Origin of the sequence: Azospirillum brasilense, assembly GCF_022023855.1 — a bacterium.
Lineage (GTDB): Bacteria > Pseudomonadota > Alphaproteobacteria > Azospirillales > Azospirillaceae > Azospirillum > Azospirillum brasilense_F.
Genome location: NZ_CP059449.1, coordinates 620,409 through 787,500, shown reverse-complemented (window position 1 = coordinate 787,500; position 167,092 = coordinate 620,409). Strand labels below are relative to the sequence as shown.

The following is a 167,092-nucleotide window of genomic DNA, read 5'->3' as shown; positions in this document are numbered from 1 at the left end:
CCTGGGGCTGGAGCAGGTCCCAAGGGTTCGGCTGTTCGCCGATTAAAGTGGTACGTGAGCTGGGTTTAGAACGTCGTGAGACAGTTCGGTCCCTATCTGCCGTGGGTGTCGGAGTTTTGCGAGGATCTGTCCCTAGTACGAGAGGACCGGGATGGACATACCTCTGGTGCACCGGTTGTCACGCCAGTGGCATGGCCGGGTAGCTAAGTATGGACGGGATAACCGCTGAAAGCATCTAAGCGGGAAACCCACCTCAAAACCAGAACTCCCTTGAGAGCCGTGACAGACCATCACGTCGATAGGAGGCATGTGGACGGGCGGCAACGCCTGAAGCTGAGCCTTACTAATCGCTCGATCGGCTTGATCCTTCCCAGCAGGATGCCCGCGCGCAGCGGGAAGCCCTGGGCGCACGAGCCAACACCGCAAGACCAAGAACGCAGACGTCCTCACTTAACGAAACCCGCCCGTCCGGTCCGGATGGTTCGCGTGTGCCTTGGTGACCTGGTGGTCATGGCGAGGCTCCCAACACCCGATCCCATTCCGAACTCGGCCGTGAAACGCCTCAGCGCCAATGGTACTGCGTCTTAAGACGTGGGAGAGTAGGTCGCCGCCAGGTCACCACGGCACACGCCAAGCCATCAAGGACTTGGATGGATGGGTTTCAATCGCTTGACAATCGGCTTCATGAACGGCAAGGCCGGCGCTTTCCCCCAACGGGAAGCGCCGGCTTTACGTTGTATTGGGGTGTTGCGGCCGGCCCCCTCCCTAGCCCTCCCCCGCCATCGGCGGGGGAGGGTATCAAGGGGTTGGGAGGTGGACGGTGCAGAGCTTGTCGGGGCTTTCCTTGGCGATGGCCTTGTGGCCGGCGATGGCGGTGTTGATCGCGTCGGAGGTCAGGCGGTGCGGGCCGGGAGCGATCACCACGGCGACGCCGCTGGCCGACAGGAGCGGGAAGCGCCGCACCGCGCCGTAGCGGTCCTTGCCCTCGAAGCAGCCGGCCTCCCGCGCCTCCGCGTCGTAGAGGCTCTCCGCGTCGGAGCGGAACTGCGCGACGAGGTCCGCCACGCGGGCGAGCGCGTCCTTGTCCTCGGCACCGCTGAGGGCGACGAAGAAGTCGTCGCCGCCGATGTGGCCGGCGAAGCCGCCGTTGCCCGACGCCCAGGCCTTCAGCCGCTCGCTGAACATCAGGATGGCGCGGTCGCCTTGGCGGAAACCGAAACGGTCGTTGAAGGGCTTGAAGTTGTCGAAGTCGAGATAGGCCAGGACGTGCTTGCGATCCTGCTCCTGAAGGGCGCGCTCAATATGGCGCACGATGGCGGCGTTACCGGGCAGGCGGGTCAGCGGGTTCTGGTCCGCGGCCATGGCGAGGTTGCGCTCGTGCACCAGCCGGATCAGCGCGCCGCTGGACAGGAAGCCGGCATACTCGCCGCCTTCGATGATGATGATGCCGTCGCTGGCCTCCTCCGCCGAGAAGGCCTCGATCACTTGGTCGAGCGGGGTGGAGATGTCGCAGACCGGGCTCTTCACCACCAGATCCAGCAGCGTGTCGCCCAACCCCTTGTTGCGCAGAAGCTCGCTGCCGAAACGGGAGTAGACGAAGCGCTTCAGGTCGCGTTCGCGGATCAGCCCCAGCGGGCGCTGCTGGCGGTCGACGATGGGGGCGATGGACGGGCTGTTGTCGCCGCGGAAATATTCCAGAAGCTCGGTCTTCGGGGAATTGACGGCGAGCGGCGGCTGCCGCTCGATCACCTCGGACAGGCGCAGGCGGGCCTCGTTCGGCTTGCGCCGATCCTGGCGGTTCAACTCCTCGACGACGCCGTAGCGCTCGGGCACGGCGCGCAGATCCAGGCTCGGCCGGGCGATCAGATAGCCCTGGGCGAAGTCGCAGCCAAGATCGCGGCAGGTGTAGAATTCCTTCTCCGTCTCCACCCCTTCGGCGATGATGAGGATGCCGAGCGCGTGGGCGTAGCCGACCAGCGCGTGAGCGATGGCCCGCTTGCGCGTGTCCTGGTCGATGCCGTCGATGAAATAGCGGTCGATCTTGAGATAGTCGGGCTTGGATTCGTAGAGCAGCCGCAGCCCGGCGAAGCCGACGCCGAAATCGTCCAGCGCCACCCCGATGCCCGCCTGCCGGTAGCGGTCGATGGCCTGCTCGATGCTGTGGTCGGGACGCAGTTCCCGCCGCTCGGAAATTTCCAGGCTGATGGTCAGGCGCGGGTCGGGCGCGCCGCCATCCAGCGCGACGGGGGCCAGCCAGGGCGAGCCGGCCACCCCGACCACCCGCGCGTCGATGTTCAGGAACAGCTTGGCGTTCGGCCAGTGGTCCAGCGCGCGGAAGGCCGCCACCGCCTTGGCGTGCAGGGCGCATTCGACCTCGGCCAGCAGGCCCTGCATGCAGGCGGCGTCCAGCAGGTCGTTGGGGCTGGCGAAGGGGCTGCGCTCCAGGCCGCGCAGCAGCGCCTCCATCCCGTGGCAGCGCCCGGTGCGCATCTGCACGATGGGCTGGAAGGCGACCGACAGCCCAGCCAGAAGACGGGTCCATTCCGCCGGCAGCGCGGCCTTGCGGGCGCCCCCTTCCGGTGTGCCGGAGCGATCGTCCCATTCGTCTGCTGGCACCGAGGCCATGGCTTCGTCCACCGCCGGCTGTCCATGTTCGTCGCGGGCAAGCCCATCTTGTAGCGGATGATCTTTTCGATTTCGTGACAAAGGCAAGGCGTCTGCGCGAGGGCGATCCAAAATGCCCTTCGCACCGTGGCCCCGCTTTGCGCTATAGGGGTGCGCTTCAACGCAGACGGAGGCGGCGGGGCATGAAGGTCGGCATCGACATGGGGGCGGCCATGACGGCTGGCGCGACGGGGGCGTCGGCGATGCTGGATCTCGAGGAGCTGCTGGCGACCCGCCTGCTGGTGCAGGGCAACTCCGGCTCCGGCAAGTCGCACCTGCTGCGCCGCCTGATCGAACAGAGCGCGCGCTGGGTGCAGCAGGCGGTGATCGACCCCGAGGGCGACTTCGTGACTCTGGCCGAGCGCTTCGGCCACATCGTGGTGAACGCCGACGAGCACAGCGAGGCCGCCCTGCAGAGCGTCGCCGCCCGCGTGCGCCAACACCGCGTCTCCGTCGTGCTGAACCTGGAGGGGCTGGACGCGGACATGCAGATGCGCCACGCCGCTGCCTTCCTGGGCGGGCTGTTCGATGCCGACCGCGACCACTGGTACCCCATGCTGGTGGTGGTGGACGAGGCGCAGCTCTTCGCCCCTTCCGCCGCCGGCGAGGTGTCGGACGAGGCGCGCAAGGTCTCGCTGGGCGCCATGACCAACCTGATGTGCCGCGGGCGCAAGCGCGGGCTGGCAGGGGTGATCGCGACACAGCGCCTCGCCAAGCTCGCCAAGAACGTGGCGGCGGAGGCGTCCAACTTCCTGATGGGCCGCACCTTCCTGGACATCGACATGGCCCGCGCCGCCGACCTTCTGGGCATGGAGCGCCGCACGGCGGAGATGTTCCGCGATCTGGAGCGCGGGCATTTCATCGCGCTCGGCCCGGCCATCTCGCGCCGCCCGCTGCCGCTGCGCATCGGTGCCGTCGAGACGCAGGGGCGGGCCGGCAGCCCGAAGCTGATGCCGCTGCCCGACACCCCGCTGGAGGACGCGCGGGAGCTGATCTTCAGGCCGGGCGAGCCGGAACCGCCGCGCCTGCCGGTGCGCCGCCCCTCGACCAGCGCCAGCGCCGATCTGCTGGCCCAGCTCTCCCGCCCGCGCCCCCTGCCGGTGGAGCCGGAGAGCGAGGACGGGGCCCCCGCGCTGCCCATGGAGGAGCCGGAAACGCCGGAGCAGGCGGCGGAGCGCAAAGCCGCCTACGAGGCGATCCTGCGCGAGGTTCTGGCCGATCCGGAGGCGCCCTACCGCTCCATCGCCGTGCTGTATCAGGACTTCCTGGTGCGCTGCCGGACGCAGGGGGTGCGGGGCGAGCTGCTGGAACTGCCGGCCTTCCGGCGCAAGCTGGCGGCGGCCCGCGCCGGGGCGGGGGAGGGCACCGAGGAGAATCCCGCCTGGGCGAAGGCGACCCAGGTCGCGGCGACCCTGCCGGAGGACATCCAGGTCGTCTTCCTGCTGCTGGCCCGTGCGGCGCTGGACCATCTGCCCTGCCCGTCCGACGCCGATGTGGCCCGTGCCTGCGGCAGCCGGTCGCGCGGGCGGGCGCGGCGCCTGCTGACCTACATGGAGCAGCGCGGCTTCGTCGCCACGCGCAGCGGGCTGGGCAACACGCGCAGCATCGCCCTGCCGGCGCTGGGCTGGGAGACGGCGCTGGGCGATCCGAACGCTGACGACGGAACCGACGGGCCGGAGGACGGCGGGCTGTTCGCCACCGTCTGATTTTTCTTTATTCGTCGTCCGGCTCGATCCCGGCGGCCAGGGCGTGGGCCAGACGCCCGGTGGCGGCGACCGTGGCCATGGCCTCCTGCGCCTTGGCGGCGATGCGCGCGGTGCCCTCCGGCGTCGGTTGGTAAAGCGACGGGTCGGGCAGGCGTTCGACGAAATCCCAGGCGCCGGTGGCGGGGTCCCAGACCTCGAACACCTCGGGGTTGGGGCGGCGGGCGACCCAGGCGCGGGCGGCGTTGCCCTCGGCGCGGAAGCGCACCCCGAAGAAGCGGCTGGCCGCCATGGCCCCGATGGCCGCGGTCAGGTCGCCGTCGGCGTCCGGGCAGCGCTGCGTCAGAGCGGCGCGCAGGGCTTCCGCCAGGGCGCGGCGGTCGTCATGATGGGGAAGGCCGTCGGGATCGGTTCTCATGGCCCGCGATGGTAGAGGGACGGCGCGCTCCGACAAGCGGGCGCAATGTCGCAAGCGCAGCCCGGAGTCGTCATGGTCAGCCTGTCCGAAGCCTACGCCATCGCCATCGGCCACCACCGGGCCGGACGGATGGGCGAGGCCGCCGGGGTCTACCGGGCGATTCTCGACGCCGACCCGCGACAGGCCGACGCGCTGCATCTGCTGGGCGTGCTGTCCGGCCAGACCGGGCGGAGCGAGGAGGCGGTGTCGCTGATCGCCCAGGCCATCGCGTTGGACCCGGAGGCGGCGGACTATCACGACAATCTGGGCAGCCTGCGCCGCAGCGGCGGTGATGCGGCGCGGGCGGCCGCGCAGCACGCGCGCGCTCTGGCGCTGGAGCCGGCGCGGGCCAAGGCGGCCTTCAACCGGGGGCTGGCGCTCGGCGATCTGGGGCGGGTGGAAGAGGCGCTGCTATGCTTCCGCGCCGCCCTGCGGATCGACCCCGGCTATGGGGCAGCGGCGCTGGCGGCGGGGCGGCTGCTGGCCGGCGGGCCGGAACCGTTGGCGGCGGGGCGCTGGCTGGCCCACGCGCTGTCCCTGGCACCGGACAGCCCCGACGCCTGGGCGGCCATGGGACGTGCGCGGCTGGCGGCGGGGGAGGCCGACGGGGCGGTGAGGGGCTATGGCCGTGCGGCGCGGCTGTGTCCAAGCAATGGTGCGGCGCTGGGCAACCTCGCCATGGCGACTTTGCAGGCCAGCGGCGCCCTGCCGGAGTTCCCCCGCGCCGATCGCCCAGAGGCGACATGGGGCGAACCGCTGGCCCGCGCGCTCGACCTGTTCCTGGCGGCGCTGGAGCGCGGGGCGGGGGAGGTGGCGGAGGCGGCGCTGTTCCGCACCGCCGTGCTGACCATCCACCGCGGCATGCTGGACGATGCGCGGCTGGAGCGGATCGCCGAGCGGGCGCGGGACCGGCTGCGGCGCGCGCCGGGGGATGGTGCGGCGGCGGCCTGCATCGCACACGGTCTCTACCGCCGGGGGCGGTTGGTGACCGCCTCGCGGCTTGCCCGACGCTATCTGCGCGGCTGGTCGGAGGAGGCCATCCGTGCCGACCCGCAGGCTGCGAAATGGCGGCAGGCCGATGCGCGCCCGGTTTTTCTCGACGCGCTCGCCGGGTATCGGCCGCGCATCGCGGAGGCGGGGGAGCGGTCGATGCCGGTTCCGCCCGCAGCCGAAGGCGGGGCGATCCTGCTGGTCAGCGTCGATTCCGATTACTGGCGGCGCTTCGGCGGCTGGTTTCTCTCCCACGCCCTCAAGGACGCGCCGGGCGACCGCGTGCATGTCCATGTCGTCAACCCCGGCGCGGAGGATCGCGCCGATCTGGACCGCCGCTGCACCACCCATCCGGGGCGCCTGTCCTGGTCGCTGGAACGCATCGACCTGTCCGCCCACGCGCCGGGGGCGGAGACGACCTATTACGCTTGTGCCCGCTTCTTCGTCGCCCTGGACCTGCTGGAGCGGACGGGGGCGCCGGTCTTCATCACCGACATCGACGCCCGTTGCACGGCACCGCTTCCGCCGGAACTGCGCGACGGGGCGGGCTGGGACCTGACGATCATGCGCGACCGCCGCGCCCGCGGGCCGTTCGACGACATCATCGTCAGCTTCCTCGGCGTCGCGCCGACCGCGGCGGGGCGGGAGTTCCTCGGCCTCGTCCGTGCCTGCATCGGCTGGTTCTTCGACCGGGGCGAAGCGGCCTGGACGCTGGATCAGGCGGCGCCCTACGCCGTCCTCCACGACTGGATGCGGCGCGGGCGCACGCCGCGGCTGCGCGAATACGAGTTCCTGCGCCTGCCCTGGTTCGACTTCCCGGTGAAGGGCGAGGGGTGAAGGGCCGCTACGCCGCCTGGACGCTGTTGTCCTTGCGCCGGGACAGCTGCAACTGGCCGTCCAGGCATTTCACGTAGGTGGTCTTGCCGGCCTTGAGGTTGTCGCAGACGGTGACCAGCGCACGCGGGATCGCCGCGAATTCCTTGGAGCCGCGCGACTGCGTGTTGTAGGCGGCGAGGTGCTGGCGCAGCCCCTCCTTCGACACCGGCTTTCCGTCGTTCCCGATCATGGTCGTCCCCGCGTGTGTGGTCCTTGAGGGACGAGGCTACGCGGGGACGGTGCCGGACTCAACGCCCGCTGCCGTCCGTGGGCCGGTCCTCCGGCTTTCCGCCGTCGCCGGTCCAGTCGTCGGTGATGTAGCGCTGCGCGTCGCTGATCTTCTCCACCTCGTCGCGGCTCGGCGGCTTGGGCACGCGCGACTGGCCGTTCTTGTGGTCCTGGTCCATGGGTCCTCCATCGTTTTGCCAGTGATGTGGACGGACGGGCGGGATCGGCAAGCCTGTTGCGGACCGGGTTAAGGCCTTCGCGTTTGGTCGCAGGGGGCCGCTATGACCGCCGCCCGCTTGACAGGCGAACCCGCGCCGCCGGATCATCCGGCCGTTAACCGCCAAGAATTCCAAAGAGAATTCGCCCCGTCCGGGGTCGTTCCGGGATCACGCAGGGAGTATGGGAACCATGAACACGCTCGCGCGCCGTCTGGCCGGTGCCGCTCTTCTGTCCGCCGGTCTTTCCTTCGGCCTCGCGGCCACGCCGGTCCTGGCCGACACGCCGAAGGACACGCTGGTCATGGCCTGGCAGTTCGACGACATCGTGACGCTCGATCCCGGCGAGATCTTCGAGCTGTCGGGGGCCGAATACGGCGCCCAGGTCTACGACCGGCTGATCCGCTTCGACGTCAACGACGTCAGCAAGATCTACGGGCAGGTCGCGGAAAGCTGGACCGTCTCCGACGACGGCAAGACCTTCACCTTCACCATCCGCGACGGGATCAAGTTCCACTCCGGCAACCCGCTGACGGCGGAGGACGTGGCCTACTCGCTCCAGCGTGCCGTGAAGATGAACAAGGGGCCGGCCTTCATCCTGACCCAGTTCGGCCTGACGCCGGAGAACGTCGATCAGAAAGTCCGCGCCACCGACCCGCGCACCCTGGTGTTCGAGACGGACAAGACCTACGCCCCGACCTTCGTGCTCTATTGCCTGACCGCCGACGTCTCCGGCGTGGTCGATGCCAAGCTGGTCAAGAGCAAGGAGGTCAACGGCGACTTCGGCGCCGCCTTCCTCAAGGCCAACTCCGCCGGATCCGGCCCCTTCGTGCTGCGCCAGTGGAAGGCCAGCGAGCTTTTGTCGCTGGAGGCCAACCCCAATTACTGGGGCGGCGCCCCGGCGGTGAAGCGCGTGCTGATCCGCCACATTGCGGAGCCGGCGACCCAGCGCCTGCTGCTGGAGAAGGGCGACGTCGACGTGGCCCGCAACCTGAAGCCGGAGCAGTTCGAGCCGCTGCGCAGCAACGACAAGATCCGCATCGTCCAGGCGCCCAAGGGCACGCTCTATTATTTCGGCCTGAACCAGAAGAACGAGGTGCTGGCTAAGCCCGACGTGCGCAAGGCCTTCAAGTACGCCGTGGATTACGACGGCATGGCGAAGACCATCATGAACGGTCTCGGCACCGTCCATCAGGCCTTCCTGCCCAAGGGCTTCCTCGGCGCGCTGGAGGAGAACCCGTACACGTACGATCCGGCCAAGGCGAAGGAGCTGCTCAAGCAGGCGGGCTATCCGGACGGCATCACGGTGACCATGGACGTCCGCAACACCTCGCCCAGCATGGACATGGCCCAGGCCATCCAGGGCAGCGCGGCGGCGGCGGGCATCACGGTCAAGCTGCTGCCGGCGGACGGCAAGCAGGTGGTCACCAAGTACCGCGCCCGCAACCACGAGGCGCTGCTGTACCAGTGGGGCGCCGACTACCAGGACCCGAACACCAACGCCGACACCTTCGCCGCCAACCCGGACAACGCCGACAATGCGAAGGCCAAGCCGCTGTCCTGGCGCAACGCCTGGGACATCCCCGAGCTGACCAAGAAGACCGCCGCCGCGGTCGAGGAGCGCGACACCGCCAAGCGCGCCGCGATGTACCAGGAGCTTCAGCGCGAGGTGCTGGAGACCTCGCCCTTCGTCATCATGTTCCAGCAGACCGAGGTGATCGCGGAGCGCAACAACGTCGAAGGGCTGGTCTGGGGGCCGAGCTTCGACAGCAACTACTACTGGAAGGTCAGCAAGAAGTAAGGGGGCTTTACCCTTCCCGCACTTCATCCCCTCTCCCCTCCGGGGAGAGGGTTAGGGTGAGGGGGATTCGCACGGCCCATACGTTCGGCACAAGCGCAACCCCCTCACCCTCCCCTCTCCCCAGGGGGAGAGGGTTTTTGCTTTCAAGCTCGGGTGAAACTTGGCCGCTATCTTGAAACGACCGGGGATGCCGGGGCGGCGCCATGCGATTCGCGGGGCGGGGCTGCTCGTCTCGGTGGCGCTGACCGTCCTCGGCCTCCTGCTCGTCACCTTCCTGATCGGGCGCGTGGTGCCCATCGACCCGGTGATCTCCGTGGTCGGCGACCGCGTGTCCGCCGACACCTACGCCCGCGTCCGGCAGGAGCTGGGGCTGGACCTACCACTGTGGCAGCAGTTCCTGCGCTATGTCGGCGACGTGCTCCAGGGCGATTTCGGCACCTCGGTGCTGACCTCCCGCCCGGTGCTGGAGGACATCCTGCGCGTCTTCCCGGCGACGCTGGAACTGGCCACCGCCGCGCTGGTCGTCGGCGTTCTGCTGGGCATCCCGGCGGGGGTGATGGCCGCCGTCCACCGCGGCCGCTGGCCGGACCATCTGATCCGGGTGATCGGGCTGATCGGCCATTCCATCCCGATCTTCTGGCTGGGGCTGATGGCGCTGCTGGTCTTCTACGCGCGGCTCGACTGGGCGCCGGGGCCGGGGCGGGTGGACGTCTTCTATGAAGGGCTGGTCGATCCGGTGACCGGGATCATCACGGCGGACGCCCTGCTGGCCGGCGAGACCGACGTGTTCTGGAACGCGCTGCACCATCTGGTGCTGCCGGCGGGCATCCTCGGCCTCTACAGCGTGGCCTACATCGCGCGCATGACGCGCAGCTTCATGCTGGACCAGCTCCGCCAGGAATACATCACCACGGCCCGCGTGAAGGGCATGTCCGAGGCGCGGGTGATCTGGCGCCACGCGCTGGGCAACATCGCGGTGCCGCTGACCACGGTTGTGGCGCTGTCCTACGCCTCGCTGCTGGAAGGTTCGGTGCTGACGGAGACGGTGTTCGCCTGGCCGGGGCTGGGGCTTTACATCACCAACTCGCTGCTGTCGGCGGACATGAACGCGGTGCTGGGCGGCACGCTGGTGGTGGGGGCGGTCTTCATCGGCCTGAACCTGCTGTCCGACCTGCTCTATCGCCTGCTGGATCCCCGTGCGAGATGAGGGTGGCACGATGACCGCACAGACGCATGCGACCGAAAGCGGGCTGCGGGCGTGGCTGACCGCGGAGACGCCGAAGTCCCGCGGGCAGGCCCGGCTGGGCCGGGTCTATCTGGGCTGGCTGGCCTTCGCGCGCAACCGGCTGGCCATGATCGGGCTGGGCATCGTGCTGCTGCTGGTGCTGATGGCGGCGCTGGCCCCGCTGCTCGCCCCCTACGACCCCTACACGCAGGACCTGTCGCAGCGGCTGCTGCCGCCCAGCGCGGCGCACTGGCTGGGCACCGACGCCTTCGGGCGGGACATCCTGTCGCGCATCCTCTACGGCTCCCGCCTGACGCTGATGATCGTGGCGCTGGTCGCGGTGACGGCGCCGGTGGCCGGGCTGCTGATCGGGACGGTGGCGGGCTATCTCGGCGGCTGGGTGGACGCGGTGCTGATGCGCGTCACCGACATCTTCCTGGCCTTCCCGAAGCTGATCCTGGCGCTGGCCTTCGTCTCGGCGCTGGGGCCGGGCATCGAGAACGCCATCATTGCCATCGCGATCACCAGCTGGCCGCCCTACGCCCGCATCGCGCGGGCCGAGACGATCACCATCCGCAAGAGCGACTTCATCAGCGCGGCGCGGCTCCAGGGCGCCTCGACGCCGCGGATCATCCTCGGCCATGTGGTGCCGCTCTGCTCCTCCTCGCTGATCGTGCGGGTGACGCTGGACATGGCGGGGATCATCCTGACGGCGGCGGGGCTGGGCTTTCTCGGCCTCGGCGCGCAGCCGCCCGCCCCGGAATGGGGTGCGATGATTGCCACCGGGCGCCAGTATGTGCTGGAGCAGTGGTGGGTCGCCACCATGCCCGGCATCGCCATCTTCGTGGTCAGCCTGGGCTTCAACCTGCTGGGCGACGGCCTGCGCGACGTTCTGGACCCGAAAGGCCAATGACCCAAGCGCCAATGAGCGAGACTCCTCTGCTGGAGGTCGAGAACCTCCGCATCTCCTTCCCCACCCGGACGGGCGTGACGCAGGCGGTGCGCGGCGTCTCCTTCACTGTGGGGCGGGAAAAGCTGGGCATCGTCGGCGAGTCCGGCTCCGGCAAGTCGATGACCGGGCGGGCCATCCTGCGGCTGGTCCCGCCGCCGGGCGTCGTCACCGCCGACAAGCTATCCTTCCAGGGCGAGGACCTGCTGACCCTGCCGGAGAAGCGGCTGCGCGGCATCCGCGGGCGCCGCATCTCCATGGTCATGCAGGACCCGAAATTCTCGCTGAACCCGGTGATGACCATCGGCGCCCAGATCGCCGAGGCCTACCGCGTCCATTCCAGCGCCGGCACGGCGGAGGCGAAGCGGCGCGCGCTGGAGATGCTGGAGGCCGTGCGCATCCGCAACCCGGAGCGGGTCTACGGCCTCTACCCGCACGAGGTGTCGGGCGGCATGGGCCAGCGCATCATGATCGCCATGATGCTGATCCCCAACCCCGACCTGCTGATCGCCGACGAGCCGACCTCGGCGCTCGACGTCACGGTGCAGATGCAGGTGCTGGCGATCATGGACGAGCTGTGCTCCAGCCGCGGCATGGGGATGATCTTCGTCAGCCACGACCTGAACCTCGTGGCGTCCTTCTGCGACCGCATCCTGATCATGTACGCGGGCCGGGTGGTCGAGACCTGCCGCGCGTCGGAACTGCACGCGGCGAAGCATCCCTACACCCGCGGCCTGCTCGACAGCCTGCCGCGTCTGGACGACACACGGGCGGAGCTGCCGGTGCTGGCGCGCGACCCGTCCTGGCTGGAGGGCTGAGGGATGATCGACGTCAAGGATCTGCGCGTCACCTTCGGCCATGGCGCCGACGCGGTGGCCGCCGTGCAGGGGGTGTCCTTCGCCGTGCGGGAGGGCGAGAGCTTCGGGCTGGTCGGCGAGTCGGGGTCGGGCAAGTCCACCGTGCTGCGCGCCGTCGTCGGGCTGAACCACGACTGGACCGGGTCCATCGCCGTGGCCGGCGCGACGCAAAGCCGCCGCCGCGAGAAGGGCTTCTTCAAGTCCTGCCAGATGGTCTTCCAGGACCCCTACGGCTCGCTGCACCCGCGCCACACCATCGACCGCATCCTGGCCGAGCCCATCGCCATTCACGGGCTGCGCGACGCCGACGCGCGGATCGACCGGGTGCTGCGCGACGTCGGACTGGGGCCGCAGTTCCGCTTCCGCTACCCGCACCAGCTCTCCGGCGGGCAGCGCCAGCGCGTCGCCATCGCCCGCGCCCTGGTGCTGGAGCCGCGCGTGCTGCTGCTGGACGAGCCGACCTCGGCGCTCGACGTGTCGGTGCAGGCGGAAATCCTCAACCTGCTGAAGCGGCTGCGGGCGGAGCACGCGCTGACCTACGTGCTGGTCAGCCACAATCTGGCGGTGGTCGCCACCATGTGCGACCGCTTGGCCGTGATGAACAGGGGCCGCATCGTCGAGGAGATGGATGTGGACTCCCTGCGCCGTGGGGCGGCGCGGGAGGACTACACGCGGCAGCTCCTGCGCGCCAGCCAGGGCTACGACCGGGCGGCGGCGGACAGCTTCAAGGACTTCGCGTAGCAGGGCGGGCGGCCAGGGCGTCGGCTTGGGCCTGGAGCTTGGCCAACAGGCCGTCGAGCTGCCCCATCTCCTCCTCCGTCAGGGCGCCGGTCAGCTCCCGCTCGTAGGCCAGGGCCAAGGGGACGATCTCCGTATAGATCGCCAGCGCCTTCGGCGTCAGGGTCAGCTGCGCCTTGCGGCGGTCGGTGGCGCCCGATTCGCGCAGGATCAGCGCCGAATCGAGCATCCGGCTGATCGCCCGGCTGACCTGCACCTTGTCCATGGCGGTGCGCTGGGCGATCTCCCCCGCGCTCAGCGTCTCGCCGCCGCCCAGCACGGCGATGACCCGCCATTCCGGGATGGTGATGCCGAATCGCTTCTCGTACAGCTTCGCCACCGTGTGGCTGACCGTGTTGGACAGCACCGACAGGCGGTAGGGCAGGAAGCGGGTCAGATGCAGCACCGGCGCGGCTGGATCGGCGCCGGAACGCTTGCGGCGGGGAGAGGCCATGGGGTGTCGCGCCTTATCGGAATGCGGGAACCGGGTGCCGGTTTCTCCATCCTGCCCCGGAAATTGGCGGACGCAACCGTTTCAGATAAAAATTTCCAAACCGCGGAGATTTCCCGACCGGCTCAGCGGTTCACGATCAGCGCCACGCCCAGCACTGCGACGATGGCGCCCGCCCAGGCGCCGGCCCCCGGGCGCTGGCGGGTCCAGGCCCACAGCATCGGCAGGATCAGCACCGGGCTGGTGGCCGACAGGGTGGCGACCACGCCGGCGTTGCCGTGGGCCAGCCCGATCAGCAGCAGCGTCATCCCCAGCCCGAGGCCGATGAAGCCGTTCACCACCACCTGGGCGAAGATGCGCGGCGTCAGGCCGGGGCCGAAGCCGAAGCGCTGGCCGGGCAGCAGCCCGCCGGCGAACAGCAGCAGCCCCGACATGCCGACGCGCACCGCCGCCGCCGCGATGGGGTCGGCGCCCGCCGCCATCACCGGCCGGGCGATGACCGAGCCGGCGGCCTGGCAGACGGCCGCGATCAGGCAGGCGCCGACGCCGACCAGCAGGCGCCCCCGCACCGACTCCCAGTCGTGGGGAACGGTGCCGGTGCCGTTCGGCACCGGGCTGGCGCGGAAGAAGATCGCCAGCATCACCCCGGCGGTGACCAAGGCGATGCCGACCGCCGTCCACGGCCCCAGCGCCTCCCCCAGCACGGCCCAGGCGAGCAGCGCGGTGATCGGCGCGTTGGTGGCGTAGATGACCGAGTTGCGGCGCGGTCCGATGCGCCCCAGCGCCCAGAACAGCGCGGTGTCGCCCATCACGATGCCGACCGCGCCGGACAGCGCCAGGATCGCCGCCCCTTGTAGGTCGAGCGTCTGCCAGCCGCCGAGCAGAGTCGCGGCCAGCGCCGTGCCGACGAAGACGATGCTCATGCGCAGGCGGTTGAAGGCGACCGAACCGATGGCCCGCACCGGGCCGATGGCGATCAGCCCGCTGGCCGCCCAGCAGAGCGCAGCCCCCAGGGCGGCGAGGTTGGCGGTCAGCATGATGGAGGGAGGAAAAGGGCAGGGTGGGGCATGGTGGCCGCACCCTATCCGGAACCCCGCCGGGGCGGTAGTGCGACGGTGGCATGGCGGGGGTGTGGGGAGGTCGTCGCGTCGGGCCCCCCACTAACCTTCCCTCACACCTCGATCAGTGCGTAGGGCCTCCCCGACTCCTTCTCGATGGTCTGGGCGACGTTGTAGACCGGCGTGCCGCGCAGGGTCCGGCCGGCGTAGCTTCCGTGGTGGGCGTGGCCGTGGACGACCGCCTGGACGTGGAAGCGGTCGATGGTCTCCGCCAGACGGGAGGAGCCGAGGAAGGGATAGATCTCGGTCGGCTCGCCGCGCACCGTCTCGGCGATGGGGGCGTAGTGCAGGACGACCATCGTCCGTTCCGTCTCCAGCTGGCGCAGGGCGCTTTCCAGCCGCATCGCCTCGTTCACCGCCTCGTGCACGAACTGCTTGATCGCCGGTTCACCGAAGGCGTCGAGCATGCGGTTCTCGAACCCGCCGCCGAAGCCCTTCACCCCGGCGAAGCCGACGCCGCGGATCTCCACCGGGTTGCCGTCGAGGAAGCGGACGCCCGCCTGCTCCAGGATGCGCTGAAGCTCCTCGACATGGCCGCATTCGTGGTCGTGGTTGCCCAGCACGGCGACCACCGGGATGCCGATGGCGCGCAGGTCCTCGGCCAGCACCTCGGCCTCGCGCGGCTTGCCGTGGTTGGTCAGGTCGCCGGCCAGCGCCAGGACGTCCGCCCGGTCGGCGATCTCCTGGAACAGCTCGCGGTAGGGATGGGAGGAGGTTTCCCCCACATGGATGTCGCCGATGGCGGCGACCTTCAGGGTCGAATCAGCCATGCTTCGTTTCCTCGCCGACGACGTCGGCGAACCCCCAGTCCGTGACGTCGATCCGATAATCCTCGCGCGAGAACAGCCGCCCCCGGCAGATGCGGGTCTGCGGCACCGGCAGCTTCGCGCGCTCGTTCAGCCGGTCCAGAAGCTCCTGCAACAGCCAGGCGGGGATGTGGCCGCGCTCCGTCGGGTAGATGAAGCGGAAGTTCAGGACGTGCATCAGCAGCACCTCCCAATACTGCTCCATGTGGCCGAGCAGCCGTTTCCAGTCGATGTGGGCGTGCTGCTTCAGGATCATGTGGGCGACGTCGGGGCCGTCGTACTTGTGCCGCATCTGCACGAAGGCCTTGGAGAAGACCATTTCCGTCGGCGGGATGAGCTGCACGTCGGCGCCGCAGACCAGCGCGCGGTGATCCTCCTCGAACCAGCGGTCATTGACCGGGTTGATGGCGGCGGCGGAGTTGAAGATCACGTCGAAGAACAGGTCGCCGTGCAGGACCTTGCCGATCCAGCGCTCATCCTCGATCTCCGTCCCGAAGCCGCGGTCCTGGAAATGCGCGAGGATGCGCGGGAAGTCGCCGCCCCGGCAGAAGATGTCGATGTCCTTGGTCGGCCGGGTGATCCCGGTGTAGGCGCTGAGCGCGTAGGTGCCGCCCAGCAGGAAGGGTATGCCGGACTCCTTCAGGACCTTGAGACTCTCCGTGTAGAAGGCTTCGGCCTCGGCCGAGACATCGGCACGGCCTTCGCGCCCCCGGCCTTCACAGTTGCCGTCCATCGCACCCCCTCTCCCCCGCCGTTGTCCGTTGCGCCTTCAACAGGAGGAGCGGGCGAAACGGCACCACCGAATGGTGTCCATGGCGGGAAAAAGCAGGTGGAACCGCCGCACCGCTACACCGGTTGAGGGTGGTATTGCTGATGGGGAGGCAACCGATGGCACGACATCCGATCCCACAGGGCCTTTTGCTCGCCGCCGGCCTCGTGCTGTGCGGCGCCGGTCCCGCTCTGGCGCAGGGAAGCTGCGCCGCGCTGGTCGACCGCTTCGCCGCCGAGAACAACCTGTCGGCCAGCCCGCCGCCGGTCGCGACGCCGCCGGGCAGTTCCGGCTCCACCGCGGGGGATGGGGCCTTGCCGAATGGCAGTTCCGGCACGACGCCGGACCAGCTCGCCCGCTCGGGCGGGGTGGTGGCGCCGCCGGCCTCGGGCGATCAGGCGGTGATCGAGCCGCCGCGCACCGGCGCTCCCATGCCGACCGCCCCGGCGGTGCGGCCCGACGCCGCGCCCAACAGCGGCTCCTCGATGGAGAGCGGTTCGATGGGGCAGGCGGCGCGCAACGCCCAGATCGAATCGCTGGTGACCGCCGCGCGCTCCGCCGCCAAGGATGGCAACGAGCAGCTCTGCATGGAGTCGCTGGACAAGGCGCGTGGCCTGACCCGCGCCGCACCGGGCGCGACGGGTGGGGGCGGCTGATGGCGACAACGCGGATGATGGCCGAACTGATGGCCGCCGACCTGAGCGTTGCCGGCCCCCTTCCTCCTTCCCCGCCGACTCCCGACATGCCGGTGCCGCCGCCCGGCATGCCGGACATGCCGGGCGACCCGTCGCGGCCGCCGATCAAGGAGCCGCCGGACGCCATTCCGGTCCCGCCGGAGGAGCCGCCGCCCAACCCCGAGCGGCTGGCCTGAAACCGCTCGCCGGGGAGAAAAATGGCACCAGGGCCGCGGGCGCGCAAAACGGCGCGCCTGCGGTCTTGTGATTCGCGCGGGGAAAGGCGATGTGTTCTGTCGGGCACCGGAGGCCGGTGCCGAGTCGCCTTTTGGAGTTCAGTGGGTCTCATGCACCGTCAACCCCCGCGCCAGCACGTCTACCGCCAGCCCGTCGTCCTCGGCACCCAGGTTCAGGCCACCGTCAAGTGGTACGATCCGACCCGCGGCTTCGGCTTCGTCAAGTTCGAGGATGGGTCGCCCGACGCCCTGATCCCCGCCGCCATCGTCGGCACCGCCGGTCACGAGTCCCTGCCGGACGGCGCCACCGTCGTGGTGGACATCGTCGAGGGGCGCAAGGGCAACCAGGTCTCCACCCTGCATTCGGTCGACACCTCCACCGCCGTCCCGGCCCGTCCCGCCCGTGCCCAGGGGCCGCGCCCGTCCTATGGCGAGCGGGGTGGCTTCGGCGACCGCAACGAGCGTGGGGGTGACCGCGGGTTCGGTAACCGTGGTTTCAACGACCGGGGCGGTGATCGCGGGTTCGGTGGCCGGGGCGACAGCCGTGGCTTCAACGATCGCGGTGGTGACCGGGGCTTTAATGACCGGGGCGGCGATCGCGGCGGCCCGCGCCGACCGGCAGGCGGCCCGGCCACCCAGACCGAGGGCACCGTGAAGTGGTTCAACGCCACCAAGGGCTTCGGCTTCATCGCCCAGGACGGCGGCGGCCAGGACGTGTTCGTTCACATCAAGGCGGTGGAGCGTTCCGGCCTGCAGGGGCTGAACGACGGCCAGCGCGTCCGCATTTCCGTCCGCCAGGGCGACAAGGGTCCGGAAGCCGTCTCGGTCGAAGAGGCGTAAAGCGTCGGCCCACCGAAGGTGGGCCTCCGAAGGTAAGGTGTCGTTCGGCCCGGTTGAACGGCGGCGCAAAGCCGCGCATCGTGGCGGAGCGGGGCGGCGGTGCGACGGCACGCCGCCCCGGCCCGACACGACCAAGAGAGGACGTCCAGTGGTTCCCGTCACCTGTCCGACCACGCCCTTCGACGGCCAGAAGCCCGGCACCTCCGGGCTGCGCAAGGCCGTGAAGGTCTTTGAGCAGCCGCGCTATCTGGAAAACTTCGTCCAATCCATCTTCGACTGCGTGGACGGCCTGTCCGGCGCCACGCTGGTGATCGGCGGCGACGGGCGGTATCACAACCGCACCGCCGTGCAGACCATCCTGCGCATGGCCGCGGCCAACGGCGTCGCGCGCGCGGTGGTCGGGCGCGGCGGCATCCTGTCCACCCCGGCGGCCTCCTGCGTCATCCGCAAGCGCGGCGCCATCGGCGGCGTGATCCTGTCGGCCAGCCACAATCCCGGCGGCCCGGACGGCGATTTCGGCATCAAGTTCAACGCCGCCAACGGCGGCCCGGCGCCGGAGTCGATGACCGACGCCTTCTTCGCCCGCTCCAAGGCCATCACCGAATACAAGACGCTGGAGTCGCCGGACCTCGACCTCGACCGGCTCGGCGAGACGGCGCTCGGCGGCATGGCGGTGGAGGTCATCGACCCGGTGGCCGACTACGCGGAGCTGATGGAATCGCTGTTCGACATGGCGGCGATCCGCAAGCTGTTCGCGTCGGGCTTCCGCATGGTGTTCGACGCCATGCACGCGGTCACCGGCCCCTACGCCACGGAGATCCTGGAGCGCCGCCTGAGCGCCCCCGCCGGCACCGTCATCAACGGCACGCCGCTGGAGGATTTCGGCGGGCACCACCCCGACCCGAACCTCGCCCACGCGGAGGAACTGGTCGAGCGGCTGTTCGGGCCGGGCGCGCCGGACTTCGGCGCCGCCTCGGACGGCGACGGCGACCGCAACATGATCCTGGGCCGCAACGTCTTCGTGTCGCCCAGCGACAGCCTCGCCGTGCTGGCGGCCAACGCCACCCACGTCCCGGCCTTCAAAGGCGGTCTGGCGGGCGTCGCCCGCTCCATGCCGACCAGCCGGGCGGTGGACCGCGTGGCGGCGAAGCTGGGGATTTCCTGCTACGAGACGCCGACGGGCTGGAAGTTCTTCGGCACGCTGCTCGACGCCGGACGCATCAACCTGTGCGGCGAGGAGAGCTTCGGCACCGGCGCCGACCATGTGCGCGAGAAGGACGGGCTTTGGGCCGTCCTGATGTGGCTCAACGTGCTGGCCGCCCGCGGCCTGTCGGTGGCCGAGCTGATGGCCGAGCATTGGGGCACCTACGGGCGCACCTATTACGGCCGCCACGATTACGAGGCCATCCCGCAGGAGGCCGCCGACGCCCTGATCGCCGAATTGCGCGGGACACTGCCCTCGCTTGCCGGCACGGCTCTCGGCGGGCGCACGGTCGCGGCGGCGGACGAGTTCGCCTACACCGACCCGGTGGACGGCAGCCGGTCGGAGCGGCAGGGCCTGCGCGTCGGGTTCGAGGACGGGTCGCGCATCGTCTACCGCCTGTCCGGCACCGGCACGTCGGGTGCCACGCTGCGCGTCTATTTCGAGCGGTACGAGCCGGTCGGCGGCGAGCATGGGCTGGACGCCCCGGTGGCGCTGAAGCCGCTGGCCGATCTGGCCGCGGAGTTGGCCGGCATCGAGCGCCACACCGGACGCACGAAGCCGGATGTCGCCACCTAAAGGTTCGTTCTGAATGGAAGAGGCCCTTCCTCCCGCACCGGGGGAAGGGCCTCTTCCTTTTTAGAACACCGCTTGGAGCAGGCCCAGCGTACGCCGCTTGGCCAGGGCGGCGCTCGCCGCGTCGTAGCTGGCGCGCTCGTCGCAGTTGAAGCCGTGGCCGGCGGGGTAGAGGTGCGTGATGGCGCCGGGATGGCGCTGGCGAACCGCCTCGGCCACCGTCAGCGGGATGGCATGGTCCGTCTCGCCGAAATGCAGCAGCACGGGAGTGCGCGGAACCTCGTCCAACCGGTTGCCGATGCCGCCGCCATAATAGGCGATGGCGGCGCGGACGGGCAGGCGCGACGCGGCGGCCCAGGCAATGGTGCCGCCCCAGCAATAGCCGGCGATGGCCGCCCCCTCCGCCCCGCCGAGATGGGCGAGTCCGGCCGCCACGTCGGTCAGAGCGTCCTCGACGCTGACCGCGCCCATCAGGTCGCGGCCGCGCTGGACGCCGGCCTCGTCATAGGGCAGCTCCACCCCGCGCTCCGCCCGGTCGAACAAGGCGGGGGCCAGCGTGCGGTAACCGTCGGCCGCGTAGCCGTCGCAGACGCGGCGGATGTGGCTGTTGATCCCGAAAATCTCCTGGACGATCAGAAGCCGCCCCTTCTCCGGCCCGACGGGCCGGGCTTCGTAGGCGGTCAGCCGGTGCCCGTCGGACGCCGTCAGGTGCGTCCAGGCGCCGGTCGTGCCGGTGGTCGTTCCGGTCATGGCTGGTTTCTCCCTCCATTCGTTCCGTGCAGGGAAGATAGCAGCCTGACGCCGGGTGTCATCCGTGACCGACTGGCCCATATCCCCTAGGACCGTCATCCCGTCACTGGAGCCGCCCGATGTCCGCCCCCGCCGACCGTTCCCCGACCGCCGGACCCTTCGACCTGACGCCGCCGACGCCGGAGCAGCGCGCGGTGCTGGTGGAACGCCTGTCGGACGAGGAGCGGCACGTCCTGCTCAGCCACGGGACGGAGGCGCCGTTCTGCGGCGGCCTGCTCGACAACAAGAAGCCGGGCACCTACGCCTGCCGTCTCTGCGGCCTGCCGCTGTTCCGCTCCGGGACGAAGTTCGAATCGGGCACCGGCTGGCCGAGCTTCACCGCGCCCTACGAGAACGCGCATCTGAAGCTGGTGCAGGACAACAGCTACGGCATGGTGCGGGTGGAGACGCTGTGCGCCCGTTGCGGCAGCCACCAGGGCCACGTCTTCCCCGACGGCCCGCCGCCGACCGGCATGCGCTTCTGCATCAACTCCGTCTCGCTTGCCTTCCTGCCCGAGGGGCAGACGCTGGCCAGGAGCGTTCAGGATTGGGTGGAGGAGGGGGCGGCGTTCTAGCTCCGTATTGCCCCCACCCTAACCCTCCCCCGCTGACGCAGGGGAGGGGACTTGGTTCTCCCTCCCCTGCGAAGCGGGGGAGGGCCGGGGTGGGGGCAAAAGCCTCCCCCAAACCTCCCGTTTCATTGGATACCCCCCTCATGCCGACCGACGACACCTCCCGCTTCCCCATCTCCGTCCTCGACCTCGCCCCGGTCCCGGAAGGCAGCACGCCGGGCGACGCCTTGCGCAACACGCTGGACCTCGCCCGCCACGCCGAGCGGCTGGGCTACCGCCGCTACTGGCTGGCCGAGCACCACAACATGACCGGCATCGCCAGCGCCGCGACCTCGGTCGTCATCGGCCATGTGGCGGCGGGCACCTCGACCATCCGCGTCGGCGCCGGCGGCATCATGCTGCCCAACCATTCGCCGCTGGTCATCGCCGAGCAGTTCGGCACGTTGGAGGCGCTGTTCCCCGGCCGCATCGACCTCGGCCTGGGCCGGGCGCCCGGCACCGACCAGATGACGCTGCGCGCCCTGCGCCGCGACCCGTCGGTGGCGGAGCAGTTCCCGCAGGACGTGCTGGAGCTTCAGGCCCTGCTCGGCCCCGTCCAGCCGAGCCAGCGCGTGCAGGCGGTGCCCGGCGCCGGGTCGAACGTGCCGCTGTGGATCCTCGGCTCCAGCCTGTTCGGCGCGCAGCTGGCGGCGGCCTTCGGCCTGCCCTACGCCTTCGCCTCGCACTTCGCGCCGGACGCCCTGATGCGGGCGCTGCAGGTCTACCGGGAGAATTTCACGCCCTCGGCGCAGCTCGACCGGCCCTACGCCATGGTCGGGGTGAACGTCGTCGCCGCCGAGACCGACGCGGAGGCGCGCCGGCTCTTCACCTCCGCCCAGCAGAGCTTCGCCCGTCTGATCCGCGGCACCCGCGGCCAATTGCCGCCGCCCATCGACGACATCGAGAGCTTCTGGTCGCCCCTGGAGAAGGCGCAGGCGATGAACATGCTGTCCTGCTCCTTCGTCGGCTCGGCGGAGACGGTGCGGCGCGGGCTGGAGTCCTTCCTCGCCGAAACCGGGGCCGACGAGATCATGGTGGCCTCGGCCATCCACGACCACGCGGCGCGGGTGCGCTCCTACGAGATCCTGGCGGAGGTCCACGGGGCGCTGCGGGCCGCGGCCTGACGCGCTCCAAATTGGGGGAGAGGCCCGGCGCAACCGCACAGCGCGCTTCGCGGCCTGCGCCATGGACCGCGCCCAAGGGGAGTCTTATCGTCTGTGGCCCGGCGTCGCGTGACGCGGTTCACAGAGATGGAGAGGGGATATGGCCGAGTTTCCCCACGCCAGCAGGGTCAACGTGACGCTTGATCTGCCGCTCGACGTCTATCGGCGTCTGGAACAGCAGGCGCGCTACATGAGCGTTACCGTCGAGGCGCTGCTGAAGACTATCCTTGCGCAGCAGCTCTACGACTCCAGTCTTCGCAATATGGATTAGTTCATTGTCGTGAGGCGGCGCGCACGGCGGCGTCAAGATCGCCGTGACTCTCCAGAAGCGCCGCCAGCCCGGCCTCCTCCAGCACGCCGCGGACCGGGCCGGGCACCGCCGCCAGCACGATCCGCACGCCGGACCGCACCCCCGCGCTTCCCATGCTTGGCCGCGCCTGCCGCACCGCCAGCAGCAGCGAGCGCAGCCCCGCCGGGGTCAGTTGCGTCACCGCCGACAGGTCGAGCACCAGCCCGGCCGGCACCTTTTCCGGCGCGTCCGATGCGGCGTCCGGGGTGGCGGGGGCCAGCGCCGCGAACAGCCGCGCCTCGAACCGGGGGGCGGCGGCGCTGTCGATCGACCCCACCGGGCGCAGGATCGTCACGTCGCCGCGGACTTCTTCCGCGATTTGCATCAAACCCTCCGATTTCCCCATCCGGCCGGGCCTGCTATACCTCCTCCGGCGGGGGATTTCCCATCACACGGATCATCATACAGCAGAGCGGCGGCGGGGGCATGGAATCGGACGGACGCTTCGGTGGCGGGGCGGGCCTGCGGGACGGCGGGGAGTTTTCCGCGGAGTCCGGCGGTGGGCCGCGCGCGCTCCCGGCCTTCCTCGCGGCGGGGCCCGCCGTGGCCCCTGAGGACCGCCCGCAGGCGGAGGCGCCGCCGGACCAGCCGGCGCGGCTGCGCGGGGCGCTGAACCCACTGCTGGCCGCCGCCGGGCCGCTGCTCGACCTCGCCGGGTCGCTGCGCGAACGTTCGGGGCATGAGAACCCGGAGGGGCTGCGCGACGTCATCCTCGCCGAGGTCCGCCGCTTCGAGGAGGAGGCCGCCGCCATCGGCGTCCCGCCGGAGGAGGTGCGCGTCGCCCGCTTCGCCCTGTGCTCCATGCTGGACGACGTGGTGCGGGCCACCCCCTGGGGGGCGCGCTGCCGCTGGGCGCGCGAAGGGCTGGCGGTGGTGGTCGATCCCGGCGCCGGCGGGCCGGACCGTTTCTTCGACCTGCTCGACACCATGCTGAGCGATCCGCGCCTGCATCGGCTGGAGCTGGAGCTGTTCTACGCCTGTCTGTCGCTGGGCTTCGAGGGCAAGTTCCGCGACAAGCCGCGCGGCGCCCACGACCTCGCCCATCTGCGGGACGAACTGTTCCGCGTGCTGCGCCGCCTGCGCGGCGAGCGGGAGCGCGCGCTGTCGCCGCAATGGCGCGGCGTCGCCGAACGCTTCCGCCCGCTGGGGCACGTCCTGCCGCCCTGGCTGGCCGCGGTGGCGGTGGCGACTTTGCTCGGCGGGCTGTTCCTGACCCTGTCGGCTTCGCTGGGCGGCCGGGCGGACGCGGTGGTGGCTCGGCTGGGCGCGCTGCTTCCCGACCGGCCGCTGGAGCTGGTCCGCGCCGTTCCCCCGCCGCCGCCCAGCGCCGGGCCGGCGCTGGCCGTCCGGGTCACCGCCCTGCTCCAGCCGGAGATCCGTTCCGGCGCCGTGGCGGTGCTGGCGGGCGACGATGGGGCGCTGGTCATCCGCATCGAGGGGGCGGGCATGTTCGCCACCGGCAGCGACGCGATCCGCGCCCGCTACCGCGCCGTGGTCGACCGCGTCGGGCAGGCGCTGGGTCCCGAGGCGGGGCGCGTGGTGGTGGTCGCCCACACCGATGACCAGACCCCGCGCGGCGGCGGGCTGCCGACGCCGGAGGCGCTGACCGAGGCGCGGGCGGTGGCGGTGCTGAAGATCCTGGAGCGCACGCTGGGCGCCGAGCGCCTGACCGCCGAAGGGCGGGGCGAGCGCGAACCGCTGGCCCCCAACACCACGCCGGCCAACCGGGGCGCCAACCGGCGCGTCGATGTCCGCCTCTACCCCGAATAGGCCGCGGTCCATGAGCGAACCGTCTCCGCGCACCCGCCCCGAATCCCACTCCCACAACCGGGCCCGCAACCGGTCCCGCCGCGCCGACCCGGCGATGGCGCCGCGCCTGCGCTGGTGGACCACGCTCGCGGTCGCCTTGTCGGTTGGGCTGCTCGGCTGGGCGGTGATGCCACTGCTCGGGTTCGGTGGCTTGGCCCGCCTGCTGCCGGCGCTGGTCCTGCTCGGCCTGTGGTACGCGCTGAACCGGCACGAGGACGGCCGGCAGAGCGCCGCCAACGCCCGCTTCGTCGAGGCGCTGGCGGCGTCCCGCGACCCGGAGCTGAAGGCGTCGCTGGACGAGCTGGGCACGGTGCGCGAGCGGCTGGACGCGGTGATCGACCGGCTGAAGACGCAGCGCTTCGGCGCGCGCTGGGGCGGCCAGTATCTCTATCAGCTTCCCTGGTATCTGGTGATCGGCGCCCCCGGCTCGGGCAAGACCACGGCGCTGGCCAACGCCCGGCTGGGCGCGGCGTTGGGCGGCGGGCTGGACGGCATGCCGGTGCAGAATCTGGGCGGCACGCGCAACTGCGACTGGTGGTTCACCGACGAGGCGGTGCTGATCGACACGGCCGGCCGCTACACCACCCAGGACAGCCGCCGCGCCATCGATGGCCGCGTCTGGTCCGGCCTGCTCGACCTGCTGAAGGAGCACCGCCCCCGCCAGCCGGTGAACGGCGTGCTGCTGACCATCAGCCTGACCGACCTCGCCTCCTGGAGCGACGCGGAGCGGCACAGCCACGCCATCACCATCCGCCAGCGGCTGGGCGAGCTGCGCGCCCATCTCGGCATCCGCGTGCCGGTCTATCTGCTGTGCACCAAGGCCGACCTCGTGGACGGCTTCACCACCTATTTCGATCCGCTGGACCGGGCGGAGCGTGCCCAGATCTGGGGCATCACCTTCCCGGTGGAGGACGCGCCGCCCGGCCCGCTGGCCAGCTTCCACGCGCAGTACGCGGCGTTGCTGCGCCGGCTGGAGGAGCGGCTTCCCGAACGGCTGCACCAGGAGCCGGACATCCAGCGGCGCGGCGACGCCTTCGCCTTCCCGCTGCGCATGGCGGGCTTCGAGGCGGCTTTGGCCGACCTCGTCGACACCGCCTTCACCGCGGAGGCCGAGGAGGCGGTGCCGCTGCTGCGCGGCATCTACCTGACCAGCGCCACCCAGCCCGGAGCCTCCGCGGAATCGCCGGCCCAGACCTTCTTCCTGGAACGCCTGCTGCCCGAGGTCGTCTTCCCCGAGGCCAACATGGTCGGGGTGGACCGCGCGCTGGAGCGGGCGCGGCGGCGGCGGCACGTCTGGGCGCTCGGTGGGACGGCGGCGGCGGGCCTGCTGCTCGGGCTGGCCGGGCTGAGCGGCCACCGCGCCAACGAGGCATTGCTGGCGCGGGCGGAGGCCGCCGTGGCGGTGGCGGAGGAACGGCTGCGCGCCCTCGATACCCCGCCGCGCTCGCTGACGCGGGTGGAGGATTCCGACTTCCTGGCCGTCCTGCCGGCGCTCGACGCGCTGCGCGCGCTGCCGGCCGGCTGGACCGAGCGGGCGGAGCGGCGGGCGTCCCTGCTCGGCTTCGGCCTGTCGCAGGGGGAGCGCGTCGGCCTGCCCGCCGAGGACGTCTACCGGCGGGCGCTGCGCAGCGTGTTCCTGTCGCGCATCGTGCTGCGGCTGGAGGAGCAGCTCCGCACCGGCTGGGCGCGGCCCGACCTGCTGCGGCAGAGCCTGCGCGCCTACGCCATGATCGGCGGGCGGGAGCCGCTGGACCCGGCGGTCCTGGCCGAATGGCTGGCCGCCGACTGGCAGCGCACGCTCCCCGGCGCCGCCCATGAGGCGGAGCGCCGGGCGCTCGGCGACCATCTGGCCGCTCTGGTCGAGGCCGGCTTCGCCCCGGTGCCGCCGGACGAGGCGTTGGTGTCGCGCGTCCTCGACGTGCTGGGCCAGCCGACCGCGCCGATGCCCCGCACCCCCAACAGCGGCGGGGCCGGCTGATGAGCCCCGGTTTCGCGGTGGGCTTCCATGGGAAGGTGCCGGCGCGCGGCGATTTCGTGGGCTACGGCCTGCCGCGCGGCGTGCTGCTTCCCTGGGACGCCTGGCTGACGGAGGTTCTGGACGCGGCGGTGCGCCAGCTCGGCTCGCCCTGGGAGCGGCTGTTCCAGTCGGCCCCGGTCTGGCGCTTCGCCCTGTCCCCCGGCCTGTGCGGGGAACCGCCGCTGGCCGGGATCATGATGCCCAGCGCCGACCGGGTAGGGCGGCAATACCCCTTCACCATCGTCGGCACTCTGCCCTACGGCACCGACCTCGCGGTGGTGCCGGTGGCCTGCCTGCACTGGTTCACCCGCGCCGAGTCCATCGCCGCCGACGCCTGCCGCGCCGGGGCCGACGTGGACGCGCTGCCGGCGCGCATGGCGATCCTGGGCCGCCCGGAGCCCAACGGCGCCGACCCCACCGTCGCCACCGTGGTCGAGGAGCGCGTCGGCCCGCTGCCGCCCCGCGCCAGCCTGTGGTGGAGCCGCGGCGGCGGGCGGGTTCCGCCCTCGGTGCTGACCTGCTGCGGCCTGCCGCGCTCCTCCCGCGCCGCTGCCTTCATCGACGGCGCCTGGGAGCGGCGGGGCTGGGACGATCTCGACGGGTAGGGGGATAAGGTTCAAGCGTCGAGCCCCCCTCCCACTTCATCCCCCCAAATTCACGATCTCCACCCGCCGGTTCTCCGCGGCCTTCGGCTTTTTGGGCAGCAGCGGTTCCCGCGCGCCCATTCCGGCGGTGTCCAGCCGGTCGCGGCGCACGCCGTGCCGCTCCGCCAGATAATCCGCCACGGCATCGGCTCGGCGCTGCGAGAGCGCCCGGTTGGCCGCGTCGCCGCCCACCGCGTCGGTGTGGCCGACGATGCGGAAGCGGGCGGTCGCCGCCTCCGGCGCCGTCATCACCGCGCCGATGCGGTCGAGCACCGCCCGCGATTCCGGACGGATGCGCGCCGAGTTGAAGTCGAAGCCGATGCGGAAGGCGGCGCGAAGCCCGGCCTTCAGCGCCGCGACGGGCGGGTCCGGCGGCGCCCCCGGCAGGGCGGGCACGGCCACCGGGGCGGGAACCGGTGCGGAAGCCGATGCGGGAGCCGGGGGCGGTGCCGCCGCGACCGGCGGCGGTGGCGGGCGCTTCATGACGATGGGCGGGCAGCCGGGTCCGGCGGCGCCGAACAGGGCGGCCTGGATCTCGCACTCGCTGGGGTTGGGGCCGAGCGGGACGGCGGGCGGCGGCGGCGATTGCGCCAGGGCCGCACCCGCCGGAAGGGCCAGCCAGACCGCCAATGCCCCGATTGTTGGGAGTTTGCGCATCTGCATGCCCGTATTGTCCCAGGCTTGGGGGCGGGCCGTCAAATTCCGCGTGGAACAGTCGTGCGTGCCTCTGTACGATCCCGGTCCGATCTTTCGTTTGCGGTATGCGGGAGGAAACAAGAATGAAGTCGATGAAGGCCCTGTTCGCCGGTCTGGCGCTGGCCGCCATGGTTCTGCCGGGCGTTCTCGCCAACGGCGCGGCGGCGGCGGACTACAAGGCCGAGTACAAGCTGTCCACCGTGCTGGGCAAGCCGTTTCCCTGGGGCATCGGCGGCGACCGCTGGGCCGAGCTGGTCAAGGAGAAGACCAACGGGCGCATCAATGTGAAGATGTATCCCGGCTCCGCCCTGGTGAACGGCGACCAGACCAAGGAATTCACCGCGTTGCGCCAGGGCGTGATCGACATGGCGGTGGGCTCGACCATCAACTGGTCGCCGCAGGTGAAGGAGCTGAACCTCTTCTCGCTGCCCTTCCTGATGCCCGACCACAAGGCGATGGACGCGCTGACCCAGGGACCGGTCGGCAAGCAGCTGTTCGACCTGCTCGCCACCAAGGACGTGGTGCCGCTGGCCTGGGGCGAGAACGGCTTCCGCGAGATCTCCAACTCCAAGCGCGCCATCCGCACGCCGGAGGATCTGAAGGGCCTGAAGATCCGCGTCGTCGGCTCGCCGCTCTACCTCGACACCTTCACCGCGCTGGGCGCCAACCCGACGCAGATGAGCTGGGCCGACGCGCAGCCCGCTTTGTCCACCGGCGCCGTCGACGGGCAGGAGAACCCGGTCGGCGTGTTCGTCGCCGGCAAGCTGCCGACGCTCGGCCAGAAGCACCTGACGCTGTGGGGCTACGTCGCCGACCCGCTGATCTTCGTGGTCAACAAGGAGGTCTGGAACAGCTGGTCGAAGGAAGACCAGGAGGCGGTCCGCGCCGCCGCCGTCCAGGCCGCCGCGGAAGAGGTCGCCATCGCCCGCAAGGGCATCACCGCCCAGGACGACAGCCTGCTGAAGGACATCGCCGCCCAGGGCGTCGAGGTCGTGCAACTGACGCCCGAGCAGCAGAAGGCGTTCCAGACCGCCACCCGCGCCGTCTACGACAAGTGGGCCAAGACCATCGGCCCCGACCTCGTGAAGGCCGCCGAGACCTCCGTCGCCGACCGGAAGTAAGCCTGCGGCTTGCCGTGCCGTTGCCCCCACCCTGATCCGCGACGGGAAAAGGGTGGGGGCAACCGGTTCCCAATTCGAGATTTTCCGATGAACAACGATCTGCTGGAAGCCGGCATGGCGACGGAGCAGCCCAAGACGCGGGTGCCGGTGACGCTGGAGCGTTCGCTGGCCGCCCTGTCCATGGCCGCCCTGTGCCTCGTCACCTTCGCCAACGTCGTGACGCGCTACCTGACCGACGTGTCGCTGGCCTTCACCGAGGAATATTCGATCTTCCTGCTGGTGGTCATGACGCTGTTCGGTTCCGCTGTCGCCGCCGCCGCCGACCGGCACATCCGCATCACCTTTATCGCCGAGAAGCTGCCGCCGGCCCTGCGCCGGGTGACGGAGCTGGTGGCCTGGACGGCGGCGCTCGCCATGTTCGGCCTGCTCGTCTGGTACGGCGGACGCCTGACCTACGACCAGTGGCGGTTCGAGGAAACCTCGCCCGGCCTGGGCAACCCGCAATGGCTCTACACGGTCTGGCTTCCGCTGCTGTCGGCGGTCGTCGCCCTGCGCGTGATCGGGCGCCTGATCCGCACGGCGAAGGGAACGGCCTGATGGCGTTGACGATTCTGTTCGGCGGCTTCCTGCTGCTTCTGGTGATCGGCGCGCCGCTGGCGGTGGCCCTGGGGCTGGCGGGATCGCTGGCGATCCTGGACGCGCAGCTCGGCATCCTGTCGGTTCCGACCAACGTCTACGCCGGCATCGCCAAGTACCCGCTGCTGGCCATCCCGGTCTTCATCCTGGCCGGCCTGATCTTCGAGCGGGCGGGCGTGGCCAAGCAACTCGTCACCTTCGCGTCCTCCATCGTCGGGGCGAAGAACGGCGGGCTGGCGGTGGTGGCGATCCTGGTCTGCATGGTGATGGGCGGCATCTCCGGCTCCGGCCCCGCCGACGCGGCGGCGGTCGCCACGGTGATGATCCCGTCCATGCACAAGGCCGGCTATCCGAAGGCCTTCTCGGCCAGCGTGATCGCGGCGGCGGCGGCAACGGCCATCCTGATCCCGCCCTCGGTCGCCTTCATCATCTACAGCGTCCTGGTCCCACAGGCGTCGGTGCCGGCGCTGTTCGCGGCGGGGCTGATCCCCGGCGTGCTGGCCGGGCTGTCGCTGCTGGCGCCGACGATCTGGCTGTCGCGCAAGCACGGCTTCGGCCTGAAGGACGCCGGGCCGCGCCCGCCCTTCTGGCGCAGCCTGCGGCAGGCGATCTGGGGGCTGCTGGCCCCGGTCATCATCCTGGGCGGCCTTCGCACCGGCGCCTTCACCCCGACCGAGGCGGCGGTGGTCGCCGTCTTCTACGGTCTGGCCGTCGGCGTCTTCGTCTACCGCAGCCTGACCTGGCGCGAGCTGTACGAGGTGCTGGCCGAGGCGGCGGAGATGTCCGCCGTGGTGCTTCTCATCATCGCGCTGTCCAGCGTTTTCGCCTGGGCGGGCAGCACGATGGGCGCCTTCGACCGGGTCGCCGCCCTGGCGATCGAGGGGGTGGGCAGCGAGGTCCTCGTCCTGCTGCTGCTGAACGTGGCGCTGCTGGCGCTGGGGATGGTGCTCGACGCGGTGTCGATCTTCCTGATCCTGCTGCCGCTGCTGACCCCGATCATGACCGCCTTCCACTGGGACCCGGTGTGGTTCGGCGTGATGCTGACCATGAATCTCGCCATCGGCCAGTTCACCCCGCCCATGGCGGTGAACCTGATGGTGACCACGCGGGTGGCCGGCATCAGCATGGAATCGACGGTGCGCTGGGTGCTGTGGATGGTCGCCGCGATGCTCAGCGCGCTGATCCTGGTGACCTTCGTGCCGGAGCTGGCGCTCTGGCTGCCCCGGAAGCTCGGCTACCTGTAACCCTCAGGCCTTGGCGCGGCGGGTGGCCAGCAGGATGCCCGCCGCGATCAGGCCGATGCCGGCGGCGTGGTAGAGGTGGGGCTGCTCGCCGAGGAACAGGATGGCGAGGACGCTCCCGAACACCGGCATCAGATGGATGCACATCCCCGCCGTGTTGGCGCCGACCAACGCCACGGCGCGGTTGAAGCAGAGATAGGCGGCGATCGACGGGAACAGCGCCACGTAGGCGACCGCCCCCAGCGCCGTCGGGGTGATCGGCATGGGGTTCCCGCCGACGCTTTCCCACAGATAGAAGGGCAGCAGCATCGCTGCGCCGCCTGCGAAGGTGACGGCGATGAAGCTGAGGCCATGCACCGCCGGGCGGCGGCGCAGCAGGGCAGTGTAGGCGGCGTAGCCGAGCACCGCCGCCAGCACCCACAAATCCCCGGCGGCGAGTTGCAGCCCGATCAGCACCGCCGGGTCGCCCCGCGCGATCAGCGTCAGGGCGCCGGTCAGCGACACGGCGATGCCCACCCCTTGCAGCGGGGTCACGCGGTCACCGAACAGGGCCAGGCTCATCAGCACGATCAGCACCGGCATGGAGGACTGCATCATCACCGCGTTCAGCGCCGTGGTGGTGTGCAGACCCACATAGAGGAAGGTGTTGAAGACGGCGATGCCCAACGCCGACAGCAGCAGCACGACCGGCCACTGCTTGGCCAGCGCCCGCGCGTCGTGCCGCAGGTGCCGCCACGCGAAGGGCAGCACCAGCAGCATCCCCAGCGTCCAGCGCCAGAAGGCCAGCCCGACCGGCGGCACCTCGCCCGACACCGCGCGGCCCAGGACGGCGTTGCTGGACCAGAACAGCGGCGGCAACATCATCAGGAGCCACGCCTGATCGAACAGGCGGCGGCGGGCGGGGGTGGCGTTGTCGCTCACGGCTGGCGGCTCATCGGGCTGGGCGCGTCGGGGCTGGACGCATTATGAAACGGGCCGCGGCTCAGCCGCGGCGGCGCGGGGAGGCGAAGGGCGACAGGGGGCCGTCGCCACGCGCACCATCGCTGCGCGGGCCATCACCACGGGGACCATCCGCCCGGAAGGACTCGCTGCGGGAGAAACTCTCGCGGCGCGGGCGGTCGCCACGGGGACCATCGCCACGGGGGCCGTCACCGCGCGGGCCGTCACCGCGCGGGCCGCGCCCCTCGCCACGGGGACCGTCGCCGCGGCCCTCGCGCGGGGGCTTTGGCGGCTGGCGCATTTCCGCGTCCAGCTCGGCGATGCGCTTCACCAGCGCTTCACGGATCGCCGGGGCCGCGTGGGACTTCAAGGTGGCGAGCTGCTCCTTCAACTGCTGGAGCTGAAGCTGCTTCTGCTCCCGCGTGCGCTTGATGGCGACGTTGTCGGAATGCTGGCCGTCGAAGGCGCGCATGAAAAGGTCCTCGTTGCAGAAAATAAGACACCCGCCGTGGCGTCCCAGCGGACGCCCGGTCGGAGAGCGCGGAATATTGGAAAGGCACCGGCGCCAAAGCAAGCCGGGAGTTTGCTCCGCCTGTGCGATAAAGCGGTTGACGGGGGCAGCCCGGATCACTCCGCACCGATCAATCCACGGGTGACCGCCGGCTGCGGAACAGCGCCACCGCCTCTTCGAGATAGCGCGACAGGTCGGCGGCGGCCTCCGCCGGCCCGGTGCGCCGCGACCCTTGGACGCGGGCCTCCGCGGCGGCGGCGGCCAGGGCGGCGGGATCGGCGGCCAGAGCGGTCAGCCGTTCGACGAAGGCGTCGTAGTCGGGGTGGACGAAGCGCGGACCGACGACGCTGGCGACGTCGCCGCCGGGAAGCGACAGCGGCACCGCCCCGGCGGCCAGGGCCTCGGCAGCGCTGGCGCCTCCGCCGGTCCGCCGAGGATTCACATAGGCGTCGCAGACCGCCAGCAGGGCGCCCATGTCCGACACATAGCCCAGGCACCACAGCCGCCCGGCGTGGCGCGAGGCGGCCAGCCGCCGGGGCAGGGCGTCGGCGTGTCCGGCGAAGACGGCGACGGCGTGCGGCACGCGGTCGAACAGCGCCTCCAGCATGGCGAGGAAGGCGCCATCCGCCTCCTCGTCCAGCCGGTTGCCGATGACGGCGCAGACGAAGGCGCCGTCATCGAGCCCGAAGGCGGCGCGCGATCCTTGTTTCCTCGGGGTGGCCCCGGCCAGCGAATGCAGGAAGCGGAAGGGCCGCCAGGACCGGGCCAGCGGCCCGTGGGTGGGTGCCGCGCCTCCGCCGAAATCCAGCACGATGTCGGCCAGCGACAGGGCGGTCCCGGTGGTGGTCGGAATGCAAAGGGTGGGGCGCGCTCCGGCCATCAGATCAGCCACGACGTTCGACCCGCCGAGCGACAGCACGGCGTCGGGATCGAGCGCCGCGATGGCCTCCAGGAACCGGGCGATCTTGCCGGGGCTGACGCAGGGCGCGACCGAGGACAGCATCCGATAGCCGCGCCCGTCCGCCTCGATCCGCTGATCGCCGGAGAAGGTGGGCTCCACCGACGCCACGAAGGAGGGCACGAACAGGCTGTGCGCCGCCGCTGGCATGATGTTGGTGTTGAGGATCACCACCTCCCGCCCGCAGCGGTCTTCCAGCAGGGCGGCGTAGGACAGCAGGTCCCGCGACGGCTGGTGGCGCAGCGACAGGAACTGGTTGGTCACCAGCACGACCCGCCCGCTATCCGCTCCCCCGGCCCGGCGGGCGGGCGGGACGATGGCCTGGCGGCGGCGGATCTCGTCGAGGATGCGGCGGTAGAAGGGGAACTGCCGTTCCTCGAAGAAGCCGGGGCGGCTCGCCGGGTTCATGCGCATCAGGAAGAGCTGGCGTCCGATGCCGGCGTGGATGTGCAGCAGCCCCTCCAGCCCGGATTGCGCGATGTTCCCCTCCACCGCGTCGAGCAGTTCGTCGTAATAGCGCAGGTCGCCGGAGACGGCGGCCATGGCCGACAGCAGCAGGATGGTATCCACTCCCTGCGCAAGCCGGGGCAACTCCCGCGCCGCCCGTGCCCGCTCGGCCCTGGGCCGGTCGAGAAAGGCCTCGCAGAGCGTCTCGATGGCCTTCAGGTCCCGCCCGCTCGTCACGGGCCTGCGCAGCGCGGCGGCGAGGTCATTGAGGGGGGACGGGGAGGGGGGCTGGTGCATCGGCCGTGCTGGGAAAAGGGCGCGATGAGTCATGCCACATATGGAAAGACCCCGGAAGGCGTTACCTTCCAGGGCCTTAGAGTGGTGCCGCAGCAGGGATTTGAACCCCGGACCTACTGATTACGAATCAGTTGCTCTACCCCTGAGCTACTGCGGCGCCGACGTCGGTGCGTCGTGGGCGCGGAAATTAACCGGGGGGGCGGACCGGCGCAAGCGCTTTTTTGGGAGATGGATAAAATTATCCTTTCTGGCGGATGACGTCCAAAAAGGGGTCGGCATAACGCTCCAGCTTGCGGGCGCCGACGCCGGGCAGGCGGGCGAAGGCGGCGCGGTCCATCGGGCGCGTCGCGACCATCTCCAGCAGCGTGCTGTCGTGGAAGATCACGTAAGGCGGCACCCCCTGCGCGCGGGCCAACTCGGTGCGGCAGTCCTTCAGCGCGTGCCACAGCGCGTCGTCTGCCGGCGATAGGGCGCCGCGCGCCCCCGCCCGCGACACGCCCTCTCCCGACAGGCCGCCGGAGGGGGCTGCGCCGCCGCGGGAGACGTGGCGGCGCAGCGCGTCGTGGACGCCACGGCGCTTCTCCACCACCGGGTCCTTGCGCAGCTTCACCGTCTGCTGGCCCTTGATGACCGGGATGCCCGCGTCGGTCAGGCGGAAGCCGCCATAGCCTTCCAGGTCGACCGTCAGATAGCCGGCGGCGACGAGCTGGCGGTAGACCGACTGCCATTCCGCCTTGGACAGCTCCTTGCCGCAGCCGAAGGTCTTCAGCGCGTCGTGGGCCTGCTGCGCCACCTTCTCCGTGGCGTTGCCCAGCAGCACGTCGATCAGGTGCCCGGCGCCGTAGCGCTGGCCGGTGCGGTAGACCGCCGACAGGGCTTTCTGCGCGGCGACGGTGCCGTCCCAGGTCTCCACCGGCTCCAGGCAGGTGTCGCAGTTGCCGCAGGGCGCCTCCAGCGTCTCGCCGAAATAGTTCAGCAGCACCTTGCGGCGGCAGGCGGAGGTCTCGCAGAAGCCGAGCAGCGCCTCCAGCTTGGAGCGCTCGACGCGGCGGTGGGAATCGCCGGCTTCCGACTGCTCCAGCATCTGGCGCAAGCCCACCACGTCGGCCATGCCGTAGCTCATCCAGGCGTCGGCAGGCAGGCCGTCGCGCCCAGCGCGGCCGGTTTCCTGGTAGTAGGCCTCCAGGCTCTTGGGCGGGTCGAGGTGGCAGACGAAGCGCACGTTCGGCTTGTCGATGCCCATGCCGAAGGCCACCGTCGCCACCATGACGATGCCCTCGCCCTTGATGAACAGGTCCTGGTTCGCCTCGCGCACCTCGGACGGCAGCCCGGCGTGGTAGGGAAGCGCCTCCCGGCCCTGCTGGTTCAGCCAGTTGGCCGTGTCCTCCACCTTCGCCCGCGACATGCAATAGATGATGCCGGCGTCCTCGGGGTGGTTCTCCCGCAGGAAGGCCAGCATCTGCTGGCGCTCGCTCTTCTTCGGGACGACGCGGTAGGTGATGTTGGGCCGGTCGAAGCTGGACAGGAAGACGCGGGCCTCGGTCAGCCCCAGCTTGTCCTTGATCTCCGCGCGGGTCTGCGCGTCCGCCGTGGCGGTCAGTGCAACGCGCGGCACGGTCGGATGCCGCTCGTGCAGGATGGAGAGCTGGAGATACTCGGGCCGGAAATCATGGCCCCACTGGCTGACGCAATGCGCCTCGTCCAGCGCGAACAGGGCGAGCTTGGTGCGGTCCAGCAGGTCGAGGAAACGCGGGGTGACCAGACGTTCCGGCGCCACGTAGACGAGGTCGATCTCGCCGCGGACCATGGCCCGCTCCACCTCGCGCGCCTCGGCGGCGTCAAGGGAGGAGTTGAGGAAGGCCGCCCGCACGCCCAGCTCGCGCAGCGCCGTCACCTGGTCCCGCATCAGCGCGATCAGCGGCGAGACCACCACCGTCACGCCGTCGCGCACCAGCGCCGGCACTTGATAGCACAACGACTTGCCGCCGCCCGTCGGCATGAGGACGAGCGCATCGCCGCCACGGATGACGTGGGCGATGATGTCGGCCTGCTGCCCGCGGAAGGCGGAATAGCCGAAGACCGACCGCAGCACCTCCAGGGCAGGGTTGCCGTCAGGGTCCAGGGCCGGCTCCGCCGAAGGGGCCTTGAGATTGAAGAGCGAGTCCACGCCGATGCGGTTCAGATGCGGGTCCGTCTCTGGACGATTCAGAATCTGGTGGTCGGGATGCGATCCCGAACGCGACGGCTATGATGTGGCACAGATCACTCGATTCGTGAAGCCGCAATCCGGAAGAGGTGTGGGGACAAGGGTGGCGCATCGCACGATGCGGGAGAAACCGTGGCGTTGTTCGGCCGGCTACAGCAGGTCGCGCAGCATCGCCACCAGCGGCACGTCGGCGGGGGGCATGGGGTAGTCGCCCATGCGGTTCGGGTAGACCCAGGCGAGTTTCTGCCCCTCGCGCGCCATCACGTCGCCCTCCCAGACGCGGCAGACGAACAGCGGCATCAGCAGGTGGAATTTTTCGTAGCTGTGCGAGGCGAAGGTGAAGGGGGCGAGGCAGCTCGCCGCCGTGTCGATTCCCAACTCCTCCTTCAGTTCGCGGACCAGGGCGGCCTCGGGGGTCTCGCCCGCGTCGACCTTGCCGCCGGGGAACTCCCACAGCCCGGCCAGCGACTTGCCGGGCGGACGCTGGGCCAGCAGGACGCGGCCGTCGGCGTCCACCAGAGCGACCGCGACGACCAGCAGGGTCGGCAGCGAACCGGGGGCCGGGGTGGAGGAAGGATCGAAGCAGGCCGGCATCACGCGGTCTCCGGGGTGAGGAACCGCCAGCGTCCGGCGGTCAGTTCATATTGGTTGGCGGCGTCGAGCGGCAGGAAGCCGACCTTGTCCAGCAGGCGGCGGGACCGGTGGTTGTCCGGTGCGATCCGCGCCCACAGGCGGGGCAGGCCCAACGCGAAGGCGGCGGGGATGACGGCCCGCAGCATCTCGGTGGCATAGCCGACTCCCTGGTGAGGCTGGCCCAGCCAATAGCCGACCTCGCCGTCCGCCAGGATCACGCCGATGCCGCCCACCGGCTGGCTATCGCCCCTTCGGACCGCCAGCAGGTCGAGCGACGCACGCTCCGCCCGGTTGTGGGCGGCCAGGGCGATCCAGGCGCGCCCGTCCTCCGGACCGTAGGGATGGGGCACGCGGGCGAGCCAGCGCGCCACCTCCCACTCCCCGATCAGCGGCGCGAAACGCTCCACATCCTCCAGGCGGAAGGGGCGGAGCGTCAGCCGCGCCGTGTCGAGGCGCTCGGGCAGGGGCGCGCCGGTCATGACACCAAGTCCGGTCTCAGCTCCGGTAGGAGCCATTGATGTCGATGTAGCCGTGGGTCAGATCGCAGGTCCAGACGCGGGACTTGCCGGTGCCGATGCCCAGGTCGATGTGCACGTCGATCTCCTGGCCCTTCATGTGGGCGGCGACCGGCGCCTCGTCGTAGCCCGGAACCTCCATGCCCTCGGCGCAGATCAGCGTGCCGCCGATGGTGATCTTGATGAGGTCGCGGTCGGCCCGCTCGCCGGCCCGCCCGATGGCGGCGACGATGCGGCCCCAGTTGGCGTCCTCGCCGGCCAGCGCGGTCTTGACCAGCGGGGAGTTGGCGACGGTCAGGGCGATGCGCTTGGCGGCGGCGTCGCTCTCGGCGCCGACCAGCGTGATCGAGACGAACTTGGTCGCCCCCTCGCCGTCGCGCACGATCTGCAGCGCGAGGTCGAGCATCACCTCCTCCAGCGCCTTGCGGAAGTCGGCCAGCTCCGGCGCGTTGGCGTCGGTCACCGGGGCGTTGCCGGCCTTGCCGGTGGCGAACAACAGCAGCGTGTCGCTGGTCGAGGTGTCGCCGTCCACGGTGATTGCGTTGAAGCTGCGCTCGGTGAACTCCGACAGCATGGACTGGAGCGCCGGGGCGGCGATGGCCGCGTCGGTGAAGATGAAGCCCAGCATCGTCGCCATGTCCGGAGCGATCATACCGGAGCCCTTGGCGAAGCCGCTGATCGTCACCGTCGTCCCGCCGATGGCGACCTGACGGGTCGAGCCCTTGGCGAAGGTGTCGGTGGTCATGATGGCTCGCGCGCCGGCCTCCAGCGCCGCCGAGTCGTCCTTCAGCGCCGGGAGCATGCCCGGCAGGACCTTGGCGATGGCGTCGGGGGCCAGCGGGATGCCGATCACGCCGGTGGAGGCGACGTAGACCTCGTCGGTGGCGCAGCCGGCGATCTTGGCGGCGGCCTCGACGGTCGCCTGGACGGTGGCGTCGCCGGCCTTGCCGGTGAAGGCGTTGGCGTTGCCGGCGTTGACCACGACCGCGCGGGCCGAGCCGCGGGGCAGGCTGTCGCGGCACCAGATCACCGGGGCGGAGCAGGTCAGCGACCGGGTCAGCACGCCGGCCACCGTCGTGCCCTCGTCGAGCACGGCCAGCATCAGGTCGTCGCGGCCCTTGTATCGGATGCCGCTGTTGGCGGTGGCGATGCGCACGCCCGCGACGGGCGGGAGCGTCGGGAAGCCGGCGGGTGCCAAGGGGGAGACGGTCGTGGCCATGGGGACGGGCTCGTGGGGCTGGTGTGCGGGGGAGTGTTGGGGGTGTCAAGGCGCTTGCCCCCTCCCTAACCCTCCCCCGCTTCGCAGGGGAGGGGATTGGGTCCCTCCCTTGCGAAGCGGGGAAGGGGCCCGCGGCGTCAGCCGTGGGAAGGGTGGGGGCAACCGGTGCCGGACCTTAGTTCTTCTTCGGCTCTTCGGCCTTCGGGGCGCTCTGGGCCGGGGCGTCCGTGGCGGGCTCTTCCTTCGGCATCGGCGAGCCGTCGAGCTGGAAGGTCTCGACCTTGGCGACCTTGCGCAGATCATCCACGACGTTGGTCACGATGTCCTTGCTGAGCTGCTGCTCGAGCTGCGGCTTCACCTCGTCCAGGGACGGCTGCGGCTGGGTGCGCTTGTCCTCGACCTTGATGATGTGCCAGCCGAACTGCGTCTTCACCGGCTCCTTGCTCACCTCGCCCTTCTTCATGGCGAAGGCGGCGTCGGCGAAGGGCTCGACCATCGTGTCCTTGGTGAAGTAGCCGAGATCGCCGCCCTGCTCGGCGGCCACCGGGTCCTTCGACTTCTCCTTGGCGAGCTTGGCGAAGTCGCCGCCCTTCTTGAGCTGGGCGATGATCGCCTTGGCCTCATCCTCCTTCTCGACGAGGATGTGGGCGGCCTTGACCTCTTCCTGGGCCGGGTTCTGCTTCAGGAAGGCCTGATAGGCCTCGTCCAGCTTGGCCGGGGTGATGCGCGACTGCACTTCCTTCTGGATGTAGGCGCGCTGCACGGCGCGCTCCTCGGCGCGCTTGATCTCGTCCTTGACCTCCGGCGTGCCGGCGAGGTTGGCCTTGTAGCCGGCCTCGGCCACCAGCTTGGAGTTCACAAGCTGCTCAATCACCGCCGGGTAGATCATCTCCAGCGGCATCTGCTGCACCTGCGGCGGAAGCTGGGCGACCATGCGCTGGACGTCGGAGCGGTGGACCGCCTCGCCGTTGACGCGCGCCACCACCGGATCGGCCTCCGCCGGGGCGGGAGCGGCCTGCGCGGCGGGAGCGGGCGTCGCCGCGGGAGCCGGAGCCGGAGTCTGGGCGTGTGCGGCCAGCGCGAGGCCGCAGGCGGCCATCGACAGCAGGGCGGCGCGGAACACTCGATTCACCATGGAGTCTCTTCCTTCCGGCGGATGTGTCTTGTCACAGGCAATGTTATGACAGGGGGCTTCTTATGACGGACGACCAGCTGCGCCGGCTGTCCGGCCCCGCGCCCGAATCCGCGGGGGATTAAGCATGGGTTCGCGGCGCGGGGCAAGCGGTCGTGATGCGCGGCCGTGACGCCGGCGCCTTGCTTCGACCGTGTTCAAGGCGATATGGCGGCGGAACGGTGGTGCTTCCAGGGCGCATCACACGCCGATCCTCGCCCCGTGCAGCGCCGGCACCCCCGCGACGCACCCCTCAAAGGGCCGGGCAAAGGGGCGGGTCTCGTTGACAGAAACTTGCTTCGGGCCTATGTGAGACCGGTCAAAAAGCCGGCTTCACGACGTTCCACCCCCGAGGTTTTCATGTTCGGTGCTCTCGCCCGCAAGATTTTCGGCACCGCCAACACGCGCACCGTCAAGGCGCTGCAAAAATCCGTCCAGCAGATCAACGCGCTGGAGCCCGAGTTGGCGGCGCTCTCCGACGACGCGCTGCGCGCTCGCACCGATTGGCTGCGCGGACGGCTGTCGCAGGGCGAGACGCTCGACGCCATCCTGCCCGACGCCTTCGCCACCGTGCGCGAGGCCGGCAAGCGCGTGCTGGGGCAGCGGCACTACGACGTGCAGCTGATGGGCGGCATGGTCCTGCACCAGGGCAAGATCACCGAGATGCGCACCGGCGAAGGCAAGACGCTGGTCGCCACGCTGGCCGTCTATCTGAACGCGCTGGAGGGCAAGGGCGTCCACGTCGTCACCGTGAACGACTATCTGGCCTCGCGCGACAGCGCCTGGATGGGGCGCATCTACGGCTTCCTCGGCCTGACCACCGGCTGCATCGTGCACGGGCTGGACGACGAGGAGCGCCGCGCCGCCTACGCCGCCGACATCACCTACGGCACGAACAACGAATTCGGCTTCGACTATCTGCGTGACAACATGAAGTTCCGGCTGGAGGACATGGTCCAGCGGCCCTTCAACTTTGCCATCGTGGACGAGGTCGACTCGATCTTGATCGACGAGGCGCGCACTCCGCTGATCATCTCCGGCCCGTCCACCGATTCGTCGGAAATGTACGTGCAGGTGGACCGCCTGATCCCGCAGCTGACGCGGGACGACTATGAGTTGGACGAGAAGAACCGCACGGTCAGCCTGTCCGAGGCCGGGCAGGAGCATATGGAACAGCTTCTGGCCGAGGCCGGGCTGCTGAAGGCGGGCGGTCTGTACGACATCCAGAACGTGGCGCTGGTCCACCATTCCCAGCAGGCGCTGCGCGCCTACACGCTGTTCCAGCGCGACAAGGACTACATCGTCAAGGACGACAAGGTCATCATCATCGACGAGTTCACCGGCCGCATGATGGAGGGCCGCCGCTATTCGGAAGGCCTGCACCAGGCGCTGGAGGCCAAGGAGAAGGTGACGATCCAGCGCGAGAACCAGACGCTCGCTTCCATCACCTTCCAGAACTACTTCCGCATCTACCCGAAGCTGGCCGGCATGACCGGCACGGCGATGACCGAGGCGGCGGAGTTCGCGGAGATCTACGGCCTGGAGGTCGTGGACATGCCGACCAACGTGCCGGTCCAGCGCAAGGACATGGACGACGAGGTCTACCGCAAGGCGTCGGAGAAGTACGACGCGATCATCGACCTGATCGAGGACGCCCGCAAGCGCCAGCAGCCGGTGCTGGTCGGCACCACCTCCATCGAGAAGTCGGAGCTGATCGCCGAGCTGCTGAAGAAGCGCGGCATCCCGCACAACGTGCTGAACGCCCGCCACCACGAGCAGGAAGCCTACATCGTCGCGCAGGCGGGCCGTCCCGGCGCCGTCACGGTCGCCACCAACATGGCCGGCCGCGGCACCGACATCCAGCTCGGCGGCAACGTCGAGATGCGCATCCAGATGGAGCTGGCCAACCTGCCGGACGGACCGGAGCGCGACGCCAAGGTCAAGCAGATCGAGGCCGAGGTGGCCGAAGCGCGCGAGCTGGTCAAGCAGGCCGGCGGCCTCTACGTCGTCGGCACGGAGCGGCACGAGAGCCGCCGCATCGACAACCAGCTGCGCGGCCGTTCGGGCCGCCAGGGTGATCCGGGCGCCTCCAAGTTCTTCCTGTCGCTGGACGACGACCTGATGCGCATCTTCGGGTCGGAGCGCATGGACGGCATGCTCCAGCGCCTCGGCCTGAAGGAGGGGGAGGCGATCATCCACCCCTGGATCAACAAGGCACTGGAAAAGGCCCAGACCAAGGTCGAGGCCCACCATTTCGAGGTCCGCAAGAACCTGCTCAAGTTCGACAACGTCATGAACGACCAGCGCAAGGTCGTCTATGAGCAGCGTCGCGAGATCATGGACACCGAGGACATCGCCGAGACCGTCCTGGAGATGCGCCATCAGGTCGTCTCCAACATGGTCAACAAGGCGATCCCGCCGAACTCCTACTCCGAGGCCTGGGACATCGCCGGCCTGCACGAGGAGGTGAACCGCCTCCTGGGCATGGACCTGCCGGTCGCCGACTGGGCCAAGGAAGAGGGCATCGCCGAGCCGGAGATCGAGGAGCGCGTCCGCGAGGCTGCCGACCGTAAATACGCGGAGAAGGTGGAGAATTACGGTGCCGAGACGATGCGGCATGTGGAGAAGAGCCTGCTGCTGCAGATCCTCGACCAGGAATGGAAGGATCACCTGCTCCAGCTCGACCATCTCCGCCAGGGCATCAGCCTGCGCGCCTACGCCCAGAAGGACCCGCTGAACGAGTACAAGCGCGAAGCCTTCGAGCTGTTCGAGACTATGCTGTCGACCCTGCGCGAGCAGGTGACCGCCGTGCTGATGCATGTCGAGATCCGCATCGCCCCGCAGCCGGAGGAACTGTACGCCCGTCCGCCGCAGGAGATGCACGAGGGCCGCGACGATCCGGCGCTGGCGATGGCCGAGGCCGGAGCGGGCGCTGCTCAGGGCTATCCGCCGGCCGACGCGCCGTTGCCCGCCGGCATGGTCCGTCGCGAGGCCGCCGCTTCGGTGGTGCCGGGGGCCGACCCCAACGCCTGGGCGAACACGCCGCGCAACGCGCCGTGCCCCTGCGGCTCGGGCCAGAAGTACAAGCACTGCCACGGCAAGGTGGCGTAAGCGCCGCCGCGAAGAACGCCGCCGGGGACGTTCCGGAGGGGGACGTTCGGGAAGGGGCTGGGCCGCAGGGGCCGGCCCCTTTCCTTTTGCGGTCCTGGAAACTTCGGCTGGGCTGTGGCGTTCTTCCGATCAACAAGCGGGAGCGCAGCCATGTTGCAGGAATTCAAGACCTTCATCAGCCGCGGCAACGTCGTGGAACTGGCCGTCGGCATCATCATCGGCGCGGCCTTCACCGGCATCGTCAACTCGCTGGTCAGGGACATGCTGATGCCGCCCATCGGCTGGGTCATGGGCGGGATCGACTTCTCCAACTATTTCCTGAACCTGTCCGGCGGCCATTACGAGAGCCTCGCCGCGGCGGAGGCGGCGGGGGCGGCGACCATCAACTACGGCCGCTTCATCAACGCCCTGATCAACTTCTTCATCGTGGCGGGGGCGCTGTTCCTCATCGTGCGGCAGGTCAACCGCCTGCATTTCCTCCAGGATTCCAAGCCGAAGGCGCCGCCCCGCCAGGAGGTTCTGCTGGAGGAGATCCGGGATGCGCTGCGCGCACGGCAGGCACCCGCTCCCGGGGACACGACTCGACCGGGGGCGTGAAAGAATCTTCTTGGATTGTGCAGCGCAACCCATTATGTAAGGCGTCTTGATCGCTGGAGGCTCGCGCGTCTCTTGAGCGAGACGCGCTTTGATATTGCGGGACGGCCTTCCTTGGGACCCGGTCGCCCGTTGCTTCGGACAGACGCCTCTCCCTCTTCCGACCTCCTCCCGGCGAAAACGCCGGCGTTCCACCGCTCACCATCCTGGTGCGGCGGCCGTGCGCCGTCTTGGTCCTGAGGAAAGGTTACCCTACTTGTCGTCCATCGAAATCACCGCCGCCGACGCCCTCGTTGTTGAGACCGCCGTCGCCGAGACTTCTGTCGCCGAGACTGCCGTCACCGAGGTTGCCGTCGCCGACGAAACCGTGACCGACACCACTGAAACCGTTACCCCCAACGCTTTCGCCGGGCTGGGCGTCCACCCGCTGGTCGTGAAGGCGCTTGAGGCGTTCGAATACAACACCCCGACCCCGGTCCAGGCCGAGGCGATCCCGCCGGCCCTGGAAGGCCGCGACATCCTGGCGACCGCCGAGACGGGCACCGGCAAGACCGCCGCCTTCATGCTGCCGGCGCTGACCCGCACTGTCGAGCTGCCGCGCCTCGGCGTCGCCGCCCCGCGCGTGCTGGTGCTGGCCCCGACCCGCGAGCTGGCCAAGCAGGTCACCGACGCCGCCCGCAAGTACGCCAAGTTCATGAAGTACAACATCGTGGACGTGGTCGGCGGCATGCCCTACCGCGACCAGCTGCGCCTGCTGTCGCGCGCGGTGGATGTGATGGTGGCTACGCCGGGCCGTCTGCTCGACCATGTGTCGCGCAACCGCATCGACCTCAGCGCCGTCGAGGTGCTGATCCTGGACGAGGCGGACCGCATGCTGGACATGGGCTTCCTGGACGATGTGGAGACCATCGCCAAGTGCTGCCCGGACAACCGCCAGACGCTGCTGTTCACCGCCACGCTGGACCGCCGCATGGCTCAGCTCGCCGGCAACCTGCTGCGCAACCCGGTGCGCGTCGCCGTGGAAAGCGCCACCACCGCGGTGAACGTCGAGCAGCGCCTGCACCATGCCGACGACATGGACCATAAGCGCCGCCTGCTGAAGCACTTCGCGGACCTGCCCGAGGTCGGCAAGGCGATCATCTTCGCCGCGACCAAGCGCGACGCCGATGCGCTGGCCGAGGAGCTGAGCGACGCCGGCCACGCCGCCGCCGCCCTGCACGGCGACATGGACCAGTTCAAGCGCAACCGCACGCTCCAGCGCCTGCGCACCGGCCAGGTCCGCCTGCTGGTGGCAACCGACGTGGCGGCGCGCGGCATCGACGTGCGCGACATCACCCACGTCATCAACTTCGACCTGCCGCGTTCGGCGGAGGACTATGTCCACCGCATCGGCCGCACGGGCCGTGCGGGCGCCTCGGGCGTGGCGGTCTCCTTCGCCGCCCGCGCCGACCGCGATGCCCTGTTCCGGATCGAGCGCTACACCGGCACCCGCCTCGACATCCACGTCGTTCCGGGCCTGGAGCCGCAGCGTCCGTTCCAGACCGGCGGCGGCGGCCGTCCGGCGGGCCGTTCGGGTGGCCGTCCGGGTGGCGGCAACGGCGGCGGCTACAACAAGAAGCCGTGGGTGCGCAACGCCAACGGCGGTGCTGAGGGCGGCAAGCCGAACGGCGCCCCGGGTGGCCGTCCGCAGGGCCGTCCGATGAACCGCAACGAGCATGGCCGCAGCGACCATGCCCGCAACGAGCACGGCGGTCACGCCCGCCGCGACTCCCAGGGCGGCAAGCCGGCGCACCGGGCGTCCAAGTGGTAACAGCGGTTCGCCGCTGACATGAAAAAGGCGCGGTCCCTCGGGGCCGCGCCTTTTTTCTTGGTCAAGTCGGAGTGTGGCGGGCAAGATTTTTCACGGATTTCACAGAATTCTTTTAATAATAAATATTGGAGACCTGTTTCTATCGTGCGAGGTCGCCAGGTATAGCGGTGAGTGGATAAATAAAAATTCGTGCAATCCGTGTGAAGTCTTGTCCCCCGCACCCGCGCTTTACAGCCCCGCGATCCCCCATAGCAGCAGCGCCACCAGCAACGCCAGGATCAACCCGGCCACGGCGTAGACCGCCAGCGCCCGCCCGATGTCGGCGGCGGTGGCCCGCGCGCGGCCCTCGCCGATCCAGGGTTCGGTGATGACCACGCCGCCGTCGCGGTGCGGCCCGCCCAGCGCCAGACCCAGCGCGCCGGCCATGGCGGCGGTCGGCCAGCCCATGTTGAGGGAAGCCGCCTTGCCGCCGTCCCGCATCATCGTGCGGAAGGCGCCGCCGGCCTTCGCTCCGGCAAAGGGCGCGGCCAGCGCCAGGAGAACCGCCGCCAGTCGCGCCGGGATGGCGTTCAGCGCGTCGTCCAGCCGCGCCGCGGTCTGGCCGAAACGCTCGTGCCGCACGCCGGCGTGGCCCAGCGCGGTGTCGGCGCCGTCCACCACCGCCCAGACCAGCAGGCCGGGCACGCCCAGCAGGGCATAGCCGAAGACCGGCGCCACCAGCTTGCGGGCGAAGCCCTTGGCGGCGGCCTCGATGGCGGCGCGGGCGACGCCGTGCTCGTCCAGGCTGAAGGCGTGGCGACGGGTGAGGGGGGCAACGGCGTCCCGCGCCGGAGCGACCCCGCCCTTGTCCAGGGCGCGGCGCACCGCGCGCACCCGCGCCCAGGCGCTCCGCCCGCGCAGGGTGGCGAGGATCACCGCCAGCTCCAGCAGCCAGCCGCGGCTCTGCGCGCCGATCCGCTCGACGATCAGGCCGACGGCGACGGCGGCCAGCACGAGCGCCAGCACGACCAGCGCGCCGCGCAACAGGCGGGCGGTCTTGCCGCGCTCCACCCGGTTCAGCCGCCGGTCGGCCCAGGCGCAGACGCGCTGCGCCAGCGCCGCCGGGTCGGGCAGGACGCGCCCGATCCGGTCGCCCGCGGCGGCGTCGATGGCCAGGGCCAGCAGCAGCAGGAACAGCGGCCCCGGACCGTTCAGGGGGGCGGCGCCGAGGACGGAGGTGAGCAGGGCGTCGCCCATCGCGGCCTCAGCGCGCTCCGGCCTGGCGCAGCAGGTTGGCTACGCGGGCGTTGCGGCTGTCCTGCGCCCAGCTCAGCGTCGTGCGGCCGGTGAAATCGGAGCGGTCGGCCTGCGCCCCGGCCTTCAGCAGCCGCTCCACGAGATCGACGCGGCCGAAGCGCGCCGCGGTCATCAGCGGGGTGACGCCCTGGCGGTTGTCCTGGTCGACCTTGGCGCCCTTGGCCAGCAGAAGGTCCACCGCCTCCGGCGCGTCGGCCTCCACCGCGTAGTGCAGCGGGGTGTTGCCGGACTTGTCGGCGCGGTTGGGGTTGGCCCCGCCGTCCAGCAGAAGCCGCACCAGCTCCGGATGGCCGTTGCCGATGGCCAGCAGCAGGACGGGGCGCCCGCTGGCATCGACCTGATTCGGGTTTTCCCCCTTCAGCAGGAGCAGCCGCAACGCGCTGGCGTCGTTGGAGGTCACCGCCTTGACCATGGAGGGGCCTTCCAGAAGGTTGATCTGGGCCAGGGCTGGCGCGGCGGCGGGGGCGGTCAGGCCGAGGGCCAGCAGACTGAGCAACAGCAGCCGTTTCATGGCGCGTCCTTTTGTGCGATCCGTGTGTGATCCGTCTTTCGGCCGGGGATACTATCCAGTTTGGCCCGGTTTGGCGACGGCGACCCGCTGCAATGGAGCCGCCCATGGTCCGCAGCCCGCTCGCCCGCCACATCGCCCTGTTCCTGGCGGTGAAGGCCGCGCTGATCGCGCTGGGCCTGTGGTGGTTCCTCGGCACCATGCCGGAGCCGCGGGGCGTGGTAACTCCGCCCGCCGCCGTGGCAAAGCCCTGACGCCGCTTGGTGTCCCGGCGGGAACCTCCGCTCCGCGCCCATGGTTGAAGCTCAACCGGGAAGCGCAACAGGGGAAGACCGCCATGACCTTCGAAAGTGATGCGAACGCGAACCGCTCTGCCGGCCATCTGCGCGGCGCCGTGCGCGAGGCCGTGGGCATCTTCGCCAGCCGCGACGCCCTGCAGAAGGCCGTCGACGAGCTGACCCTGGCCGGGTTCCAGCGCCATGAGCTGAGCGTGCTCGCCAACGACCAGACCATCCGCGACCATCTCGGTCATGTGCCGCAGCGGGCGGAAGACATCGCCCACGACCCCGACGCGCCGCGCCAGTCCTACGTCTCGCCGGAGGATGTCGGCAGCGTGAAGGGCGTGGCGGTGGGGTTCCCGGCCTATGTCGGGGCGATCCTGGCGACCGGCGCCGTCCTGGCGACCGGCGGCACGGCCCTGGCCGCGGCCGCCGCTGCTGCTGCTGCGGGGGTGGGTGGCGGCGCCATGGGCTCGGTCATGTCGAACTGGCTGACCGACAAGCGCAACGAGCCGATGCTCCAGCACCTCGACAAGGGTGGCATCCTGCTGTGGGTCAATCTGGCCGACGCCGGGCGCGAGCAGCAGGCGCTGGAGATCATGAACCGCCACGCGGCGCAGCCGGTGGAGGTGCATGAGGTGGCGCAGTCCGGCTCCGAGACCTAACCCCGAAGGCTGAGCCGGCGCGGGTTGGAGCCCGTTGACTCAGGTCATGGCCTTCGCGGCGGGCTTCCCCTATACACGGGCGGTCTTCCAACCGGAGGTCCGCCTTGGATGCCCATTCGGCCCTGACGCTTCTCGAAGCCGGCCTCAACCAGTGCGCCGTCGTCATCGACCGCGACGGCGGGCTGCTGGTCGCGCTGTTGACCGCCGGGCTGGTCGGGGGATCGACCCATTGTGCGGGCATGTGCGGTCCCTTCGTCCTGGCCCAGGTCTCCGCGCGGCTGGAGCAGGTCCCGGCCTCGCGGATGAGCGAGTTTCACCGGCTGGCCGGGGCGGCGGTGCTGCCCTACCATCTGGGGCGCGGCACCACCTACACGCTGATCGGCGCGACGGCGGCGGCGGTCGCCGGCCATGTCGGGGCGCTGCCCGGGCTGAAATGGTTGTCGGTGGCGCTTCTGGCCTTCGCGGCGCTGTTCTTCCTCGGCTATGCGGTGAAGGGGCTGACCGCCTGGGTGCCCAAGCTCGACGGCGCGGTGCAGCGCTGGTGGGGCGACCGGGTGTCCCGGCTGGCCCGCCCCCTGTTCGGCAACCCCACGGGTTGGCGTGGCTACGCGCTGGGGCTGGCGCTCGGCTTCATTCCCTGCGGCCTTCTTTACGGCGCGGTGGCGGTGGCCGCGGCGAGTGGCAGCGCGCTGACCGGAGCGCTGGGCATGGCGGCCTTCGCGCTGGGCACGCTGCCGAGCCTGCTGGCGGTCGGCCTCGCCGGCCATCTCGCGGGGCGCACTTGGCGCTCCGCAGTCGCGCGGGCGGCGCCGGTCATCATGGTGGTGAACGCCGGGGTGCTCGGCTGGATGGCGATCCGGCTGATCGGGTGAACGCCTTCCCGCTCCGGATCACCGAAGCTTTTCCGCCGATCCCTTCAGCGCCTCGCCCAGCGGGACCTCGCCGCAGCCGGGCTTGAGCGGCTGCTGCTGGCTCTCGTGCGGCGACCAGCCGGCGAGGTAAAGGATCTGGAAGGTCGCCTCGATGCGGCCGTCCGGCTCGGCGTAGCGCTCGGCGTAGCGGCGGGCGGCGTCGAACAGCAGGGCGCGGGTGGCCGGCACCTTGCGGCGGGCGAGGACGGCGTTGGTTTCGCCCATGCCGCGCAGGTCGCGCATCAGGCGGAAGGCGTCGCTGTAGGTGACGGTGATGACGTCGCTGTCCACCACCGGCAGGGCGAACCCGGCGCGCTGCATCAGGCCGCCGACGTCGCGGATCTCCGCGAAGGGCGACACGCGGGGCGACACGCCGCCGGCCACTTCCATCTCCGCCTCGTACAGGCAGCGGCGCAGCTCCAGCAGCGTTTCCCCGCCCAGCATGGCCGCGCAGAAGAAGCCGTCGGGCTTCAGCGCCTGCCGCACCTGGACCAGCGCGCCGGGCAGGTCGTTGACCCAGTGGAGGCTGAGGTTGCTGACCACGAGGTCGAAGGTCTCCGGCACGAAGGGCAGGAGCTCCTCGTCGGCGGCGACGGCAAACGGACCGGCCCGCCGGGCGAAGCCGGGGGAGAGGTCGCAGGCGACCAGCGTCTCGACGCCCTTGCGTCCACGCAGCGTCCGCCCCATCACCCCGTCGTGGGCGCCGAGGTCGAGCACGGTGGGAAAGGGTCGGGCCACGTCCTCCAGCCGGTCGACGAGGCGTTCGGCGACCTCCTCGAACAGGAAGGCGTGTTCGGCGAAGGCGGGGACGGCGCGGTCGCGGCGGCGGCGGACGAGCGCGCGGTCGAAGACGGTCATGCTGTCGGGCGTGGTCATGCCCGCAATATAGCCCAGCCCTGGCGGGCTACAACCATCGGCGAAAGGGCGGCACTGTGCTATGGTCGGCCCCGAACTCGCGGGAGCTTGGCCATGGGCATCGAGGAAGCCATCGGCGCCACCTATGAGGCGCTGATCGTCATCATCAAGATCACCACCCCGGTCCTCGTCGTCACCACGGTGCTCGGCATGCTGATGACCATCTTCCAGCAGGCGACCAACATCAACGAATCGACGCTGCAGCAGGATCTGAAGATCTTCGCGACGCTGGCGCTTCTGTTCATCACCGGGCCGGCAATCTACATCGCGCTGCGCGACTACACCTTCGTGATCTTCGACCGCATCGCCGGCCTGAACTGAGGGGCGCGCCGCCATGGCCCTTCCGCAGCGGCTGGCGACCAGGGTTCTGGCGGGAATTCTCGACACGCGCTGCTGCCGCCGCGCTGCCTGTGCTGCGGCGGGGCGGTGGACCGACCGGCAGGGCGGCCTCTGCGCGCCGTGCTGGAGCGGCCTGACCTTCATCGCACCTCCACTCTGCGCTTGTTGCGGCACGCCCTTCGACTTCGCGCTGGAGGGGGAGCCGCTGTGCGGCGCCTGCATTGCGGAGGTTCCGGTCTTCGCCCGTGCCCGCGCCGTCCTGGCCTACGACGACGGCAGCCGCCCGCTGGTCCTCGGCTTCAAGCATGGCGACCGCATCCACGCCGCCGTGGCCTACGGCGCCTGGATGGCCCGCGCCGGGGCGGAACTGCTGGCCGACGCCGACCTGCTGGCCCCGGTGCCGCTGCACCGCCTTCGGCTGTTCCGGCGCCGCTACAACCAGGCGGCCCTGCTCGCCCAGGCGGCGGGCCGGCAGGCCGGGCGTCCGGTGATTCCCGACCTGCTGATCCGCCGCCGGTCCACCCCGTCGCAGGGCGGGCTCGACCGCTCGGGGCGGCGGCGGAACGTCAAGGGAGCCTTCGCGGTCCGGCCGGGGCTGGAGCCGCGGGTGGCGGGAAAGCGCATCGTCCTGGTGGACGACGTGCTGACCACCGGGGCGACCCTGTCGGAATGCGCGCGGGTTCTGCTGCGCGCGGGGGCGGAGCGGGTGGACGCACTGACCCTGGCGCGCGTCGTCAAGACGTGAGCCGTGGGTGTGAGCCATGAAAACGTAACGGGTGACGCGGTGCGGCGGTTGATCTTATAACCGTTCAAAACAGCCAAGGAGCCCTCCGCATGGCCGACGTCGTCATCTACACCACGCCCTTCTGCCCCTATTGCTCGCGCGCCAAGCGCCTGCTCGACAGCAAGGGGGTGGCGTATGAGGAGATCGACCTCTACATGCATCCGGGCCGCCGCGAGGAGATGGTGCAGCGGGCCGAGGGGCGCATGACCGTGCCGCAGGTCTTCATCGACGGCAAGCCCTACGGCGGCTCCGATGACATCCACGCGCTGGACCGTGCCGGCAAGCTCGATCCGATCCTGGGAATCGGGGGATGAGCGGCGTCCTGAAGGCCGCCTGCGTCCAGGTCAACGCTGGCACGGAAATCCTTCCGAACCTTCAGGCGGCGGGCGATCTGGTCCGCCGGGCGCGCGACGCCGGAGCGGACTTCATCGCCCTGCCCGAGAATGTCAGCATGATCGTCCAGGGCCGGGCCAAGGTGCTGGAGCGGGTGAAGACGGCCGACGAGCATCCGGCCATCCCCTTCTTCGCCGATCTGGCGCGGGAGACCGGGGCTTGGCTGCTCGCCGGGACGCTGGGTGTCCTGCTCGACGACGGTCGGGTGGCCAACCGCAGTTGCCTGTTCGACGCCAAGGGGCGGGTCGTCGCCCATTACGACAAGCTCCACATGTTCGACGTCGACCTGAAGGGCGGGGAGAGCTACCGCGAATCCGCGACCTTCCGGCCCGGCGACCGCGCGGTCCTGGCCGCCACGCCCTGGGGCCGGGGTGGGGATGACCGTCTGCTACGACCTGCGCTTCGCCTATCTCTACCGGGCGCTGGCCCAGGCGGGGGCGTCGATCCTGACGGTGCCGGCGGCCTTCACCGTGCCGACCCGGGCGCACTGGCACACGCTGCTGCGCGCCCGCGCCATCGAGACGGGCTGCTTCGTCCTGGCCCCGGCCCAGACCGGCAGCCACGACCAGGGACGGCTGACCTACGGCCATTCCCTGATCGTCGCCCCCTGGGGCGAGGTGCTGGCCGACGCCGAGGAGGCGGTGGGCTTCGTCCTGGCGGAGCTGGACATGGCCCGCGTCGAGGAGGCCCGCCGCATGGTGCCGGCCCTTACCCACGACCGGACCTTCACGCTGGAGCGGGTCGGCTTCTGAGCGGCCGTCAGGCGGGCAGGGGGCGGGGCTCCGGGTCGCCGTCCAGGCCGCTTCCGGCCTCCAGATCCTTGACCGCGCACAGCCGCTGAACGACCGCGGCCTTGGGCGAGGCGACCTCGCCATGCTCGTAGGCGACGACCTGCAGACGCCCGCACGCCACCTCCAGAAGCTCGCCGCTGCGCAGCAGGAAGGCGGGGGAGGCGGGGCGGCCGAAGCGGGCGTTGCCCAGGGCGAAGGTCTCATAAAGGAGAAGGCCGCCGGGTTCCAACGCGTCGAGGATGGCGGGGAACAGCGGGCGGTGCAGGTAGTTGGTCACCACGATCGCGGCGAAGCGGCGGTCGCGCAGCAGCGGCACCGGCGCTCCACTCTCCAGATCGGCCTCCACCAGTTCCACCCCCGCCGTCCCGGACAGGTCGGCCACCCCACGCAGGTCGCGGTCCAGCCCGACCACCGGGTGGTTGCGCGCCTGGAACAGCCGCAGGTGCCGCCCCGACCCGCAGGCGAGGTCGAGCACCGGGCCGCCCGTGCGCACCAGCGGCGCGAAGCGCGCAACCCAGGGGGACGGCGGGCTGATCGCGGAATGGGGCGATCCGGCGGGGGACGGTGTGGACAAGGGACGGATCCTTCCGCTCTTTCATGACGTGTGTTTGACCGCGACGCCGGCGTCGTGCTGAACTGGCAACCGGTCACCGACCGTATATCATGACCATCCGTTCTTCTCATTGTGGAGCATCCGACGGGGACATGATCCTCTTCGTTCTGAAATGCACGGCCGACCACCGGTTCGAAGCCTGGTTCCGCAACGGCGACGCCTACGAGACGCAGGCCGCCGCCAAGGCCATCGCCTGCCCGGTCTGCGGCGACACGCACATCACCAAGGCCCCCATGGCCCCGCGCATCGCCAAAAACGGGCGCTCCAGGGATGAGGCTCCCCGGGACGGCGGTGCGCCGGAAGCGGTGCCCGCAGAGGCAGGCGGCGCTGCAACGGTGCCCACGGCTCCCCCCGCGTCCGCAACGCCCTCCGTGCCGGCAGAACTGCGCGAGCGCTTCGCGGCGGAGGTTATGCGTCAATTGACGGAAGTTCGCCGCACGGTTGAAACGAATTGCGATTACGTCGGGGACCGTTTCGCGGAAGAGGCGCGGCGCATCCATTATGGCGAAACCGATCCGCGCGGAATCTATGGCGAGGCCACCGACAAGGAAGCGGAGGAGTTGAAGGAGGAAGGTGTGACTTTTGGTCGCATACCTTGGCTTCCGCGCACCAATTCTTAAGCCCACGCTTCACAATATTTCGTGCACCCCTTGCCCTTTCGCTGCCATGGGTTTGTGAACGAACCTCCGGAACAACGGCCGCGGGCTGCGTCAAGCCGCTTTTTAGCGGTTGGCCTGCATCAAAGTTGTTGACGGGATAGTTCGTTACAAAGACCATATGGCCCGAGTGTCTAATATGACCTTGCAAAAATCGCTCGGCACTCGCGAGGGGACGCACTATGAAAGAAAACGCTCAGAGGATTCTCGCGAATCCCAAGTTTCAGGAGCTGGTGCAGAAGCGTAGCGCATTCGCGTGGACGCTTTCGATCGCCATGCTCGTCATCTACTTCGGCTTCATCCTGCTGGTCGCGTTCGGCAAGGGGTTTCTGGGTACCCCGATCGGCAATGGCGTGACCACCTGGGGTATCCCCGTCGGCCTCTTCACCATCATCTCCGCCTTCATCCTGACCGGCATCTACGTGCATCGGGCGAACGGCGAGTTCGATGAGCTGAACCGGCAGATCATGGAGGAGTCGAAGTGATGCGTTCGCTGGTCAATCGTGTGGGCGTCGCGGCCGTTGCGGCCGGCGCGCTCATCCCCGCGTCGGTGCACGCGGCGGCGGTCGAAGGCGCGGTTCAGAAGCAGGCGACGAACTTCTCGGCGATCGTCATGTTCCTGATCTTCGTGCTGGCCACGCTCGGCATCACCTACTGGGCGGCGCGCCGCACGAAGTCGGCGAAGGACTTCTACGCCGCCGGCGGCGGCATCACCGGCTTCCAGAACGGCCTCGCCATCGCCGGCGACTACATGTCGGCGGCGTCCTTCCTCGGCATCGCCGGCCTCGTCTACACCTCCGGCTTCGACGGCCTGATCTTCTCGGTGGGCTGGCTGGTCGGCTGGCCGATCATCCTGTTCCTGGTCGCTGAGCGCCTGCGCAACCTCGGCAAGTACACCTTCGCCGACGTGGCCTCCTACCGCTTCCAGCAGACCCCGATGCGCACGATGGCCGCCTGCGGCTCGCTCGCCACGGTGACCTTCTACCTGATCGCCCAGATGGTCGGCGCCGGCAAGCTGATCCAGCTGCTGTTCGGCCTCGACTACATGTGGGCGGTGGTGATCGTCGGCGTCCTGATGATCGCCTACGTGACCTTCGGCGGCATGCTCGCCACCACCTGGGTGCAGATCATCAAGGCCGTGCTGCTGCTGTCGGGCGCTTCCTTCATGGCCTTCGCGGTGCTCGCCAAGTTCGGCTTCAGCCCGGAGGCGATGTTCGCCACGGCCACGCAGGTCCACCCGAAGGCGACCGGCATCATGGCGCCGGGCGCCCTCATCACCGATCCGGTCTCGGCGATCTCGCTGGGCATGGCGCTGATGTTCGGCACCGCCGGCCTGCCGCACATCCTGATGCGCTTCTTCACGGTGTCGGACGCCCGCGAGGCCCGCAAGTCGGTGTTCTACGCGACCGGCTTCATCGGCTACTTCTACATCCTGACCTTCATCATCGGCTTCGGCGCCATCGTGCTGCTGCTGGCCCCGGACGCCACCGGCGCCTATCCGTTCCTCGACGCGGCCAAGCTGGCGGCGGCGGGCGGCAAGCCCAACCCGGCGATGATCATCGGCGGCTCCAACATGGCGGCCATCCACACCGCGCACGCGGTGGGCGGCGACCTGTTCTTCGGCTTCATCTCGGCGGTGGCCTTCGCCACCATCCTCGCGGTGGTCGCGGGCCTGACGCTGGCCGGCGCCTCGGCCGTGTCGCACGATCTGTACGCCTCGGTGATCGCCAAGGGCCGTGCGTCGGAGCATGACGAGATCCGCGTGTCGAAGATCACCACGGTGGTCATCGGCATCGTCTCGATCTTCCTCGGCATCGCCTTCGAGAACCAGAACGTGGCCTTCATGGTCGGCCTCGCCTTCGTGATCGCGGCCTCGGCGAACTTCCCGGTTCTGCTGATGTCGATGTTCTGGGGCCGGATGACCACCCGCGGCGCCGTTCTCGGCGGCTGGATCGGCCTGGTGTCCTCGGTGACGCTGCTGATCCTGGGTCCGACCGTGTGGAAGTCGGTGCTGGGCAACCCGGCCGCCATCTTCCCGTACGACAACCCGGGCGCCTTCACCATCCCGCTGTCGTTCCTGGCGATCTGGTTCTTCTCGATCACCGACAACAGCAAGGCGGCGCAGGACGAGCGCGAGGCTTACAAGGCCCAGTACATCCGGTCGCAGACCGGTTTGGGCGCCGAAGGGGCTTCCGCTCACTAATGCGAATGGTCGCACCCACCTTCCGCAGATGAAGGGGCTGGTGTAATCTTCAAGGCGCCTCAAGACCACGGTCTTGGGGCGCCTTTTTTATTCACCCGCTGGTTCGTGGAGCGGATTTTGTCCGACGCTTTCGATTTCTCCGTCTCCCCCTTCGACCGCCTGACGCCGGAGCAGCGGCAGCGGCTCGCCGCCGCGCTCGACCTCGGCGTCTACCCCCGGGACGGCGTGATCCTGAGCCGGGACGAGCCGGCGGATTGCCTGTTTGTGGTGCGGCAGGGGCTGGTCCACGAACGCCGGGGCGGCGAGGTGGTGGCGGTGCACGGCGCCCACGACAGCTTCGACCTCCAGGCGCTGTTCTCCGACGGGCAGGCGCGCAGCTTCGTCGCGGCGGAGGACACGCTGTGCGATCTGGTGCCGCGTCCGATCCTTCTCGAACTGGCGCACGAGAACGCCGCCTTCGGCGCGGTGATCCAGCAGGCGTTCGCCGACCGGCTGAGCGCGCTGGCCAACGAGCGATCCAACCGCGAAACCGCCGCGCTGACGATGGCGCGCATCCGGCAGGCCTATCTGCACCCGCCGGTCTTCGTCGAGGCCGGGGCGTCCCTGCGCGACGCGGCGGCGGCGATGAAGCGGAACCAGGCGAGCAGCGTGCTGGTCCGGGATGGCGATCCGAAAAAGGGGGGGCGCGTCGGCATCCTGACCGGCACCGATCTGCGCGACCTTGTGGTGCTGGAGGGGCGGCCCGTGGACAGCCCGGTGGGGCCGCTCGCCCGCTACGAGCTGCTGGCTCTGGATCGCGACGACCTGCTGTTCAACGCGCTGATCCTGATGACCAAGCATTCGGTGCGCCGTCTGGTCATCACCGAGCAGGGCGCGGTCGCCGGCCTGCTGGAGCAGACCGACCTGCTGGCCGTCCTGTCCAACCATTCCCAGGTCGTCGCGCTCAAGGTCGACCGCGCCGCCACGCCGGAGGATCTGGGCCGGGCCAGCCAGGACATCGTCGGGCTGATCCGCACGCTGCACGGCACGGGCGTCAAGGTGTCCTTCATCGCTGACCTCGTGACCGAGCTGAACCGCAAGATCTTCCGCCGCCTGTTCGAACTGCTGGCGCCGCCCGACCTGCTGGCCAACTCCTGCCTGATCGTGATGGGCAGCGAGGGGCGTGGCGAGCAGCTTCTGAAGACCGACCAGGACAACGGTCTGATCCTGCGCGACGGCTACGACTGCCCATCCCTGTCGCAGGTGACCGACGCCTTCACCCGCCATCTGGTCGAGTTCGGCTACCCGCCCTGCCCGGGGCGCATCATGGTGTCCAACCCGGACTGGACGCGTCCGCTGGCGCTGTACAAGGATTCCCTCTTCCACTGGATCCACCGGCCCGACGAAGCGGCGCAGATGAACCTCGCCATCTTCTACGACGCGGCGGCGGTGGCCGGGGACGCCGCCCTGCTGGCCGAGGCGAAGGGCTACCTGCTGGGCCGGCTTCAGGACAACCAGATGTTCTTCACCGCCTTCGCCCGCCCGGCGCTCGCGTTCGACACGCCGTCGGGTCTGTTCGGCGGCCTGTTCGAGCGGCGCCGCAATGAGGCGGTGGACATCAAGAAGGCCGGCATCTTCCCCATCGTCCATGGCGTCCGCGCGCTGGCGCTGGAGAAGCACATGGCGGAGACCAACACGACCGAACGCATCTGGGCGCTCGCCGACCAGGGCGTTTTCGACCGCGGCATGGCGGGCGAACTGGCCGACGCCTTCACCTTCCTGTCCACGCTGCGGCTGAAGGCCGGGCTGGACGCCAGCGTGTCCGGCACCCAGACCGACAACCTCGTCCGTACGGAGACCTTGGGCAAGCTCGACCGCGACCAGTTCAAGGATTGTCTGGCGCTGGTGAAGAAGTTCAAGGAACTGCTCGCCTACCACTTCCACCTGAACCATTGACCCGCCGGGCGCGCGGGGAGAGGAGGCGGCATGCCGACCGAGACCATTGCCAGCGTGGTGGCCAACGGGGGAGCGCCGTCCGTTCCGGCGATGCCCGAACATCCCGATCGAGCCCTGCTGCTGTCCGGGGAGGAGACCGGGGAGCGGGTGGCGATCCATTGCGAGGCCACCTCCTTCGATGCGGCCACGGCGGATCTGCGCGGCGTCGCGGCGCTGCGCATCCGCGGCGGCCGCGTCCTGACCAGCCAGCGCCTGATCCTGTCCTTCTGGCCCACCGAACCGGCGGAGCCCGCACTGTCCCGCCTGCTGGCCTTCATCGGCAACCGGCCGCTGGTCGGGTACTACCTGGATTTCACCGTGGGGCTTCTCGACCGGTTGGTGCAGCCGATGGTCGGCATGGCGCTGCCGAACCAGCGCATCGAGGTGTCCAGCCTGTATTACGGCCGCAAGGCCAAGGCGCCCGGCAAATACGCGGTCGATCTGCGGCTGGACAGCATCCTGCGCGATCTCGACCTGCCGCCGCGCGCCGGGGAGGACGCCTACGCCAGCGCGCTCGCTTCCGCCATGGTCTATCTGCGCCTGGAGCCGCCGCGGCCCTGATGGCTCCTCGGGCGGCCCACTTCAGGCTGACCCCTTTCAGGCGGCTTTCGTCTGCGTCTTGGCGAGGGTCGGCACCGACACGATGAAGCGGGTGCCCGGTCCACCGTCCGGCTGGCGGTCGATGGTCACCGCCGCCCCGGCCTGCTGGGCCAGCGCCCGGACCAGAACCAGCCCCAGCCCGCTCTGGCGCTTGTCGTTCGCGCGGCTTTGCGCGGCGGACGGATCGGGCGGCAGGCCGGTGCCGTCGTCGCGCACCACCATCCGCATGCCCTCGCTCCCCTCCGGCAGCAGCTCCACGCTCACCGTGCCGGGATGGCCGAGGGGGAAGGCGTGGAGCAGCGCGTTGGACACCAGCTCGCTGGCGATCAGGGCGAGCGGGGTGGCCTGATCGACGTCGAGGCTCCAGGGCTGGGGGGCGTTCACCGTCAGCCGCGCCCCGGTCGGGTTGGTCGAGCGGACCAGCCCGTCGCAGAGCTGGCGCAGATAGTCGGCGAAGTCGATGCGCGCCGGCTGGTCGGAGCGGTAGAGAAGCTCCTGCATCAGGCTCATGCACTGGATGCGGCGCAGGCTCTCGTCGAAGGCGCGGCGGGCCGGCTCGTCGATGCGGGCGGCCTGAAGGCGCAACAGGCTGCAGATAACCTGAAGGTTGTTCTTCACCCGGTGCTGAACCTCCTTCAGCAAAACCTCCTTGTCGGTCACCACCGTTTCGAGCTGGGCGTTGGTCTGCGCCAGCTCCGCCGTGCGCTGCAGGACCCGTTCCTCCAGCGTGTCGTAGGCGTGCTGGAGCGCGTTCTCCGCCTGCCGCTCCCGCCGGGCGCGCTGAAGGGCCATCCCGCCGATCACCGCCACGGCGGCCAAGGCCGCCAGCGCGTAGGAGATGTAGGTCCAGAGCTGCCCGTGCCAGCGATCCATGACGCTGCTCACCGGGATGGCCACCTCGGCGGTCACGGGTACACTGTCCACCCGGCGCAGCGCGGAGATTTCCGGCTCCCCGGCGGCCTCCGCCAACGCGCTGTCGGTGGCGTCCGGCCCCTGGGTCTCGTGCAGCAGCACCGTGCCGTCGGCGCGGCGCAGGGTGATGGAGCGGGCGTAGTCGAAGTCGAAGCTCTTGTAGATGTCGCGGACGTAGCGCGGCGAGACGGCGACCAGGGCCACGCCGCGGAATTGCCCCGGTGCGGCGGCCAGCGGGCGCGAGAGGAGGATCAGCGGCTCCTGGCTGTAGCGGCTGTTGTCCAGCGCGGTGATGAAGAGATGGCCGCCCGCCTCGCTGCCGCCGGCCCGCTGGGCCACGAAATAGTCGCGGTCGGCGACGTTCATCGCCGGGGTGGGAAAGCGGCGGGTGGTCAGGACGGCGTTCCCCTCGGCGTCGAACAGCCAGATCGACACCAGATAGGGCGTGCCCCGCACCAGCGCCGCGTAGCGCTCCCAGCCCGCCCGGTCGTTGGGCAGCGGGGCGTCCGCCGGTCCGGCGAGCTGGACCGCCTGCTTCAGGATCAGGTCGCTGGTCTCCACCAGCCGGGCCGCGTGCTCCGCGACCAGCAGGCTCGCGTTGCCGGCTGTGTCCTGGGCGTGCTGCAGGGCCGCCGCCCGGTCGCGCAGCGCGAAGCTGGCCGACAGCCCGAGCGTCAGCAGCAGCGCCACCGCGCAGACCATCAGGACCAGCGCCGACCCCGGCATCCGGTAGAGCAGTGGGGAACCTTTGGATCGCAAGGCGCGCAGGGGCATGGGAGAGAGGCCGTTGAGCATCGAAGGTCGTGGCTTTCGTGGCGGACCAACACTTTTTTGCAGGCTCCTGTTCCCTGGGTACGCCCGTTGAACCGCGCCGCGCCACCCCCTATTGTCGCACCGGGCCGAAAGGCCGAAGCAGCATCGAGCGCGGGGAGTATGGCGTATGAAGATCGACGGCACGGCCTACCGCACCATCTGGCTGGCGCAGGACGGCTGGTCTGTGAAGATCATCGACCAGACACGGATGCCGCATGATTTCGCCGTCGCGCGGCTGACCGACCTGGAGGAAGCCGCCCACGCCATCCGCGCCATGCTGGTGCGCGGGGCGCCGCTGATCGGGGCGACCGCCGCCTACGGCGTCGCGCTGGCCATGCGGGCCGACCCGTCCGATGCCGCGCTTGAGGAAGCCGGCGCGCGGCTGCTCGCCACCCGCCCGACCGCGGTCAACCTGCGCTGGGCGCTGGAGCGGATGCGCGCCCGTCTGGCTCCGCTGCCGCCCGCCGCCCGCGCCGAGGCCGCCTACGCCGAAGCCGCCACGGTCTGCGACGAGGATGTCGCCATCAACCGCGCCATCGGCGAGCACGGCGCCGCCCTGATTCGCGAGGCCGCCCGCCGCAAGGCCCCGGGCGAGGCGGTGAACGTGCTGACCCACTGCAACGCCGGCTGGCTCGCCACCGTCGATTGGGGCACGGCGCTCGCCCCGGTCTATGTCGCCTTCGAGGAGGGCATCCGCCTGCATGTCTGGGTGGACGAGACGCGCCCGCGCAACCAGGGCGCCAGCCTGACCGCCTGGGAACTGAACCGCCACGGCGTGCCCCACACGGTGGTGGTGGACAACACCGGCGGCCATCTGATGCAGCACGGCATGGTGGATCTGTGCATCGTCGGCACCGACCGCACCACGGCGACCGGCGATGTCTGCAACAAGATCGGCACCTACCTCAAGGCTCTGGCCGCCCACGACAACGGCGTGCCCTTCTATGTCGCGCTGCCCTCGCCGACCATCGACTGGGGCATGGCGGACGGGGTGAAGGACATCCCCATTGAGGAGCGCGACTCCCGCGAGGTGACCGAGCTGACCGGCATCACCGCCGACGGGCGGATCGAGACCATCCGCGTCACCCCGGCCGGCAGCCCGGCGGTCAATTACGGCTTCGACGTGACCCCAGCCCGTCTGGTGACCGGTCTGGTGACCGAGCGCGGCGTGTGTCCTGCAAGCGCGGAAGGGTTGGCGGGGCTGTTTCCGGAGCGGAGTGGCGTGTGAAGCACTTGCCCCACACGCTTCCCTTTAGACCACCGGCACCAGCTTGCGCCGCCGCGGCGGGTTGCCGCCCTTGCAGGGGCTGTAGCCGCCCGGCGCCAGCTGCCCGAACGTGATGCCGGTGGCCGCGGCGATGTCGGCCAGCCGCTCCAGCCCCAGAACGCTGGTGGCGGCGAGCGCGATGCGCCCGCAGGCCTCGGCGTCGCTGCCGGCGCGGTGGTGGTCGAGCGCGATCCCCAGATGGTCGGCCAGATAATTCAGCTTGTGCGCGGCCAGTTGCGGCCACGCCCTGCGCGCCAGCACCACCGTGCAGAGGTAGCTGCAGGCCGGCCACACCAGCCCGTAATCGTCCAGCGTGTGGCGCAGCACGCTGATGTCGAAGGAGGCGTTGTGGGCCAGCACCAGCCGGCCATCCAGCCGACGCGCGAAGCGGTGCCAGACCTCCGGGAATTCCGGCGCGCCGGCGACGTCTTCCGCCCGCAGCCCATGGACGGCGGTGTTGAAGGGGTTGAAGCGCATCTCCCGCGGGCGGATCAGATGCTCTTCCGTCTCCACCACGCGCCCGTCCTCGATCCAGGCGACCCCGATGGAGCAGGCGCTGGTCCGCGATTCGTTGGCGGTTTCGAAGTCGATGGCGACAGCCTGCATGATCTCTCCGCCCCTCAGCCCAGGATCAGGCGGGTGACGTCCTCGGGCAGGTCGCCGTCGAGCGCCATCAGGCGGACCCTCAGCAGGCAGGCCACCGCGATGGCGTCGGTGATCTCCCCGCGCTTGACCATGGCGTAGGCCTCCGCGAAGGGGACGTGGCGCAGTTGCAGGACCTCGGTCTCCTCCGGTTCGGCCTGCCCCTGCTCGATCCCCCAGGCGAGAAAGCAATGGGCGGTCTCGTCGGTGATGCTGTTGGACAGATGCATGGTCAGGATTGGAAGCCAGTGGCGGGCGGTCTGGCCGGTCTCCTCCAGCAGCTCCCGCTTGGCCGACTCCACCGGTTCGACGCCCTTCTTGCCGCCGCCCTCCGGGATTTCCCAACTGTACTGCTCCAAGGGGAAGCGGTACTGGCCGACCAGCGTGACGCGGCCCTGGTCGTCGATGGGAAGCACCCCGGTCGCCAGATTCTGGGCGTGCATGACGCCGTAGATGCCGGGGGTGCCGAGCGGGGTCAGCACGTCGTGCTCCACCACCCGCATCCACGGATTCTCGTAGATCGGCTTGGTCGTCAGGACGGTCCAGGGATTGCCGGTCTTTTGCGGCACGCCAGTGCTCCTTGAGCGGTGTGGGGACGGTCTGGGGACAGGCTGCGGGGTGCTGGGGCGGAACTATAGGCATTGCGCCTCGATGCTGCAACGCGGCGCGCTTCGGCCACCGTGCCGCGCGCCGCCTTCGGGACCGCAAGAGGTGGGCGTTGCGGAAATATTTCATAGTTAGATAAAATTTTCGCGACAGTTCATGCAAGTCCTCTCTAACTGTTCGTGCTGGTTACTTGACTCCCCGACTGTTGAGGTCTACCTCTATATTGTGCGGTATCCGTTGATGCCGGCGGTGGCCGTCCTTCGTGGGGCAGCAATTTTGGAAACGCAGCGCCGGATGCGGCACAATTTTCAGGATAGGGAGCGCTGGCGCAATCCCGACTGGCGGACGAAATTCGTCGCCTGGTGGGAAGGCTACGACCTCGCCGCCCTGTCCCGGCTGGCCCGCACCGCCCCCGCCTCCCGCCTGCCCCTGCGCGGCCCGGTGGCGGCGCTGGGTTCCGCCGCGCCGGCTGCCACCCTGCCGCCCGAGGCGCCGCGGCCCGATGCCGACCTGGAACGGCTGGAGAATCTGCAACTGGACCGCCAGGGCGAACCGGTCTGGTCGGTCGCCCGCACGGAGGGGGCGCAGATGCTGTGGGGCCAGGACTGCGTCGGTCCCGGCGACGCGCAATGGATGGTCGAATCCGTCCGCTCCTTCGGGCTGAACCCGGCCAAGAGCGTGCTGGATCTCTCGGCGGGGCTGGGCGGGCCGGCGCGCGGCATCGTCGACAGCTACGACACCTGGGTGACCGGACTGGAGATGTCGCCCCTGCTGGCCAAGCTGGGGATGGAGCGGTCCAAGGCGCTGGGTGTGTCGAAGAAGGCGCCGATCGGCCATTACGACCCCGAGCATTTCAACCAAGCGGGCTCCTTCGACCTTGTGCTGGCCGACCGGGTGATGCACCGGGTGCGCGACAAGGAGAACTTCCTCGACCGCGTCTGCGACTGCGTGAAGCCGAAGGGCGGCGTGCTGCTGTTCGACTATGTGATCGAGGGCACGCCGTCCTCCTGGGAAAGCTGGAACGGCTGGCGCGACTCCGAGCCGCTGGAGGTCTATCCCTGGTCGGGCACCCGCATGGCTGATGAGCTGACCCAGCGCAACCTGGACCTGCGCATTTCCGAGGATCTGACCCAGTTCCACCGCCGTCAGGCCGTGGAGCGGGTGCGCCGGCTGGGCGAGGCGTTGAAGACCGCCGCCCCCGAGCCCCGTGTGCTCAAGGCGCTGGCCCGCGAGCTGGCGCTGTGGTGGTCGCGCCTGCGCGTGCTGGGCAGCGGGTTGCGTTTCTGCCGCTACGTGGCGATGCGCCCGACCTGACGATTTCCTAATCGCAGGCCCGCGGTTCGATCTTGCGTTCCGCCGCGAAGCGCCGGGCCGACTCCGCCACCAGCTTGCGGATCAGGGCGCGGCGCGGCTCGATGGGGCCGGAGACGTCCAGCCAGCGCTCCCCGTCCCACTGCTGCACATGCAGCGGCACGATCCCCTCATGGTCGGCGCAGGTGATGCGCAGCGGCTGCATGAAGCCATCCAGCCCCAGTTCGGCCAGCCGTTCGGCGGTCAGGTCCAGATGGTCGAAGCCCCAGGCCACCTGCGCCCCGGTCAGCGGCCGGCGCCCGTATTTGCCCTGCGCGGTGCGGATGGCCTCGACCAGGACGGCGGCGTTGAAGACCCCGCGGTTGTACAGCACTGTGCCGATCTGGCCGGGGTCGCCGGTCCCCAGCCCGCGGCCGTGGACCTGCTCGCGGATGGTGCGGATCACCGGCAGATCCGCTCCGGCGGCGTGGAAGGCGACCGCCTTGTAGCCGACCGCAGCAGGGCCGACCGGCCGGACGTCCAGTTCCGACCCGGCCCACCAGACGCCGATCATGCGGTCGGCGGGATAGCCGGCGGCGGCGGCCTCGCGCAGGGCGGTGGAGTTCTGCACACCCCAGCCCCACAGGATCACGTAGTCGGGCCGGTAGTGGCGGGCGATCTGTGTCCACACGGCGCGCTGGTCCAGCCCCGGCGGGGCGACGGGGAAGCTGCGCATCTCGAAGCCCAGCCGGCCGCGCAGCGCCTCCAGCATGGGCAGCGGCTCCTTGCCGAAGGCGCTGTCGTGGTAGACGTAGGCGATCTTCCGCCCGCGCAGCCGCTCCGTCCCGCCCAGCTCCGTGGCGCCCAGTTCCGTGGCGATGTGGCTGATGGCGGCGTCGATGCCCGTCCAATAGCTGGCCGGGGCGTTGACCGCGTAGGGGAAGACCCGCCCGTCGGACACGTCCGCCCGCCCGTAGCCGGAGGAGAAGACCGGGATGCGGTCGGCGGCCCCGCGCTCGATCAGGGCGTAGGTGATGCCGGTGGACAGCGGCAGGACGGCGGCGGCCCCGGTCGGCCCCTTGGCCTTCAGCCGCTCGTAGCAGTCCACCCCGCGGTCGGTGTTGTAGCCGGTGTCGCACTCCTCCCAGGCAATGGGCACGCCGCCGATGCCGCCGTCGCGACGGTTGACCAGCGTCAGATAATCCGCCACCCCGTCGGCCAGCGGGATGCCGTAGGGCGCGTAGGGGCCGCTGCGGTAGACGAGGTGCGGGAAGAACTGCGCCCCTTGCGGCGACTCAGAAGCAGCCTCGGCCGGGGCGTACGAGAGCGCCGCCGTCAGGGCCGCAACCGCCAGGGCTGGGGCGCGCCATGCCATTCCGTTTCCTCCACCCGTCGCGTGCCGGGGCCGTCCGCCCGTTCGCGTGGTTATCATTTCCCGCGATTCTAGTACGGACCGGCCCCATTTCGCACGAAGAGAGCGCAGCCCCCACGCTTCCGCTTGCCCGCTCTTTGCAAGGCGCCGTTTGAAGGGGGGCGGGACCGGCACTAAATCAGGCGGTTGAGACATGCGGAAACCACGGCCGCCGCCCGGCCGGTCCGCCAATAACGCGAAGGAGGGGTACCGTGACGACGTTCACCGGTCAGGACTCGCTGAAAACCCGCCGCTCCCTGTCCGTCGGGGGCAAGAGCTACGATTATTTCAGCATCAAGGCCGCGGAGGACGCCGGGCTGGGCGACCTCTCCCGGCTGCCCTATTCCATGAAGGTGCTGCTGGAGAATCTCCTGCGCTTCGAGGATGGGCGCACCGTGTCCACCGACGACGTCAAGGCGGTGGCCCAGTGGCTTCACGACAAGCGGTCCGACCGTGAGATCGCCTATCGCCCGGCGCGCGTGCTGATGCAGGACTTCACCGGCGTGCCGGCGGTCTGCGATCTGGCGGCGATGCGCGAGGCGATGGCCGCGCTGGGCGGCGATCCCAAGAAGATCAACCCGCTGGTCCCGGTCGATCTGGTCATCGACCACTCGGTGATGGTCGATTTCTTCGGCAACCCCTCCGCCTTCGAGAAGAACGTCGAGCTGGAGTTCGAGCGCAACCTGGAGCGCTACGCCTTCCTGCGCTGGGGCCAGAAGGCCTTCGACAATTTCCGCGTCGTGCCGCCGGGCACCGGCATCTGTCATCAGGTGAACGTCGAGTATCTGGCGCAGGGCGTGTGGACCGACACCGACCCGGCGGGCAAGCTGGTCGCCTATCCCGACACGCTGGTCGGCACCGACAGCCACACCACCATGGTGAACGGGCTGGGCGTGCTCGGCTGGGGCGTCGGCGGCATCGAGGCGGAGGCGGCCATGCTCGGCCAGCCCATCTCCATGCTGATTCCCGAGGTCGTCGGCTTCAAGCTGACCGGGCGGCTGAAGGAGGGCACGACGGCCACCGACCTCGTGCTGACCGTCACCCAGATGCTGCGCAAGAAGGGCGTGGTCGGCAAATTCGTGGAGTTCTACGGGCCGGGTCTGGACCACCTGACGCTGGCCGACCGCGCCACCATCGGCAACATGGCCCCGGAATACGGCGCGACCTGCGGCATCTTCCCGATCGACGCGGAGACCATCCGCTACCTGACCTTCACCGGCCGCGACGCCGACCGCGTGGCGATGGTCGAAGCCTACGCCCGCGCCCAGGGCATGTGGCGCGACGCCGGCACGCCGGACCCCGTCTTCACCGACATGCTGGAGCTGGACATGACGACGGTCGAGCCGTCGCTGGCCGGCCCGAAGCGCCCGCAGGACCGCGTGCCGCTGTCCCAGGCGGCGCAGAGCTTCAGCGGCGATCTGGTTGGCACCTTCAAGGCGGAGGACGCCGACCGCTCCGTTCCCGTGCAGGGCTGCGGCTACAACCTCGACCAGGGGGCGGTGGTGATCGCCGCCATCACCTCCTGCACCAACACCTCCAACCCGGCGGTGCTGGTGGCCGCCGGCCTGCTCGCCCGCAAGGCGGTGGAGAAGGGGCTGAAGTCCAAACCCTGGGTCAAGACCTCGCTGGCGCCGGGATCGCAAGTGGTCACCGACTATCTGGCCAAGGCCGGGCTCCAGCCCTACCTCGACCAGCTCGGCTTCAACATCGTCGGCTACGGCTGCACCACCTGCATCGGCAACAGCGGCCCGCTGCCCGACCCCATCGCCGCGGCGGTGGAGGAGGGCAACCTCGTGGTCGCCGCCGTGCTGTCGGGCAACCGCAACTTCGAAGGCCGGGTGAACCCGCACACGCGGGCGAACTATCTGGCCTCGCCGCCGCTGTGCGTCGCCTACGCGCTGGCCGGCAACATGAAGATCGACTTGGCCAAGGACCCCATCGGCACCGGCCATGACGGCCAGCCCGTCTATCTGAAGGACGTCTGGCCGACCAACCAGGAAGTCCAGGACGCCATCGACGCCTCGCTGTCGGCGGAGATGTTCCGCAGCCGCTACGGCAACGTGTTCGAGGGGCCGGAGCAGTGGCGGGGCATCCGGACCGCCGAGGGTCAGACCTACGAGTGGCAGGCGGGCAGCACCTACGTGAAGCTGCCGCCCTTCTTCGCCGACATGCCCAAGACGCCCGACGCGGTGAGCGACGTGCGCGGCGCCCGCGCCCTGGCCGTTCTGGGCGACAGCATCACCACCGACCACATCTCGCCCGCCGGCTCGATCAAGAAGACCAGCCCGGCCGGCGAGTATCTGCTGAGCCATCAGGTGCGCCCGCAGGACTTCAACTCCTACGGCGCGCGGCGCGGCAACCACGAGGTGATGATGCGCGGCACCTTCGCCAACATCCGCATCCGCAACGAGATGCTGGCGGGCGTGGAAGGTGGCGAGACCCGGCACTACCCCTCGGGCGAGCAGTTGCCGATCTACACCGCGGCGATGCGCTACGCCCAGGAGGGCGTGCCGCTGGTGGTCATCGCCGGCAAGGAGTACGGCACCGGCTCCAGCCGCGACTGGGCGGCCAAGGGCACCAAGCTGCTGGGCATCCGCGCGGTGATCGCCGAGAGCTTCGAGCGCATCCACCGCTCGAACCTCGTCGGGATGGGCATCCTGCCGCTCCAGTTCAAGGACGGTCTGACCCGCAACGATCTGGCGCTGGACGGCACCGAGACCTTCGACATCGACGGCATCGAACAGGACCTGCGCCCGCGCAAGGACGTGACGATGACCATCACCCGCGCCGACGGCCAGACCCGGCAGGTGCCGCTGCTGCTGCGCATCGATACGGTGGACGAGGTCGAGTATTACCGGAACGGCGGCGTGCTGAACTTCGTCCTGCGCAATCTGGCGAAGTGACGCACGCCGGCGCGGCGGGTGGGCGGCACCGCCTTCCCGCTGCGCGGCGTCCTTGCGGGGCCTCACTCTCCGTAGGTTTGATCGGGCGCGCGGAGAACCGCCTGGATGCTCTGCACGAGCAGGATGCTGCCATGGGCCGAGAAATGGCCCTGGTCCAGGAAGTAGAAGCCCTGGTCGTCCCTGATCCGGCAGAGCGGAAGGGACTTGCAGGGATCGGGATCGCAGAAATAGTCGGAGGTGTCGACGAACTGCGCCCCTTGCGTCGCGGTGATCAGCGGCTGGTCGGCGGCTTGGCCGGTGATCGAATAGGCCCGCTCCGACTTCATGAAATAGGTGTGGTCGTAGGGGTTGCGGAAGCGGAACACCGGGCTCTGCCCCAGCACGACGATGCGGATGCCCCGGCTCAGCAAAGCCTCCACGGTGTCATGCAGGCGGCGGAGATCGAGGGCGTTGGTGTCCATGTACCATTCCCACCGCGCGGCCATGATGACGATGCGGACGCCATTGCGGTCGATGATCTCATCGACGCGGCTGTTGAAGTCCTGGCAGTTCGGGCGGGCGTTGACGGACAGATCCTTGATGGGCGGGCAGCCGGATGCCGTGTACTGGACGATGTTGAAGGGCAGGGTGTCGGCGACGTTCTGAAGCCCCGGCACGTAATGGGCGGCGAAGGAATCCCCCCAGAGCAGGGCGGTGGGCGCGTCCGCCTTCAGGGAACCGATCCGGCAACCCTCGATGCCCGGCCACGCCTCGGGGGACTGGTCGGTTTCGAGGAAGCAGGTGTGTTCCTTGTAGAGTTCCCGCCCTGAGATGTCCTGCGGCGTGTAGTCGGTGAAGCGCTGCGGCAGCCCGTTGGACAGATGGCCGAGCAGCCCGACTCCCGCCAGCCCCGCCATGGCCCAGCCGGTTCGGGCGAAGACCGTGGGCGGCCGGCGTCCCGACTCCGCCCCGGGATCCGCCCTGGGTTTGCGGAAGGGAACTTCGATCAGCCGCCAGGACAGCACGGACACCGCGGCGATGACCGCGAGAAGGATCAGCGTTTCCTTGGTGGTCAGGTCCCGCCCTTTGTAGAACCGCGCGAAGACCATCAGCGGCCAATGCCAGATGTACATGGAGTAGGAGATCAGGCCGATGAAGACCATGGGGCGCAGCGTCAGTACCCTTCCGACCGCCGTCGGACCGCTCCGCCCCGCGTGGATCACCAGCGCTGCGCCCAGGCAGGGCAGCAGCGCGGCGTAGCCCGGAAAGGCCGTTGCTTCCGTCAAGGTGAACACGCTGACGAGGATCAGCGCGGCGCCGACCGCGGAGGCCAGCTCCCGTACCGCGCGGCTGCGGCTGTCCGGAACGGCGCCGAAGGCGAGAAGGGCGCCCAGCACCAGCTCCCACAGCCGGGGCGGCAGCAGGTAGAAGGCCGCCACCGGATGATCCCGGACCAGCGACACGCCCAAGGCGAAGGACGCCGCCGCCGCCGCCAGCAGGACGGCGACCCACACCGAACGCCCGTACGGGAGCAGGGCCAACACGGCGAGTGGGAAGACGATGTAGAATTGCTGCTCCACCCCCAGCGACCAGGTGTGGAGAAGCGGGTTCATCTCCGCCGCGTTCTCAAAGTAACTGGACTTCAGATAATAGACGATGTTGGACGAGAACAGCGTGGTCGCCGCGAGGTTCTGGGAAAAACTCTTCAACTCCTGGGGCGACAGCAAAAACAGGGCGAGCACCGCGGTGACCGCCAGCGCCGCGAACAGGGCGGGAAGGATGCGGCGGATGCGGCGGACATAAAAGTCGGCGAGGGAAAAGCGGCCGCGCTGCGCGTCGTTCAGAACGATCGAGCCGATGAGGTAACCGGAAATCACGAAGAACACATCGACGCCGACGTATCCGCCGCTGAACAGGGAAAACTTCGCATGGAACAGCAGAACCGAAAGGATCGATACCGCGCGAAGGCCGTCGATGTCGGGGCGGTACGTCATGGGATCCGCAAGGTTTGGGTGGAACGGAGGCGCGGGTCGGCGGTCCCGAACCCGGTTCTGCGGCGGGAGGCGAGCGACGAGGGAGTATAGGGGTGTCCGGCTACGCGAGGGGAAGCGGTGTGATCGCTCCCTGGCAATTCAATGATGTCAGAAAGACTTCACGGTGTAGGCCTAAGTTTGGCGTTCTTGTCGTCTGGATTGCCTTATTGTTTTCGATGCCCTTGATGGGAAAATGCCTGTGTTTTCGATGGTATGCCATCGCGACGGCGTGTTGAAGTGAATTATTGAATGAAAGCCTTAGGGTGTCGGCACTTTGAATGACCTAACAAGAATTCAACGGTAATGACCGCCCAATAGTGATAGAGAAAGAACCCGTTATTGCGTGGGGTGTCCGCGTCTGTTCGGGTTTTCACAGGGTCTTCGTGTGTGTTGAGGGGGCGCTGGTTACGGCCCCGTCTTCTCCGTCCAGCCCGCCTCGCGGACCGCCGCCGCGTAACTGCGGCTGACCGGCACGCGACGGCCGTTGCGCAGGACCAGCACCAGCTTGCCGTCCGGCTTGCGCTCCACCCCGGCGACGGCCGCGGCGGCGACCCAGTGGGAGCGGTGGACCTGCATCCCCTCAAGCCCGGCCAGCTCCGCGATGGCGTCGCGCAGCCGCATCAGGATCAGGTCGCTGCCCTCCGCCGTGTGGACGCGGACGTAATGGTCCTCCATCTCCAGCGCCAGAAGGTCCTGGCCGAGCCGCGCGGGCAGGCGGGCGAGGAAGGTGGGCTCCGGCCGCTCCGCCGGGGATGCCGGCGCGTTGTCCGGGACGGGCGGGGATGGCGGCGGCGTGGGGCCGGCGAGAAGCCCGCGGTCGCGCAACTCCAGCCAGACCGGAATGGCGGACACCAGCAGAGTGACGAGGACGACGTAGACGAACAGCTCCGCCAACCCCAGCGGGCGCAAAAAATCCATCCCGCGCAACGTCCTTTCAAGCAGCGCCACGGTCAGCGTCATCAGCGCCGCCACCGCCAGGACCACCCCGGCCAGCATGGCGCGCCACGCTCCCGCCCGCTCCCTCAGCCGATGGCCGGCGGCCAGGGTCAGAAGCTCGAAGGCGAGACCGCCCAGCCCGATCAGCCCGCACCAGTAAGCCAGCCGCTGCGCCAGCGTCAGATCCGCGAAGGTGCCGAACGGACCCAGCAGGGTCAGCACCAGCGCGGCGGCCAGCAGCACGGGCAGGCGCCGGCCCAGCAGCCGGCGGTGGTAGGGCGTGCGGGGCTGCCCCGCCGCGGGAGCCTCCGTTTCACGCATCGTGAAACGCCGTTTCCCGCGTTTCGCGAAGCCGCATCCCGCCGGTCCCGCAGCGGCGGTGGCCCGCCGACCGCTCCTTCAGCCATGGAAGGGACCGGGTTGGAAAGGCGACGGTTCCCCCACGGCGAAGGAAAGGGACAGGAAATGGGAGGCGCATGTCGGGTCGGATTGGGGTTGGTCGGCGCGATGACGCTGACCCTCGCCGCGGCGGGAGTCTGCGCGGGGGAGCTTCGCGCAACCATCGGCAACGTCAAGCCCCAACAGGGCAAACTGTGGGTCGCGCTGTATGACGGCGCCGATGCCTACAAAGCGGAGCGGCGTTTCGCCGGGCAAATCCTGGAGGCGTCGGGGACGGAGGTGACGGTGGTTTTCGCCAAGCTGCCGGCGGGGCGCTACGGAGTCGCTGTGTTTCAGGATCGGAACGGCGACTCGGTGCTCACCACAAACCTGCTGGGTATGCCGGGCGAGCCCTACGGCTTCAGCGGCGGGGCGACGGGCAGCGTCTTCGGCCCGCCGGCCTTCGACGCCTTCGCCCTGGCGGTGCCGGACGGGGGGACGGTGACCGCCAGGGTGCCCCTGACTGAGTGAACCGCCGTTCCGGGCAACCGGAGCCGTGCCGTGGAAGGCTCCTCACGCGCTGGCGGAGCGGGCGGACTGTTCCAGCGACTTGATGTGGGACAGGCCGGGCAGGATTTCCGACTTCACGAACTCCATGCGCCGGTTCGGGCCGCCGCCGCCGCGGGCGAAGCGGGCTTTCCACAGGTCCATCTTCACCGCCAGACCGCAGAGCACGCCGCCGATGGTGACGTGATGGGAGGCGATCAGCTCGCGGATGGAATGGAAGGTCTCGGCGTTGATGTCGCGCCAGAAGTCCTTGGACCGGTTGTCGAAGCTCTCGAACCGCCCGGTGATCGAGGTCGAGATGTCGGTCAGGTCGCGGCTGATCTCGTCGAGCATGCGCATCTGCCGGGCGTCGCGTTTGACCTCGGTGGAGCTGCGGATTTCGGCCATCCAGGAAAGGAAACGCTGGATCTCCGGGACGATGTCGTCCAGGCATTTCTTGAAATAGGCCAGCGACAGGAAGATGTCACCGTACTCCTCAAGGAACTGCGGGATCTCTCCAAGCTCGATGTCCAGCCGGTCGGCCATCATGCGCAGATTGCGCAGCGCCTCGTCCCGGTTGGGGTTGGAGAACATGCCGATGATGTCCTTCACGTCCTGGACCTGCATGTCCTCGGACCCGTAGACATACTCGACCAGCGGGCGCGTGAAGACGCGCATGTAGTTGGTCAGCTCCTCCTTCTTGCGGTCGGACAGGGTCAGCGACTCGATGCTGTTGACATCGATGTTCATCCGCCGCAGCTCGATGCGGGAGGTGTAGACGTCGAAGCTGGAGGCGGCGGCGATCTTCTCGATCTTGACGAGGTCGCGCTCCACCTCCTCCTTGTAGGATTCGAAATAGGCGGTGAGGTGGCGGGGCGAGACCTGCCCGCTGCCGGTCTGGACGTCGTGGAACATCTCGACGACGGTCTGCAACCGCACGTTCTTGATCAGCCGGGCGTGCTGAAGACCCGGCGTTTCCAGCGGGATGGCCGACAGCGGCATGATGTGCAGCGCGTCGCGGGCCTCGTCCTCCCACTGCTTGCGCCGGCCTCCACCCTGGGGACGTGCCGACTTGTCCCCCGCAACCTCGGCCACAGCCTCGCTGGTGTCTGCCCCGTCGCTCAATGCCATCTCCCCGCAAGCCGGCGCCCATCCGCCCGCTTGGCCACTTTCGCGGTCCCCCACAAGGATAGCGGGTTGAGGGGGGCAGGCAAGGGTTGAAGGGGGCGTCCCGGAGCAATGTCATAGCACCGGACGTACAGAAACGAAAAGGGCCGGTCCGCGGTGGACCGGCCCTTTCGCAACCTCAGGGGAGGTTTCAGCGAAACCTCCGGTCGTCATCAGCGGGACGCCCCGGGCGTCAATGGACGCTCAGCGGCTCCATGTCGTTCTGGCGGACGGTGGCGAAGGCCACGTCGCGCTCGGCCAACACCGTCAGCGGCGTGCCGTCGGCGGCGTGGACGGAGAAGGCCGGGGCGTCGTCGACGGTCACCGGCCGGACATAGGCCACATGGTCCAGCCCGAAGGTGGCGAAGTCCTGGGGTGACAGTTGGCGCAGGAAGGCAGTGGCCTTGTCGGTGTCGAAGCTGTTCATGACGCAGTCCTTTGGACGAATCGGTCGATGAGGTGTGGGCGGCGGGCAGTCGCGCTTGTGGCGCCGAAACCGGTCAGGCGTCGCCGCGGTCGGGGGCGACGTCGATGGTCTGCGGTCCGGCGGTGCCGCTGGCGGCCTGGGCGGGCTGCTCGATCTTGATGGTGCGGACCTTCGGTTCCGGCAGGGGCCGCTTGAGGTCGATGTTGAGCAGGCCGTTGTCGAGCGAGGCGCCGACCACCTCGATCCCCTCCGCCAGAACGAAGCTGCGCTGGAACTGCCGGGCGGCGATGCCGCGGTGCAGGTAGATGCGCGAGCGGTCGTCGGTCTGGCGGCCGCGGATGACGAGTTGGTTGTCCTCGATCTGGACCGACAGGTCCTCGGAGGTGAAGCCGGCCACGGCCAGCGTGATGCGCAGGCCCTCGTCCCCGATCTGTTCGATGTTGTAGGGCGGATAGCCTTCCGCGGAATTCTTGGCGATGCGGTCCAGCGTGCGCTCGAACTGGTCGAAGCCCAGGAGCAGCGGACTGTTGAAGAGCGAAAGACGTGTCGTCACGGCGCATCCTCCTCGAGAGGCGAGCGAGTTGCACATTGGGCCCGTTTCCGGCGCCCGGCTGGCTGGCGGCCCGAAAGGGGAGGATCGGCGCCGCTCCGTCATAGATTGGGGTAGGCCGCCCGGCGGTCAAGGTTCGCCGTTGCGGCAAAGCGCTCGCGCCCTCCGGCAGGGCAACCGGTGGCTTGAAGTCAGACGAGGGGATTGGCGGCCGGTGCTGTGAAGACGAAGCGCCGGCTGGACCAGTAGTTCCAGGCGAAGGTGACGGCGGTCGCCGCGATCTTGGCGACCAGCGGCGGAACGGCGGGGACCAGCAGACCGACCACCAGCGTGGACAGCGCCAGCCCGACGAGGTTGAAGGCGAGGAACAGCGGCAGGCGGCGGGCCATGGGCGCCGCCTCGCGGTGCAGGCGGAAGGTCCAGCTGCGGTTCAGCAGGAAGCTGCACAGCACCCCGGCGCCGTAGCCCACGGCGTTGGCGGCCAGAACGGGCGCGCCGGCCAGCGACGCCAGCGCCAGGAACAGCGCGAAATCCACCCCGGTGTTCAGCAGGCCGACCAGGGCGAAGCGGATGGCCGTCCAGGGAACGGCCCGTCTCCGGCCTTCCGTGCCGCTCAACTGTTGGCCTCGCTCTTGGCCTCGATGCGGGAGAAGGCTCCGGCGGCCGCCGCGATGCCGGTTCCCAGATGCACCACGACGGGGTCCGGCATGGCCTGGCCACCGGCACCGGCCGCGGTCTGGGCGGCGACCTGGGCGGCTATGGCGTCCGGATGGCGGGCGATGCGGTCCACCACGAACAGCGGCCGCTGCTTCGTCTCCATGTAGAGCCGTCCCAGATACTCGCCCAGGACGCCCAGGATCAGCAGCTGGGTGCTGCCCAGCACCAGCGAGACGACCATCACGCTGGTCCAGCCGGGAACCGTTGCGTGCTGCGACCAGCTCACCAGCGCGTAGCCCAGCGCCAGCAGCGCGCACAGCGCGAAGAAGAAGCCGACGTAGGAGGCGGCGCGCAGCGGCTTGATGGAGAAGCTGGTGATGGCGTCCACCGCGAAGCGGATCATCTTGCCCAACGGATACTTGGTCTCGCCGACGGCGCGGGCCTGCCGGTCGTAGGGCAGCGGCTCCTGCTTCAGCCCGATCCAGCTCACCATGCCGCGGATGAAGCGGTGCTGCTCCGGCATGGCGTTCAGCACCTCCAGGGCGCGGCGGCTCATCAGGCGGAAGTCGCCGGTGTCCTTGGGGATCTCGATGTCGACCAGCCGGTCGAGCAGGCGGTAGAACAGCGCCGCCGTGCCCTTCTTGAACCACGTCTCGCCGTCGCGGGCCATGCGGGTGCCGTAGACCACGTCGGCCCCGGCGTCCATGCGGGCCATCATGGTGGTGAGCAGCTCCGGCGGGTCCTGCAGGTCGGCGTCGATGATCAGGATGCGCTCGCCACGGCAGACGTGGAGGCCGGCGGTCAGGGCGAGCTGGTGGCCATGGTTGCGCGACAGCCGGACCCCCGTCACCGCCGGATCGTCGCGCACCAGAGTGGCGATGCGGCTCCAGGTGCCGTCGCGCGATCCGTCATCCACCAGGATCAGCTCATAGCCCTCCCCAACCTCGGCGCGGCAGGCCGCGGTCACCCGGCGGTGCAATTCGCCGATCCCCTCGGCTTCGTTGTAGCAGGGAACCACCACGGACAACCGCGGGGTCCCGGCAACGGCGTGATGCATAAACCTTCTCCCGTCACCGCCTCCGGTCCGCGTCCCCCCGGCCCGATGGCCGTCCTGCCGATGCTTTCCATGGCGGGAATCCCAAGGGAGGACCCCTTCGGGCGAGAGCGCGGTCTTCGGGCGACACCGGCGCGGTACCGCCGGCATCCCGCTTCGCCAACGGGATTGAAGGCCCTTTTGCCCCGCCGGAATTCGGTACTAACCCGGTCATACGGCCGCCGGGCCGGACCGCCAGGCAGAAATCCCCGGAACGTCACAGGCCTATGGCATTTGCGACGATTGCCGGTGTGGAGGGGGTGCCCCGAAGGGCGTGGTGCGGTGCGGAAAGCGGGACCTTTCCCGCTCCGCCGTGCCGCCGCTCCGCTACCCCATATGGTGATCCCCGGCGGGTTGCCTCTGTTGGGCTACCCAGGATGGACGACCACCTCCAGTGCGGCACGTCCTTTGCGTGGCTGTAGCCGACAGGCGGACCGAAACGGAGCGGCATCCGCCCGTATGCCAGGAATGCGTCGCACGATGCGAATCCGTCTCTCGCCGCACAGGCAAAATGCGAAACGGGACCGCCAGGGGGTTGTGATGACCATGCTTTCCAGTGAACTGCTGCTCGGGCTGGCGCAGAACATCGGGCTGTTCGCGGTCGTGGCGGTCGTCTTCCTGCAGATCCGCAGCCGTGCCGCCGGCTGGCCGGCGCCGCTGGCCAATGCCCTCCTGGGCCTGATGTTCGGCGGGGTGGCGGTGCTGGGCATGGCCGATCCGGTGCGGGTGGCGCCCGGCCTGTTCATCGACGCGCGCAACGTGATGGTCGGGCTGGCCGGTCCGTTCGGCGGCGCTCTGGCCGGGGCGGCGGCGGCGGCGGTGTCGGGAGCCTTCCGCCTCTGGCTGGGCGGTCCGGGCGCGGTGGCGGGGGTGACCTCGCTGGTCGGGGCGGGGCTGATCGGCATGCTGGTGGGGGCGGCGGCGCGGCGGTCCGGGCGGTTCGGCAATCGGCATCTGATCGCGCTGGCCCTGCTGGTGACGGTGATGGCGCCCTTCGGCTTCCTCCTGCTGCCCTCCGACATGGCGCGCCGTCTGGTCGACACCGCGCTGGTTCCGCTGAGCCTCGGCAACTTTCTCGGCACGCTGGCGCTGGGCACCTTCCTGCGCAAGGAGCAGGAGCGCTGCGATCTCCAGATCGCCCTCACCGAAAGCCAGCGCCGATTCACCGCGACGGTGGCGAACCTGCCGGGCGGTGTGTACCAGCGGGTGCTGACGGTGGACGGCCGGTTGCGCTTCCCCTACTGCAGCCCCGGCTTCTTCCAGGTGATGGGGCTGCCGGCGACCGAGCGGGTGACGCTGGAGTCGCTGAACCGCATCCTCCACCCCGAAGACCGCCCGCGGCTGCTGGCCTCGATCCACGCTTCCGCCGAGACGCTGCAGCCCTGGCGGCTGGAATACCGGATCATCTGGCCGAACGGCGACATCCGCTGGATCAGCGTCTCCAGCCGCGCGGCGCGGCGCGACAACGGCGACATCGTGTGGGACGGCATCGTCACCGACGTCACCGAGACCAAGCGCAACGAGCAGGCGCTGATCCAGGCCCGCCTGGAGGCCGAGGCGGCCAGCCGCGCCAAGGCCGAGTTCCTGGCGACCATGAGCCACGAGATGCGCACCCCGCTGAACGGCATCCTGGGCTTTGCCCGCCTGCTGCTGGACGAGGATCTGACGCCCCGGCAGCGCCGCCACGCCCGCCTGGTGCACGACGCCGGGCGGTCGCTTCTGACGGTGATCGAGGATGTGCTGGACTTCTCGCGCATCGAGGCGGGGCGGCTGGTGCTGAACGACACCTCCTTCGCCGTCCGCGACCTGATCGCCAATTGCGCGGCGGTGCTGCGTCTGGAGGCCGAGGCGAAGGGGCTGACGCTGCACGCCGCCGTGGCTCCGGACGTGCCGGACTGGCTGCGCGGCGATCCCGACCGGTTGCGGCAGGTGGTGTTGAACCTGCTGGCCAACGCTGTGAAGTTCACCGAGCATGGCGACGTCGGCCTGACCGTCGTGAAGATCGCCGACACCCCCGCCGGTCCGCATCTGACGATCAGCGTCGCCGACACCGGAATCGGCATCCCGTCCGACCGGCAGGGCCAGCTCTTCCAGCGCTTCAGCCAGATCGACCGGTCGCGCGGGGGCACCGGTCTCGGCCTCGCCATCAGCCGGCGGCTCGTGGAGATGATGGGCGGGACGGTCGGGGTGCAGAGCCAGGCGGGGGTCGGCTCGACCTTCTGGTTGTCGCTGGTCCTGCCCGAAGCCGATCCGCCCGCCGGGAGCGGCGCCCCTTGCGCGGCGGAACTGCTGGTCCACCGCCGTCCGGCCCGCATCCTGCTGGCCGAGGATCTGGCGATGAACCGGGAGCTGATCACGGCCATGCTGCAGGGGGCGGGCCACCGCGTGGACGCCGTCGCCAACGGGCAGCAGGCGGTGGAGGCGGTGCAGCGCGGCGCCTACGATCTCGTGCTGATGGACGTGCACATGCCGGAATTGGACGGTCATTCCGCCACACGGGCGATCCGCGGCCTGCCGCCGCCGGTTGGGATCATCCCGATCCTGGCGATGAGCGCCAGCGCGCTGCCCGACGAGGTTCGGCGCTGCCACGACGCCGGCATGAACGGTCACATCGCCAAGCCGGTGGACCGCGCCACCATGCTGGACGCGATCGACGTCGCCTTGGGCTGGGCCGTCCAGGGCGGCCGGGCCGCCGAAGCAACCGACGGCGCCGCGGAAGGGGGCGCCATGGCCGAGGCCTTCACGGCGGTGGAGCCGATCCCGCTCCGTCAGCCGCTCGACCGCGCGATGCTGGCCCGGCTGTCCGACGAGCTGGGAGACGAGGCGTGCGCCCGTATGGCCGCCGCCTTCCTCGACGAGCTGCCCCAACGGATGGGACGCCTGCGCATGGGCGGTGAATCCGGCTGCGCGCTGGCGGAAGCGCAGGCCCTGATCGCCCCGTCGGCCAATCTGGGGCTGGTCCGTCTGGCGTCCGCCTGCCGCGCGCTCAGCGCCGCCCTGCGCTCCGGCCGCCGGCACGAGGCGGAGGGGCTGGCCGGCGGCGTTCTGGATGCCGCGGAGGAAGGAGCGGAGGCGTTGCGCGACACGCTGTCCCGCGGCCGGGAGGGCAGCCGTTTCAAGTCTCTTGCGAAGGATATCGTCCGGACGCCATAATTCCCATGTGCGGCACCTTTCTCTCCTCCGGCGTGCGCCGGATCTGGCGGACACCGGCGATGGACGAAGCTTTTCTGACGGCGGAGGGACACGCCGCGGCCCCCCGCACGCGGCTGCGGACGCTGTTGACGACCATCGTCGGGGTGATCGCCCTGTTCGGAGTCGGCCTGTGGGGGGCCGCCACCTGGGCCGACCGCGACGAGGCGGTGAGCCACGCCCGTGACCGGACACTGAACGCCGCCCGCCTGCTGCACGAGCATGTGCGCCGCACCGTCGCCACCAGCGATCTCATTCTGCAGCGCGTCGACGACCGGCTCCGCGTGCGGGAGGTGGAGGCGGTCGGGCGCGACCTGCCGCTGTGGCAGGAACTGCGCGCGATGTCCGACGCCATGCCGGAGGTCAGTTCCATCTGGATTTTCGACGCCGCCGGAAACGGGCTGCTGACCACGCGCCAGTATCCGTCGCCGCCAATGAACAACGCGGACCGCGCCTTCTTCCAGGCTCACCGGAACGGCGAGACCTTCCACATCGGCGGGATGATCCGGGGGCGGCTGTCCGGCCGGCCGACCTTCACCATCAGCCGCCGCATCGGGACGGTGGAGAATTTCCAGGGCGTCGCCAACATCGCCCTGGACCTCGATTATTTCCGTTCCTTCTTCGACGGGCTGAACATCGGACGCGGGGGCGCCGTCGCCGTGTACCGCGAGGACGGGACTCTGCTGTTCAGCCTGTCGGGCCAGGACACCGCCGCATCGCTGTCCGCGGCGCCCCCCGACATGCCTCCGGTGACCCGACCGATGGACGAGGCGCCGCGGGCCATCGGCGGCACGATCTTCAGCCAGTCTCCGGTGGACGGATCGGAGCGGATCGTTGCCAACCTGCGGGTTCAGGATCTGCCGCTGATCGTGCAGGTCGGCGTGTCGCGGGACGAGGCGCTGACGCCCTGGCGCGAGCGCACGATCCATGGCGGCCTGCTGGTCCTGCTGGCGGTGGCCGCCTGCGCGGCGCTGGCGCTGGCGGCGGCGCGCAGCCTGTCGCGCGAGGAGGTGGGGCGCCGCCGGCTGGCCGAGACGAACGCCGACCTGGATGCCACCGCCCGCAGCCTGGAGCTGGCCAACCGCGCCTTCGCCGGGGCCAACCGCCGGCTGAACCTGATCCTGCAATCCGCGTCGGAAGGGATCTGCGGCGTGGACCGCGACGAGCGGATCACCTTCGCCAACCCCGCCGCCTGCGCGCTGACCGGCTACAGCAACGAGGAGATGCTGGGCCGCAGCCTGCATGTGCTGCTTCACCACACCCGCGCCGACGGCACGCCGGCGCCGACCATCGACTGCCCGGTCTTCGAGGTGCTGCGCACCGGCGAGGCGCGGGGCGGCTCGGAGGACATCTACTGGCGCAAGGACGGCACCAGCTTCCCGGTGGAGTTCGCGGCTTCCCCCATGCTGGAGGACGGCCGGGTGGAGGGCGCGGTGGTCGTCTTCCACGAGATCGCCGAGCGCAAGCGGGCCGAGGAGGCGCTCCGCCAGGCCAAATCCGTGGCCGAGGCGGCCAGCCGCGCCAAGAGCGAATTCCTGGCCAACATGAGCCATGAGATCCGCACGCCGATGAACGCCATCCTGGGGCTGGTCCACCTGCTCCAGCAGACCGACCTGTCGACGCGCCAGCGCGACTACGCCCAGAAGATCCGCGTGTCGGCCCAGTCGCTGCTCGGCATCCTGAACGACATCCTGGACTTTTCCAAGGTGGAGGCCGGCAAGCTGGAGCTGGAGCGGGTGGAGTTCCGCCTGGACGACCTGCTGCAGAACCTGGCGGTGATCGTCGGCGCGGCGGCGCAGGACAAGGACATCGAGGTTCTGTTCTCGGTCGGGCCGGAGGTTCCGCTCGACCTCGTCGGCGACCCCTTGCGCCTTCAGCAGGTGCTCATCAATCTCGCCGGCAACGCCATCAAGTTCACCGAGGCGGGGGAGGTGGTGGTGTCCGTCCGCGCCGTCGAGGTGGCGGAGGAGCGGGCGGTCCTGACCTTCTCCATCCGCGACACTGGAATCGGCATCGACGCGGAGCAGAAGGAACGGCTGTTCCAGGCCTTCAGCCAGGCCGACAGCTCCACCACCCGGCGTTACGGCGGCACCGGCCTCGGGCTGGCCATCTGCACGCGGCTGGTCGCCCTGATGGGCGGCGCCATGGATGTGACGAGCGAGCCGGGCCGGGGCAGCGATTTCCATTTCACCGCCGTTTTCGGGAATCCCGTCTTCGGGCAGGCCGCTTTCGGGAATGCCGGGCGGGTGGGAGAGCGTCCGTCGCGGTTCTCCGCCGTGCCGCGCGGCCTCTCGGTGCTGGTGGTGGACGACAATCATACGGCGCGCGAAGTGCTGGCCGAACTGGTCGTCTCCTTCGGCTGGCGGGCCTCGCTCTGCGCGTCCGGGCCTGAGGCGATCGCGGAGCTGGAGCGCGCGACCGCCGCCGGGCAGCCCTACGACATCGTGCTGATGGACTGGAAGATGCCGGGGATGGACGGGCTGGAAACCTCCCGCCGCATCCGCGAGGACGGGCTGGTGAAGGCGCCGGTCATCATCGTGGTCTCCGCCTTCGGCCGCGAGCGGATGGGGGATGCGGGAGCGCCGGACCTGGGCCTGAGCGGCGCGCTGGTGAAGCCGGTCACCGCCTCCTCCCTGCTCGATGCGGTGATCGACGCCTTTGGGCGAGGTGCGGAGGGCGAGGCGCTGGAGACGATCCCGCTGCACCCCTGCGCGCCGGTCCCCGCCGGCCTTCACCGCCCGCCGCAACGGCGCCCGCTGTTCGGGCAGCGCCTGCTGCTGGTGGAGGACAACAGCATCAGCCAGGAGGTGGCCCGCGAGATCCTGGAGCGCGCCGGTGCCCGCGTGACCCTGGCCGGCAACGGGCGCGAGGCGGTCGCCCGGGTCGAGGAGGCGAATCCGCCCTTCGATCTCGTCCTGATGGACGTGCAGATGCCGGAGATGGACGGATTCGAGGCGACGCGCCGGCTGCGCGCCCGACCCGCCGGGCAGGGGCTGCCGATCATCGCCATGACCGCCAGCGCCCTGCCGTCCGACCGCCAGCGTTGCCTGGACGGCGGCATGGACGACCACATCGCCAAGCCGATCGACGTGGAGCAGCTGTTTTCCGTGGTGACGCGCTGGCTCGGCCAGCCGTCGGCGACGCCCGGCATGCCGCTTCTGCCCAAGGCCGTGCCGTCCCACGCCCGTGGAGCGCTTCCTGCCGACCTGCCGGGCATCGACGTGAAGGACGCGCTGCACCGCCTCGACGGCGACGTCGGGCTGTTCCGCAAATTCGTCACCGACTTCGCCCGGACCTACGACGGCGCGGCGGACGGCATCGCCTCGGCGCTGGCCGCCGGTGACCTGCCGCGGGCCAAGGCGCTGGGGCATGAGCTGAAGAGCCTGGCGGGCAACATCGGCGCGCGGACTTTGTCCGCCGCCGCGGACGCGGTGCAGGTCGCCGCCTTCCGCGGGGACGGGGCGGCGGCGGCGGCGCAGCTGCCGGTTCTACGCGCGGAGCTGGAGGCGGTGCTGGACTCCGCCGCCCGGCTCGCCGCTGCCCGGTTGGGCGTTGCGCTGGGACACGCCCCCGGCCTCCCGCCGGACGGCGGCTGTCCGGCGATGGACATCGCGACGCTGGAGCCCATGCTGGAGCGTTTCGCCCGGCTGCTGCGCGACAGCAACTTCGCCGCCGCGGAGGAGTTCGCTGTTCTGGCCCCGCCGCTGGCCGACTGGATCGACCCGGCGGCCATGAAGGCGCTCTCGTCGGCGGTCGACGGCCTCGATTTTACAAAAGCTCAAGGAATCTTGCGCAGGATCACCCAGGACCTCGGTCTGAGCCTTCCGGCCGACTGACCCGCTTCACACCAGGAACCGCCTTTCAGGAACCGGCCATCAGGAACCGAACATGACCGACGCACGCTCCAAGATCCTGGTGGTCGATGACATCCCGTCCAACGTGCATGTCCTGAGCCGCATCCTGAAGGACGAGCACGACATCTATTTCGCCACCGACGGGGCGAAGGCACTGGAGCTGGCGCAGTCCCGGCTGCCCGATCTCGTTCTGCTGGACATCATGATGCCGGGCATGGACGGCTACGAGGTCTGTTCCCGCCTCAAGTCCGATCCGATCACCCGCGATATTCCGGTCATCTTCATCTCGGCCAAGAGCGAAGTGGAGGACGAGACCTATGGGCTGGAGGTCGGCGCCATCGACTTCATCTCCAAGCCGATCAGCCCGCCGATCGTCAAGGCGCGGGTGCGCAACCACCTGCTGCTGAAGCGGCAGACCGACCTGCTGCGCACCTTGTCCTTCGCCGACGGCCTGACCGGCATCGCCAATCGCCGCCGCTTCGACGAGGTGTTGCTGCGCGAATGGCGGCGCTGTGGGCGGGTGCAGCTTCCGCTGTCGCTGATCATGCTCGATGTCGACCAGTTCAAACCCTACAACGACCATTACGGCCATCAGGCGGGCGACGAGTGCCTGCGCGCGGTGGCCCAGCTCCTGGCCGAGCAGATGATGAGGCCGGGCGACCTGATCGCCCGCTATGGCGGCGAGGAATTCGTCTGCCTGCTTCCCGAAACCGACGAGGACGGCGCGGTCCAGGTCGCCGAGCGTCTGCGCGAGACGGTGGCCGACCGCCGGCTGCCCCACGCGGTGTCCCATGTCGCCGACCACGTCACCATCAGCCTGGGCGTCGCCACTGCCCGGCCGATGCTGGACGACACCCCGGAACGGCTGACCCAGCTTGCCGACGGTCTGCTTTACGAGGCCAAGCGCGCCGGCCGCAACCGTGTGTGCAGCGGTGGTGTGGAGGTTGCGGTATAAGGGGCCGACCTGAAGCATCACGGGTGCAGCCATGAGTTCGGCAAGAGCCGGAGACGACCGCGCGACCGGGGACCGGCGTCCTTCTTCAGCGATTCCCCCCGATGTGCGTGGGCGCGGCTTTTCCAGCCGTGCCGCCCTGCCGGTCATGGAAGGCTGGATCGACGCCACCGTCGGCCCTCTGCCGCCGCGCGCCGTGGCTCTCGCCGACCTCGCCGCCATGCTGGCGGAGGGAGTGGTTCTCGCCGATCCGGTGAGCGTGCCGGGGGATTGGCCGCCCGCCGACCGGGCCGCCCGCGACGGTGTGGCGGTGGCCTCCAGCGACACGTTGGGCGCCGGCTCCTACAACCCGGTTCCGCTGCCGGGCGCCGTGACGGTCGCGGCCGGCGAGCCGATGCCGGCTGGAACCGACGCCGTCCTGCCCGTGGAGGCGATGCAGGCCGATGGTCCCTTCGTCGAGGCGCTGGGCAGCGCCGCCCCGGGCGAGGGCGTGGAGCGGCAGGGGGAGGGGCTGCGCGGCGGGACGGTCCTGCTGAAGGCCGGTCACCGCTTGCGCCCGCAGGACCTTGGATTGCTCGCCGCGCTGGGGATCGACACGGTGCGTGTCGGCGCCCGGCCGCGGGTGCGGATCGTGTTGGCCGGGGGGCCGCGGTCCGGACCCGAAACGCTGGGCGCCATGCTGACCGCCCTGGTGACGCGCGATGGCGGCGTGGCGGAACTGGTGGGACCGCTGCCGGCGAACCGCGCCGCACTGGCCGCGGCCTACGTGGCCCCCGGCGCCGACCTGACGATCTCCGCCGGGCGCACCGGGGTGGGGGAGGACGACGTGGCTCCCCTGGCGTTGGCCGAGGCGGGGCAACTCGCCCTGCACGGCGTGGCCCTGCGCCCCGGCGATTCGGCGGCGCTTGGGACGGCCGGCGGCGTGCCCGCCGTGCTGCTGCCCGGCGAACCGATGGCCTGCCTGACGGCCTATGAGCTGCTGGCCGGGCGGGCGGTGCGCCGCCTGGGCGGGCGGGACTCCGCGCTGCCGCATCCGGCGGTCCCCGCCGTGACGGTGCGCAAGCTGGTGTCGGAGATCGGCTGCACCGAACTGTACCGCGTGCGCCGGACGGCGGATGGGATGGTCGAGCCCGTCGCCTCCCCGCACCGGCCGGGTCTGGCCGGGGCGGTGCTGGCCGACGGCTTCGTGCTGATCCCCGCGGACAGCGAGGGTTTTCCCGCCGGGGCGACCGTGACCCTGCACTGTTTTGACGGTACAAATCTCTGAACGGCATCGAGCGAAGGGGGGAAGGGCGTGTCCAACCAGGACATCCGGCGAATCGACATCCGGCGTTTTGTCGCCCAGGCGGCCCGGCAGGAGCAGTTCCTCGAGGTGGTGGGCCGCGACGAGGCCGAGGCGCGATTCCGACGCCACCTCGACCTGACGCCCAAGGGGGCGGAGACGGTGCCGCTGGGCGCCGCGCTGGGCCGCGTGCTGGCCGCCGACGTGGTGGCGGAGGTCGATGTTCCGGGCTTCGACCGCTCCTCGGTGGACGGCTTCGCGGTGCGCGCCGCCGACACCCAGGGGGCGGGCGAGGACACGCCGGTCGTGCTGCGCCTGAACGAGGAGGTGCTGTCCGCCGGGCGCGTCCCGGCGCTGACCGTCGCTCCTGGCACGGCCACGGTGCTTGCCACCGGCGGCATGCTGCCGCGCGGCGCCGACGCCGTGGTGATGGTCGAGCACACCGAGTCGCACGAGGAAGGCGACGCCCTTCTGGTGGCGATCCGCAAGCCGGTGGTGCCCGGCGCCTTCGTCGCCGCCGCCGGGTCGGACATCGGGCGCGGCGAGACGGTGATGCGCCGGGGGCAACTGCTGACCTCCCGCGAGATCGGCGTTCTGGCCGCCATCGGGCGGGCCGAGGTCTCGGTGGTCCGCCGCCCCCGCGTGGCGATCCTGTCCACCGGCGACGAGATCGTCGCGCCGGGCGAGCCGATCCGGCCCGGTGCCGTCTATGATTCGAACGCCGCCATCCTGGCCGCCGCGGTGGAGGAGTTGGGCGGGGAGCCGGTCCGGCTGGGCATCGCCCGCGACGACGAGGCCGAACTGGCTCCGCTGGTCGAACAGGGTCTGGCCTGCGACGCGCTGCTGCTGTCGGGCGGAACGTCGAAGGGGGCGGGTGACCTGTCCTACCGCATCGTCAGCCGCCTGACCGATCCCGGCATCGTTGCGCACGGCGTCGCCTTGAAGCCCGGCAAGCCTCTGTGCCTGGCCGTAACGAAGGGCAAGCCGGTGGTGATCCTGCCCGGCTTCCCGACCTCCGCCATGTTCACCTTCCACGAGTTCGTCGCCCCGGTGCTGCGCGCGCTGGCCGGCCTGCCGCCCGCGGCGAAGGAGAGCGTGGACGCGACGGTGCCGATGCGGCTGGGATCGGAACGGGGCCGGACCGAATATGTGATGGTCTCGCTGGTGCGCGGGGCGGACGGCGGGCTGGCGGCCTATCCACTGTCCAAGGGCTCCGGCGCGGTGACCGCCTTCAGCGCGGCGGACGGCTTCATCGCCATCGACCCGCAGGCCGAGGCGGTGGAGGCCGGCACCCCGGTGTCGGTGCAGCGCATCGGGCGCGACACCCGTCCCGCCGACCTGATCGTGATCGGCAGCCATTGCGTCGGGCTGGACGCCATCACCGGCCGGCTGGTCGGGGAGGGGCTGACGGTCAAGACGCTGAACGTCGGTTCCATGGGCGGCCTCGCCGCCGCCCGGCGCGGCGAGTGTGACGTGGCGGCCATCCACCTGATGGACCCGAAGAGCGGTGAGTACAACCGCCCCTTCCTGACCCCGGCGCTGGGCCTCGTGACCGGCTACCGCCGCCTCCAGGGCATCGTCTTCCGCAAGGGCGATGTTCGTTTCGAAGGCAAAACGGCCGAGGAGGCCGGTCTGGCGGCGGCGCAGGACTCCGACTGCATCCTGGTCAACCGCAACGCTGGCAGCGGAACGCGCATCCTGACCGACCGGCTGCTCGGGGCCGCGCGCCCGACCGGCTACTGGTCGCAGGCCAAGTCGCACAACGCCGTGGCGGTGGCGGTGGCCCAGGGCCGCGCCGACTGGGGCGTCGCCATCGAAAGCGTCGCCACCCTCTACGGTCTGGGTTTCCTGCCCCTGCAGGCGGAGCATTACGACTTCGTGATCCCCAACGACCGCCGGGACCGGCGGGCGGTCCAGCGCTTCCTGGCAGCGCTGGCCGATCCGGCTGTGCGGGAGAAGCTGACGGCGCTCGGCTTCACCGTTCCGGAAGCGGAATGAACTCCGTCTCGCCGGGAACGGCGTCGAACCGTCCGGCCTTCCATTCGGCCTTGGCTTGTTCGATACGGTCCTGGCGGCTGGAGACGAAGTTCCACCAGATGTGGCGCGGGCCGTCCATCACGGCGCCGCCCAGCAGGATCAGGCGGGCGGCGGTTTCGGCCTCCACCGTCACCGCGTCGCCGGGACGCAGCACCAGAAGCCGTCCGGACTCGAAGCGGTCGCCGTGGATCGTGACGGTGCCGTCGGCGATGTAGAGCGCCCGCTCCTCCGTCTCGCGGTCGATGGGCAGGCGGGCGCCGGCGTCCAGCGAGGCATCGACGTACAGCGTGTCCCACAGCGTGTTCATGGGCGAACGTACACCGTACGCCTCGCCCGCGACGACGCGCAGCCGCTTGCCCTCGCCCTCCATCACCGGCAGCTCGTCGGCGCCGAGATGGACGAAGGCGGGGTCGGTTTCCTCATGGGTCTTGGGCAGGGCGACCCAGGACTGGATGCCCGACAGCAGCCGGTCGCGGCCGCGCTCGTCGGTGGCGGAGCGTTCGGAATGGGCGATGCCGCGCCCGGCGGTCATCCAGTTCACCGCCCCCGGACGGATCGGCAGCACGGTGCCCAGGCTGTCGCGGTGCAGGATCTCGCCGTCGAACAGGTAGGTGACGGTGGCCAGCCCGATGTGCGGGTGGGGGCGCACATCGATGCCTGCCCCGGCTTTCAGGATGGCCGGCCCCATCTGGTCGAGGAAGACGAACGGCCCGACCATCCGCTTGCGGACGGAGGGCAGGGCGCGCCGCACCTCGAACCCGCCGATGTCGCTGGTGCGCGGAACGACCACCGTTTCCAGCCAGCCATCCGGAGACTCGGTCGATGTTGGCACCGTCGTCATGCGTGTCCTCCCGTTCCCAAAGCCCGTTCCCAATGGTGGGTGCCACCAACAGGTGGGGACCGGCGCCGCGAATGGGAGGGGGAAAGCGTTCAGTGCTTGGGGGTGCCGCAGCCACCGCTTCCGCAGCCGCAGCCGCCAGCCGGGGCGGTGACGTGGATGGCGCCGCGCGCCGTGGCCAGCAGAACGTCCAGCGGGATGCCGGTGGCCTTGGCGAGATCGCCCAGGCTGGCGCTGTCGGGCACGCCGACGCCGGGGTTGAAGACCGGGTGGATCTGCGCCAGCCGGCTCACGGCGTCCGGATCGACGGCGTTCAACGCGCCCAGGGTGGTGTCGCCTGTCAGGGTGTTGGCGATCAGGATGTCGGCCATGGCGTGTCCGAAGCGGGAGGAAAGGGAAATCGGCGGAAGCCGACGGTGCCGCCCGACCAAAGAGCCTTCCTTGACGCCTGTCAAGACGGCGGCGACGGGAGAGGCGGGAGGAAACAGAGGCCTGAAACGCCGAAGGGCCCGCGCGGTGATGCGCAGGCCCTTCAGGTGTTTGGTGGAGCCAAGGAGGATCGAACTCCTGACCTCTACAATGCCATTGTAGCGCTCTCCCAGCTGAGCTATGGCCCCGAAACTCTGGGCGGCGAGCCTTGCGGCCTGCCTCGGTGGAGCGGGATATTGGTCAGGACGAGGGGCCGATGCAAGAAAAAAATTCGGCCCCGTCCACCTTTTTTCCGCTCACCCGGAAGAGCGCCGGTCAGCGCTCCTCCTCGTCCTCGCCTTCGACGTCGACGACCTCGTCCATGTCGTCCTCACCCAGTTCCGAAGTGTCCTCGATCAGGACATCGTCCTCGTCCTCGGGCGTCTCGTCGGTTTCCTCGATATCGTCGACGGTCACATCGTCCTCGACTTCGTCGAGTTCCGTCGACTCTTCTTCCTCGGTCTCGGTTTCCTCGTCCTCCGAGGAGACCACCGGGGCCTTCTTGACATCGTCGACCGGCGCCGGGCGCGCCTTGCGGGACTTCAGCAACGCCTCGGGATCGAACTGCGCTCCGCAGCTCGGGCACACCGGCGGGTCCTTGCGCAGATCGTAATAGCGCGCGCCACAGCTCGGGCAGATGCGCTTGACGCCCCATTCGGGTTTGGCCACGCCTCGTCCTCCGTCACGTTCCTAGGGAATGCCCAATTCGGGAATTGCAAGCCGCGCCCTTTGCCACGCCAGCGGGCGCTTGTCAAAAAAAAGTTCGCTGAATGCCGCCGTCGACGTGGCAGGTCCGGCGGCCGGTGCCAAACTTCACCCTGCGGTGGTCCTTCGGGCCGCCCACAAGGATACCATGATAATGGGGGAGGAAGCCGATGCCGATCCTGCTGTCCCGCCGCTGGCGGGCGTTGCTGTCCGCCGGGCTGCTGGCGGCGCTGCCGCTGGAGGCCTTGGCCCAGACGGCGCCGTCCACGACTCCTTCCGCGGCGGGCGACGTGGCGCCTGAGCGCGCGACCGGACGCGGCAGCCGCGGCGTCGACACCGCCACGCGCCACATGGTGGCCGCAGCGAATCCGTTGGCGGCGGAGGCCGGACGGGAAATCCTGCGGGCGGGCGGCAGCGCGGTGGACGCGGCGATCGCCGTGCAGCTCGTCCTCAATCTGGTGGAACCGCAAAGCTCCGGCGTCGGGGGCGGCGCCTTCCTGGTTCATTACGATGCCGCAACGAAAGTGGTGACCTCCCTCGACGGGCGCGAGACGGCGCCGGCCGCGGCGACTCCGGAGCGTTTCCTGGGGGCGGACGGCAAGCCGATGCCCTTCTACGACGCGGTGGTCGGCGGGCGGTCCGTCGGGGTGCCGGGCACGGTGATGCTGCTGGAGCATGCCCACCGCACGCACGGCAAACTGCCCTGGCCCCGCCTGTTCGAGCGCGCCATCGCGCTGGCCGAGACCGGCTTCACGGTCAGCCCGCGGCTGAACGGCCAGCTGGCTATGGAAAAGCACCTGCCGGCCAACCCCACGGCGCGCGCCTATTTCTACCAGCCGGACGGCACGCCCTGGCCGGTCGGCCATGTCTTGAAGAACCCGGAGTTCGCGGCAACCCTGCGCGCCATTGCGGAGAAAGGCTCCGCCGCCTTCTACGAGGGGCCGGTCGCCGCCGACCTCGTCAAGGCGGTGACCAGCCATCCCACCAACCCCGGCGACATGACCGAGGCCGACCTGAAGGCCTACCGGGTGAAGGAGCGGGAGCCGGTCTGCGGCCCCTACCGCGCCTATACCCTGTGCGGCATGGGGCCGCCCAGCTCCGGCGGGGTCGCGGTGCTGCAGATGCTGGCCTTCCTGGAGGGCCGCGACATGGCCGCCACCCGCGGCGATCCGGCGCTGGCGGCGCACTGGATGTCGGAGGCCGGGCGACTCGCCTTCGCCGACCGCGGCCTCTATCTCGCCGACCCGGATTTCGTATCGGTGCCGGTGAAGGGGCTGCTCGACCGCGGCTATCTGGCGAGCCGCGCTGCCCTGGTCGGCGAGCGGTCGATGGGCAAGGCCCAGCCGGGCGAGCCGCCCTTCAAGCATGGCCGTGCCTGGGGCTTTGCCGAGGCCGAGGAGCATGGCACCAGCCACATCTCCGTGGTGGACGGGGCGGGCAACGCGGTCGCCATGACCACCACCATCGAGGACGGCTTCGGCTCCCGCCTGATGGTGCGCGGCTTCCTGCTGAACAACGAGCTGACCGACTTCGCCTTCACCCCGACGGAGGACGGCAAGCCGGTCGCCAACCGGGTGGAGCCGGGCAAGCGCCCGCGCAGCTCGATGGCGCCGACCCTGGTCTTCCGCGACGGCGCCCTGGTGGCCTCGGTGGGGTCGCCGGGCGGAAGCAACATCATCAACTACGTGGGCAAGACGCTGGTCGCGCTGCTGGACTGGAATCTCGACCCGCAGGCGGCGGTGGACGCCCCCAACTTCGGCAGCCGCAACGGCCCGACCGAGCTGGAGCAGGGCACCGAGGCGGAAGGCTGGATCGCGGCGCTGGAGGCGCGGGGGCACACGGTCAAGGCGATGGAGCTGACCTCCGGCACCCAGGCGATCGTGGTGACCGGCCAGGGACTGTCCGGCGGCGCCGACACCCGGCGCGAGGGGGTGGCGGTCGGCGACTGATCGCGGGAGCGGTCAGGGGCACGTTCGAATGGTTCGGTCGCGGCTTTGGCGGACAAGATCGACACGGATTTCACGGATCAGGGCACGGATTTCACGGATCTTTGCCGATCACGGGACGCTGCGCTGCGCCCAGCCGCCCGGTTCCGGGAAATCCGGTTTCAATCCGTGAAATCCGTGTCGATTCTTGCCCGCATTGCCTGCACGCGGCTTTCAGCCAATCACCCTGTGGGAGCCGCGCATCGCTCGCATCGCCCTTCCCGCTGTGCTAGGTACTCCGCCCTGGTCACATTCTTGTCTGGGGAGCCCTCCCATGCTGCAGGCGAAGCCGCTTCGCTCATCCTCCACCGGCGCGCTGGCCGGCACCATCCGCGTGCCGGGCGACAAGTCGATCTCGCACCGGTCGCTGATGCTGGGTGCCGTTGCGGTGGGCGAAACCGTCATCCACGGCCTGCTGGAAGGGGAGGACGTGCTGAACACCGCCGCCGCCATGCGCCTGCTGGGCGCCCAGGCGGAGCGCGGCGGGGACGGGGTGTGGCGCGTGCGCGGCGTCGGTCTGGGCGGTCTGGGCGAGCCGGCGCAGGTGCTCGACATGGGCAACAGCGGCACGGCGGCGCGCCTGCTGATGGGCCTCGTCGCGTCGCACCCGATCACCTGCGTCTTCACCGGCGACGCCTCGCTGAACAAGCGCCCGATGGCCCGCGTGACCGGCCCGCTGGAGCAGATGGGCGCGCGCTTCGTCGGGCGGTCCGGCGGTCGGCTTCCGCTGACCGTGGTCGGCAGCGACCGCACCGTTCCGATCACCTACCGCCTGCCGGTGGCTTCCGCCCAGGTGAAGTCGGCGATCATCCTGTGCGGACTGAACACCGCCGGCACCACCACCGTGATCGAGGCGGAGCCGACCCGCGACCACACCGAGCTGATGCTGCGCCATTTCGGCGCCACCGTGACGACCGAGCGGATGGAGGACGGCGCGCTCGCCGTGTCCGTCGTCGGCCAGCCGGAGCTGACCGGGCGCGAGATCGTCGTGCCCGCCGACCCCAGCTCCGCCGCCTTCCCGGCGGTCGCGGCGCTGCTGCGCCCCGGATCGGGGCTGCTGCTCCCCGGCGTCGGCATGAACCCGCGCCGCACCGGCCTCTACGACACGCTGGTGGAGATGGGTGCCGACATCGCCTTCGAGAATCGTCGCGACGAGGCGGGCGAGCCGGTGGCCGACCTGCGGGTCAAGCACGGACCGCTGAAGGGCATTGTCGTCCCGGCGCACCGCGCCCCCAGCATGATCGACGAATACCCGATCCTCGCCGCCGCCGCCGCCTGCGCGGAGGGCACCACCGTCATGCTCGGCCTGAAGGAGCTGCGCGTGAAGGAGAGCGACCGCCTCGCCATGGTGGCCGACGGGTTGACCAAGTGCGGCGTGAAGGTCGAGGTCGGGGCCGACGACAGTCTGACCGTCTACGGCACCGGCAAGCCGCCGCAGGGCGGCGCCACCGTCGCCACCGCCATGGACCACCGCATCGCCATGAGCTTCCTGGTTCTGGGCATGGCCACATCCGAGCCGGTGCAGGTGGACGACGGCGCCTTCATCGACACCAGCTTCCCCGGCTTCGTCGCTCTGATGAACGGCGTCGGCGCCAAGATCGCGGGGGCGTGAGGGCGATGGGTCTGGTCATCGCCATCGACGGCCCGGCGGCGGCGGGCAAGGGCACGCTGTCCAAGCGGATCGCCCAGGCCTACGGCTTCGCGCATCTCGACACCGGGGCGCTCTACCGTGCCGTCGGCGTCGGCGTCCTGCGCGCGGGCGGCGACCCGGCGGACGCGGAGGCGGCGGCGCAGGCCGCCCGCGCGTTGCGGCCGGAGGACGGCATCCTGAACGACCCGGCTCTGCGCAACGACGAGGCGGCGCAGGCGGCCTCCAAGGTCGCCGTGGTGCCGGCGGTGCGGGCCGCCCTGCTCGATTTTCAGCGGCGCTTCGCCGCGGCCCCGCCCGGCGGCGCGCCGGGGGCGGTGCTGGACGGGCGGGACGTCGGAACGGTCGTATGCCCGAACGCCGATGCCAAGCTGTTCGTTACCGCTTCGGTGGAGGTGCGGGCCGAACGGCGACTCAAGGAGTTGCGGGAACGCGGGATTCCGGCTATACCGTCTGACGTCCTGGAGGACATGAAGGCCCGTGACGCGCGCGACAGCCAGAGGACGGTAGCACCGCTCCTGCCGGCTGCCGACGCTTTTGTGCTTGATACCTCCGCCCTCGACGCCGACCAGGCGTTCGCAGCGGCGACCGCCTTTATCGGAACGAAAACCGGTTTCGGCCCCAAGGTCTGAGCATCAGGGTCCGGGCGCTTCGGCCCTCCAAAGGAACATATGTCAACCAAGTCGCCGGGCGTGGTGCCCGGCGCGGTGGTCCCATCGGGGGCCGGCCCGTTTTGCCGCGGGACGGACCATGGCGGGATCGCTTTCGGCCAACCTTAGGAGTTTCAATGGCACAAGCTATGGCCCGGACCGGCGAGAAGGAAAGCTTTGCGGCTCTGCTCGAGGAGTCGCTCGGCACGGCCGAGTCCCTCGAAGGCTCGGTCGTCAAGGGGCGCGTCGTCTCCGTCGAGAACGACATGGTCACCATCGACGTCGGCCTGAAGTCGGAAGGCCGCGTCGCGCTGAAGGAATTCGCCGTTGCCGGCCAGCCGCCCGAGATGAAGGCGGGCGACACGGTCGAGGTGTATCTGGAGCGCATGGAAGACAAGAACGGCGAAGCCGTTCTGTCGCGTGAGAAGGCCAAGCGCGAAGAGGCCTGGGCGCTGCTGGAGAAGTCCTTCCAGGACCAGACCCGCGTCACCGGCGTCATCTTCGGCCGCGTCAAGGGCGGCTTCACCGTCGACCTGTCGGGCGCCGTGGCGTTCCTGCCGGGTTCGCAGGTGGACATCCGTCCGGTCCGCGACATCTCCCCGCTGCTGGGCACCCCGCAGCCGTTCCAGATCCTGAAGATGGACCGCTCGCGCGGCAACATCGTCGTGTCGCGTCGCGCCGTGCTCGAAGAGAGCCGCGCCGAGGCCCGTTCGGAGCTGGTGGCCAACCTCAAGGAAGGCCAGGTTCTGCAGGGTGTGGTCAAGAACATCACCGACTACGGCGCGTTCGTGGATCTGGGTGGCGTCGACGGCCTGCTGCACGTCACCGACATCGCGTGGCGCCGCATCAACCACCCGTCCGAGGCCCTGCAGATCGGCCAGACCGTCACGGTCCAGGTCATCCGCTTCAACCCGGAGACCCAGCGCATCAGCCTCGGCATGAAGCAGCTCGAGGCCGATCCGTGGGAAGGCGTGGAAGCCAAGTACCCGGTCAGCTCGCGGTTCAAGGGCCGCGTCACCAACATCACCGACTACGGCGCCTTCGTGGAGCTGGAGCCGGGGATCGAGGGCCTGGTGCACGTCTCGGAGATGTCCTGGACGAAGAAGAACGTCCATCCGGGCAAGATCGTGTCGACTTCGCAGGAAGTCGAGGTCATGGTCCTGGACGTCGATCCGCAGAAGCGCCGCATCAGCCTGGGCCTCAAGCAGTGCCTGGACAACCCGTGGGAGACCTTCCTCGACAAGTTCGGCCCGGGCACGGAGCTGGAAGGCGAGGTCAAGAACATCACCGAGTTCGGTCTGTTCGTCGGTCTGCCGGGCGACATCGACGGCATGGTCCACATGTCCGACCTCGACTGGAACAAGTCGGGTGAGGAGGCCATCGCCGAGTACAAGAAGGGCGACCGCGTCAAGGTCAAGGTCCTGGACGTCGACGTCGAGAAGGAGCGCATCTCCCTCGGCATCAAGCAGCTCGCGAACGATCCGTTCGAGGCTGCCACGGCCGGCCTGAAGAAGAACGAGGTCGTCACCTGCACCGTCACCCAGGTCACCGACGGTGGCATCGAGGTCACGGTCGGCGAGGGCTACACCGGCTTCATCCGCAAGTCGGACCTGTCCCGCGACCGTTCGGAGCAGCGTCCGGACCGCTTCGCCGTCGGCGAGAAGGTCGACGCGAAGGTCACCCAGATCGACCGCGGCTCCCGCCGCATCTCGCTGTCCATCAAGGCCCGCGAGATGGAGGAGGAGAAGCAGGCGATGGCCGAGTACGGTTCGTCCGACTCGGGCGCCTCGCTGGGCGACATCCTGGGTGCGGCTCTGAAGCGCAAGCAGCAGACCGGCGAAGAGTAAGGTCCTTCCCATCTCCCTCCCTCGCGTCAGCGGGGGAGGGTCGGGGAGGGAGCCCGCCTCTCGCACTTGGTTACGAAAAAGCCGCCGCGGTCACCCCGCGGCGGCTTTTTCCTTTTTCAAACCGCTCTCACCCCTCCTCGTCCTCCTTGATGAGGTCGCGGTAGGCGTGCCAGCTCGCGTGCCCGACCAGGGGCAGGGCGACGATCAGGCCGAGGAAGCCGGTCAGCAGCCCGGCGCCGGTGATCAGCACGATCAGCCCGGCCCACAGCGCCATGACGCGTGGGTTGCGCAGCACGGCCATCGCTGAGGCCAGCGCCGCGGCGAAGACGTCCACCGGTCGGTCCATCATCATCGGCAGTGCGGTGACGTTGGTGATGAAGGCGAAGGCGGCGAAGGCGAAGCCTAGCGCCGTGATGAAGGCGGTGAAGACCAGACCGTCCAAGCTGAACATCTGCGCCACGAAATGATCGAGCGCGATGGCCTCGTGCGGGAAGAACAGGGCGAAGGCCACCACGTTCATCCGCGCCCAGATCATCACATAGAGCATCAGGATCAGGCCGGCGGTCAGGATGTGGTAGGGGTTGGCCCGCCACGCGGTCAGCGCCCGCCACAGGCTGGGCCGCCGCCCCTCCTCGACGTCCTTGGAGATTCGGTAGAGGCCGAGCGCCAGGAGCGGGGCGATCAGCAGGAAGGCGCCGATCATCGGCGCGATCAGATAGGCCATCCCGGCCAGGACCAACCCGCCGGTCAGCGCGAAGCCGATGGCGACGAAGAGGGCGCCGTAGGCGAGGCTGACCCAGCCCGACGCCCGCAGGTCCATCCAGCCCGCCCGCAGCCAGCCCAGTGCCTGGGCGGTGGTGACGGTGCGGACGCGATCCGCGTAGGGCAGGCCGGCCAGCGGGTCGGCGGGGCCGGTGTGATGGGCGTGCGTCATGGCGAACCTCCAACCGCGTCCCTTCAACCGCATCCGGCGACCGGGACCGTTCCAACCATGTCATCGGAAATGGTGAGTTCAAAGGCAATCCGTAAGACGGATTAATCTTATTTCGAACCTTTTTCCCGGAGGCCATCGGGCAAGCCGGAGCGTTGCCGGGAAAAGGGTTCCGCCAGAAAGGCTTAGCTTGACGGTCACTGGACCCGGTGGCACGCTTGCGCGCAGGTCAAGGAGCGCGGTCCAAGGGCGCTCGAACCGGGGGAAACGGAATCGCCATGACCAAATCAGAGCTGATTCAACGGCTCGCGGAGCGCAATCCGCACCTGTACCAGCGCGACATCGAAAAGATCGTCGGCACCATCTTCGACGAGATCTCCGAGGCGCTCGCCCGCGGCGACCGGGTGGAGCTGCGCGGGTTCGGCGCCTTCTCCGTCAAGCGCCGCGACGCCCGCACCGGCCGAAACCCGCGCACGGGTGAAGCCGTCGAGGTGGGCGAGAAGGCGATCCCCTTCTTCAAGACCGGAAAACAGTTGCGCGAGCGCTTGAACACCGACGAATGATGTCCGTTCATTGACAGCCCGTCACTGAGTCGTCGGAGCGGACCCGGCGCTGCCCCGGCCCCCGATCATGGATACGAGGACCACACCCGTGCGTTTCATCGCCCTCATCATCGCCGTTCCCATCGCGCTGGCCGCGGTGCTGTTCGCCATTTCCAACCGTGGCCTGGTCACGCTGTCGCTCTGGCCGCTGCCCTTCACGCTGGAGGTTCCGGTCTACCTCGCCACGCTGGTGGCGCTGGTGATCGGCTTCCTGGCCGGCGGAGTCGTCGCCTGGAACGCCCAACGCCGCCACCGCCGCCGCGCCCGCCGCTCCTCGGACCGCGTCTCCTATCTGGAGCGCGAGCTGAAGGAGACGCAGGCCCGCGCCGCCGCCGCGGAGAAGCGTCTGGCCGAGATGAACCGTCCGCTGTCCGGCACCGCCGGCCTGCCCGCGGTGACCGGGTCCGGCGCCGCCCTGCCGGCGACCACGGTCCACTGACCGCTCGCCGGTAACCCCCTCGGCCTCCCGTCCGGCTGGGGGGCGGGAGGGGGGTTCCGCTTTGCCGGACCTGTGGAGGGAGCCGCCGATGCGCACCGTCACCGGAGCCGAGCTGAAATCCGTCCTGCACTTCCGCATGCTGATCGAGCGCATGCGGCAGACCTTCCGCGCCGGGGTCGAGGTGCCGATGCGGCACCACCACACGGTCGAGACCTATGGCCAGAGCGACGGCACGCTGCTGCTGATGCCGGCGTGGCAGGTCAACCAGTCCATCGGCGTCAAGGTGGTGACCGTCTTCCCTGACAATGGGGCGAAGGATCTGCCGGCGGTGCAGGGCCTCTATCTGCTGATGGACGGCAAGACGGGAATGCCCCAGGCGGTTCTGGACGGCACCGCCCTGACCAAGCGGCGCACCGCGGCGGCCTCCGCGCTCGCCGCCTCCTACCTCGCGCGGCCCGACTCGGAACGGTTGCTGATGGTCGGCACCGGGGCGCTGGCCCCCGAACTGATCGAGGCCTTCGCCACCGTCCTGCCGATCAAGCATGTCCTGGTCTGGGGCCGCAGCCTTGAGAAGGCGAAGAAGGTGGCCAGCCGCTTCCACCGCCCGAAATTCCGCATCGAGGCCACCGCCGACCTGGAGGGGGCGGTGCGCGGCGCCCAGGTGATCTCCTGCGCCACGCTGGCGAAGGAGCCGCTGATCCGTGGCGAATGGCTTCAGCCGGGCGCGCATCTCGACCTCGTCGGCGGCTTCACCCCGGAGATGCGCGAGGCGGACGACGACTGCATCCGCCGTTCCCGCGTCTTCGTGGACACCCGCGAGGGGGCCTGCAAGGAAGCGGGCGACATCGTCCAGCCGATGAAGGCCGGCATCCTGACCGACGCGGACATCGCCGGCGACCTCTACGACCTGACCCGCGGCCAGCGCGCCGGGCGCCGCTTCTACGACCAGATCACCCTGTTCAAGTCGGTCGGCACCGCACTGGAGGACCTCTGCGCCGCCCAGTTGGCGGTGGAGATGGTGATCCACAACGACACGATCCGCTAAGGCGTTTTTCCATCATGACTCTCCGCATCACCGTCGTCGGCGCCGGCATCATGGGGCTGTGCACGGCCTGGGCGTTGGCCCGCGCCGGGCACGAGGTCGCGGTCTTCGACCAGGGCCAAGTGCCCAACCCCTTCGGCAGCTCCGTGGACCAGCACCGGCTGTTCCGCCACGCCTACGGCGCCAGCGCCGGCTACGCCCGCATGGCCGACACCGCCTTCCAGGCGTGGGAGCGGCTGTGGGGCGACCTGGGCGAACGGCTGCTCGTCCCCAGCGGCACGCTCTGCACCGCCTCGGCGGAGGACGGGCGGCGCTGGCTGGCCGACAGCGTCGATGTGCTGGAATCGCTGGGCCATCCCTTCCGCCGCCTGACTCCGGCGCAGATCGCCGCGGAATTCCCATTGGTCGACGCCAGCGCGGTGGCGGAAGGGCTGCATTTGGAGTCGGGCGGCGTGCTGCTCGCCGGGCGCATCGTGGAGCTGCTCAGCCACCATCTGAACGCGCTGGGGGTGACGGTCCACGCGCGTGCCCCCGTGACGGCGATCGACGCGGAGCGCGCCACCGTGACGCTCGCCGACCGCCGGACCATCGGCGCCGACGCGCTGGTGGTCGCCGGTGGGGCCTGGGTGACGAAGCTGCTGCCGGAGACGGCGGCGCGCCTGACCCCCTCGCGGCAGGTCGTGGCCTATCTGATGCCGCCGGAGGGGCTGCGCGGCGTCTGGGCCAAGGCGCCGATGCTGATCGACGCGGATGGGGAAAGCGGGGTCTACGTCGTTCCCCCGGTGGCCGGCACGACGATGAAGGCGGGCGACCACCGATTCTCGCGCGTCGGCGACCCGGACACCGAGCGCGATCCCGATCCGGACGAGGCGCGCGACGTGCTGGACCGTGCCCGCCGGGTGCTGGCGGACGGCCACCGCTACAGCCTTGCCAACGCGGCGACCTGCTTCTACACGGTGACCGACGACGAGCGCTTCGTGGTCGAGCCGCTGTCCGCCCGCTGCTGGCTCATGAGCGCCTGCTCCGGCCACGGCTTCAAGTTCGCCCCGGCGCTGGGCGAGGCGCTGGCCGCCGCCATAGCCGATCCGGTGCGGGCGTCCGAACTGCCGGACTGGGCCGCCGGGCGCTGACTCCCGGTGCTGACCCTTGGGAACCGGCGGAACGGTGCGGCTCCACCCCTGTTGAGAGGGCAATCAGCCTGTGTTGGCTGAAGCCTTACCGACAGGGAGTGAAGCATCCATGGCCGACGAACCTCGCAAAGTGGGTGTCTATGACACGGACGGCAACCGGACGGCGACGGGCGGTGCGGCCGGCTCCATGAACTGGTGGGTCATCGCGCTGGTCGTGCTGGTGGTCCTCGCCCTCCTCTATTTCTTCCTCTGACTCTGATTCCGGACCACGTCCGGATCGGACCAGCACAGGAGCGGGTTCATGAACAAGAAGACCATTGTCGCGCTGTATGACGATCTGTCCGGCGCCGAACGCGCGCTGAGCGAACTCGAAGCCGCCAATCTGCGGCAGGACTTCACCATGATGGGCGCCGACAGCGCGAAGCTGGGCTCCTCGGCCAGTCTGGCCACCGAAAACCGGCTGGAAAGCTGGCGCCACTCCGCCGACTTCGGGGAGGACCCGAATTTCGACGCCCGTGACCGCCGCGTCTCCATGCTGACCGGCGTCGGCGTGACGAGGGAGGACGCGGAGGTCTTCGCGGAGGGCGTACGCCGCGGCGGCGTGCTGCTGGTCGGCCGGGTCGAGGAGGCGATGTGCGACTCCGCGCTCGCCGTCATGCAGCGCCATGGCTCGGTGGACATCCCCGGCCGGGCGCAGGGCTACCGCGAGGCCGGCTGGAGCGGCTATGACGCCGCCACCGCCGATTACGACAGCGCGCAGGTCGCCGAGGAGCGCCGCCGCGCCGCCGCCGCCTCGTTGCGCGACATCAACACACAGGGCGCCAACCCGGCGGCGGGCGCTCCGGCGGCCACGCCGACCGCGACTCCGATGGGCACCCCGGCGACTCCGCCGACCGGGCGCGTCGACGTGCACCGCGAATAGCGGTCCCGCTCCGCTCTTCGGCCCCGGAAGTCTGGTGATTGCCGCCGGCCCTTGTTAGGCTGCGCGCCATCACCACCTTCCAGGGTCCGGAGAGCCGTTTTCCCATGAGCACGCCCAGCATCGCGCCCGCCTCGCGCATCTTCTGCGCCGTCGACACGACCGACCTCGACACCGCCCGTGACCTCGGCCGGCGGATCGCTGGGGTGGTCGGCGGGATCAAGCTGGGGCTGGAGTTCTTCATCGCCCATGGCCCGGCGGGCATCCGCGCGGTGATCGGCGAGGATGGCCCGCCGCTGTTCCTCGATCTCAAGCTGCACGACATCCCCAACACGGTGGCGGGAGGCATCCGGGCGGCGTTGCCGCTGAAGCCCGCCTTCCTGACCATCCACACCTCCGGCGGCCCGGCGATGATGCGCGCGGCGGCGGACGCCGCGGCCAGCGCGGGTGCGGACCGTCCGAAGATCCTCGCCGTCACCGTGCTGACCAGCATGGACGCCGCCGACCTCCAGGCCGTCGGGCAGAGCGTCCCGGTGGCCGATCAGGTGAAGCGGCTGGCGCTGCTCGCCAAGGACTCGGGGGTGGATGGCGTCGTCTGCTCCCCCGCCGAGGTGGCGCTGATCCGCGAGGCCTGCGGACCGGACTTCATCCTGATGGTGCCGGGCATCCGCCCCGCCTGGGCTGCCGCCAACGACCAGAAGCGCGTCATGACCCCCGCCGAGGCGTTGGCCGCCGGGGCGGACCATCTGGTCATCGGGCGCCCGATCACCGGCGACGCCGATCCGGAAGCCGCCGCCCGACGCATCGTTTCGGAACTGTAAGGACCCTTCCCCATGCCCGTCAGCGTGAAGATCTGCGGCCTCACCGAGCCCCTGTCGCTGCACGCCGCGGTCGCCGGCGGGGCGCGCTATGTCGGCTTCGTCTTCTACCCGCCGAGCCCGCGCTCCATAGCGCCGTCCATGGCGGCAGAGCTGGCGCGGCTGGTCCCGACGGGCGTGCGCACGGTCGGGCTGTTCGTCGATCCGGAGAACGACTTCCTGGAGCATGTGGTCAGCCAAGTCCCCTTCGACCTGATCCAGCTTCACGGCAAGGAGACGCCGCGGCGCATCGCCGAGGTGAAGGCGGCCTTCAACATCCCGGTGATGAAGGCGATCAAGGTTGGCGGGCCGGAGGATCTGGCCGCCGCGCTGGAGGCCGCCGAGGTCGCCGACCGGCTGCTGTTCGACGCCAAGCCGCCGGCCAAGGTGTCGGCCCTGCCGGGCGGCAACGGCATCGCCTTCGACTGGACGCTGCTCGCCGGGCGGAGCTGGCCGAAACCCTGGATGCTGTCCGGCGGGCTGAGGCCGGAAAACGCGGCGGAGGCGGTGCGGACGACCGGCGCCACGGCGCTCGACGTGTCGTCGGGCGTGGAGGACCGTCCCGGCCACAAGGACCCGGAGCTGATCCGGCGCTTCCTGGACAGCGTGGCCGGGCTGTGACGTCGCGTCGCGGCAAGACATTTGAATAAAATTTGATGTTGCCGCAGGGCTTTCCCTTTTGGCGGATGGGCACAACTTAATCGCACGACCGGGTTGCGGACCTGGGGTATGATTTCGTGCGATACTGTTGGCATCCATGGGCCGCGACCGGTGGATGTGTCCGAAGGGAAGCCGTGCAAGCCCGATGACCAGCTCGTCCGACACACGCTCGCCATCCGACAGCCTCGGCCTCGTCCTCGACGAGCATTTGCGATGGATCGGGCAGTGGCACCGCGCGATCTTCTTCCGCGGCGGGCAGGGGGGTGAGCGGGTGTCGGCCCCGGCCTCCTTCGCGGCGTGGTGCGTGGCGGTCAACGCCGACGATCTGGCCCACCAGCCCGCCGTGGAGAAGCTGGTCACCCTGCATGAGCAGATGCACCGCAAGGCCAAGCTGCTTCTGCTGAAGGCGGCCGGCGGCGAGAGCCCGACCGAGGCCGACTACGAGGGGGTGATCGCCCGCTTCGAGGAGTTCGTCCTGCATCTGCGCCGGGTCGAGCGCGCCTTCGGGGCGGCGGCGAGCGGGCTGGACCCCTTGACCGGCCTGCGCACCCGCCGCGGCATGCAGGAGGCGTTGGAGCGCGAGCACAACCGCTTCCGCCGCAACGGTCCGGCCTTCTGCGTCGCCATCTGCGACATCGACCGCTTCAAGGGCATCAACGACACCTACGGCCACGACATCGGCGACCGCGTCCTGGCCGCCACCGCCGCCGCCATCAGCCGGGGCATCCGCAGCTTTGACGAGGCCTTCCGCATGGGCGGCGAGGAGTTCCTGATCTGCCTGAAGGAAACCGGCCTCGCCGAGGGCTTCCGGGTCATCGAGCGGTTGCGCGGCGAGCTGGCGCGGACCCCGGTGACGCTGCCGGACGGGCGGCGGATCGCGGTCACCGCCTCCTTCGGGCTGGTCGAGGCCGGGGAGGATCTGCCGGTGGAGGAGATGGTGGTCCGCGCCGACCGCGCCCTCTATCAGGCGAAGAACAGCGGCCGCAACCGCGTGGTCCGCCACGGGGTCGACCAGCCGGAGGGTGTGGCGGGGCGACCGGCGCTTCCCAACCGCCGCTGATTTTCGTTTCCCGAGCGGTGCATCCGGCGGGATCGCTTAAGGGCGGCTTGGCCGAAGCGGGTCCGCCGGGTTAGGATCGGGGTCTATACAGGCCGCGGCACGAGATCCATGCGCACCCACACCGAATTTCCCAATCTGTTCATCCTCGACCACCCGCTGATCCAGCACAAGCTGACGCTGATGCGGGCCAAGGAACGCTCCACCGGCGGTTTCCGCACCCTGCTGCGCGAGATTTCGCTGCTGATGGGCTATGAGATCACCCGCGACCTGCCTTTGACGACCGAGCGGATCGACACGCCGCTCCAGCCCATGGACGCGCCGGTCATCGCCGGCAAGAAGCTGGCCATCGTGCCGGTGCTGCGTGCCGGCCTCGGCATGGCCCAGGGCCTGCACGAGCTGGTGCCGTCGGCGCGCGAGGGGCACATCGGCCTCTACCGCGACCACGACACCAAGATGCCGCACGAGTATCTGGTGAAGCTGCCGGAGGCGGAAGGCCGCCTGTTCATCGTCGTGGACCCGATGCTGGCGACCGGCAACTCCGCCGTCCACGCCTGCGACGTGCTCAACCGCCACGGCGTGGACGACGAGAACATCCGCTTCATGGCGCTTGTGGCGGCGCCCGAGGGCATGCGCGTCTTCGCCGCCGCCCACCCGCGGGTGAAGGTCTTCACCGCTTCGCTCGACAGCCATCTGGACGAGAACGCGTACATCGTCCCCGGCCTGGGCGACGCCGGCGACCGCATGTTCGGCACCAAGTAACCACAAACAGCGGCCGCATCCCTGTCATACCCTCACGGGAAAGGGATGCGGCATGTTGTCATTGCGAGTTATTCGCACAGTGTGAGACCATAGGGCTCCCGTTCGACACATCCCTATGGGCGTAACCGGCCTTGACGACGGACACCTTTCAAACCCCCGCTCCGACTCCGGGCGGCCCGGTTCAGGCCGCCGGCTTTCATTCCTCCCCGTGGGCCTCCCTGTGGCATCGCGTCGGTTTCAGCGGCTGGACGCTGGCGACGCTGGTGATCGCGGCGCTGGTCGCCCTGCCGGTGCTGGCGGTGATCAGCCGCGTCTTCGTGCCGACGGACGGGGTGTGGCAGCATCTGGTCGACACAGTGCTGGCGGAGTATCTGCTGAACACCGTGCGCCTCGTCTTCGGGGTGGGGCTGGGCACGCTGGTCATCGGGGTTGGCACCGCTTGGCTGGTCACCATGTGCCGGTTCCCCGGCAGCCGTATGCTGGAATGGGCGCTGCTGCTGCCGATGGCGGTGCCGGCCTATGTCATGGCGTACGTCTACACCGATCTGCTCCAGTTCGTCGGCCCGGTGCAGACCGCGCTGCGCGAGGTTTTCCACTGGTCGCGCCGGGATTACTGGTTTCCGGACATCCGTACGCTCGAAGGCGCCGCGTTGATGATGACGCTGGTGCTGTACCCGTACGTTTATCTGCTGTCGCGCGCCGCCTTCCTGGAACAGTCCGTCTGCGTGCTGGAGGTCAGCCGTACGCTTGGCCGCGGACCGTGGCGCAGCTTCTTCACGGTGGCGCTGCCGCTGGCCCGCCCCAGCATCGTCGCCGGCCTCGCGCTGGTGCTGATGGAGGTTCTGGCCGATTTCGGCACCGTGCAGTATTTCGCCGTGAACACCTTCGTCACCGGCATCTACCGGACGTGGTTCGCCATGGGACAGCCGGTGGCGGCGGCGCAGCTGGCCGCCGTGCTGATGATGTTCGTTCTGGTGCTGGTGCTGATGGAGCGCTGGTCGCGCCGTCAGGCCCGCTACCACCACACCACCACCCGTTACCGCCGCCTGCCCAAGCACCAGTTGACCGGCTGGCGCGCCGCCGCCGCCATGACGGCCTGCGGGCTGCCGCTGCTGCTCGGCTTTCTGCTGCCCGCCGGGCTGCTGGTCCGCATGGCGGTCACCGCCGGGGATCAGGCCTTCGGGCCGGTGTTCCTGACGCTGGCCCGCAACAGCTTCACGCTGGCGGCGCTGGCCGCGGTGCTGGCGGTGTCGCTGGCGCTGGTCCTGGCCTACGGGCAGCGGCTGCGCCCGACGCCGCTGCTGAAGGGCGCGGTGCGCGTCGCCGCCATGGGCTACGCCATTCCCGGCTCGGTGATCGCGGTCGGCGTGCTGATCCCCTTCGCCCATCTCGACAACGCCGTCGACGCCTTCATGCGCCAGACCTTCGGGGTGTCCACCGGCCTGCTGCTGAGCGGCACCATCGCGGCGGTGCTGTTCGCCTATCTGGTGCGCTTCCTGGCGGTGTCCTTCAACACGATCGAGGCCAGCCTGGGCAAGATCCGCCCGACGATGGATTTTGCGTCCCGCGTTCTCGGCCACACGGCGGGGCGGACGCTGATCCGGGTGCACGCGCCGATCATGTGGGGCAGCCTGCTGACCGCCGGCCTGCTGGTCTTCGTGGACGTGATGAAGGAGCTGCCGGCGACGATGATCGTCCGGCCCTTCAACTTCGACACGCTGGCCGTGCGAGTCTACACGCTGGCCTCCGACGAGCGGCTGACCGAGGCCGCCACCGGGGCGCTGGCCATCGTCGCGGTCGGCATCGTGCCGGTGATCCTGCTCAGCCTGTCCATCAGCCGCTCCCGCCCCGGCCAGACGGACGAATGACGCTGTTGCCCCTGCCGCAACAGTGTTGAGCGGCGCTGGGGCTTTATCCAGTGCCCTGGAAAGAATACCTCTCTCTCAGCGATATTGCCCGAGGAGAGCGTCCGATGACCGCCGAAACCGTCCGCCCCGTCCTGACCGCCGTCGAAGGCATGGAAGCGTCCGACGGGGCCGGCGTGCGCATGACCCGCATGGTCGGCACGCCGCGCCTGCGCATGCTCGACCCCTTCCTGATGCTGGATTACTTCGGGTCCGACACGCCGCAGGACTATCTGGCCGGCTTCCCCGACCACCCGCACCGCGGTTTCGAGACGGTCACCTACATGCTGGCTGGCCGCATGCGCCATTGGGACAACCACGGCCACGAGGGCGTGATCGAGACCGGCGGCGTGCAGTGGATGACCGCCGGGCGCGGCGTGATCCATTCCGAGATGCCGGAGCAGACCGAAGGGTTGATGAAGGGCTTTCAGCTCTGGATCAACCTGCCGGCGCGGCTGAAGATGTCGGAGCCCGCCTATCAGGAATTCGCCGCCGACCGCATCCCGGTCGAGACGCGCGAGGGCGGGACCACGGTGACGGTGATCGCCGGCACCACCGGCAACGGCACCGCCGGCCCGGTGCGCAGCGGCCCGACGGAGGCCCGCTACTTCGACGTCAGCCTGCCGGCGGGTGCTGCCTTCTCCGAGCCGGTGCCCGCTGGTCACGCGGCGGCGCTGGTGGTCTTCGAGGGATCGGTGGTGGTGCCCGGCAGCTCCGTCCGGCTGGGCGGGCCGCGGGTGCTGGTGCTGGGCGAGGGCGACCGGGCGGAGATCACCGCCGGCCCGTCCGGCGCGCGCTTCCTGCTGCTCTCCGGCCGTCCGATCGGCGAGCCGGTGGCCTGGGGCGGCCCCTTTGTCATGAACAGCCGCGAGGAGGTGATGCAGGCCTACCGCGACTACGAAGAGGGCAAATTCTAAAGCGAATTTTCATTCGCTTTAGATTCACATGGCCTCATTTGTCGGCCGGGCTTCGGCCGCATGTGCGGCCGGGACCGCCGTCGCGGTCCAATGCGGAAGCCATTCCGCTTAATCTCCTGACCACACAAACAAAAAGGGCGCGTCTCCACCGCTGGGACGCGCCCCTTCGCTACGCCGGACGGTGGCTTACTTCCAGCCGGCGCGATCCATGATCTTCAGAGCCTCGGCGTTGTTCTTGCCGTAGACGGCGGCGTTCAGCGGGTCTTCCTTGAACTTGCCCCAGGTGACCAGCACCGGCGCGGTCTCGGCCCCGGCGACGATCGGGTACTCGTAGTTCTTTTCCGTGAACATCTTCTGGGCCTCGGGGCTGACCAGATACTCCAGGAACTGGACGGCCTGCTCCTTGTTCGGCGCGTTCTTCATCACGCCGGCGCCGGAGACGTTCACATGGGTGCCGCGGTCGCCCTGGTTGGGGAAGATCACGCCCAGCTTCTCCGCGATGGCCTTGTCCTCCGGCTTGGAGGAGGAGGCGATGCGGGCGAAGTAGTAGGTATTGGTCACGGCCACGTCGCCTTCGTTGGCGGCCACGCCCTTGATCTGGTCGGTGTCGCCGCCCTGCGGCTTGCGCGCCATGTTGGCGACGACGCCCTTGGCCCATTCCTCCGTCGCCTTCTCGCCATGGGCGGCGAGCAGCGAGCCGACGAGCGACTGGTTGTAGACGCTGGTCGAGGAGCGGACGAGGACGCGGTCCTTCCACTTCGGATCGGCCAGCTCCTCGTAGGTCTTGATCTCGTCCGGCTTCACCGAGGCCTTGTTGTAGACCAGGATGCGGGCGCGCTTGGAAATGCCGAACCAATGGCCTTCCGGCTCGCGCAGGTGGGCCGGGATGGCCTCCTCCATGACCTTGGAGCGGGTCGGCTGGAGCAGACCGGCCTCCTGGGCGCGCCACAGGCGGCCGGCGTCGACGGTGATGAACACGTCGGCGGGGCTGTTGCCGCCTTCGGTCTTCATCCGCTCGATCAGCTCCTCTTCCTTGCCCTCGATGACGTTGATCTTGATGCCGGTCTTCTTGGTGAAGGCGTCATAAAGGTCCTTGTCCACATCGTAATGGCGCGCGGAGTAGATGTTCACCTCGGCGGCGCTGGCGAGACCCGTCATGGTCAGCAGCGTGGCGGCGAAGGTGGCGGCAAACACGCCGCGCGATCCGATGTGCATCCTCAGTGACTCCCGAATTCTTGTCGGTTCACGCCCGCAATTGCGAAGCGTTCTCATGCACCGACTTGACCATTCGGGGGGCGGGGTGTCAAGCGTGAACGATAACCATTCTCAATATTCAAAAAGGATGCGGAGCGGAACGATCATCGCGGACTAAGACGCCAACCAAAGGTGTAAAGGCTTGTTCGTCCTTAGGGTATGCCTATAATCCGTTTGCGGTAACCGCCGTCGTGCGGGATCGCTAGCGGCCGAACGGGACGACAGATGGGGAGCGTCAGGATGCGTTGGACAGGTCTCTTCGCTTTTGGTGCGGCGCTGCTGTCCGCGCTGGCCGTAACACCGGCCTCCGCCGTCGATTTCTCCAAATCCGCCGCCGAGTACGGCCCGGAAGGCGCCTGGACCAGCCGCTGCGAGATCGACCGCATGACCGACACCAAGGTCTGCCGGCTGATGAACTACCGGCTGTTCGACGACGGCAAGGAGGTCGGCTTCGTGGCGCTGAGCGTCATCCCGACCGGCAACGACTTCCACCTGTTCCTGACGACCAGCCAAGGCATGATCGACAACTGCGCCATCCGCGTCGACCGTCAGCCGCGGATCGAGACGCAGATCGCCACGCTCAACATGTGCATGTTCCCGAACTTCGTGTCGGGCCGCGTGGTCGACCAGTTCCGCAACGGCTCCACGGTGCTGGTCCGCGTGAACTTCCTGCGCGCTGGCAAGCGCGACATCGATTTCCCGCTGAACGGCTTCTCGCGCAACTTCGAAGAGATGCAGCGCAGCCTGCAGTGATCGTCCGAACCGGACCGCATCAATGAGCAACGGCGCGGAGTGATCCGCGCCGTTGTCGTTTTCAGACTTGCTCTTGGCCTTACCGCCAGCCGCTGCGGCTGCGGCGGTCGTCCTCGTCGAACAGCTCGGCCAGCTTGTTCATCATGGTGCCGCCCAGCTGCTCGGCGTCCACGATGGTGACGGCGCGGCGGTAGTAGCGGGTCACGTCGTGCCCGATGCCGATGGCCACCAGCTCCACCGGCGAGCGGGTCTCGATGTACTCGATCACCTGCCGCAGGTGCCGCTCCAGATAGTTGCCGGCGTTGACCGACAGGGTCGAGTCGTCCACCGGGGCGCCGTCGGAGATCACCATCAGGATTCGCCGCTGCTCGGGCCGCCCGATCAGACGGTTGTGTGCCCACATCAGCGCCTCGCCGTCGATGTTCTCCTTCAGGATGCCTTCGCGCAGCATCAGGCCGAGATTCTTGCGGGCGCGGCGCCAGGGCTGGTCGGCGTCCTTGTAGATGATGTGGCGCAGGTCGTTCAGGCGGCCGGGGTTGGCGGGCTTGCCCGAGGCGATCCAGTGCTCGCGCGCCTGCCCGCCCTTCCAGGCGCGGGTGGTGAAGCCCAGCACCTCCACCTTCACCGCGCAGCGCTCCAGCGTGCGGGCCAGGATGTCGGCGCTCATCGCGGCGATGGAGATCGGCCGCCCGCGCATCGAGCCGGAGTTGTCGATCAGCAGCGACACCACCGTGTCGCGGAAGTCCATCTCCTTCTCCTTCTTGAAGGAGAGGGGAAGGACCGGGTTCACGACGATGCGGGCGAGACGCGCGGCGTCGAGGATGCCGTCGTCCAGGTCGAACTCCCACGACCGCTGCTGCTTGGCGAGGAGGCGCCGCTGCAGGCGGTTGGCCAGCTTGGAGATCACCCCCTGGAGATGGACGAGCTGCTGGTCCAGCATGTGGCGCAGCCGGGCCAGCTCTTCCGGGTCGCACAGCTCGGCGGCGTCGACCACCTCGTCGAATTGGGTGGTGAAGGGCTTGTAGGCGTTGGGGTCGGGCTCGTTGCGTCCGCGCGCTTCCGGGCGCCAGGGCTGGCCGGGGCCGGCGGGCTCCTCCGCCCCCTCGCCCTGGCCCATCTCGGTGTCGCCCTCCTCGCCGGTGCCCTCATCGGCCTGCTCGCCCTGGTCGGACTCCTGCGTCTCCTGCGAGGTCATCGATTCGGCCTGACTCTGGGTGTCGTCCTCACCCTGGGTCTGGCCCTTGTTCGGCTCGTTCTCGTTCTCGCCGGAGTCCCGCTCGTCCTCCTCCGGCTCCTGCGGCTCGTCGGGGTCGTTGCCGACCTCCATGTCCAGCTCGGTCAGCAGCTTGCGCACGGCGCGGGCGTAGGCGTCCTGATCGGCCATGTGGCTGGCGAGCCCGTGCAGGTCCTTGCCCAGCCGCTCCTCGATCCAGCCGCGCCACAGGCTGACCGCGTGCTCGGCGGCGGGGGGCGGGGCGGCGCCGGTCATCGCCTCGCGAGCGATCAGGCGCAGCACCTCGGGCAGGGGGACCTGCTCGCGCTCCTCCAGCCGCTCGAAGCCCTGCTTGTGGTAGCGCTCGTCCAGCGCTGCCTCCAGGTTCGCGGCCACGCCGGGCATGTGGCTGGCGCCCAGGGCCTCGCAGCGGGCCTGTTCCAGCGCGTCATAGGCGGCGCGGGCGCTGTCGCCCAGCGGCATGCGCTGGAGATGGACGGCATTGTCGTGGAAGCGCAGCCGCAGCGACACGGCGTCCGCGGCGCCGCGCAGCGTCGCGACGTCGTGCGGGTTCAGGTCGCGCGCCGGGGTGGGGATGCGGACGCGCAGGCCGGCGACGCCGGGTGGCTCGGTGGAGAAGCCCACCTGCACGTCGGCCCGGCGGGAGAGGGCCCGCACCGCGGCGGCGGTGGAGCGCTTGAAGGCCTCGACGGGGTTTTCACGGTCGGTCATGGCGGGCTGTCGATAGAGTTGGAGAAGTGCGGAACCTTCACGGATTTCGCGGATGTGTGCACGGATTACACAGATTTTTCCTTATGGGAGGACGCGCCGGACCGTCAGGCTCGGCGTGCCGAAATTCAGCAGAAGCCCAACCGGCATCCCGCTGGCCCTCAGGTAATTCACCACCTGCCTGATGTGCGGCTGGCTGATGGCCTCGGCGACTTTCAGTTCGACGATCACTTGGTCTTCGACCACAACGTCCGCGAAATAAGTCCCGACGCTGTTGCCCTTGTAGGAAATGCCGAAAGGCACCTCCAACCCGACGTCCAGGCCCCGGCTGCGGAGTTCATGAACGAGGGCGTTCTGATAGACCGATTCGACGAAGCCTTGTCCGAGCGTGTTGAAGACCTCTAAACCGGCTCCAATGATACGCTCCGTCAGGGCTTCAATCCTATGGTCCAGAACGACCCTCATCCATGAAATCCATGCTCAAATCCGCGAAATCCGTGAAGTATCAGTGTTCCGCAATCGGGCGGGAACTTAGCCCCGATCACACCAGGTTGGCCTGCACTCCCGTCTCCGGCAGCTCGGTGCCGAAGCAGCGCTGGTAGTATTCGGCGACGGTCGGCCGCTCCACCTCGTCGCACTTGTTCAGGAAGGTGATCCGGAACGCGAAGGCGATGTCGTTGAAGATGTTGGCGTTCTGCGCCCAGGTGATGACCGTGCGCGGGCTCATCACCGTGGAGATGTCGCCGTTGATGAAGCCGGCGCGGGTCAGGTCGGCCAGCCGCACCATCGACGCCACGGTCTTGCGGCCGGCCTCGCTGTCGTATTCCGGCACCTTGGAGGCGACGATCTTCACCTCGGCGTCCACCGGCAGATAGTTCAGCGTCGCCACAATGTTCCAGCGGTCCATCTGGCCCTGGTTGATCTGCTGCGTGCCGTGGTAGAGGCCGGTGGTGTCGCCCAGACCGACGGTGTTCGCCGTGGCGAACAGGCGGAAGGCCGGGTGCGGGCGGATGACGCGGTTCTGGTCGAGCAGGGTCAGCTTGCCTTCCACCTCCAGCACGCGCTGGATCACGAACATCACGTCGGGACGGCCCGCGTCATACTCGTCGAAGACCAGCGCGCAGGCGTGCTGCAGCGCCCAGGGCAGGATGCCTTCGCGGTATTCCGTCACCTGAACGCCGTCGCGCAGGACGATGGCGTCCTTGCCCATCAGGTCGATGCGGCTGATGTGGCTGTCCAGGTTGATGCGGATGCAGGGCCAGTTCAGGCGCGCGGCCACCTGTTCGATGTGGGTGGACTTGCCGGTCCCGTGATAGCCCTGGACCATGACGCGACGGTTGTAGGCGAAGCCAGCCAGGATCGCGAGCGTCGTGTCGCGGTCGAAGCGGTAGGCTTCGTCGATGTCCGGCACATGCTCCGTGCGCTGGCTGAAGGCCGGCACCTGCATGTCGCTGTCGATGCCGAACACTTGACGCACCGACAGGGTGATGTCGGGAACGTGATCGAACAGGGCCGAGCTGGCCTGGGTGGCTCCTTGAGAAGGCATGGGAGGTTCTTATCGTTCCAACGTGTCTGTTGTCGGGGCCGCCCGGCCAATCTGGTCCGGCCAACCGTCGGGGTTACGCACCATAGCAGGCTTTCAGCGTGTTGTAGGCCTGATTGATCTCCTTCAACTTTTCTTCGGCCGCCTTGTCCCCGCCATTGGCGTCGGGATGGTGGATTTTCACCAGCTCGCGGTAACGCGCCTTGATGCGCGGGAAATCCACCGGCGGGGCGAGGTCGAGAACGACCAGCGCCTCCTCCTCCGCGCTGCGGGCGGCCTGGCGGCGCTGCTTGCTCTCCTCGGACTGGTCCTTGCCGGCCTCGCGCCCGAACTCGAAGCTGAAGCCGTGCATCGCGCGGTCGCGCAGGAACTTCTCCTGCACCCCCCAGAAGCCGAGCGGCCAGCTCGGCCGCTGCCACGTGGTGTCGCGGCGGACCTCGGCCTCGATCTGCTCGGGCTTCATGCCGGCGTAATAGTCCCAGGCGCGGTTGTACTCGCGCACATGGTCCAGGCAGAACCAGTAGTAGTCGTTGAGCTGCCGGCGGCTCTTCGGCGCCCGATACGCGCCCTCGCCGGCACAGCCCGGATGATCGCAGGCGCGCACGGCGGTGCGCGGCTGGTCGTAGCGGCTGAAGTCGTAGCGGGTGCGTGGCTTGCTCATGTGCGAAGTATGGGAAGAGGCATCCTTTCTGGCAAGCGCACGCAAGGGGGCGGTGCCGACCTGCGGAAAATGGCCGGTCTGCGGCATTGGCGGCTTGACGGGAGCGGTGCCGCGCCGTCACCTCAATCCCAAATCCGACCCCGCCCAAACTCAATGAGGACCCCCATGGAATACGCCACCCGCATGCGCCGGAAGCTGACCGACGCGCTGGCCCCCGAGCGGCTCGACATCCAGGACGACTCCGGCCGGCACGCCGGCCATGGCGGCGCCCACCCGGAAGGCGAGACGCATTTTCACGTCACCATCGTCTCCGCGGCCTTCGCCGGAAAGTCGCGCGTGGAGCGCCAGAGGCTGGTCTATGGCCTGCTCGCCCAAGAAATGGCGGAGCGCGTTCACGCCCTCGGCCTGACCACGCTGACCCCCGAGGAGGCTCGCTGACAGCAACGCCGACAAGAACGCCCAGCCGCCGCCCGTGCAGCAAGGGAAAAGCGCCACCTGCAAATGCATACATACGCATGCAACTACTAGAGGTTCTTTTCCGTCCTCAAACATAATTGGAGTGCTGCCGTGGTTGCAATTCTCGCTGTATTTAGTAGAGTGCAGCGCATGCAACCAATCAATGCGCCGTGGGCGATGCACTTTTCGCGCGTCGTCCGGCGGGTTCGTGGAGAGGGCGGCGTATGGCGAAGCGCGGGCCGAAGAAGCGGTTAACAGTAAATCCCAACGCGTGTGTGGAGCCGCTGAAGAGCATGAACATCATGATTGCCGGGCGCCGCACGAGCATGCGTCTGGAGCCGACCATGTGGGACGCTCTGGAGGACATCGCCCGCCGCGAGGGCCTGACGGTCAACGGCCTCTGCACGCTGATCAAGGACCGGCTGGACGAGCAGGTCCGGCGGCGCGGTCCGGGCGCGGACAATGCGGAGGTCACCCTGACCTCGGCGGTCCGCGTCTTCATCGCGGCCTATTTCCGCCGGGCCTGCACCGAAGACGGTCATGTCCAGGCCGGACACGGCGGGGGCGATCCCTTCGTGGGGACGCCTTTCGACCTGCCACCGCTCGACGAGTTGGATCGGACGGAAAGCGGGGCCGGCACCACGGCATCGGCTTTGCCGCCGACGGCAAAGCCGGGCGCGGCGGTCGAGGGCCTGCGGTCCGCGCTGGAAGCGTGACAGGAGGAGCATTCCGATCGGCAGAAGAAAAGGGCGCGTCCACAGGATGCGCCCTTATGTGTCTGTCCGGTTAAGCTGTGTCCGGTGCGGACGAAGACCGGTCGGCCCCGACCGCCGCCTCAGTCCGCGGCGTCGCGCGGACGGTCGCCGGTGTAGTGGTCGGGCCAGTTCTTCCGCACGACCTCGCCGTTGCTGTCGAAGATATGGCAGGTGTTCAGCAGCACCGGGCGCTTGGTGCGCAGCATGTCCTCCTTGCTGCCCGCCTCGCCGCCGGCCGCCCGGGCCTTCTCGGCCTGCTCGCGCGCCAGGATGGGATAGATGGTCTGAAAGGCGGTGGTGGCGATCGGCCCCAGAAGCTCCACCAGATGCGTGCAGCCTTGGACGCCGCCCAGCCGCTCCTTCACCGCGCGGGTCCAGCCCGGCCCGATCTTCAGCCCGACCAGCCGCTGGAAATTGGGTGTGACGGAGCCGCAGGTGCGGTAGGGGCTCTTCTCCGTCACCGCTTCCACCGCCTGGACGGTCAGGTCGTTGTCCACCGTCAGGCGAAGCCACATGCCGTGCACCGGGTCGCCGGGCAGGATCTGACCGCGCTGCTCGGTGTGGAAGGCGTAGCTCTTCACATCGGTCAGATGGCCTTCGACATCCCACAGCCCATCGGTCCGCCGATAGCCCCGGCAGGTGACTTCCCGGATGTGGATCGGTTCGCGCGCGGCGGGTTCGGACAGCGGCATGGGACTCTCTGACGTTCGGCCTAGTTCGGACGGCCTGATTGTTGGGGCGTACCCGGGAATATCGGTGGGGCCAGCGTTCAGGTCAAGCCGGCTTCACCGCATTGCAGCATTACGCGCCGAGGCGCTGTGCCTGGGATTATGGAGGAGCGCTGGCGGAGTAGTTCGACCCGAAGATGAAAGCCTCGCGGTCGCGGATCTCGTCCTCCAGATGAGCGCGGACCACGGCGAACAGGTCGCGGATGGAGACGATGCCCATCACCATCCCGTCCGATTCGCCGTTCGCGGTGACCGGCAGGTGGCGGTAATGGTGGCGCTCCATCAGGTCCAGCGCTTCGTAGGCGTGAGCGTCAGGTCCTAGCGTGTCGGGAGAAGCGGTCATGACCTCGGCGAGCCGGGTCGCCGCTGGATCGCGTCCTGGGGCGACGACGCGGACTGCGAGATCGCGCTCGGTGAAGATGCCCTTCAGCGACCGGCCGCCTTCCGCTTGGTCCTGGGTGACCAAGAGGGCGGCGACGCGGCGTTCCGCCATCAGAACGGTGGCGTCGTGGACACTGGCCTCCGGGGACAGGCAGACGAGCTGCTGATCCTTGATGACGTCGGGGATGAGCTTACGGTTCGGCATGTCCAGTCTCCCTTTTTGGGGCGGCTTTTCCTCGCATCTTGGACGCGAATCGGAACTGTCGTTAACTCTGACAGTTTGCCACCCCAACGGTCAAGGGATTATGGTGCAGCGCATCAGCGCGCGACGGCATCCTCCAGTAGCGCACGCACCACCGCCGGATCGACGTCGCGCTGGGTGAAGGCGTCACCCAACGCGCGCACCAGCACGAAGGTGATGCGCCCGTCCTTGACCTTCTTGTCCTTGGCCATGGACAGGATCAGCCCGTCGACATCCCATTCCACGCCGGGCACGTCGGTGGGACGGACCGGCAGACCGACGCGGGCCAGATGGGCGCGCGCCGTCTCGGCGTCCGCCGCCGGGCACAGCCCCAGCCGCACCGACAGGTCGAAGGCCAGGACCATGCCGATCGACACCGCCTCGCCGTGCAGCAGGCGGGAGCCGAAGCCGGTCGCCGCCTCCAGCGCGTGGCCGAACGTGTGGCCGAGATTCAGCAGGGCGCGGTCGCCGCTCTCCCGCTCGTCCACGCCGACGATGGCGGCCTTGGCCCGGCAGCTTTCGGTGACGGCGTGGCGGCGGGCGTCGCTGTCGCCGGCGACCACCCGTTCGCCGTTCTCCTCCAGCCAGGCGAAGAAGCCGGGCAGGCGGATCAGCCCGTACTTCACCACCTCGGCGTAGCCGGCCAGCACCTCGCGCCGCGGCAGGGTATCCAGCGTGGCGGTGTCGGCGATGACCAGACGCGGCTGGTGGAAGGCGCCGATCAGGTTCTTGCCGTGCGGGCTGTTGATGCCGGTCTTGCCGCCGACCGAGCTGTCCACCTGGCTCAGCAGCGTGGTCGGCACCTGAATGAAGTCGATGCCGCGCAGCGCCGAGGCGGCGGCGAAGCCGGTGATATCGCCGATCACCCCGCCGCCGAGCGCCAGCAGGACCGCCGACCGTTCGATACCGCGCGCCAGGACGGCGTCCATCAGCCGTTCGAAATGGGCGATGTCCTTGGTCTTCTCGCCCGCCGGCAGGACGATGGCCTGGGTCGGCTCGATGCCGGCGTCGCGCAGTGTGCGTTCCAGCGTCGGCAAGTGCAGCGGAGCGACGTTCTCGTCGGTGACGACGATGGGCGCCTTGCCCTTGGTAATCGCGGCGATGCGCGGTCCGGCGCCGTCGAGCACCCGGTCGCCGACCAGGATGTCGTAGCTGCGCGGACCGAGGTCGAGGCGGACGGTGTCTGTGACGGTTTTGGTCATGGCGGGATCAGGGCTTGTCGTGGTGGTGGTGCGCCGGGTGGCGGTGATGATGATGGTGCGAGTGGGGCAGGGTGATGCCGAAATGCGCCTCCAGCGCCTCGATCACCTGCTCCACGGTCGCTTCCGGCGGGCGCTCGTCGCTGATCACCGTCAGGTCGGCTTCCGCATAGACGGGGTAGCGGGCGGTCATCAGCCGGCTCAGGATCTCCCTGGGATCGCCGGCGTTCAGCAGCGGGCGGTGGGTGCGCCGTGCCGTGCGGGCCAGCAGCACGTCCAGTTCGGCGCGCAGCCAGACCGACAGGCCGTGGGCGCAGATGGCCGCGCGCGTCTCCGGGTCCATGAAGGCGCCGCCGCCGGTCGCCAGGATGTGCACCGGCTGTTCGGTCAGCAGCCGGGTGATGATCCGCCGCTCCACCGAGCGGAACACCGCCTCGCCGTCGCGGGCGAAGATTTCCGCGATGGAGCAGCCCGCCGCCGTCTCGATCTCCGTGTCGGCGTCGACGAAGGGCAGGTGCAGCCGCGCGGCCAGCCGCCGCCCGATCGCGCTCTTCCCCGCGCCCATCAGGCCGACCAGCACCACCGTCCTCGGAAGGGTCTTCGACGGGTCCGGCGGCTGTCCCTGCGGTGATGGGCGGGCGGTCATGGTGCTGTGGACTTTCCTGATGCGGTTCCGGCCTGATGCGGTTCCGGAGGGCGGGTGTTCGATTCGGTCGCAGGGGCCTGCGCATGTTGCGCAGCGGCGCCCCCGTGGCTAAAGTGGTACGTCCGGCGTTCATCGGCCATCGGGCCAGCGGTGCGGACGGTGTGCGATGATTAGCATGAAAGCGCACCCTTGTCCCAAGCCGCACGGACGCAGACCGTGATACAGCGCCGCCGTTCCTTCCACAGAAACACGACTCCAATCGCCATGAGCCGGGTTATCTCCATTCTTTTCGTCCTGTTCCTCTTCGTCATCGGGGGTGGCATGGCCTTCCTTGCCTCCTGGGACATGCCGGCACCGTCCAAGACGGTGGAAAAGGTCATTCCGGATGAGCGGTTCCCCCGCTGACGCCGGGGACGCCGCCGGGCGCCGCCGCCGGTCTGCCGCTCCGCCACGGGGCGGACGGGTCGGAGCCGGCGCTGTTTCCATGTTTGCCGCCGCTTCTCTCGGGTTGGCCCCTCTGGCCCTGGCTTTGTCCGGAGCCTTGATGGGCGCGGCGACGCCGGCGCTGGCCCAGGCCTATACCCAGGCCGTGCCTTCCGGGCCGCCGATCCGCCTGTTTCCGGCGCCGGAACGGATGGCCGTCCCCGACGTCGAATCCGGGGCCGGACGGGTCCTGGACGATCCGCTGGCCTCGCCGGGACCGTCCGCTGCTCCGCTGCCGCTGACCCCGCCCGCCGCTCCGCCGCCCGTCCATACGCCGTCCTTCGACGTGGTGCCCACCGTGGCGTCGCCCTCGGCCATTGCGGTGGAGACGCTGGGGCCGCTCGACCCCGACGGCGCCGGGCCTCTGGAGGGAGCCGCCGGACTGGGCGGCGACCCCTGGCGCGGCATCCCGCGCGCCGAGGTGCTGGCCCTGCTGCCGGAGCTGCCCACCCTCACCCCGTCGCCCGCCGTGAAGGAGCTGCAGCGCCGGTTGCTGCTCAGCCGCGGCTCGCCCGCGGCCGCTCCGGGGGAACCCGAGCCGGTGCGCCGCTTCGGCGCGCTGCGGGTGGAGAAGCTGGCGGACATGGGCGACCCGCGCGGCGCGGCTGACCTTGCCGCTCTGCTGCCCGAGGCGATGACGGCCGACGAGGCCGCCGCCCGCGCCCTGACCGACGCCCAACTGCTCGCCGGCCCGCTGGACTGCGCCGCCGCGACGGAGCGCGCCAAGCCCTTCACCGGCCCTTATTGGCAGAGGGTGGCGCTGTTCTGCCGCCTGCGCGCCCGGCGGATCGGCGGGGTGATGCCCACCGAGGCCGGGGCTGCCCCGGCGGGGGACGACCTCGCCTTCGAGATGCTGCGTGAGCAGCCCGGCGGCGATCCCGATTTCCTGCGGGTGGCCGAGGCGATGGTCGGCGGCCCGGCGGTCCGGCCGCGCAGCCTGAAGGACCCCAGCCCGCTGACCCTGGCCGCTCTGCGGACGCTCCAGGCCGGGTTGCCGCCGGATGTGCTGTCCCTGACCGACCCGGCCCGTCTGGCCGCGGTGGCGTCCAACAATGGCACCGACCCGGCGACCCGCGTGACCGCGGCGGAGCGCGCCGCCACCGCCCTGTTCCTCGATTCCCGGCGGCTGGCGGAGGCGTACCGCGCCGCCCCGGCCAAGGGCGACGAGCTGCTGCGGCTGAAGGACGCCGCGGCCCGCGACCGTACGGTCCGCACCCGCGCGTTGGTGCAGCAGGCCATGCTCGCCGCCATGGGCGGCGGGCGGCGGGTGGAACTGGCCGGGTTGGCACTGGAGCTTCTCGACCCACCGATGCTGGCCGGTCCGGTGGGGGCGGTGGTGGCGGACATGCTCGACACCCTGTCGCCGACTCCGGACGCCGCCGCCCTGGCCCCCGCCGCCGCGCGCCTCTGCTTCGCGTTGGGCCGGGCCGACAGGGGCAAGCGCTGGTACGATCTCGCCCTGCGCAGCCGTCCCACGGCGGAGGTGGCGCGGCTGTGGCCGCTCGCCGTCATCGCGCTCGGCCCACCGCCGGGCGGCGGGGCGCTGGGCCTCGCCGGCTGGCTGGACGAATCGCTGCGCGGCGCCGATCCGGAGGCGCGCGCCCGCGTCGCCGGGCAATTGGGTCTGCTCCAGGCGATGGGCGTCGCCGTGCCGGAAGAGGCGTGGCGCCGGACCGCCGACCCTGAGGAGACGACCCCCACGCCCGCCGACGCCCGTCCCCCCACCGCCGACCCCGCCCTGTGGCAGCGGCTGGCCGAGGCCTCCGCCGACCGGCGCGTCGGCGAGACGGCGCTGGCCTCCCTGCTGCTGCTCGGCAACGCCGGGCCGGCGGGCACGCCGCCCGCGGTGGTGGCGCGTGTGGTCAGTGCCCTGCGCGCCGTGGGTCTGGACAGCGATGCCCGCGCGATCGCCCGTGAAGCCGCCGCGGCCCTGGCCGGATGAGTCCCATGCCCAAAACGACCCCGCCAAAAGCCCAGCCGAAGCGGCGCGGGCGCCCCTGCAAACCGCGCCCGATCGCGGCCTCGCCCCATGTCGACGCCTTTCTGGACATGCTGACGGCGGAGCGCGGCGCGGCGCTGAACACCCGCATGGCCTACGAGCGCGACCTCGCCGACCTCGCCCTCTGGCTGGCCCAGCGCGGCCAGCCGCTGGAAAAGGCGGTGACGGAGGATCTGCGCGCCTACCTCGCCTTCCAATATGTCGAGGGCGGGCAGAAGCCGGCGCCGCGCACGCTGGCCCGCCGCCTGTCGGCGATGCGCCAGTTCTACCGCTTCCTGGTTTCGGAAGGGCGACGGGTGGACGATCCGGCCTCGGCGCTCGACAGCCCCAAGCAGGGCCGCCCGCTGCCCAAGATCCTGACGGTGGAGGAGGTCACGCGCATGATCGACTCCGCCCAGACCCGCGGCGGGCCGGAAGGGCTGCGGCTGGTCGCGCTTCTGGAGGTGCTCTACGCCACCGGCCTGCGCGTGTCGGAGCTGGTCGGCCTGCCGATGGCGGCCATCCTGCGCGACGGGCGCGGTCTGATCGTGCGCGGCAAAGGCGGGAAGGAGCGCATGGTGCCGCTGTCCGAACCGGCCTCCGCCGCGCTGGGCGCCTATCTGCCCTGGCGGAGCCACTTCATCCTGGCCGGGCGGGAGAATGGGCCGATCGCCTTCCTCTTCCCGTCGCGCAGCTCCACCAACGGTCATCTCACGCGCCAGCGCTTCGCCCAGCTTCTGAAGGAGTTGGCCATCGAGTCGAACATCGACCCGGAGAAGGTCAGCCCCCACGTGCTGCGCCATGCCTTCGCCACCCACCTGCTCGACCGCGGGGCGGACCTGCGCTCGGTCCAGAAGATGCTGGGCCACGCCGACATCGCCACCACCCAGATCTACACCCACGTGGTGTCGGAGCGTCTGAAACAGGTCGTGCACGAGCATCACCCTCTGGCACGGCGAAAAACCGTTCGTACGCAATAGTGTTGCGCGCAAAAGGGTTGCCCCTTTCAAAGGATGCCAATCCGGCTATGGCGGCTTCTCCTGCTGTGGTATAGCCCTTGTCCTAATGGGGTTGGCAGGCGAGTGCGCCGGACCGCCCTCGCGACGAACTGGGGGAACCGCATGGCCACGACCATCTCCGGGCTTGAGATCCTGGGTCCGATCACGCCGGGCTTCGAGACGATCCTGACGCCGGAGGCGTTGGCCTTCCTGGCGGAGCTGGAGGGGCGGTTCGGGTCGGAACGGTTGCGCCTGCTCGACGTGCGGACCAAGCGGCGGGCGCTGATCGACCAGGGCCACACGCCGGACTTCCTGCCGGAGACCCGCGCCATCCGCGAGGCCGACTGGATCATCGCGCCGCTGCCGCACGACCTGCTCGACCGCCGGGTGGAGATCACCGGGCCGGTGGACCGCAAGATGATCATCAACGCGCTGAATTCCGGCGCGAAAGTCTTCATGGCCGATTTCGAGGATTCGAGCTGCCCGTCCTGGGCCAACCTGATTGACGGGCAGGTCAACCTGCGCGACGCCGTGCGCCGCACCATCGCCTTCGACGATCCGGTGTCGGGCAAGAAGTACCGGCTGAACGACAGGACCGCCGTCCTCAAGGTCCGTCCGCGCGGCTGGCATCTGGCGGAGAAGCACGTCCGATTCGACGGCGAACCGGTGTCCGGCGCGCTGTTCGACTTCGCCCTCTACACCTTCCACAACGCGCAGGAATTGCTGTCCCACGGCTCCGGCCCCTATTTCTACCTGCCGAAGCTGGAAAGCCATTTCGAGGCGCGATTGTGGAACGAGGTGTTCTCGGTCGCCGAGGATTATCTCAAGATCCCGCACGGCTCGATCAAGGCCACGGTGCTGGTGGAGACCATCCTGGCCGCCTTCGAGATGGACGAGATCCTCTACGAGCTGCGCGACCATTCCGCCGGGCTGAACTGCGGGCGCTGGGACTATATCTTCAGCTTCATCAAGACCTTCCGCAACGACCCCGCCGCCGTGCTGCCCGACCGGGCGGAGGTGACGATGGCGACGCCCTTCCTGCAGTCCTACAGCCTGCTGGCGGTCAAGACCTGCCACCGCCGCGGCGCTCCGGCGATCGGCGGCATGGCCGCCTACATCCCGGTCAAGGACGATCCCGCGGCCAACGAGACCGCCTTCTCCAAGGTCCGCGCCGACAAGGAGCGGGAGGTGTCCAACGGCCATGACGGCACCTGGGTGGCTCATCCCGACCTCGTCCCCGTCGCGCGGGAGGTGTTCGACGCCTACATGCGCAAGCCCAACCAGATCGACCGCAAGCGCGCCGACGTCAGCGTGACCGCCGCCGACCTGCTGGCCGTTCCGGAGGGACCGAAGACGGAGCGCGGCCTGCGCAACAACGTGGCCGTCGCCATCGGCTATCTGGAGGCGTGGCTGCGCGGCACCGGTTGCGTGCCGCTGTTCAACCTGATGGAGGACGCCGCCACCGCCGAGATCAGCCGCACCCAGCTCTGGCAGTGGGTCCACCACGGCGCCGCGCTCGACGACGGGCGCCCGGTGACCATGGAGCTGGTGGACGAGACCATCGCCGAGGAGCTGGCCGCCTGGAAGGCCCGCGTCGGCGACCGCGCCTTCGAGCGGGGGCTGTACGAGGACGCCGCGGTGATGCTGCGCGACCTCGTGGAGCGGGACGACTTCGTGGATTTCCTGACCCTGCCGGCCTACGACCGCATCGTCGCGCAGGGGGCGTGAGGGCGTTGCCAAGCCCACGGCGTGTTCACCATATTGGTGTCGGCACATCACCCGAAGGGGCCGCCATGGGACGCAACGCCGCCGCGTATGGAGACGATTTCTACGGCTGGACGCAGGAGCAGGCCGGGCTTCTGCGCGCCGGCAAGCTGTCCGAAGTGGACGCCGAAAACCTCGCGGAGGAGATCGAGAGCATGGGCCGCAGCGAGGCCGACCGTCTGCGAAGCTGCCTGCGCCTGATTCTTTTGCATCTCCTGAAATGGCAGAAACAACCCGCCCGCCGGTCGCGGAGCTGGCGCAACAGCATCCAGCGGGAGCGGGACAACGCGGCCCTTGTGTTGGAGGACAACCCCAGCCTGACGCCCAAGCTGCCCGCGCTGTTCGCCAAGGCCTACCAGCTTGCCCGGCGTGAGGCCGCCCGCGAAACCGATCTGCCGGTGGAGCGTTTTTCCGAGGACAGCCCCTTCACCCTGGACCAGACCCTCGACCCGGCCTTCCCGGACGATCTGGAAGACGGCTGGCGTCGCAGCCCCCGGACCCCGCGGGTCTGACATTGACCCTTCCATCCGCCACCGTCCCGCCGGCCTCGCGCGGGGCCGAGTCGCTTGCGCTGCTGCTTCTGGTCGGCGGGTTGATCGGAGTGATCTTTCCGGTCACCAAGGTCGCGCAGGCGGCCGGCGTGCCGCCGCTGCCCTGGGCCTTTTCCATGATGCTGGGCGCCGGCGTGATCCTGGCCGTGCTGGCGCGTTTCAAACGGCAACCGATGCCCCTGACCGGACGGTACCTGCGCTACTTCGCGGTGTCGGGGCTGCTGTCCATGGCGCTGCCCAATGTGGTGCTGTTCTTCGTCATGCCCTGGCTGGGGGCCGGGCTGTCGGCGGTGGTCTACACGCTGCCGCCGATCCTGACGCTGCTGATGGCGGTGGCGGTGCGGATCGAAAAGCCCGACCGCGGCCGGGTGGCGGGCATCCTGCTTGGATTAGTCGGCGCGCTGATGATCGTCGGACCGCGCGGCAGCCTGCCCTCGCCCGATCTGGCGGGCTGGATGGCGCTGGCCTTCGTCATGCCGGCCGCAGTCGCGGCGGGCAACGTCTACCGCACCGTGGCCTGGCCGCCGGGCGGGCAGCCGGTGGCGCTGGCGGCGGGGACCATGCTGGGCGGGGCGGGCTGGGTCCTGCTGGCGCTGCTCGCAACCGGGGCTGTGGCGGACCTGCCGGCGCTGGGGCTCGCACCCTGGCTCGCCCTGCTCCAGATCGCGGTGACGGCGCTGACCTACGTGCTGTATTTCCGGCTCCAGGTCGTTGCCGGGCCGGTCTATCTCAGCCAGATCGGTTACGTGGCGACCTCCGTCGGGCTGGGCACCGGGACGCTGCTGTTCGGCGAGCGCTATTCCCCCTGGGTGTGGGGCGGGGCGGCGGTGATCGTCCTGGGCGTGCTTCTGGTCAGTTTTGGCCGGCGTTTCGCGCGATAAGCTGTGGCATCGCCGCCGCGCACCGTGGTACCAAGGCCGGTCCGCGACGTCCGCGTCCTATCCTATTCGGTCCGTGATCCTTCCGGCATGCAAACCTTCCTGGAATTCGAAAAGCCGATCGCCGAGCTTGAAGGCAAGATCGAGGAACTGCGCCATCTGACCAACGCCGGCGACATCAACATCGCCGACGAAGTGACGAAGCTGCAGACCAAGGTCGACAAGCTCCTCCGGCAGACCTACGCGAAGCTCACCCCGGCGCAGAAGGTGCAGGTGGCCCGCCACCCCAACCGTCCGCACTGTCTGGACTATGTGAAGGGGCTGATCGACGACTTCACGCCGCTGGCCGGCGACCGCGGCTTCGCCGAAGACCGCGCGGTCATCGGCGGGCTGGGCCGCTTCCGCGGCCGCTCGGTCGTGGTGATCGGGCAGGAGAAGGGCCACGACACCGAAACGCGCGTGCGCCACAACTTCGGCATGGCCAAGCCCGAGGGCTACCGCAAGGCCCAGCGCCTGATGGACCTCGCCGACCGCTTCAAGCTGCCGGTCGTCTCGCTGGTCGACACCGCCGGCGCCTTCCCCGGCGTCCAAGCGGAGGAGCGCGGCCAGGCCGAGGCCATCGCCAAGAGCATCGAGCGCTGCCTGCGCCTGACCGTGCCCATGGTGGCCGCGGTGATCGGCGAGGGCGGGTCCGGCGGCGCCATCGCCATCGCGACGGCCGACCGGGTGCTGATGCTGGAGCACGCCATCTACTCCGTCATCTCGCCGGAGGGCTGCGCGTCGATCCTGTGGCGCAACCCCGACATGGCCGGCGAGGCCGCCGTCGCGCTGCGCCTGATCAGCCACGACCTCAAGGAACTCGGCGTCATCGACCGGGTGGTGAGCGAGCCGATCGGCGGCGCCCATCGCGACCCGGCGGAGACCGTCAAGGCGCTGGGCGACGCCATCGAGGAGTCGCTGGGCGATCTCGACGGGCTGGACGGCGCGGCGATCCGCGCCCAGCGCCGCCAGAAGTTCCTGGACATGGGCCAGAAGGGCCTGGGCTAAGGCGTCATGGCCGCCGCACCGGAGACCCGTCTCTCCAAGACCCGTCTTCTGCGTCTGGCGGCCACCGTCAACCTCGCCGCGGTGGTCGTGGCGCTGCTGGCCCTGTGGCTGCTGCCCCCGCTGTTCGCGCCGCCGTCCGGCATCGCCGATCCGGGCGCGCGCATGGCCTTCTGGGGGCGGCTCGCCCTGTGGCCAGCGCTGGTGCTGTTCCTGACGGTGGGCGGGGTGCTGGTCGCCCGCGCCCGCTCCGTCGCCCTGAACCCCATAGACGATGCCGAGTCGCGCTTCTACCGCGTCAGCCAGCGCGTGCTGACCAACACGGTGGAGCAGACGCTGATCTTCGTGCCCGCCCTGGCAGCGCTGGTGGCGCAGATGCCACTGCCCGACCTGGGGTTCGCCCGACTGGCGACCGCACTGTTCGTGCTGAGCCGCCTGCTGTTCTGGGCGGGCTACCTGATCCACCCCTATGTGCGGGCGCCGGGCATGGCGGTCACGCTGACCGTCAACTTCGTCGTGCTGGGCTGGGCGCTGGCGCTCGCCGTCGGCTGAGCGGGGGTTACAGCCAGCGCCGCCGTTTGAAGTAGATCATCGGCAGCGTCGCCGATAGAATCATCAGCATCACCGCCAGCGGGTAGCCGAAGGTCCAGTCCTTTTCCGGCATGGTCACGAAGTTCATGCCGTAGATGCTGGCGACCAGGGTCGGCGGGAACAGGGCGACCGTCAGGATCGAGACGATCTTCACGATCTCGTTCTGCTCCACGTTGATGCGACCCAGCGTGGTGTCCAGCAGCAGGCTGACCTTGCCCGACAGGAACTGGGCGTATTCGCCGAGCCCCGTCACGTCCTGCAGGGCGGCGCGCGCCCAGCGCCGGGTCCGCTTGGCCGGGGTCCAGCCCTCGCCGCGGGCCAGGAAGGTCAGCAGGCGGTTGAGCGTCGACAGGCTGACATGCGCCTTGCCGATCAGATGCCCGGTGTGGCCGATGCGCTTCAGCGTGCGGGTGTCGTCCCGCCGCTCCCCCTTGACCGGCAGGGCGCGCCCGCGGAAGGCGCGGCTGCTCATGGTGTCCAATTCCAGCCCGACGCGGCGCAGAACGGCGGCGGTGCGCTCCACCACCCCGTCGAGCAGGGCGGCCAGGACCGCCTCGGCCGTCAGTTCCGCGCCGCCGCTGCGGGTGACGCGGCGGCGGAAGGCCAGGAAGGGCTGCGGATCGACGGCGTGGATGGTGGCGAGCCGCCCGCCGGCCAGGACGAAGCTGACCGGGACGATGCGCGGCTGGTCGGTGTCGGCCCAGACCAGGACGAGCGCGGTCATGTGCACGGCGTCGGGGGTGATGCGCAGGCGGCTCGATTCCTCGATCTCCGCCATCTGCTCCCGAGTCGGCAGCTTGATGCCCATCAGCGCCTCGGCGCGGGCCAGCTCCTCCGGCGTCGGGTTCTGCAGGTCGAGCCAGACGGCCTCGGCGGGCAGCGGGGTGCGGACGCCCTCGGCCTCGCGGGCCCAGCGCAGCCGGTTACCGTCGCAGGCGAAGACGTGGAGCATGGCGGCGGGCCGCCTTAGAGGAGACGGCCGAAGCGGCGCGGCTTGCGCGGCTGGGGCGGCTCGGCGGGGCCATTGGCGTCCCTGGCGGCGTCCCTATCCGGCAGGTCGGCGGGCGCGCCGTCCTGGCGCAGCGCGGCCTCCAGCTTGCGGCGGAAGGCCCCACCGTCGTCCTTGGAGTCGAGGAAATGCCCGACGGCTTCCTTCGCCGAGTCGCGGTCGTAGGGGACCTTGCCGAAGACCGACAGCTTGGCGCGCTCCAGCAGCTTCGGGTCCATCCGTTCGCGGATGGCCTTCATCTGGCGGAGCAGGTCCTTGCGCACGTCGGACATGGCGGGTCCCCTTCGCTTACCCGGTCACTCGCGGCCGATCATCGTGCCGGCCCCGCCTTCGGTGAAGATCTCCAGCAGCAGGGCGTGCGGAACCCGGCCGTCCAGGATCACGGCGGCGTCCACGCCCTGTTCGACGGCGTCGATGCAGGTCTCGATCTTCGGGATCATGCCGCCGGTCGCGGTGCCGTCGGCGATGGCGGCGCGCGCCTGATCCAGCGACATGCGCGGCACCAGCTCCTTGTTCTTGTCCAGAACGCCGGCGACGTCGGTCAGCAGGAAGAAGCGGGTGGCGCCCAGCGCCGAGGCGACGGCGCCCGCCGCGGTGTCGGCGTTGATGTTGTAGGTGTCGCCGTTGCGGTCGAAGCCGATCGGGGCGATGACCGGGATGATGTCCGACTGGGCCAGCGACGTGAGGATCTGCGGGTTCACCTGATAGGGCTCGCCGACGAAGCCGAGGTCCAGCACCTTCTCGATGTTGCTGTCCGGGTCGCGCTGTGTGCGGCGCAGCTTGCGCGCGGTGATCAGGCTGCCGTCCTTGCCCGACAGGCCGACGGCACGGCCGCCGGCGTTGTTGATGGCGGCGACGATCTGCTTGTTGATGGAGCCGGCCAGCACCATCTCGACCACCTCGACCGTCTCCTTGTCGGTGACGCGCAGGCCGTCGATGAAGCTGGACTTGATGGCCAGCCGCTGCAGCATCTGCCCGATCTGCGGGCCGCCGCCGTGCACGACCACGGGGTTGATGCCGACCTGCTTCAGCAGGACGATGTCGCGGGCGAACTTTTCCGCCAGGCTGTCGTCACCCATGGCGTGGCCGCCGTACTTGATGACGAAGGTGCGCCCGGCGTAGCGGCGCATGTAGGGCAGGGCTTCGGACAGGGTGCGGGCCTTGGCGAGCCACTCGTCGCGGGTCGTGTTCTGCACGGGATGGAGCCGTTCGTCGGGGTGGGCCAATCGGGTGAGATTCCGCCGACTCTTTAACGGAAAGCGCGGGGGGTGCCTAGGGGGCTTTTTCAGGCGGGCGCCGCGTCCGGGAACCCTTGCCGCGCCCGGCGGTTCGCCCGGGGTAGGATGAACCGCAAAGGACGGTGCCATGAACGACCGCATCATGCCGACCCCGCGCAACCCCTTCACCGAGGCTCACAAGGCCGAGATGGAGGAGACCGCCCGGCGGGCCGAGGAGATCTATGGCTCCTCCGACGCGCAGGAGGTGACGGAGGCCAACAAGGCGCTGAAGGAGCAGGCCCGCGGGGGTGGAAAGGCCGGGTCGGGCAGGCTGGATTCCGAGGGGCCGGGCGCCGATCCGGTGGTGACCGGGAACGTGCGCAAGCCAGGCTGAGGAGATCAGGACACCCCGGCGTGCCCCGCCCGGCGGGCGGCGATCCGCCCGGCCAGCAGGGTCATCGGCTGGGTCAGCGCGGTGACCACCACCGCCATCAGCACCATGGCGGAGAAGCAGGCCTCCGACAGCACCCCGGCTTCCAGCAGGATGGTCAGGACGATGACCTCCATCAGCCCCTTGCAGGACATCAGCGTGCCGAGCCGCCAGGAATCAGCGGCGCTCTCGCCCGACAGCCGGGCGGGCAGGGCGGTGCCCAGGACCTTGCCCAGGATGGTCGCCACCGTCGCCAGCGCGAAGACCCACCATTGCGCCGAGGCGGCGAGGTCGAGATTGACCTTCAGCCCGGTCAGGGTGAAGAAGAAGGGCAGCAGGATCAGCGTGGCGAAATGCTCCAGCCGGTCCAGGATGGCCGCCGCCAGCCGCCGCGGCATGACCGTGCCGGCGACGAAGGCGCCCAGGATGTAGTGCAGCCCGATCAGCTCCGTCACCGCGGCGGAGCCGAGCAGGGCGGCGCAGGTGACCACCACCACCATGTCGCCGACCGCGCCGTCCGGGGCGATGCGGTTCATCAGCCGGGTCAGCAGGGGGCGCGCGAACAGCTCGGTCGCGGCCAGATAGGCGAAGCCGAGGACGGCGATCCACGCCACCCCGGCGAAGCCGCCGCTTCCCCCCGCCGCCAGAGCCAGCACGGCGGTGATGAGAAGCCACAGCAGCGCGTCGTTGACCGCCGCGTAGCCCAGCGCCAGCCGCCCGACCCGCTCCCCGATCAGCCCCATCTCGCGCAGGATGGCCCCCAGCACCGGCAGGGCGGTCACCCCGACGCAGATGCCGAATCCCGCGGCGAACAGCAGCGGGTCGGCCTTCGGCCCGGCCATCTCGGGAAAGGCGCCGACGATCCACCAGCCGAGCGCCCCGCCGAGCAGCGTCGGCACCAGCATGCTCGACAGGCTGATGCCGACGAAGGCGCGCCCGCGTCCCTTGAACTCCTCCAGGTCGAGGTGCAGTCCGGTCAGGAAGGCGAAGAAGACCACGGCGAGGAGGGCCAGCCCGGAGAGCGGCGCCAGCGACTCCCTGGCGAACAGCGGTTGCCAGAGCTCCGGGGCGGCGTTTCCGAGAACCGACGGGCCGAGCGCGATCCCGAACAGGATCTGGATGACCACCATCGGGGCCACATGCTGCAGACCGGACAGCCGCCACAGCAGGAACGGACCGGCGATCAGCAGGATGGCCTGGAGGAGGAACAGCAGGGCCGGCGTCAGCTCGACGGGCATCGGGTCATCCCAGGCTGGCGAGCTGGGCGAGGCTGGCCCGCAGCTCGGCGATCCCCTGGCCTTTCTCGGCACTGGTGGCGTGGATCTCCGGGAAGGCGGCGGGGTGTTTCTTGATGGCCGCCACGGTGCGCTTGCTCACCTCGGCCAGCTCCTGCGACCGCACCTTGTCCGACTTGGTCAGGACGACGACGTAGGGCACCGCCGCCTGATCGAGCATCGTCATGATCTCCTCGTCGTTGGGCTTCAGCCCGTGGCGCGAATCGACCAGCACCAGCGCCCGGCGCAGCGTGACGCGGCCGCGCAGGAAGCGGCGGACCATGTCGTTCCAGATCTCGATCTTCTCCTTCGACTCCTTGGCGTAGCCGTAGCCGGGCATGTCGACCAGCTTCAGCCGGTTGCCGAGGTTGAAGAAGTTGAGCTGTTGGGTGCGGCCCGGCGTGTTGGAGGTGCGGGCCAGCGTCTTGCGCCCGGTCAGCGCGTTGACGAGGCTGGACTTGCCGACGTTGGACCGCCCGGCGAAGGCGACCTCCGGCAGGTCGGCCTCCGGCAGCTGCTCCGCCGTCTGGGCGCCCCAGATGAAATCGCATTCCTTGGCAAACAGAAGCCGCCCCGCTTCCAGGGCCTCCTCGTCGAAACCGGAGATCGGGGAGTTGCTGGAAGAGGTCATGGACGGCGCTTTCGAAAGACACGGGGTACGGATGATCGTGACCGGCCCAAAACATAACCGCCGGCAAACGCCCGTCAAGGGAGGCGCTTGCCGGCGGTCAATGCCCTGAAGTCAGGGAGGCCGGGTGTCAGGTGGAACGGACCCTCAGGTCACCTTCACACCGTCCTGCCGCATGATGATCCACTGCTGGGCGATGGACAGGGTGTTGTTCCAGGCCCAGTAGATCACCAGACCAGCCGGGAAGCTGGCGAGCATGAAGGTGAAGATGATCGGCAGGAACTGGAACACCTTCTGCTGCACCGGATCGGGCGGTGCCGGGTTCAGCTTCTGCTGGAAGTACATGGTGATGCCCATGATGATCGGCCACAGGCCCAGCATCAGGATGTGCGGCGGCTGCCACGGGATCAGACCGAACAGGTTGAAGATGGTGGTCGGATCGGGCGCGGACAGGTCGTGGATCCAGCCGAAGAACGGCGCGTGCCGCATTTCGATGGTCACGAACAGCACCTTATACAGTGCGAAGAAGACCGGGATCTGGATCAGGATCGGCAGGCAGCCCGACACCGGCGAGACCTTCTCGCGCTTGTAGAGCGCCATCATCTCCTGGTTCAGGCGGACCTTGTCGTCGCCGAAGCGGTCGCGCAGCTCCATCATCTTGGGCTGCAGCTTCTTCATCTTGGCCATCGCGTGATAGGACTTGTTGGCCAGCGGGAAGAAGGCCGCCTTGACGATCACGGTGAAGACCAGGATGGCGATGCCGAAGTTGCCGAACAGGCGGCCCAGCAGATCCAGCCCGTAAAAGAACGGCTTGGTCAGGAAGTAGAACCAGCCGAAGTCGATCGCCAGGTCGAAGTTGGCGATGCCCAGCTTGTCCGAATACTCGTCCAGCAGGCGGACCTGCTTGGCGCCGGCGAACAGGCGGTCGGTCAGCTCGATGGTGGCGCCGGGGGCGACCTCCACGGCCTTGCCGAGCGTGTCGACCTGATAGCGGTCGGCGGCGCCGGGGGCGGAGTGGACGAAGCGGGCGGTGATCGGGGCCTTCTGGTCGGGGACCAGCGAGACCAGCCAGTACTTGTCGGTGATGCCGATCCAGCCGCCGGTCGACTGGGCGGAGATGGTGCCGGCCTTGCGCAGGTCGTCGTACTTGTGCTCGTTCAGCTTGCCGTCGAAGACGCCGAGCGGGCCTTCATGCAGGATGTAGTAGCCGTCGGTGTGCGGCGTGCCGGCGCGGCTGACCAGGCTGTAGGGCAGCAGGCTGACCGGGGCGGAGCCGGTGTTGCGCACCTTCTGGGTGATCGTGAACATGAAGTTCGGATCGACCGCGATGGTCCGCTCGAACACCAGACCCTTGCCGTTGTCCCAGGTCAGGGTCAGCGGCTGGTCCGGCGTCAGCGCGGTGCCGGCGGCGGTCCAGCGGGTGTCGGCGCCGGGAACCGGCTGTGACTTGTCCTCCGGAACCCAGCCGAACTCGGCATAGTAGGCCTCGGGCGTGCCGGCGGGGGCCAGCAGCACGATTTCCGGGCTCTTGGGATCGGGGGTGACGCGGTAGTCGGCCAGCGTCAGGTCGTCGATGCGGCCCCCAACCAGATTGACCGATCCGTGCAGCGACGGCGTGTTGATCTTGACGCGCGTTCCGGCGGCCATCTGCTCGGCGAGCAGGCCGGCGCGGTCGCGGACCGTGGCGGGAGCCGCCGTGCCGGGCACCGAACCGGGAGCGGCGCCCGGAGCGGGCGCGGCGCCGGGGGCGACCGACTGCTCCGTCTGGGCGGCCTGCTGCGCAGCCTGCTGCTGCTTCACCCGGGGTCCATCGTAGAAATACTGGAATCCCAGGAGGATGGCGATCGACAGAGCGATCGCGAGGATGAGGTTGCGTTGATCGGTCATGGCATCCCGGTTGCCGTGGGCCTTCTGTTAAGAAGGGGGCCGAACGCCGGTTTTCAGGCCGGCATGCGAATTGCTGCATCGATGCGCCGCGTCGTCCGGCCCGTGCGAACAGCGGGTGGACCGCCCCGGCTCGGGCACGGGATCATATCCCCACCCGCCCCAGGGATGGCAGCGCAGAAGCCTCCGGACGGTCAGCCAACTGCCCCGGATCGCTCCGTGCTTAGATAGCGCATCCAGCGCATAGTTTGAACAGGTCGGCTGAAATCGGCAGTGCCACCCGATGAAGGGCGACAGGGTCCACTGATAGCCGACCACGAGCGCGCGCAGAAAATAGGCGAGCGGGCTCACGCGCCGACCTCCCCGCCGCCGGAACCGTTGCCGGTTCCGCCGTTGGGTTTGACGGCGTTTGGCCCGCCATTCACCTCGTTCTTGGACGCATCGCGCCACAGACCAAGGCGTTTCAGCGCCGCGATCAGATCGCCGAGCAGCTCCGTCCACGGCCGTTCGGCCGTCGCGGCGCGGGCCACCAGCACGAAATCGTGACCGGGGGCCGCGTGGGCGATCAGAATTTGACGGGCCGCTTCGCGAAGGCGGCGGCGTGCGCGATTGCGCACGACCGCGTTCCCCACTTTGCGGCTCGCCGTCAGGCCAAGACGAATCGGCGGCTCGCCAGGGGCGGGCCGCTGCCGTTCGTCGTGTCGGCGCACCTGCAGGATAAGGCCGGGAGCCACATGCTTGCGCCGTGTACCGGCCACGGCCAGAAACTCCGGCCGCCGCTTCAGGCGCCCGACCCTGGGGTCCGGCGCCGCCATGCGTATCAGGCGCTCAGGACACTGCGGCCCTTGGCGCGACGGCGGGCAATCACCTTGCGGCCACCGACGGTCGCCATGCGGGCGCGGAAGCCATGCCGGCGCTTGCGCACGATTTTGCTGGGCTGGAACGTGCGTTTCACGGCACCATACTCCTCGATCTCAGGGCAAAAAATGAGCCCCGCTGTATAGAGGTACCGACCCCCGGAGTCAATCACGCGCTGCCACCCAAGCGTGGGAAATATTCTCCGTTCGGATGGGCGAAGGCAAGAAGGGTGGCGCAAAGGAGGGTGAAAAGGGGTAGGGCCCTGCCTCCCTTGCCGTGCGGCGTGTTTACCCCCTGACATTCGCGAAAGGTCCGGGGGAAGTCGGCATGCTGCACCGGCGGCAATTCATCGTGTCCAAAAACACCCACGCGCTCCGTCCGGATTGGGTGAGCCGTGACATCGGCGGGCTCGTCCTGTCCCATTGTCCCGATCTGCCGGTCCAGCGTGTGCTGGGCGCCGACAAGACGGTCTGGCATCTGCTGGGGCTTCCCGTGCAGACCGATCCGGCGCGCCCCGATCCGGTGGAGGCGCTGGCCGCGTCCCGCGCCGGGGACATCGCGGAGCTGTCCCGTTCCTGGACGGGACGTTGGCTTTTGCTCAACAACCGTGCGGTCCATCTCGACACCGGCGGGACGCTCGGCTGCTTCTACGGGATGGTGGACGGCGCGCTGACGCTCACCTCCAGCGCCGGGGTTATGGCCGAGCTGCTGGGAGAGGAGGCGAGCTTCCGCCGTCCGCTGGCGCACGAGGCCGGGCTGGACTGGTACCCGCTGCCCGGCTCGGGGCTGGCGGGGGTGCGCCGGCTGCTGCCGACCCAGGTGCTCGACCCCGCCCGCCCGATGGACGATCCGGGCTTCCTGACCTTCCGCCGGCCCTTTCCGGCAATTCCGCCGGGCTTTTCCGATTCGCTGGCCTATGAGCGGATGGAATCCATCCTGGTCACCGCCATCCGCAACCTGCACCGCAGCCTGTCGGGACCGGAGGGCGGCAACCGCCCGCTGATGCTGCAGCTCACCGCCGGCTACGACACGCGGCTGCTGCTGGCCGCCGCGCAGAAGGCCGAGGTGCCCTTCGCCACCTTCACCTTCGACCACCGCGACCTGACGCCGGGCGACCGCAAGCTCCCGCCGAAGCTGGCCCAGCTGGCCGGGGTGGAGCATCATTTGATCCCCTGTCCGCCGCTGGACGCCCAGCGCGCGCGGGACTACGCCGCCCACACCGGCGGTCACACCGCGGCGATGGACGGAGAGTTCTACGCCAACGGCGCCTGGGACGGCGTGCCGGAGGGCGCGGTGGTCCTGCACGGCGGCGTTTTCGAGGTGGCGCGCTGCTTCTATTGGGGGCAGATCCCGCCGGGCCTTGCCGCCGACGGCGAGGACACCGCCGCCCGAATCTTCGATGCCTTCCGCGGCAAGCTCTACAACCCGCCGTCCCATTGCGAGGCGCTGCGCGAGTGGCTGGCCTGGGTGGCGCGGACGCCGGACGTGTTGCCGGGCGGCGCGATGGATTTGCGCGACCGCTTCTATTTGGAGCAGAGGGTGGCCGGCTGGCTGTCGGCCATCGACCAGGGGGTGGACCTGACCGGGCGGCAGCTCTTCCAGGTCGGCAATTGCGCGGACTTCCTGGCAATCGCCCTGGCCATGCCGGTGGACGTCCGCCGCTCCAGCCAGCATCAGGCGGAGCTGATCCGCCGCATGGCCCCCGACCTGCTGAGCGAGCCGATCAACCCGCCGCAGCCCGCCGTGCTGCGCCAGCTGCGCAAGCTGCCGCGCCGCCTGAACAAGCTGCGCACGGCGATCGGGCACCATCTGGCGCGGACGTCGGCGTAGGGGAGGGGTTCAGGGGGGCGGCTTGCCCCCACCCTAACCCTCCCCCGCTGGGCGGGGGAGGGAATTGTGGCTTGGCGTCGGGTCGGATTGGGGAAGGCCGGGTGCGGCCGTTTTGGACAGGTGCAGCCAGCGGCGGTAGGCATCCTCGCTCACGGGGGCGCGGTGCTTCAGGCCGATGCGCAGGATCTCCGGCAGGGCCAGCAGAACCTTCAGGTCGGTCAGCCGCGGGCCGTGGCGCAGGTTCTTCCAGCTGTTGCCGATCCAGCTCCGCGCGAAGCGCCAGGGCAGCAGGCCGGCGGGGCAGCGGGCCACCTCGCGGATCAGGTCGTTGCGGTGGTTGTAGAAACGCTCCAGCCCCGGCTTGCGGCCCTTCTCGCTCTTGTCGTGATAGACCATGACGCCGGGCAGGGCGACCACCCGGTGGCCGGCGCCGACCAGCCGCAGGCAGCGGTCCTTCTCCTCCCCCTGGCGGTACAGCTCCGGCATGTAGAGGCCGACGGCGGCGACTGCGCTGCGGCGTAGCAGATGGCCGCAGCCGACGTACCAGGGCGCGTCGAAGGGATCGGCCTGCCGCGGGAAATAGACCAGCCCGTCGCGCGTCTCGATGTTGCAGGCCACCGCCGCCACGTCGGCGTGCGTCTCCATATAGGCCACCGTCCGGGCGAGGCCGTCCGGCTCGGCGAACCAGGAATCGTCGTCCACCGACAGCACGTAATCGCCCGTCGTGTTCACAAAGCCGAAGTTGCGGGCGTAGATCAGTCCGGCGTTGTGCGGCAGACGGACGTAGCGGACGGTGGGGAACTCCCCCCGCACCATGGCGTCGGTGCCGTCCGTGGACCCGTCGTCCACCACCAGGATCTCCGCGACGGGGTGCGTCTGGGCGAGCAGGAGGGACAGCGCGGTGCGCAGCTCCGGCGCGCGGTTGAACGTGGCGATGACGGCGCTGACGGTGGGCATCAGGCGACCTCGCTGGAGGAGGACGAGGCGGTGCGCGGCCGCTTGGGCAGGGGGAGCCGGACCGGCGGGCGCTTCAGCTCCTCCGGATACTCGTCGCGCAGGCCGGACAGGTAGCTGTCCAGGAAGACCTGCAGGCCACGGAAGTCCCGGTTCACCAGATAATGGGCGGTGTATTTGGCGATCATGCGCGGGATCACCCCGGCCTTCTCGTAGTTGGCGTGGATATAGCCCATGTTGCGGAAGAAATGCGGCGCCCGGTCGGCCCGCATCGTCTCCACCGTGCCCAGCCGGCCGCCCAGCACCTTGTGCTCCGTCCGCGACATGCCCGGGTGGACGTGGAGGGCCTTGACCGCCGTGCCGACCTTCAGCCCGGCGCGGCGGGCGCGCAGAGTGAACTCGTACTCGTCGCCCCAGATGAACATCTCGCGCTTCACGTTGCCGATCCGCTCGAACACCGCCCGCCCGATCAGCGTGCCGTTGAACAGGGCGATGGTGCCCGGCGCCAGCCCGTCCACCGCCCGCGCCATCAGGCTGTCGGGGTCGCGGGTGCCCTGCATGGGGAAGGCCAGGGTGGAGCGGTCCTCCGCCGCAAGCACCAGCGGGCCGACCATGGACAGGCCGTGGTGCCGCGCCTGGGCCAGCAGCTCGGCCAGCGCGCCGGGCTGCGGGATGCCGTCGTCGTCGGTGCTCCAGATCCAGCGGGCGCCGAGGCCAAGCGCCGTCTCAAAGGCGGTGTGGTAGGCGCCGGCGGATCCGCAATTGGCCTGCCGCACCACGACCAGCGCGTCACTCCACTCCTCCGCCTGCGCGGCCAGCCACTCTGGCGTGCCGTCGCTGGAGCCGCTGTCCACCACCACCAGCCGCTCCGGCCGCGGCTGCTGTCCGAGGATCGCCGCGACGCAGGTGGCCAGAAGCGGCAGGCGGTTGTGGGTGACGACGATCGCCACGACGCCGTGGGCAATGTCCGTCGAAGCGATGTCCGCCGGGACGCTGTTTGCCGAAAATTGGTCCTGAGCCATGGTTGGGCGGTTCCTCCTGGTCCTGTCCATCAGTCGGTTTGGGTGCGGGGGGTGGCGCAGTCGCCCTGGCCCGGCCGGCAGGGCAGGATGGCGACGTCGGGCGACGGATCGGTGGCGCCGGACAGCACGCCCAGCCGCCCCAGCGTGCGGGCGACCGTCCGCGCCGCGTAGAGCTGCCCCTCCAGCCCCCAACGGCTGCCGTTGGGTGCGTAGAGGTCGCGCACACCGCCGGCGGCCAGCGCCGTCAGGCCAGCGGCCAGCGGCACCGCCTGAAGCGTCGGGTCGGCAGCCAGCACCTCGTCCACCGCGGACCGGTGGGGTGGGGAGGTGAGCAGGAAATCGGCGTAGACCGTTCCCTTGTCCGGCGCGACCAGCAGCAGGAAGCGCGTCGCCCCGTTGGACTCCACTGCGTCCTGGATTGCGTGCAGCCCGGCGCGGCGCTCCTCCAACAGACGGCGGTCGGTGCGCCAGGGCTGGAAATCCTCCGCGTGGAAGAGGGTGGTCGTCGCGGCGGCGGAGCTGAACAGGCCCGCATAGGCCAGCGCCCGCTCCTCCACCGGGCCGTCGGTGACGTTCAGCAGCGTGCGCGGCAGCGCCTTGACCAGCAGGTCGAGCGCGTGGCCGACCGGCGGCGGGTTCCAGGCCTGGGCGCGGGTGCGCTCCATGGCGCGTGGCTGGCGGTTGAGGGGCTGGACGGCGAGGGGGCGCGGCGTCGTCACACCGTGGGGGCGGGGGGTGGTGACGGTGGACAGGTCCAGCCCGCCGACGGACTCCCCCAGGTCGCGCTCCGATAACTGCAGGATCACCACGCGCGGCGGGTGTTCCCGGAAGTCGGGGGAGGCCAGATAGGCGGCCAACGGCGCGGCGCCCGCGGCCCGCACGCCGACGGTCAGGCCGGTCAGGTTGCGCAGATGGTCGGTCCAGTAACGGCCGTAGCGGCCGTGGCGCTCTTCCGCCTCGGGGCGGGAAAAGCCGTCGCCGAACACCAGCACGTCGTAGGAGGCGCCGGGCCGTGCCGCCTCGGCGAGCGGCGGCACGAAGATCGCTTGCGGTGCCTTGGGGCCGAATCGGTTCTCCGCATAGCCGCCCAGCTCCGTCAGGTCGCCGTCGGGCGGATCCAGCGCGAAGGCCAGCGGCAGGACCAGGGCGGCGGCCAGGGCCAGCCCGCGCAGAAGGATCCTGTCCAGCCCGCCCCTCACCGGTCGCCTCACGCCCGGTCCGCGGGGAACCGGACGCCGGGCAGGCGGAAGGCGGGCTTGTGGAAGACGGACATGCGGCTTTGGGCGAGCGGCGACCCGGCGGAGTCACCGATCCACAGGCGCAGCGCCTTGGTCGCGCCGATCCACAGAAGGATGGGCAGCAGCGAGAAGAAGCCGAACTTGACGATGGTGATGTTGCCGTCGCGATACCATTGCAGCGACAGCGGGATGAAGGCGCAATAGAACAGCACCGCGTAGCGGTTGGTGAACCCCGACTCCCAGAACCAGCGGTGCAGCCGGCCCAGGATCAGCCCGACCACCACCATGGTGACGATCACGCCGATCCAGCCCGCGCTCATCCAGCCGTCGCCGGCCAGCGAGGTGGTGAGGTTGGAGAAGTTGCCGAAATCGTGCAGCGACACCCATTTGACCGGCGCGCCGATCGGCTTGTCCGGCCACAGCATGCGCGGGATCGGCTCGGTGAAGAGCTGAAGATACTGGGTGAACCAGGTGTAGGTCCCCGACTGCTGCGGCACCGCCCACAGGATGAAGGCCAGGAAGTCGAAGTTGGCGATGTCCTGGTTCGACACGCTCTCCACGAAGGAGCCCTCGCCGCCCTGGAAGATGCTGAACAGCTTGCCCGGGCTCTCGGTACCGGCCAGAACGCCGCGCAGGAAGTCACGGTTGTTGCCCAGCGTGTGGAACAGCAGCAGCACCGGCAGGCCGCAGGCGAGCTGCCACCAGCGGAACCACTTGGTGCGCGTGTGGTAGAGGATCAGCAGCACCATGCCCAGCACGCCCATGATGATCGCCCAGCGCCCCCAGCCCAGATAGGCGCGGTAGCTGACGAAGGCGATGAAGGGGATGAAGGACAGCGGGTGGAAGCGGCTGACCCAGATGATGCCCAGCGTCAGCGGCAGGCCCATCGAATGGGCCTCGGCGATGTAGCCGGTGGTGTTGACGTAGACCGGCTGGCCGGTCAGCGGGTCGCGCTCCATCTGCACGTCGCCGGTGCCGGTGAAGTCGGCGCCGTCCTGGCGCAGGATGGCCGAATAGATGGCCAGTGGCCCCAGCGCCGCCACGGTCAGGGCGAAGGCGGTGATGTCCAGCCGGTCGAAGGTGAAGGTGGGCGCCCGGCTGAAATCCGGCTTCACCCGCCCGGCCCAGCCGCAGGCGGCGGAGAAGGCGACGAGCGCGACCGAACTGACCGTCAGCGACTTCACGAACTCCGCCGCACTCGGCCAATAGCCCATGAACAGCCAGGCGTTGTCGATGCCGAAGCCATGGACCAGCAGCGGTCGGATCACGAAGACCAGCGTGTGGAAGATCAGATAGTAGGTCAGCGGGTGGAACATCGACGCGGTGCCGGTGCTGAGAAACACCACGGCGACCAGGGCCACCACCAGCACCTGCGCGATCAACGCCGTTTCGATCATGCCGGACTCCGCCTTACCTCGTGAACGCGCGTCACCGCCAGCCACGGCCCGTGGTGACGGCCGGTGGGGCGGTGTCGTCGTGCCGGCCTCCGGGAGCGAAGGCGGCACTCCGGGAAGCAACGCCGCCGGCCCCGGTCGGGTCCCCCCGTCCGGGAGCGCAGACGGCGAGGGCCGTCCGGTCAGGGCTATCCGCGCCACGCCTTCGAGGCACCCCGTCCGCGCTTTTGCTTCATCCGCCCCCCGCCGCCAGTTTCGCTGGGGTGCGGAACGGAGATGATATGACGCGCCGGATTCCTGGACTCTTCGCGGGCGGGCTGTTGTGGCTGGTCCTGTTGCTGGCTGGTCCCACCCCGTCCTTTGCGGCGGAGCCGGCGATCCACGTCTCCCCCCAGGGCGACGATCGCTGGTCCGGACGGGTCGCCGCCTCCACCCCGGACGGACGGGACGGCCCGGTCGCCACGTTGGCCCGCGCGGTGGAGGAGGCGCGCAAGCGCGGGCTGCATCTGATCCTGTTGCGCGGCGGCACCCACCGGCTGACCGACACGGTGACGCTGGGTCTGGAGGATTCCGGGCTGCGCATCGCCGCCTTTCCCGGTGAAACCCCGATCCTGTCGGGTGGGGAGGTGGTGACGGGCTTCAAGGCGGAGCGGGATGGCGTCGTCTCCGCCCCGCTGGCGCGCGAGCCGGGGCTGGACGTGACCGCCGCCGGGGTGCGGCTGCGCGCGGCGCAGAGCGGCGCCTTCGACCCGCAGGACCCGATCCGCAGCGGCTGGTTCGTCGCCCAGCAGACCAAGGGCGGCGGTGACAAGCGGCAGTTCCGCTTTCCGCCCGGCACCGTCCAGGCGGCCTGGGCGGTCCCCGGCGTGCGCGTCCAGGCGCTCGACCGCGAGCGGCAGGCCGACGACATCCGCGGCATCGAGCGCATCGACCGCAGCGGCACGCTGGTCCTCGACCGCGACGGCTGGTACCCGTTCCGCGACGGCAGCACCTTCCGCCTGCTCGGCCATCCCGACTTCCTGAAATTCCCCGGCCAGTTCGCCTGGAGCGCCAAGGACCGGCGCCTGCTGCTCCGCCCCCACGACCCGGCGGGCTTCGCCCGCGACGGCGAGGCGGTGGTGGCCCGCACCGCGCCGCTGATCCAGGCGGAGAAGGCGGATTCCATCACCCTCGACGGGCTGTCCTTCGCCGACGTGCCCTACAACGGGGCGGCGGTGCGGCTGGCCGGCGGTTCGGGGCACCGCGTCCTCGACAACCGCTTCTCCGCCGTCGGAACCGGCGTGCTGCTGGTCGGCGTCGCGGACAGCGAGGTGCGCGGCAACCGGCTGGAGCATCTGGGGCGCAGCGGGATCGAACTGACTCCGGGCAGTGCCGGCAACCGGATCATCGCCAACACCATCCGCCATGTCGGCGAAGTGAACCTCTACAGCGCCGGCATCATGACGGCCGGGGTGACCCGCACCCAGATCGCCCACAACGACATCCGGCACGCCGCCCGCTACGGCATCTCCATGAAGAACTGGAACCCGGAGACGAAGAACACCGACAACTGATCGAGTACAACCGCATCCGCGACGTCGGGCGGGAGACCGCCGACCTCGGCGCCATCGAGACGCTGGGGCGCAGCGACATCGACACCAAGCTGGTCATCCGCTTCAACGACATCCGGGGAACCGGCGGGATCGCCACCGACGCGGCGGGGCGCTGGATGACCCGCTACAAGGGCTTCGGCGTCTATCTGGACGACCTGACCAACGGCGTGCGGGTGGAGGGCAACTTCCTGGAGGACACTGGCTGGGCGTCGGTGTTCATCCATGGCGGCGACGGCAACCGGGTGGAGAACAACATCGCCGTGCTGACCGACGAGCGCGACCGCTTCCTGCGCTTCGAATGGGTGCCGAAGGCGGGGACGGCGGGCTTCCTGCGCGACAACGAGGCCAGCCGCAACCTGATCCACGCCCGCGTCCCGGTGGAGCAGCTGGTGACCGCGCTGACCGGCGGCGAGTACCGGCTGGAGAACAACATCTTCGACCGTCCGGGCCGCGGCCTGCGCGCGCCGGGGGCGCCCACGGAACGGACGCAGGCGCGCTCCGTTCAGGGAGGCAACCAACCGGACCCCTATTTCATGAACCCGTCGAAGGACGATTACCGTCTGCGCCCGAACTCCCCCGCCCTGAAGATCGGCTTCCAAGAGCTTCCCTGGTCGCGCATCGGTCCGGAAGGGGCGCGCTGAGCCTGTGGACACGCTCAGTCCGTCGCCCGAGGCCCCGCCGTCTGCCACCATCGGGCTGGCGCCGCCGCAACTCGACCTGTCCGCCCTGCCGCCCCGCATCCTGCGCGAACTGCGTGCCAGCCATGTCGGCGAGACCGTGGCGGTGGCCCTCTACGATGGGGTCGCCGGCGCCACCAGCGATCCGGACGTCCTGCGCTTCGCCGCGTCCCACCGAAGGGTCGAGCGGCGGCACCTGCGGCTGTTCGAGGCGGTCCTGCCGTCGGAGAAGCGCAGCGCGCCCATGGCCTTCTGGCGCTGGTCGGGCCGGGTGATGGGCGGGCTGCCGGCTTGGCTCGGCCCATCCTATTTCTACGCGGTGGTCGCCGGGGTGGAAGCCTGGGTGGATGGGCATTACGCCCGGCAGATCGCCCTGGCGCGGCGGCTCGCCCCCGATCCGGACCTGTTGAATTTGCTGGAGGCCTGCCGCCTCGACGAGCGCCTCCACGCCCGCGACGCCGCCCGGCTGGACCCGGCACCGCCCTGGACCGCCCGCGCGCTGGCCGGGCTGGCGGTGTTCCTGTCCCGTGTGGGGGTGAGGGCGGCGCGCTGGGTGTGACGGCGCTCAACCCATGGCGCGTTTTGGCCGGACGGCGGTTCCGGCGGCTTCGGGCAGCGGGCCGGCGATGCGGTCGAGCAGCGCGTTGAGCCCGCTGTGCCCGGCCTCGTGGGCGGCGCGGGCGCGGGCGTGGGCCTGTTCGGAGGCGAGCGCCAGCGCGTCGCGGTCCTTGGCCCACAGGCGCAGCGCCGGCAGCACCGCCTGGATAAAGTCCCGGTCCTGCGGGACGAGGCCGGGACGGGGAATGTCGCTGCCGATGCAGCCGCGGTCATAGGCCAGCACCGGCACGCCCGCCGCCATCGCCTCGAACAGCACCAGCGGCTGCGCCTCGTTGCGGTAGCGGGTGGGGAAGACGAAGACGTCGATGTCGCGGTAGAAGGCCGCCTTGGCGTCGTCGTCCACCGGGCCGCGATACTCCACGTCGCCGTCGAAGGCCGCCAGCCCCGCCGCGACCAGCGCGTTGTCCATGCGTCCCAGCCCCGGTCCGGCCAGCACCAGCTTGACGTCGACCCCCTCCGACCGCAGGGCGCGCAGCAGGGTGAACAGCGTGTCCAGCCCCTTGTCGGCGCACAGGTTGGACAGGTGGCCGATGCGCAGCGGGCCGGATTTGCCATGGCGCGGGCGCGGCACCGGCGGGGTGAAGATGGCGTTGGACACGCTCATCGCCGTCTTCGCCGCCGGGTAGAGCGCCTGGAACCGCGCCTGCATGGCCGGGCAGAGCAGCACATGCATGCAGTCCGTGCCGGCGAGACGGGTCAGCAGGCTCATCCGCCAGGTCGGCTTGGAGATGGTGGCGAAGGAATGGTGGTGCAGCGTCCGTTCATAGCCGAACAGCCGCGCCGTTCCCGCCAGCGCCGCCGTGTAGAAGATCCCCAGCCCCGAATCGACGGGCATGTAGAAGCGCCGGCCGGGGATCGTCGCCCCGGCCGCCAGCCTCAAACCCGCCAGCAGAACGCGCATGGCCTTGGCCGTGTGGTAGCGCAAGCCGCCGCCGTTCCAGCCCGGCGACAGATCCGCGACCTCCACCGTGGCCTCCACCGGGCCGCGATCGCGCAGGCGGTCCAGCACCAGGGCGGTGACCCGGCTCATCCCGTCCATGGGCGGGGGAAGGCGGCCCGAGACGACGATGTGGGGGGTGATGCGGCGGTCGGTCATCAGGCTTCGCTTTCACGGGTGCCCTTGCGGGCGCTTTCATCGGTGCTTTGGGCAGCGTCTTTGCGGGCGCCCAGGCTGTGCAGGGCCTTCTCCACGGCTTCCGCGAAATAACCGGCGTCGGCCAGCGCCTGGAAGGGCCGTCCGTTGAGGCTGAGGCGGCGCCATTCCGCCTCGTCCGACGCGACGGACAGCATGTGGCGAGCCAGCCCCTCGGGGTTGTCGGGCTCGACGATGTGGCCGTTCAGCCCGCTGCGGATCAGCACGTCGCGGGCGCCGCACTGGTCGGACAGGATCGTCGGCACGCCCATCGCCAGCGCCTCGTTCACCACCAGCCCGAACTGCTCCTCCAGCGAGGGCAGCAGCAGGCACAGGGTGGAGCCGAGTGTCTCCGCGATCCCCTTCTCCTGAAGGAAGCCGCGGAAGATGATGTGCCCGTCCAGACCGCGCCGGCCGACCTCCGCCCGCAGGTCGGCCTCCAGCGGGCCGGAGCCGCAGAGGTGCAGGGGCCGCGCCGCGTCTCCGGCCAGCCGGCGGTAGAGGTCGTAGGCCTCGACCGCGCGGAACAGGTTCTTCTTCGGCACGAAGCGGGCGATGATCGTGAAGTGCCGCTCGGCGAAGGGCACGCCGTCCGGGGCCGGGGTCATGCCGGACAGCCGGCGCACCCGGTCCAGCGACAGGGTGTCGTAGCCGATGAACAGCCGGTCCTTGGGCAGGCCCAGGAAACGGTAGTAGTCGACGGTGCGATGGCTTCCCCCGATCGCCGCCTGATAGGGCTTGTAGAGCACGGACTTCAGCGCCTCGCGCCAGAGGACGCGCGGCTTGTCGTCGAACTTCGAGGCATTCATGTTGACGACGCGCCGGCCCATCAGCCGCATCGTCACCGCCAGGGCGAAGACGTCCGGCTCCTCGTAATGGCACAGGAAGACGTGGCTGGCTCCCGCCTTGCGGCATTCGCGCAGCAGCGCGCGGTAGACCTGGAAGGACGGGATGTCCGCCTTGGAGCGTCCGGGGAACAGCGTGACCTTGCGGAAATGCTGGCCCTCCCCGGTGGAGTCCCAGGCGTAGGTGTGGGACTTCGACCCGACTTCCAGACCGACCACGTCGTAGAGATGGCCGAGCCGCCGCCCGACCGCCTCCAGCCGGTCCATGTGGTAGGGGCCGAACATCTCCCAGGAAAAGACCAGGGCGGGCTTCGTCATGCGGCGTCGTCTCCCAGCAGCAGCGCGGCGTAGCGCGCCAGGACGGCGCTGCGGCTGGCGTTGCCCTCCACCCAGGCGCGGCCCCGGCGGCCCATGGCCGCGCTCCGGGCGGGATCGTTCAACAGGTCGGCCACAGCCTGCGCCATGGCCTCCGGCGCGTCGGGCGGGGTGCGCAGGAAGGCGTCGATCTCCGTCCCCAGCCGGTCGAGCGCCGAGCCCGGCAGGCAGGTGCAGACGAAGGGCCGTCCGGCGGACAGGATGGTCACCGCCTTGCCGGGCATGGCGAAGGCCGCCCCTTCGGGACGCTGCGGCACCAGATGCACGTCGCCCTCCGCCAAGCCCTCGCCGAGCCGGTCGGATGGAATCAGGGGGGCGAATTCCACGTTGGGCAGCGCCATGGCCTTGGCCTGGGCCTTCAACTCCTCCTCCAGCCCGCCCTGGCCGCGCAGCAGCACGCGGGCGTCGGGGCGCAGCGCGTGGAGGTGGCGGGCCATCTCCAGCACTTGGTCCAGCCCCTGCTTGCGGGCGAAGGCGCCGCTGTAGAGCACGGTCGGCGGCTGGCCTTCCGGTCGGGGCAGGGGGCGGACGGCCTCGGCATCGACATGGGGCGGAATCACGGTGATCGGCCGCCGCACGCCGAGGTTGCGCAGCACGTCGGCCATCGCCTCCGACAGCACGACGATGCCGTCGGCGCGGTTCAGCGCGGTGCGCTCCACCGCCTGGATGGCCTTCAGCGCGGCCCCGCCGCCCATGCCCAGCGCGCCGGCGAGGCCCGACTGGATGTCGTGGACGATGGCGATGTGCCGCCCGCCCGGCGCGCGGAAGCGGTCGGCGACGGCGACGCTGAAGATGGAGGGGCAGAGCGACAGCACCGCCTTGTGCCGCCCGACTCGCCCGCGGGCGCGCGCCGCCAGGAAGCCGGCGTGAAGCACGCCCTCATGGATCAGCCGGGCCTTCATGCCGCCGCCCTTCGGCGGGATGGTGAGCAGCCGCTCGATGCGGACGCCGTTCACGGTGCGGCGGTCCTCGGCCCCGTCGGCGTAGCCGTCGTAGATGGCCTGGCCGGGATAGTTGGGACGCGCGGTCAGCACGGTCATGTCCGTCCCCGCCGCGGCGAAGGCGGTGGCGAGGTCGGTCATCATCGGCGCGCTGCCAGCGGGCTCCGGCCAGTAACTCATCGCCACCAGCAGGACCGACGGCGGGAGTGCGGCCGGAGTGGCCGCCCCATCGGAGACTGGCGCGCGCAGGGGTGTGGAATCATCGGGCATCGGCAATCACTCCGCGGCTTCGCCAGTGGCGGTGGTCGCCTGGGGGACCGGCGGGGCGGCGTTCTCCAGGAACCACGCGTAGGTGCGGCTCAGCCCCTCCTCCAGCCCGACTTTGGGCCGCCAGCCGGTGGCGAACAGGCGCGACACGTCCATCAGCTTGCGCGGGTGGCCGTCCGGCTTGCTGAGATCCTGGGTAAGGGCGCCCTCGTAGCCGACCACCCCGCGGATCAGCCGCGCCAGATCGCCGATGGCGATGTCCTCGCCGGGGCCGACGTTGATGATGTCCTCCCCGTCGTAGCGTTCCATCAGATGCAGGCAGGCGTCGGCCATGTCGTCCACATAGAGGAACTCGCGCCGCGGCGTGCCGGTGCCCCACAGGGTGACGCTGGGCGCCTGCTCCATCTTCGCGTCGTGGAAGCGCCGGATCATGCCGGGGATGGCGTGGGAGCCCTCCGGGTCGAAATGGTCGCCGGGGCCGTAGAGGTTCGACGGCATGGCGCAGATGGCGTTGAAGCCGTACTGCCGCCGGTAGGCCTGGCACTGGGTGATTCCGGCGATCTTGGCGATGGCATAGGGCTTGTTGGTCGGCTCCGGCGGGCCGGTCAGCAGCGCCTCCTCCTTCAGAGGCTGCTCCGCGAACTTCGGGTAGAGGCAGGAGGAGCCGAGGAACAGCAGCTTCCTCACCCCCGCGCGCCAAGCCGCGTCGATGACGTTGGTCTGGATCAGCAGGTTGTCGCGGATGAAATCGGCGCCGAAGCGCTCGTTCGCCAGGATGCCGCCGACCTTGGCCGCGGCCAGGATCACGTAGTCGATCTTCTCCCGGTCGAAGAAGGCGCGCACCGCGGCCTGGTCGGTCAGGTCCAGCTCGTCGCGGCCGCGCAGCACGAGGTCGTCGTAGCCGCCCTCCACCAGACGGCGGACGATGGCCGACCCGACGAGGCCGCGGTGCCCCGCGACGAAGATGCGGCTGTTTCGCTCCATGAGTCTCGTGTCCCTTATTCGGCGGCGCTGGCGATCGGGGCGTCGCCGTCGCGGCTGCGGGCGGCGTACCAGTCCACCACGCCGGGCAGACCGTCCTTCAGCGGGATGCGCGGCGTGTAGCCGAGCGCGGAAAGGCGGGCGATGTCGGGGCTGCGCCGCTGGGTGCCGCCGGGGGCGGGCGGTCCGATCTGGATGTCCGCCACCCGCCCCAGCGCGGCGACGATCTGCCGGGCGAGTTCGGCGATGGAGATTTCCTCCGGGTTGCCGACGTGGTAGATGCCGAGGTGTTCCCCGCGCTCGATCACCGTCATGATGCCGTCCACCGCGTCGTCGATGTGGACGAAGGCGCGGGTCTGGGTGCCGTCGCCCTGGATAGGGAAGGGCACAAGAACCTCCGGGCTGCGGTCGATGGCGGCCACGGCGCGGCGCACGAACTCTGGCACCACATGCTCCCACCCCATGTCGGGGCCGTACACGTTGTGCGGGCGGAAGATGGCGACGCGGTCGAAGCCGGTGCGGCCCCAGTTGACGGCCAGAAGCTCCGAGATCAGCTTCGACCCGCCGTAGCTGTAGCGCGGGTTCAGCACGTCCGGCACGACCAGCGGGATGTCCTCCGGGGTCGGCACCATCGGCGGGGTCTGGTAGGCCTCGGAGGAGGAGGCGACGACGAGATCGCCCACCCCGTTCGACCGGCAGGCGTCCAGCACGTTCAGCATGCCGCGCACGCCGACGTCCAGCACCACCTCCGGCTTCTCGTAGAAGTGCTTGGTGCCGTTGACGGCGGCCAGATGCAGAACGCCATCGACGCCGCGCACAGCCCGATCCACCGCGACAGGGTCGCGGATGTCGCCGGACACGAATTCGACCGCGTCCACAGCGTCGCCGAGCCGGCGCGGGTGGCCGCGGGAGTTGTCGTCGAGCACGCGGACGCGGTGCCCGTCGCGCACCAGCCGGCGGACCAGGGCGGCGCCGATGAAGCCGCTGCCCCCGGTCACGAGATAATGTTTCGGCATTGTTCTTTCCTTAGGCGACAGCGTCAGGGGACGCTTCTTCAAGCGACGTTCCTTCAGGCGACGTTCCTTCAGGCGACATTTCTTCAAGCGACATGGGCGAAGCGGGCGGCGCCGTGGCTGCCCAGCGCCACATAGGCCGTGCCCTCGGGCAGGTCCACTTCGCGGCTGTTGAAGTTGTTCCAGAAGTCGTAGATGACCCCCGGCCGGTCCATGCGGCGCGCCAGATCGGGCAGCGGCATGGAGGTGAAGACCGGGTGGTTGTTCAGGATGACGGCGAGGTTGGCGCCCTCCACCGCCTCGGCCATGCTGTTGGCCGGTTCCAGCCCGAAGCCACGGATGTCGTCCGCCGCCACCACCGCGTCGAAGCCGCGCCAGCGCGCCTTGGGGAAGCGGGTGCGCAGCTCCTCGAACAGCGGCTTCGCCATGGTGCCGCGCAAATCATCGGTCGCCGGACGGCCCTTGAAGGCGAGGCCCATCAGGCTGATGGTCGGCTCCTGCGGGAAGCCCTGCATGGAACCGGTCAGCCGCTCCAGGAAGTGCGACACCTCGACCGGCTGGCTTTCGTTGATCCGGCGCCCGGCGGCGGTGATGTCCATGTCCACCCCGAACCCGCGGGCGGATTCGATCAGGATGTGCGGGTCCTTCTCCAGGCAGGGGCCGCCGACCGGGCCGGGCAGCGGAAGCTGCGTGCGCGGGTAGCCCAGCTTGCCCGCCCGCGACACCTCCAGCGCCGACACCTCCATGGCGTTGCACAGCCGGGCGATCTCGTTGGCGAAGGCGAAGGTGACGTCGCGGTAGGTGTTGTCCACCAGCTTGATCATCTCCGCCGTCTCCAGCGTCGAGACCTTGACCGTCGTCGGGGTCAGCATGCCGAAGATCTGGGAGGCGCGGGCCGCCACCTCGACGCTTTCCGCGCCGATGATCTGGGGAAGCTGGTTCAGCTCGACCAGCGCCTGCCCCTCCAGCGTGCGCTCGGGGCAGAAGGCGATGTCGAAGCGCTTGCCGGTGCGGCGCAGGATCGGCGCCACCACCTCGCGGGTCGTCCCCAGCTTCACGGTGGAGCGCAGGATGACGAGGTCGCCGTCGTGGATGCGGTCGGCCACCTGACGGGTCGCCGCCTCGATCATGTCGGTGCGCACGCGGCCGTCGCGGTCCAGCGGGGTGCCGACGGTGATGATGAAGACGGTGCAGTCCCGGCACCCGTCCGGCGTGCGGCCGAAGGTGAAGCGCCCGCGCTCCATCACATGGCGCAGCTTCTCGGCGAGGCCCGGCTCATGGAAATGGGGGACGCCGTGGGCCAGCTTGTCCAGCACCTCGTCCCGGACCTCCACGCCGTGCACCTGGAACCCCGCGTCCGCCATGGCCACGCCCAGCGTCAGCCCGACATAGCCGAGACCGAGCACGCAGACGTTCCGGTCGGGAAAGGACTTTGGGAGCATAGTCTTTCGATCCTGCTTAGTGATTGGAGCATGCATCCAAAGGCGCCGCCATCCGCCACCCGCGCCATGCGCAATCCGAACGTCTTGCAACGCGGCATTGTTCCGGCCATTCGTGGTGGCGTGAACTGGCTATGCCGTTGATCGGGCATTGTTTTGTTCGTGGTACCCCGGACCGGCGGCAAGGGTGCGTCCGGTCGGCGTCCCGCGGGATTCGGGATGAGGCGGGCGGGTCATGCCGCCGCCACGATCAGCCGGCGCAGCCGCGACGGACGCACCAGCCCGGTCAGCAGCGCCGCCAGCGCATAGACCGCGACCAGCACGCTGCCGCCGATCAGCAGCGCGGGCAGCGGGTGCGCGGGGGCCATCAGGTCGGGCAGCGCGTGGGTCAGCCCCATGGTGGCCGCCATGGCGAGTGCTGCGCACAGTACCGCCCGCGCGGCGATTCCGAGATAGAGCTGCCCCACCTCGCGCCGGTGCAGCCAGGCGAGTCCGGCCATGGCGGTCAACTCCGCGACGATAGTGGCGGCGGCGGAGCCCTCGATCCCGTAGCGCGGGATCAGGATCAGGTTCAGCGCCGCGTTGGTCAGGCCGCCGATCAGGATGGCGGTCATGTATCCGGTCTGCCGGTGCCAGACGAGCAGCGGGTTGCCCATCGTCAGATTGATGTGGACGATGGCGACCGCGATCATCAGCAGCCGCAGCGTGTCGGCGGCCGGTGCGTAGGCCGGGCCGAAGACGGTGCCCAGGATGGCCGGCGCCAGGGTGAAGCCGCCCGCCGCGATCAGCGCGCCGATGGACAGGATGGTCGCGGCGTAGTCGCGCATCCGCGCCTGCATCGCCTCGCGGTCGCCATAGGCGGCGGCGAGCTGCGGCATGAAAGCGCTGAGGATGATGTTCCCCGCGGTCAGCGACAGCACCAGCAGTTTGGTCACCGCGGCGTACCAGCCGACCTCCGTCTGCGGGGCCATGAAGCCCAGCATCACCAGATCCAGGTGCGAGAACAGGGCCCAGGCGAAGACGCTGACCGCCATCGGGGCGGAGGTCTTCAGGATGTCCCGCCACTTGGCGAGGTTCACCCGTGGCCGCGGCATCCGGAAATCGCGGCTGAAGCGGGCCAGCATCAGGGCGGCGTTGATGACAAAGGAGATGGCGGTGATGCCGGCGGCGACGGCCAGATCGTCCGGCCCGCGCACCAGCGCCAGCACGGCGACCATGTTGCCGAGCGACGTGCCGATCTCGCGCACCGCGATGACGCTCATCCGCTCCGTCGCCTGATAGACGAAGTCGAGCAACAGCGCGTTGCCCAGCAGCTGCACCGCCTGGACCAGCAGCACCGCCTTGACCAGCGCCGTCTTGTCGAGCTGGAGCACGAACAGGGCGTAGAGCCCGCCGACCAGTACGGCCAGCAGCATCCGCAGCGTCAGCACATGGTCCGCCAAATCGGTGGCCTTTTCCCGGTCGCGGGCGATCTCGCGCACTGCGTAGGTGGAGAGGCCCAGATTCACGAACAGCGCGGCGTAGGCGAGCATGGAGGTACCGAAGCCCAGCACGCCGAAGCCGTCCGGCCCGAGCGCGCGCGCAGTCCAGGCCGTGGTGATCAGCCCGCTCAGCAGCGTGGCTACGCGGGCCAGCCCCAGCGCGCGGATGTTCAGGAATATGCGTCGTCCGGCGGTCATTGGGTCTTTTCGGGTGTGTGGGCGTGTCGTGTCGGAGCCCCCCTCCCGACCTCCCCCCGCTTTGCAGGGGGAGGAGATGAAGCGCTCCCCTGCGAAGCGGGGGAGGGTTGGGGGGGCCCGAAACCGTCGCTTTTCTCAAACGCCGCCGTCAGTTCGCGTAGTAGCGGCGGTAGCCGTGGTAGCGCCCGCTGTCCGGGAACTCGTACTGGGCGTGGCGGCGGATATCGACCTGCGAGAACAGGACGCCGACGACCTCGCCGCCCGCCTCGACGATCTCCTTCAGCCCGGCCATGGCGGTCTCCCGCTTGGTCTTGCCCCAATGCACGATGAAGACCGTCTGGTCGGCCAGCGCCGCCAGCAGCTTGCCCTCCGACACCGCCAGCACTGGCGGGCTGTCCAGGATCACCCGGTCATATTCGAGCGCCAGCCGCGAGATGAGCTGGTGCATCCGGCTGGAGCCCAGCATGTCCTGCGGCAGGGCGGAGCCGCGGCCCGACGCGATGAAATGCAGGCCGGTGCGCGGGTCGGTCTGGATCACCTCGTTCGGCGCGCATTCGCCGGACAGCACCTCGTACAGGCCGTGCCGGTTCTCCAGCCCCAGCATCGGGTGCAGCCCCTTGCGGCGCATGTCGCAGTCCAGGATGATCGTCTTCTGGCCGGCGTTGGCGCAGATCCGTGCGAAGGCCGCGGCGATCGAACTCTTGCCCTCGCCGGGGACGGAGGAGCTGAACAGGATCACCCGCTGGTGGCCGTCCGGGTTGGCGAGCAGCAGCGTGGTGCGCAGGTTCTGCATCGCCTCGGCGAAGGCCGACATCGGCTTGTCGATAGCGTAGGCAGCGGGCGACGTGCCGCGGCGGCGGCGCCCGATGGCCGGGACGATGCCCAGCGAGCGCACGCCGGTTGCCGATTCGAATTGGTGCGGGCTGCGGAAACCGCGCTCCGACTGCTCGCGCAGCATCGCCAGCAGCACGCCGAGCGTGGCCGAGGCGACCAGGGCCAGCAGGACGATCATCTTCTTGTTGGGCTGCGACGGGTTCAGGGGGATCGCCGCCTCCGACACGATGCGGGCGTCGGGCTGCTGGATCTCGGTCTGGCCGGCGATCTCCTGGAAGCGCGTCAGCATCGCCTCGTACATGGTCTGCGAGGTCTCGGCGTCGCGCTCCAGCGTGCGCAGGGTCACGTTGGATTCCTGCTGCTGGTTGCGCTGGGCCTGGAGCTGGTCGAGGTTGGTCTTCAGGGCGGCCTCGCGTCCCCGCTCGACCTCCACCTCGTTGCTCAGGTTCTGGACGATGCGGCCCACGTCGGCCTTGATCTGGCCCTGCAGGTCGCGCAGCTCGCTCTGCAGCGCGGTCAGCGTCGGATGGCGGGCGCCGTACTTGTTGGCGGCGTCGGCGATCTTGCGCTGAAGCTCGACCTCCTGCTGGCGCAGCGCCTGGATCAGGGGGGAGCCGAGCACGTCGCCGATGGCCGACACGCCGCGCGGGCTCTGCGCCAGGGTGGTCACCTCGCGCAGCTTGGCCTCCGCCTCCTGCCGCTTGGTGCGGGCCAGGACGTAGCTGGTGTTCAGCTCGGCCAGCTGCTGGGCGATCAGGGTGGTTTCGCCGTTGGCGTTGGTCAGGCCACTCTCGGCGCGGTACTTCTCCGCCGCCTCGCCGGTCGTCTTGGCCTCGCGGCGCAGCTCGGTGATGCGCTCCTCCAGCCAAGCCGTGGCGCGCTTGGCCGCCTTGAACTTCTCGTCGAGCTGGTCGACGAGGTACATCTCGCCAATGGTGTTGGCGATGAGCGAGGCCTTGCGCGGGTCCTCGCTGTCGAAATCCACGGCGATGACGTAGGACCGGCCCTGCGGGCGCACCGCCAGATTTTCAATGAAGCTGTTGACGACCGAGGTCCGCTCGTTGGCCGTCTTCTCCTCCGGGCTCAGCGCGATCTCGGGTCGGTCGCCGCGGGCGCTGTTCCACCAGGAGTCCGGCACCAGGTTCTTCGGGTTCAGGTAGTAGAACCAGTTGGTCTGCTCGGGCCGCAGCGCCGCGTTGAACTCCGGATCGTTCATCAGGCCGAGCTTGTCCACCACCTTCTCCGCAAAGGCGGGGGATTTCAGGATCGCCACCTCGCTCTGCAGGGCGCCCAGCTCGGTCGAGAGGCCGGAGACGACCTCCTGGTAGTTCATCACTTGGTTCTTGCGGTGCTCCACCATGATCAGGGTCTGGGCGGTGTAGAGCGGCGTCATGCGCAGGGCGACGAGACCCGCGATGCCCGTCCCCAGCACGATCACCGTCCCGATCAGCAGCTTGTGGCGCAGCAGCATGCCGGTGGTGCGGCGCACCGCGCTGGCCGCCGCGGTCGACAGGTCGAACGAGACCGGTGCCGAAACCGGTGCCGCCTGCCGCCGCTGGGGTTGATCCTGAATGTCCTGGGTGGCCAAAGCGGGTTCCTCCTCGCATGCCGAACGGCACCCCGTTCGGGGCGTTACGATTGCCTAGAACGCCATCGACCGTCCGGCCGTTTCATGCTGCCCGGAGGGCATATGGTGGGGAAGACACGCTCATTGGGTACCCTCCCCGGAGACGCCATTGGGTGGACCGGTCCTTTGGGTGGACCGGGGAAGCCCCTTCGCGGATAATGGTCATGGTCGATCGAAGGGGACCGGGCATGCTGCCGCAACATGTTGGAAAGATTGACGCCGACTGGGCGGGCGCGTTCCCGGCGCTGTCCGCCCTGGAACCCGACGCGCGAGCCCTTCTGCGCGCACAGGGGGCGCGGATGGCGGTGCCGCGCGGTACGGTGCTGTTCCGCATCGGCAGCCTGTGCCACAATTTTCTCATGCTGCTGGACGGCACGGTGCGGGTCCAGATGACCGCCGAGACCGGGCGGGAGATCGTCCTCTACCGCGTCGGGGCGGGCGAGACCTGCATCCTGACCACCGCCTGCCTGATGACGCGCGCCGACTACAGCGCCGAAGGGGTGGCGGAGACCGATCTGGAGGCCATCGCGCTTGGGGCCGGCGCCTTCCATGAACTGCTGGCGCGCTCCGCAGTGTTCCGCGATTTCGTGTTCGCCTCCTTCGGCACGCGGCTGCTCGGCATGATGATGCTGGTGGAGGAGGTGGCCTTCGGGCGCATCGACCTGCGGCTGGCCCGTTTCCTGGTCGATCACCGCGACGCGCGCGGCGGGCTGGACACCACCCACCAGACGCTGGCGGTCGAGCTGGGCACGGCGCGCGAGGTGGTCAGCCGCCAGTTGAAGGAGTTCGAGCGGCGCGGCTTGGTGGAGCTGTCGCGCGGCCGCGTCGCGGTGCGCGATCCCGACGCGCTGCTGGCGCTGGAGCGCACGGACGGCGTGTGACGGAGTCACAGACCGGAGGGCGGAAAGGGGCTTGGATGGGCGCACAAACCGCCCACACCGCTCCATAAGGTGCAACCATGCCCGTCAACGTCGGCACCATCGACCGCGCGCTGCGCGCCATCGTCGGCCTCGTCCTGATCGCCCTCGTCTTCGTCGGCCCGCAGACCCCCTGGGGCTGGATCGGCCTCGTCCCGCTGCTGACCGCGGTGGTCGGCTTCTGCCCGGCCTACACCCTGTTCGGTGTCAGGACCTGTTCCGTCAGGAAGTGAGCCGCCGCGCGGCAAAGAAAAAGGCCCCTCTCCGCAAGGACAGGGGCCTCTTTTCGTTTACGGTCCAGCGAGGGGGGCGTCACCCCCGAGGGGCGTGCTTGTTCAGGATGCGCTGCAGGGTGCGGCGGTGCATCTTCAGCCGGCGGGCGGTTTCGGAGACGTTGCGGTCGCACTGTTCGAACACGCGCTGGATGTGCTCCCACCGCACGCGGTCGGCGGACATCGGGTTTTCCGGCGGGGAGGGCAGCGGGCGGCCGTCGGCCAGCAGGGCGGATTCCACGGCGTCGGCGTCCGCCGGCTTCGGCAGATAGTCCACCGCGCCGGCCTTCACCGCGGCCACCGCCGTGGCGATGTTGCCATAGCCGGTCAGCATGACGATGCGGGCGTCGGGGCGGGCGTCGCGCAGGGTCTTGACCACGTCCAGGCCGCTGCCGTCGGCCAGCCGCAGGTCGACCACCGCGAAGGCCGGCGCCGATTCCTGGGCGACGTCGATGCCGAGATGCACGCTGTCCACGGCCACCACGTTGAAACCGCGCTTTTCCATGGCGCGCGCGAGGCGGGTTCGGAACGGCGCGTCGTCGTCGACGATGAGGAGGCTGCGGGTAACGTCACCCGTGAACGTCAGCTTGGCGGTTTCGCCCGTTGGACTCTCGTCCGTGGTCATCGCGCTATCCACCACTAGTCCTCTGGTTCTAAGACACCACGGTCCCAACGTACGACAACTCGCGCGCCGCCGCTACGGTTATTGCTAAAGGCTACAAGGGCACCCGTTTTCTCTAGCAGCGTTTGTGCAATAAAGATTCCCAGCCCCATATGGCCCGACCGCTCGCTTCTTGCGGACAGGTAGGGCTCGCCGATGCGGCTCAGCAGATGGGCGGGATAGCCCGGTCCGTCGTCCATCACCACCACCGTCGCGGACCGGGCATCCCAGGAGGCGGCGACCGTCACCCGCCCATCGGCGAACTGGTGGGCGTTCTGGATGAAGTTGCCCAGGCCATGGATGATCTCCGGGCTGCGGCGGACGATCGGCTCCTCCCCCACGGAGCCGTCGCTGCGCTCGACCGTGAACTGGATATGGCCCAGCCGGTGCGGCGCGCCCGCCGCCTCCACCAGCGCGGTCAGGGGCAGCCGTTCGAACGGGTCGCCGCCGTCGGCCTCGGGCTTGCGGGCCAGCTCCGCCAGGATCTCGCGGCAGCGCATCACCTGGCTTTGCAGCAGGGAGACGTCCTCGGTGTAGGGGCTGTCCGGCGGCATGTCGTGCAGAAGCTCCTTCGCCACCACCGCGATGGTGCCGAGCGGCGACCCCAGCTCGTGCGCCGCGGCGGCGGCCAGGGCGCCCAGCGAGGACAGCCGCTGCTCGCGCGCCAGCGCCACCTGCGAGGCCGACAGGGCGTTGGCGAAGCGCCGCGCCTCCTCGGCCACACGGAAGACGTAGCCGCTGATGAAGCCGGCCGACACCGACAGCGACAGCCAGATACCGAAGGCGTAGAGCGGGGCGACGGATGGCATCGGCTCCGGCCAGGGCAGCGGGAAGTGCCACATCGCCAGCACGGTCAGGCAGACGAGGTTGAGCCCGGTCAGCAGAACCACGCTGTAGCGCGACAGGATCGCCGCGGCCACGGTCATCGGGGCGAGCAGCAGGATGGCGAAGGGGTTGGCGAGGCCGCCGGTCAGATAGAGCAGCAGCGTGAGCTGCAGCATGTCGTAGCCGAGATAGAGCGCGGCGTCCCGGTCGGCCAGCCGCAGCCGCCCGCCGCGCTGGGCCATCGCGACGAGGTTCAGCAGGACCGAGGCCCCGATGGCCGCCAGCACAGGCCCCAGCGGCAGCGGGAAGCCCATGACGAGCTGCACCGTCGCCACGGTGGCGAGTTGCCCGATCACGGCGATCCAGCGGATCAGGATCAGGGTGCGCAGCGTGACGCGTCCGTCCAGGTTGGTCCACTGGGCCGGACCCGGCCGGCCGGCCTGGCTCATGGCGTGGCGAAGGGAGGCGGCGGCGGTTGCGGAACCGACGGTCATGGGGACGGACTTTCCGGCAAGGCCGCTCTTCCCGCGGCGTCACATCGAATGGCTGGGTGCTGTTTTGCCACTCTGGCGTTTGCGCGCCAAGCGGCCATATTCTCCGCCTATGGATCAATGCGCAAAACAGCACGCCATCCGGGCCGTGAATCTGACCAAACGCTACGGCACCGCCCGGTCCGGCGAGGTCACCGCCGTGGACGGCATCTCCTTCACCGTTGCGGCGGGGTCGGTCACTGGGCTTCTCGGCGGCAACGGGGCCGGCAAGACGACGACCATCTCCATGCTGCTCGGGCTGCTGCTGCCGACCTCCGGCACGGTGGAGGTGCTGGGGATGGACATGGTGCGCCATCGCCACGCGGCGCTGCCCCGCATGAACTTCTCCTCGCCCTATGTGGAGCTGCCGCACCGGCTGACCGTGCGGGAGAACCTGACCGTCTACGGCCACCTCTATGGCCTGAAGGGAGTGAAGCGGCGGGTGGAGGAGCTGGCCGAGCATCTGGAGCTGACCCGCTTTCTGGAGCGCCCCTCCGGCGGGCTGTCGGCCGGCCAGAAGACGCGGGTGGCGCTGGCCAAGGCGCTGCTCAACCGGCCGGAGCTTCTGCTGCTGGACGAGCCGACCGCCTCGCTCGACCCTGACACGGCGGACTGGATCCGCACCTATCTGGAGCGCTACCGCATGGAGTCCGGTGCCACCATCCTGCTCGCCTCCCACAACATGCTGGAGGTGGAGCGGATGTGCGACGACGTGCTGATGATGCGCCAGGGGCGGATCGTCGACCGCGGGTCGCCGGCGGGGCTGCTGGCACGCTATGGCCGGACCTCGCTGGAGGACGTGTTCCTCGACATTGCCCGCGACCGCGCCAATGGAGAAGACGCCAGTCGGGACTCCCGGCGGGAGGCCGCCGATGCTGCCGAGTGACGCCGCTGCGATGGTTCACGCCAACCCCGCCTTCTCCCTCCGCCGGGTCGGGGCGATGGTGCTGCGCTACTGGTATCTGCTGCGCGGCTCCTGGCCGCGCTTCCTGGAACTGGCCTACTGGCCGACCATGCAGATGATCCTGTGGGGCTACATCAACCAGTTCATGGCGACCTCCAGCGCCTGGGTGGCGCAGGGGGCCGGGGTGCTGGTCAGCGCGGTGCTGCTGTGGGACGTGCTGTTCCGCGGCCAGCTCGGCGTGTCGGTGTCCTTCCTGGAGGAGATGTGGTCGCGCAACCTCGGCCACCTGTTCGTCAGCCCGCTGCGCCCCGGCGAATGGGTCGCGGCGCTGTTCGGGATGAGCCTGATCCGCACGGTCATCGGCGTGGTGCCGGCGGCGCTGCTGGCGATTCCACTGTTCGGCTATTCGCTGTTCGACCTCGGGCTGCCGCTGGCCGGCTTCTTCGCCAACCTGATCGTCTTCGGCTGGTCGCTGGGGCTGGTCATCGTGGCGCTGATCCTGCGCTACGGCATGGGGGCGGAAGGGCTGGCCTGGATCGTCGTGTTCATGCTGGCCCCGGTGAGCGCCGTCTACTACCCGGTCAGCGTCCTGCCGGGCTGGCTGCAATGGGTGGCGCTGTCGCTGCCCTCCAGCCACGTCTTCGAGGGCATGCGCGCCATCCTATTCGACGGCACGATGCGCTGGGACCATCTGGCCTGGGCGGTGGGGCTGAACGCGCTGTTCATGGGGCTGTGCACGGCGGCTTTCCTCTATTCCTTCCATCAGGCGCGGGTGCGCGGGGCGTTGCTGCAGACCGGGGAATGACAAAAAGCGCCGGCCCTCGCCAGCACCGGTCAGCCGTGCTAGCGTCCCGGCCTCTTCGGACCGACAGCCAGAGCGCCGCCATGACTCCCGTTTCCCCCGCCGCCCCGGTCACCCTCGCCGAGATCGCCGCCGCCCTGGGCGCGGCGCTGGAGGGCGACGGCACCCTGCGCATCGCCCGCGCCGTCCACCCGTCGGAGGCCGAGGGGCCGGAGGATCTGGCGCTCGCCATGGAAAAGGGCATGACGGACCTGCTCGCCGGCGGCAAGGCCGTCGCCGCCGTGGTCGCGGAAGGGGCGGAGGTGCCGGCCAACCTCAAGGGCTGGATCGTCGTCAAGCGCCCGCGCTTCGCCATGGCCGGCCTGACCACAGTCTTCGAAAAGCCGGTCCATGCCGAGCCGGGGGTGCACCCCGCCGCCTTCGTGGCGCCGGAGGCCATCCTGGGGGCGGGCGTGTCGGTCGGTCCCTTCGCCTATGTCGGGCCGAAGGCGGTGCTGGGCGAGGGCGTGATCGTCATGCCCCACGCCACGGTCGGGGCGGAGGCGGTGATCGGCAAGGGCTGCCTGCTCCACCCCGGCGCCCGCATCGGCGAGCGGGTGGTGATGGGCGAGCGCTGCATCATCCACCCCAACGCCGCGGTCGGCAACGACGGCTTCAGCTTCGTGACGCCGGAGCCGGGCAGCGTCGAATCGGCCAAGGCGACGGGCCGGGTGGTCGGCACCAACGTGCTGATCCACCGCGTGAACTCCATCGGCACGGTGATCCTGGGCGACGACGTGGAGGTGGGGGCCGGCGCCACCATCGACCGCGGCACCATCACGGCGACCCGCATCGGCTCCGGCACCAAAATCGACAACCTCGTGCAGATCGGCCACAACGTGCAGATCGGCACCAACTGCATGCTGTGCGGCCATGTCGGCATCGCCGGCAGCACGACCATCGGCGACCGCGTGGTGCTGGCCGGCAAGGTCGGTGTGGCCGACCATGTGAAGATCGGCAACGACGCGGTGGTGGCGGCGAATTCCGGCGTGGGGACGGACATCCCCGCGAAGGCCGTCTACATGGGCTACCCGGCGGTGCCGCGCGACCGCGCTTTCGACCAGTACAAGGGGCTGGCCCGGCTGAAGCGGATGCACGCGGACGTGACCGACCTGAAAAAGCGGGTTGGGGCGCTGGATGGCGGCGGGAAGTCCGAATAAGGGAGCAGTTGCCCCCTCCCTGACCCTCCCCCGCTATCGCAGGGGAGGGGACTAAGCTCCCTCTCCTGCGAAGCGGGGGAGGGAAGGGGCCCGCGGCGAAGCCGTGGGAAGGGTGGGGGCAAGCACGGCCCCTTTCATGTGCTTACTGGAACGCGATCTTCGCGTGATCCCCCGGCTTCGGCGGCTCGCCGGTCACCTTGGCTTTCAGATAGCCGTAGGCGTAGACCATGGTGCTCGACGGGCTGTCCCAGTATTCGGCCTGATCGACGCTGACCTTCAGCAGGGCGAGATCGGGGTCGTCCACCCCCTGCGGGAACCAGGTGGACAGGATGTCCCGCCACAGGAAGCGGATTTTCTCGCGGTCGCGCACCGTCTCCGCCACCCCGGACACCGACACGTAATCCTGTTTGTCGGGATCGGCGTAGGACAGGTTGACGCGCCAATGCGTCTTCAGTTCATGGACCTTCGGTGAGTCGGCCCGCGTAAAGAACCACAAGGTTCCATCGTCGAATCCCGCGTGCGGCAGGGTCGCCATCGGGCGGGAATGCAAAATGCCGTTCTCGTCCAGCGTCGTCATCATGCAGATGCGGACGCCCTTGATCATGCCCCAGAGCTTTTCGGCGGCCTCGCGATCGTCAGCACTTCTTGCCATGGTCTGACCCTCTATTGGTAGCCCAACGGAGTGCGGTCAACGCCCGCGGTCCGAAAAGGTTCCGAGCGCGTTCAGAGCCACCACTGACCAAGAACCGCCCTCGCCGTCGCTGCCGTAATGGTCGATCCGAGACAGCGACAGCGGCGCCACCGCCAACCGCAGAGCCGCCTGAGGCGTCAGGTCGAGGGCGAGCGCCAGCGCCGCGCGGATCGACCCGCCGTGGATCACCGCCACGATGTCGCGCCCGGCGTAGAGGTCGGTCAACCGGGCGACGGCGCCGGCCACCCGCTCCATCACCGCCGCGAAGCTTTCGCCGTCCGGCGGGGCCTCCGCCGCCGGGGCGTTCCAGAATCGGCGGGCCTCCCCGGGATGCAATTCCGCCACGTCGTCGTGGGACAGCCCTTCCCAGCGGCCGAAATCCTGTTCGGCAAGCGCCCGCTCGACCAACGCCATGTCGCTGCCGGGCAGGCGCAGCGCCGCCGCCGTCTGCCGGGTGCGGCGCAGATGCGAGGTTACCCAAACCGCCTGCGGGGGCAGCCGCGCCGCCAGCGCCGCCAGCGCGTCGGAATCGCCGGTGTCGGCGGCGGGATCGCTCCGTCCGTAGATCACGTTTCCCGGATTCGGGACGGGAGCGTGGCGGATGAGCCACCAGCGAGTGTTTTTCATGCAACAGTCGCGGCCAGGGTGAGCAGAACGGCGGCCTCCGCCACCTGCTGGGCGGCGCCGAACACGTCGCCGGTGTGGCCGCCGATCTGCCGCTGTGCCTGCCACGCCACCGCCAGGGCGGCCAGCGTGGCCGGGAGGACCGCGGCAGCAGCCAGCCCCTGCAGCGCCGCCACGGCCACGGCCAGCGCCAGCATGAGCGACAGAGCCACCGTGCCGGGCGACGGCCGTCCCTGCCGGGCGGCGAGACCGTCGGCGCGGGCTGGGTCCATGGATCGGGCGATCACCGCCATGCCGCCGCGCGACAGGGCGCCCGAGGCGAGCAGGGCGGGGATGACGATGCGCGGTTCGGCCAGCGCCGCCAGCGCCGAGGCGCGGACGGCGACCGAGAAGGTGATGGCCAGCACGCCGTAGCTGCCGACCCGGCTGTCCCGCATGATCTCCAGCTTGCGGGCCTTGTCGCGCCCGCCGCCGAAGCCGTCGGCGACGTCGGCCGCCCCATCCTCGTGCAGGGCGCCGGTCAGCCAGACCATGGCGCCCAGCGCCAGCAGCGCCGCCGGCAGCGGCGGCAGATGGGCCGTTGCGGCCAGCCCGTAGACGGAGCCGCCGAACAGACCGACCCCGGCACCGACCAGGGGGAACCAGCCCATGGCACGGGCGTGGGCGTCCTCGGCCAGCGGGCCGGACAGGCGCAGGGGCAACCGCGTCAGGAAGACGACGGCCAGCACCAGATCGGAGGTCCAGCGGGAGAGGGAGGGGGCGGGGGAATCTGCGGACATGGCGCTTCGGAGTACGGCAACCCCAGGCCCGCCGCAACGGATAACAGCCCAGCAACGGATGACAGACCGGACGAGAGGCGCTTTGACAGCGGGTCGGGAATGGTCCAAGGTCGCGCCGCTTTTTTCATCGTTTCCCGATCACACCCTCTGCCGTCAGCGTCAGGACCCTTCGCCATGAGCAACACGCAGCCCGCCATCACCTTCGAGGAAATCCGCGCGCTGGTGCGCAACCTGCCGGGGCCGGACCTCGACGCCGGTACGGCGGCCCTCCAGCGCGAACGGCAGCTCACCAAGCCGGCGGGCGCGCTCGGCCGGTTGGAGGAGATCGCCCAGTGGATGGCGACGTGGCAGGGCCAGCACCCGGCGGAGGTGCGGCGTCCGCGCGTCGCCGTCTTCGCCGGCAACCACGGCGTCGCCGCCCGCGGCGTCTCGGCCTACCCGGCGGCGGTGACCGCCCAGATGGTCCAGAACTTCCAGAGCGGCGGCGCCGCCGTGAACCAGCTCTGCGAGGTGGCCGACGCCGACCTGCGCGTCTACGAGCTGGATCTGGAGACCCCCACCGCCGACTTCACCGAAGGCCCAGCGATGGGCGAGGAGGACTGCTGCCAGGCGATGGCCTACGGCATGATGGCCGTGGAGACGGGCGTCCAGCTTCTGGCGCTCGGCGAGATGGGCATCGGCAACTCCACCGCGGCGGCGGCGCTCTGCCACGCGTTGTTCGGGGGCGAGGCCAAGGACTGGACGGGCCGCGGCACCGGCGTGGACGACGAGGGGCTGGCCCGCAAGATCGCCGCCGTCGAGGCCGGTCTGGCCGCCAACCCGCAGGCCAAGGACGACCCGTTCGAGGCGCTGCGCTGCTTCGGCGGCTATGAGCTGGCGGCCATCGCCGGCGCCATCCTGGCCGCCCGCATGGCGCGGGTGCCGGTGCTGCTCGACGGCTACGCCTGCACGGCGGCGGCGGCGGTGCTGTTCAAGGCCGACCGCCGGGCGCTCGACCATTGCATGGTCGCCCACCGCTCGGTCGAGCCGGGCCACGATCATCTGCTGGCGGCCATCGGCAAGGAGCCGCTGCTCGATCTGGGGATGCGTCTGGGCGAGGGCTCGGGCGCGGCGCTGGCGATCAACATCGTGAAGTCGGCCTGCGCCTGCCACGCCGGCATGGCGACCTTCGCCGACGCGGGCGTCAGCACCCGCGGGGTGTGAGTCGCACTTGCCCCCACCCTAACCCTCCCCCGCTGGGCGGGGGAGGGAACTGCCGCCTCGCATGTTTCTCCCTCCCCCGCCCAGCGGGGGAGGGCCGGGGTGGGGGCAAACGCTGCTACAGCAGCCCGTCGGCGAAGTCGGTGATCAGCGCCGACAGGAACAGGTCGAGCAGGACCAGGACCGCCGCCGCGACGCCGGAGATGTCCAGCGCCGTGCGCATAACGAACCACTGGTAGGTCAGCATCGCCAGCATGATGCCGAACACCAGCCCTTCGGAGATCGGGCCGGGCAGAAGCCCCGTGGCGGCCAGGATCACCACCGGCAGATAGATGCCCATCTGCACGACCGACGACCAGTTGTAGGCGCACAGGAAATCAATGTAGCGGTTCTGCCGGTCGAGCAGCCCGCTCACCCCGTGCATGACCACGGGGAAGGCCGTCCAGCTGATGACATAGGCGATGGCCTCCACCACCACGAGCTGGAACAGCGGCGTGTCCGGCACCTGGCCCCACAGCCGGATCGCCAGCAGCAGCGTCCAGGCCGGGGCGACGATCACCGCGGCGTAGAAGGACTTCCACGCCCCTTCGGGGGTGCGGTCCAGATGCTGCAATCCGGTGGGGTCGAACCGGGCCAGGCGATAGGCGCCGAAGACGGAGGAGGCGACGTCCCGGGCGGTCAGCGGCATGTTGCGGTCACCGGAGGGTGGTGGGAACGGGCGGAGGAAGCCTTGCGTCAACCGATCCGGTCGAAGACGTTTCGCAAAACCTCGCCGTAAATGTCGGTCAGGCGGGTCAGGTCGTCCAGCGCGGTGTGCTCGTCCACCTTGTGCATCGTCTGCCCGACGAGGCCGAACTCCACCACCGGGCAGAAATTCTTGATGAAGCGGGCGTCCGACGTGCCGCCGGTCGTCGAGTATTCGGGACGGCGCCCGGTGACACGCTCCGCTGCTGCGGCGACCAGCTCGGTGAGCGGGCCAGGCGGGGTCAGGAAACTGTCGCCCGACACGAAATGGTCCAGCTCGTAGGAGCCGCCCACCCGGTCGAGCCGCTCGCGCAGCCACGCCAGCAGCGTGTCGGCGGTGTGCAGGTCGTTGAAGCGGATGTTCAGCGTCGCCTTGCCCTGCGCCGGGATGACGTTGTGCGCCGGGTTGCCGACGTCGATAGTCGTCAGCTCCAGGTTCGACGGCTGGAAATGCGGGGTGCCGGCGTCCAGCGGCTCCGCCGTGATGGCTGCCAGCATGCGGGCCAGCCGGGGCAGCGGGTTGTCGGCCAGATGCGGGTAGGCGACGTGCCCCTGCGCGCCGTGGACGGTCAGGAAGGCGGTCATGCTGCCGCGCCGCCCGATCTTGATCATGTCGCCCAGCGCTTTGGGGTTGGTCGGCTCCCCGACCACGCAGGCGTCGAGCTTTTCACCCTTGGCCTGCATCCAGTCCAGCACCTTGCGGGTGCCGTTGATGGCGACCCCCTCCTCGTCCCCGGTGATCAGCAGGCTGATCGAGCCCTTGGGCGCATTGCCCGTTTCTTTGGCCGCCTTCACATGGCGGGCCGCGGCGGCGACGAAGGCGGCGATGGCCCCCTTCATGTCCACCGCACCCCGGCCGTAGAGGCGGCCGTTGTGGATCTCCGCGGCGAAGGGGTCGATGGACCAGCCCTTCAGCTCGCCGGGGGGCACCACGTCGGTGTGCCCGGCGAAGCAGAAGTTCGGCCCCTCCGTGCCCAGACGGGCGTAGAGGTTGTCCACCGGCGCCGTGCCCTCCTCCTCGAACCGCAGGCGGTGGCAGACGAAGCCCAGCGGCGCCAGCGCCGCCTCCAGAACGCCCAGAGCGCCGCCATCCTCGGGCGTCACGCTGGGGCAGCGGATCAGGGCCTGCGCCACCGCGACGGGATCGCAGGGGTCGAAGGAGGGAACGGCGGCGGTGGTCATCGTATGGTCTTCCCCGGCGTCAGTCGCGCAGCAGGTCGTTGATGGAGGTCTTGGCGCGGGTCTGCTCGTCCACGCGCTTCACGATCACGGCGCAATAGAGGCCCGGACCCGGCGTGCCGTCGGGCAGCGGCTTGCCCGGCAGGGTGCCCGGCACCACGACGGAGTAGGCCGGGACGCGGCCGACGAAGACCTCGCCGGTGTTGCGGTCGATGATCTTGGTCGAGGCGCTGATGAAGACGCCCATGGACAGCACGGCGCCGCGCTCCACGATCACGCCCTCGACCACCTCGGAGCGGGCGCCGACGAAGCAGTCGTCCTCGATGATGACCGGGTTGGCCTGGAGCGGCTCGAGCACGCCGCCGATGCCGACGCCGCCGGACAGGTGGACGTTCCGGCCGATCTGCGCGCAGGAACCGACGGTGACCCAGGTGTCCACCATGGTGCCGCTGTCGACATAGGCGCCGACGTTGACGAAGCTGGGCATCAGGATGACGTTCGGCGCGACGTAGGCGGAGCGGCGGACGACCGCGCCCGGAACGGCGCGGAAGCCGGCGGCCTGGAACTGGGCCTCGGACCACCCTTCGAACTTCGGCGGCACCTTGTCGTACCAGGAGGCGCCACCCGGCGCGCCGGGGATCGTCTCGTTGGCGTTCAGGCGGAAGGACAGCAGGACCGCCTTCTTCAACCACTGGTTCACGACCCAGCCGGCGTCTGTCTTCTGCGCGACGCGCAGGTCGCCGGAGTCGAGGCCGGACAGGGCCTCCTCCACGGCGTCGCGGACGGCGCCCTTGGTCGAAACATTCAGGGTGTCGCGGGTTTCCCACGCGGCGTTGACGGCGGATTCGAGGCTGGCGTGGCTCATGGCGGCATTCGCTGGGCTGTCTGTTCGAGGGTTCGGAACATGGGCCGCGCCGCGCCGCCTTGTCAACGTTGCCTTGTTCTCAAAGGGTTCCTACGGGGTGTGTGAGGGGCCTTGCGGTCGCCGCTCAGCCCGCGATCTCCTCCAGCCAGGCCGGCAGGTCGTCCACGGTGTGGTGGATGTGGCTGCCGGTGCCGACTCCGCCCGCGTCGGGGCGGGACCAGTCGGCCTCGCTGCGCACCCAGACCGTCGTCATGCCCAGGGCGTGGGCGGGGACGAGGTTGCGGGCGATGTCCTCCACCATGCAGGCGCGGGCGGGGTCGATGTCGTAATGGTCCACGAGGATGTCGTAGGGCCGCGGGTCGGGCTTGGGCACATAGCCGGCCTCGACGATGCCGAAGGTCGCCTCGAAGCAGCCGTCGATGCCCAGCTGCCGAGTCACGTTCTCGGCGTGGCGGACGGAGCCGTTGGTGTAGATGATCTTGCGCCCCGGCAGCCGGTTGAGCGCGTCCGCCATGCTGGGGCAGGGTGCCACCGGGCTGACGTCGATGTCGTGGACGTAATCCAGGAAGGGCACCGGATCGACGTCGTGCTCCACCATCAGGCCACGCAGCGTCGTCCCGTGCTCCCGGAAGAAGCGCTTCTGCATGACGCGCGCCTCGTCGTAGGTGATGCCGAAATGCCCGGCGATGAAATCGCCGATGCGCCGGTCCACCTGGGCGAACAGGTTGCAGGAGGCGGGATAGAGGGTGTTGTCGAGGTCGAAGATCCAGACCCCGGTGTCGCGGAGGGAAGCCATCATGGCCTGAACAATGGGGCTTCGCCGGTCCGCCCGCAAGCCGCTTCGCCGCATGGCCCGTTTCCGCTCCGGAGTGGAAACGCTTTCAATGAGTGGTTGCGTATGGCAGGTGCCCGGACCGCCTGAAGAAAGATTCGGCGAAGAAACGCATTTTTCCGGTATACTCCGCCCCGCGCAGTCTCAGGTTCGCACCGTGTCCGCAGACCCAATGTCCGAAGTTCCGCCGGCCAACCCGTCCGGCGTCATCCTTACCCCCACGCTCCTGGCCGCATTCCCCGGTCCGGCGATCCGGTTGGATTCCGCTCATGCGGTTGCCGCCGCGAACGCCGCCGCGGACGAGCTGCTGTCCGCCGGCGGACGCTGGCTCGCGGACATCCAGGGGTGGCTGGCGACGTGCAGCGTCGCGCCGGGCCTGCGCTCCCTTCCGGTGGAGTTGCCGCGCGGCGTGATGATCGTCGAATGGGCGGCCACGCCGCTGCCCGACGGGGAAATCCTGCTGCTGGGGCGCGACGCCACGCTGGAGCGGCAGCTCCGCCAGACGCTGATCGAGTCGCGCCGCCGCTACAAGGATCTTGTCGAGGTTTCGAGCGATTTTGCCTGGGAAACAGGCAGCGACGGGCGATTCGTCTTCGTCACGCCCAAGGGCGCGCTGGGCTACAGCTCGGATGCGTTGATTGGTCGCAACCCCAAGGATCTGGCGGTGACCGAGTGGGGCGACCTGCCGTTGCCGTTCGACAGCCGCCGTCCCGTCGATCAGGCGGAGCTGTGGCTGAAGCGGGTTGACGATCTGCCCGCCTGCTTCGTGGTGTCGGCGGTGCCGCTGTTCGGCCCGCAGGGAGAATGGATGGGTGCGCGCGGCGTCTGCCGCGAAACGACGGAGCAGGTGCTGCGTTCCGCCGAGCTGGCACGGGTGCGCAACCGCGAAAAGATGCTCGCCCACATCGTCCACACGTTGCGCGACCAGCTCGACGCCCAGAAGGCGCTGCACGTCGCCGCGGTGGAAACCGCGCGTGCGCTGGGCGCCGACGGCTGCCGCATCTACCGCGCGACGGAAACGGGCGCCCTGCGTCCCGCCGCCGATTTCGCCGCGGAGATCCCGGAGGAACTGCTCTCCGACCTGTCGCGCCCCGTTCTGGAGGAGATCGCCGGCAGCGAGGACCCGCATGAGCTGACCCTGGGGGCGAACCGGCTGTTGGCCGCCCGGACGGAACACCGTCAGGCGGTGAACGGCGCCGTGGTGATCTGGCGCGGTGACGATTCCGATCCGTGGGACGACGAGGACCGGATGCTGCTGTCCGGCGTGGCCGACCACATCGGCATCGCCCACGCGCATCTGGCCTATCAGGAGCGGCTGCGCCGTCTGTCGGAGCGCGACGGGCTGACCGGCCT

At 69.7% G+C, this 167,092-nt stretch carries 159 protein-coding genes, 2 tRNA genes, 2 rRNA genes and 1 pseudogene (2 of these 164 only partly in view); 85 read left to right on the top strand and 79 right to left on the bottom strand.

The window, feature by feature from the left end; translation table 11 throughout:
• Both H1Q64_RS03765 and rrf read left to right on the top strand, forming a co-directional pair.
• A 23S ribosomal RNA gene (locus H1Q64_RS03765) occupies positions 1-368 on the top strand (it extends 2,379 nt beyond the left edge of the window).
• A gap of 132 nt (positions 369-500) precedes the next feature.
• Positions 501-616: ribosomal RNA gene (rrf, locus tag H1Q64_RS03760) — 5S ribosomal RNA — on the top strand.
• Between the two features lie 182 nt (positions 617-798).
• Here the strand turns inward: rrf and H1Q64_RS03755 are convergent.
• On the bottom strand, positions 799-2,637 hold the full coding sequence (locus H1Q64_RS03755) for a bifunctional diguanylate cyclase/phosphodiesterase (RefSeq protein ID WP_237904436.1): 1,839 nt from the start codon (positions 2,635-2,637) through the stop codon (positions 799-801).
• A 170-nt stretch (positions 2,638-2,807) separates the two neighbouring features.
• On the opposite strand from H1Q64_RS03755, the gene H1Q64_RS03750 reads away from it, so the two are divergent.
• On the top strand, positions 2,808-4,370 hold the full coding sequence (locus H1Q64_RS03750; protein ID WP_237904435.1) for an ATP-binding protein: 1,563 nt from the start codon (positions 2,808-2,810) through the stop codon (positions 4,368-4,370).
• Positions 4,371-4,377: 7 nt separating this feature from the next.
• On the opposite strand, the gene H1Q64_RS03745 is transcribed toward H1Q64_RS03750, so the two are convergent.
• Positions 4,378-4,785, bottom strand: a complete 408-nt coding sequence (locus H1Q64_RS03745) for a hypothetical protein (RefSeq protein ID WP_237904434.1) — start codon at positions 4,783-4,785, stop codon at positions 4,378-4,380.
• A 72-nt stretch (positions 4,786-4,857) separates the two neighbouring features.
• Here H1Q64_RS03745 and H1Q64_RS03740 point away from each other — a divergent pair, with 72 nt between their 5' ends.
• Positions 4,858-6,651, top strand: coding sequence for a tetratricopeptide repeat protein (locus H1Q64_RS03740; protein ID WP_237904433.1), 1,794 nt, complete (start codon positions 4,858-4,860; stop codon positions 6,649-6,651).
• Between the two features lie 7 nt (positions 6,652-6,658).
• On the opposite strand, the gene H1Q64_RS03735 is transcribed toward H1Q64_RS03740, so the two are convergent.
• Entirely contained in the window at positions 6,659-6,880 is a 222-nt protein-coding gene (locus tag H1Q64_RS03735) for a hypothetical protein (RefSeq protein ID WP_014239111.1), read from the bottom strand.
• Between the two features lie 58 nt (positions 6,881-6,938).
• Positions 6,939-7,097, bottom strand: coding sequence for a hypothetical protein (locus tag H1Q64_RS03730; RefSeq protein ID WP_237904432.1), 159 nt, complete (start codon positions 7,095-7,097; stop codon positions 6,939-6,941).
• 229 nt (positions 7,098-7,326) lie between these two features.
• Here H1Q64_RS03730 and H1Q64_RS03725 point away from each other — a divergent pair, with 229 nt between their 5' ends.
• The 5 genes from H1Q64_RS03725 to H1Q64_RS03705 all read left to right on the top strand — a co-directional run bounded on the left by H1Q64_RS03725 (position 7,327) and on the right by H1Q64_RS03705 (position 12,706).
• Complete coding sequence (locus tag H1Q64_RS03725; protein ID WP_237904431.1) at positions 7,327-8,934, top strand: ABC transporter substrate-binding protein; 1,608 nt, start codon at positions 7,327-7,329, stop codon at positions 8,932-8,934.
• Positions 8,935-9,121: 187 nt separating this feature from the next.
• The gene (locus tag H1Q64_RS03720) at positions 9,122-10,141 is read left to right on the top strand and encodes an ABC transporter permease (RefSeq protein WP_237904430.1); all 1,020 of its coding nucleotides are present in this window, start codon (positions 9,122-9,124) and stop codon (positions 10,139-10,141) included.
• Positions 10,142-10,151: 10 nt separating this feature from the next.
• A complete protein-coding gene (gene nikC, locus H1Q64_RS03715; RefSeq protein WP_237904429.1) occupies positions 10,152-11,072 on the top strand; it encodes a nickel transporter permease in 921 nt (306 codons plus the stop codon).
• A gap of 11 nt (positions 11,073-11,083) precedes the next feature.
• Entirely contained in the window at positions 11,084-11,926 is an 843-nt protein-coding gene (locus H1Q64_RS03710; protein ID WP_237904428.1) for an ABC transporter ATP-binding protein, read from the top strand.
• Between the two features lie 3 nt (positions 11,927-11,929).
• On the top strand, positions 11,930-12,706 hold the full coding sequence (locus H1Q64_RS03705) for an ABC transporter ATP-binding protein (RefSeq protein WP_237904427.1): 777 nt from the start codon (positions 11,930-11,932) through the stop codon (positions 12,704-12,706).
• On the opposite strand, the gene H1Q64_RS03700 is transcribed toward H1Q64_RS03705, so the two are convergent.
• The 4 genes from H1Q64_RS03700 to H1Q64_RS03685 all read right to left on the bottom strand — a co-directional run bounded on the left by H1Q64_RS03700 (position 12,690) and on the right by H1Q64_RS03685 (position 15,850).
• A complete protein-coding gene (locus H1Q64_RS03700; protein WP_237904426.1) occupies positions 12,690-13,196 on the bottom strand; it encodes a MarR family winged helix-turn-helix transcriptional regulator in 507 nt (168 codons plus the stop codon). The genes H1Q64_RS03705 and H1Q64_RS03700 overlap by 17 nt on opposite strands.
• A gap of 122 nt (positions 13,197-13,318) precedes the next feature.
• Positions 13,319-14,230 (bottom strand): DMT family transporter, encoded by a 912-nt coding sequence (locus H1Q64_RS03695; RefSeq protein ID WP_237904425.1) that lies wholly within the window; start codon positions 14,228-14,230, stop codon positions 13,319-13,321.
• A 134-nt stretch (positions 14,231-14,364) separates the two neighbouring features.
• Positions 14,365-15,081 (bottom strand): metallophosphoesterase family protein, encoded by a 717-nt coding sequence (locus H1Q64_RS03690; RefSeq protein ID WP_237904424.1) that lies wholly within the window; start codon positions 15,079-15,081, stop codon positions 14,365-14,367.
• Positions 15,074-15,850 carry a nucleotidyltransferase family protein gene (locus H1Q64_RS03685; RefSeq protein ID WP_237904423.1) on the bottom strand — a complete coding sequence of 259 codons (777 nt, stop codon included), beginning with the start codon at positions 15,848-15,850 and terminating at the stop codon, positions 15,074-15,076. The genes H1Q64_RS03690 and H1Q64_RS03685 overlap by 8 nt, the downstream gene beginning before the upstream one ends.
• A gap of 155 nt (positions 15,851-16,005) precedes the next feature.
• Here H1Q64_RS03685 and H1Q64_RS03680 point away from each other — a divergent pair, with 155 nt between their 5' ends.
• The 4 genes from H1Q64_RS03680 (at position 16,006) to H1Q64_RS03660 (ending at position 19,416) form a co-directional block, all read left to right on the top strand.
• Positions 16,006-16,542: a hypothetical protein gene (locus H1Q64_RS03680; RefSeq protein ID WP_237904422.1), complete on the top strand. Its 537-nt coding sequence runs from the start codon at positions 16,006-16,008 to the stop codon at positions 16,540-16,542.
• Complete coding sequence (locus tag H1Q64_RS03675) at positions 16,542-16,757, top strand: hypothetical protein (protein WP_114861414.1); 216 nt, start codon at positions 16,542-16,544, stop codon at positions 16,755-16,757. Before H1Q64_RS03680 ends, H1Q64_RS03675 begins: the two co-directional genes overlap by 1 nt.
• 150 nt (positions 16,758-16,907) lie before the next feature.
• Positions 16,908-17,636 carry a cold-shock protein gene (locus H1Q64_RS33960; protein WP_330874505.1) on the top strand — a complete coding sequence of 243 codons (729 nt, stop codon included), beginning with the start codon at positions 16,908-16,910 and terminating at the stop codon, positions 17,634-17,636.
• Positions 17,637-17,784: 148 nt separating this feature from the next.
• Complete coding sequence (locus H1Q64_RS03660; protein ID WP_237904421.1) at positions 17,785-19,416, top strand: alpha-D-glucose phosphate-specific phosphoglucomutase; 1,632 nt, start codon at positions 17,785-17,787, stop codon at positions 19,414-19,416.
• A 60-nt stretch (positions 19,417-19,476) separates the two neighbouring features.
• On the opposite strand, the gene H1Q64_RS03655 is transcribed toward H1Q64_RS03660, so the two are convergent.
• On the bottom strand, positions 19,477-20,163 hold the full coding sequence (locus H1Q64_RS03655) for a dienelactone hydrolase family protein (RefSeq protein WP_237904420.1): 687 nt from the start codon (positions 20,161-20,163) through the stop codon (positions 19,477-19,479).
• 119 nt (positions 20,164-20,282) lie between these two features.
• On the opposite strand from H1Q64_RS03655, the gene msrB reads away from it, so the two are divergent.
• The 3 genes from msrB (at position 20,283) to H1Q64_RS03640 (ending at position 22,247) form a co-directional block, all read left to right on the top strand.
• Positions 20,283-20,777: a peptide-methionine (R)-S-oxide reductase MsrB gene (msrB, locus tag H1Q64_RS03650; protein WP_237904419.1), complete on the top strand. Its 495-nt coding sequence runs from the start codon at positions 20,283-20,285 to the stop codon at positions 20,775-20,777.
• 140 nt (positions 20,778-20,917) lie between these two features.
• Positions 20,918-21,937: an LLM class flavin-dependent oxidoreductase gene (locus H1Q64_RS03645; RefSeq protein ID WP_237904418.1), complete on the top strand. Its 1,020-nt coding sequence runs from the start codon at positions 20,918-20,920 to the stop codon at positions 21,935-21,937.
• Between the two features lie 139 nt (positions 21,938-22,076).
• Positions 22,077-22,247 carry a hypothetical protein gene (locus H1Q64_RS03640; RefSeq protein WP_014239127.1) on the top strand — a complete coding sequence of 57 codons (171 nt, stop codon included), beginning with the start codon at positions 22,077-22,079 and terminating at the stop codon, positions 22,245-22,247.
• 1 nt (position 22,248) lies between these two features.
• Here H1Q64_RS03640 and H1Q64_RS03635 read toward each other — a convergent pair whose 3' ends face one another.
• Positions 22,249-22,650 (bottom strand): STAS domain-containing protein, encoded by a 402-nt coding sequence (locus H1Q64_RS03635; RefSeq protein ID WP_237904417.1) that lies wholly within the window; start codon positions 22,648-22,650, stop codon positions 22,249-22,251.
• A gap of 101 nt (positions 22,651-22,751) precedes the next feature.
• Here H1Q64_RS03635 and icmH point away from each other — a divergent pair, with 101 nt between their 5' ends.
• Genes icmH through tagF form a run of 3 tightly spaced genes read left to right on the top strand, consistent with a single transcriptional unit; the run spans position 22,752 to position 26,756 of the window.
• A complete protein-coding gene (icmH, locus tag H1Q64_RS03630; RefSeq protein WP_237904416.1) occupies positions 22,752-24,095 on the top strand; it encodes a type IVB secretion system protein IcmH/DotU in 1,344 nt (447 codons plus the stop codon).
• 10 nt (positions 24,096-24,105) lie between these two features.
• Positions 24,106-26,112, top strand: a complete 2,007-nt coding sequence (gene tssM / locus H1Q64_RS03625; protein WP_237904415.1) for a type VI secretion system membrane subunit TssM — start codon at positions 24,106-24,108, stop codon at positions 26,110-26,112.
• Positions 26,112-26,756 carry a type VI secretion system-associated protein TagF gene (tagF, locus tag H1Q64_RS03620; RefSeq protein ID WP_014239131.1) on the top strand — a complete coding sequence of 215 codons (645 nt, stop codon included), beginning with the start codon at positions 26,112-26,114 and terminating at the stop codon, positions 26,754-26,756. Before tssM ends, tagF begins: the two co-directional genes overlap by 1 nt.
• A 36-nt stretch (positions 26,757-26,792) precedes the next feature.
• On the opposite strand, the gene H1Q64_RS03615 is transcribed toward tagF, so the two are convergent.
• The gene (locus tag H1Q64_RS03615) at positions 26,793-27,458 is read right to left on the bottom strand and encodes an OmpA family protein (protein WP_237904414.1); all 666 of its coding nucleotides are present in this window, start codon (positions 27,456-27,458) and stop codon (positions 26,793-26,795) included.
• A 116-nt stretch (positions 27,459-27,574) separates the two neighbouring features.
• Here H1Q64_RS03615 and H1Q64_RS03610 point away from each other — a divergent pair, with 116 nt between their 5' ends.
• The 3 genes from H1Q64_RS03610 (at position 27,575) to H1Q64_RS03600 (ending at position 30,492) form a co-directional block, all read left to right on the top strand.
• Positions 27,575-28,612: a DctP family TRAP transporter solute-binding subunit gene (locus H1Q64_RS03610; protein WP_237904413.1), complete on the top strand. Its 1,038-nt coding sequence runs from the start codon at positions 27,575-27,577 to the stop codon at positions 28,610-28,612.
• Positions 28,613-28,699: 87 nt separating this feature from the next.
• The gene (locus tag H1Q64_RS03605) at positions 28,700-29,209 is read left to right on the top strand and encodes a TRAP transporter small permease (protein WP_237904412.1); all 510 of its coding nucleotides are present in this window, start codon (positions 28,700-28,702) and stop codon (positions 29,207-29,209) included.
• Positions 29,209-30,492 (top strand): TRAP transporter large permease, encoded by a 1,284-nt coding sequence (locus H1Q64_RS03600; RefSeq protein ID WP_237904411.1) that lies wholly within the window; start codon positions 29,209-29,211, stop codon positions 30,490-30,492. The genes H1Q64_RS03605 and H1Q64_RS03600 overlap by 1 nt, the downstream gene beginning before the upstream one ends.
• A 3-nt stretch (positions 30,493-30,495) precedes the next feature.
• Here the strand turns inward: H1Q64_RS03600 and H1Q64_RS03595 are convergent, their stop codons facing one another.
• From H1Q64_RS03595 to H1Q64_RS03555, 9 genes are all read right to left on the bottom strand, one after another.
• Complete coding sequence (locus H1Q64_RS03595; protein ID WP_237904410.1) at positions 30,496-31,410, bottom strand: DMT family transporter; 915 nt, start codon at positions 31,408-31,410, stop codon at positions 30,496-30,498.
• Between the two features lie 61 nt (positions 31,411-31,471).
• Entirely contained in the window at positions 31,472-31,900 is a 429-nt protein-coding gene (locus tag H1Q64_RS03590; protein WP_237904409.1) for a hypothetical protein, read from the bottom strand.
• Positions 31,901-32,069: 169 nt separating this feature from the next.
• The gene (locus tag H1Q64_RS03585; protein WP_237904408.1) at positions 32,070-33,641 is read right to left on the bottom strand and encodes a glycosyltransferase; all 1,572 of its coding nucleotides are present in this window, start codon (positions 33,639-33,641) and stop codon (positions 32,070-32,072) included.
• Between the two features lie 82 nt (positions 33,642-33,723).
• Positions 33,724-33,798 (bottom strand) — tRNA-Thr (locus H1Q64_RS03580).
• 81 nt (positions 33,799-33,879) lie between these two features.
• Positions 33,880-35,808, bottom strand: coding sequence for a DNA helicase RecQ (gene recQ, locus H1Q64_RS03575; protein WP_419468818.1), 1,929 nt, complete (start codon positions 35,806-35,808; stop codon positions 33,880-33,882).
• Between the two features lie 189 nt (positions 35,809-35,997).
• On the bottom strand, positions 35,998-36,441 hold the full coding sequence (locus tag H1Q64_RS03570) for a (deoxy)nucleoside triphosphate pyrophosphohydrolase (protein WP_051140063.1): 444 nt from the start codon (positions 36,439-36,441) through the stop codon (positions 35,998-36,000).
• Positions 36,441-36,959 (bottom strand): GNAT family N-acetyltransferase, encoded by a 519-nt coding sequence (locus H1Q64_RS03565; RefSeq protein WP_237904407.1) that lies wholly within the window; start codon positions 36,957-36,959, stop codon positions 36,441-36,443. Before H1Q64_RS03565 ends, H1Q64_RS03570 begins: the two co-directional genes overlap by 1 nt.
• 16 nt (positions 36,960-36,975) lie before the next feature.
• Positions 36,976-38,214, bottom strand: coding sequence for a bifunctional glutamate N-acetyltransferase/amino-acid acetyltransferase ArgJ (argJ, locus tag H1Q64_RS03560; protein ID WP_237904406.1), 1,239 nt, complete (start codon positions 38,212-38,214; stop codon positions 36,976-36,978).
• A gap of 175 nt (positions 38,215-38,389) precedes the next feature.
• A complete protein-coding gene (locus H1Q64_RS03555) occupies positions 38,390-39,349 on the bottom strand; it encodes a peptidylprolyl isomerase (RefSeq protein WP_237904405.1) in 960 nt (319 codons plus the stop codon).
• Positions 39,350-39,745: 396 nt separating this feature from the next.
• Here H1Q64_RS03555 and secA point away from each other — a divergent pair, with 396 nt between their 5' ends.
• From secA to H1Q64_RS03540, 3 genes are all read left to right on the top strand, one after another.
• Positions 39,746-42,496: a preprotein translocase subunit SecA gene (secA, locus tag H1Q64_RS03550; RefSeq protein ID WP_237904404.1), complete on the top strand. Its 2,751-nt coding sequence runs from the start codon at positions 39,746-39,748 to the stop codon at positions 42,494-42,496.
• Between the two features lie 150 nt (positions 42,497-42,646).
• Positions 42,647-43,093 carry a large conductance mechanosensitive channel protein MscL gene (gene mscL / locus H1Q64_RS03545; RefSeq protein ID WP_237904403.1) on the top strand — a complete coding sequence of 149 codons (447 nt, stop codon included), beginning with the start codon at positions 42,647-42,649 and terminating at the stop codon, positions 43,091-43,093.
• Between the two features lie 253 nt (positions 43,094-43,346).
• Entirely contained in the window at positions 43,347-44,900 is a 1,554-nt protein-coding gene (locus H1Q64_RS03540) for a DEAD/DEAH box helicase (protein ID WP_237904402.1), read from the top strand.
• A 228-nt stretch (positions 44,901-45,128) separates the two neighbouring features.
• Here H1Q64_RS03540 and H1Q64_RS03535 read toward each other — a convergent pair whose 3' ends face one another.
• Both H1Q64_RS03535 and H1Q64_RS03530 read right to left on the bottom strand, forming a co-directional pair.
• Positions 45,129-46,136 carry a cobalamin biosynthesis protein CobD/CbiB gene (locus H1Q64_RS03535; RefSeq protein WP_237904401.1) on the bottom strand — a complete coding sequence of 336 codons (1,008 nt, stop codon included), beginning with the start codon at positions 46,134-46,136 and terminating at the stop codon, positions 45,129-45,131.
• Between the two features lie 7 nt (positions 46,137-46,143).
• A complete protein-coding gene (locus H1Q64_RS03530) occupies positions 46,144-46,707 on the bottom strand; it encodes an ankyrin repeat domain-containing protein (protein ID WP_237904400.1) in 564 nt (187 codons plus the stop codon).
• Positions 46,708-46,811: 104 nt separating this feature from the next.
• On the opposite strand from H1Q64_RS03530, the gene H1Q64_RS03525 reads away from it, so the two are divergent.
• The 3 genes from H1Q64_RS03525 (at position 46,812) to H1Q64_RS03515 (ending at position 48,519) form a co-directional block, all read left to right on the top strand.
• On the top strand, positions 46,812-46,958 hold the full coding sequence (locus tag H1Q64_RS03525; protein ID WP_237904399.1) for a hypothetical protein: 147 nt from the start codon (positions 46,812-46,814) through the stop codon (positions 46,956-46,958).
• Positions 46,959-47,041: 83 nt separating this feature from the next.
• Complete coding sequence (locus H1Q64_RS03520) at positions 47,042-47,647, top strand: general stress protein (protein WP_145681247.1); 606 nt, start codon at positions 47,042-47,044, stop codon at positions 47,645-47,647.
• Between the two features lie 104 nt (positions 47,648-47,751).
• Positions 47,752-48,519, top strand: coding sequence for a sulfite exporter TauE/SafE family protein (locus tag H1Q64_RS03515; RefSeq protein WP_237904398.1), 768 nt, complete (start codon positions 47,752-47,754; stop codon positions 48,517-48,519).
• 18 nt (positions 48,520-48,537) lie between these two features.
• On the opposite strand, the gene H1Q64_RS03510 is transcribed toward H1Q64_RS03515, so the two are convergent.
• On the bottom strand, positions 48,538-49,434 hold the full coding sequence (locus tag H1Q64_RS03510; RefSeq protein WP_237904397.1) for a methyltransferase domain-containing protein: 897 nt from the start codon (positions 49,432-49,434) through the stop codon (positions 48,538-48,540).
• Positions 49,435-49,527: 93 nt separating this feature from the next.
• Between H1Q64_RS03510 and H1Q64_RS03505 the strand changes: the two genes are divergently transcribed.
• The 4 genes and pseudogenes from H1Q64_RS03505 to H1Q64_RS03490 all read left to right on the top strand — a co-directional run bounded on the left by H1Q64_RS03505 (position 49,528) and on the right by H1Q64_RS03490 (position 51,741).
• Positions 49,528-49,794: a flagellar biosynthetic protein FliQ gene (locus tag H1Q64_RS03505; RefSeq protein ID WP_145701156.1), complete on the top strand. Its 267-nt coding sequence runs from the start codon at positions 49,528-49,530 to the stop codon at positions 49,792-49,794.
• A 13-nt stretch (positions 49,795-49,807) separates the two neighbouring features.
• Entirely contained in the window at positions 49,808-50,557 is a 750-nt protein-coding gene (locus H1Q64_RS03500) for a ComF family protein (protein ID WP_237904396.1), read from the top strand.
• An 89-nt stretch (positions 50,558-50,646) separates the two neighbouring features.
• A complete protein-coding gene (grxC, locus tag H1Q64_RS03495; RefSeq protein WP_114859043.1) occupies positions 50,647-50,910 on the top strand; it encodes a glutaredoxin 3 in 264 nt (87 codons plus the stop codon).
• Positions 50,907-51,741 (top strand): annotated as a pseudogene (locus tag H1Q64_RS03490) (carbon-nitrogen hydrolase family protein). The gene grxC and the pseudogene H1Q64_RS03490 overlap by 4 nt, the downstream one beginning before the upstream one ends.
• Before the next feature lie 7 nt (positions 51,742-51,748).
• Here H1Q64_RS03490 and H1Q64_RS03485 read toward each other — a convergent pair.
• The gene (locus tag H1Q64_RS03485) at positions 51,749-52,354 is read right to left on the bottom strand and encodes a class I SAM-dependent methyltransferase (protein WP_237904395.1); all 606 of its coding nucleotides are present in this window, start codon (positions 52,352-52,354) and stop codon (positions 51,749-51,751) included.
• Positions 52,355-52,485: 131 nt separating this feature from the next.
• Between H1Q64_RS03485 and H1Q64_RS03480 the strand changes: the two genes are divergently transcribed.
• The 5 genes from H1Q64_RS03480 (at position 52,486) to H1Q64_RS03460 (ending at position 57,787) form a co-directional block, all read left to right on the top strand.
• Entirely contained in the window at positions 52,486-53,013 is a 528-nt protein-coding gene (locus tag H1Q64_RS03480) for a DUF1178 family protein (protein ID WP_237904394.1), read from the top strand.
• A 218-nt stretch (positions 53,014-53,231) separates the two neighbouring features.
• Positions 53,232-53,534: a DUF485 domain-containing protein gene (locus H1Q64_RS03475; RefSeq protein WP_109070658.1), complete on the top strand. Its 303-nt coding sequence runs from the start codon at positions 53,232-53,234 to the stop codon at positions 53,532-53,534.
• Entirely contained in the window at positions 53,534-55,252 is a 1,719-nt protein-coding gene (locus tag H1Q64_RS03470) for a cation acetate symporter (protein WP_237904393.1), read from the top strand. Before H1Q64_RS03475 ends, H1Q64_RS03470 begins: the two co-directional genes overlap by 1 nt.
• Positions 55,253-55,369: 117 nt before the next feature.
• Positions 55,370-57,187: a putative nucleotidyltransferase substrate binding domain-containing protein gene (locus tag H1Q64_RS03465; protein WP_237904392.1), complete on the top strand. Its 1,818-nt coding sequence runs from the start codon at positions 55,370-55,372 to the stop codon at positions 57,185-57,187.
• A gap of 30 nt (positions 57,188-57,217) precedes the next feature.
• Positions 57,218-57,787 (top strand): DNA polymerase III, encoded by a 570-nt coding sequence (locus H1Q64_RS03460; protein ID WP_237904391.1) that lies wholly within the window; start codon positions 57,218-57,220, stop codon positions 57,785-57,787.
• Positions 57,788-57,823: 36 nt separating this feature from the next.
• On the opposite strand, the gene H1Q64_RS03455 is transcribed toward H1Q64_RS03460, so the two are convergent.
• A complete protein-coding gene (locus H1Q64_RS03455) occupies positions 57,824-59,512 on the bottom strand; it encodes a sensor histidine kinase (protein ID WP_237904390.1) in 1,689 nt (562 codons plus the stop codon).
• Positions 59,513-59,678: 166 nt separating this feature from the next.
• Here H1Q64_RS03455 and mtnA point away from each other — a divergent pair, with 166 nt between their 5' ends.
• Complete coding sequence (gene mtnA / locus H1Q64_RS03450; protein ID WP_237904389.1) at positions 59,679-60,779, top strand: S-methyl-5-thioribose-1-phosphate isomerase; 1,101 nt, start codon at positions 59,679-59,681, stop codon at positions 60,777-60,779.
• 24 nt (positions 60,780-60,803) lie between these two features.
• On the opposite strand, the gene H1Q64_RS03445 is transcribed toward mtnA, so the two are convergent.
• Together H1Q64_RS03445 and H1Q64_RS03440 are read right to left on the bottom strand one after the other, a co-directional pair.
• Positions 60,804-61,424 (bottom strand): 3'-5' exonuclease, encoded by a 621-nt coding sequence (locus H1Q64_RS03445; RefSeq protein WP_237904388.1) that lies wholly within the window; start codon positions 61,422-61,424, stop codon positions 60,804-60,806.
• Between the two features lie 14 nt (positions 61,425-61,438).
• A complete protein-coding gene (locus H1Q64_RS03440; protein ID WP_237904387.1) occupies positions 61,439-62,029 on the bottom strand; it encodes an NUDIX domain-containing protein in 591 nt (196 codons plus the stop codon).
• A 331-nt stretch (positions 62,030-62,360) separates the two neighbouring features.
• Between H1Q64_RS03440 and H1Q64_RS03435 the strand changes: the two genes are divergently transcribed.
• Positions 62,361-63,380: a class I SAM-dependent methyltransferase gene (locus H1Q64_RS03435; protein WP_237904386.1), complete on the top strand. Its 1,020-nt coding sequence runs from the start codon at positions 62,361-62,363 to the stop codon at positions 63,378-63,380.
• Between the two features lie 7 nt (positions 63,381-63,387).
• Here H1Q64_RS03435 and H1Q64_RS03430 read toward each other — a convergent pair whose 3' ends face one another.
• The gene (locus H1Q64_RS03430) at positions 63,388-64,731 is read right to left on the bottom strand and encodes an ABC transporter substrate-binding protein (RefSeq protein ID WP_237904385.1); all 1,344 of its coding nucleotides are present in this window, start codon (positions 64,729-64,731) and stop codon (positions 63,388-63,390) included.
• 248 nt (positions 64,732-64,979) lie between these two features.
• On the opposite strand from H1Q64_RS03430, the gene acnA reads away from it, so the two are divergent.
• Entirely contained in the window at positions 64,980-67,670 is a 2,691-nt protein-coding gene (gene acnA, locus H1Q64_RS03425; RefSeq protein ID WP_237904384.1) for an aconitate hydratase AcnA, read from the top strand.
• A 62-nt stretch (positions 67,671-67,732) separates the two neighbouring features.
• Here acnA and H1Q64_RS03420 read toward each other — a convergent pair whose 3' ends face one another.
• Both H1Q64_RS03420 and H1Q64_RS03415 read right to left on the bottom strand, forming a co-directional pair.
• Positions 67,733-69,643 carry an acyltransferase family protein gene (locus H1Q64_RS03420; protein ID WP_237904383.1) on the bottom strand — a complete coding sequence of 637 codons (1,911 nt, stop codon included), beginning with the start codon at positions 69,641-69,643 and terminating at the stop codon, positions 67,733-67,735.
• Positions 69,644-70,087: 444 nt separating this feature from the next.
• A complete protein-coding gene (locus H1Q64_RS03415) occupies positions 70,088-70,939 on the bottom strand; it encodes a LytTR family DNA-binding domain-containing protein (RefSeq protein ID WP_237904382.1) in 852 nt (283 codons plus the stop codon).
• A 186-nt stretch (positions 70,940-71,125) separates the two neighbouring features.
• On the opposite strand from H1Q64_RS03415, the gene H1Q64_RS03410 reads away from it, so the two are divergent.
• Complete coding sequence (locus H1Q64_RS03410; RefSeq protein ID WP_237904381.1) at positions 71,126-71,527, top strand: DUF2141 domain-containing protein; 402 nt, start codon at positions 71,126-71,128, stop codon at positions 71,525-71,527.
• A 42-nt stretch (positions 71,528-71,569) separates the two neighbouring features.
• On the opposite strand, the gene H1Q64_RS03405 is transcribed toward H1Q64_RS03410, so the two are convergent.
• The 5 genes from H1Q64_RS03405 to H1Q64_RS03385 form a co-directional block, all read right to left on the bottom strand.
• Positions 71,570-72,667 (bottom strand): hypothetical protein, encoded by a 1,098-nt coding sequence (locus H1Q64_RS03405; RefSeq protein WP_237904380.1) that lies wholly within the window; start codon positions 72,665-72,667, stop codon positions 71,570-71,572.
• Positions 72,668-72,902: 235 nt separating this feature from the next.
• A complete protein-coding gene (locus tag H1Q64_RS03400) occupies positions 72,903-73,136 on the bottom strand; it encodes a DUF1150 family protein (protein WP_237904379.1) in 234 nt (77 codons plus the stop codon).
• 73 nt (positions 73,137-73,209) lie between these two features.
• Positions 73,210-73,689 (bottom strand): Hsp20 family protein, encoded by a 480-nt coding sequence (locus tag H1Q64_RS03395; protein WP_014239222.1) that lies wholly within the window; start codon positions 73,687-73,689, stop codon positions 73,210-73,212.
• 188 nt (positions 73,690-73,877) lie between these two features.
• Positions 73,878-74,303, bottom strand: a complete 426-nt coding sequence (locus H1Q64_RS03390) for a GtrA family protein (protein ID WP_237904378.1) — start codon at positions 74,301-74,303, stop codon at positions 73,878-73,880.
• Positions 74,300-75,400, bottom strand: a complete 1,101-nt coding sequence (locus tag H1Q64_RS03385; protein WP_237904377.1) for a glycosyltransferase family 2 protein — start codon at positions 75,398-75,400, stop codon at positions 74,300-74,302. The genes H1Q64_RS03390 and H1Q64_RS03385 overlap by 4 nt, the downstream gene beginning before the upstream one ends.
• 576 nt (positions 75,401-75,976) lie before the next feature.
• On the opposite strand from H1Q64_RS03385, the gene H1Q64_RS03380 reads away from it, so the two are divergent.
• The 5 genes from H1Q64_RS03380 to H1Q64_RS03360 are packed head-to-tail and all read left to right on the top strand — an operon-like array spanning position 75,977 to position 86,711.
• Entirely contained in the window at positions 75,977-78,589 is a 2,613-nt protein-coding gene (locus H1Q64_RS03380; protein WP_237904376.1) for a hybrid sensor histidine kinase/response regulator, read from the top strand.
• Between the two features lie 59 nt (positions 78,590-78,648).
• Positions 78,649-82,461 (top strand): response regulator, encoded by a 3,813-nt coding sequence (locus H1Q64_RS03375; protein WP_237904375.1) that lies wholly within the window; start codon positions 78,649-78,651, stop codon positions 82,459-82,461.
• Positions 82,462-82,513: 52 nt separating this feature from the next.
• Positions 82,514-83,434 (top strand): diguanylate cyclase, encoded by a 921-nt coding sequence (locus H1Q64_RS03370; protein WP_237904374.1) that lies wholly within the window; start codon positions 82,514-82,516, stop codon positions 83,432-83,434.
• Positions 83,435-83,465: 31 nt separating this feature from the next.
• Positions 83,466-84,698 carry a molybdopterin-binding protein gene (locus H1Q64_RS03365; RefSeq protein WP_237904373.1) on the top strand — a complete coding sequence of 411 codons (1,233 nt, stop codon included), beginning with the start codon at positions 83,466-83,468 and terminating at the stop codon, positions 84,696-84,698.
• A 27-nt stretch (positions 84,699-84,725) separates the two neighbouring features.
• Positions 84,726-86,711 carry a molybdopterin biosynthesis protein gene (locus tag H1Q64_RS03360; protein ID WP_237904372.1) on the top strand — a complete coding sequence of 662 codons (1,986 nt, stop codon included), beginning with the start codon at positions 84,726-84,728 and terminating at the stop codon, positions 86,709-86,711.
• On the opposite strand, the gene H1Q64_RS03355 is transcribed toward H1Q64_RS03360, so the two are convergent.
• The 4 genes from H1Q64_RS03355 to H1Q64_RS03340 form a co-directional block, all read right to left on the bottom strand.
• Complete coding sequence (locus H1Q64_RS03355) at positions 86,689-87,591, bottom strand: pirin family protein (RefSeq protein ID WP_237904371.1); 903 nt, start codon at positions 87,589-87,591, stop codon at positions 86,689-86,691. The two genes, H1Q64_RS03360 and H1Q64_RS03355, sit on opposite strands and share 23 nt — an antisense overlap.
• A gap of 89 nt (positions 87,592-87,680) precedes the next feature.
• A complete protein-coding gene (locus tag H1Q64_RS03350; RefSeq protein ID WP_183177320.1) occupies positions 87,681-87,959 on the bottom strand; it encodes a hypothetical protein in 279 nt (92 codons plus the stop codon).
• A gap of 170 nt (positions 87,960-88,129) precedes the next feature.
• A tRNA-Ala gene (locus H1Q64_RS03345) sits at positions 88,130-88,205 on the bottom strand.
• 127 nt (positions 88,206-88,332) lie between these two features.
• A complete protein-coding gene (locus H1Q64_RS03340; RefSeq protein ID WP_149164117.1) occupies positions 88,333-88,725 on the bottom strand; it encodes a TIGR02300 family protein in 393 nt (130 codons plus the stop codon).
• A gap of 206 nt (positions 88,726-88,931) precedes the next feature.
• On the opposite strand from H1Q64_RS03340, the gene ggt reads away from it, so the two are divergent.
• From ggt to rpsA, 4 genes are all read left to right on the top strand, one after another.
• The gene (gene ggt / locus H1Q64_RS03335) at positions 88,932-90,710 is read left to right on the top strand and encodes a gamma-glutamyltransferase (protein WP_237904370.1); all 1,779 of its coding nucleotides are present in this window, start codon (positions 88,932-88,934) and stop codon (positions 90,708-90,710) included.
• Positions 90,711-91,020: 310 nt separating this feature from the next.
• Entirely contained in the window at positions 91,021-92,358 is a 1,338-nt protein-coding gene (aroA, locus tag H1Q64_RS03330) for a 3-phosphoshikimate 1-carboxyvinyltransferase (RefSeq protein ID WP_237904369.1), read from the top strand.
• Between the two features lie 5 nt (positions 92,359-92,363).
• A complete protein-coding gene (cmk, locus tag H1Q64_RS03325) occupies positions 92,364-93,026 on the top strand; it encodes a (d)CMP kinase (protein WP_237904903.1) in 663 nt (220 codons plus the stop codon).
• 155 nt (positions 93,027-93,181) lie between these two features.
• Complete coding sequence (gene rpsA / locus H1Q64_RS03320; RefSeq protein ID WP_035671076.1) at positions 93,182-94,891, top strand: 30S ribosomal protein S1; 1,710 nt, start codon at positions 93,182-93,184, stop codon at positions 94,889-94,891.
• A gap of 127 nt (positions 94,892-95,018) precedes the next feature.
• Here rpsA and H1Q64_RS03315 read toward each other — a convergent pair whose 3' ends face one another.
• Positions 95,019-95,825: a DUF2189 domain-containing protein gene (locus H1Q64_RS03315; RefSeq protein WP_237904368.1), complete on the bottom strand. Its 807-nt coding sequence runs from the start codon at positions 95,823-95,825 to the stop codon at positions 95,019-95,021.
• Between the two features lie 275 nt (positions 95,826-96,100).
• On the opposite strand from H1Q64_RS03315, the gene ihfB reads away from it, so the two are divergent.
• From ihfB to H1Q64_RS03255, 12 genes are all read left to right on the top strand, one after another.
• Entirely contained in the window at positions 96,101-96,385 is a 285-nt protein-coding gene (gene ihfB / locus H1Q64_RS03310; protein ID WP_014239239.1) for an integration host factor subunit beta, read from the top strand.
• Between the two features lie 88 nt (positions 96,386-96,473).
• Positions 96,474-96,863 (top strand): lipopolysaccharide assembly protein LapA domain-containing protein, encoded by a 390-nt coding sequence (locus H1Q64_RS03305; protein WP_038525891.1) that lies wholly within the window; start codon positions 96,474-96,476, stop codon positions 96,861-96,863.
• A gap of 88 nt (positions 96,864-96,951) precedes the next feature.
• Complete coding sequence (locus tag H1Q64_RS03300) at positions 96,952-97,908, top strand: ornithine cyclodeaminase family protein (protein ID WP_014239241.1); 957 nt, start codon at positions 96,952-96,954, stop codon at positions 97,906-97,908.
• 14 nt (positions 97,909-97,922) lie between these two features.
• The gene (locus H1Q64_RS03295; RefSeq protein WP_237904367.1) at positions 97,923-99,035 is read left to right on the top strand and encodes an NAD(P)/FAD-dependent oxidoreductase; all 1,113 of its coding nucleotides are present in this window, start codon (positions 97,923-97,925) and stop codon (positions 99,033-99,035) included.
• Between the two features lie 109 nt (positions 99,036-99,144).
• Entirely contained in the window at positions 99,145-99,288 is a 144-nt protein-coding gene (locus tag H1Q64_RS03290; protein WP_014239243.1) for a hypothetical protein, read from the top strand.
• Between the two features lie 48 nt (positions 99,289-99,336).
• On the top strand, positions 99,337-99,957 hold the full coding sequence (locus H1Q64_RS03285) for a hypothetical protein (RefSeq protein WP_237904366.1): 621 nt from the start codon (positions 99,337-99,339) through the stop codon (positions 99,955-99,957).
• A gap of 104 nt (positions 99,958-100,061) precedes the next feature.
• On the top strand, positions 100,062-100,775 hold the full coding sequence (gene pyrF / locus H1Q64_RS03280; RefSeq protein WP_237904365.1) for an orotidine-5'-phosphate decarboxylase: 714 nt from the start codon (positions 100,062-100,064) through the stop codon (positions 100,773-100,775).
• 12 nt (positions 100,776-100,787) lie between these two features.
• Positions 100,788-101,432 carry a phosphoribosylanthranilate isomerase gene (locus H1Q64_RS03275; protein ID WP_237904364.1) on the top strand — a complete coding sequence of 215 codons (645 nt, stop codon included), beginning with the start codon at positions 100,788-100,790 and terminating at the stop codon, positions 101,430-101,432.
• Between the two features lie 184 nt (positions 101,433-101,616).
• A complete protein-coding gene (locus H1Q64_RS03270) occupies positions 101,617-102,531 on the top strand; it encodes a diguanylate cyclase (protein WP_237904363.1) in 915 nt (304 codons plus the stop codon).
• Positions 102,532-102,639: 108 nt separating this feature from the next.
• Positions 102,640-103,290 (top strand): uracil phosphoribosyltransferase, encoded by a 651-nt coding sequence (gene upp, locus H1Q64_RS03265; protein WP_014239248.1) that lies wholly within the window; start codon positions 102,640-102,642, stop codon positions 103,288-103,290.
• A 131-nt stretch (positions 103,291-103,421) separates the two neighbouring features.
• Positions 103,422-105,158: an ABC transporter permease gene (locus H1Q64_RS03260; RefSeq protein WP_237904362.1), complete on the top strand. Its 1,737-nt coding sequence runs from the start codon at positions 103,422-103,424 to the stop codon at positions 105,156-105,158.
• A gap of 104 nt (positions 105,159-105,262) precedes the next feature.
• Positions 105,263-106,111 carry a pirin family protein gene (locus H1Q64_RS03255; protein ID WP_237904361.1) on the top strand — a complete coding sequence of 283 codons (849 nt, stop codon included), beginning with the start codon at positions 105,263-105,265 and terminating at the stop codon, positions 106,109-106,111.
• A gap of 186 nt (positions 106,112-106,297) precedes the next feature.
• Here the strand turns inward: H1Q64_RS03255 and H1Q64_RS03250 are convergent, their stop codons facing one another.
• Positions 106,298-107,326 carry a Fe(3+) ABC transporter substrate-binding protein gene (locus H1Q64_RS03250; protein ID WP_014239252.1) on the bottom strand — a complete coding sequence of 343 codons (1,029 nt, stop codon included), beginning with the start codon at positions 107,324-107,326 and terminating at the stop codon, positions 106,298-106,300.
• Between the two features lie 279 nt (positions 107,327-107,605).
• Between H1Q64_RS03250 and H1Q64_RS03245 the strand changes: the two genes are divergently transcribed.
• Complete coding sequence (locus H1Q64_RS03245; protein WP_237904360.1) at positions 107,606-108,118, top strand: invasion associated locus B family protein; 513 nt, start codon at positions 107,606-107,608, stop codon at positions 108,116-108,118.
• Positions 108,119-108,197: 79 nt separating this feature from the next.
• Here the strand turns inward: H1Q64_RS03245 and cobT (H1Q64_RS03240) are convergent, their stop codons facing one another.
• The 4 genes from cobT (H1Q64_RS03240) to H1Q64_RS03225 all read right to left on the bottom strand — a co-directional run bounded on the left by cobT (H1Q64_RS03240) (position 108,198) and on the right by H1Q64_RS03225 (position 112,264).
• A complete protein-coding gene (gene cobT / locus H1Q64_RS03240) occupies positions 108,198-110,063 on the bottom strand; it encodes a cobaltochelatase subunit CobT (RefSeq protein ID WP_237904359.1) in 1,866 nt (621 codons plus the stop codon).
• Between the two features lie 81 nt (positions 110,064-110,144).
• The gene (locus tag H1Q64_RS03235) at positions 110,145-110,525 is read right to left on the bottom strand and encodes a GxxExxY protein (protein WP_237904358.1); all 381 of its coding nucleotides are present in this window, start codon (positions 110,523-110,525) and stop codon (positions 110,145-110,147) included.
• Between the two features lie 76 nt (positions 110,526-110,601).
• On the bottom strand, positions 110,602-111,606 hold the full coding sequence (gene cobS / locus H1Q64_RS03230) for a cobaltochelatase subunit CobS (RefSeq protein ID WP_014239256.1): 1,005 nt from the start codon (positions 111,604-111,606) through the stop codon (positions 110,602-110,604).
• A 73-nt stretch (positions 111,607-111,679) separates the two neighbouring features.
• On the bottom strand, positions 111,680-112,264 hold the full coding sequence (locus H1Q64_RS03225; protein ID WP_237904357.1) for a J domain-containing protein: 585 nt from the start codon (positions 112,262-112,264) through the stop codon (positions 111,680-111,682).
• 165 nt (positions 112,265-112,429) lie between these two features.
• Between H1Q64_RS03225 and H1Q64_RS03220 the strand changes: the two genes are divergently transcribed.
• Together H1Q64_RS03220 and H1Q64_RS03215 are read left to right on the top strand one after the other, a co-directional pair.
• Positions 112,430-112,702, top strand: a complete 273-nt coding sequence (locus tag H1Q64_RS03220) for a BolA family protein (RefSeq protein WP_014239259.1) — start codon at positions 112,430-112,432, stop codon at positions 112,700-112,702.
• A gap of 311 nt (positions 112,703-113,013) precedes the next feature.
• Complete coding sequence (locus tag H1Q64_RS03215) at positions 113,014-113,436, top strand: ribbon-helix-helix domain-containing protein (protein ID WP_237904356.1); 423 nt, start codon at positions 113,014-113,016, stop codon at positions 113,434-113,436.
• 119 nt (positions 113,437-113,555) lie between these two features.
• Here H1Q64_RS03215 and H1Q64_RS03210 read toward each other — a convergent pair whose 3' ends face one another.
• The 4 genes from H1Q64_RS03210 to H1Q64_RS03195 all read right to left on the bottom strand — a co-directional run bounded on the left by H1Q64_RS03210 (position 113,556) and on the right by H1Q64_RS03195 (position 116,670).
• Entirely contained in the window at positions 113,556-114,167 is a 612-nt protein-coding gene (locus H1Q64_RS03210; protein ID WP_237904355.1) for a DUF2889 domain-containing protein, read from the bottom strand.
• 136 nt (positions 114,168-114,303) lie between these two features.
• The gene (locus tag H1Q64_RS03205; RefSeq protein WP_237904354.1) at positions 114,304-114,789 is read right to left on the bottom strand and encodes a cyclic nucleotide-binding/CBS domain-containing protein; all 486 of its coding nucleotides are present in this window, start codon (positions 114,787-114,789) and stop codon (positions 114,304-114,306) included.
• Between the two features lie 113 nt (positions 114,790-114,902).
• Positions 114,903-116,027 carry a 3-dehydroquinate synthase gene (gene aroB, locus H1Q64_RS03200; RefSeq protein WP_237904353.1) on the bottom strand — a complete coding sequence of 375 codons (1,125 nt, stop codon included), beginning with the start codon at positions 116,025-116,027 and terminating at the stop codon, positions 114,903-114,905.
• Between the two features lie 7 nt (positions 116,028-116,034).
• Complete coding sequence (locus H1Q64_RS03195; protein ID WP_237904352.1) at positions 116,035-116,670, bottom strand: shikimate kinase; 636 nt, start codon at positions 116,668-116,670, stop codon at positions 116,035-116,037.
• Positions 116,671-116,886: 216 nt separating this feature from the next.
• Here H1Q64_RS03195 and H1Q64_RS03190 point away from each other — a divergent pair, with 216 nt between their 5' ends.
• The 8 genes from H1Q64_RS03190 (at position 116,887) to H1Q64_RS03155 (ending at position 124,918) form a co-directional block, all read left to right on the top strand.
• Complete coding sequence (locus tag H1Q64_RS03190; protein WP_237904351.1) at positions 116,887-117,075, top strand: hypothetical protein; 189 nt, start codon at positions 116,887-116,889, stop codon at positions 117,073-117,075.
• Between the two features lie 139 nt (positions 117,076-117,214).
• Positions 117,215-119,095: a hypothetical protein gene (locus tag H1Q64_RS03185; RefSeq protein ID WP_237904350.1), complete on the top strand. Its 1,881-nt coding sequence runs from the start codon at positions 117,215-117,217 to the stop codon at positions 119,093-119,095.
• Positions 119,092-120,111 (top strand): site-specific tyrosine recombinase XerD, encoded by a 1,020-nt coding sequence (gene xerD, locus H1Q64_RS03180; RefSeq protein WP_237904349.1) that lies wholly within the window; start codon positions 119,092-119,094, stop codon positions 120,109-120,111. Before H1Q64_RS03185 ends, xerD begins: the two co-directional genes overlap by 4 nt.
• Before the next feature lie 141 nt (positions 120,112-120,252).
• Positions 120,253-121,857 (top strand): malate synthase A, encoded by a 1,605-nt coding sequence (gene aceB, locus H1Q64_RS03175; RefSeq protein ID WP_237904348.1) that lies wholly within the window; start codon positions 120,253-120,255, stop codon positions 121,855-121,857.
• Between the two features lie 65 nt (positions 121,858-121,922).
• Positions 121,923-122,405, top strand: coding sequence for a DUF29 domain-containing protein (locus tag H1Q64_RS03170; RefSeq protein ID WP_237904347.1), 483 nt, complete (start codon positions 121,923-121,925; stop codon positions 122,403-122,405).
• Between the two features lie 2 nt (positions 122,406-122,407).
• Complete coding sequence (locus H1Q64_RS03165) at positions 122,408-123,325, top strand: DMT family transporter (protein ID WP_237904346.1); 918 nt, start codon at positions 122,408-122,410, stop codon at positions 123,323-123,325.
• An 87-nt stretch (positions 123,326-123,412) separates the two neighbouring features.
• Entirely contained in the window at positions 123,413-124,369 is a 957-nt protein-coding gene (locus H1Q64_RS03160) for an acetyl-CoA carboxylase carboxyltransferase subunit alpha (RefSeq protein ID WP_237904345.1), read from the top strand.
• A gap of 6 nt (positions 124,370-124,375) precedes the next feature.
• Positions 124,376-124,918 (top strand): MAPEG family protein, encoded by a 543-nt coding sequence (locus H1Q64_RS03155; protein WP_237904344.1) that lies wholly within the window; start codon positions 124,376-124,378, stop codon positions 124,916-124,918.
• A gap of 7 nt (positions 124,919-124,925) precedes the next feature.
• Here H1Q64_RS03155 and H1Q64_RS03150 read toward each other — a convergent pair whose 3' ends face one another.
• The 3 genes from H1Q64_RS03150 to argB are packed head-to-tail and all read right to left on the bottom strand — an operon-like array spanning position 124,926 to position 127,162.
• Positions 124,926-125,909 carry a magnesium transporter CorA family protein gene (locus H1Q64_RS03150; RefSeq protein ID WP_237904343.1) on the bottom strand — a complete coding sequence of 328 codons (984 nt, stop codon included), beginning with the start codon at positions 125,907-125,909 and terminating at the stop codon, positions 124,926-124,928.
• Between the two features lie 14 nt (positions 125,910-125,923).
• Positions 125,924-126,238, bottom strand: a complete 315-nt coding sequence (locus H1Q64_RS03145) for a hypothetical protein (protein WP_237904342.1) — start codon at positions 126,236-126,238, stop codon at positions 125,924-125,926.
• 24 nt (positions 126,239-126,262) lie between these two features.
• Positions 126,263-127,162 carry an acetylglutamate kinase gene (gene argB / locus H1Q64_RS03140; protein ID WP_145625606.1) on the bottom strand — a complete coding sequence of 300 codons (900 nt, stop codon included), beginning with the start codon at positions 127,160-127,162 and terminating at the stop codon, positions 126,263-126,265.
• Positions 127,163-127,331: 169 nt separating this feature from the next.
• Here argB and H1Q64_RS03135 point away from each other — a divergent pair, with 169 nt between their 5' ends.
• Complete coding sequence (locus H1Q64_RS03135) at positions 127,332-127,577, top strand: hypothetical protein (protein ID WP_237904341.1); 246 nt, start codon at positions 127,332-127,334, stop codon at positions 127,575-127,577.
• Positions 127,578-127,582: 5 nt separating this feature from the next.
• Here the strand turns inward: H1Q64_RS03135 and H1Q64_RS03130 are convergent, their stop codons facing one another.
• From H1Q64_RS03130 to rpmH, 6 genes are all read right to left on the bottom strand, one after another.
• Entirely contained in the window at positions 127,583-128,851 is a 1,269-nt protein-coding gene (locus tag H1Q64_RS03130; protein ID WP_237904340.1) for a cation:proton antiporter, read from the bottom strand.
• Positions 128,852-128,855: 4 nt separating this feature from the next.
• Entirely contained in the window at positions 128,856-129,518 is a 663-nt protein-coding gene (gene yihA, locus H1Q64_RS03125) for a ribosome biogenesis GTP-binding protein YihA/YsxC (protein WP_145674882.1), read from the bottom strand.
• 144 nt (positions 129,519-129,662) lie between these two features.
• Positions 129,663-131,402: a membrane protein insertase YidC gene (gene yidC / locus H1Q64_RS03120; RefSeq protein WP_237904339.1), complete on the bottom strand. Its 1,740-nt coding sequence runs from the start codon at positions 131,400-131,402 to the stop codon at positions 129,663-129,665.
• Positions 131,403-131,429: 27 nt separating this feature from the next.
• Positions 131,430-131,750: a membrane protein insertion efficiency factor YidD gene (gene yidD / locus H1Q64_RS03115; protein ID WP_079285227.1), complete on the bottom strand. Its 321-nt coding sequence runs from the start codon at positions 131,748-131,750 to the stop codon at positions 131,430-131,432.
• On the bottom strand, positions 131,747-132,214 hold the full coding sequence (rnpA, locus tag H1Q64_RS03110) for a ribonuclease P protein component (RefSeq protein WP_237904338.1): 468 nt from the start codon (positions 132,212-132,214) through the stop codon (positions 131,747-131,749). The genes yidD and rnpA overlap by 4 nt, the downstream gene beginning before the upstream one ends.
• A 5-nt stretch (positions 132,215-132,219) precedes the next feature.
• Positions 132,220-132,354, bottom strand: a complete 135-nt coding sequence (rpmH, locus tag H1Q64_RS03105; protein ID WP_014239280.1) for a 50S ribosomal protein L34 — start codon at positions 132,352-132,354, stop codon at positions 132,220-132,222.
• A 290-nt stretch (positions 132,355-132,644) separates the two neighbouring features.
• Between rpmH and H1Q64_RS03100 the strand changes: the two genes are divergently transcribed.
• A complete protein-coding gene (locus H1Q64_RS03100) occupies positions 132,645-134,087 on the top strand; it encodes a hypothetical protein (protein ID WP_237904337.1) in 1,443 nt (480 codons plus the stop codon).
• 33 nt (positions 134,088-134,120) lie between these two features.
• On the opposite strand, the gene H1Q64_RS03095 is transcribed toward H1Q64_RS03100, so the two are convergent.
• Genes H1Q64_RS03095 through H1Q64_RS03080 form a run of 4 tightly spaced genes read right to left on the bottom strand, consistent with a single transcriptional unit; the run spans position 134,121 to position 138,698 of the window.
• On the bottom strand, positions 134,121-135,044 hold the full coding sequence (locus tag H1Q64_RS03095; protein WP_237904336.1) for a glycosyltransferase family 2 protein: 924 nt from the start codon (positions 135,042-135,044) through the stop codon (positions 134,121-134,123).
• Complete coding sequence (locus H1Q64_RS03090; protein WP_237904335.1) at positions 135,044-136,063, bottom strand: glycosyltransferase; 1,020 nt, start codon at positions 136,061-136,063, stop codon at positions 135,044-135,046. Before H1Q64_RS03090 ends, H1Q64_RS03095 begins: the two co-directional genes overlap by 1 nt.
• A 29-nt stretch (positions 136,064-136,092) precedes the next feature.
• On the bottom strand, positions 136,093-137,274 hold the full coding sequence (locus H1Q64_RS03085) for a hypothetical protein (RefSeq protein ID WP_237904334.1): 1,182 nt from the start codon (positions 137,272-137,274) through the stop codon (positions 136,093-136,095).
• The gene (locus tag H1Q64_RS03080) at positions 137,271-138,698 is read right to left on the bottom strand and encodes a hypothetical protein (protein ID WP_237904333.1); all 1,428 of its coding nucleotides are present in this window, start codon (positions 138,696-138,698) and stop codon (positions 137,271-137,273) included. Before H1Q64_RS03080 ends, H1Q64_RS03085 begins: the two co-directional genes overlap by 4 nt.
• Before the next feature lie 278 nt (positions 138,699-138,976).
• On the opposite strand from H1Q64_RS03080, the gene H1Q64_RS03075 reads away from it, so the two are divergent.
• From H1Q64_RS03075 to H1Q64_RS03065, 3 genes are all read left to right on the top strand, one after another.
• Positions 138,977-140,248, top strand: coding sequence for a right-handed parallel beta-helix repeat-containing protein (locus H1Q64_RS03075; protein WP_237904332.1), 1,272 nt, complete (start codon positions 138,977-138,979; stop codon positions 140,246-140,248).
• A gap of 155 nt (positions 140,249-140,403) precedes the next feature.
• Positions 140,404-140,928 (top strand): hypothetical protein, encoded by a 525-nt coding sequence (locus H1Q64_RS03070; RefSeq protein ID WP_237904331.1) that lies wholly within the window; start codon positions 140,404-140,406, stop codon positions 140,926-140,928.
• A 4-nt stretch (positions 140,929-140,932) separates the two neighbouring features.
• Complete coding sequence (locus H1Q64_RS03065; protein ID WP_237904330.1) at positions 140,933-141,523, top strand: demethoxyubiquinone hydroxylase family protein; 591 nt, start codon at positions 140,933-140,935, stop codon at positions 141,521-141,523.
• A 6-nt stretch (positions 141,524-141,529) separates the two neighbouring features.
• On the opposite strand, the gene H1Q64_RS03060 is transcribed toward H1Q64_RS03065, so the two are convergent.
• From H1Q64_RS03060 to H1Q64_RS03025, 8 genes are all read right to left on the bottom strand, one after another.
• A complete protein-coding gene (locus H1Q64_RS03060; RefSeq protein ID WP_237904329.1) occupies positions 141,530-142,678 on the bottom strand; it encodes a glycosyltransferase family 4 protein in 1,149 nt (382 codons plus the stop codon).
• Positions 142,678-143,877: a glycosyltransferase family 4 protein gene (locus H1Q64_RS03055; protein WP_237904328.1), complete on the bottom strand. Its 1,200-nt coding sequence runs from the start codon at positions 143,875-143,877 to the stop codon at positions 142,678-142,680. The genes H1Q64_RS03060 and H1Q64_RS03055 overlap by 1 nt, the downstream gene beginning before the upstream one ends.
• Positions 143,874-145,145: a glycosyltransferase family 4 protein gene (locus H1Q64_RS03050; RefSeq protein WP_237904327.1), complete on the bottom strand. Its 1,272-nt coding sequence runs from the start codon at positions 145,143-145,145 to the stop codon at positions 143,874-143,876. Before H1Q64_RS03050 ends, H1Q64_RS03055 begins: the two co-directional genes overlap by 4 nt.
• Before the next feature lie 6 nt (positions 145,146-145,151).
• On the bottom strand, positions 145,152-146,126 hold the full coding sequence (locus H1Q64_RS03045) for a GDP-L-fucose synthase family protein (protein WP_237904326.1): 975 nt from the start codon (positions 146,124-146,126) through the stop codon (positions 145,152-145,154).
• A gap of 14 nt (positions 146,127-146,140) precedes the next feature.
• Positions 146,141-147,139, bottom strand: coding sequence for an NAD-dependent epimerase/dehydratase family protein (locus H1Q64_RS03040; RefSeq protein ID WP_237904325.1), 999 nt, complete (start codon positions 147,137-147,139; stop codon positions 146,141-146,143).
• 83 nt (positions 147,140-147,222) lie between these two features.
• Positions 147,223-148,578, bottom strand: coding sequence for a nucleotide sugar dehydrogenase (locus H1Q64_RS03035; protein ID WP_237904324.1), 1,356 nt, complete (start codon positions 148,576-148,578; stop codon positions 147,223-147,225).
• Between the two features lie 230 nt (positions 148,579-148,808).
• Positions 148,809-150,254, bottom strand: a complete 1,446-nt coding sequence (locus H1Q64_RS03030; RefSeq protein WP_237904323.1) for a flippase — start codon at positions 150,252-150,254, stop codon at positions 148,809-148,811.
• Positions 150,255-150,402: 148 nt separating this feature from the next.
• Positions 150,403-152,676: a GNVR domain-containing protein gene (locus H1Q64_RS03025; protein ID WP_237904322.1), complete on the bottom strand. Its 2,274-nt coding sequence runs from the start codon at positions 152,674-152,676 to the stop codon at positions 150,403-150,405.
• Between the two features lie 227 nt (positions 152,677-152,903).
• On the opposite strand from H1Q64_RS03025, the gene H1Q64_RS03020 reads away from it, so the two are divergent.
• Entirely contained in the window at positions 152,904-153,596 is a 693-nt protein-coding gene (locus H1Q64_RS03020; RefSeq protein WP_237904321.1) for a Crp/Fnr family transcriptional regulator, read from the top strand.
• Between the two features lie 77 nt (positions 153,597-153,673).
• Positions 153,674-153,865: a YgaP family membrane protein gene (locus H1Q64_RS03015; RefSeq protein WP_145625410.1), complete on the top strand. Its 192-nt coding sequence runs from the start codon at positions 153,674-153,676 to the stop codon at positions 153,863-153,865.
• A gap of 79 nt (positions 153,866-153,944) precedes the next feature.
• Here H1Q64_RS03015 and H1Q64_RS03010 read toward each other — a convergent pair whose 3' ends face one another.
• Together H1Q64_RS03010 and H1Q64_RS03005 are read right to left on the bottom strand one after the other, a co-directional pair.
• Positions 153,945-154,529, bottom strand: a complete 585-nt coding sequence (locus H1Q64_RS03010) for an ActR/PrrA/RegA family redox response regulator transcription factor (RefSeq protein WP_237904320.1) — start codon at positions 154,527-154,529, stop codon at positions 153,945-153,947.
• Between the two features lie 14 nt (positions 154,530-154,543).
• On the bottom strand, positions 154,544-155,884 hold the full coding sequence (locus tag H1Q64_RS03005; RefSeq protein WP_237904319.1) for an ActS/PrrB/RegB family redox-sensitive histidine kinase: 1,341 nt from the start codon (positions 155,882-155,884) through the stop codon (positions 154,544-154,546).
• A gap of 109 nt (positions 155,885-155,993) precedes the next feature.
• On the opposite strand from H1Q64_RS03005, the gene H1Q64_RS03000 reads away from it, so the two are divergent.
• The 3 genes from H1Q64_RS03000 to H1Q64_RS02990 all read left to right on the top strand — a co-directional run bounded on the left by H1Q64_RS03000 (position 155,994) and on the right by H1Q64_RS02990 (position 158,825).
• Positions 155,994-156,806 carry an ABC transporter ATP-binding protein gene (locus H1Q64_RS03000; RefSeq protein ID WP_237904318.1) on the top strand — a complete coding sequence of 271 codons (813 nt, stop codon included), beginning with the start codon at positions 155,994-155,996 and terminating at the stop codon, positions 156,804-156,806.
• Entirely contained in the window at positions 156,793-157,629 is an 837-nt protein-coding gene (locus tag H1Q64_RS02995) for an ABC transporter permease (RefSeq protein ID WP_237904317.1), read from the top strand. The genes H1Q64_RS03000 and H1Q64_RS02995 overlap by 14 nt, the downstream gene beginning before the upstream one ends.
• Positions 157,630-157,709: 80 nt before the next feature.
• Entirely contained in the window at positions 157,710-158,825 is a 1,116-nt protein-coding gene (locus H1Q64_RS02990) for a UDP-3-O-(3-hydroxymyristoyl)glucosamine N-acyltransferase (RefSeq protein ID WP_237904316.1), read from the top strand.
• Positions 158,826-158,967: 142 nt separating this feature from the next.
• Here H1Q64_RS02990 and H1Q64_RS02985 read toward each other — a convergent pair whose 3' ends face one another.
• The 3 genes from H1Q64_RS02985 to cobS (H1Q64_RS02975) are packed head-to-tail and all read right to left on the bottom strand — an operon-like array spanning position 158,968 to position 160,919.
• Positions 158,968-159,477: a pyridoxamine 5'-phosphate oxidase family protein gene (locus tag H1Q64_RS02985; RefSeq protein ID WP_237904315.1), complete on the bottom strand. Its 510-nt coding sequence runs from the start codon at positions 159,475-159,477 to the stop codon at positions 158,968-158,970.
• Positions 159,478-159,513: 36 nt separating this feature from the next.
• Positions 159,514-160,143, bottom strand: a complete 630-nt coding sequence (locus H1Q64_RS02980) for a histidine phosphatase family protein (protein ID WP_237904314.1) — start codon at positions 160,141-160,143, stop codon at positions 159,514-159,516.
• Positions 160,140-160,919, bottom strand: a complete 780-nt coding sequence (gene cobS, locus H1Q64_RS02975; protein WP_237904313.1) for an adenosylcobinamide-GDP ribazoletransferase — start codon at positions 160,917-160,919, stop codon at positions 160,140-160,142. Before cobS (H1Q64_RS02975) ends, H1Q64_RS02980 begins: the two co-directional genes overlap by 4 nt.
• Before the next feature lie 174 nt (positions 160,920-161,093).
• Here cobS (H1Q64_RS02975) and cobT (H1Q64_RS02970) point away from each other — a divergent pair, with 174 nt between their 5' ends.
• Positions 161,094-162,122: a nicotinate-nucleotide--dimethylbenzimidazole phosphoribosyltransferase gene (cobT, locus tag H1Q64_RS02970; RefSeq protein WP_237904312.1), complete on the top strand. Its 1,029-nt coding sequence runs from the start codon at positions 161,094-161,096 to the stop codon at positions 162,120-162,122.
• A gap of 115 nt (positions 162,123-162,237) precedes the next feature.
• Here cobT (H1Q64_RS02970) and H1Q64_RS02965 read toward each other — a convergent pair whose 3' ends face one another.
• The 4 genes from H1Q64_RS02965 to H1Q64_RS02950 form a co-directional block, all read right to left on the bottom strand.
• A complete protein-coding gene (locus H1Q64_RS02965) occupies positions 162,238-162,807 on the bottom strand; it encodes a hypothetical protein (RefSeq protein ID WP_237904311.1) in 570 nt (189 codons plus the stop codon).
• A gap of 47 nt (positions 162,808-162,854) precedes the next feature.
• The gene (gene dapE, locus H1Q64_RS02960) at positions 162,855-164,045 is read right to left on the bottom strand and encodes a succinyl-diaminopimelate desuccinylase (RefSeq protein ID WP_237904310.1); all 1,191 of its coding nucleotides are present in this window, start codon (positions 164,043-164,045) and stop codon (positions 162,855-162,857) included.
• Positions 164,046-164,064: 19 nt separating this feature from the next.
• Positions 164,065-164,907, bottom strand: a complete 843-nt coding sequence (gene dapD, locus H1Q64_RS02955; RefSeq protein WP_109070749.1) for a 2,3,4,5-tetrahydropyridine-2,6-dicarboxylate N-succinyltransferase — start codon at positions 164,905-164,907, stop codon at positions 164,065-164,067.
• 124 nt (positions 164,908-165,031) lie between these two features.
• On the bottom strand, positions 165,032-165,703 hold the full coding sequence (locus H1Q64_RS02950; protein WP_419468829.1) for a pyrimidine 5'-nucleotidase: 672 nt from the start codon (positions 165,701-165,703) through the stop codon (positions 165,032-165,034).
• A 208-nt stretch (positions 165,704-165,911) separates the two neighbouring features.
• On the opposite strand from H1Q64_RS02950, the gene H1Q64_RS02945 reads away from it, so the two are divergent.
• Positions 165,912-167,092, top strand: partial view of a sensor domain-containing diguanylate cyclase gene (locus tag H1Q64_RS02945; protein WP_237904308.1) — the 5' portion only. It continues 502 nt past the right edge of the window; only the first 1,181 of its 1,683 coding nucleotides appear in the window; its start codon is at positions 165,912-165,914; its stop codon lies beyond the right edge, outside the window.

What these genes read in the sequence shown, in the direction of transcription:
- H1Q64_RS03750 (WP_237904435.1), top strand. Translation starts at nt 2,808, where the DNA reads ATGAAGGTCGGCATCGACATGGGGGCGGCCATGACGGCTGGCGCGACG.
- H1Q64_RS03745 (WP_237904434.1), bottom strand. Translation starts at nt 4,785, where the DNA reads ATGAGAACCGATCCCGACGGCCTTCCCCATCATGACGACCGCCGCGCC.
- H1Q64_RS03740 (WP_237904433.1), top strand. Translation starts at nt 4,858, where the DNA reads ATGGTCAGCCTGTCCGAAGCCTACGCCATCGCCATCGGCCACCACCGG.
- H1Q64_RS03735 (WP_014239111.1), bottom strand. Translation starts at nt 6,880, where the DNA reads ATGATCGGGAACGACGGAAAGCCGGTGTCGAAGGAGGGGCTGCGCCAG.
- H1Q64_RS03730 (WP_237904432.1), bottom strand. Translation starts at nt 7,097, where the DNA reads ATGGACCAGGACCACAAGAACGGCCAGTCGCGCGTGCCCAAGCCGCCG.
- H1Q64_RS03725 (WP_237904431.1), top strand. Translation starts at nt 7,327, where the DNA reads ATGAACACGCTCGCGCGCCGTCTGGCCGGTGCCGCTCTTCTGTCCGCC.
- H1Q64_RS03720 (WP_237904430.1), top strand. Translation starts at nt 9,122, where the DNA reads ATGCCGGGGCGGCGCCATGCGATTCGCGGGGCGGGGCTGCTCGTCTCG.
- nikC (WP_237904429.1), top strand. Translation starts at nt 10,152, where the DNA reads ATGACCGCACAGACGCATGCGACCGAAAGCGGGCTGCGGGCGTGGCTG.
- H1Q64_RS03710 (WP_237904428.1), top strand. Translation starts at nt 11,084, where the DNA reads ATGAGCGAGACTCCTCTGCTGGAGGTCGAGAACCTCCGCATCTCCTTC.
- H1Q64_RS03705 (WP_237904427.1), top strand. Translation starts at nt 11,930, where the DNA reads ATGATCGACGTCAAGGATCTGCGCGTCACCTTCGGCCATGGCGCCGAC.
- H1Q64_RS03700 (WP_237904426.1), bottom strand. Translation starts at nt 13,196, where the DNA reads ATGGCCTCTCCCCGCCGCAAGCGTTCCGGCGCCGATCCAGCCGCGCCG.
- H1Q64_RS03695 (WP_237904425.1), bottom strand. Translation starts at nt 14,230, where the DNA reads ATGCTGACCGCCAACCTCGCCGCCCTGGGGGCTGCGCTCTGCTGGGCG.
- H1Q64_RS03690 (WP_237904424.1), bottom strand. Translation starts at nt 15,081, where the DNA reads ATGGCTGATTCGACCCTGAAGGTCGCCGCCATCGGCGACATCCATGTG.
- H1Q64_RS03685 (WP_237904423.1), bottom strand. Translation starts at nt 15,850, where the DNA reads ATGGACGGCAACTGTGAAGGCCGGGGGCGCGAAGGCCGTGCCGATGTC.
- H1Q64_RS03680 (WP_237904422.1), top strand. Translation starts at nt 16,006, where the DNA reads ATGGCACGACATCCGATCCCACAGGGCCTTTTGCTCGCCGCCGGCCTC.
- H1Q64_RS03675 (WP_114861414.1), top strand. Translation starts at nt 16,542, where the DNA reads ATGGCGACAACGCGGATGATGGCCGAACTGATGGCCGCCGACCTGAGC.
- H1Q64_RS33960 (WP_330874505.1), top strand. Translation starts at nt 16,908, where the DNA reads ATGCACCGTCAACCCCCGCGCCAGCACGTCTACCGCCAGCCCGTCGTC.
- H1Q64_RS03655 (WP_237904420.1), bottom strand. Translation starts at nt 20,163, where the DNA reads ATGACCGGAACGACCACCGGCACGACCGGCGCCTGGACGCACCTGACG.
- msrB (WP_237904419.1), top strand. Translation starts at nt 20,283, where the DNA reads ATGTCCGCCCCCGCCGACCGTTCCCCGACCGCCGGACCCTTCGACCTG.
- H1Q64_RS03645 (WP_237904418.1), top strand. Translation starts at nt 20,918, where the DNA reads ATGCCGACCGACGACACCTCCCGCTTCCCCATCTCCGTCCTCGACCTC.
- H1Q64_RS03640 (WP_014239127.1), top strand. Translation starts at nt 22,077, where the DNA reads ATGGCCGAGTTTCCCCACGCCAGCAGGGTCAACGTGACGCTTGATCTG.
- H1Q64_RS03635 (WP_237904417.1), bottom strand. Translation starts at nt 22,650, where the DNA reads ATGCAAATCGCGGAAGAAGTCCGCGGCGACGTGACGATCCTGCGCCCG.
- icmH (WP_237904416.1), top strand. Translation starts at nt 22,752, where the DNA reads ATGGAATCGGACGGACGCTTCGGTGGCGGGGCGGGCCTGCGGGACGGC.
- tssM (WP_237904415.1), top strand. Translation starts at nt 24,106, where the DNA reads ATGAGCGAACCGTCTCCGCGCACCCGCCCCGAATCCCACTCCCACAAC.
- tagF (WP_014239131.1), top strand. Translation starts at nt 26,112, where the DNA reads ATGAGCCCCGGTTTCGCGGTGGGCTTCCATGGGAAGGTGCCGGCGCGC.
- H1Q64_RS03615 (WP_237904414.1), bottom strand. Translation starts at nt 27,458, where the DNA reads ATGCAGATGCGCAAACTCCCAACAATCGGGGCATTGGCGGTCTGGCTG.
- H1Q64_RS03610 (WP_237904413.1), top strand. Translation starts at nt 27,575, where the DNA reads ATGAAGTCGATGAAGGCCCTGTTCGCCGGTCTGGCGCTGGCCGCCATG.
- H1Q64_RS03605 (WP_237904412.1), top strand. Translation starts at nt 28,700, where the DNA reads ATGAACAACGATCTGCTGGAAGCCGGCATGGCGACGGAGCAGCCCAAG.
- H1Q64_RS03600 (WP_237904411.1), top strand. Translation starts at nt 29,209, where the DNA reads ATGGCGTTGACGATTCTGTTCGGCGGCTTCCTGCTGCTTCTGGTGATC.
- H1Q64_RS03590 (WP_237904409.1), bottom strand. Translation starts at nt 31,900, where the DNA reads ATGCGCGCCTTCGACGGCCAGCATTCCGACAACGTCGCCATCAAGCGC.
- H1Q64_RS03585 (WP_237904408.1), bottom strand. Translation starts at nt 33,641, where the DNA reads ATGCACCAGCCCCCCTCCCCGTCCCCCCTCAATGACCTCGCCGCCGCG.
- H1Q64_RS03570 (WP_051140063.1), bottom strand. Translation starts at nt 36,441, where the DNA reads ATGCCGGCCTGCTTCGATCCTTCCTCCACCCCGGCCCCCGGTTCGCTG.
- H1Q64_RS03565 (WP_237904407.1), bottom strand. Translation starts at nt 36,959, where the DNA reads ATGACCGGCGCGCCCCTGCCCGAGCGCCTCGACACGGCGCGGCTGACG.
- argJ (WP_237904406.1), bottom strand. Translation starts at nt 38,214, where the DNA reads ATGGCCACGACCGTCTCCCCCTTGGCACCCGCCGGCTTCCCGACGCTC.
- H1Q64_RS03555 (WP_237904405.1), bottom strand. Translation starts at nt 39,349, where the DNA reads ATGGTGAATCGAGTGTTCCGCGCCGCCCTGCTGTCGATGGCCGCCTGC.
- secA (WP_237904404.1), top strand. Translation starts at nt 39,746, where the DNA reads ATGTTCGGTGCTCTCGCCCGCAAGATTTTCGGCACCGCCAACACGCGC.
- mscL (WP_237904403.1), top strand. Translation starts at nt 42,647, where the DNA reads ATGTTGCAGGAATTCAAGACCTTCATCAGCCGCGGCAACGTCGTGGAA.
- H1Q64_RS03535 (WP_237904401.1), bottom strand. Translation starts at nt 46,136, where the DNA reads ATGGGCGACGCCCTGCTCACCTCCGTCCTCGGCGCCGCCCCCCTGAAC.
- H1Q64_RS03530 (WP_237904400.1), bottom strand. Translation starts at nt 46,707, where the DNA reads ATGAAACGGCTGCTGTTGCTCAGTCTGCTGGCCCTCGGCCTGACCGCC.
- H1Q64_RS03525 (WP_237904399.1), top strand. Translation starts at nt 46,812, where the DNA reads ATGGTCCGCAGCCCGCTCGCCCGCCACATCGCCCTGTTCCTGGCGGTG.
- H1Q64_RS03520 (WP_145681247.1), top strand. Translation starts at nt 47,042, where the DNA reads ATGACCTTCGAAAGTGATGCGAACGCGAACCGCTCTGCCGGCCATCTG.
- H1Q64_RS03510 (WP_237904397.1), bottom strand. Translation starts at nt 49,434, where the DNA reads ATGACCACGCCCGACAGCATGACCGTCTTCGACCGCGCGCTCGTCCGC.
- H1Q64_RS03505 (WP_145701156.1), top strand. Translation starts at nt 49,528, where the DNA reads ATGGGCATCGAGGAAGCCATCGGCGCCACCTATGAGGCGCTGATCGTC.
- H1Q64_RS03500 (WP_237904396.1), top strand. Translation starts at nt 49,808, where the DNA reads ATGGCCCTTCCGCAGCGGCTGGCGACCAGGGTTCTGGCGGGAATTCTC.
- grxC (WP_114859043.1), top strand. Translation starts at nt 50,647, where the DNA reads ATGGCCGACGTCGTCATCTACACCACGCCCTTCTGCCCCTATTGCTCG.
- H1Q64_RS03480 (WP_237904394.1), top strand. Translation starts at nt 52,486, where the DNA reads ATGATCCTCTTCGTTCTGAAATGCACGGCCGACCACCGGTTCGAAGCC.
- H1Q64_RS03475 (WP_109070658.1), top strand. Translation starts at nt 53,232, where the DNA reads ATGAAAGAAAACGCTCAGAGGATTCTCGCGAATCCCAAGTTTCAGGAG.
- H1Q64_RS03470 (WP_237904393.1), top strand. Translation starts at nt 53,534, where the DNA reads ATGCGTTCGCTGGTCAATCGTGTGGGCGTCGCGGCCGTTGCGGCCGGC.
- H1Q64_RS03460 (WP_237904391.1), top strand. Translation starts at nt 57,218, where the DNA reads ATGCCGACCGAGACCATTGCCAGCGTGGTGGCCAACGGGGGAGCGCCG.
- H1Q64_RS03455 (WP_237904390.1), bottom strand. Translation starts at nt 59,512, where the DNA reads ATGCCCCTGCGCGCCTTGCGATCCAAAGGTTCCCCACTGCTCTACCGG.
- mtnA (WP_237904389.1), top strand. Translation starts at nt 59,679, where the DNA reads ATGAAGATCGACGGCACGGCCTACCGCACCATCTGGCTGGCGCAGGAC.
- H1Q64_RS03445 (WP_237904388.1), bottom strand. Translation starts at nt 61,424, where the DNA reads ATGCAGGCTGTCGCCATCGACTTCGAAACCGCCAACGAATCGCGGACC.
- H1Q64_RS03435 (WP_237904386.1), top strand. Translation starts at nt 62,361, where the DNA reads ATGCGGCACAATTTTCAGGATAGGGAGCGCTGGCGCAATCCCGACTGG.
- H1Q64_RS03430 (WP_237904385.1), bottom strand. Translation starts at nt 64,731, where the DNA reads ATGGCATGGCGCGCCCCAGCCCTGGCGGTTGCGGCCCTGACGGCGGCG.
- H1Q64_RS03420 (WP_237904383.1), bottom strand. Translation starts at nt 69,643, where the DNA reads ATGACGTACCGCCCCGACATCGACGGCCTTCGCGCGGTATCGATCCTT.
- H1Q64_RS03415 (WP_237904382.1), bottom strand. Translation starts at nt 70,939, where the DNA reads ATGCGTGAAACGGAGGCTCCCGCGGCGGGGCAGCCCCGCACGCCCTAC.
- H1Q64_RS03410 (WP_237904381.1), top strand. Translation starts at nt 71,126, where the DNA reads ATGACGCTGACCCTCGCCGCGGCGGGAGTCTGCGCGGGGGAGCTTCGC.
- H1Q64_RS03400 (WP_237904379.1), bottom strand. Translation starts at nt 73,136, where the DNA reads ATGAACAGCTTCGACACCGACAAGGCCACTGCCTTCCTGCGCCAACTG.
- H1Q64_RS03385 (WP_237904377.1), bottom strand. Translation starts at nt 75,400, where the DNA reads ATGCATCACGCCGTTGCCGGGACCCCGCGGTTGTCCGTGGTGGTTCCC.
- H1Q64_RS03380 (WP_237904376.1), top strand. Translation starts at nt 75,977, where the DNA reads ATGACCATGCTTTCCAGTGAACTGCTGCTCGGGCTGGCGCAGAACATC.
- H1Q64_RS03375 (WP_237904375.1), top strand. Translation starts at nt 78,649, where the DNA reads ATGGACGAAGCTTTTCTGACGGCGGAGGGACACGCCGCGGCCCCCCGC.
- H1Q64_RS03370 (WP_237904374.1), top strand. Translation starts at nt 82,514, where the DNA reads ATGACCGACGCACGCTCCAAGATCCTGGTGGTCGATGACATCCCGTCC.
- H1Q64_RS03365 (WP_237904373.1), top strand. Translation starts at nt 83,466, where the DNA reads ATGAGTTCGGCAAGAGCCGGAGACGACCGCGCGACCGGGGACCGGCGT.
- H1Q64_RS03355 (WP_237904371.1), bottom strand. Translation starts at nt 87,591, where the DNA reads ATGACGACGGTGCCAACATCGACCGAGTCTCCGGATGGCTGGCTGGAA.
- H1Q64_RS03350 (WP_183177320.1), bottom strand. Translation starts at nt 87,959, where the DNA reads ATGGCCGACATCCTGATCGCCAACACCCTGACAGGCGACACCACCCTG.
- ggt (WP_237904370.1), top strand. Translation starts at nt 88,932, where the DNA reads ATGCCGATCCTGCTGTCCCGCCGCTGGCGGGCGTTGCTGTCCGCCGGG.
- aroA (WP_237904369.1), top strand. Translation starts at nt 91,021, where the DNA reads ATGCTGCAGGCGAAGCCGCTTCGCTCATCCTCCACCGGCGCGCTGGCC.
- cmk (WP_237904903.1), top strand. Translation starts at nt 92,364, where the DNA reads ATGGGTCTGGTCATCGCCATCGACGGCCCGGCGGCGGCGGGCAAGGGC.
- rpsA (WP_035671076.1), top strand. Translation starts at nt 93,182, where the DNA reads ATGGCACAAGCTATGGCCCGGACCGGCGAGAAGGAAAGCTTTGCGGCT.
- H1Q64_RS03315 (WP_237904368.1), bottom strand. Translation starts at nt 95,825, where the DNA reads ATGACGCACGCCCATCACACCGGCCCCGCCGACCCGCTGGCCGGCCTG.
- ihfB (WP_014239239.1), top strand. Translation starts at nt 96,101, where the DNA reads ATGACCAAATCAGAGCTGATTCAACGGCTCGCGGAGCGCAATCCGCAC.
- H1Q64_RS03300 (WP_014239241.1), top strand. Translation starts at nt 96,952, where the DNA reads ATGCGCACCGTCACCGGAGCCGAGCTGAAATCCGTCCTGCACTTCCGC.
- H1Q64_RS03295 (WP_237904367.1), top strand. Translation starts at nt 97,923, where the DNA reads ATGACTCTCCGCATCACCGTCGTCGGCGCCGGCATCATGGGGCTGTGC.
- H1Q64_RS03290 (WP_014239243.1), top strand. Translation starts at nt 99,145, where the DNA reads ATGGCCGACGAACCTCGCAAAGTGGGTGTCTATGACACGGACGGCAAC.
- H1Q64_RS03285 (WP_237904366.1), top strand. Translation starts at nt 99,337, where the DNA reads ATGAACAAGAAGACCATTGTCGCGCTGTATGACGATCTGTCCGGCGCC.
- pyrF (WP_237904365.1), top strand. Translation starts at nt 100,062, where the DNA reads ATGAGCACGCCCAGCATCGCGCCCGCCTCGCGCATCTTCTGCGCCGTC.
- H1Q64_RS03275 (WP_237904364.1), top strand. Translation starts at nt 100,788, where the DNA reads ATGCCCGTCAGCGTGAAGATCTGCGGCCTCACCGAGCCCCTGTCGCTG.
- H1Q64_RS03270 (WP_237904363.1), top strand. Translation starts at nt 101,617, where the DNA reads ATGACCAGCTCGTCCGACACACGCTCGCCATCCGACAGCCTCGGCCTC.
- upp (WP_014239248.1), top strand. Translation starts at nt 102,640, where the DNA reads ATGCGCACCCACACCGAATTTCCCAATCTGTTCATCCTCGACCACCCG.
- H1Q64_RS03255 (WP_237904361.1), top strand. Translation starts at nt 105,263, where the DNA reads ATGACCGCCGAAACCGTCCGCCCCGTCCTGACCGCCGTCGAAGGCATG.
- H1Q64_RS03250 (WP_014239252.1), bottom strand. Translation starts at nt 107,326, where the DNA reads ATGCACATCGGATCGCGCGGCGTGTTTGCCGCCACCTTCGCCGCCACG.
- H1Q64_RS03245 (WP_237904360.1), top strand. Translation starts at nt 107,606, where the DNA reads ATGCGTTGGACAGGTCTCTTCGCTTTTGGTGCGGCGCTGCTGTCCGCG.
- cobT (WP_237904359.1), bottom strand. Translation starts at nt 110,063, where the DNA reads ATGACCGACCGTGAAAACCCCGTCGAGGCCTTCAAGCGCTCCACCGCC.
- H1Q64_RS03235 (WP_237904358.1), bottom strand. Translation starts at nt 110,525, where the DNA reads ATGAGGGTCGTTCTGGACCATAGGATTGAAGCCCTGACGGAGCGTATC.
- cobS (WP_014239256.1), bottom strand. Translation starts at nt 111,606, where the DNA reads ATGCCTTCTCAAGGAGCCACCCAGGCCAGCTCGGCCCTGTTCGATCAC.
- H1Q64_RS03225 (WP_237904357.1), bottom strand. Translation starts at nt 112,264, where the DNA reads ATGAGCAAGCCACGCACCCGCTACGACTTCAGCCGCTACGACCAGCCG.
- H1Q64_RS03220 (WP_014239259.1), top strand. Translation starts at nt 112,430, where the DNA reads ATGGAATACGCCACCCGCATGCGCCGGAAGCTGACCGACGCGCTGGCC.
- H1Q64_RS03215 (WP_237904356.1), top strand. Translation starts at nt 113,014, where the DNA reads ATGAACATCATGATTGCCGGGCGCCGCACGAGCATGCGTCTGGAGCCG.
- H1Q64_RS03210 (WP_237904355.1), bottom strand. Translation starts at nt 114,167, where the DNA reads ATGCCGCTGTCCGAACCCGCCGCGCGCGAACCGATCCACATCCGGGAA.
- H1Q64_RS03205 (WP_237904354.1), bottom strand. Translation starts at nt 114,789, where the DNA reads ATGCCGAACCGTAAGCTCATCCCCGACGTCATCAAGGATCAGCAGCTC.
- aroB (WP_237904353.1), bottom strand. Translation starts at nt 116,027, where the DNA reads ATGACCAAAACCGTCACAGACACCGTCCGCCTCGACCTCGGTCCGCGC.
- H1Q64_RS03195 (WP_237904352.1), bottom strand. Translation starts at nt 116,670, where the DNA reads ATGACCGCCCGCCCATCACCGCAGGGACAGCCGCCGGACCCGTCGAAG.
- H1Q64_RS03185 (WP_237904350.1), top strand. Translation starts at nt 117,215, where the DNA reads ATGGGCGCGGCGACGCCGGCGCTGGCCCAGGCCTATACCCAGGCCGTG.
- xerD (WP_237904349.1), top strand. Translation starts at nt 119,092, where the DNA reads ATGAGTCCCATGCCCAAAACGACCCCGCCAAAAGCCCAGCCGAAGCGG.
- aceB (WP_237904348.1), top strand. Translation starts at nt 120,253, where the DNA reads ATGGCCACGACCATCTCCGGGCTTGAGATCCTGGGTCCGATCACGCCG.
- H1Q64_RS03170 (WP_237904347.1), top strand. Translation starts at nt 121,923, where the DNA reads ATGGGACGCAACGCCGCCGCGTATGGAGACGATTTCTACGGCTGGACG.
- H1Q64_RS03160 (WP_237904345.1), top strand. Translation starts at nt 123,413, where the DNA reads ATGCAAACCTTCCTGGAATTCGAAAAGCCGATCGCCGAGCTTGAAGGC.
- H1Q64_RS03155 (WP_237904344.1), top strand. Translation starts at nt 124,376, where the DNA reads ATGGCCGCCGCACCGGAGACCCGTCTCTCCAAGACCCGTCTTCTGCGT.
- H1Q64_RS03150 (WP_237904343.1), bottom strand. Translation starts at nt 125,909, where the DNA reads ATGCTCCACGTCTTCGCCTGCGACGGTAACCGGCTGCGCTGGGCCCGC.
- H1Q64_RS03145 (WP_237904342.1), bottom strand. Translation starts at nt 126,238, where the DNA reads ATGTCCGACGTGCGCAAGGACCTGCTCCGCCAGATGAAGGCCATCCGC.
- H1Q64_RS03135 (WP_237904341.1), top strand. Translation starts at nt 127,332, where the DNA reads ATGAACGACCGCATCATGCCGACCCCGCGCAACCCCTTCACCGAGGCT.
- H1Q64_RS03130 (WP_237904340.1), bottom strand. Translation starts at nt 128,851, where the DNA reads ATGCCCGTCGAGCTGACGCCGGCCCTGCTGTTCCTCCTCCAGGCCATC.
- yihA (WP_145674882.1), bottom strand. Translation starts at nt 129,518, where the DNA reads ATGACCTCTTCCAGCAACTCCCCGATCTCCGGTTTCGACGAGGAGGCC.
- yidC (WP_237904339.1), bottom strand. Translation starts at nt 131,402, where the DNA reads ATGACCGATCAACGCAACCTCATCCTCGCGATCGCTCTGTCGATCGCC.
- rnpA (WP_237904338.1), bottom strand. Translation starts at nt 132,214, where the DNA reads ATGGCGGCGCCGGACCCCAGGGTCGGGCGCCTGAAGCGGCGGCCGGAG.
- H1Q64_RS03095 (WP_237904336.1), bottom strand. Translation starts at nt 135,044, where the DNA reads ATGCCCACCGTCAGCGCCGTCATCGCCACGTTCAACCGCGCGCCGGAG.
- H1Q64_RS03090 (WP_237904335.1), bottom strand. Translation starts at nt 136,063, where the DNA reads ATGGCTCAGGACCAATTTTCGGCAAACAGCGTCCCGGCGGACATCGCT.
- H1Q64_RS03080 (WP_237904333.1), bottom strand. Translation starts at nt 138,698, where the DNA reads ATGATCGAAACGGCGTTGATCGCGCAGGTGCTGGTGGTGGCCCTGGTC.
- H1Q64_RS03075 (WP_237904332.1), top strand. Translation starts at nt 138,977, where the DNA reads ATGACGCGCCGGATTCCTGGACTCTTCGCGGGCGGGCTGTTGTGGCTG.
- H1Q64_RS03070 (WP_237904331.1), top strand. Translation starts at nt 140,404, where the DNA reads ATGACCCGCTACAAGGGCTTCGGCGTCTATCTGGACGACCTGACCAAC.
- H1Q64_RS03060 (WP_237904329.1), bottom strand. Translation starts at nt 142,678, where the DNA reads ATGACCGACCGCCGCATCACCCCCCACATCGTCGTCTCGGGCCGCCTT.
- H1Q64_RS03055 (WP_237904328.1), bottom strand. Translation starts at nt 143,877, where the DNA reads ATGACGAAGCCCGCCCTGGTCTTTTCCTGGGAGATGTTCGGCCCCTAC.
- H1Q64_RS03050 (WP_237904327.1), bottom strand. Translation starts at nt 145,145, where the DNA reads ATGCCCGATGATTCCACACCCCTGCGCGCGCCAGTCTCCGATGGGGCG.
- H1Q64_RS03045 (WP_237904326.1), bottom strand. Translation starts at nt 146,126, where the DNA reads ATGGAGCGAAACAGCCGCATCTTCGTCGCGGGGCACCGCGGCCTCGTC.
- H1Q64_RS03040 (WP_237904325.1), bottom strand. Translation starts at nt 147,139, where the DNA reads ATGCCGAAACATTATCTCGTGACCGGGGGCAGCGGCTTCATCGGCGCC.
- H1Q64_RS03035 (WP_237904324.1), bottom strand. Translation starts at nt 148,578, where the DNA reads ATGCTCCCAAAGTCCTTTCCCGACCGGAACGTCTGCGTGCTCGGTCTC.
- H1Q64_RS03030 (WP_237904323.1), bottom strand. Translation starts at nt 150,254, where the DNA reads ATGACCGCCGGACGACGCATATTCCTGAACATCCGCGCGCTGGGGCTG.
- H1Q64_RS03020 (WP_237904321.1), top strand. Translation starts at nt 152,904, where the DNA reads ATGCTGCCGCAACATGTTGGAAAGATTGACGCCGACTGGGCGGGCGCG.
- H1Q64_RS03015 (WP_145625410.1), top strand. Translation starts at nt 153,674, where the DNA reads ATGCCCGTCAACGTCGGCACCATCGACCGCGCGCTGCGCGCCATCGTC.
- H1Q64_RS03010 (WP_237904320.1), bottom strand. Translation starts at nt 154,529, where the DNA reads ATGACCACGGACGAGAGTCCAACGGGCGAAACCGCCAAGCTGACGTTC.
- H1Q64_RS03005 (WP_237904319.1), bottom strand. Translation starts at nt 155,884, where the DNA reads ATGACCGTCGGTTCCGCAACCGCCGCCGCCTCCCTTCGCCACGCCATG.
- H1Q64_RS03000 (WP_237904318.1), top strand. Translation starts at nt 155,994, where the DNA reads ATGGATCAATGCGCAAAACAGCACGCCATCCGGGCCGTGAATCTGACC.
- H1Q64_RS02995 (WP_237904317.1), top strand. Translation starts at nt 156,793, where the DNA reads ATGCTGCCGAGTGACGCCGCTGCGATGGTTCACGCCAACCCCGCCTTC.
- H1Q64_RS02990 (WP_237904316.1), top strand. Translation starts at nt 157,710, where the DNA reads ATGACTCCCGTTTCCCCCGCCGCCCCGGTCACCCTCGCCGAGATCGCC.
- H1Q64_RS02985 (WP_237904315.1), bottom strand. Translation starts at nt 159,477, where the DNA reads ATGGCAAGAAGTGCTGACGATCGCGAGGCCGCCGAAAAGCTCTGGGGC.
- H1Q64_RS02980 (WP_237904314.1), bottom strand. Translation starts at nt 160,143, where the DNA reads ATGAAAAACACTCGCTGGTGGCTCATCCGCCACGCTCCCGTCCCGAAT.
- cobS (WP_237904313.1), bottom strand. Translation starts at nt 160,919, where the DNA reads ATGTCCGCAGATTCCCCCGCCCCCTCCCTCTCCCGCTGGACCTCCGAT.
- cobT (WP_237904312.1), top strand. Translation starts at nt 161,094, where the DNA reads ATGAGCAACACGCAGCCCGCCATCACCTTCGAGGAAATCCGCGCGCTG.
- H1Q64_RS02965 (WP_237904311.1), bottom strand. Translation starts at nt 162,807, where the DNA reads ATGCCGCTGACCGCCCGGGACGTCGCCTCCTCCGTCTTCGGCGCCTAT.
- dapE (WP_237904310.1), bottom strand. Translation starts at nt 164,045, where the DNA reads ATGACCACCGCCGCCGTTCCCTCCTTCGACCCCTGCGATCCCGTCGCG.
- dapD (WP_109070749.1), bottom strand. Translation starts at nt 164,907, where the DNA reads ATGAGCCACGCCAGCCTCGAATCCGCCGTCAACGCCGCGTGGGAAACC.
- H1Q64_RS02950 (WP_419468829.1), bottom strand. Translation starts at nt 165,703, where the DNA reads ATGGCTTCCCTCCGCGACACCGGGGTCTGGATCTTCGACCTCGACAAC.